Below are 227,052 nucleotides of genomic sequence, written 5' to 3' on the forward strand. Positions count from 1 at the left end.
AGCAGGCAGGCGCCGGCAGCGAGCAGTACCAGCGCGCCCAGGCCATAGGTGCCGATCAGCGTCGCGGCGATCGCGGCGCCGGTCGGCAGCAGGGTGACGCCCAGCGGGTTCCAGGCAAAGCCGGTGAAGATGGTGGCGCGCGCATATTCGCTGGCGATCCAGCAGCCGGCGAACAGCAGCAGGAAGGCCGGGCCGGTTAAGGCGAAACGGCGCCCGGCCCACCATGCGCCCAAGGTCGCGAGACCGGGATAGACGGCGAGATAGAGCGAGAGCAGGACCACCGCGCCATAGCCGAACCAGTGCGGCATCGCGTCCTGATAGGTGAAGGCGTGGGCGATCCAGTTGAGGCCCAGGGTGAAATGGCCGACCCCAAACAGCCAGCCGCGCAGGAAAGCGGCGCGGCGATCGGGCGCGCGCTCGATCAGCAGGATGAGCAGCGCAAAGCAGCCGATCGTGACCGGCCAGAGTTTCAGCGGCTCGAAACCGGTCGCCGAGAGGAAGCCGGCGAGCAGGGCAGCAAGCCGGGGATGGCGCGCGAGCAGGGCGTTCATTTGCGGCGGATCAGGAGATGGTGGCCATGGTGGCGTTGGAGCAGCGATCGCTCTTTTGCCCGCCGCCCGACAGCATCGACGCCGCGACGAAACCGCCGACCACCAGCACCAGGAACAGCGCCGACAGCGGTGCCAGATATTTCTCGATGAACGCCTTGATCGGGCGACCGAACTTCCAGAACAGGAAGCCCACGATCATGAACTGGAAGGCGCGGGACAGGATGCTGGCCCACAGGAAGGTGAAGAGCGACAGGCCGATGAAGCCCGCCGTGATGGTGATCAGCTTGAACGGGATCGGGGTCGCGCCCTTGATCAGGATGATCTCCGCGCCATAGTCGCGCAGGTAGCAGGCCGCGACCGGGAATTTCGCCGACAGGCCAAGGAAATGCAGGATCTGCGCGCCGACCGCCTGATAGAGGAAATGGCCGATGCCATAGCCGAGCAGGCCACCCAGCACCGAAGCGATGGTGCAGATGAGGCCATAGCGGATCGCCTTTTCCGGCCGCGCCAGGCACATCAGACCCAGCAGCGGATGCGGCGGGATCGGAAAGAAGCTGGATTCCATGAAACTGAAGGCAAACAGCCAACGTTCGGCGTGCGGGTGAGCGGCCTTGGCCAGCATCCACTGATAGAGCTTGGTGAGCATCGCGAGCGGGCCTAGCTCAGTTGCACGGGAGCCGCCAGCGCTTTTGCCAGGACGACCATTTCGAGCGGCGGATCGAGCGGGATGGGGAAGGGGCGCTTCTCGTTGGTCAGCACATAGCCACGTCGCTGATAATAGGCGATCAGCTCGGGGCGCCGGTCGATCACCGTCATCTCGATCGTCGTCGCGCCGAAGTCGCGCGCAGCCTGATCCTCTGCCGCAGCGATCATGCGGCGGCCAAGACCGGCGGCCTGAAGCTGCGGATCGATGCAGAGCAGGCCGAGATAGGCGACGCCCTCCTCGCGCTTGGTGATCTGGACGCAGCCGATCGGCATGCCCTTGTCGTCGATCGCGACCAGCAGCCGGTCGGTCGGGCTGGCGAGGATCTCGTGCAATTCCTCGATATCGGTGCGGGCGCCGGTCAGCAGGTCGGACTCGAATGTCCAGCCGGCCCGCGCCTCGTCGCCGCGATAGGCGCGCTCGATCACGCGGTGGAGCAGGGGCAGGTCGGCGGGGGCGGCAAGGCAGATATCCATGGCCCCGCCTTTAGCGGGGCGGCGATGGCTGCAAAAGCCCTGAAGAATGGATGCGGCGCTGCTTGATCGGGGCACTCCGCTCGCGATAGGATCGGCGTCAAAGAGGAGAGTGACATGCAGGACATGGGCGAGGGCAGTTGCCCCTTCAGCTTCAACATGGACCCGGCCAGCTTCAAGGTCGGCGATTCGGTCAGCTATCGGGTGACCGGCAGTCTGGAGGGCTTTCCCTTTGCCGGGGTGCTGCTGGAAGTGCATGACGACCATGTCGTGCTGACCTCCGATGTCGACGACAAGGCCAGCCGGATGCGCGCCACGCGCGAGAGCCGGCCGGTGGTGCGCGAAGAGGATGTCTGCTGACGGACAGGGCGTCCGGACAGGGCGTCGGCCGGCCAATCCAACCACATTACCGATTTGTCAGCCGCCACGGCGTTGACTGTGCGGTGCCGTCTGGGCATGACGCGCAACGCATAGAGACCGGTCGGCACGCTTGATAATTTCGCATATTCCCTGGGACAAGTTGCGGCAGCGGGCCGGCGGCCTGGCATTCGCGCTGGTGCTGAACGCGATCCTGCTGCTGGCGCTGCTGACGATGGCGCCGCATATCGACCCCAAGAAGGTCGAGGATCGCAATCCGGTGAGCTTCGATATCGAGCCGGCCAAGCAGGCGAACAAGGAAAAGTCCAAGGCGCAGAAGGCGGAAAAGCGCGAGCGGGATACCGCCGCGCCCAAGCAGAAGAGCGAACCGGTGGTGACGCCGCCCCGGCCGGTCGAGACGCCGAGCGTGCAGCCGCCATCGCCTTTCCCCTTCATCACGCTCGACAGCCGCCAGATGGCCGCGGCCGACATCGGCAAGATGGAAAAGAAGACGGCCGGCGTCGGCGACAGCGGCACCGGCAATGCCAAGGCGATCGTCGGGCCGGGCGAGGGGCCGGGCGGTGTGCAATTGTTCGAGGCGGAATGGTATCGCCGGCCGACCCATGCCGAATTGTCCAGCTATCTGCCCGCCAATGCGCCGTCGCAGGGCTATGGCCTGGTCGCATGCAAGACGATCGACCATTATCATGTCGAAAATTGCCAGATGATCAGCGAATATCCGACCGGATCGGGCTTTGGCCGCGCCGTGCGCCTGGCCGCCTGGCAATTCCTGGTGCGCCCGCCCCGCGTCGACGGCAAGCCCCAGGTCGGCGCCTGGGTCCGCATCCGCATCGATTATACCCGAACGGTTATCGGTGGTAGCACCGGCGCGGATGATGACGGGCGCTGAGGCGCGGTAGGTCGGGTAGCGGCTTAAAAGGATGTTCGGGTTCGCGGATTGCGGACGTTCTGGTTCAGTGGCAGAGTTTCCCGATGACCAGAGCGGAGTTTCAGCGAAGCGCCTCGCCACAGTTATTGGCAGACGTTCGCATGTATACAACGGAAGAAGGTGGTCGGTCCCAACCTGCCCATCCCGGTTGGGGCTGCCCTTGCATGATTTCGCGAAGCGAACCCCTCATCGGCTGGGATGCAATTCTTCTTCTTGGGGAAGATAGCTTGCATCCCGGAGACAAGCGAAGGCTGGGCTTCTATTTTCTGTCGGGCGAAAGCGCGGCTGCGAAAATGCGGCAGGCGGCGCATTTCTACCTTTGGGAAGGCAAGTTCATAGGCGAAGCGATCGTCGTCGGCTGACGACCAGAAGCGGACATGTTCCAACTCCTCCCCAAGCTTGTCTTGGGGAGGTGGCAGGCGCGTAGCGCCTGACGGAGGGGCACGTGCCTATTAACGCTGCGCTATTGGGCCTGTGCCCCTCCACCATTTGCTGCGCAAATGGTCCCCCAGGAATGCCTTGTTTCCACCCCATCGCCCCAGGGCAGGACAATCGGTCCGGCTTGATCCGCTTGGGGCTGCAGCCTACACCCGCGGCATGACTATTGCCTCCTATCCGGCGCTGCGCATGCGCCGTACCCGTGCCACCGCCTGGAGCCGGGCGATGCATGCCGAAAACCGCCTGTCGCCCAGCGATTTCATCTGGCCCCTGTTCGTGACCGAAGGGGACGGCGTCGAGGAGCCGATCGCGGCGCTGCCCGGCGTGTCGCGCTGGTCGGTCGACCTGATGGTGGCGCGGGCGAAGGAAGCGCGCGACGCCGGCATTCCTTGCCTTGCCTTGTTCCCCAATACCCAGGCCGATCGCCGCAGCGACGATGGCGTCGAGGCGCTGAATCCCGATAATCTGATGTGCCGGGCGATCCGCGCGATCAAGGATGCCGTTCCTGACATCGGCGTGCTGACCGACGTGGCGCTCGACCCCTATACCGCCCATGGCCAGGACGGGCTGCTCGACGAAACCGGCTATGTGATCAATGACGCGACGATCGACATGCTGATCGGCCAGTCGCTCAACCAGGCAGCGGCGGGTGCCGACATCATCGCGCCGAGCGACATGATGGACGGTCGGATCGGCGCGATCCGCGAGGCGCTGGAGGAAACCGGCCACGCCAATGTGCAGATCATGGCCTATGCCGCCAAATATGCCAGCGCCTTCTATGGCCCGTTCCGCGACGCGGTGGGATCGCGCGGGCTGCTGAAGGGCGACAAGAAAAATTACCAGATGGACCCGGCCAATGGCGAGGAGGCGCTGCGCGAGGTGGCGCTCGACCTGGCCGAGGGCGCGGACAGCGTCATGGTGAAGCCCGGCCTGCCCTATCTGGATATCGTCGCGCGCGTGCGGGATCGTTTCTCCGTCCCGGTCTTCGCCTATCAGGTGTCGGGCGAATATGCGATGATCGAACATGGCGCCGCCGCCGGGTCGGGGGACCGCGATGCGCTGATCCTGGAAACGCTGATGGCGTTCAAGCGGGCGGGCTGTTCGGGCGTGCTGACCTATCATGCGCTGCACGCGGCGCGGCTGCTGAACGGCTGAGGCGCAGATGACCGATCATCCCGCCGACCATCCTGATGTTTCGATCATCCCGCTGAACGGCAAGGTGCCGCTGATCCATCCCAGTGCCTTCATCGCGCCGGGATGCCGGATCATCGGCGATGTCGAGATCGGCGCGGATGCCAGCATCTGGTATAATTGCGTGATCCGGGGCGATGTGAACCATATCCGCATCGGCGCGCGCACCAACATCCAGGACGGAACGGTCGTCCATTGCGACAGCCCCGGCGACGGCCGGCCGGGCTATCCGGCAGAGGGCTATCCCACCATCATCGGCGAGGATGTGCTGATCGGCCATATGGCGATGGTCCATGGCTGCGTGCTGGAGGACCGCGCGTTCGTGGGGCTGGGCGCGATCGTGATGAGCGGCTGCACGGTGGAGAGCGACGCGATGCTGGCGGCCGGCGCGCTGCTCTCGCCCGGCAAGACGGTACTGCACCGGCAGCTCTGGGCCGGGCGCCCGGCCAAATATATGCGCGACCTGACCGACGAGGCGATCATCACCATGCGCGAGGGCGTCGACCATTATGTCCATAATGGCAAGGCGCATAAGGGCGCGGTGCGCCAGATGGGGTGAGGCGCGGCCTATTTTGGTTGCCGGCGGACAATGATCACCCGACCAATTGTCCGACATTATTTTGCGAAAATTGCGTGAATTAGCAATTAATCAAGTTTTTGCGCGGAATGGCAGTCCCGACATTTCATTCGGGATTGTCCATGAAATTCCGCAATTTATTTCTGAGCCATGACGGTAGTGTCAGTGTCGTCGCTGCCCTGTCGCTGATCGGCGTCATCGGCATGGCGGGGCTCGCTGTCGATCTCAACCGCGGCTATGAGCGGCGGATCGCGACGCAGCGCGTTGCCGACATGGCGGCGCTGGCCGCAGCCGTCGCCTACAAGGCGGACGGATCGCAGGCGATATTGCGGCCCACCGCAGTCGACCTGGTCACCGCCCATGGCATCACCGATGCGACGATCGACGTGGCGCTGCTGGCCGACACGCCCGAAGCCGGCGCCAAGGCGGTGCGCGTGGAACTGACGACGCCGCTGTCGCTCAGCCTCAGCCGCATATTGGGCGCTGCGGCGACCATGCCCGTAAAGGTCAGCGCGATGGCGCGCTTGGCCGGCAGCGCGTCGGCCACGCCCTGCATCCTCGGCCTCGCCTCGTCTGGCAATGCGGTCGAGACGCAGGGCGGCGCGACGATCAACGCGACCGACTGTTCGGTGGTCGGCGCCGGATCGGTCAACAATGGCGGATCGGGCATCACGGCCAAGGAAATCGTCTCGGGGGCGGCCGACATCATCAACAATTACGGCACATTGTCGGCCGATCTGCTCCGCTATGCGGGCAGCTTTTCCAATCCCAGCTGGAACGGCAATGTCCCGGCGGCGGACAAGCGGATCAACCAGTCGACCGCGATCAGCGACCCGCTCGCCAATTCGATGGACCTCGCCACCGCGCGGCAATTGCTCGGCACCTTCCGCACGCCACGGACCATCGCCAATCCGGTGACGCCGGCCTGCGCCGACATATGGACTTTCGGCAATTCGCCCTCGGCCGGTGCGGCCCCCTTCCGTCAGGGCAACAGCGCCAAATTCACCGTTCCCGCCGGCAATTACTGCCTGTCGCGGATCACGATCGACGGTGGCATCACCGTCACCTTCCAGTCCGGCTCCACCGTCACCGTCGCCAATGGCGTGTCGGTTGGCGGCGGTTCGACTGTCAATTTCGGTGACAATGTCTGGCGGATCAATGGCGGCTTCAACAGTGGATCGAGCGGCGTCACCTTCGGCAATGGCGAAGTGTCGATCGGCGCCGGCACGGTCAGCTTTGCGGGCACCAACCGGATCGGCACCGGCCCTGTCTCGATCGCCGCCAACATCACGCTGTCGGGCGGCACGTCCCTGGCGGTGGGCGCGGGCAGTCACGGCTTCAAGGGGATCAGCGTCGGCGGCGGCAGCTGGATGACGCTGGGCGATGGCGATCTGGACGTTACCGGCCAGATCAGGATCGATGGGGATTCCACCCTGATCGCGGGCACCGGCAACTACACTCTGGCCAATGCCGGCGGCGACGCGATCACGCTGAGCGGCAGCGGCCGTTTCTTCATGGGCGACGGGCTGTTCAGCGCCAATGGCAATATCGTGACCGCCGGCGGCAGCCGCCTGGTCTTCGGCAAGACCGCCAATCACCTGATCAACGGCAATCTGTCGATCGCCGGATCGGTGCTGTTCGGCGCCGGGCGCTACACGGTGAGCGGCGGCCTGACCAACGGCACCGGCGGCACCACCTGGCCCTATACCTCGCCGATCACCAACCAGAGCTGGGGCCAGACGCTGGAGGGCGTGTCGGTATCCGGCTATGACATGGCCGGCGTCAATGTCAGCTTCATCCTGGGCGGCACCATCAACCTGGCCGGTGGCGCCAAGACCAAGCTGATCGCTCCGACCAGCACCGTCGAAGGCGCCGGCATCGCCGACATATTGGTCGACAGCCTGACATCGCAGGCGACCAACTGGGGCGCAGGGTCGCAGAATGTCTTTTCCGGCGTCGTCCATCTGCCCAATTCGGCCGTGACCATGTCGGGCGGCAACAACAGCCTGTCAGCGGGCCAATGCTTCACCCTGATCGCCTATCGCGTGACGGCAAGCGGCGGCGCCAATGCCGGCACCGCCTGCAAGTCGATCAGCGATCTGGTCGGCGGCAGCGGCGGCGATGTGGAGCTGGTGGCATGATCGGCGGCTGGCGAACGCTGCGCCGCTCGGAACGGGGCGTCGCCACCGTCGAGTTCGCGCTGTGGCTGACCCTGTTCTTCACGATCAGCCTGGTCGCGATCGACATCGCCCAGTTCACCATCCAGCGCGGGCGGCTGGCCGAAGCGGTCAGCGGTGCATCGCTGTCGGCCTTCAAGACACGCGATGCGGTGCAGTTCCAGTCCATTCCCGCCTATGTTCAGGCGATGGCGGCGGCGCCGGGGCAAAGCCCGATCGAGGTCACCGTCGGCTGCAATGGCGGGACGGGCAATTGCACGAACAGTTCCCGCGTCTGCGCCTGTCTCAGCCAGACGGGCAGCTTCATTCCGACCAACAGTTGCGGCCAGAGCTGTGGCAGCGGCGCAAGCGCGAACAGCCGGTCGGGCTATTATCTCGACATCGTCGCGAGCTACAAGTTCAACCCGCAATTCGTCCCGGCCTCGCTCGCGGAAAAGGCGGTCATCACCCAGAAGACGACGGTGCGCCTGCAATGACCCGATCGCTGAACCCTATCCGATCGAACCAGATGGGCGCGGTCGCGATCGAATTTGCGCTGCTGGCGCCGGTCTTCTTCGCCTGCCTGTTCGGCGTGATCGAACTGGGGCGGCTGGCCTGGACCAAGCAGGCGCTGCGCGAGGCCGCCTACAGCACGGCACGTTGCCATATGGTCAATGACAGCGCATGCGGCACCACGCAGCAGCAGATCAGCTATGCCGTGGCGCGGGCCAAGGCGAATGGGATCGTCATTGCCGCGGCGAATGTCAGCATACAGGATAATGTGGCGTGTCGCGGTGCCGGTCAGGCCAGCATGGTCGAGATCAACAAGCCATTCAGCTCGCCGATCAGCCAGCTCGTGCCGCTGCCGACGACGGTGTCGGCGAAATCCTGCCTGCCGGGTCTGGCGGGCTGACAGATGGGCTAATGCCCGCCGCTCCGGTCAGGGCTGGGGCAGGCGGTTCTTCAGCGCGTCGATGCGGTCATTCTGGCTGTCGACCATCGACAGGACGCTGGCGCGTGCCGCGTCGATATCCGCGACGCCGCCCTTTTCCGATCCATCGGCGACCGCGTTGGAGCGTTCGATGAACAGGGTGTCGAGGCTGGCGAGGGCGGAGACGCTGTCGTTGCGGGCGGATTCGGCGGCGCTGATCGCGACCTGCGCCGCGACCCAGGCGTCGCTCGATACCGATGCCCGACCGGCGCTGTTTACGGCGCGGTCGGCGCTGGCATAGGCCTTGTCGAAATTGGCGCCGCCGCTCTGCGCCTGGCTGGTGAGCTGGCTGATCTGGGCCTTGAGCTTGTCGTCGGCCGGCACGGGAAGCGGGGCGGCAGTCGCCTCGGCCATCGGCGCGCTTTCGACCGGGCGCTTGGCAAGCGAGGGATAGCCTTCATGCGCGCCAGCGCAGCCCGACAGGATCAGGGCGATGGTGGGAAGGAAGCGGCGCGTGATCATGATCTGCATCTAGGGCGGGACCGGAAGGCGTGCAATGGGGGTTTGTCCGGTCCCGCGCGATAGATTTAGCGCGGCAGGGCGGCGGCTTCGCGCGCCAGTGCCTCGATCACTGCGGGATCGATCGGCCCCTTGGGCACGACCCAGCTGCCGCCGACGCATTTGATGAAGGGCTGAGCCAGCCATTCGGGCGCGCTCTGGGCGGTGATGCCGCCGGTCGGGCAGAAGCGGGCGGTGTGCAGCGGCGCGGCCAGCGCCTTGAGCGCCGGAAGACCACCCGAGGTTTCCGCCGGGAAGAATTTGAAGTGGGACAGGCCCATGTCCATGCCGCGCATGATGTCACCGGCGGTAGCGGTGCCGGGCAGGAACGGGATGTTGGCGGCGATCGCGGCCTTGCCCAGCGGTTCGGTGAGGCCGGGGCTGACGATGAAGCGGGCGCCCGCTTCCATCGCGGCGTCGAGCTGGGCCGGGTTCAGCACCGTGCCGGCGCCGACGACCGCGCCCTCGACCTTGGCCATCTCGCGGATGACGTCGAGCGCGGCGGGGGTGCGCAGCGTGACTTCAAGCGCGGGCAGGCCGCCCTTCACCAGCGCCTGGGCAATGGGGAGCGCATCCTCGACCCGATCGACCACCAGCACCGGGATAACCGGGGCCAGTTCCATCACCTGTTCGACGGTCAAGCTCATGCATTCTTCTCCCTAAAGGCCGCGGCAGCGCCGAACAGGCCGATTTCTTCATGGATCGCGCAGCGGATCGGCACGGTCGCCATCAGGCTCTCGAACCGGCCCTTGGCCTTGAAGCGGGCGTGGAAGCCGCTCTGTTCGAGAAAATCCTTCATCCGCTGGGTGAGGCCGCCGGCCAGTACCACCGCATGGGGGCCATGCGCCAGTGCCAGATCACCCGCGACCGAGCCATAGCAGAGGCAGAAGCGGTCAAGCGCGCGGCGGGCGAACTCGTCGCTGCCGTCGAGCGCGGCCTGCCACAATTCGGGGTCTTCCATCAGCATGACCCGGTCATGGCCGATGGTGGCGAGCGCCTTGTAGATATAGTTGAGGCCCGGACCCGACACGATCCGCTCGGTCGAGACGCGCAGGAACTTGTCGCGCAGATAGTCGAGGATCTTCACCTCGATCTGGTCGAGCGGGGCGAAGTCGAGATGGCCGCCTTCGGTCGCAATGACATGGGGATGGCCATCGTCATAGGCGATCATCGCGACGCCAAGGCCGGTGCCGGGACCGACCACGGTGACGCCGCCGTCGCGCGGGAAGGGACGATCCTCACCGAACAGCAGGGGCAGATTTTCGTCGGGCAGGCGCGAGACGGCATGGGCCACCGCCTCGAAATCATTGACCAGGCGCACGGTGCGCAGGCCCAGATCTTCGGCCAGCGTGTCGGCGCGGATCACCCAGTTGCTGTTGGTCAGCTTGATGACCTCGCGGCCGATGGCGGTGGCGAAGGCGATAGAGGCGGCATCGGGCAACGGGGTGTCGCTATCCTTGCTTTCGTCTTCGACGAACGCGCCCCAGCAGGCCTGGAGGCTGGGATAGTCGGCGACCTTGTATTTGCGGACGGTGCCCAGTGTCGGCACGCCCTTGTCATCCAGCGAGGCGCGGGTGAAGCGCGCATTGGTGCCGCCAATGTCAGCGGCGATGATGTCGGTCATTTGTCTCTCTCTCCGGACATTCGCGCCAGCGCATCCGAGTGCGCCGGCACGAATGGCTGTGCTTATATCGCGAGTTCGGCGTCCATCGCGGCGAGGATCGGGGAAGCGCCCTGTTCGGCAAGGTCGCTATTGTGGCGGAACAGCGCGAACAGTTCGCGGCCGGTGTCATAGGGCGGCGGCGGGGCGGCGGGAATGTCGCGCGCGTCCCAGGTGGCGGCATCGACCAGCGCCTCGACCTGGCCGCTTTCCGCGCAGACGCGGACGATGTCGCCATCGCGCAGCTTGCCGATCGGGCCACCACCCAGCGCCTCGGGCGACAGATGGATGGCGGCGGGGACCTTGCCCGATGCGCCCGACATGCGGCCGTCGGTCAGCAGCGCGACCTTGAAACCGCGATCCTGCAGCACGCCCAGCGCCGGGGTCAGCTTGTGCAGTTCGGGCATGCCGTTGGCACGCGGGCCCTGGAAGCGGACGACAACGACGACGTCGCGTTCCAGTTCGCCCGCCTTGAAGGCGCGCAGCACATCGTCCTGATCGTGGAAGATCGCGGCCGGCGCCTCGATCGTCCAGCGTTCCTTGTCGACCGCGCTGACCTTCATCACGCAGCGGCCAAGATTGCCCTGGAGCAGCTTCATGCCGCCATCGGCCTGGAACGGGTTGGAGGCCGGGCGCAGCATCGCCTCGTCGCGGCTGGCGGGGACATCCTGCCAGACCAGCGCATCATCCTGCAGCACCGGTTCCTTGCCATAATCGGTCAGATCCTGGCGCGCGACGGTCATGATGTCGCGATGGAGCAGGCCGGCGTCGAGCAGTTCGCGGATGATGACGGCCATGCCGCCCGCCGCGTGGAAATGGTTCACGTCGCCCGAGCCATTGGGATAGACGCGCGCCAGCAGCGGCACCACGTCCGACAGTTCGGCAAAGTCGGTCCAGTCGATATGGATGCCGGCCGCGCGCGCGATGGCGGGCAGATGGATCGCATGGTTGGTCGAACCGCCGGTGGCCATCAGGCCGATGATGGCGTTGACGATCGCCTTTTCATCGATGCAGTGGCCGAGCGGGCGATAGTCGTTGCCGTCCCAGCCGATGTCGGCGATGCGATGGGTGGCCGCGCGGGTCAGTTCGCTGCGCAGCTTGGTGCCCGGATTGACGAAGGCGGCGCCGGGCATGTGCAGGCCCATGACTTCCATCATCATCTGGTTGCTATTGGCGGTGCCATAGAAGGTGCAGGTGCCCGCACCATGATAGGAGGCGCTTTCGCTTTCCAGCAGTTCGTCGCGACCGACCTTCCCCTCGGCATAGAGCTGGCGGATGCGGACCTTTTCCTTGTTGGCGAGGCCCGAGGGCATCGGCCCGGCGGGGATCAGGATGGTCGGCAGATGGCCGAAACGCAGCGCGCCGATCAGCAGGCCCGGCACGATCTTGTCGCAGATGCCGAGCATCAGATTGCCTTCGAACATCGCATGGCTGAGCGACACGGCGGTCGACAGGGCGATGGTGTCGCGGCTGAACAGCGAGAGGTCCATGCCGGCCTGGCCCTGGGTCACGCCGTCGCACATGGCGGGCACGCCGCCCGCTACCTGCGCCGTAGCGCCGATCTCGCGCGCGGCGATCTTGATCTGCTCGGGGTAGCGGCCATAGGGCTGATGGGCCGAGAGCATGTCATTATAGGCGGTGATGATGCCGATGTTCATCGCCCGGCCGGTGCGGATGACAGCCTTGTCCTCGCCACTCGCGGCAAAGCCATGGGCGAGGTTGCCGCAGGACAGCTGGGCACGGTTGGTGCCCGCGTCACGACCCCGCTCGATCAGGTCGAGATATTTGAGGCGCGTCGCCGCACTGCGCTCGGTGATGCGTTCTGTGACCTTGGCGATCACGGGGTGAAGATCAGTCATGCCAGCTGGCTCCGTCGCGTTCGATTAGGGCAATGGCCGAGGACGGCCCCCAGTTCCCGGAGGAATAGGTCGACACCTTCATGTGCGCCTCCTTCCATCCGTCGATGATGGAATCGATCCAGGCCCATTGGGCTTCCACCTCGTCGCGGCGGACGAACAGGGTCTGGTCGCCGGCGAGCAGGTCCAGGATCAGTCGTTCATAGGCGATGCGGCGACGCTGGCCGGCAAAGGCGGCGGTCAGTGACACGTCGAGCGTCACTTCCTCCAGCTGCACCTGCCGCTCCAGTCCCGGCCGCTTCGACATGATGGTCAGGCGGATATATTCTTCCGGTTGCAGGCGGATCACCAGCGTGTTCGGTTCCAGCCCCGAGCCCCCACCCGAATGCTGCCCGTCACGGCCGAAGATCGAATGGCGCACCGGCTTGAACTGGATCATGATTTCCGACTGGCGCGCGGGCAGCCGCTTGCCGGTGCGCAGGTAGAAGGGGACGCCCTGCCAGCGCCAATTGTCGATATGCGCCTTCAGCGCGACGAAGGTTTCGGTGTCGGACGGCTGGCCCAGTTCGTCGGCATAGCCGGTGACGATCTGGCCGCCGACGGCGCCGGGCGTATATTGGCCGCGCACGCTGTGGGTCTTGACCGTTTCCGCCGTCATCGGACGCAGCGAGCGCAGCGCCTTGACCTTCTCGTCGCGCACGGCCGTGGGGTCCATGCGGGCGGGCGGCTCCATCGTCAGGATGGAAAGGATCTGCAGGATATGGTTCTGCACCATGTCGCGCAGCGCGCCGACGCCGTCATAATAGGAGACGCGGCCTTCGAGGCCCACGGTTTCGGCGACGGTGATCTGGACATGGTCGATCGCGGTGGCGTTCCACAGCGGTTCGAACATGACATTGCCGAAGCGGAGCGCCAGCAGGTTCTGGACGGTTTCCTTGCCCAGATAATGGTCGACGCGGAAAATCTGTTCTTCAGCGAACAGGTGGCCGATGCTGTCGTTCACCACCTTGGAGGAGGCGAGATCCTTGCCGATCGGCTTTTCCATCGCGATCCGCGTCCTGGGCGTCAGCAGGCCGGCGTCGGCCAGCCCCTGGGCGGTCGGGCCGAACAGCGAGGGCGGGGTGGAGAGATAGACGGAAATGCCGCGTTCCAGGCGCCCATCGACGCGCTCGGCCAGTTCGGCGAAATGCGCGCCATTGCTGGAATCGACCGGCTGATAGAGGATCATCGCGCGGAAACGCGCAGCGATGTCGGCATCATAGCGGTCGGCCGGCAGGAACTGCTTGAGCGCCGCGCAGACTTCCTCGCGAAAGGCCTCGTCATCCATTTCGGTGCGGGCCGATGCGATGATCAGGAAGTCGTCGGGCAGCAGCCCGTCCGACAGAAGATTGTAGAGCGATGGGAAAATCATGCGCCGGGCAAGATCGCCGGTGGCACCGAACAACAGGAACGTGGCAGACGGTTCGGTCAAAGGACAGTCCTTCTCCGTTAGTTATCTATATCTGCACGATGCGGCTCTTATACCGGCCATGCTTCGTTACGCAAGCAGGCTATAGGCAGGAAAATGATGCTGCAACTGCGAACGACTCGCGGGAAGGCGGGGCGGTCTATGGCGTCGGTCAGCAGGCGGTGCGCAGGCCCCGGCGCCAGTTGAGGATGTGCGCCCCGGCCAGCAGGGCGCTGCCGCCGACGGTCCAGATCGCTTCGCTCAACGGGGTGCGGGCCAGCAGCGCGCCCACCGCCATCAGCAACAGGCCAGCCAGGCCGATGCCGAGCGGCAGCGCGGCGCGGTGGCGGCGCCAGCCCTGCAGCAGCGCGAACAGGCTGGTCGGCACGGCGATGGCGAGCATCAGCAGGTGGAAGGATTCGCCCGCATCGATCCGGGCGGCGATGGTCGGCAGCAAGGCGAAGAGCAGCGGCAGGCCAAGGCAATGGACGGTGCAGAGCGCGGAGGCGCAGATGGCGAAGCCGTCCAGCCAGGAGCGGGGGCGGCCGGCCGGATCGCGTTCCGGCGCTTCGCAATGGGGCATGATTTTTCCTAAATGATATAATGTTACATTTTCTCCGGCCATATCGATATGGGGGCATGGGAAGTCAAGGGCAGGGGGCTGAAGGCGTTGCCGGGGCGGTTGGTTGACGGCGCGGAAAGCTCTTTTGTTTCAATGCTGTCTTGCCGTGCTGCGGTGCGCGGCTTATCCCGTCTGCGGTCTTTGGGGGGGATAATGATGAAGCATGGGGTTGCGCGCCTGGCGTTGCTGGCGGGTGGGCTGGCGATGTTGGCGGCTTGTGGTGGTGGCGGGTCGGACAGTGCGGGCACTGCGCCGCCGACGGTGACGCCCACGCCCACGCCGACCGCCACCTGTTCGCTGCGGGAGCGGCAGGATTGGGCGGCGGCGACGCTCAAGGAATGGTATCTTTTCCCCGAAACCCTGCCGTCCGCGCTCAGCCCGGCCGGCTATGCCAGCGTCGACAGCTATATCGACGCGCTGACACAGGGTGCGCGGTCGCAGCGGCGGGATCGCTATTTCACCTATCTCACCTCCATCAAGGCGGAGAATGCCTATTATCAGTCGGGGTCGAGCGCCGGCTTCGGCCTGCGCTTCGCGACCGACAGCGGGGGTACCCGCCTGTTCGTCATCGAATCGTTCGAGAACGGCCCGGCGCTGGCCGCCGGCATCGATCGCGGCGCGGAGATATTGGAGATCGGCACCAGCATCACCAACATGCGCAGCGTGTCGTCGCTATTCGCGTCGGGCGGCGCCGATGCCGTGGCCGATGCGATGGGGCCTGATAGCGCCGGCACGACCCGGCTGCTGCGCATCGCCGACGCGAACAGCACCCGCACGGTATCGGTGACCAAGCGCGACTTCGACCTGATGCCGGTATCGAACCGCTATGGCGCGCGGGTGATCGACGATGGCGGCCGCCGTGTCGGCTATGTCAATCTGCGCACCTTCATCCTGTCGGCCGAACAGCCGCTGCGCGATGCCTTTGCCGGTTTCAAGGCGCAGGGCGTGACCGACATCATCCTCGACCTGCGCTATAATGGTGGCGGCCTGGTGTCGACGGCCAAGCTGCTGGGCGATCTGATGGGCGCGAACCGGGCGCCGACCGACGTCTTCACCCGCATGACCTTCCGCCCGGAAAAGAGCGCGGAGAACGAGACCTATAATTTCGAGCCGCTGGCGCAATCGGTGGCGCCCACGCGCATCGCCTTCATCGGCAGCGGCGGGACGGCATCGGCAAGCGAACTGGTCATCAACGCCTTCATCCCCTTTCTGGGGCCGCAGGCCGGGCTGATCGGCGCCAACACCTATGGCAAGCCGGTCGGGCAGATCGCGATCGATCGCGAAGCCTGTGACGACCGGTTGCGGGTGGTGGCCTTCGCCACCCAGAATGGCGCGGGCAATGCCGATTATTATGACGGGCTGGCGAGCAGCGTGAAGGCCAGTTGCCAGGCCTGGGACGATATCAGCTATCCGCTGGGCGACCCACGCGAAGCGTCGGTCCGACAGGCGCTGGACTTCATCGCCGGGCGCAGCTGCACGCCGATCGGCGGTGCGGTGGCGACGCTCAGTCGCAAGGCGGTGACGTCGCCGGTGTCCGCCCCGCGCGAATTGCTGGCGCCACAGCGGCCCAATCCGGCCCAGCGCGAGGTGCCGGGGCTGTTCTGACCGACTGGCCGATCAGGCGGCAGCGCTGACTTCGATCAGCGCTGCTTCTTGGTGATGGTCGCGGTGAAATCGGGATCCTTGTTCGCCACCCAGTCGACGAACTTGCGGATCGGCGGATGGGCGAGCAGCGCGTCGACATCCAGGCCGTGGCGCTGCAGTTCGCTATTGGTGAAATTGGCGATCAGCGTCTGCTGGCAGATGCCGTGCATCGGCACGACATCGCGGCCACCCCGGCTCTTGGGAACGGGATGGTGCCACACGATGGTCGTGCCCGTTGGACGCCCGCACAGCCAGCAGGGCGGCGGGGGCGGCGCTTCCGCTTCCTCGCGATGCACATCTTCATAGGGGCCATGTTTGGAATATTTGCGGGCCATGTCTCTGCCTGGATTGAAGGAAACTTTGGTCGCTCCCTATCGCAGCCGGCGCGGCAGCGCCACGGCGATCATCATGGCCGCTTGACTCATTTCGATGTTTAGCTAATTATCTCATCATGAGCCAGGTCTTCCGCGCCTTGTCCGATCCGACCCGTCGCCGGGTGCTGCAATTGCTGCGCCAGGGGCCGATGAGCGCGGGTGAACTGAGCGACCAGTTCGATGTCTCCAAACCGACCATGTCGGCGCATTTCGCGGTGCTGAAGGAGGCCGACCTGGTCCATGCCGAAAAGGCCGGCAAGTCGGTCATCTATCATCTCAAGCTGTCGGTGCTGGAAGAGGCGCTGCTGGGCTTTGCCCAGTCGTTCGGCATCGGCGTGGAGGCGCCGGATCAGCATCGGGAGAAGGCAGGATGGACAGGGAATTGAAGGCGGGCCTGCTTTGGGGCGGCGGTATCCTGCTGCTGGCGCTGGCCGCCAGTCAGGGGCGCAAGCTCGACTGGCTGGACAGCGACATGGTCACGCGGCTGGTGATCGGCGCCAACGGGTTGATGATCGCCTGGTATGGCAATCGCATGCCCAAGGCTTTCCTGCCTGACGCCTGCGCGCGGCAGGTGGCACGGGTCGGCGGCTGGTCGATGGCGCTCAGCGGCATCGTCTATGCCGGCTTCTGGGCGTTCGCGCCGATAGCGGTGGCGGTCGTCGGCGGCTGCATCGCGGTGGCGGTGGGGATGGCCGTGACGATCGGCTACGGCCTCACTCTGCGCGCCCGGCTGCGCGCCCGCCGCTAGGCCCTTGTTTCGCCTGCCTGGCGGCTTTGTTGCGGGAGTGATTTTGGGGGCTTTGCAGCCGGTTCATGACCTGCTAGGTGCCCCCTTCCACGATCAGATGCGGGCGTGGTGAAACTGGTAGACGCGCCGGACTCAAAATCCGGTTCCGCAAGGAGTGTCGGTTCGATTCCGACCGCCCGCACCACTATTTGATTGGCCTCAGACGCCGGCGCGGGCATCCGCCCGCTTGGCTTCCCTCGCATAAGCTCGGACAGCCTTTGGCCTTGCGGACCCTTTCGGGTCCGTTAGCTCATTTCTTTTTTCAGCGGCCCGGCTGCGCCTGGAACCAGGGGATCATCCGTGCGATCGCATCCTCGACCCGGTCGGTCGAGACGGCGAAGCTGAAGCGGATGAAGCGGTGGCCGTCGACCGGATCGAAATCGATCCCCGGTGCGGTGGCGACGCCGGTTTCGCGCAGCAGCTTCTGGCAGAAGGCCAGGCTGTCATTGGTGAGATGGCTGATATCGGCATAGATATAGAAGGCGCCATCGGGCGGGGCGATGCTGGCGAGGCCGAGCGCGGGCAGGGCGTCGAGCAGCAATTGCCGGTTGCGGCGATAGGTATCGACATGCCCCTCAAGCTCGTCGGTGCAGTCGAAGGCGGCCAGCCCTGCCTGCTGCGCCAGCACCGGCGGTGTCAGGAACAGATTGCCCATCCGCGCCCGCGCCGCGTCGATCAGGTCGGCGGGCACGACGATCCAGCCCAGCCGCCAGCCGGCCATGCTGAAATATTTGGAGAAGCTGTTCACGATCACCGCATCGGGGGCGAATTCCAGCATCGAATGCGCGGGTTCGCCGAAGCTGAGGCCATGATAGATTTCGTCGGAGATGATGCGGATGCCGCGTGTCGCGCACACTTTGGCGATCGCTGCCAGTTCGTCGGCGGGGATGATCGTGCCGGTCGGGTTGGCCGGGCTGGCGAGGATCAGCCCGTCTGGCGCTGGCTCGATTGCGGCCAGCGCATCGGCGCTGATCTGATAGCGTTCGGCCGGACCGCAGGCGATCTCGACCGGCTCCAGATAGAGGGCCTTGAGCGTATTACGATAGGCGACATAGCCCGGCCGTGCGGTGGCGACGCGGGCGCCGGGCGCGAACAGGCTGGTCAATGCCAGCACCAGGCCGGGCGACGCGCCGCAGGTCAGCAGTATCTGTTCGGGATCGACGGCGACATTATGCCGATCGGCATAGAGGCGGGCGATCCGCTCCTTGAGCGTCGGACTTTCCCAATAGCCCATCGGGTCGGTGTCGAGCACTTCATGCGCCAGCGCGATCGCGGCGGCGGGCGCCCCGGTCGAGGGCTGGCCGAATTCCATGTGCAGGATGGAACGGCCCGCAGCCTTGAGGGCATGGGCTTCGCGGCTGATGGCGATGGCGTGGAAGGGATCGATCTGGGCAATCATGCCGGGTGCCTATTCTGTGCGGGCAACCATGTCCATGGCCGCTACGTTCTGTCTGGCATGAACCAGGCGCTGCTCACCGCCCTGCAATATTATGGTGCTGGGGCCGCCACCCTCGCGGCGCTGGTGGTGTCGCTGAACCTGGGGCGGCGGATTACCGGCTGGGCCTTCGTGCTGTTCGTCACCAGTTCGATCGCGCTGATCGGCTGGGGCTTTCTCGACAAGCACAGCGAGGGCATCGGCTGGCAGAATGTCGCGCTGCTGGCGATCAACGCGGTTGGCGTGTGGCGCTATCTGATCTCGAAGCATAAGGTACGGGACCGATGATCCTCCCCTGCAAGGGGAGGTGGCGCGCGCGAAGCGCGTGACGGAGGGGGGGCTATCGCAAACGGGATACCCCTCCACCATTTGCTGGGCAAATGGTCCCCCTCCCCTTGCAGGGGAGGATGTTTTTAGGATTCCGCGATCCACACCTCGACCGGCACCTTGTCCTGCAGCAGAGCGAGGCGGATCGGCAGTTCTTCGACCGGACCGCTGGCCAGCGCCTGGTCATAGACCGCCTTCTTGCCCGCGCCGCCGATCTGCAGGAAGATGTGGCGACTTTGCAGGATCGCGTGGGCGGTCAGCGACAGGCGCTGATGCGGCGCGACCGGCGGGGTGGCGGCGATGGTGTAAGCTGGGCTGGAAAGCCCTTCGGCCAGTTCCTTGCCCTGCGGAAAGAGCGAGGCGGTATGGCCGTCATCGCCCATGCCGAGCAGGATGATGTCGAACGGCCAGGGCAGGGCGGCAAAGTCCGCCTCGACCGCGCTCTGGCCGGCATAGGCGTCGGCGGCGCTGTTCTTCATCGGCACGAAGCGAGCGGCGGCGGCCGGGCCCTGAAGCAGGGTTTCGCGCACCAGCCGCTCGTTGCTGTCGGCGCTGACCGGATCGACCCAGCGTTCATCGACCAAAGTGACGATCAATTTGGTCCAGTCGAGCGGCACCTTCGACAGCGCTTCCAGCACCGGGCGGGGCGAACGACCGCCCGAGACGGCCAGCGTCGCGACTCCGCGTTCGGTGATCGCATCCGACAACAGGGTGGCGATGCGGGCGGCGATATCGGTGGCAGCCTGTGCGCCGGTAGCAAAGATATGTTCGGTCTGCATGGCTCTCACTCGACGATTTCGGGAAGGGTGCAGATGTCGATCCATTGCGCCCCGGTCAAGGCGGCAAGCCGGTCGGGCGTCAGTTCGACCGAAGCGGTGCGCGATCCGGCCGCCGGAAACACGGTGTCGAACGCCTGCAGCGAGACATCGCAATAGACGGGCAGGGCGCTGGCGAGGCCGAAGGGGCAGACGCCGCCGACCGGATGGCCGGTAATCTCCTCCACCTCATGCGCGCCCAGCATGCGCGGCTTGGCGCCCAGCGCCGCCTTCGCCTTACCATTGGACAGGCGGGCGTCGCCGCGGGCGCAGACCAGCACGACCGTTTCGCCGACGCGCAGCGACAGCGTTTTGGCGATGCGGGCGGGTTCGACGCCCAGCGCGGCTGCTGCCTCGATCACCGTCGCGGTGCTGACGCCCTGGTCGATGATCGCGACATCGGGCGCCTGCACGGCGAAGAAGGCGCGAACGCTGGCTTCGCTCATGCCTTCTGGATATCGCTGAGCTTGCGTTCCCAGGCGAGCGCATGGTCGACGATCTGGCCGAGATCGGCATAACGCGGCTGCCAGGGAAATTCCGCCATCAGCGCGCTATTGTCGGAAATCAGCGCATCGGGATCGCCCGCACGGCGCCCTTCCAGCCGGCGCTCGATCGTCATGTTGGTGACCCGATCGACCGCGTCCAGCACTTCGAGCACGGAGAAGCCCCGGCCATAGCCGCAATTGAGCATGTAATTGCGATCGGGATGGGCGATCAGCGCTTCGAGTGCCAGCACATGGGCCGCGGCGAGATCACTGACATGGATATAGTCGCGCACGCCGGTGCCGTCGGGCGTGGCGAAATCGGTGCCGAAGACGCTGACATGGCTGCGCTTGCCCAGCGCCGCCTCGACCGCGACCTTGATCAGGTGGGTGGCGCCGGCCGTCGACTGGCCGGTGCGGCCCTGCGGATCGGCGCCGGCGACGTTGAAATAGCGCAGCGCGCAGAAGTTCATGGCGTGGGCGGCGGCTACGTCGCGCAGCATATATTCGGTCATCAGCTTCGACATGCCATAGGGATTGATCGGCCGCTGCGGCGTCGTTTCCCTGACCGGGCTTTCCTCCGGTATGCCATAGGTGGCGGCGGTCGAGGAGAAGATGAAATGGGGCACGCCCACGGCGACAACGCTCTCCAGCAGGTCTCGGGTCTTGGCGCTGTTATTGTTATAATATTTGAGCGGGTTCTCGACCGATTCCGGCACCACCACCGATCCGGCGAAATGCATGATCGCCTGGACGCCATGTTCGCGCAGCGTCGCCTGTACCAGCGCCTGGTCGGCAATGTCGCCCTGCACGAAGGGGACGTCCTGCGGCACGGCCCAGCGGAAGCCGGTGACCAGATTGTCGATCACCACCACGCCATAGCCGGCATCCTTCAGCGCCAGCACCGCATGGCTGCCGATATAGCCGGCGCCGCCCGTGACCAGAACCGTTGGCTTGCTCATAAGAAAAAGGTCTCCCCGAATATGTCCGGGGAGACCTAATACAGAAGCGTTACGATTTACAAATCGCTCATGCTGCAGCGCGAGACGGAACGGGGCGATAGAAGGTCGCGCCGTTGGCGGCCATTTCCCGCAGCTGCGCCGTGGGGGCGAAGCGCGGGCCATGGGCGGCGGCCAGCCGGTCCAGCACGGCCACGACATGGGCGATGCCGACCGTGTCCATATGGCTGAACGGACCGCCGGTGTAAGGCGCGAAGCCCCAGCCGAAGATCGCGCCGATATCGCCATCTTCCGGCGTTTCCAGCACGCCTTCCTCGAAGCAGCGGGCGCATTCGATCAGCTGGCGATAGAGGAGCCGTTCCTTGACTTCCTCGACGTCCGGCTGGGCGTCAGCGCGCGGGAACAGATCGCCCAGCACCGGCGAGAGATGTTTCTTGCCGCCTTCGGGATAATCGTACCAGCCCTTGCCATTCTTGCGACCCAGGCGATCGGCCTCGACCATCTTGAGCATGATGTCGTCCGACCCCTGGGGAACATAGGCGTCGCCCAGCTCCTTCTTGGCGGCGGTCATGATCTTGACGCCCAGTTCGATCGACACTTCGTCGCTGACGGCCAGCGGGCCGGTCGGCATGCCAAGCTGCTTGCCGGCATTTTCGATCAGCGCCGGGTTGATGCCTTCGCCGACCAGTTCCGCGCCTTCCTGCACATAGGTGCCGAAGCTGCGCGAGGTGTAGAAGCCGCGGCTGTCATGGACGACGATCGGGGTCTTCTTGATCTGGGCAACGAAGTCGAGCGCCTTGGCGATCGCGGCCGGGCCGGTCTTTTCACCCAGGATGATCTCGACCAGCGGCATCTTCTCGACTGGCGAGAAGAAGTGGACGCCGATGAAATTCTCGGGCTTGGACCAGGCATTGGCCAGCTTGGTGATCGGTAGGGTCGAGGTGTTGGAACCGAAGATGGTGTCGGCGCCCAGCACGGCTTCGACCTGCTTGGTCACTTCCGCCTTGATCGCGACATCCTCGAACACCGCTTCGATCACGAAGTCGGCGCCGGCGAGCGCGGCATAGTCGGTGGTCGGGGTGACGCGGGCCAGGGTGGCGGCCATCTTCTCGGGCGTCATGCCACGGCCCAGGCGCTTGGCCAGCACCGCCTCGACATGGGCCTTGCCCTTCTCGGCATAAGCCTGGTCGCGGTCGAACAGCACCACGTCCATCCCGGCCTGCGCCGCGACGGTGGCGATGCCCGCGCCCATCATGCCGGCACCCAGCATGGCGAGCTTGGTCGTCGGCGCCTTGGGCTCGTCCTTGGGACGACGTGCGCCGCGCTCGGCCGCCTGCTTGTTGACGAACAGGGTGCGGATCATGTTCGACGCCTGCGGATCGGCAGCGACCTTCGCGAAATATTTGCTCTCGATCCGGATCGCGCGGTCCATCGGCAGGGTGATGCCTTCATAGACGGCCGAAAGCAGGGCGATCGGCGCGTTCATGTTGCGCTGGGTCTGCTTGAGCGTCATCGGCAGGGCGCCGGCCATGGTCTGGACGAAGGCGGGGTTGAAGCCGCCGGCGCCGCCCGGAACCTTGAAGCCCTTGACGTCCCAGGGCTGGGTGTTGGCGGTCGGGTTCGCCTTGACCCATGCCTTGGCGGCTTCGAGCGCCGTGCCCTGCGGCACCACGCCGTCGACGACCTTCAGCATCGCCGCTTCGGCCGGGCGGAACAGCTTGCCCTGCAGCATGTACATCAGCGACGCCTGCACGCCCATGATGCGCGGCAGGCGCTGCGATCCGCCGCCGCCGGGGAACAGGCCGATCAGGATTTCGGGCAGGCCGAGCTGGGTCTTGGGGCTGTCACCCACGAAGCGGCGATGGCAGGCCAGCGCCAGTTCGAAGCCGCCGCCGACGCAGGTGCCCTCGATCGCGCAGGCGACCGGCTTGCCGGCGGTTTCCAGGCGACGAAACAGCTGGTTCAGCACGAACACATTGTCGAAGATCGCGGTGGGGGCAGGGTGCTGTCCATCGGCGCTGGCGAGCATCGACCCGAAATATTTCAGGTCCATGCCGGCCATGAAGCCGCTGTCCTTGCCTGATGCGATGACCGCGCCCTTGATGCCCTCTTCCGACGCGATGCGGGTGATGGCGGCGTCCAGATCAGCCAGGAAGTCGGGGCCGATGACGTTCATCGACTGGCCGGGCACGTCGATCGTCAGGGTGGCGATGCCGTCGGCATCGATGTCGAATGCGATGGTGTTCATTGGTATGGCTACCTTTCCCAAACCCCGTTCGTCCTGAGTAGCCCCTTCGACTGCCTGCCAAGGCAGGCGCTCAGGACGGGCATTGAGCGAAGTCGAAATGGCGTATCGAAGGATGCTTCGATACGGGACTTCGACAGGCTCAGTCCCTACTCAGCACGAACGGGTCTTATACTTGTTTCAAACGCGCTCGATGATGATGCCGGTGCCCATGCCCGCGCCGACGCACAGGTTGATGAGCGCGGTGCCCTTGCCCGAGCGTTCCAGCTCATCGAGCGCAGTGCCCAGCACCATGGCGCCGGTGGCGCCCAGCGGATGGCCCATGGCGATCGCGCCGCCATTGACGTTGATCTTGCTGTGGTCGAGGTTCATCGCCTGCATGTAGCGGAGCACGACCGAGGCAAAGGCTTCGTTCAGTTCCCACAGGTCGATGTCGGCGGTGGTCATGCCGGCACGGGCCAGCAGCTTGCCGGCGACAAATTCCGGGCCGGTCAGCATGATCAGCGGTTCCGAACCGATCGAGGCCATCGCCTTGATCCTGGCGCGCGGCTTCAGGCCGTATTTCTCGCCAATTTCCTTGTTGCCGACCAGCACGGCGGCGGCGCCGTCGACGATGCCGCTGCTGTTGCCGGCGTGATGGACATGGTTGACCTTTTCCAGCTCGGGATAGCGCAGCAGGGCGACCGTGTCGAAGCCGGGCATGTCTTCGCCAAGCGCCTGGAAGCTGGGCTTCAGGCTGCCGAGCGACTGCATCGTCGCGTCGGGGCGCATATGTTCGTCATGGTCGAGCGCGATGCCGCCGATCACGTCGCGGACCGGCACGATCGATTTCTTGAAACGGCCTTCGTCCCAGGCGGCCTTGGCGCGGCGCTGGCTCTCGACGGCATAGGCGTCGACATCGTCGCGGCTGATGCCGAACTTGGTGGCGATCACGTCGGCGCCGATGCCCTGGGGCGCGAAATAGGTCTTGTAGGCGACCGCCGGGTCCATTGCCCAGGCGCCGCCGTCCGATGCCATCGGCACGCGGCTCATCGATTCGACGCCGCCGCCGATCGCGAACATCGCTTCGCCCGAATAGACCTTGGCCGCGGCCATGTTGACCGCTTCCAGGCCCGATGCGCAGAAACGGTTGATCTGCACGCCCGGCACGGTCTGGGCATAATCGGCGTTCAGCACGGCGACGCGCGCGATGTCCGCGCCCTGTTCGCCGACCGGGCTGACGCAGCCCAGGATCACGTCGTCGACGTCGGCTGTGTCGATCTGGGTGCGGTCGCGCACCGCTTCGAGCATCTGCGTCGCAAGCTGGATGGGGGTGATGTCGTGGAGCGAACCGTCGCTCTTGCCCCGGCCACGGGGCGTGCGGACGGCGTCGTAGATATAGGCTTCCATGGTTCCTTTTCCCTCTCCGTTGGCGGCTTTTGGCGCACCGGAAGTGGCCCTGAATGTATTTACGTTTACGTAAAGTGCAAGCCTGAAATGGTCGGTTTCCGCCGACATGGCCTTGCCGTAAGGTCAGGTGCGGGCCTGATGTGGGGCGCGATTGCAGCGGGACAAGCGCTAGGTGAAGATTGCGGTTCTTTCCGACATTCACGGCAATATCGACGCGCTCGACGTCGTGCTGGCGGACGTGGCTGCGCGCAATGTCGATCTATGTGTCAATCTCGGTGACATCCTGTCGGGGCCGCTCTTCCCCTGCGAGACCGCCGATCGGCTGATGGCGTTGGATATGCCGACGATCCGGGGCAATCATGAGCGGCAATTGCTGACGCTGGCGCCCGACCGGATGGGCGCGTCGGACCGGGCGACCCATGATCTGCTGGCGCTGCGCCATCGCGACTGGATCGCGGCCTTGCCCGAGACGCTGTGGCTGACGGACGAGCTGCTCATGGTCCATGGCACGCCGGGCAGCGACATCGATTATTGGCTGGAAACGGTCGAGCCGAGCGGCTTACGCGCCGCGACCGAGGTGGAGGTCGAGGCGCGGGCAGGGGGCGTTGTCGCGCCGCTGATCCTGTGCGGCCATACCCATGTGCCGCGCATCCATCGTCGCGCCGATGGCGGGCTGGTCGTCAATCCGGGCAGCGTGGGCCTGCCGGCCTATGACGATGACCGGCCCTGGCCGCACAAGGTGGAGACCGGATCGCCCGAGGCGCGCTATGGGCTGGTCGAGCGGATGGCCGACGGCTGGCACGCGGAGATCGTCCTGGTCGCCTATGATGTCGAACGCGCGGCCGCCACCGCCGATGCGCGGGGGCGTCCCGACTGGGCACGCGCGCTGCGTACCGGACGGATGTGAACCAAAGGTCGAGTCGCGGGTTTGACCGACGTTCCTAAATCCGCTTGATGGTTTTCGTGCCTGACACCGAGTCCCCCCAGCCTTCCTCGCCCTTTGCCATTCCCATCTTCCGCGCGATCTGGATCGCGAGCCTGGCGTCCAATTTCGGCGGGCTGATCCAGTCGGTCGGTGCGGCCTGGATGATGACCTCGCTGTCCGCTTCGCCGGTGCTGGTGGCGCTGGTGCCGGCGTCCACGACGCTGCCGATCATGCTGTTCTCGCTCTGGGCCGGGGCGGTCGCCGACAATCTGGATCGGCGCAAGGTGATGATGGCCTGCCAGCTTTTCATGCTGCTGGTGTCCACGGCCCTTGCACTGGTCGCCTGGCTTGGTGCGCTGACGCCCTGGACGCTGCTGGGCTTCACCTTCCTGATCGGTTGCGCGACGGCGGTGAACGGTCCGGCCTGGCAGGCATCTGTTGGCGACATGGTGCCGCGCAGCGTGCTGCCCAGTGCCGTCGCGATGAACAGCATGGGTTTCAACCTAGCCCGCAGCACCGGCCCGGCGCTGGGCGGCGTGATCGTCGCGGCGGCGGGCGCGGCGGCGGCGTTCCTCGCCAATGCGGTCAGCTATATCGGCCTGGTCGCGGTGCTGGCGCGCTGGCGACCGGAATTGCCGCCCAAGCTGCTGCCGCGCGAGCGGCTGGGCGTCGCGATGTGGGCCGGTGTCAGCTATGTCTCGATGTCGCCCAAGATCCAGCTCGTGCTGCTGCGGGGCGGCGCCTTTGGCATTGGTGCCAGCGCGGTGTCGGCGCTGATGCCGCTGGTGGCGCGCGACGTGCTGGGCGGCGGCGCGCTGACCTTCGGCCTGACCAGCGGCGCCTTTGGCGTCGGCGCGGTGGCCGGGGCGCTGTCCACACGGCGGCTGCGCGCGCGCTTCTCGATCGAGGCGATCGTGCGGTCCGCCGCCCTGTCGCTGGCGGCGGGGACGGCGATCACCGCCATGTCGGGCTATCTGGCGCTGGCTTTGCTCGGTTATCTGCTCGCCGGGGCGGGCTGGGTCATGGCGCTGTCGACCTTCAACGTGTCGGTCCAGATGTCGGCGCCGCGCTGGGTCGTCGCCCGCGCCGTCGCCATCTATCAGATGACCGCGTTTGGCGGCATGGCGATCGGCGCCTGGCTGTTCGGCAATCTGGCCGAGGATCATGGGGTGGTGGACGCCCTCTATGCCTCCGCCGCGGTGCAACTGGTCGCCGCGCTGATCGGCTTCGTTCGTCCGCTGCCGCAGATCGGCGATGACAATCTCGATCTCCAGAACCGCTGGCGCGAGCCGGAGACGGCGGTGCCGGTCGAACCGCGCAGCGGCCCGGTGGTCATCACCATCGAATATCGCATCCCGGTGGGGTCGGTCGTCCCCTTCCTCAGCGCGATGAGCGAGCGCCGCCGCATCCGCAAGCGCGACGGCGCGCATGGCTGGTCGCTGATGCGCGATCTGGGCGATCCCGAACTCTGGGTCGAACGCTATCATGTGTCGACCTGGCTCGACTATGTCCGCCACAATCAGCGGCGCACGATCGCCGACATCACCAACAGCGACACGATCCACGCGCTGCACAGTGGGGGCAAGCCGCCGGTGGTGCATCGCATGCTGGAACGCCAGACCGGCTCGCTGCCGCTCAGTCGCGCTCCTGATCCGCGGGAAATGGGCGACGGGCTGACCGATCCGACGCGATCGACCTGAAGCGGGGCAAGGCAAAGCGGCTTCGCCTGCCCCTTTTGTGCCTCAGGTCGGTGTTACCGGGGGGCGGCCAAGATCCTCCGGCGTATCGATGTCGTGCAGCACATTGCCGATCGTCTCGATCTGGATGCCATGGCTCAGCAGCGCGCGGGCCCCCTGATCGCCTTTGAGCGCGAGCAGTTCGGGGAAATGCTTGCGGCCGATGAAGGCGGGCGGCGAGGAGGAGAAGCCGTCGGTGCTGGCGACCACCGAACGGATATCCTCGGCCGCCATGCAGATATGGTTATAATGAGTCTGCGGCACGTCGGGCATATCGGCAAGGCAGATCAGGATGCCGCGCACCTTGCGCTTGTCCATCACATGCTCGACCGCCAGCCGGATGCTACTCGACAGGCCCTCCTCGGGATGCTCGTTGACGACGATATCGAAGCCGCGCCGGTCGAGCTTGCGATGCAATATCGGCGCAAATTCGACCGGTCGCACGACGGCGACCAGTTCGGCAAAGGCCATGGAGGCGATGGTTTCCAGCGTGTGCGCGGCGACCGGCTTGCCGCGCAGGTCGGCCATCAGCTTGTCTTCCTCGCCGAAGCGGGTCGACATGCCGGCTGCCAGAAGGACGGCGGCGATGCGTTCAGTGCGCATGATCTTGCGATTGTAATGACATTTTTATGTGGTGCGTTCCCGTTAGACTGTGATTTGCCACCACAGCGATGTTGTGTCCAGCCGGGGCAAAAGGGCTGGTCAGACGGGCACGCAGTCGCCATATGCCGGGGCCAACAATTATGGAGTGGCCCAGTTCATGGCATATGATCCCGATGCGGAAACCGTAGGCGAAGGCTCGAAGGAGCCGGTCCCGGCCGAAGTGTCGGAGGCGATCCGCACCCTCATCCGCTGGTCGGGCGACATGCCCGAGCGCGAGGGGCTGGTGGAAACGCCCGAGCGGGTGGCGCGCGCCTGGCGCGAATATTGCCGCGGCTATAATGACGATCCGGCCTATCATCTCTCGCGCATCTTTCATGAGGTGGGCGGCTATGACGATGTCGTGCTGCTGAAGGACATTCCGTTCCAGTCGCATTGCGAACATCATATGGCGCCGATCGTCGGTCGCGCGCACATCGCCTATCTGCCCGGCGATTATGTGGTCGGCATTTCCAAGCTGGCCCGCGTGCTGCACGCCTATGCCAACCGGCTGCAGGTGCAGGAACGGCTGACCTCCGAAGTCGCCAACTGCATCTGGGAAAATCTCAAGCCCCAGGGCGTCGCCGTGGTGATCGAGGCGACCCATGGCTGCATGACCGGCCGCGGTGTGCGCACCCCCAATGTCATCATGAAGACCAGCCGCATGCTCGGCGTCTTCCGCGACGACGAAAAGTCGCGCGAGGAAGTGCTGAAGCTCATCGCCTCGTGAATGATGTGACCGGAGAGGGGGAGGGCGCCGAGCCCGCCTATCGCCCGATTGGTGGGGCCAAGAAGGATGCCGGGCCGACCGGTCCCTTGCCGCTGGCCTCGCGCCGGCTGGCGCTTGTGACCGGCGGCCATCGCCGGCTGGGCGGCATCATTTCCGCGGCGCTGGCGCAGGCCGGCTATTCGCTTGCCATCCATGGCAGCCATGACACGCGGCTGGACTCTCATCTGGCGATCGCGCTGGAGGAAAATGGCGCCGAGTGGGAAGGTTTCGTCGTCGACTTCGCCGATCCCGAAGCGGCCGAGGAGCTGGTCGCGCAGGTCGCCGAACGGTTCGGCCGGCCGCCCGACCTGCTGATCAATAGCGCGGCGATCTTCGGCCAGGACCGGATCGACAGCGTTACCGCCGACGATCTGATGCGCCATTATGCGGTCAATTGCGCCGCGCCCGCGATGCTGACCAAGGCGTTCGCGACGGTGCCGGCCGGGACCGGCGATCGCTGCATCGTCAACATCCTCGACCAGCGGATCGACCATCCCCATGGCGATCAGCTGGCCTATACGCTGTCCAAGCTGGCGCTCGCCGGCCTGACGAAGACCGCGGCCAGCAGCCTGGCGCCGCAGGTGCGGGTCAATGCGGTGGCGCCCGGCCTTACCATCGCCACGCCCGACTATGATGCGGATCAGATGGCGCGGCTGGAGCAGCTGATGCCGCTCGGCCGGCTGCCGCAGGCCGAGCAGATCGCGCAGGCCGTGCTTTATCTCGCCGGCGCGACGGCGGTGACGGGCCAGACCCTCTATGTCGATGGCGGCGCCCATATGCGCAGCTATGATCAGGATTTCATGCATCTTTGCCGATAGGATCGGCGAAATCGCCGTGCCGCAAAGGCTGGCGATCCGTTTTTGGCCGACATAGATCGGCGCTGACAGCTTAGGGAGACGGTAATGGCATATGAAACGATCCTGGTGGAACAGCAGGGCGCGGTGACGCTCATCACGCTCAACCGGCCGCAGGCGCTCAACGCGCTCAACAGCCAGGTGCTCGCGGATCTGGGCGCGGCTTTTTCCGCCTATGATGCCGACCCGACCCAGCATTGCGCGGTGCTGACCGGCAGCGAAAAGGCCTTTGCCGCCGGCGCCGACATCAAGGAAATGGTGGAGAAGGAAGCGGCCGACTTCTTCCTGCAGGACTTCTTCTCCGACTGGCAGACCAAGGTCGTCGCCACCCGCAAGCCGTGGATCGCGGCGGTTGCCGGCTTCGCGCTGGGTGGTGGTTGCGAACTGGCGATGATGGCCGACTTCATCCTGGCAGCCGATACCGCCAAGTTCGGCCAGCCCGAGGTGAAGCTGGGCGTGGCGCCGGGCATGGGCGGGTCGCAGCGGCTGACCCGCGCGGTGGGCAAGGCCAAGGCGATGGAGATGTGCCTGACCGGCCGGATGATGGGCGCCGAGGAGGCTGAGCGCGCTGGCCTGGTCGCGCGGATCGTGCCGGCGGCCGAGCTGCTGGACGATGCGCTCAAGACCGCCGCCGCGATCGCCGCGATGCCGCCGATGGCGGCGATGGTGAACAAGGAAATGGTCAATATCGCGTTCGAGACCAACCTGGCCCAGGGCATTTTGACCGAGCGCCGCCTGTTCCAGATCCTGACCGCCACGCAAGACAAGAAGGAAGGCATGACCGCCTTTGTCGAGAAGCGTCCGGGCGTCTGGAAGGGGCGCTGAGGGATCCTTCTTCGAAAAGAAGAGGGCATGCAATTTCTTGATCCTCCCCGGGCCAGGCCTGGGGAGGATTTTTTGTGCGCGCGTGCGAGGGAACGGGCATTGATTGCGAAATCTCAATGCTTTGAGGGGCCTCGTTGCGCTTGAGAAATCATCATAAGCGCGTGGTGGATTTTCCCGAAGGGCTCGTTTCAGATGACAGTTGGATGAAATGATCTGCGGTCGCCCGAAGGGACGATCGACAGGCCAGGGTCCGGGGAGGAACGGCGCGATAGCCCGAAGGGGCGGGCGCTCCTGATTGGCGCGAACTGCCCTTTTTCAGGGCCTACAGGGAGCCTCTATGCCTTCGATTTTGTCTGTCCGTCGCGTTTCGCGCGCTGCGCTTCTGCTTGCCTGCTGCACCGGCGCGCTGTCATCTGCCGCCCTGGCCCAGGAAGCGGCACCGGCGGATGAGGATAGCACGATCACCGTGACCGGTCGTCGTATCTCGCAATCGTCGGAAGCGATCGGCGAAGACAAGATCAACAATGTCGTCGCCGTCACGCGCGAGGCGCTGCTGTCGGCGCCGTCGGGCATTTCGGGCCTGAAGATGCTGGAGCAACTGCCTGGCTTCAACGTTCAGACCGATGGTGCGCTGGGCCTCTATGAATTTGGCAACAGCGTCCAGACCCGCGCCTTCAACCTCGACCAGATCGGCTTCGTGGTCGACGGCATTCCGACCGGCCGCAGCGACGCTTTCGGCGGCAGCCCTGTCTTCCGCTATGTCGACAATGAAAATCTGGGCGTGGTGGAAGCCTCCGTCGGCGCCGCCGATGTCGGCCTGCCCAGCTACTCCAGCCTCGGCCCGGTGGTGCAATATAACAGCATCGCCCCGCAGGAGGAAATGGGCCTGTTCGTGTCGCAGAGCTTTGGCGACAATAATATGAAGCGCACCTTCATCCGCGCCAGCACTGGCCGGGTGGGCCCGTTCAAGGCCTATGTCAGCCGCACCAAGCTGGACAGCGACCTGTGGCGCGGCCCCGGTTCGGTCGATCGCGAACATTGGGAAGGCCAGATCCATGCCGATCTGGGCGGCGACAGCTGGGCGCGCTTCAAGTTCGTGTCGAACGACTTCTTCGACTATGACTCGCCGACGATCACCCGCGCCCAGTATAATTGCACCGCCACCAGCGTGGTCGGCGCCTGCGGCCGCGATTTCGCCTATATCGAGAATGTGCCCAATACTACGACCGGCTTCGCGCCGACGGCAGCGGGCGTCTATTATTCCAATTCCAACTACACCAATGTCTACAACCTCGCGATCAACGTGCGGAAGGACAAGCTCTATGGCGGCACCTTCCACCTGGGTATCGCCGACGGCGTCTGGGCGGAATCGACCCTCTATTATGAGGACAAGAATGGCTATGGCGTCTCGCCCGACAGCTATTCCAACTCGCTGACCCGCTACACGGCGCAGGCGGCTGCCGGTCTGGACGTGACCGCGCCAAAGGGCGTGCAATATGGCCGATCGGGCGTCGGCGGCGATCGCTATGGCGTGACCACCAAGCTGCATTGGGAAAGCGGCAACAATGTCGTGGAAGGCGGCATCTGGGCCGAAGTCGACAAATATCACCGCACCCAGGCGCGCTACAACACGATGGATGGCGCCCCCGATGGCGAGCCCAATCTGGACGAGCTGGTCTATCTGCGCCGCGACTATCGGTCCAAGCGCGACACGCTGCAGATATTCCTGAAGGACACGCTCAAGCTGATGGATGACCGGCTGGTTCTGGATGCCGGTTTCAAGGGGCTGATGCTGGACTACAGCCTCGGCGGCTATCGCGATTTCGACGACTATTATCGCGTCGTGGGTGGCACGGCGGTCGCAGGCTGGGGGCCGCAGTATAACACGGCCCATTATCGCGACATGTTCCTGCCGATGGCGGGCCTGCTGTTCAAGATCAATGAACGCAGCCAGGTCTTCGCCTCCTATGCCGAGACGATGGCGCTGCCCAAGGGCATGGATGATATCTATGCCGTGACGCGCACCGGCACGTCGGCGCTGGTGCCCCAGCCCAAGGCAGAACGCTCGCAGAATATGGAAATCGGCTTCCGCACCAATCAGGGGCAGCTCTACGCCTCGATTGCGGGCTATTACACCAAGTTCAAGAACCGCATCCAGTCGATCACGACCTTCCAGGAAGGCGGCGGCAGCACCACCGAAACCTTCTACCAGAATGTCGGCCGGGTCGAATCCTACGGCGTGGAAGCCAGCGGCACCTACAAGCCGGCCTTCCTCAACGGCCTTGCCTATGCCAACGCCAACGTCACCTACAACAACGCCAAGTTCCAGGATGATATCGTCGCGTCGGTCACCTATGCGACCTCCGGCAAATATATCCCCGACAGCGCCAAGTGGATCGTCAGCGGTGGCGTCACGATCGAGCCGGCAAGCTGGCTGGTCGCCAACATCAGCGGCAAATATACGTCGAAGCGCTGGTCGACCTTCACCAACACGGCAGGCTCCAGCGTGCCGGCCTACACCGTGTTCAGCGGCTATGTGGATATTGGCGACGGCTGGAGCTTCGGCCCGGTGAAGAGCATCAAGGCGCGCTTCAACGTCGACAATATCTTCGACAAGGACACGCTGTCCTACATCTCCTCCTCGGTGACGGGCGACGGTGCCTTCCGGCCGTTGTCGCCACGCACCTTCCAGTTCACCATTTCGGGCGAGATCTGATGCGGAATACTTATCTGATGGGGGCAGCGCTGGTCGCGCTGCTCCCGATTGCGGCGCAGGCCCAGCCAAAAAACGTGTCGAAACAGGTCTATCTGCTGCACCAAAAGCTGATCACGCTCGACAGCCACCTCGATACGCCGGCATCGCTCGACCTGCCCGACTGGTCGATCGACGAGGAGCATGGCGTCCATAGCGACTATACCCAGGTCGACCTGCCGCGAATGAAGAAGGGCGGCCTGGATGGCGGCTTCTGGGCGATCTACACCGGGCAGGGGCAGCTGACGATCGAGGGCTTCCGCAAGGCGCGCGATTTCGCGTTGTTGCGTGGCATGTCGATCCGCTCGATGGTCGCGGCCGACCCGGACAATTTCACGCTGGCGCTGGAGGCGAAGGACGCGGCGCCGATCGCCGCGGCGGGCAAGCGCATCGTCTATATGTCGATCGAAAATGCCTATCCGCTCGGCGAGGATGTCTCGCTGATCAAGACATTCTACGACATGGGCGTGCGCGTGTCGGGCTTTGCCCATTTCGCGCATAACCAGTTCGCCGACAGCTCGACCGACCCGTCGAAGAAACCGCGCTATGGCGGCCTCAGCCCGCTCGGCAAGGAGCTGCTGAAGGAAATGAACCGCCTAGGCATCGTCCCCGACGCCTCGCACAGCTCAGACCAGGTGCTGGACGATCTGCTGGCGCTGTCGACCACGCCGGTGCTGCTGACCCATTCGGGCTGCAAGGCGGTCTATGATCATCCGCGCAACATCGATGACGATCATCTGAAGGCGCTGGCGGCCAAGGGCGGCGTGATCCAGATGAATGCCTATGGCGCCTATCTGCGCGCGTCCAAGCCCAATCCGGAACGGCAGAAGGCGCTGATGGCGCTTTACAGCCAGATGCGGGAGGACGCCAAGGTTTCGCCCGAGGCGCGGGCCGCGATGCTCGCCAAGCGGCAGGAGATTGACCGACTCTATCCCGACACCGACCGGCCGACCTTCGACGATTTCATGGCGCATATGCTGCATGCGCTGAAGGTCGTCGGCCCCGATCATGTCGGCATCGGCCTCGATTGGGACGGCGGCGGCGGCGTCGTCGGCATGGAGGATGTGGTCGATCTGCCCAAGATCACCGATGCGCTGCTGAAGGCAGGCTATAGCGAGGCTGACGTACAGAAAATCTGGTCCGGCAATGTGCTGCGCGTGCTGGCCGCGGCCGAGGCGGGCAAGCAGAAATAAGGACTTGTGCCGGACCGGCCGTTGCTGGTCCGGCATGAAATCTTGTTAAGCCAATCGACGGGGGCGTTCGGGCCCGCTAAGGGGAGTCGGCACCAGAAAGGAGCGGTCGCATTTCGCCCATGCAGCACAAGCCGAAGCGCAGCCGGGCAATCGCCCTGCCGAACAGCGAGTTTCGCGCCCGCGCCACCGAATATCTCGATTTCCTCGCCGCCTGGGTGAAGAAGCCCCGGCAGACCGCCTCGGTCGTGCCCAGCAGTCGCTATCTGGCGCGGCTGATGGTGGCCGACATCGATCCGCAGGGCGGCCGCGTGCTGGAACTGGGCGGGGGCACGGGCGTCTTCACCCGCGCCATCCTGGAAACCGGCCTGCCGGCCGACCGGCTGGAGGTGGTGGAGATCAACCCCGCCTTCGCGCGCGGGCTGCGGCGTCATTTCCCCCATGTCTCGATCCTGGAGACGCCGGCGCAGATCGTCTCGGTCGCCGCCGCCGGTGGCCCCGGCGACTATCAGACCGTGGTCAGCGGCCTGCCGCTGCTGGCGATGGACCGCGCGATGCACATCGACATATTGTCCGAAGCCTTCCGCATGCTGAAGCCGGGCGGTAGCCTGGTGCAGTTCACCTATTCGACGCGACCGCCGGTCAGCCGTGCGGTGCTGGACCAGCTGGGCCTGGAAGTTGTCCGCGCCGGCCATACGGTGCGCAATTTCCCGCCAGCGACGGTCTTCCGCTTCACCCGACGGGGCGAATGATCGGGACAAGAGAAAAGGGCCGCATCGCATGATGCGGCCCTTCCTGTTTCTGCCTCAGTAGAAGGCGCCATAGACCACATCGACCACGCGGCGCGACCGGACCTCGACCAGCAGCAGGTCGGGGCCATAGCGGATCCAGCGATAGCCATAGGGCGGCGCGCCCAGGCCCAGGCGCCAATAGTCGTTGTAATAATAATAGCTGGAGAAGAAGACCGCCGGCAGGAACAGGCCGACCGTCCAGCGCCGATAGCGATAGCCATGGGGATAGCGGAAGGCCGGGCCGGGGATCGGCCGGAAATTGGGCGGACGGCCGGCGCCGGGGCGATGCGGCTGGCCTGGCCGTGGTGGCTGGACGCCGGGACCACCGGGACGCGGCGGCTGGGGCGAAGGGCCTCCCGGACGGGGTGGTTGAACTGCCGGTCCACCTGGCTGGCCCGGACCGGGCGAAGGCTGTCCGGGGCGGGGCGGTTGCGGGCGAGAGGCACCGGGCCGGGACGGCTGTGTCGACGGACCGACGGGGCGGGAAGGCTGCACTGATCCGCCGGGGCGTGAGGGGGCGGGGGCAGGGCGCGTGGACGGAGATGGTCGAGCGCCGCCGCCTGATGGTGGTCGGCCGCCCTGCTGGGCGATGGCGATATCGGGAACGACGATCAACGCGATCGACAGATAGAGAATTGCCTTTTTCATAGCCTTCTCCACATGGTGGGGCGTCAAGCCTATGCCCGCGCATCACCGGCTTCAATCTTTTTCCAATATATTGCCCGGCTTCGCTATTTGCCGCGCTGCCGGTTGCATGGTGCGGTCCGCCTCCTATCTTGCCGACACAAGGAAAGGGGGCGCTGCCGCATGGCATCCATCATCGAAATCAAGGGCCTGACGAAAAGCTATGCGTCGGGCTTTCAGGCGCTCAAGGGCGTCGACCTGAATATCGAGGAGGGCGAGATTTTCGCGCTGCTCGGCCCCAATGGCGCGGGCAAGACGACGATGATCTCGATCATCTGCGCCAATGTCCGGCCCTCTGGCGGCACGGTGACGGTCGCCGGCCATGACATCATCCGCGACTATCGCGGCGCGCGCGCTGCAATCGGGCTGGTGCCGCAGGAGCTCAATACCGATCAGTTCGAGCGGGTGATCGACACCGTCACCTTCAGCCGCGGCCTGTTCGGCAAGCCGCGCAACGACGCCTATGTCGAGAAGGTGCTGCGCGACCTGTCGCTGTGGGACAAGCGCCACAACAAGATCCGCGAACTGTCCGGCGGCATGAAGCGCCGGGTGATGATCGCCAAGGCGCTGAGCCATGAGCCGCGCGTCCTGTTCCTGGACGAGCCGACCGCCGGTGTCGACGTCGAACTGCGCCGCGACATGTGGAAGCTGATCGGCGAACTGCGCCAGACCGGCGTCACCATCATCCTCACCACCCATTATATCGAGGAGGCCGAGGAAATGGCCGACCGGGTGGGCGTCATCAACCATGGCCAGCTGATGCTGGTCGAGGACAAGACCGCGCTGATGGAGAAGCTGGGCAAGAAGACGCTGTCGATCATGCTGGCCGAGCCGATCGAGGCGCTGCCGCCCGAACTGGCCGACTGGGATGTGGCGCTCAAGGCTGAGGGGCAGGAGATCGAATATCTGTTCGACACCCGCGCCGAACGCACCGGCGTTTCCTCGCTGCTGCGCAAGCTTGGCGATCTCGGCATCGGATACAAGGATCTCAACACGCGGCAGAGCAGCCTGGAGGATATTTTCGTGAGCCTGGTCCATCAGGAGAAAGCGGCATGAACGGCCCGAATCTGCGCGCCGTTGCGGCCATCTACAAGTTCGAGCTGCACCGGTTCCGGCGCACCTGGCTGACCGGCCTGCTGGTGCCGGTCATCACCACCTCGCTCTATTTCATCGTGTTCGGCGGGGCGATCGGATCACGCATGACGCAGATCGACGGCATTCCCTATGCCGCCTTCATCGTGCCGGGCCTCATCATGATGTCGATGTTCACGGAGAGCATCTTCAACGCCAGCTTTGGCATCTACATGCCCAAATTCACCGGCACCATCTATGAGCTGCTTTCAGCGCCGGTGTCGGCGATGGAGACGGTGATCGCCTATGTCGGGGCGGCGGCGACCAAGGCGCTGATCGTCGGCTTCATCATATTTGCCACGGCGCATCTGTTCGTCGACCTGCCGGTGGCCCATCCCTTCGCCATGGTCGGCTTCATGCTGCTGATCGCGGTGAGCTTCTGCCTGTTCGGCTTCATCCTGGGCATATGGGCGCAGGGGTTCGAGCAGTTGCAGGTGATCCCGCTGCTGATCATCACGCCGATGACCTTTCTGGGTGGCGCCTTCTACTCGATCCACATGCTGGCCGAGCCATGGCGCACCATCACCCTGTTCAACCCGATCGTCTATCTGATCTCGGGCTTTCGCTGGACCTTCTTCGGCAAGGGCGATGTCGGGATCGAATTCAGCCTGCTGTTCGTGGGCGGAATGCTTGCAGTGTGCCTAGGCATCATCGCCTGGGTGTTCCGCACTGGCTATCGGCTCAAGAAGTAACGACAAAAGAAAAGGGCGGCCAATGGCCGCCCTTCTTCGTTCGGGTCGATGCGATGTCATTGCCGATCAGGCGGCGGCGCTCTGCGGATCGACCGCGAACAGGGTCACGCCCTTATATTTGTCGTCGCCCTGGTCGTAGAGGCCGTGCATCGCCTCGAACGTCTCGTCCAGAATCTCGACATCGCTCAGGCCCGCCAGCTTGAACGTGCCCAGCTTCAGCTCGCGCGGCGGGCGGCCGTCGCGGTCCGTGGTCACGGCGTCCATGAACATCTCGTCATGGCGCGTGTAGAGGATGTGCGGGGCCAGCGTGACGACCATCTTGTTATAGGTCGCCTTGAGGCACTTCTGAAGCGCGATCGCTTCGAAGATAGGGGTCGGAGAGTCCATGATGGGCCGCCCATATCAAGAAACACGGCCCTGTTTCAATTGCTTTGTGCGTCGCACCATGTGCCTGCCGTGCAACCGGCCGGATTTTCAAGACGAATTGTGCGGCCGTTTTCCTAGCGCGGAACCAGCCCCAGCCGGTCGCGCAGCGACCAGCGCGCGATCAGCAGGATCGCCACCGTGCCGAGGCCCGCAGCCAGGCCGAACCAGATGCCAACGCCATGCAGCCCCATCGGGAAAGCGAGCAGGGCGCCGACGCCGATACCGATGATCCAGTAGCCGAAAAGGGCGAAGATCATTGGCACCTTGGTATCCTGGATGCCGCGCAGCACGCCCGCGCCGACGGCCTGCGCGGCGTCGACCAGCTGGAACAGCGCGGCGACCGCCAGGAAGCTGACCGCCAGATTGGCGGTGGCGAGATTGGCCGGATCATGGACGTCGAGGAAGATCGACACCAGCGGTCGCGGGATCAGGACCAGCATCAGCGCGGCCGCCATGGCAAAGCCGGTGCCGACGATCAGCGCCAGCCAGCCGGCACGGCCGATCGCGGCGGGATCGGCCCGGCCATAGGCGACGCCGACGCGCACGGTCGCGGCCTGGCCGATGCCCATCGGCACCATGAAGACCAGCGAGGCGATCTGGATCGCCACGGCATGGGCGGCGAGCGATTCCCGGTCGATCAGCCCCATCAGGAAGGCCGAGGCATTGAACACCGTGACTTCCAGCCCCAGCGTGATCGCGATCGGCAGGCCCAGCGTCCACACCGCTCGCTGCCGGTCGCGGTCACGCGTCCAGAAGCGGCCCATCAGGCGATAACGGCGGAATCGGCGATCGACGAGGATGACGGTTAGCAGGCCCAGGAACAGGAAGGTCGAGGACAGGGTGCTGGCGATGCCGGCGCCCAGCAGGCCGAGCGCGGGCAGGCCCAGATGGCCGAAGATCAGCGCCCAGCCGACCAGCACGTTGAACGGCATGGCGAGCAGCATGATGATGAGGCCCCAGAGCGGGCGCTCCAGTGCCGAGATGAAGTTGCGCAGCGTGGTGAAGCAGAGAAAGGGCAGCAGCGCCCATTGCATGCCGCGCATCAGATGGCCGGCTTCGCGGGCCAGGTCGGGCTCCTGCCCCATGGCGCGCAATATCGCCTCGCAATGCCACAGGATCAGCCAGGCCGGCAGCACGAAGAAGGCGGCGGCGCGCAGCGTCTGGTGGACGGTGCGGCGCACGTCGCGCACCGAATGGCGGCGACGGCCGCGTTCGCTGGCAATCAGCGGCGCGGCGGCGGTGACGAGGCCAAGGCCGAAGATCAGCAGCGCGTTGAAGAGATTGATCGCCAGCGCCCCGGCGGCGACCGCTTCCGCGCCCAGCCGGCCCACGAGCAGCAGATCGGTCGCGGCGATCCCCGACCAGGCGACATTGCCCGCGATCATGGGAATGGCGAGCGTGACGAGGGCGCGCGCCTCGATGCGCCAGGGGGAAGATTGGGTCACTTGGAAAGTCCGGAGCGAGGGAAGCGCCGGCAAAGGCGCGGGCGCTCCCCTTAATCGCCTCAGTGCTTCTTGAACAGATGCAGCACGGCAACGATGATGCCGCCGATCACCAGACCGACAATGCCCGCGCCGATCGCATTCACCAGCCAGTCGACCACTGGCGCGATCGCGGGCACGGCATGGGCGGCGCCTTGCGCCAGATGATGGATCGTGCCGGGGATCAGATCCCAATGGAATTCGTGCAGGCCATGGACGATCAGGCCACCGCCGACCCACAGCATCGCCGCCGTGCCGACCACGCCCAGCACGCTCATCACGACCGGCATCGCCTTCACCAGGCCGCGGCCGATGGCGCGCGTCGCCGCGCCGCTGCGCTGGGCGAGGTGCAGGCCGATATCGTCCATCTTCACGATGAAGCCGACCACGCCATAGACGCCGGCGGTGATCGCGATGGCGACGACGACCAGGATGATCGCCTGTTCCCAGATCGGTTCGCTGGCGACAGTGCCGAGCGCAATCGCCATGATCTCGCCCGACAGGATGAAGTCGGTGCGGATCGCGCTGGAAACCTTCTGGTCCTCCAGTTCCTTGGAGGTCAGGGTTGCGGCGGCATCCGCCACCTCGTCATGGCCGCCCTGGATCGCCTCCAGCAGCTTTTCCGCCGCCTCGAAGCAGAGGAAGGCGCCGCCCAGCATCAACAGCGGCGGCAGCAGCCAGGGCGCAAAGGCGCTGAGCGCCAGTGCCGCCGGCAGCAGGAACAGCAATTTGTTGCGCAGCGATCCGCGGGCGATCTTCCAGATGATTGGCAGTTCGCGTTCGGGGGACAGGCCCATGACATAATTGGGCGTGACGGCAGTATCGTCGATGACGACGCCGGCGGCCTTGGTGCCGGCCTTGCCGGCGGCAGCGGCGACATCGTCCAGCGACGTGGCCGCCATCTTGGCGATACCGGCAACATCGTCGAGCAGTGCGATCAGACCCGAAGGCATGGTTGAATAATTCCCCTGTTGAAACGGATGGATATCATCCGTGCGCGCTTCTTAATGCGCGGGCAGGGTGGGGGCAATGGAGCGATGATTGCCGGTTCGTGACCGGGCGTCGGCGATATCAGTAATTGCCAGGCGGATCGCTGGCGGGGAAGGATTCGTCGGACTGTTCATCGACCATGTCCCAATCGCTGTCGTCCGCCTGCGGTCCGGCGTCGCGGACGATGCCGGACGAGCCGACCGGGCCGCGATCGTCCAGATCATCGGCCGCGGCACCATCATCCTTGCCGGCCCGTTCCTTCAGGCTCTTCCAGGCAACGGCGCCCAGGCCGGTCAGAAAGGCCAGCTTCAACAATCCCTTCATGGTGTCTCCTTCGGCGCACTGTGAAGATGGACCCACTTGGCGGCGTCCTGGTCGATGGCCTCGGGGGGCAGGCGAATTTCGCCCTCTTCGTCCGCGCTGCCGGCATGGTCCTCGTCCGCGCCGGTCATGCCGGGCGGAAAGATGGTCCAGCGCTGTTGCAGGGCGGTATCGATCATCGCCTGCCAGGCGGTTACGTCGCCCGTCTCGCGCATGGCGGGATCGGGCTCCTTGAGCATCGCCAATATGCTGGCGGCATCCTCGACCCAATAGGGCCAGTTATGCGTCGCCCCGGCGGCGAGATGCCGGGCGAGGCGCTCAAGCAGGGTGCGTTGCTCCATGATGTCCGGAACGTTCATGGCGACTCTCCGTTCCTCATTTTCTCGCCATGCAACTTAATGGCAATCCTCGGGAAATGCCTCTCGGTATTTGAACCGATATGGGACGAAAAAAAGGAGGCAGACATGCCCAGAGGCGACAAGGATCGTTACACTGGCAAGCAGAAGCGCAAGGCCGCGCATATCGCGCAAAGCTATGAAGAGCGTGGCGTTTCGCATGACGAGGCGGAGGCGCGGGCTTGGGCGACCGTGAACAAGGATTCGGGCGGGGGCAACCTGTCGGGATCGGGGCGGGGCAAGCCCGACAGCCATGCCGCCGAACGGCGCAAGGCGGCCGATCGATCAGCCGCGGCGAAGAAGGGGTGGGAAACGCGCCGTCGCCGGGCGCAGGGCTGAAATCAGGGCGAGAAGATATCGCCGTTGCTGAAATGGGCGGCGAGATGATCGATCCAGGCGCGCACCAGCGGCGGCAGCCCGGTACGGGTGGTGAAGACGAGGTGGACGATCCCCTCCTGCGCGTGCCATTCCGGGAAAGGGTAGCGCCAGGGCGATCGACCGCGACGATCTGGACATGGCCCTTGGGATAGAGCGTCAGGAAATCGGGCAATATGGCCGTCACGGCGATGTGGCACCGGTCATAGACCGACAGGCCAAGCTCGGTGACCTGGAACCGGCGCGATGAGCGTCCGATCAACCGCCCAAGGCAACAAAAAAGCCGCCCGGTGACGGGCGGCTTTCTCGTTTGTCAGAGCGAAGAGGCTCAGGCTTCTTCGGCCGGGGCTTCTTCCGCCTCGACGGCGATTTCGCCCGGCTCGGCGTTCGGATCGTAATCCTCGGTGAAGCCGGCTTCGTCCTTCTCGAACAGGTCGGCCATCACGTCGACGCCCTGCGCCTGCAGTTCGGCTTCTTCCGGCGAGCGGGCAACGTTCACCGTGATGGTGACGGCCACTTCCGGGTGCAGCGCGACCTTGACGTCGAAGACGCCCAGGGTCTTGATCGGACGCTCCAGCACGACCATCGCCTTGGATACGTTGGTCACGCCATCGGCGTGCAGCGCGTCGACGACGTCACGGACGGCGACCGAGCCGTACAGGTGGCCGGCGTTCGACGACTGGCGGATCAGGACGATCTGCTTGCCGTTGACGCCTTCGGCAGCCTTTTCGGCGTCCGAACGACGAGCGGCGTTGTCGGCTTCGATCTTCGCGCGGTTGGCTTCGAACACAGCCTTGTTGGCGGCGTTCGAACGAAGAGCCTTCTTGTTGGGCAGCAGGAAGTTACGAGCGTAACCATCCTTCACGGTGACGACGTCGCCGATCGCGCCCAGCTTTTCGATGCGCTCAAGGAGAATGATTTCCATGGGTCTTTCTCCCTTACTTCACGATGTAGGGCAGCAGGCCCAGGTGACGGGCGCGCTTGATGGCCTGGGCCAGCTCACGCTGCTTCTTGGCGGACACCGCAGTGATGCGGCTGGGGACGATCTTGCCGCGCTCGGACACGAAGCCCTGCAGCAGACGGACGTCCTTGTAATCGATCTTCGGCGCATCCTTGGCGGCGAAGGGGCAGCTCTTGCGGCGGCGGAAAAACGGGCGTGCCATGTTTCAGATCTCCTTATTCGGCAGCCGGGGCTTCTTCGCGCTCACGGCGCGGGCCACGGTCACCACGGGGGGCACGGTCGCCACGTTCGGCGCGTTCCTGCTTGCGCATCATCACCGACGGACCGGCTTCCAGCTCTTCGACCTTGATGGTCATGTAGCGGATGATGTCTTCGTTGATCTGGGTCTGACGCTCCAGCTCGGCAATCACGTTGCCCGGTGCGTCGATGTTCAGCATGACGTAGTGCGCCTTGCGGTTCTTGGCGATCTTGTATGCGAGCGAACGCAGGCCCCAGGTCTCGACCTTGGTCACCTTGCCTTCATTTTCCTCGACGATCTTGGTGGCGGTTTCCGCCAGAGCGTCCACCTGCGCCTGTGCCAGATCCTGGCGCGCAAGGAACACATGCTCGTAAAGAGCCATGGGTATTGCCTCATCTGTTGGCCGATCGCTGACGCCCACCCCATGTGGAACGCCCCTCCGGCTGTCGTCTCAAGCATTCGAAATCGTCCGACGTCCGAATCCGGGGCCGAACGAAGGCGCGCCTATGACGGAAAAGCGGACGAAAGGCAAGCGGCATCGGTGCAGCCATGGGCGGCAGCGGCCCTGCTTGCAGTCAGGCTTCACCTGTCTCTATCCTGCCTGCCAGAAAAAGAGAAGGAGAGACGGATGGCGGTCGCGATCGCGGCACTGGCGCTGATCTTGCTGATGCTGGCGGCCTATCGCGGCATGAGCGTCATATTGATGGCGCCCTTGCTCGCCATGCTGGCGGTGTTCCTGACCGATCCGGCGGCGGTGCCGACCGCCTTTTCCGGCCTGTTCATGGACAAGGTCGCCACCTTCCTGAAGCTCTATTTCCCCGTCTTCCTGCTCGGCGCGCTGTTCGGCAAGCTGGTCGAGATATCGGGCTTTTCCCGCGCGATCGTGACGGCGGTGATCGGCTTTGTCGGCGCGGGGCGGGCGATCCCGGCGATCATGATCGTGACGGCGCTGCTGACCTATGGCGGGGTGTCGGTGTTCGTCGCGGTGTTTGCCGTCTACCCCTTCGCCGCCGAGATGTTTCGCCGCGCCGACATCCCCAAGCGGCTGGTGCCCGCCACGATCGGCCTTGGCGCGCTGACCTTCACCATGGATGCGCTGCCGGGCACGCCGCAGATCCAGAATGTCATTCCGGCCAGCTTCTTTGGCACCACTGCCTGGGCGGCGCCGGTGCTGGGCGTGATCGGATCGGTGGTGATCGCGGCGACGGGCCTTGCCTATCTCAACTGGCGGCGCCGGGCGATGGCGGCCGCGGGGGAGGGCTATGGCGCACCCGAAACGCTGGTCAACGAACCCGATCGGCAGGAAGAGGCGGCCGCCGTCCACCCGCTGGTCGCCCTGCTTCCGCTGCTGGTGGTGGGGCTGGGCAATCTGGCGCTGACGCTGCTGATCCCGCGCATCACCGGCGGGGCGGAAGAGGTGAGCATTCGGCTGGCGGGGCTGCCCGAGCCGGTGACAGCGAAAGTGACACAGCAAGCGGCACTGTGGGCGGTGGAGGGCGCGCTGCTGATGGGCATCGCCACCATCCTGATCTTCGCTTTTCCGATCGTGGCGCGGCGCTTTGCGGAAGGATCGAAGGCGGCGGTCGGTGGCGCCTTGCTGGCGGGGATGAACACGGCGGTCGAATATGGCTTTGGCGGGGTGATCGCGGCGCTGCCCGGCTTCCTGGTCGTCAAGGACGCCCTGAAGGCGGTGCCCAACCCGCTGATCAACGAAGCGATTACGGTGACGACCCTGGCCGGCATCACCGGGTCGGCGTCGGGCGGCCTGTCGATCGCGCTGGCGGCGATGGCGGACCAGTTCGTGGCGGCGGGCGACGCGGCGGGTATCCCAAGAGAGGTGCTGCACCGGGTCGCGTCGATGGCATCGGGGGGCATGGACAGCCTGCCGCATAATGGCGCGGTCATCACCCTGCTGGCGGTGACGGGCCTCACCCATCGTCAGGCCTATAAGGACATATTCGCGCTGACGCTCATCAAGACGATGACCGTCTTCGTCGTGATCGCCGTCTATTATCTGACCGGGCTGGTGTGAACGCGAAAGCGCCCCGGAGCGAAGGCTCCAGGGCGCTTTTCAGGAAGTGGGGCGCTTGGAGCATCCTCCGATTAGGTTGAATCGGGGGACGCTCTAGTTTCCTTTTTTGCCGCATTCTGCGAGTCGTCGGCTGTTCCAGCCGACTTCAGAATGCTCTAGCGGATGGCGCCGGCGACGACCGCGCCGATGATCCCGCTGGTGAGGGCGACCAGCACTGCGTCATTGCCCGAGCGGACCCAGTGGTAACCGCGCGGCGGGGCCGACAGGCGATAGCCGCGATAATTGTCGACGACCCGGTAATTGGTCGCATAGCGGCGATCGAAGCGCTGGCCCTTGGCCCAGTGGCGATCGTTGCGCACGACCGTCTTCTTCTGGACGACGGTGCGGTGCGGACCTTCCTTCACGACCCGGACGGTTTCGCGATGGGGCGCGGCCTGGGCCTGGGCGGTGACGATCGGGCTGGCGGCAACGGCGGTGGCGGTCAGGGCCAGGATGATCTTCTTGAACATGTCTTCACTCCTCTTGTTTCAATCGAGGGCGCCGCTTCCGGCGTCGAAGACAGGGATAGGCCGCGCTTGTCGCAAGCCTGTCCCAAGGGTGGGGCAGTTTTGTCGGAAATTGTATCAAAACCCGATTTAAGCTGAATATCAGTTCATAAATTACGCTTTTTCAATGCCTTGTTCGAATCACAGCATCAGCGAGATGGCATTGCCGAAATTGTGCAGCAGGATCGGCAGCAACAGGCTGCCGGTGCGCAGGCGCAGCCAGACGGCCAGCAGCGAGGGGATGGCGGTAAGCGCCATCACGACTGGATCGAAGCTGAAATGGCCGCCCGAATAGCCGAACGCATGGGCGAGGCCGAACAGGCCGCAGGACAGCAGAGCGCCCCAGCCCCAGTCGACGCCCAGGAAGCGGACCCGCCGGGTGAAGGCGCGATCGAGCGCGAAGAGCAGGATACCGCGATAAAAGGGTTCTTCCTCCAGCCCCGGCATGGTGAGCTGGAAGGCGATTTCCTCTGCGCTGCTCGGATCGTCGGGGAAATAGAGGGCGAGCGCCGTGAAGAAGGCGCAATAGAGGAGAGCCACGGGCAGGGCAGCGGTCAGGCTGCCGCGCGCCTGCCGGAGGGTAAGGCCGACCCGCTTCCAGCCGAAGGCCGGCAGGGCTGCGACCAGCAGCGTGAGGGCAAGGGCCAGCAGCTTGCCCTGCCAGTTCCAGCCGGCGGCGGGGATGAGATCGGGGATATGGCGATAGGCGCGGGTCAGCAGCGCGTCATTGGCGGCGACCAGGGCGGCGGCAACCAGCAGCCAGCCGGGCCGAAAGCCGCGCCGATCGATCAGGCCGATCGCGCCGCCAACAGCCAGCAGCAGCGCCAGCGTCCCGAGCAGGCCGATGACGCCGTTCATGCGCGCCGCTCCGGCGCGGGGCGGTTCAGTTGGTGGAAGCGGGCAGGGGCGTGGCGGTGACGGTCATGCGGGCGAGCAGAATGGGACGATCCTTGCCCTCCAGCAATTGCGCCGTCTGTGGTGCCTGCGCGTCGGCAAAGGGGGTGAGGCTGACCCCGAGCAGCAGCGCACTGCTGATGAGGCTGGCGGCGATCATCTTCATGGGGGCATTCCTTCCACAGCGCCGGAGCGGCGCCATGGAAGGAGGGATTAGGCAGAAGATGTCGCAGCATTATCCCGGATAACCGCCCTTTTGTCGGAAAATGTATCAGCCTATTCGTGCCGCAGCGCGTCGATCGGGTTGAGGCTTGCCGCCCGGCGCGCCGGGAAATAGCCGAACACCACGCCGATCGCCGCCGAGAAGAGGAAGGCGATCAGATTGACCTGCGGATCGAAGGTGAAGGGCACCTTCATCAGCGGCGCGATGCCGACCGATGCGATGAGGGCAATGACCAGGCCGATCAGGCCGCCCATGCAGGACAGCACGATCGCCTCCACCAGGAACTGCATCAGCACTTCGCGCGCGACCGCGCCAATGGCGAGGCGGATGCCGATCTCGCGGGTGCGCTCCGTCACTGACACCAGCATGATGTTCATGATGCCGATGCCGCCGACCAGCAGCGAGATGGCGGCGACCGCCGCGACGATCTGGGTCAGGATGGTGGTGGTGCCGGTCAGCGTGTCGCTGATCTGCTTGGTGTCGAAGACGTTGAAATTATCCTCCGCGCCCGCCTTGATCTTGCGGCGCTCGCGCATCAGCTGCTCCAGACTGTCCTGCACGGTCGCGCTGTCATAGGCGTCGTCGACCGCGACCATGATCTGGCTGATGTCGCGATCGCCGGTGAAGCGGCGCTGGACGAACTTGATCGGCATGACGACGACATCGTCCTGGTCGCCAAAGCCGCCCTGGCCGCGAGTTGCAAGCACGCCAACGACCTGACAGCTGACGCCCTTGATCCGCATCCGCTTGCCGATCGGGTCATTGCCCTGGAACAGGTTGGTGCGCACCGTGTTGCCGATGATGCAGACCGATTTGCCGGCCTCTTCCTCGTCTGGCATGAACAGCCGGCCTTCCGACACATTCCAGGACTGGACCTGCGAATAGGCGGAGGTCGTGCCATAGACGGTGGTCGACCAGTTATTGCCTTCATAGATGGCGGTGCCGCTCGACTGGACCACCGGCGCGACGGCGCGCACGCCGGTCAGCTGGTTCTCGATCGCGGTCAGGTCCGCTTCCTTGAAATTGGGCGGGCGCGGCCCGCCGCCGCCACGGCCGAAGCCTTGGCCGGGGCGCAGTTGCAGCACATTTGCGCCGAGCGAGCTGATCTGTTCGCGCACAGCGGCGGTCGCGCCATTGCCCAGTGTCACCATGGTGACGACGGCGGCGACGCCGATGATGATGCCGAGCGTCGTGAGGAAGCTGCGCATCTTGTGCCGGTTGATCGCCCGGAAGGCGAGGATGACAGTGGTGCCCAGCATCAGCCCACGGCTCCCTTCTGCGGTCCGCCCTGGCCCTTGTCGACCCGCTCCACCAGCCCATCCTTGAAATGGACGATGGTATGGGCAAATTCGGCCATGTCGGGTTCGTGCGTCACCATCAGCACGGTGATGCCGCTATTCTGGTTGAGGTCGGTCAGCAATTGCATGATCTCCACCGACCGTTCGGAATCGAGATTGCCGGTCGGTTCGTCCGCCAGCAGCACGTCGGGCTGGGTGACGATGGCACGGGCGATGGCGACGCGCTGTTGCTGGCCGCCCGACAGTTCCGCCGGGGTATGGTCCCACCAGTCCTTGAGGCCCACCTTGTCGAGCGCGGCCATGCCCATCTCGTAACGGGTCTTCTTGTCCTCGCCGCGATAGAGCAGGGGGAGTTCGACATTCTCCAGCGCGCTGGTGCGGGCGAGCAGGTTGAAGCCCTGGAACACGAAGCCGAGATAGCGGCGGCGCAGCAGCGCGCGCTGGTCGCGGTCCAGCGTCTCGACATGGCGGCCCTTGAACAGGAACTGCCCGCCCGATGGCACGTCGAGGCAGCCCAATATGTTCATCGTCGTCGACTTGCCCGAGCCCGAAGGCCCCATGACGGCGACGAAATCGCCCTGCTCGATGTCGAGGTCTATGCCCTTCAAGGCCTGAAAGGCGGTGGGGCCGCTGCCGAAGATCTTGGTGATCCCCCGCAGCGAGATGATGGGATCGGCGGCCATTGGATCAGGTTCCGCTCTGCCGGCCGGTGCCCCGGCTTTCCGTGTCGCCGCTGCCCTGGGGGGCGGCGGGCGTCGGGGCGACCGGGGCGGTCTGGGGCGCGGCGTCGCCCGAATTGCCGAGCGACTTGACGCTGGCGGGGCTGCCGTCGGCGGCGGGATTGCGCGGGCGGTCCTTGGTGTCGCCAGCGGCGGGGTCTGCCTTCTGGTCCTCGGCGGGCTGCTGCGCGCCGGCGGCAAGCTGGCCGGTGATGACCTTCATGCCGGGCTTCAGGTCGCCGCCGGTGATGACGGTGCGCGATCCGTCGCTGGCGCCGACGGTCACCTGGATCGCCTTGGGATCGCCCTTTTCGTCGAGGACATAGAGGGTCTGGCTGCTACCCGCGCCGAAATTGACCTGGCGGTTGGCGCCGCTGCGGCGCATGCGGCCGGGGCCGGGCAGGACGCTGGTGATGCCGCCGCCCGATCCGGCGCCGCTGCTGGGCTTGAAGCGGAGCGCGCTGTTGGGGACGAGCAGCACATCATGCAGTTCCTGGGTCACGATGTCGGCGGTCGCGGTCATGCCCGGACGCAGGGTTTCGTCCGCATTGTCGACCGACAGCACGGCGGTATAGGCGACGACCGTGCCGGTCGAGCTGCTGGTCGTGCTGGTCGAGGACGAGGAGGACGAGCTGCTGCTGGAGCTGTTCGATCCGACATTCACCCGCGTGACCTTTGCCGGGAAGGTGCGGCCGGGGAAGGCGTCGACGGCGAAATTGGCGGTCTGGCCTTCCTTGACCTGGCCGACATCGGCTTCGTCCACCGACACCTCGACCTCCATCTTGGTGAGATCCTCGGCGATGGTGAACAGCACCGGCGCGTTGAGCGAGGCGGCGACGGTCTGGCCCGGCTCGATGTCGCGCGACAGGACCACGCCGGTGACCGGCGAGACGATCTGGGCGATCGACAGGTTGGTCTGGGCGGTCGACAGCTGGGCGCGCGAGACATTCACCTGCGCTTGGGCCGAACGAAGGTTGGCGAGCGCGCCATTATAGTCGGCGCGGGCCGAATCCAGTTCGGTCTTGGCCGGCACCTTGCCGCCGGAAAGCTGATAGACGTTGAGCTGGCGATCCAGCGTCGCCTTGGCCAGCGCGACCTGCGCCTGCGCCTGGGCGACGCCGGCCTGGGAGGAGGCAACCTGGGCCTGCGTCTGGTTGATCGTGTCGACCAGACGGCGGGTGTCGAGTTCGGCGAGCTTCTGCCCCTTGGTCACGCGATCATTGACGTCGACATAGACGGCGGTGATCTTGCCCGACTGTTCGGACCCCACATCGACCTGGTTGATCGGCTTCAGATTGCCGGTGGCCGACACGCTGACCGTCAGGTCGCCCTGGCGCGCCTCGCGGGTGGCATAATTGGGCTTGTCGTCGCCGGCGAAGCAGCGGGCGACGAGCAGGACGAGGATCAGCAGCGCGACGCCGATGGCGCCGCGGATCAGCCATTTGCGATGCGGCTTTTCCGGCTTGGCGCCCAGAAAGTCGTTGAGATTCTGGTCGGGGCTGGCGTCATTGCTCATGGGGGCGGTCATCCATATTCTGCCAGCCGCCACCCAGCGCATTATAGAGCTGGGCGATGGCCAGGATCTCGTCCGATTGGGCGCTGGCAAGGCTGTTGCGTGCGTTCAGCAACGTGGTTTCGCTGCTGGACAGGGTCTGGAAGTCGATCAGGCCGGATTGATACTGGCTGCGCGCCAGGATCGCGGCATTGTTCGACGCTTCATAGGCGGTGGCGAACTCGATCTTGCGCCGGCGGGCACTGTCGAGCGAGGCCATGCCATTTTCGACATCCTCCAGCGCGCCAAGGACGCTCTGCTGGTAGGCGGCGAAGGCGGCATCGGTCGCCGCCTTCTGCGCGCGGACCTGCGAGGCGAGGCGACCACCATCGAAGATGGTCTGGGCGACATTGGCAAAGACGCCGCCGGTGATGAGGTCGAACAGATCCTTGAAGGCGTTCGACGTGGTGCCGATGTTGCCGCTGATGCCGAGCGAGGGATAGAGCTGCGCCTGGGCGACGCCGATCCGCGCGGTGGCGGCGGCCAGCGCCCGTTCGGCCGACCGCACATCGGGCCGCTGGCGCAGCGTATCGGCCGGAATGCCGGTGGCGATGTCGGTGGCGGCGGTGGGGATCGGTGCCGGCGTTTCGAGCGCGCGGGTCGCGTCGCCCGGCGCCTGGCCGGTCAGCACGGCGATGCGGTTGAGGCTGCCCTTCAGGCTGGCTTCGAGCTGCGGGATGGTGGCGTTGGTCTGGGCGAGCTGGGCCCTGGCCTGCTGCTCGTCGAGCGAGGAGACCAGCCCGGCCTGCAGCCGCCAGCGGGCAATGTCGTAATTGTCCTGCTGCACCTTCTGCGTCTCGCGGGCGATGCGCAGCTGCTCCTGCGATGCGCGCGCCTGAACATAGTTGGTGACCAGTTCGGAAATGATGGTCATCCGCACATTGGCGAGGTCATAGCCGGACGCGGCAAGATCGGCCCGCGCGGCTTCGGCCGAGCGCGACAGTTCGCCGAACAGGTCGATCTGCCAGCTGGCATTGGCGCCGGCCGAATAGCTGCTGGACCAGTTGCTGGCGCCGGTGGAGATGACATTGCCGCTGTCATCGACACGGGTGCCGCCGGCCTGGCTGCGGTAATTCTTGCCGCCGCTGGCCGATCCGTTCACCTGCGGCAGGAAGGCGGCATTGGCCTGGCGCAGGGATTCCCGCGCCTGCCGCAGCCGTGCCTGCGCCTGGACGATGTCCAGATTGCCGGCGATCGCCTGATCGATCAGGCCGGTCAGCGTCGGATCGTTGAGCCGCGTCCACCAGGTGGCGAGGGTGGCGTCGTCCAGCGCGGCGCCGCTGCCCTGGCTATAGCCGGCAGGCACGCCCAGCGCGGTGGATTGCGGCGCGTGATAGTTCGGCCCCGCCGCGCAGGCGGACAGGGCAAGCACCGATCCCGTGAGCCATGCAATGCGATATCGCACCTTTTCCTTGCACTCCGTCGTCGTTAAAGGGGCCAGCAATATTCCCCCGGAGAGACAGGGGGCAGGTATGTCAGGTCGTTACGTGCCGAAAAGCAATGTACGCCTCAATGCCATATATGTCTCAAAGTGTAACGTGCGTGAATTCCCGTGTTTTTCTCCGGAAAGACACCAGTAGATCAGAGGATGGAAGATGAGGGCATTTCTTTTCCCAGGCCAGGGTAGCCAGTCGGTCGGCATGGGCAAGGCGCTGGCCGAGGCAAGCCCGGCGGCGAAGGAACTGTTCCAGGAAGTCGATGACGCCTTGTCGCAGCATCTGTTCCGGATCATGGTGGAAGGCCCCGAGAGCGACCTGACCCTGACCGAAAATGCCCAGCCGGCGATCATGGCCAACGCGCTCGCCACGCTGCGCGTGATGCAGAAGGAAGGCGGCTTCAGCCTGGCCGACAAGGGCGATTATGTCGCCGGTCACAGCCTTGGTGAATATAGCGCGCTCTGCGCGGTCGAGGCGTTCGACCTTGGCACCACCGCCCGCTTGCTCAAGCTGCGCGGTCAGGCGATGCAGGCCGCCGTGCCGGTGGGCGAGGGCGCGATGGCGGCGCTGCTGGGTGCCGACATCGAAAAGGCGCAGGCGCTGGCCGATGCCGCTGCCGAGGGCGAAGTCTGCACTGTCGCCAACGACAATGATCCCAGCCAGGTCGTCATTTCCGGCCACAAGGGCGCGATCGAGCGCGCGGTCGCGTTGGTCAAGGATTATGGCATCAAGCGCGGCGTGCTGCTGCCGGTGTCGGCGCCCTTCCACTGCCCGCTGATGCAGCCGGCCGCTGATGCGATGGCCGAAGCGCTGGCGAAAGCGACGATCAACGCGCCGCTGCTGCCGGTCTATGCTAATGTGCTGGCCGCGCCGATCAGCGACCCGACCGACATTCGTGACCGTCTGGTCGAGCAGGTCACCGGCCGCGTCCGCTGGCGCGAGTCGATCGGCGCGATGTGGGACGCGGGCGTCACCGATTTCGTCGAACTGGGCGGCAAGGTGCTCGGCCCGATGGTCAAGCGCATCGCCCCCGACGCCACCGTGCGCAGCGTGGTGACGATGGACGATATCGAGGCCGTGCTGGGCGCGCTGTGAGCGAGAGCCCGGTCCTTAGCCCCCCCGTTCTAACCCAGCGTGACGGGACCGTCCTGACGGTCACGCTGAACCTGCCCGACCGGCGCAACCCCATCTCCGATCCGGCGATGGTGGATGCGCTGTGCGACGTGTTCGAGGCGGCGGACCGGGATGCCAGCATCCATGTCGCGATCCTGACCGGGGCGGGCAGCGCCTTTTCCTCGGGCGGCGATCTCAACGCGATGCGACCGGACGCCGGCGGGCTGCGCGCCAGCCTGCCGGCGCAGACGCGGCGCAATTATCGCGCGGGCATCCAGCGCCTGCCTCTGCTGTTCCAGGCGATCGAGCTGCCGGTGATCGCGGCGGTCAATGGCCCGGCGATCGGCGCGGGGCTGGACCTGGCCTGCATGTGCGACCTGCGCATCGCGGGGCAAAGTGCGCGCTTTGCCGAAAGCTTCGTGAAGCTTGGCCTCGTCTCCGGCGATGGCGGGGCCTGGCTGCTGCCGCGCATCATCGGCTTTTCCAAGGCGTCGCAACTCTCGCTGACCGGCGAGACGATCGACGCGGGCGAGGCACTGCGGATCGGGCTGGTCGGCGATGTGGTGCCCGACGCGGAGTTGATGACGGTGGCACGGGCGCAGGCCGACGCCATCGCCGCCAATCCGCCGCACGCGACACGGATGACCAAGCGGCTGCTGCGCGCGGCGCAGACGGCCGAACTTTCGCAAATTTTGGAAATGGCGGGCGCCATGCAGGCGCTGGCCCACGCGACCGCGGATCATGACGAGGCGATCACCGCCTTCTTCGACCGCCGGCCGCCGCACTTCAAGGGAGACTGACGCGAGCTAGTTGCGAATGTCGGGGGCGAGTAAAGGGGGAACGGTTTGTGCTGAAATGGGTGGTAACGGCGATTTTGATCACAGGCGGAACGCCAGCACTTGCTGCCGAGCACTTGGATTGCATGAGTTTGCCATTGGGTGAGGCTGAGCAAGGCATTCTGGATCGCCATTACAATGCTGAGCGTGGCGACAATCGCAGAAGCGCTGCGTTGGATGCCGTCCTTAACGCGCGAGCGCAATCCTGTGGCTATCTTTATGGTTGGTCGGAGAAAGCCCTACGTCTTGCTGCCCATCATCGGTGGTTGCAAATTCAATGGAAGGCATTGGAGCGTTTCAACGATTATAGTGCGGACGAAGAGGCTCGATTGAACGTCGCGTTGGCACCGAGAGCAGATAGGTTGATTTCCCTGTTCAAAGGCGATGTCGATGCCGTTGTTGCCAACGCCGAAACGCCTCCGCCTGAGGAAGGCGCGTTTCGTGAGTTCACTCCGATGATCAAAGAGGCAAAGATAACAGGGAATAACGCAAGCGAAGAAAACCTGCGCTTGTGGCTGTATAGGCGGGGCTCAGTCATGGCTTTGGAACGAGCATTCCAAGGTTCGTAACTTCTCGCGACTGACGCCTGTGAGCATGAGAATCGATTTAAAAGTTTAACGATTGGGTGAAAATTTATGTTCGATCTGACGGGAATGACCGCGCTGGTGACTGGCGCTTCGGGGGGCATCGGCTCTTCCATCGCCAAGGCGCTGGCCGCGCAGGGCGCCACGCTGGCGCTGTCGGGCAGCAATGAGGAAAAGCTCAAGGCCTTTGCGGCCGAACTGGGCGGCGACCACAAGACCCTGGTCTGCAATCTGTCTGATCCGGCCGCTGTCGACGCGCTGGTGCCGCAGGCGGTGGAAGCGCTGGGCGGCAAGATCGACATCCTGGTCAACAATGCCGGCATCACCCGCGACAATCTGATCCTGCGCATGAAGGACGAGGAATGGTCGCAGGTGATCGCGGTCAATCTGGAAGCCGCCTTCCGCCTGTGCCGCGCCGCCGCCAAGCCGATGATGAAGGCGCGCTTTGGCCGCATCATTTCGATCACCTCGGTCGTCGGTGTCACCGGCAATCCGGGCCAGTCCAACTATTGCGCGTCGAAGGCCGGCATCATCGGCATGTCGAAGTCGCTGGGCCAGGAACTGGCGAGCCGCGGCATCACCGTGAACTGCGTTGCGCCCGGCTTCATCCGGTCGGCCATGACCGATGCGCTGAACGATGCGCAGAAGGGCACGATCCTGGCCAAGATCCCGGCCGGCGATCTGGGCGATGGCGACGATATCGGCGCGGCAGTCGCCTATCTGGCGAGCAAGGAAGCAGGCTATGTCAACGGCCAGACCCTGCACGTCAACGGCGGCATGGCGATGATCTGATGACAAGAGGCGGGCCGGTTCGCCGGCCCGTCCGTCATCCTGCGATTGGACGGCGCAGGGGAAACAGGCGCAGGAACCAGTCGGGCATATCGTCCAGCACGATCACGCGGCGTACCGCGAGCGCCAGCATCGCCATCACCGCGATCAGGTTGAGCGGAATGGTGGTGAGGTCGGCCACGCTGCGGCCGAACAGCGGCGCAAACCAGGCAAGGGCCAGGATCGTCGGTTCCCAGGGCAGGCTGCCGCGTCGGCGCATGTCGGCGACATGGAAGGCGATCGCGCCGCCCAGCAGCACATAGTCATAGTCCAGCACATAGGGTGTGCAAAGCAGGGCAGCGGTCAGGGTGGCGCTGCCGCGCACTTCCAGCGATCCGCGCCAGGCGGCGAGCGCGGCGGCGGCGATGGCGGCGGCAGTGATGACTGCCTGCACCATATAGGCCAGTGCTATGCTGCCGCCCCAATGACGGATGGCGGAAAAGGGGCTCTGGATCTTGGCCCAGCCGGTCGATCCCAGTTCGATCACGAGATGGCGGGTCAGCGGTAGCGAATCGATGAACGCGGCCCAGACGCCCCAGCCCCAGATCGCCCAGGTCAGCAGGCAGAGCGCCACCACCGTCAGGCCGGCTGCCAGGAAGGCGCGCCAATTGCCCTTCATTGCGATCACGATCGGGATCAGCACGGCAAATTGCGGCTTGTAGACCAGGCAGCCCAGCAAAATGCCCGCGACCCAGGGGCGCCGGTCCAGCAGCAGCATGCCGCCCGCCATCAGGCTGGCGGTCATGAACGCATTCTGGCCATGCCCCAGGCACACCATCACCACCGGCGCGCCAACTGCGGCGAGCATCGCCTCGCGCCCCGGCAGAATCCGGTGGAAGACCAGCAGCGCCAGCGCCAGCGACAGCCCCTGCCAGATGAAGAGGGCGGTCAGATAGGGAAATTGCGCCAGCAGAGTCGCGATGATCAGGAAGGGCGGGGGATAATGCCAGCCATAGAGCGGGGTATTGGGATCCTTGTGAATCGCCTTCTGCATCGCATGTTCGGCGGGCCAGTCCCAGGCGTCGGGTGCCCGGCCATGGTCGGCCATCCAGCCTGCGCTGTAGACGTTGGAGAAATCGGTGCCGACCGGGCGGCCCAGCGCATCGACCGTGCCATGGGCGGTCAGCAGGATCGCCAGCAGGCCGATGATCGTGGCGGCCAGCATCAGCGTGGCGGCCATCCGGATGCGGGCGGATGTAATGAACCGGTCGGGGCAGAATCTCTCGATCATGGCCCAAGGGCTGTCACAAGCCGCTGAAATTTTGGTAAACAGGCGGTAAGATTAATCGATTCGGCGGCTTTTGTTGCCGGAAAATGCCTCCTGCCCCAATGTTGGGGCTTGGCGGCCTTCCCTCTTGCCTCTATCGGGGCTTGGCACTAGGGCAATGCCTTAACGGTTATTCAGAACCACCAACGATACCCAGTAAGAAGGACCACTCATGAGTGAGACCGCGGATCGCGTAAAGAAAATCGTCGTCGAGCATCTGGGCGTCGAAGCCGAGAAGGTGACCGAGGACGCCAGCTTCATCGACGATCTGGGCGCAGACAGCCTGGACATCGTTGAACTGGTGATGGCGTTCGAAGAAGAATTCGGCGTCGAAATCCCGGACGATGCGGCTGAGAAGATCGCCACCGTCAAGGACGCGATCGACTATATCGACAGCAAGGCCTAAGGGCTTCGCGGCCTGCCCCCCGTGGCGGGCCGCCCTCCTTGCACAAGGATTGGCTCCTCCTGTCCGGTGATCCCGGAGCTTGGGGAGCCTTTTCGTATCTGGCCTGCCGTTCACAAGTGCGTGTGGAACGCCTAGATGAGCGGCACGGAACCAAAAATTGGAATTTCGGAGCAAGCATATGCGTCGCGTCGTCGTAACCGGCCTTGGCATGGTAAGCCCGCTTGGCGGGGATGTCGAAACCACCTGGAAGAACATCATCGCGTCGAAATCCGGCGCGGCGACGATCACCCGCTTCGATGCCACCGATTACAAGTGCCGCATCGCCTGCGAAGTGAAGCCGGCGGATCATGAATATGGCTATGACGCCTCGCTGGACGTCGACCACAAGATCCAGCGCCAGGTTGATCCGTTCATCGTCTACGGCATTTCCGCCGCCAGCCAGGCGCTGCGCGACGCGGGCCTGGACAATATGTCGGAAGAAGAGCGCCTGCGCGCCGGCTGCTCGATCGGTTCGGGCATCGGTGGCCTGCCGGGCATCGAAAGCGAATCGCTGGTGCTGGCCAACAAGGGCCCCAACCGCGTTTCGCCGCACTTCGTCCATGGCCGCCTGATCAATCTGATCTCGGGCCAGGTCTCGATCAAATACGGCCTGATGGGTCCGAACCATGCCGTCGTCACCGCTTGCTCGACCGGCGCCCATTCGATTGGCGACGCCGCGCGCATGATCGCCATGGACGATGCCGACGTCATGCTGGCGGGTGGCGCGGAAAGCGCGATCTGCCCGATCGGCATCGCCGGTTTCGCCCAGGCGCGTGCGCTCTCGACCGGCTTCAACGACACGCCGGAAAAGGCGTCGCGTCCCTATGACGTCAACCGTGACGGCTTCGTCATGGGCGAAGGCGCGGGCGTGGTCGTGCTGGAGGAATATGAGCGGGCCAAGGCGCGCGGCGCGAAAATCTATGCCGAAGTCATCGGTTATGGCCTGACCGGCGACGCCTATCATGTCACCGCGCCGCACCCGGAAGGCAATGGCGGTTTCCGTTCGATGCAGATGGCGCTCAAGCGTTCGGGCCTCAGCCTGGAAGATATCGACTATGTGAATGCGCATGGCACCTCGACCCCGCTGGGCGACGAACTGGAACTGGGCGCGGTCAAGCGTCTGTTCGGCGATCATCTGGGCAGCATGTCGATGTCGTCGACCAAGTCGGCGATCGGCCACCTGCTGGGCGGCGCGGGCGCGGTGGAGAGCATCTTCTGCATCCTCGCCATGCGTGACCAGATCGTGCCGCCGACGCTCAACCTCGACGAGCCGAGCGAAAGCTGCAAGGGCGTGGACCTGGTCCCGCACGTCGCCAAGGAACGCAAGGTGCGCGCGGTGCTGAACAACTCGTTCGGCTTCGGCGGCACCAACGCCTCGCTCATCATGAAGGCGATCTGATACGCCTGATCCTCCCCTGCAAAGGGGAGGATCATGTAAGCCATAGCCGGTTGGGCATTATTTGGGTCGGGCAGTTGGGATGATGGCAAGACGATCCGGCGCAAATCCGGTGCGGCGACTGGGCTGCATCATCCTTCTGATCGGCCTGGCCGTTGTCGCCTTTGTCGGTTTCCGCTTCGTCCATGGCTGGACCGAGACGGGGCCGGCCACCCAGGATACCAGCATCGTTGTGCCAGAGGGATCGACCCTGTCCGATGCCGCGGTGCTGCTGAAATCGGCCGGCGCGGTGCGTTCGGCCGATGCCTTCCTGACCCGCGCCAAGGTCTTTGGCGGCGCCAAGCCGATCAAGGCCGGCGAGTTCGTGGTGCCCAAGGGCGCCAGCAACCGCGAGATATTGTCGATCCTGCAGGGCGGCAAGACGCTGACCCGGCTGGTCACCATCCCCGAAGGCATGCCGTCGATCCTGGTGCAGGAACGGCTGATGGCCAATGACGAGCTGACCGGCGATGTCGCGGTGCCGCAGGAAGGCAGCGTGCTCCCCGACAGCTATGCCTTCGACAAGGGCGAGCCGCGCGCCGCGGTGCTCAAGCGGATGCAGGCGGCGATGGACAAGGCGCTGGCCAAGCTTTGGGCCGAACGCGCCCCCAACACGATCGCCAAGTCGCCCCAGGAGGCGATCATCCTCGCCTCAATCGTCGAGAAGGAAACCGCGATTGCCAAGGAGCGGCCGATGGTTGCCGGCGTCTACAGCAACCGTCTGCGCAAGAACATGATGCTGCAGGCCGACCCGACGATCATCTATCCGATCACCAGGGGCAAGCCCCTCGGCCGCCGGATCAAGAAGTCCGAGATCGCCGACGTCAATGATTACAATACCTATGCGATGACCGGCCTGCCCAAGGGGCCGATCGCCAATCCGGGCCGACTGTCGATCCTGGCGGTGCTGCACCCGGCGGAGACGAATGCGCTCTATTTCGTTGCGGACGGGAAGGGCGGCCATATCTTTGCCGATACCTATCAGCAGCATAATGAGAATGTGCGCAAATGGTTCGAGATCCGCCGCGCGCGGGGCGAGCTGTAAAGCCCGGCTTGGCCGATATATAGCCGGGCTTGCCACATGGCCCGGCGCGCGCTAGGGATAGTGCAGCATCAAGAGTTGGGGCGACGCCCAACGCCAACCTGCCGTTCCGGGCAAGGTGGCACTCCCGATCCGGGAGGATGTGGCCGATCCGGCAACAAAGCGGACCTCAGCCACCGATCGTCGCCCCACCAGGAAGGACTGACGAGACGTGCCGATCAAGATTGCCGACGACCTGCCCGCCCGCCGCACGCTGGAAGCCGAAGGCGTTGCCGTGATGGGCGAGGCGGACGCGGTGCGGCAGGATATCCGCCCGCTGCGGATCGCGCTGCTGAACCTGATGCCCAACAAGATCGATACCGAGACGCAGCTCGCCCGGCTGCTCGGCGCCTCGCCGTTGCAGGTGGAACTGACGCTGGTGCGGATCAGCGACCATGTGTCGCGCAACACCTCCGCCGATCATATGCAGTCCTTCTATCGCGCCTGGACCGATGTGCGCGACGAGCGGTTCGATGGCTTCCTGATCACCGGCGCGCCGGTCGAGCATCTGCCGTTCGAGGAGGTGAGCTACTGGCAGGAACTGCGCGCGATCTTCGACTGGACCCAGACCCATGTGCATCGTTCGCTCAGCATCTGCTGGGCGGCGCAGGCGGCGCTCCATCATTTCCACGGGGTCGAGAAGCACGCGCTGGAGCGCAAGGCGTTCGGCGTGTTCCGCCATCGCAACCATGCTCCGGCCTCGCCCTATCTGCGGGGTTTTTCGGACGATTTCTCGATCCCCGTGTCGCGCTGGTCGGAAGTGCGGCGGGAGTCGCTGCCGGTCGATCGCGGGCTGCAACTGCTGGCGGATAGCGCGGAGACCGGGCCCTGCCTGGTCCATGATCCGCGCCATGGCTTCCTGCACATGTTCAACCATGTCGAATATGACACGCGCACGCTGGGTGACGAATATGCGCGCGACGGCGGCCGCCAGATGCCGGCCCATTATTTCCCCGACGACGACCCGACCCGGCCGCCGGAAAATCGCTGGCGCAGCCATGCCCATCTGTTGTTCGGCAACTGGATCAACGACCTCTACCAGACCGCGCCGTTCGACGTGGACATGATCGGCCAGGAGATATTGCAGAGCGCGGCCTGATCGGCGCCGATCAGCGCAGCAGACCCTTGGTCGCCTGACTGCGGGCGTAGAGCCACTGGCCGATGCCGATCAGGATGATGACGGCCGGGAAGATCGCCGCGCCCGCGCCCTTCACCGCCAGCAGGTCGGTGCCAAGGAACGTGTGTCCGAACTGGACGATCACCGCGAGCAGCGAGAGCAGGAACAGCGGCACCGCGACGCGGCGGCGCAGCAGCAGCGCGATCGCGCCCAGCGTGCCGGCGCCCACAGCCACCGCATAGACGGCCCAGGCCCAGCCGGGCATCTGGGCGAAGGCGCGGGCGGTGTCGGGATCGGTTCTGGCGAGTTCGCCAAGATCGGCGCCATATTGCATGACGAAGGCGGCGACGCCCATCAGGTTCCATAGCAGCAGGATGACGGCGATGATGACGAAGGATGCCGGTGCGCGCATGATGCTTCCCCTCCTGGTCCGCGCCTGCTTGCCGGGCGCGGCATCTGTCATCATATAGCCTGTCCCGGCCGGGCGAAAGTCCGCCATCGCGTTGCAGGGAGGCGGTCCTGGCTGATCCGATCATCGTCACCGCGCTGCTGGGCGCTGCCGATTTCGCCTGGGCGGATGGCTTGCGCCGTGCGCATTTTCCGCCCGAACGCAATCAGGTGCCGGCGCATGTCACCCTGTTCCATCATCTGCCGCCTTCGCTGCTGCCGGAACTCAGGACGCGGATGAAGCAGATATGCGCCGGCCCGGCGCCACGGGCGCGGCTGGGCGATGTGCTGCTATTCGGGCTGGGGGTCGCCTATCGCATCGACAGTCCCGATCTGGCGACGTTGCGTGGCGAATTGGCGGACGCCTTCACCGGGCTGCTGACGCCGCAGGACCAGGCCGGCTTTCGCCCGCATCTGACCGTGCAGAACAAGGAGGAGCCCAGGGTCGCGCGGGCGCTGGCCGACCGATTGCGCGCCGATTTCCATCCCCGCCCGATCGCAATCGCGGGCCTGGCCGCCTGGCACTATCGCGGCGGACCATGGGAACTGGCAAGCGAGACCCGGTTTCGGGGGTAGCGACGGCAGAATGGGGACGACAGATAGCCCCTCCCTTTCAGGGAGGGGTTGGGGTGGGTGGCGAGCGCAGCGAGCTTCTGCCCGATCGACCGTAGGCCGCCGCTATACGGCGCACCCACCCCCGGCCCCTCCCTGAAAGGGAGGGGAGTGGGCAACGTCAGATTCTGCTCGCATCGCGCCCGTTTGCCGGTCATTCTGGCCTCATGAACAAGGGCGTATTAGCTCAAGCGACGGTCCGCGCCAGCGAGGCGCTGGATGCCGTCTATCGTGCTTTCGAGATGCCGGCGCCGTCGAGGATCGAAGGCTGCCCTTGCTGTATCGATACGCGTGGCACAGATGTCTTGCTCGCTACCCCATTGCGTGAAATCAGCGGCATGGCTCTCTGGCGCTATGTTTCGGGTGCGTTCCTGACGGTTGGTGACGAGCAGGACTTTCGCTATCTGCTGCCGCGCATTCTGGACGTGTCAGTGTCTGATCCAGCGAATGCCAACAATCCCGAGATCGTGCTGGGCAAGCTGTCGCTCGCGGGATGGGACTCCTGGCCACCGCATGAAAAAGCTGTGATCGAAATGTTCGTCGGAGCGTGGTTTGAACTGGCGCTGGCGAGCGATCTTGCAGAAGCAGATGAAGGTTGGATCGGTTGGGATGCCGAGAGCGTTCTCTGTGGCGCGGCGCGAGCCGGGGTGCAGCTAGACCGCTGGCTGCTGCGATTGGCTGCGCCAGACGCCGCGCCGGTTCTTGCTAACATTCGTGATAGGTTCCCACGCAAGCCATCGGGTTTTTGGGAAGATGTTCCCTGCGCCTTTCATGCGGTGCGAGTATTTTTGGATCAAGGACGAGCCTAGATCAGCATTCGTCCGATCGGGTTATCCGACTTTCGACTTGCCGCTCAAAGGAGCGACGGGTTCAGAAAAAAGGAGATTCCGATTATCGAGCGCGTTAAGCGGCCGGTTTCCCGCTTGCCTTTCCTACTCGGCATTTTTCTGGTCCACCCTGTGGGATGGAATTGGCCTCTCCCATCGCCCCCATATGGACCTTGCCGCAGCGCCCTGCCGCGACAAGCCCGTCGCGTCATGGTCGCCTGATCGTCGCTTCGCTGGCGCGTCGGTGTCGCTTCACAGGCGCGCGATTGTCGCGCCGCCGCCGCTTTCCGATGACCCTATGCCGGGAAAATGGCGCAAAACGGGGCGACGACACTGTGAACTTCGTAGGAAAATCCGATTGTCGCGTCGTCGCCGACCGATCAGGCGAGGCCCACTTCCTTGAGCGGAATGCCGGCATCGGCCAGTTGCGCCGGGTCGAGATGCGCGCCCGACAGCACATGGGCGCGGCCCTGGACATAGTCCTTGACCGCATTGACGCAGTCGAGCGCGATCAGCTTGCCGCCCTTCAGATAGACGACCGAGAAGCTGCGGGTGGCTGGATCGCCGCGCAGCACGGTCTGGTCGAAGCCGGTCGAGAGGCCCACCGTCTGGAGCTTGAGATCATATTGGTTCGACCAGAACCAGGGGACGGCGTCATAGGCCTCTTCCTTGCCGAGGATGTGGGCCACGGCGGTCTTGGCCTGGTCATTGGCGTTCTGGACGGATTCGAGGCGCATCTGCGCGCCGCCGGCAAAGCGGTTGGCGTGCGATGCGCAATCGCCCACGGCATAGATGTCGGGCAGCGAGGTGCGGCAATATTCGTCGACATCGACGCCATTGCCGCCGGCCGCGCCGGCCGCGATCAGCGGGCCGGTTTCGGGCACGATGCCGATGCCCACGATCACCATGTCGGTTGCGATCCGCTCGCCATCCTGCATCAGCACTGCCGTCGCCCGGCCATCCTCGACCGCGATACAGTCCATCTTCGCGCCGGTGCGCAGGTCGACGCCATGGGCGCGATGCTCCGCCTCATAGAAGCGCGAGAGATCCTCACCCGCGACGCGGGCCAGCACCCGATCGAGCGCTTCGAGCAGCACCACGGTCTTGCCGAACTTGGAAAGGACGGCGGCCGCCTCCAGCCCGATATAGCCGCCGCCGATGATGGTGACATGGTTCACGCTGTCGATCTTCGCCATCATCGCGTCGACATCGTCGCGGCGGCGCACGGCATGGACATTGGCGGCTTCGGCGCCGCTGCAGGTGAGCATCCGGGGGCTGCCGCCGGTACACCAGATCAGCTTGTCATAGCCGATTTCCTCGTCGCCGACGGTGACGAACTTGCCGACCGGATCGACGCTCCTGACCCGCTTGCCCAGAAACATGTCGATCTTGCGCTCGTCCCAGAAGGCGGCGGGGCGGATCAGGATGCGGTCGAAGCTCTTGTCGCCGGCGAAATATTCCTTGGACAAAGGCGGGCGCTCATAGGGCGGATCCTTCTCGTCTCCGATCATGCCGACCGAGCCTTCGAAACCGTGTTGCCGCAGCGAGATAGCCGCCTGCGCGCCGGCATGGCCGGCCCCCACGATCAGAACGTCATAATAGCTCATCCGCCCGCTCATCCTCTTTTATCCGGGGCTTTGCTTGGCGGCATTTGGCGGTGCTGGCAAGCGCCGATGTGGCGGGGCGGGCAAGCGATGCCCGCCAACCATCGTCGGGGCGGTGCGCGCCGGTCAGGACATGGTCAGCACGCCTTCATAGGCGCGATCTTCCAGCGCCTTGCCGGCACCCATGGCGACGCACATCAGCGGCGTGTCGGCGATCCGCACGGGCAGGCCCGTGGCTTCGGACAGCGCCTCGTCCAGCCGGCGCAGCAGCGCGCCGCCGCCGGTCAGGGTGATGCCCTCGTCGATGATGTCGGACGACAATTCGGGCGCGGTCTGCTCCAGCGCGGTCATCACCGCCATCACGATCTGGCCGACCGGCTCGGACAGGGCGTCGCAGATTTCCGCTTCGCTGATGGTCATTTCGGCAGGGCGACCATTTACCAGGTCGCGCCCCTTGACGATGATCCGCTCGCCCTCGCCATCGGGCGGGGTGGCGCAGCCGATCGCGCATTTGACGCGCTCGGCGGTGGCTTCGCCGATCATCAGGTTGTGGACGCGGCGGATGTGCGAGGCGATCGCGTCGTCCAGCTTGTCGCCGCCGACGCGCGCCGAATTGCTGTAGGCGATGCCGTTGAGCGACAGCACGGCCACTTCGGTCGTGCCGCCGCCGATATCGACCACCATCGCGCCGCGCGGTTCGGTGACGGGCAGGCCGGCGCCGATCGCCGCTGCCATCGGCTCCTCGATCAACTGCACCCGCGCCGCGCCGGCGTTGGAAGCCGCATCGCGCAGCGCCCGGCGCTCGACCATGGTGGAGCCGGTCGGCACGCAGATCACCACATCATAGCGACGGCCGAAACGCCCGCCATCCTGCGCCTTTTCGACGAAATGCTTGATCATCTGTTCGGCGACATCGATGTCGGCGATCACGCCGTCGCGCAGCGGGCGGATCGCCTGGATATTGGCCGGGGTCTTGCCCATCATCAGCTTGGCTTCATTGCCCACCACCTTGACCTTGCGGATGCCGCGAATGGTCTCGATCGCGATGACGGAGGGTTCGTTCAGCACGATGCCCCGGTCGCGGGCGTGGATGACGGTATTCACGGTGCCAAGATCGATCGCCATGTCGCAGGCGGTCGAGGAGAAGAAGCGGGGCATTTTCATGGGAAAGCGGCGATCTGCAAAGATTGTGAAACAATGGCTCCCTGTGCCGCCGCCCGGCGGCGATCAGAAGGGCGCTGCGCCAGTCCGTCCGTTTCCCGCGTCTGGCCGAGGGTGAAGGGACGGAAAAGCACGGTAAAGGGCGGTTCAGGCGGTCTTGCGGATCAGGCGGCGACCCAGCAGCACGCCGGCAATGCCGAGCAGGAACAGGGTCCAGCCCGGCGCTTCGGGCACCGGCGTGCCGCCCGAGCTGTTGCCGGTCGGCGGATCGATCGGTGGGGTATAGCCGCCAGTATAGGTGCCCAGATGCATCTCGCCATTCTGGGTCAGGTTGCCGAACACGGCCGATCCCTGAATGTAATTGGCGGTGGTCGCATCGGCCCAGGGCGCCAGCAGCGATCCGCCCCAGCTGTTGGTGAGGTCGAGCGACTGGGCGTCGCCGAAATTCCAGATCACATGTTCGCCCAGATTGGCGGTACCGCCCAGGAAATTGTCGTTGAGGCTGACCGCGCTGCCGCTGACATTGACGATCGCGGTGTCGGCGCCGTTCAGGTTGAAGGCGATCTCGCCCACCTTGTCGAGGTCGGCGGCGCTGATCGAGAAGACGGCCAGGCCGTTGGCGTCGGGGCTGGCGTTGAAGGTGGCGCGATTGCCGCTGATCACCATGTCGCTGTTGGCGGCCAGGCCCGACAGGTTGGTCGACAATTGTTTCATGCTGCCGGCCAGCACCGTGCCCTGCGTCGCCAGGCTGGATGCGAAGCCGGGGTCCGACGTGGCCAGTCCGGACTGGACGCTGTTCTGGTTGATATTGGTGTTGCTGATGGTGCCGCCGACCTTCACCGTCTGGGCCGCGCCATTGAGGTTGAAGCCGCTTTCGACATTGCCGCCGACCAGCGCGCCCGACCCGTTGTTCAAATTCTTGATGCCGCCGGTGACATTGCCGACCACGGTGAGGCCCGCCTGGCCGGTCGTGGAGGTGGCGGGGGTGCTGATCTGGTAGCTGGAGGAGGTGCCGGTGAGGTCGCCGCCAACGAAGGTGCGGCCCTCCACTTCGGAAGAGGAACTGAGGTCGCCCAGGACGATCAGATTCCATTCGCGCAGCGCGTCGGTGCCGGTGACGGGGGAGGCATGAGCGGGGGCGGCAGCCAGCAGCGCCAGCGACGCCGAAATCATGAAACCGGTCTTTTTCATAATAGATAACGCCAAGTCTTCGCATGTCGTCACAATGGATCGCGTGACGCGTGGCGAAGTCCCCCCTTCCGCTCTCTGGATTGTCGGCCCCGACTCCGGCGCCGGAGCGCCAAGGACAGGGTGGGCGCGCCATAGTCCTGTCGGACCGGCGCGGCAATATTTTATTAACTATTGCACGAAGAGCGTGGCGGCTCGTCTTGCCGAGGGAGGCCGCAGACTTTTCAGGCGAGGGTCAGGTAAAGTTCCGCCTCGATCAGCCACTCGCTGTCAAGCTGCCGCCATTTGGCGGTGTAGGCGCCCGAGGCGATGAGGATGCCGGACGCGGCGGCGACGCCCTGCCACTGGCCATGTTCGAAAGCGATCGGTTCGACGGGCGAGACCAGGATCGTGTCGGGCGTGCGGGTGTAGATGCTGCGATCGGGCGCGGCAAATTCGCGCTTCCAGGCCATCAGCTGCGCCTTGCGCCCGGCGATGACGCCGCTGTCGGTGCCGGTCACCATCACGACATCCTGTGCCAGGATCGGGCCGATGGCGGCAAGGTCGGCATCGGCGAGCGCCCGGTTGAAGCTGGCGCGGCGCAGGCGGATGGCAAGATCGGCGGTGGCGGTCATGGCGCTTCCCTTAGCAGGCGATGCTGCCATCGCCATGCCCGTCCAGCAAAAAAAAAGAACGCCCGCAGCGGGCTGCGGGCGTTCCGTTCGCCAGACCGGGCCATGTCGAGGAGGGCATGGCCGGCCCGGCGGGGAGAGGGGGTTAGAGCTTGTAGCCCAGGGTCAGCACCCAGGAACGGCCTTCGCCCGGATTGGCCCAGCCGTTGTTGCGGACGCTGGTATAATATTTTTCGTTGGTGAAGTTCTGGACGTTGAGCTGTGCGGTCAGCTTTTCGTCGAAGGTGTAGGACAGCATCGCGCGGTGAACGAGATAATCGTCCGCCTTGTACATCGGCGCGGTGCTGGCGTTGCTCAGATACCAGCTGCCCTGATAGGTCAGGCCATAACCCAGTTGCAGCCCGAAGGGCAGGGTGTAGGTGGTGAACAGGCTGCCCGAATGCTTGGGCGTGTTGGTCAGCGGATTGCCGGCCTGCGGATCGGACAGGGCGCAGGTGACATTGGCGGTCGCCCCGGTCGGACGATAGGTCGCGCCCGGATTGTCGAGGCAATAGTCCGAAATGCTCTGCAGCACCTTGCTCTTGAGATAGGTGTAGTTGGCAAAGATCGTCCAGTTGGACGTGATGTTGCCGGTAGCGCCAAGCGTGATGCCGTCCACCTTGTTGCGGCCGTCATTGACGTTGAGGTTGCCGATGGAGGGATCGTTGCTGGCGACCGAATAATTGGTGCGCTTGTTGCGGAACAGTGCGGCAGTCAGCTGCAGGCCATTGTCGAACAGATCGATCTTGCCACCGATCTCGAAATTCTCGGCCTTCTGCGGATCTACGCCGCACGGTTCGAGGCCAAGGTTGACCTGATCGACCGACGCCGTGCCGCAGCCGGCGCGCACAGTGCTGGAAGTCGGCGTCAGGCTGTTGGCATAGGCGACATACAGGCTGGCATTCTCAGCCGGCTTGTAGACCAGGCCGACGCGGTAGGAGAAAAGATTGTCGGTCGCATTCTGCTGCGCGCCAGTGGTGTAGGCGCCGCCGGCGGCCGGCGTGGCGATCGTATCGGAGCGGAAGCGGGCACGGTTATGCTCCCAGCGTACGCCGCCGTTCAGTTCAAGCCCGTCGACGATCTTGGCCGCGGCAAAGGCGTAGATGGCAGCGTTGAACGTGTCGCCGACCTGATGACCCGACTGGATATAATTGACCGGGCCGGTGTAGATGGCGTTGGGGTTGCTGATGCTGATCGGATCGAGCGTCGGGTTCGGCGTCGCGCCATTGGCGTTGCGCTCGACATTGCCGTTGTTCAGTACATAATCTTCCTGCAGCATCGAGGTGCCGATGACCAGCGTATGGCCGCCCGGAATGTTGAAGGTCAGGTCGAGCTGATTGTAGAGCGTCTGGTTGACCGAGTCCCGGAAGCCGCCGCGCGGGCCGCTGGGATAATACATGCCCGGCACCTGGCCGGCGGCACAGGCCGCGCCGGTCGGCAGCGTGCCGTTGGCGAGGCAATAGGCGCCCTGTGGCGGGTTGACGACCAGATTTTGTTCGACGCGCTGCCAGCGCGACAGGTTGCGGACCGACAGCAGGTCGCTGAAACGATGGTCGAAGATCGCCGTCGCCTGGTCGATCGTCTGGTCCTGCTTGTCGAGATTCCTATAGCCATAATAGCCGCTATAGGGGACGCCGGGCAGCGGCCCGTCATAGATCGCATTCTTGTAATAGGGGATGCCGTAGAGTGGCGTATTCTCGTCTTCCTGATGGGTGTAGAGCAGGGTCAGCGAGGTCGGTCCGTCCACGCCCAGCTTGACCGAGGGCGCCACGCCCCAGCGCTTGTAGCTGTCGACATCGCGCCGGGCGACGTCATTTTCATGATACATGGCGTTGAGGCGCACGGCGATTTGATCGTTGACGCGGACATTGCTGTCGATGGTCGCGCGATAATAGTCCGACGTGCCGATGCCGCCCTGCACCAGCGTTTCGCTGTCGGCCTTGGGGCGCTTGGTGACGAGGTTGATGTTGCCACCGATCGCGCCCGAGCCACCGAACACCGAATTGGCGCCATTGGTGACTTCGACCTGTTCCAGGTTGAACGGGTCGGTGCGGCTATATTGAGCGCTGTCGCGCACGCCATCGATGCTGATGTCGGTGTTGGCGCTCTGGCCGCGCAGGTTGATGCTGTCGCCATAGCCACCGCCGCCTTCGCCCGCGCCGAAGGTGATGCCAGGAACGGTCGACAGCACGTCGCGCAGGGTGAGCAGATTCTGCTTCTGGATGGTCTGGTTGCCGATCACCGTGATGGTCTGCGGCGTGTCGAGCAGGGGGCGAACATATTTGGGCGATTCGGGCTTTTCCACCTTGATGGAATTGTCTTCGATCGCCGTGTCGGTGACCGTAACGCCACCCAGTGCCTGGCCCTGGCCATTATCCTGCGCGTGTGCGCCGGATGCGAAGGCCATTGCGCCGACGCAGCTCAGTGCAAGGAAGGATGGAGTGTTTCCATATTTCGCCATTGTTTCAGAACCCCTTTCGATTGTTGCAGGGGCTGCTATTGCGACCTATTCGCATTGTCAATGCTATTGCGAGTGGATATCTGTTCGACGATGCTTTTTTGCTAAATGATGTAAAAGTCGCACAGTCGGCAAAGTCGCTAACGGCCAATATATGGATCATGACGGCCCATCAGCGGCGCGTGCCTGTCAGTGGCACCCGAACGCATTGCTTTATCGCGTGCGATGTCGCTTCAAAGGCGGTCGAATGCGCACAGGGTGGCCAGAACCTGCCTATTTTGGCGGTCCGCCTCGAAATGGGCGAGGGCCGGGTCATGATCGGCGATGGCGTCGATGATGCGCAGGCGACCGTGGCGCCATATGCTAAGGTCGAACATGTCGGCCCCGGTGCCGTCGCGCTCCACATCGCGCGCGCTCCCCAGCGCGACACGGGTCAACAGCTCGAACAGGGGCTGGCTGACCATTTTGAACAATATGTCCTGCAGCCGGCCTTCCAACTGGCCGAGCCCGTCCATGCTGTCGCATGCATCGATCTGACTGCGCAGGTCGAGCAATTGCCCATGAAGGGCTTGATCATCGCATCGCGCGGCAGCGGCGCAGAGCCGGTTGAACAGTAGCGAGGTGATGTCGAGTATCTCGCGCCAGGAACCCGGTTCGCCGCATAGATAGGCGCCCAGCATCCGTTCCAGATCGGCCATTTGCGGTCGCCGGCCATAATAGCCGCCGCCTGGCCCGCGCCGGACCTCCAGCAAGCCTTCATGTTCCAGGATGCGCGCCGCCTGCTGGACCGTGACGATGCCGACTTCAAGCTCACGGGCAAGGGTCTGTAGCGAACCGATCTGTTCGCCGGCCGGCGCGGCGAGGATGCGTCGGCGCAGGGCGTCGGCGGTATGGCGGACGATCTGCCGCTTGCCGGCCGCCGGTTCGGTCAGGTCATTTTGCTGGATGAGGTTCATACGGATTAATGTGCATGTTGATTGAAATTTCGCAAGGGCGATACTGAATGAGATCGCCTTGATGATCTAATAATATGCACATTAATAACGATCCCAGGAGTCGCCGCCCGGTTCTGGAGCGGTGCCGCTGCGCTTGCCGCGCCGCAAGAGGAGAGAGCCATGGCGTTCAGGGATCCCGTGATCGACGCATTGCCACGTCACCCCATCATTATCGGCGGACAGCGCGCGGTGCCGAACGGCCCGGCGCGCCACGCCCATGTCTATCCCGGCACCGGCAAGGTGACGCAGGAGCTGGCGTTGGCGGACTCCGATGATGTCGACCGGGCCGCCGCCGCCGCGCGCAAGGCTTTCCCCGCATGGCGCGCGATGCCCGGCGACAAGAGGCGCGACCTCATGTTCCGTATCGCCGCGCTGCTGGAGGCGAAGTCGGCGGATTTCGCGCCGAGCCTGATCGCCGAAAATGGATCGGTGGCGATGGTGGCGCCCTATATGGGTTATGATGCCGCCCAGAAGTTCCGCTATTTCGGTGGCTGGTGCGACAAGCTGCACGGGCGCACCATCCCGATGTGGGGCGCGCCGGCCCATGATTATGTCAGCTATGATCCCTATGGCGTGATCGGCATCATCGTGCCGTGGAACGGGCCGCTGTTCGCCGCGACCATGGTGCTGGCGCCGGTGCTGGCAGCGGGCAATTGCGTGGTCATCAAGGCGCCCGAACTCGCGCCCTACAGCGTCATGCAACTGGTCGAACTGCTGCATGAGGCGGGCCTGCCCGACGGCGTGGTCAATCTGGTCACGGGCGGCGCCGATGTCGGCGCGGCGATGGTCAGCCATCCCGGCATCGACAAGATCGAGTTCATCGGATCGGGCGCGACCGCGCGCCATGTGCTGACCAATGCGGCCCAGTCGCTCAAACCGGTAGGCCTGGAACTGGGCGGCAAGTCGGCCGTGGTCGTGTTCGATGATGCCGACCTGATGCTCGCGGCGAAGAAGGGGCTGACCGGGGCGATTTCCTCCAATGGGCAGGGCTGCATCAATGGCACGCGGCTGCTGGTCCAGCGCGGCGTTTATGACCGTTATCTCGACCTGATCGGGGCGATGGCCGGCCATGTCCAGTCGGGCGACCCGTTCGATCCCGCAACGGTGCTGGGTCCGGTGATCAGCCAGAATGCGCTCGACCGCATCAGCGGGATGGTGGCGCGCGGCGTCGCCGATGGCGGCCGCATCATCGCGGGCGGCCAGCGACTGGACGGCGATTTTGCCGATGGCTTCTACCTGCCGGTGACGATCCTGGCCGATGTACCGGACCGGTGCGAGATCGCCCAGAATGAGGTGTTCGGCCCGGTCCTGGTCGTGACCCCGTTCGAGGACGAGGAAGAGGCGATCGCGCTCGCCAACGGCACCGACTATGGTCTGGGCGCCTATGTCCATACGCAGAATTTGCGCCGCGCCCATCATATGGCGCGCGAGCTGCAGGCGGGCATGATCCATGTGAACGGTTCGGGTGAGGCGATGCAGCCCAATTGTCCTTTCGGCGGCTTCAAGAAGAGCGGTCATGGCCGGCTGGGCGGGGTCGAGGGCCTGCATGAATTCCTCCAGCCCAAGAATGTGTGGATGAGCATGGCCGCGCCGGAGGGCGGGCAATGACCCTGTGTGATCCCGCAGCGCGCAGCGCACTCGGCGATAGGCTTCAGGCCGAACTGACGGGGCGAGATGGAGCCGCGCCGCAATCACCGGTGGCGGAAAGCTGGCGCGATTTCATCTATGCCGAAATCTGGTCGCGTCCAGGGTTGGATCGGCGCGCGCGCTTCCTGATCGCGCTGGCTTCGGCGGTCGGCGCCGATGCGCCTGTGGACCGGCTGGACGGCTATGTCCGTGGGGCACTGACGACCGGCGCGCTGACCCAGGCCGAATTGCGCGAGGCGGCGCTGCATGTCGCGGTCTATTCCGGCTGGGACAAGGGCGGGGCGATCGACGCTGCGATCGACCGGATCGAGGCAGAGAAGGGGCTGGCGCCGGCTGTGCTGGCGCCAATCCGGCACGAACCCTGGGATGCGCAGCAGCGGATGGAGCAGGGCGTTGCCGAATTTCGTGCGGTGATGACCTTTGACGGTCCGCGCGTCGGCAATGGCCTGCCCTATCTGCAGGATGGCATATTGAACTTCGTGTTCGGCGAGATGTGGTGCCGGCCGGGCCTCGATCAGCGGTCGCGCCGCTTCCTCACGCTGGTGGGCGTCGCGGACTCCGCTGCCACCGTGCCGATCGCCAGCCATTTCCATGCTGCCATGGCGAGCGGCAACTGCACCGTCGCCGAGCTCAACGAATTCGTCCTCCAATATGCGGTCCATGCCGGCTGGCCCAAGGCGTCGGTGATCCAGGGCGTGGTGCTGGAAATGGCCGGGAAGGTCGCCAAGGGCCTGGCCTGGAACGAGCGGGAGGAGGGGCGATGAGCATCGCGATCGACATGCGCGGCAAGGTGGCGCTGGTGACCGGGGCTGCTTCGGGCCTTGGCCGCGCGACGGCGGTGAAACTGGCACAGGCCGGCGCCCGGCTGTGGTTGGTGGACGTCAATGCGGAAGGGTTGGCCGAAACGCTGAGCCTGCTTCCTGAGGGCGAGCATCAGACGGCGGTTGTCGATCTGGCCGATTCTGACGCTTGCCACGCGGCAGTCGATGCGGCTGTCGCCCATTTCAGCCAGCTTGATGCGCTGTGCAATGTCGCAGGCCTCATCTATCTCGCTAATTCGCCCGACATGGCCCGACCGCTGTGGGACAAGACGCTGGCGGTCAACCTGACCGCGCCCTTTCTGCTGTCGCAGGCGGCAATTCCGCATCTGATGAAGGTGAATGGCGCGATCGTGAATGTCGTCTCCTCGGCCGCCTTCATCGGCGAGGCTTATGCCGCCGCCTATTGCGCGTCGAAAGCCGGCCTCCTCAATCTCACCAAGGCGATGGCGATGGAGTATCAGAAGCAGTCGATCCGCATCAACGCCGTCGCGCCGGGCGGCATGATCACCAATATCGCCACCAATTTCCGGCCGCCCGAAGGCTGCGACCTTGAATTGCTCAAACGTTTTTCGGGGATGCGCGGCACGGTCGAGGTCGAGGATGTCGCCGACATGGTCGCGCTGCTCGCCTCGCCGGCCGGGCGTGGCTTCCACGGCAATTGCATCTCGATCGATGCCGGGATCACCGCAGGATGAGCGGGATGGAACGGATCGGCTTCATTGGCCTTGGCAGCCAGGGCGGCCCGATGGCCGAACGGATCGCCGTCGCTGGCTATCCGCTCATGCTCTGGGCCCGCCGTGCGGATGCGCTGGCGCCCTTCCTCGAAAAGGGCGCCACGGCAGCGCCGGACATCGCGACATTGGGAGCAGCCTGCGATCATGTCGGCATCTGCGTCGTCGATGATGCCGGCGTGGCGGAAATCGTCGATCAATTATTGCCCGCGATGCGACCGGGCAGCCGGATCGTCATCCATTCGACGATATTGCCCGACCATTGCGTCGCATTGGCCGAACGCTGCGCGGAACGGGGTATCGCCTTCCTCGATGCGCCGGTCAGTGGCGGCGGTCCGGCCGCGGCGGCCGGCACCTTGATCCTGATGTGCGGTGGTGCGGTCGATGTCTTCGAGGCCGCCCGGCCGGTGCTGGAAAGCTTTGGCGGCCTGATCGTGCGGATGGGCGATGTCGGCGCCGGGCAGCGCGCCAAGATCGTCAACAACGCGCTGATGGCGGCCAATATGGGACTGGCCCACGCCGCGATGGAGGCGGGCAGGGCGCTGGACCTGGATGGCGCAGCCCTGCGCGACCTCATCAAGGCGAGCAGCGGCCGCAGCTTCGGCTTCGAGGTCTATGCCCGCCTGCCGACGCCGGGCGCCTTTGCTCATGGCGCGCCGCTGCTGCGCAAGGATCTCGGCCTGCTGATGGCCAGCCTGCCTGATGATGCCGGTGCCGAGGCCCTGTCCCGCGCCGCCATGCCCTTTCTCTCCGTCGCCTGCGGCGACTGACCATTTCAGGAGATCCAATCATGTCCTTCACCCTTGATCAGTTCCGCCTCGACGGCAAAGTCGCGATCGTCACTGGCGCCGGCGGGCGCGGCAATTCCATCGGCCGGGCCTATGCGCTGGGCCTGGCTGCGGCCGGTGCCGCGATCGTCGTTGCCGATCTCAATGCGGAAGGCGCACAGGCGGTGGCCGACGAGATCGTTGCCGGGGGCGGGCGGGCCATCGCCGTCCAGGTCGATGTCGCTGACGAAGTCTCCACCCTGGCCATGGCGACGGCGGCGACCGGTGCCTTTGGCGGTGTCGACATCCTCATCAACAATGCCGCGCTGATGGTTGATATCAGCTACGACAATATCGAAGCCGTCAGCCTCGACGCCTGGAACCGGGCCTTTGCGGTCAATCTCAATGGTGCGCTGCTCTGTGCCCGCGCCGTTATCCCTTCGATGCGGGCGCGCGGTGGCGGACGGATCATCAACCAGACGTCGGGCGGGGCATTTCCAGCGACGGGCCTCTACGGCATTTCCAAGCTGGCGCTGGTGGGCCTCACGACCACGCTCGCCAAGCAACTGGGCAAGGACAATATCACCAGCAACGCGATCGCGCCGGGCAATGTCACATCGGATGCCGGCAAGATGCTGGTGCCCGACGATTCTCCGTTCATCCAGTTCCTGCAGATGAGTTGCGCCCTGCGCCCGCGCGGCGAGCCGGATGAACTGGTCGGCACGGCGCTGCTGCTCTGTTCGGACGCGGGGCGCTGGATTACAGGCCAGACGATCCATGTTGATGGCGGATGGGTGTTGCGCCCTTGAACGGAGGCGGGGCGTCATGGCACAAATTGCGATCAGGCCATGATGCCCGCTGCCGGATCGGCGTCCGCGATTCCCGTTCGCAAGATCATCGGCATTTTACCGTAATTGCCGAATAATCTGCGGATTATTTCCAAAATCGTCAAATGTTACGAAACACATTCGGCCGCCCCCTTGATACCGTTTCCTCCAGAAAAGAACAGAAATGTGGCGAGGAAAACAAATAAAAACAGGGGGTTTTTATGTTGTCATCTCACAAGGGTCGCCTTTTCAAGCTGTTGCAGGCCGGCAGTGCATTATCCTGCATGGTCGCCATGGCTGGCGGCGTCACACAGGCCCAGGAACAGGATCAGGGCGAAATCGTCGTTACCGCGCTCAAGCGCAACACCCGCGTTCAGGACACGCCGATCGCGATCACCGCGGTCACCGGCGCCAGCCTGGAGGCGGCGGGCACCAGCAGCTTTACCGAACTGACCCGCGATACGCCCAGCCTGCGCATCGTCGATGGCGGCCCCGGCAATCGCCGCGTCATCCTGCGCGGCGTGACCGCGGCCGGCGAACCTACGGTCGGCGTCTATTATGACGAAGCGCCGGTATCCGGTTCGGTCGGCACCACCAGCGATGCCGCCGGCGCCACGCCCGATTTCCGCATCTTCGACGTGGAGCGCGCCGAAGTGCTGCGCGGCCCTCAGGGCACGCTTTACGGCTCCGGTTCGATGGGCGGCACGCTGCGGATCATCTTCAACAAGCCCAAGACCGACAAGATCGAGGCGGCCTTTGCCAGCACCATGTCGGCGGTCGAGGGCGGATCGATGGGCGCCTCCTTCGACGGGATGCTGAACGTCCCGCTGATCGAAGACAAGCTGGCCATCCGCATCGTCGGCAACGCCACGCAGGTCGCGGGCTATGTCGACAACAGCTATTATGGCTACAAGAATATCAACGATCCCTACACCTATGGCGGGCGCATCATGCTGCGCTTCACGCCGACCGAGGCGCTGACGCTGGACCTGAGCGCCAATTATGAGAAGGCGGCCGGTGAATCGCCGCGCTGGTATGCCGAAACCGGCAAGCGCTGGACCACGGACGCGCGATCGGAATCGGGCAATTACGACACCAACCGCATCTATAATGCGACGCTCAACTATGATTTCGGCCCGGTCGTGCTGACCGCCATCACCACTTATACCGATCGTGACCGCATCGTCGTCGGCGATGTCAGCGATACGTTCAACGGCCGCGACACCGCCGCCCGCTGCCAGACCTATCGCGGCAATGGCGCGGCCTGCTCCGCCGACGTGCTGGCCGATTATCTGTCCGACACCCGCGCCCTGTTGTCGTCCAGCCTGTATCAGCCGCAATCGGTCAAGAACTGGCTCAACGAAATCCGCCTGAGTTCGACCGGGGATGGCCCGCTCAACTGGACCGTCGGCCTGTTCAGCGAAGATCGCAAGACGGTGGTGCGCTCGACCCTGCTCAAGGCCGATCCGGACACCGGCTTCCTCTACGATCCCGACGATATCGCCAATCTCGCCTATGATCGCACCATCAACGACAAGCTGAAGCAGAAGGCGGTCTTCGCCGAAATCTCCTACAAGCTGTTCGACAAGCTGACGCTGACCGCTGGCGCGCGCTATTATGATTATAAGAAGACGGTCGGCGGCCGGATCGACATGGGCCAGGAACATTATGCCTCGGTCGTGACGCCCTATACCGAAGCCAAGTCGTCCGAGGACGGCGTCCTTACCAAGTTCAACATCTCCTATCAGGCGACCCCCGATGTGATGATCTATGCCCAGGCGGCACAGGGCTTCCGGCCGGGCGGCGTCAACCAGGTGATCGGCCTGTCGGCGGCGCTGGCCGCCTACACATCGGACAGCCTGTGGAACTATGAGCTGGGCTTCAAGAGCAAGATCCTGCCGCGCACCTATCTCAATATGGCGACCTACCAGATCGACTGGAGCAACATGCAGGTGTCGGCCCGTACGGCGGGTACCGGCTCGGTCTTCGGCCTCATCTCCAACGTCGGCGCGGCCCGCATTCGCGGCGTCGAGGCGGAATTTTCGACCGAGATTGCCGGCATCAGCTTCAGCGCCAACGGTTCCTACACCGATGCCAAGCTCACTGAGGACCAGGTCAGCACCATCGTCGTGGCATCGGGCCGCAAGGGCGACCGGATCGCCAATGTGCCGAAATGGAATTTCGGCGGATCGGCCGAATATAAGCATATGCTGACCGATGCGATGGATGCCGTCATCCGCACCGACGTCACCTATAATGGCAGTTCCTACAGCACGATCAGCCCGACCGACACCTATCGGCGCCGGCTGGACGACTATACGCTGACCAACCTGCGCCTGGGCGTGCAGGCCAGCGACAACAACTGGGGCGCTCATTTCTTCGTGAACAATCTGTTCAACGAACTGGCGGTGGTCAGTTCCAGCTCCAGCAGCAACACCGGCGGCAAGACGGTGGTGTTTACCGCGCCGCCGCGCACCTACGGCATCAACCTCACCAAGAAGTTCTGATCGCCTGGCACGGGGGCGGCCTGTCGGTCGCCTCCCTTTTCGGGGGCCTTATGGCGGCCCCATGATCGACACAGGGGGATGATATGTTCAAGCGACACATGTGTTTCGCCGGCCTTTCACTGCTCGCACTGGTTGCCGGAGGGGCGATCGCCCAACCCGCCAAGGCGCCGGTGGAAGCGGTCAAGCCACGCGCCGGCGCCAATCCCGCACCGGCGCGCGCTGCCGGCGAAGGCGCCGGCCCGTTCCGCAAGATGGTGATACGCGGCGTCACCCTGATCGACGGCAGCGGCGCGCCGCCGCGCGGCCCCGTCGACATCGTCATCGAAAATGACGTCATCGCCGACATATTGCCGGCCGGAACGCCGGGCCTGCCGTTCAAGCAGGGGCGCGCGCCGACCGACGCCGATTATGAACTGGACGCGACCGGCATGTTCGTGACGCCCGGCTTCATCGACATGCATGTCCATGGATCCACTGACGACAAGGCGCCGGACCTGTCCTATTCCTACAAGCTGTGGCTGGCCCACGGCGTCACCACGGTGCGCGGCGTCGACCTCGCACCCATGGAAGTGTCCCTGAGCGAACGGGCGCGCTCCGCCCGCAACGAGATCGTCGCGCCCCGCATCTTCGCCTATCAGCGGCCTGGCCAGGGCAGGGGCTGGACCGGCGGCCGCACCAATACGCCCGAAAAGGCGCGCGCCTGGGTGCAATGGGCGGCCAAGCAGGGGATCGACGGCATCAAGCTGCTGGACGATCCGGACCAGCCCCCCGAAGTGATGGCCGCCATCATGGACGAGGCGAAGAAGCTGAAGCTCGGCACCACGGCGCATCTCTCCCAGATCGGCGTGGGCCGCATGAATGCCGAACAGGCCGGCGACGCGGGCCTGGGCACCGTCACCCATTTCTACGGCCATTTCGAATCCCTGCTGAAAAATGGCCCGGTCCAGAACTGGCCGGTCGACTATAATTATGCCGACGAGCAGGATCGGTTTGGCAATGTCGCCAATCTGGCGGAAGAAAGCGTCGAGCCGGGATCGGACCGTTGGTGGGCTTATCTGGAGCATCAGAAGGCCAATCATGTCACCTTCGATCCGACCATGACCATCTATGCCGCCGGCCGCGATCTGATGCTGGCGCGCAATGCCGACTGGCACGACAAATATACCATGCCGCAGCTGTGGAATTTCTACATGTCCTCGCGCGAGAACCACGGCTCCTATTTCTATGACTGGACCACCGCGATCGAGGTCAAGTGGCGGAATTTCTACCACAAATATATGCGCCTGATTAACGACTACAAGAATATCGGCGGGCGCGTGACCACCGGCTCGGACTCCGGCTTCATCTTCAAGCCCTATGGCTTTGGCTATGTCCAGGAACTGGAACTGCTGCAGGAAGCCGGCTTCAATCCGTCGCAGGTGATCCAGTCGGCGACGCTGAATGGCGCGCTGACGCTCTATGATCCCAGGGGCGAAGTGCCGCCCATTGGCACGGTCCGCGTCGGCAAGCTGGCCGACCTGGTAATCGTGAAGGAAAATCCGCTGCAGAATTTCAAGACGCTCTACGGCACCGGCACGCTGCGCCTCAACGAACAGACCCAGCGGCTCGAGCGGGTCGGCGGCGTCAGCTACACGGTCAAGGACGGCATCGTCTATGACGCGAAGAAATTGCTGGCGGATGTCGCGGACATGGTCGTTGCGGAAAAGCGGCGCATGGGCATGCCGGAACAGGGGCTGCCCCATCCCTGACGGGGCGGGGCGTCATAACTCAACAGGGACGGGAAAAGAATGAAGAACAAGATGCTGATCCGGTCGGGCCTTGCGGCGCTCGCCCTCATGACGGTCGCCAGCGCCTCCCAGGCACATGATCCGGACGAATGGTATGTCGGCGGCGCGGCCGGCATCGTCAACGGCAAGAAGCCGACCTTCGTGCCCGCGCCGGCGCGCGGCAGCGCTGACAATGTCGGCCCCTTCCGCAAACTCGTGATCCGTGGCGCGACCCTGATCGACGGCACCGGCGCGCCGCCGCGGGGGCCCTATGACATCGTGGTGGAAGGCAATAAGATTACCGCCATCACCCAGGCCGGCTGGCCCGGCCTGCCGCAGGCGAAGGGGCGTGCACCGACCGACGCCGATTATGAGATCGACGCGACCGGCATGTATGTGATGCCCGGCTTCAACGACATGCATGTCCACACCCCCGCCAACGACAAGGCGCCGGATATGAGCTATGCCTACAAGCTGTGGCTGGCCCATGGCGTGACCACGGTGCGCGGCGTGCCGCTGGCTGATCCGGTCGTGGCCAGTTCGGAAAAGGACCGCTCGGCTGCCAACGAGATCGCGGCGCCGCGCATCTTCAACTATCAGACGCTGGGCGCGGGCTGGGACGGCGGGCCGATCGACAGCGCGGACAAGGCGCGCGCCTGGGTCAAATGGGCCGCGGCGCACAATATTGACGGCATCAAATTCTTCAATCGACCCGAGGAAACGCCGCAGATCATCGCCGCCGCCATTGACGAGGCGCACAAGAACAGGATGGGCACCACGGCCCATCTGTCACAGACCGGCGTCGCCAATTTCAACGCCTATGACGCGGCCGAGGCGGGACTGGATACCGTCACCCATTATTATGGCCATTTCGAATCCCTGCTGAAGGACGGGACGATCCAGCGCTTCCCGTCCGACTATGACTATAACAACGAACAGCATCGCTTCGGCGAGGTGGCGGAAATCTGGAACCAGACGGTCGAGCCGGAATCCGAACGCTGGTGGGATTATCTGAAGCATCAGAAGGAGAAGCATGTCACCTTCGACCCGACGATGAACATCTATGCGGCATCCCGCGACCTGATGCGGGCGCGCAATGCCGACTGGCAGAATCTCTACACCACGCCGCAGCTCTGGGCCTATTTCCAGTCGACCCGCGACAATCACGGTTCCTATTTCTACGACTGGGGCACCGAGAACGAGTTTGCGTGGAAGAAATTCTACAACAACTATTTCAAGCTGGTGAACGACTATAAGAATATCGGCGGCCGGGTGACGGTCGGCACCGATTCCGGCTTCATCTACAAGGTCTATGGCTTCGCCTATATCGAGGAGCTGGAACTGCTGCGCGAAGCCGGCTTCTCGCCGCTGGAAATCATGCGCTCGGCCACCATGTGGGGTTCGCAGACCCTTTATGAGCCCAAGGGCATGGCGCCGCCGACCGGCGTGCTGCGCGTCGGCATGCTGGCCGACATGGTCATCACCAGGGAAAACCCGCTGGCCAATCTCAAGACGCTCTATGGCACCGGTCATTCGCGCCTGAACCCGGAAACCAACAAGCAGGAAATGGTCGGCGGCGTCAGCTACACGATCAAGGACGGCATCGTCTATGATGCCAAGAAGCTGCTGGCCGAAGTGGCCGAGATGGTGAAGGTGGAAAAGGCGCGCACCGGCCAGGCTGGCGCCGGCCCGGCCAATCCCAACGCCATGTAATGGATCGAAAGCGGCGCTCTGGGGAAGGGCGCCGCTTTCATGTCATAGCGGCAGCGCCGTCGTCGACTTGACCTCTTCCAGCACCGCATAGGTCCGCGTCTCGCGCACGCCGGGCATGTCGACCAGTTCCTCGGCCAGGAATTTCCGATAGGCGGCCATGTCCTTCATCCGGACCTTGATCAGATAGTCGAAGCCGCCGGCCACCATATGGCATTCCAATATGTCCCGCTGCCGCCGCGTCGCTTCGGCAAACTGGCGGAAAATGTCGCCGGTGGTGCGGTTGAGCAGCACTTCGATGAAGATCAGCAGCGGCCGCTGGTTGAGGTGCGGGCCGAGCAGCGCGACATAGGAAGAGATATAGCCATTGTCCCGCAGCTTGCGCGTCCGGTCGAAACAGGCCGATGGCGAGAGATTGCAATGCTTGGCCAGATCCTGGTTGGTTATGCGACCATCGGTCTGAAGCTTGTTCAATATCTTCCGGTCAGTTTCGTCCAGGTTCATCGAAACCCCCAAAACGCTAGCAGTTGGCCAAACCTCAACGATATCTGTGCAAGTCGCGGAAAATGCTGGGCTGCGATCCCATGGGCTCATGCCGGGGATAACGTATCGCTGTGGGAAACCCTCAGCGGCATCGCACGTCTCTCGCGGGATTAGCGCCCAACTTGCCAGCGAGGCAGGAGTGTACTAAATGGTACACAATGTCGCAGCCGTCAGGGCTGGGCGACTCGATCGGCCTGTGGACCCGTGGGCACCGCTCTCCGACGACCATAAGAGATGAAGGAGGTGCCGCGTGTCAGGCACGAAAATGCACGGCCAGCCGCTTGTTCGCGGTTGGCTGCTTCTGTTGGGGGCGGTGATCCTTGCCGCTGGCCTCTTTTTCGCCATCGGCGGCGGCAAGCTCGTCAGTCTGGGCGGCAGTCCCTATTTCCTGATCGCGGGCGTCGCTTTGGTCCTTGCGGGCGGCCTCATCGCCCTGCGCAAGACCAGCGGCGGCCTGCTCTTCGGTGCCACCTTCCTGCTGACCATTTTCTGGGCGCTGTGGGAAGTCGGCTTCAGCTTCTGGCCGCTCATTTCCCGCCTGCTGGCGATGGGTGTCGGCGCGACCGTCGTTGCGCTCTCCTATCCGCTGCTGCGGCGCGGCGACGGTTCGGCGCCCGCCTGGCGGCCTGCATTGCTGATGGCGGTGTTGGTCGGCCTCGGTTCGGCGGCCGGCGCGGCCGGCATGTTCATGGTCCATCCGACCGTGCCCTTTGCCGGGCAGATGGCATCGCTGGTACCGGTCGATCCGGCGCGCGAGCAGAAGGACTGGACCGCCTATGGCAACACGCCAGGCGGCAGCCGTTTCGTTGCGCTCGACCAGATCACCCGCGACAATGTGAACAAGCTCAAGGTCGCCTGGACCTATCGCACTGGCGACGTGGCGCAGAGCGATGGCAATGGCGCGGAGGACCAGAATACCCCGCTACAGGTCGGCGACACGCTGTTCATCTGCACCCCACATAACAATGTCATCGCCCTCGACGCCGATACCGGGCGCGAGAAGTGGAAGACGCTGATCAATGCCAAGGCATCCGTCTGGATGCGCTGCCGGGGCCTCGCCTATTTCGACGCCCATGCGCCGATCCAGCAGCCCAGCCTGCCCGGCGCAACGCCGGTGACGGCCGTGACGGTGCCGGCTGGCGCCGCCTGCCAGCGCCGCATCCTGATGAACACGATCAATGCCGAACTGATTGCACTGGATGCCGACACCGGCAAGTTCTGCGCCGATTTCGGCGCCAATGGCCGGGTGGACCTGAAGGCCGGCCTCGGCGATGCGCCCGATCCCCAATATCAGCTCACCTCCGCGCCGACGCTGGCGGGCACGACCGTCGTGGTCGGCGGCCGCGTCGCCGACAATGTGCAGGTCGACATGCCGGGCGGGGTGATGCGCGGCTTCGACGTTATTACGGGCAAGCTGCGCTGGGCCTTCGATCCGGGCAATCCGGCCATCACCGGCACCCCGCCCGTGGGCAAGAGCTACACCCGCTCGACCCCCAATGTCTGGGCCGCCATGTCCTATGATCCGGCGTCCAACACCGTGTTCATGCCGGTGGGCAGCGCCTCGGTCGATCTTTACGGCGTCACCCGCAGCGCCCTCGATCACACATATGGCGCGTCGATGCTGGCGCTCGATGCGACCACCGGCCGCGAGAAATGGCATTTCCAGACGGTCCATAATGATCTGTGGGACTTCGACCTGCCGATGCAGCCGAGCTTCGTCGACTTCCCCGTCGATGCCGCCCGCAAGGTGCCGGCTTTGGTCTTTGGCACCAAGGCCGGGCAGGTCTATGTGCTCGATCGCGCCACCGGCAAGCCGCTGACGGACGTCAAGGAAGTGCCGGTCAAGCCTGCGAACATTCCGGGCGAGCCCTATTCGCTGACCCAGCCCAAGTCGCTCGGCATGCCGCAGATCGGGGTGGGGCCACTGACCGAAGCGGACATGTGGGGCGCCACTCCGTTCGACCAGCTGCTCTGCCGCATCGCCTTCAAGGGCATGCGCTATGAGGGGCTCTACACTGCGCCGGGCACCGACAAGTCGCTGAGCTTCCCCGGATCGCTGGGCGGGATGAACTGGGGCGGCATCTCGACCGACCCGACCAGCGGCACCATCTTCGTCAACGACATGCGCCTTGGCCTGTGGGTGCAGATGTTCCCGCAGACGGCGGCGCAGAAGGGCCAGTCGGGCAGCGCGGGCGAGGCGGTCAATACCGGCATGGGCAGCGTTCCGCTGAAGGGCACGCCCTATTCGGTGGTGAAGGACCGCTTCCTGTCGGCGCTGGGCATTCCCTGCCAGGCGCCGCCCTATGGCACGCTGACCGCGATCGACCTCAAGAGCCGGGCGATCAAGTGGCAGGTGCCGGTGGGCACGGTGCGCGACACCGGGCCGATGGGCATCCGCATGGGCTTGCCGATCCCGATCGGCATGCCGACGCTGGGTGGCACGCTGGCGACGCAGGGCGGCCTGGTCTTCATCGCCGGCACGCAGGACTTCTACTTGCGCGCGTTCAACGCGGCGACTGGCGCGGAAGTGTGGAAGGCCCGCCTGCCGGTCGGCAGCCAGGGCGGCCCGATGAGCTACAAGTCGCCCAGGAGCGGCAAGCAATATGTGGTCGTGACGGCGGGCGGTGCGCGCCAGTCCCCCGACCGAGGCGATTATGTGATCGCCTACACGCTGCGCTGAACCATGGGCGGGGCGGCCCGGCGCCGCTCCGCCTGTCTGTCGTCATCATTCATGTCACCGCGCGCTGATGTGCCGCGCGGAAGGGAGGGGCTTTGGCCCAACATCTTCACCTTCATGCCCGCCTGACACTGGCGATATTGCTGACCCTGCTGCCGGTTGCGGGCGCCCATGCGCAGGACGTCGCCTCGGAAAAGCCGGTGACGGCCCCGCGTGAGACGCTGACCGGCGACTGGGGCGGGCTGCGCACGCGGCTGAAGCAGGCGGGCGTCACCGTGCGCGCGGACTATGTCGGCGAAGCCTTTGCCGCGGTCGATGGCGGCCAGCGACAGGGCAGCGCCTATACCCAGCAATTGCGGGCCAGCCTCGATTTCGACATGGACCGGATCGTCGGCCTGTCCGGCGGCATCGTGCATGTGACCATCAACGACCGGCGCGGCGTCGGCCTCTCTTCCGACATCGTCGGCAATCGCCTGCCGATCCAGGAGGCGGCCGGCGGCAATTATACTCGCCTGTCGGAACTCAGCTACGAACAGAATATCGACAATGGCCGGCTTAACCTGCGGCTGGGCTATTTTGCCATGGGCAATGATCTGGGCGGGATGATCCTGGGCTGCAATTTCGTCAATGCGGCCTTCTGTGCCCATCCGCTGTCGGAATCGGGCAATAGCGGCTGGTATAATTATCCCAATGCCCGCTGGGGCGCGGCGGTGCGCTATCGCATCCGGCCGGATCTCGCGCTGCGCACCGGCGTCTATCAGGTCAATCCGCGCCTGAACGATCCCGACAATGCCTTCCGTCCCTTTGCCGGCGGCACGACCGGCGTATTGCTGCCGCTGGAACTGGAATATGATCCCGGCATCGCGCCGGGCAGCCATGTGCTGCCGGGCCATTACAAGATCGGCGCCTATTATGACACGTCACGCGCCGCGAGGCGCGGCGAGCAGGGCATGTTGCGGGGCCGCTATGGCGTCTATGCGCTGGCCGACCAGATGATCCTGCGCGAAGGGACCGGCAATCGCGGCCTCTCCATCTTCGCCCAGTTCACCGCCAATCCGGAGGCGTCGGCCCAGATCACCCACTGGTATGCGGCCGGGCTGGTCAAGACGGGCACTTTTGCCGGGCGGGACGCCGACAGCATCTCGATCGGCATCGTCCATGCGCAGGTCAATCCACGGCTGCGCCGCGCGGCCGCCGATGCGCAGGATATTCCCGGCGGCTATGCCGCGTTGCCGGTGGGCGAGACCGCGATCGAAATGAGCTATGGCATCCAGCTGCGGCGCTGGCTCAGCATCCGGCCGGACGTTCAATATATTCTCGATCCCGGCGCCTTTTCCTACCGCCGCGCCAATGATGCGCTGGCGCTGGGCGGCCAGGTCAAGATGCAGTTCTGATCCGGCCCATGGTCTCGGCCCAGCCTTCAGCCTTCTGCCCGGCAGTAGCGCAGCACATTGTCGATCACCTGCGCGCGGCGCCGCTCGGCCGCCGCTTCGCTGGTCATGTCGACGCCGAAGATCGCGTGGAAACTGTGGCGGTTGGACACGAAGTAGAAGGCGAGGGCGCTGATCGTCATGTGCAGGTCGACGGCGTCCAGCCCGGCGCGGAAGCTGCCATCGGCAATGCCGCGATCGATCAGTGCCTGGGTCTTGGGCAGGACGATCTCATTATGCCCTTGCGAAATCTCGCCGACATGCGGGCCGCCCCGGATATTCTCGTCCATCACCAGCCGCACCAGTTCGGGATGGTTGAAATGATAGTCGAAGGTGAGGGCGGTCAGCCGTTCCAGCGCTGCAAGCGGCGGCAGGTCGCCCAGTTCGGCCTCCAGTTCGGCCGATCTGATGCCGCGATAGGCTTCGGTCAGGACCGCGCGATAGAGCCCGTCCTTGCTGCCGAAATGATAATAGATCATCCGCTTGGACGTCGCGGTCGCGGCCGCGATCTCGTCCACCCGCGCGCCGGCATAGCCTTTTTCCGCGAAATGCTGAGTAGCGATCGCGACGATGTCGCGCCTGTTGCGTTCGGTGAAATTCTGCTTGTCCACGCCTCGCTTTGCGACGCCGGGCGGCCTATTGCAATGCACAACCGGCGCGCCGGATCGCGATCCGCCGGTCTGCCGATCGAGGAGGAATGCGCTTGATTCCCGACAAGAAGACACAGATCGTCATCGTCGGCGGCGGTGCCGCCGGCCTCGAACTCGCGCGCAAGCTCGGCGCCCGCTATGGCCGCAAGCGGCATGACATCATCCTGATCGATCGCAACCGCACCCATATCTGGAAGCCGCTGCTGCACGAGGTCGCGACCGGGTCGCTCGACGCCAGCCTGGACGAGGTCGGCTATCGCAGCCACTGCCATCGCTGGGGCTATCGCTATCTTTACGGCACGCTGCAGGGCATCGATCGGACCGCGCGGCGGATCCATGTCGCGCCGGTGTTCGACCCCAAGGGGCGCGAGGTGGTGAGCGCCCATTCGGTCCGTTACGACTATCTGGTGCTAGCCTATGGATCGGTCACCAATGATTTCGGGACGCCGGGCGTCGCCGACAATTGCCTGTTCCTCGACAGCCGCGCCCAGGCCGACAGCTTCCGCGATCAGTTGCTCGACCATTGTCTGCGCGTGTCGCGCGCCATGTCGGCCGATCCCGCGTCGGATGCGCGGGTGCGGATCGCGATCGTCGGTGGCGGCGCCACCGGGGTCGAACTGGCGGCGGAACTTTATAATGCCGCCGATGCGCTGGGCTATTATGGGCTGGAGGTGTTCGATCGCCAGCGGCTCGACGTTACCCTGCTGGAGGCCGGGCCGCGCATCCTGCCGGCCTTGCCCGACCGGCTGGCCGACGCCGCGCGGGAGGAACTGGAAATGCTGGGCGTCAAGGTGCGCGCTGGCGTCGCCGTGACCGCCTCCACGCCTGAGGGGATGGAAACGAAGGATGGCGGCTTCGTCCCCGCCGATCTTCAGGTCTGGGCCGCCGGGGTCAAGGCGGCGACGATCCGCGATGGCCTGGATGGGCTGGAACTGTTCCGCGCCGGCCAGGTGATCGTGCGCCCGACGCTACAGAGCCTGGCCGACGACCGCGTCTTCGCGATGGGCGATTGCGCCTCCTACACGCCGCAGGGCGCCGATCGGCCGATCCCGCCGCGCGCGCAGGCCGCGCATCAGATGGCCGACACGGTGTTCGCCAATCTCGGCCGGCTGATGGCCGATCGCCCGCTCAAGGCTTTCGTCTACAAGGATCATGGCTCACTGGTGTCGCTCAGCCGCTATTCGACGGTCGGATCGCTGATGGGCAAGCTGGTCGGCGGGCGCATGGCGGTGGAAGGGCGGCTCGCCCGCTTCGTCTATATGTCGCTCTATCGCATGCATCTGCTCGCCGTTCACGGCAGCATACGCGGCCCAGCGCTGATCCTGGTCAGCCATATCAACCGCTTCGTGCGCCCCCGCCTCAAGCTGCATTGAGGCGCCGGGCGGCTGCGGCGGCAAGCGACAGGGGCATCGCCACAGAATTGCTGCGATCAAGTTGAGACGGGCGGCTGTCTGCGCCCTGGTCTGTCGCTTGAACGCCCCGCTAAGGGCCATTTTCGATGTCTTGGAAATGGTAGCGGAGGAGGGACTTGAACCCCCGACACGCGGATTATGATTCCGCTGCTCTAACCAGCTGAGCTACTCCGCCCCATGGGCCTTGCAGGGGGTGTTTCCCTGCGGTGAGGCGGCGCTATACGCAGGGGATGGACAGTGGTCAACGGGGCGATTGCAAAAATCTGCATTCTTTTTTGAACGCCCCGCCAGAGGCCCCGTCGCGCGCCAGTTTGCGCGCGTAGAAACGATCGGCGCGACCTATTTCCGCAATCCCGACATGGCCGACGGAACGCTTTTTCCGCTCCGCCATTTTTGACTTGCAATCGCAACGATGCGGCGCACTATTGTTGCAATGCACAACCGGCCGAGGGCCGAGGGAGGAACGACAACTTGCCCTTCCATGAAATGTTTGAGCCTGATGGTTCGCTGCGCCCCTGTTACGACGAAGTGCAGAAATGGGTGGAACGGACAGGCATAGCCGGGCTCAATCGTCGCATGGATGAGGCAGAAGCGATCTTCCGGCGCATCGGCATCACCTTCGCCGTCTATGGCGAGGGCGGCGACCCTGAACGACTGATCCCTTTCGACCTGCTGCCCCGCATCTTCACTGCGAATGAATGGCGCATCCTCGACAAGGGCATCCGCCAGCGGGCCCGCGCGCTCAACGCCTTCCTGCATGATGTCTATCATCGCGGCGAGATCGTGAAGGCGGGCATCATGCCGGCCGACATCATCTATCGCAACAGCGCCTATCTCGCCGAAATGGCCGACTTCACCCCGCCGGGTAAGGTCTATAGCCATATCGTCGGCATCGATATCGTGCGCACCGGGCCGGGCAGCTTCGAGGTGCTGGAGGATAATTGCCGCACCCCCTCGGGCGTGTCCTACATGCTCGAAAATCGCGAGATCATGACGCGCATGTTCCCCGAACTGTTCGCGCAGGGCATGGTCGCGCCGGTCGACGATTATCCCGCCGAACTGCTCAAGAGCCTGAAGGAAGTCGCGCCGCCTGCCTGCAAGGGCGATCCGGTGGTGGTGGTGCTGACGCCCGGCTCGCTCAACAGCGCCTATTATGAGCATAGCTTCCTTGCCGACCTGATGGGCGTGGAACTGGTCGAGCCGGCCGACCTGTTCGTCGACAATGACCGGGTCTGGATGAAGACGACGCTCGGTCCAAAGGCGGTCGATGTCATCTATCGCCGCATCGACGACGAATATATCGACCCGCTGGTTTTCCGGCCCGACAGCCTGCTCGGCGTCCCCGGCATCTTCAGTGTCTATCGCAATGGCGGCGTGACGCTGGCGTCGGCGCCCGGATCGGGCATCGCCGACGACAAGGCGGTCTACATCTATGTGCCGGAAATGATCCGCTTCTATCTGGGTGAGGAGCCGATCCTCGACAATATCCAGACCTGGCAATGCTCCAAGCCCGACGAAATGGCCTATGTGCTGGAGCATCTGCACGAACTGGTGGCCAAGGAAGTCCATGGTTCGGGCGGCTATGGCATGCTGATCGGCCCCAAGGCGAGCAAGGCCGAGGTCGAGGCCTATGCCGAGCGGATCAAGGCCAATCCCGGCGAGTTCATCGCCCAGCCGACGCTCGACCTGTCGACCGTGCCGACGCTCGGCCCGGCCAGTGTCGTCGGCCGCCATGCCGATTTCCGCCCCTATTGCCTGGTCGGCAAGCAATTGCGGCTGGTCCCTGGTGGTCTCACCCGCGTGGCGCTGACCGAAGGGTCGCTGGTGGTCAATTCCAGCCAGGGCGGCGGGGTCAAGGATACCTGGGTGTTGCAGGACTGATGGGCGCGACCGCTTCCTTCCTTCCGATTGCCCCTGATGATGCCGGGCCGGGCGCAACGACGCCGGCCCCCACGGTGAAAAGAGCCAAGACATGCTGAGCCGGACCGCCGAAAATCTCTTCTGGATGGCGCGCTATATGGAGCGCGCCGAAGCCACCGCCCGGCTGTTGTCGATGGGACAGCGCATGGCGATCCTGCCGGGCGCGCATCATCGCGACGAATGGCGATCGGTCGTGCGCGCGACCGGCGCCGGTCATCAATTCCCCGACGGCGTGCCGGTGACGGAAAGCGATGTCGTGTCCTTCCTGATGCTGGACGCCGACAATCCCAGCTCGATCCGCTCCTGCCTGCTCAAGGCCCGCGCCAACGCCAAGTCGGCGCGCACCATGCTGACCCAGGATATGTGGGAGGCGCTGAACGACGGCTGGCGCAAGCTCGACAGCTATGACGTGGCCGAGGCCAAGGCGCAGCTGCCGGCGCTGATCGACTGGGTGAAGACCCGCGTCATGACCTTCCGCGGCGCGGCCCATTCGGGCCAGCTGCGCAATGAAGGCCATGATTTCCTGCGCTGCGGATCGGCGCTGGAGCGGGCGCAGATGACGCTGCGGCTGCTCGATGTGAAATATTATGTGCTGCTGCCCGAAACCGAGGTGATCGGCGGCAATCGCGACCATTATCAATGGACCTCGGTGCTTTATGCGCTGTCGGGCGCGCGCGCCTATCATCATGTCTATGGCGGCACCTATACGCCCTGGCAGATCACCGATTTCCTGATGCTCAACCGGCTGTTTCCGCGCAGCGTCGCCTATTGCTGCGATCAGCTCGCCTATCGGCTCAACCGGCTGGCCGGCTGGCACAATGCGCGCGGCACCTGTCATGACACGGTGAAGCAGCTGGTGAGTGAATTGGAGGAACTGGACGCCGGCGAGATTTTCCGCCGCGGCCTGCATGAAACGGTGCAGTACAGCCTGATGATGAGCAACCGGCTCGGCGTCGAAATCGCCGAAACCTATCATTTCGGCTGAAGGGGGAGGGGAAGCGCGCCATGAAATTGCTCGTCCGTCACCAGACCGTCTATGGCTATCCCGCCTCGGCCGGCCGCGTCGCCATGCGGCTGAAGCTGGTGCCGGTCGATACGCCGGGCCAGAAGGTCCATGACTGGCAGGTCAGCATAAATGGCGAGGCGCTGACCAATTTCCGTCCTAACAGCTATGGCGAGATGGAGGCGGTGTGGGTCCGCCATGACAGCCTGAACGAGGCGGTGATCGTTGCCGAGGGGCTGGTCGAAACGCGCGAGACGCATGGCATTGGCGGCCTGCCGCAATGCCGGGTCGATGCCCGCTATTTCCTGCGCGACACCCCGCTGACCAGGGCGTCGGATGCGATCCGCGCCATGGTCGCGGCTCTTCCCGAGGGCGACGGGCCGCTGGCGCAGCTCCATGCCCTCTCGGCCGCGATCAGCGATGCCGTTCAGTATCGGCCGGGCGTGACCGGCGCCGACACGACCGCGGCGCAGGCTTTTGCTTTGGGTGCTGGCGTGTGCCAGGATCACGCCCAGATCTTCCTCGCCGGTGCGCGCCTGCTGGGGGTGCCGGCCCGCTATGTCTCGGGCTATCTGCTCGCGGCCGAGGGCGATCTGCTGCACGAAACCCATGGCTGGGCCGAAGCGCTGGTGCCGGGGCTGGGCTGGGTCGGCTTCGATCCGTCCAACCGGGTCTGCGTCACTGAACGCTATCTGCGCCTGGCCAGTGGTCTGGATGCCGACGAAGCTGCCCCGATACGGGGCTCCGTTACGGTCGCGGGCGATATCAGCATTGACGCCGATGTCCGGATCGCGCAGGCGGAAGACGGAGTCGAGGAACGGCAATTGCAACGCCAGCAACAGCAGAGCACGCCCACGCCCCGCTCCTAGGGTAGAGATAAGCAGGACTTCGGGGCGATGACCTATTGTGTGGCGGTACGCGTGGATCAGGGGCTGGTCATGCTGTCGGACACCCGGACCAATGCGGGCATGGACAATATTGCCCGCTTCCGGAAAAGCTTCACCTATCATGTCGAAGGTGAACGGGCGATCACCTTGCTCTGTTCGGGCAATCTGTCGATCACCCAGGGGGTGAAGACGATGCTGTCGCGCGCGATCCGCGAGGCGGAGAGCGACCCGGAGGTCGAAACCATCCTCAATTGCGACACGATGCACCGCGCGGCGCAGCTGGTGGGTGACGCGATGCGCACCATGCAGGGCCGCTACCGCGAGAGCATCGCCATGGACGGATCGGCCGCCAGCGCCTCGATCATGATCGCGGGCCAGCGCAAGGGCGGCAAGCCGCGCCTCTATCTCATCTATTCGGCCGGCAATTTCATCGAGGCGACCGAGGACACGCCCTTCTTTCAGATCGGCGAGCATAAATATGGCAAGCCGATCCTCGACCGCATCATCCAGCGCGAGACGAGCCTGGAGGATGCGACCAAGGCGGTGCTGGTGTCGATGGACTCGACCCTGCGGTCCAACCTGTCGGTCGGCATGCCGCTCGACCTCACCGTGATCGAGACCGACACGTTCGACTTCCGCGTCCGCACCCGGATCGAGGCGGACAATGAGGAATTCGCCATGATCTCGCAGGGCTGGTCCGCCGCCCTGCGCAAGGGGTTCGAGGATCTGCCCAACGTCCTCGATTAAGGGGAGGGGGCCTAGCCCGCCACCTCCAGCAACATGGTCGCGACCGCCTCCGGCTCGGTGATCATCAGGTCATGGCCGGTGTCGATCTCGAAATTGCGATGGCCTTCCAGTTGGCGGGCGCGGGCCTCGTCCGGGCTGTTCTGCAACGCATGGGTGCAATTGATATTGGTGCGCGGCAGGCGAAACGCCGCGTCGCCATTTTCCAGCCGTAGCGGCTGGCCGAAACATTTCCACGGATGCGGCGTCAGCCGCGCCTCGGTCCAGGCGACATCGGCCGGATCGGTGATGCCGAAGAAGCCCGCCATGCCGGGGAAGGGCCACATCACCAGTTCGATCCCGTCGACGGTGCGGCCCATGGCGCGGGTCGGCTCCATCTGGGCTGGCGCCAATATCTCTAGGGATTCGCCGCCCCTGGGATGGGCGGCATCCAGATAGACCAGTTCGCGGATGCGCTCGGCCACGCGATCGGCGACACCGGTAATCACCATCCCGCCATAGCTGTGGCCGACCAGGATGACATCCTCCAGCCCCTCGAACGTCATCAGCGCCACCACATCCTGGATATGCGTGTCGAGATCGATGTCGGCGTTGAGCAGATGGGCGCGCTCGCCAAGGCCCGTCAGCGTCGGGCAATGCACCTCACGCCCCGCCGCGCGCAGTCGCCGGGCGACCTTCTGATAGCACCAGCCGCCATGTCCCCCGCCATGCACCAGCACGAATGTCGCCATGCTCCGTCTCTCCCATTCCATCTCCACCCGTCATTTGTGATATATTGCGGATCATAAGACAACGCGGCTTGTGTAACGCCTCGGCGATGCTGCGGTTCAAGCTTTGGTCGTCCCAAGCAAATCTCCTGCCCAACTCCTGCTTGCGCGGGGGCTGGCAGGGCCTATCTCTGGCGGCCACACGAATCGCAGCTGGAATTATCGATGACCGCCACCCACTCCACCCGCATGCTCATTCTCGGTTCCGGCCCGGCCGGCCTGTCCGCCGCCATCTATGGCGCGCGCGCGGGCCTGGCGCCGATCGTCGTGCAGGGCATGCAGCCGGGCGGCCAGCTGACCATCACCACCGACGTCGAAAATTATCCGGGCTTCAAGGATGTGATCCAGGGGCCGTGGCTGATGGAGCAGATGCAGGCCCAGGCCGAACATGTCGGCGCGCAGATGATGTATGACCAGATCGTCGACGTCGACCTGTCCGAACGGCCCTTCAAGCTGAAGGGCGACAGCGGCACTCTCTATGTCGCCGACACGCTGGTCATCTGCACCGGCGCCCAGGCCAAGTGGCTGGGCGTCGAGGGCGAGGAGCATCTGCAGGGCAAGGGCGTCAGCGCCTGCGCCACCTGCGACGGCTTCTTCTATCGCGGCAAGAAGGTCGTGGTCATCGGCGGCGGCAACACCGCGGTTGAGGAAGCGCTTTACCTCACCAACCACAGCCATGACGTGACCCTGATCCACCGCCGCGATTCGCTGCGCGCGGAAAAGATCCTGCAGCAGCGCCTGCACGCCCATCCCAACATCAAGGTGCTGTGGAACAAGGCGGTCGATAAGTTCGTCGGCGGTGGTACGCCCGAAGGTCTGGTTGGCGTCGACCTGATCGACACCGTCACCGGCGAGAAGTCGCATGTGCCGACCGATGGCGGCTTCGTCGCGATCGGCCACCACCCCGCGACCGAATTGTTCGACGGCAAGCTGCCGCTCGATGAAGGCTATATCGTGGTAGAGAAGGGCACGACCCACACCGCCATTCCCGGCGTCTTCGCGGCCGGTGACGTGACCGACAAGATCTATCGCCAGGCAGTGACCGCAGCCGGCATGGGCTGCATGGCCGCCCTCGACGTCGAACGCTTCCTCGCCGAAGCCGACTTCGAGCAACTGGTCGAAGCGTAAGAAAAAGGGCTGGGCCGGAAACGGCTCAGCCCGAATTTTTTGGAGAAAAGGCGGCTTTCAGCCCAGCTTGGCGCGCAGGAAGGCGACCAGCGTGCCGAAAGTCTCGAACGTGTCGCCGTCGATATCCTCATCCTCGATCAGGATGTCGAAGCGATCTTCCATCTCGGTGAGCAGGCCGGCGACGGCCATCGAGTCCAGTTCGGGCAGGGCGCCGAACAGCGGCGTGTCGGCGTCGAACGCATCGGCCCGCTCCTGCGACAGGCTCAGCACGTCGCGCAGAAGCGCCCGCACCAGGGTTTCGATATCGTCTGTCCGGTCGACCGGCTGAGTGGTTTGCGCCCGCATGATGGCGGCTATCTAATGGCTCGCCGCCTATCCGACAAGCGCGGAAATGCAGGTGCGCGCGGCGGGAATCCAGCTGGATGCGCGACGCGGATTGAACAGGTCGATCTGATGGAGGGGAATGCGCTCGTCCATCCATTCGCGCTTATAGTCATTGTCACCGGTGCCATAATCGATCGTCGCGACCCGGTCCTGGTCGATGGCATGGGCGAACATCGCATGGCTCAGCAAGGTGCCGGGCGATCCTTCGTCCTGGGCGCTGTCATGGGCCAGCTTGTGGATCAGCGCCGTGCCATGCTCCACCGTCCATAATTGGGTCGCCACGGCGCGGCCGTCCAGCCGGGCAAAGCCCAGCCGCAAGGTGCCGGCATCGCTTTCCCGCTGCGCCAGGACGCGCAGGAAGTCGAGGCCAGGCTCGGGCGCCTTCCAGCTATGCGCCTGCACATCGACATAATCCTGCCACAGCGCGTCGGTCAGCTTGTCATGGATGCTGAGGTCATAACGGCCCTGCCGGGCCTTGCGCCGCACCTGGTTGCGCAGCCGGCCGGGGCGCTGCGCCCAATAGGTTGCGAAATCCCGGCCATCGACGTGCAGCAGATATCGGCCGCCCATCGGCCGCTGCACCGCGAACCAGCCGGCGCGGCGAAAGGCGCCGATCAGCGGGCCGGGCAGGGCAAGCGGATAGAGGTTGATCTGCGCCTGTTCGCGCAGCAGATGGCGGGCGATATTTTCCAGCTGCCGGGCCTGTTGCCGCGCGTCCGGCGCGCCCAGGAAAATCGGGCTCCAGGCGAAACTATACCAATTGGCAAGGGCAGTTAGGCGACGAGCCGAGGGCGCGAGAAGGAACAACCAGGCCTCGCAGGCGTCCTCTGTCTGTTGGAACACCCTGAGCGGGGTGTCGCCAAGGCAAAGGGGGTGCAATGTTTCAAACCAGTCCAGCCGGTCGAACAGGCTGTCGATATGGACGCGGTCCATCCGGCCGCCGATCGCCGACCGCACTTCCGACAGCGTCCGATATTCCCTTGGGACCAGCAACCTATTATCTCCCGGCACCTTAGCTGCCCTTAGGACCTAATTCTGGACATGACGTTAAGCGACCCCCTGTTGGCTTCCAAGGCGCCAATCGACGATGCCGATGTGCAGCCGATAGACCATCTGCTGCTGCGTGGCGATCCGGAACGGCCGGCGCTGGCGGGGCGGTCGGGCGCGCAGGACTATGCCGAACTGGAACAGGCACTTGGTCGCCTCGCCGGATGGCTGGCGGGCTTTGGCCTCGCGCCCGGCGCGCGGGTGGCCAGCTGGGTGGCCAAGGGGCCGGTCGCGGCGCTGATGCCGCTCGCCGCGCCGCGCGCGGGGCTTGTCCATGTCCCCATCAATCCGCTGCTCAAACATGCGCAGGTCGCTCATATCCTGGCCGATAGCGGCGCGGCGCTGCTGATCGGCACGGCCAGCCGCCTGTCGACGCTGGCCCCCGGCGACGTCCCGGCTGGCTGCCATCTCCATCGCGAGGATGATGCGGCGGCGGGGATGAGCGGCGGCGCGGCATTGCCGCCGTCCGATGCCGCGCGCGATGCTCTGGCCGCCATCCTCTACACCAGCGGATCGACCGGCCGGCCCAAGGGGGTGATGCTCAGCCACGCCAATCTCTGGCTCGGCGCGGTGTCGGTGGCCCATTATCTGGAGCTGGCGCCGGAGGACCGGACGCTGTGCGTGCTGCCCTTCAGCTTCGACTATGGCCAGAACCAGCTGCTTTCCACCTGGTATGCGGGCGGCTGCGCCTGTCCGCTCGATTATCTGACCCCGCGCGACGTGGTGAAGGCGGTCGATCGCTGGGACATCACCACCCTGGCCGGAGTGCCGCCGCTCTGGGTGCAACTCACCGAACTGGACTGGCCGACGGAGATCGCGACCAAGCTCCGGCGCCTGACCAATAGCGGCGGGGCGCTGACCCGGCCGCTGGTCGCGCGGCTGCGGTCGCTGTTCCCGCAGGCCGATCTCTATCCCATGTATGGCCTGACGGAAGCCTTCCGCTCCACCTATTTGTCGCCTGCTCTGGTCGACAGTCACCCGGATTCGATGGGGTCTGCCATTCCCTTTGCCGAGATATTGGTGGTCCGCCCCGACGGCACGCTGGCCGACGATGAAGAGCCGGGCGAACTGGTCCATGCCGGGCCGCTGGTGGCGCAGGGCTATTGGCAGGATGCGGCGCGCACCGCCGAGCGCTTCAAGCCGGCGCCATCCGCCTCGCGCCATGGCGGCACGGCCGTATGGTCCGGCGACACCGTCCGCCGCGACGCGGATGGCCTGCTCTATTTCGTCGGCCGCGACGATGCGATGATCAAGTCGGCCGGCAATCGCATCAGCCCGACCGAGATCGAGGAGGCGGCGGTCGCCGTTCCCGGCGTGGCGGAGGCTGTTGCCCTCGGTGTCAGGGATGAGCGGCTGGGACAGGCGGTGTTGCTGCTGCTGCGCGCTGCCGATCCTGATGTTGTCGCGGCTGTTGCCGCCCATCTGAAGGCCGAACTGCCCAATTTCATGCAGCCGCGCGAGACGCTAGTGCTTGCACAGTTCCCGCGTAACCCCAATGGCAAGATCGATCGAGTCGCGCTGGCCAAGGAGTATGCGTCATGAAGCCCATGGGCCCCATTCCCGCCTGGTTCGCCGAGGAAGAAGGCATGCTGCTGATTGGCGGCTGCGGCGCGGCGAGCCTGGTCGACGAAGCGGGCGACACGCCGCTGTTCGTCTATGACATGGGCATCATCGAGGCGCAGGTGCGTCGCTTCCGCGAGGCGATCCCCAAGAAGATCGATCTTCATTATGCGATCAAGGCCAATCCCTATGCGCCGCTGCTCTCGCGCATGGCGGGGCTGGTCGACGGGTTCGACATCGCCTCGGGCGGGGAACTGGCGATGGCGCTGGAGGCCGGCATGGACCCGGCACGGATCAGCTTTGCCGGGCCGGGCAAGCGCAATGACGAACTGGAAGCCGCCATCCATGCCGGCATCACCATCAACCTGGAGTCCGAGGGGGAGGGCGCGCGCGCGCTGACCGTGGCGGAGCGTCTGGGGAAGGTGCCGCGCCTGGCCGTGCGGGTGAACCCGGATTTCGACCTCAAAGGGTCCGGCATGCGCATGGGCGGCGGGGCCAAGCCGTTCGGCATTGATGCCGATCGCGCGGCCGCGCTGGCGCGTGCCATGATCGATGGCGGCGCGGACTGGCGCGGCTGGCATATCTTCGCCGGCAGCCAGGCGCTCGACCCGATGGCGATCATCGAGACTCAGGCGGCGACCATCGATCTGGCGGCGCGCCTGTCCGACGCCGTCGGCGTCGCGCCGCCTCTGGTCAATCTGGGCGGCGGTTTCGGCATTCCCTATTTCCCCGGCGACGAGCGGCTGGACATCCGGCCGATCGGCGTCGCGCTCGACACCGCGCTCAACGCGCTGCCCGATATCCTGACCGACAGTGCATTCGCGATCGAACTGGGCCGCTGGCTGGTGGGGGAGGCGGGCATCTATCTGACCCGTGTCGTCGACGTGAAGCAGAGCCAGGGTGAAACCTTCGTCGTCGTGGACGGGGGGCTGCATCATCAACTGGCCGCCAGCGGCAATTTCGGCACGGTCGTGCGGCGCAACTATCCGATCGCGGTCGCCAACCGCTTCGGGCGCGAACCGACCACCCAGCCGGTCAATGTCGTGGGCTGCCTTTGCACGCCGATCGACCGGTTGGGCGAAAAGGTCGCGTTGCCGCCAGTCGATGTCGGCGATTTCATCGCGATCTTCCTTGCCGGTGCCTATGGTGCGTCGGCAAGTCCCGCGGCCTTTCTTGGCCACCCAAGTCCTCGTGAACTATTACTTGGCTAATCCATGTCCGACAGCAGGCCTAACCCTATCTTTACCCTTTTCCGGCATGACGAGGATGAAGCCATGGGCCTGCACGCGATCATTTTTTCCGGTCGCGCGTCGGCTATGATGGTATGAAGGGGTGAATTTTATGCGTTTCCAGCGGATTTCCAGGCTCCTGATCGGTGCATCGCTGCCTGCGGTGGCCCTGTCGGGCTGCGCTTCGACCGGCTCCGCGCCGCAGCTTCCCCCCGCATCCTTCGTCGCGACCCAGGAGGGGCCGGGCGAGGAATATATCATCGGCCCGCTCGATAACCTGACCATCTTCGTCTGGCGCAACCCGGAACTGGGCGCCAAGGTGCAGGTGCGTCCCGATGGCCGCATCACCACGCCGCTGATCACCGACATGCCGGCCGTCGGCAAGACGCCCAAGATGCTGTCGGACGACATCAAGCTGGCGCTGTCGCAATATATCGAAAATCCGCTGGTGTCGGTGATCGTCGACAATTTCTCCGGCACCTACAGCCAGCAGGTGCGGATCGTCGGCGCGACCGAAAAGCCGGCCTCCATCCCCTATCGCGCGAACATGACGCTGCTTGACGCCATGATCTCGGTCGGTGGCCTCAGCGAATATGCGTCCGGCAATCGCGCCCGGCTGGTCCGCTTCGACAAGGCGAGCGGCAAGCAGAAGGAATATCAGGTCCGCATCGGCGACCTGCTCAAGAAGGGCGACACCAAGGCCAATGTCATGCTGGCGCCTGGCGACGTCATCATCATTCCGGAAAGCATGTTCTGATCATGGCGGGTCTGTACGACGAGCTGCTGGTCCTTCTCCACGGCATATGGAGCCGGCGCTGGATCGCGCTGGCCGTGGCCTGGGGCGTGTGTATGCTGGGCTGGCTGGGCGTGTCGCTCATCCCCAATGGCTATGAATCCAAGGCGCGGGTCTATGTGAACACCCAGTCGCTGCTGGAGGACAAGATCGGCATCACCCAGGTCCAGTCCCAGCAGGATCTCGACCGGGTGCGCCAGACGCTGCTGAGCGCGGAAAATCTGGAAAAGGTCGTGCGTGGCACGGATCTCGCCCAGACCATTTCCGGGCCGCGCGACGTGGCGGGCAAGATCACCACCTTGCGTGAGCATATCACCGTGCTGGCCCAGGCGGACCCCAGCATGATCGACATCAGCGCGACCTCGGCCGACAGCGGCCTGTCGGATGGCGCCAATGCCCGCATCGCCCAGCAGGTGGTGCAGAAGCTGATCGACATCTTCCAGGAAGAAAATCTGACTGGCGGCCGCACCGAAACCCGCCAGAGCCTGGCCTTCCTCGACCAGCAGATCGCCGGTCGCGGCAAGCAGCTCGAAGCCGCCGACAAGCGGCGCGTCGAATTTGCCCAGCGCTATGCCGGGGTGCTGCCGGGCGCCGGCACGATCAGCCAGCGCATGGATGCGGCCCGTCTGGAGATCAACAATATCGATGCCCAGCTGGTGCAGGCGCAGAGCGCGCTCAGCGCAATGAACGGCCAACTCGCTGGCACCCCGGCGACGCTGCCGGGCGTGGCGGTCGGTGGCGGTGCATCCCCGCTGGCCCAGGCCCAGGCCGAACTCGCCGGCATGCGCGCGCGCGGCTGGACTGCCAGCCATCCCGACGTGATCGCCGCCCAGCGGCAGGTCGACAATCTGCGTCGCCAGGGCGGCGCCAGTGGCGCTGCCGCTGCCGGCACGCCCAACCCCGCCTATCTGTCGATCAAGTCGATGCAGGCGGAGCGCGCCGCCACCGTGCAGGCGTTGTCGACCCGCAAGGCGCAGCTTCAGGCCGATCTCAACACAATGACCGCGCATCAGATCGATGAGCCGGGCGTGGCGTCCGAACAGGAAAAGCTGGATCGCGATTATGCTGCGCTCCAGACCCAATATGACAAGCTGCTCGCCGACCGCGAGGAAATCCGCCTGCGTGGCGACGTGAAGACCGAAACCGGTGCGGTGCAGTTCAGCGTGCTTCAGCCCGCCAGCCTGCCGACGGCGCCGGCGGCACCCAACCGGCCGCTGCTGCTGCTGGGCGTGCTGATCCTCGGCATCGGCGCCGGCATTGGCGTCGCCTTCGCGATCGGCCAGCTCAAGGGCACCTTCCCGACGGCCGCCCGTCTGGAACGGGCTGTGGGCATTCCGGTCGCCGGGTCGATCACCCAGGTCGCCAGTACGGCCCAGGTCGCTCTCGACAAGCAGCGGATGAAATGGTTTGCGGGCGCCAGCGGCGGCCTGGCTGCCCTGTGTCTGTTGCTGATCGTCGTCGAATTCATCCAGCGCGGTACGGCGTGAAGGAGCCTGATCCCATGAACCAGCATAGCCCCATCAAGGGCCGCGGCTCGCTGATCGAACGCGCCACCGAGATTTTCGATTTCCAGGCGGCCCTGCGTGGTCGTGCGGCGCCGGCCGTCGATGTGCCGGCCGATGCGCCGCCACCGCCGCCGATGTTCGATCCCGCGCCGCCGGCGCCGGCCCCGGTCATGTCCGACGAGGTGCCGATCTTCCGCGCGCAGTCCTGGACCAGCCCGGCCCAGCCAGTTGATCGCGACCGGCTGACCGAAGCCGGCTTCCTGGTGCCTGGCGCGCCGGTCACCGCGATGAGCGAGGAGTTCCGCCTGCTCAAGCGCGGGCTGCTGACCCATCTTCAGGACAATCCGCGCGGCAACCGCATCCTCCTCTGTTCGCCCCATAGCGGCGAGGGGAAGACCTTCTGCGCGATCAACCTGGCGCTCAGCCTGGCGGCCGAACAGGATCGCGAGATTTTGCTGGTCGATGCCGATTTCGGCAATCCCGGCATCCCCGAGACGCTGGGCCTGCAGGCCGGGCCGGGGCTGATGGACGCGCTCGCCGATCCGCTGGTCGCGATCGAGGATTGCGTGCTGCGCACAGACATTCCCTCGCTGTCGGTCCTGCCGGCGGGCCAGCGCAGCCATGCCGACACCGAATATCTCGCCTCCGCGCGCACCGAAATGCTGTTGCAACGGCTGACCGAGGGTCGGCCCGATCGCATCATCGTATTCGATTCGCCGCCCTTGCTCGCGGCCTCGCCCGCCGCCGTGCTGGCCAGCCATGTCGCGGTCGCGCTGCTGGTCGTGCGGGCCGACAAGACGTCGGAAAGCGCGCTGCGGGAGGCGGCCGCGCTGCTCAAGGGCGGGGCGCAGGTCCAGTTGCTGCTCAACGCCGTCCGCTACACCGGCGGCGCCCGTCGCTTCGGTTCCTATTATGGCAAGGGGGAGGCGGGATGACCGCGCGCGCCCTGATCGCCGGCACCTCGCTGCTGGTGCTTGCCAGTGTCAGCGCCCCGGCGCTGGCGCAAGGCACGCCCGTGTCGACCAGGAAGGTCGATGTCACGCCTTATCTTGGTATCGACCAGGTGGTGATGGTGCCGCTCAAGGGCGACGGCGACGTCGTGACCTACACCAATCTCACCGCCGGCGTGACGGTGGAGGTCCAGACCCGTCGGCTCAATGCCGCGGCGGACGTCCAGTATATGCACAGTTTCGGCTGGGGCCACGCGACCGATTCCGACGTGCTGAGCGGTATCGCCAATGCCGGCTACAAGCTGACCCCCGAACTCACCCTGCAGGCCGGAGGCATCGCTTCGCGCGTGCGGACCGACGGCTATTCGGGCGCTGCGGCGATCGACAACCGTTTTACCAGCCAGATCTGGGGCGGCTATATCGGGCCCAGCTACGCCACGAAGGTCGGCGATCTCGACATCAAGGCTTCCTATCGGCTGGGCTTTGCCCGCGTCGATGATGATGTCGATGTGAATGTCCCCAGCGCCGCGATCGCCAACGGCTCCTTCGCACAAAGCTGGTCGCATGATCTGAATGGCTCCGTCGGCTTTGCGCCGGGCACCATATTGCCGGTCGGCCTGACCGCCAGCGCCGGCTACAGCCGCGAGGATGCCAGCCAGCTCGACCAGCGGTTCGAGGATGTCTGGGGCCGGGTCGATGCGATCATGCCGGTTTCGCCCACGGTCGCGCTGCTCGGCGGCATCGGCTATGAGGATATAGAGATCAGCCAGCGCGCGCCCTTGCTGGACGAGGATGGCGTGCCGATCATCCGCAATGGCCGCTATGTCACCGACAAGAGTTCGCCGCGCGAACTTTATTATGATTTCGGCGACCTGATCTGGGATGTGGGCGTGCTGTGGCGGCCCAATCGCCGCACGTCGCTCAAGGCGACGGTGGGCGAACGCTATGGCGGCATGTCCTATCAGGGCCAGTTCACCTGGCAGGGCCGCAACAGCAGCATCGGCATCGCCGTGTTCGACGGCATTGAAAGCTTCGGCCGGATGATCACGGCGGATGCCGCGGCCTTCACTGGCACCAACCTGATCGTGCCGCGCAATCCGTTCACCGGCGATCTCACCGGCTGCGCCTTCTCGCCGACCGGCGGGGGCGAATGTTTCAACGATGCGCTGGCCGGCATCACCGGCGCCAATTTCCGCTATCGTGGCGTCGCCGGCCAATATTCCACCCGGCGCGGCCCTTGGGGCTTTGGTCTGGGCGGCGGCTATTCCAACCGCAAGTTCATCACGCCGACGACCCAGAGCGTGCTGATCAGCGGCACCCGCGACCAGAATTGGTATGGCAATGGCACCGTCACTTACGCGTTCAACGATCGCGATTCCCTGGATACGGCGGTCTACATCAATTATTTCGATGCCAGCGGCGCGCGCGCCGATGTCTTGAACTATGGTGCCTTCACAAGCTATTTCAGGGGCTTGACCAGGAAACTTACGGCATCGGCTTCGCTCGGCGTCGATGCGGCGAAGGCGGATGATTTTGACACGCTGATCAACGCGATGGGCCAGGTCGGCCTGCGTTACAGCTTTTAAGGAAATTCGGGCTATAACGGCGTCTGTACGACGCCGGTCGGCCGGATGGAGACGACAGATGTACGATCAGTTCTATGGATTGCAGGGGCGCCCGTTCCAGCTGACGCCGGACCCGCATTTCTATTTCGAGAGCACGACGCATCGCAAGGCGCTGTCCTATCTGGGCTATGGTCTGGCGCAGGGCGAGGGATTCATCGTCATCACCGGCGACATCGGCGCCGGCAAGACGACGCTGGTCGGCCATCTGATGAGCACGATCGATCCGGCGCGCCTGACCGCGACCAAGATCGTGTCGACCCAGGTCGAGGGCGACGACATGCTGCGCCTTGCCGCGCAGAGCTTCGGCCTTGCCACAGACGGCGTCGCCAAGGCGCAGATATTGCGCCAGATCGAGGCCTATCTGCAGGGTCAGGCCCGCGCCGGCCGCCGTTCGCTGCTGATCGTGGACGAGGCGCAGAACCTGCCGGTTTCGGCGATCGAGGAACTGCGCATGCTGTCCAACTTCCAGTTGGGCGGTCAGTCGCTGCTGCAGATATTCCTGCTCGGCCAGCCCGAATTTCGCGACCTTGTCCGCTCGCCCGAGCTGGAGCAGCTGCGCCAGCGCGTGATCGCGACCCATCATCTCGACCCGATGCTGCCGCAGGAGGTCGAACCCTATATCAGCCATCGCCTGACGCTGGTTGGCTGGACCGGCAATCCCTATTTCACCGACGATGCGCTAGACGCCATCTATGCCGCCACCGGCGGCGTGCCGCGCCGCATCAACGCGCTGGTCAGCCGCGTGCTGCTGCTGGGCGCACTGGAGCAACTGACCGAGATTGACGGTCAGGCGGTCCAGGCGGTGATCGAGGATATGGGCGTGGACGAGGATGTCAGCGCCGAGCCGATCGCGCCGTCCGTGCTGGATAGTGCCGGCGAAACCGCGCCGGAACCGATCGCACCGGCCGAACCGGTCGCCGCTGCCGCCGCGCCGCAGGCGGTTGCCTGGCAGGCGCCGGCGCAGCCCGATCTCGTACCGCCCGCCGTGCATGAGGAGATTGAGGCGCTGCGTGCCGAAATCGCCGCCCTGCGCGCGATGCAGAACCACGCCTCCTACGCCGCGCCGACGGTCGATCCCGAAGCGCTCAAGGGCTGTTTCGCCCTGATCGAGGAGCGCCTGTCGGGCCTCGAATTCCGCGTCGAGGAACAGGATGCGGCGCTGCGCCGCGTGCTGACCCTGCTGGTCGACTGGGTCGAGCGCGACGAACGCGCCGCCGATCCGGAGCGTAACGCCGCCTGATCGCGCCCGCGCGGCAACACCGGGACAAGATCATGATGCACAATGCCCTGTCCGTCGATGTCGAGGACTGGTTCCAGGTCGGCGCCTTCGAGCGGACGATCGACCGTTCCGACTGGGAGGGGCTGACGCATCGCGTCGAGCGTAACACCGATGCGGTGCTGGACCTGTTCGCGCAGGCTGGCGTTACCGCGACCTTCTTCACGTTGGGCTGGGTCGCCGAACGCTATCCCGCTTTGATGCGCCGAATTGCCGAAGCCGGGCATGAAGTCGCCAGCCATGGCTATGACCATGCCCGCGTCTTCACCTTCACCCCCGAACAGTTTCGCGCCGACCTGCGCAAGGCCCGCGCGATCCTGGAGGATGCGAGCGGACAGAAGGTGTCGGGCTATCGCGCGCCCAGCTTCTCGATCGACCCGCGCACGCCCTGGGCGCATCCGATCCTGGCTGAGGAAGGCTATGCCTATTCCAGCAGCGTCGCGCCGATCCGGCATGACCATTATGGCTGGCCCGACTCGCCGCGCTTCGCCTGGAAGCCGGTGGCCGGATCGGACCTGCTCGAACTGCCGGTGACCACGGCAAAGCTGGGCCAGCGCACGCTGGCGGCCGGGGGCGGGGGCTTTTTCCGCCTGCTGCCCTATGGCTTTTCGCGCTGGGCGATCCGCCAGGTGAACGGGCAGGCGCAGCGGCCCGCCATCATCTATTTCCACCCCTGGGAAATCGACCCGGATCAGCCGCGCGTCGCCGGCGCGCCGCTGCGCTCGCGGGTGCGCCATTATACCAATCTTTCGGTTATGGCCCGCAAGCTGCGCCGCCTGACCCAGGATTTCGCCTGGACCCGCGTCGATGCACTGATCGCGCAGGAAGCGGCGCGCGCCGCATGATCGCGGGCAATCGGGCTGATCTGGCGATCACCACGCTGGACCTTGCCGATCCGGCGCAGACGCAGGCGGCCGATGCCTATGTGCTGGCCCATGGCGCCAGCACGCCCTTCCATCGTCCGGCCTGGCTGATCGCGATTGAGCGGGCGACCGCGAACCGGGCGCTGATGCTCGCGGCGGTCGCGCCCTCGGGCCAGATTTGCGGCCTGCTGCCGCTCCAGCATGTGCGCAGCCGCCTGTTCGGCCAGGCTCTGGTATCCGCCGCCTTTGCCGTCGATGGTGGCATATTGGCCGATGATCCGGCCGTGATCGCCGCCCTGGCTGCTGCGGCCCAGAATGAGGCGCGGGCGCGCGGCGATGTGCCGGTCGAACTGCGCGGCGGTGTCGCGCCCGGCCAGGGCTGGCGCGTCTGCGAGGGCGAGCATGTCGCCTTCGTCCGCCCGCTCGCCACCGATGACGAGGCCGAACTGCTTGCCATTCCGCGCAAGCACCGCGCCGAACTGCGCAAGGCGCTCGCCAATCCGGCGCTCAGCGTCGATCATGGCTGCTCCCCGGCGCATCTGCGCGACCATTATCGCATCTATGCCGAATGCGTCCGCAACCTCGGCACCCCGGTCTTCCCCGCGCGCCTCTTCCGGGAGGTGATCGCCGCCTTTGGCGCGGATGCCGACATCAGCATCGTGCGCGATGGCGATCGCCCGGTCTCAGCGGTGCTCACCCTCTATCATGGCGACCGGGTCATGCCCTTCTGGGGCGGCGGCGGCGCCGATGCGCGCCGGCTGCGGTCCAACGAACTCATGTATTACCGCCTGATGGGCCATGGCCGCGCGCGCGGCGCCGGCCTGTTCGACTTTGGCCGGTCCAAGGTCGGCAGCGGCCAGGCCGCCTGGAAGAAAAGCTTCGGCTTCGATCCGCAGCCGCTCGTCTATTATGACTGGTCGCCCACCGGCCAGTTGCGCGACGTCAGCCCGACCAGTGCAAAATATCAGCGCCGGATCGAATTGTGGAAGAAATTGCCGCTGCCGGTCGCCAATCTGCTGGGGCCGATGATCAGTCGGGGTCTTGGCTGATTACCATATATTCAGCCCTTTGGGCCTATGTTGGTGCCAGGGTACTGAGGGAATGAGCAGATGAATGCGATTGTCGATCTGAGCGTCATCGTCGGAGAGGCGCGCCTGTCCGATCCGGCTGTCGTGGCGGAAATCGATGCCTGGGTCTGCGCCCAGCCGGGCTCGACGCCCTTTCATCGACCAGCCTGGATCATGGGTGTGGAGGCCGGCACCGGCCAGAAGGCGATCATGCTGGTCGCCCGCACGCCCGCGGGCGAGATCAACGGCGTGCTGCCGCTGACCCATATCCGTTCGGCCCTGTTCGGCAAGGCGCTCGTCGGCAGCGGTTTCGCGGTCGATGGCGGCATCCTCGCAACCCATCGCAAGGCGATCGCCAAGCTGGCCGATGCCGCCTGGTATCAGGCGGAAAGGCTGGGCTGCGACACGCTGGAACTGCGCGGCGGCGAAGCGCCCGGTGGCGCCTCATGGCAGAACAAGGCCGACGCCTATCTCGGTTTCTCCCGCGCGCTTGCCGCCGATGACGAGGCGGAACTGAAGGCCGTGCCCAAGCGCCACCGCGCGGAAATCCGCAAGGGCCTCGGTAACGACCTCCAGTTCGAGACCGGCCGCGACCAGCGGCTGCGCGACATCCATTATCGCCTCTATTGCCAGAGCGTCCATAATCTCGGCACGCCGGTCTTCCCGCGCGCGCTGTTCGATGCCATCCTCGACCGGTTCGGGGCGGATGCGGACATCGCCATGGTATCGAAGGACGGCAAGCCCCTGTCGGCGGTCATCAGCCTCTATCATGGCGGCGCCTGCATGCCCTATTGGCATGGCGCCGGGCTGGAGGCGCGGGCGATGCGCTCCAACGAAGTCCTCTATTTCACCCTGATGCGTCAGGCCCGCGAGCGCGGCCTCACCCATTTCGACTTCGGCCGGTCGAAAGTCGGCACCGGCCCCGCGGCCTGGAAGAAGACCTGGGGTTTCGAGGGCGATCCGCTCGGCTATCATCTACGCACCGCGCCGGGCAAGGAGACGCGCGACGTCAATCCGCTCTCGCCGCAATATCGGCGCAAGGTGGAATTGTGGAAGAAGCTGCCGCTGCCCGTCGCGAACCTGATCGGTCCGCATATCGCGCGGGGCCTTGGATGACGGGCGAGCTTCTTTTCCTCTGCCATCGTATTCCGTTCCCGCCCGACCGGGGCGACAAGATCCGGTCCTATCATCTGCTTCAGCGGCTGGCGCAGATGGCGCCGGTCCATGTCGGCTGCTTTGCCGATGATGATCGCGACATGGGCTTTGCCCCGGACATGGCGCAACTGACGGCCAGCCAGTGCGTGCTGATGCGCGACCGTTCGCGCATCGTTGCCGGCCTGACCGGCCTGGCGCGCGGCCAGTCGCTGCTGGTGTCGCTGTTCGATCATCCGGGCCTGCATCGCTGGGTCGCGCAGGTCATGGCCGAACGGCCGATCCGCGCCGTGATTGCCTATTCGGCGCAGATGGCGCATTTCGTGCCCATGCTGCCGGCGGGGGTGCGGTTCCTGATGGATTTCGTCGATTTCGATTCGGCCAAATATGCCGCTTATGGCGCACAGGGTTCCGGTCCGATGGGCTGGATCAACCGGCGCGAGGGCCGCGTGCTGCTCGATTTCGAGCGGCAGGTCGCGGCCCGCGCCGATATCTGCAGCTTCGTCAGCGAGGCCGAAGCGGCCTTGTTTCGCGATGCCTGCGGCCTTGGCGCCGACCGGATCGTCGCGCTCGAAAATGGCGTGGCGCTCGACTATTTCGACCCCGCGGCCGATTTCCCGGCCGTCGATAAGGGCGCAGGGCCGCTGATCGTCTTCACCGGCCAGATGGACTATCGCCCCAATGTCGAGGCGGTCGAGAGTTTCGCGCGCCAGACGCTGCCCGCCATTCAGGCCGCGCGCCCCGACGCGCGCTTCGCCATTGTCGGCCGCAACCCGTCGAAGCCGGTGCAGGCGCTCGCCGATCTCCCCGGCGTCATCGTTACCGGCGGCGTGCCCGATGTGCGCGGCTGGCTGGCCGCTGCCGATCTGGTGGTCGCGCCGCTACGCATCGCACGGGGTATCCAGAACAAGGTGCTGGAAGCGATGGCGATGGCCCGTCCGGTCGTCGCCTCGCCTCAGGCCGCCGAAGGCATTGATGCGGTCGATGGCCGCGATTTCCTGATCGCCGCCGATCCGGCGGCCGAAGCCCGGACGATCCTGTCGCTGCTCGCGGATCCGGCGCGAGGGACACAGCTCGGCCTCGCCGCCCGCCGCCGTGTCGAGGACCGCTATCGCTGGTCGGCGACGCTCGGCGGTCTGCCCAACCTGCTGCTCGGCGCGCCGGGCAAGGCCGACCCGCAGGCCGCATGACCGATCGCGCCCGTTCCCTTGCCGACATGCCGCGCATGGGCCTTGCCGGCTGGCGTGGTCATCTGACCGCGCTCAGCGTGGTGGCCGCGGCCATCCTGACGCTCTTCTTCGACGATCTCTATTCGATGGTCTCGATCTGGTGGAACGCCTCCACCTTCGGCCATTGCCTCTTCATCCCGATCCTCATCGCCTGGCTGGTGCAGCAGCGTCTGCCCGGCCTGCGTCAACTGGAGCCGGTCGCCTGGCCGCCGGGCCTGATCTGGCTGGGCCTTGGCGCCTTTGCCTGGCTGCTCGGCGCGGCGGCGGGCGTCGCAATGGTCCGCCATGGTGCGCTGGTCATGATGCTCCAGGGCGCGGTGATCGCACTGCTCGGGCCGATGGTGGCGCGCGCCTTGCTCTTCCCGCTCTTCTACGCCTTCTTCATGGTCCCCTTCGGTGAGGAGATCGTGCCGCATCTCCAGCTGGTGACGGCGCATCTCTCGATGATGTTCCTGACGCTGGCCGGCGTGCCCGCCCATATGGAGGGCATCTTCATCACCACCCCGACCGGCTATTTCGAGGTGGCAGAGGCCTGTTCGGGCGCCAAGTTCCTGATCGCCATGACCGCCTATGGCGCGCTGGTCTGCAATGTCTGCTTCCAGAGCTGGCCGCGCCGCATCCTGTTCATGGCCGGGGCGCTCACCTTGTCGGTGCTGGCCAATGGCGTGCGCGCCTTCGCCACCATATTGGTCGCCCATCTGACCACGGTCGATGCCGCCGTCGGTTTCGACCATGTCGTCTATGGCTGGGTTTTCTTCGCGATCATCATGATCATCGTGATGGCGACGGCCTGGCCGTTCTTCGATCGCAAGCCCGGCGACCCCTGGTTCGATCCCGTGCCGCTGCAGCGTCCCGTCCGGCGGCAGGCGCCCGCCGGCATGATGGCGGCCATCGCGCTTGGCGTCATCGTTGCCGCGCCGCTCTGGCTGGCGGCCACCGCCGCCACTGCCCGTCCGCTGCCGTCGCGCATCGATCTGCCGACGGTGCCGGGCTGGACCCGCACCAGTGCCGCCCAGACCTATCCCTGGAAACCACGCTTCGACGGCGCCGATCATTTCATCTCGGGCCGCTATGCCAATGCGCAGGGACAGGTCGTGGACCTCGTCGTCGCCGCCTTTGACCGGCAGGAGGACAAGCGCGAACTCGTTGGTTTCGGCCAGGGCGCGGTCGACCCCGACAAGGAATGGACCTGGTCCTCACCCGCACCGGCGCCCGCCGACGCACGCGGCGAGCAGATCACCGGTCCCGGCCCGCTCGTCCGCCATGTTGTCAGCTTCTATGTGGTGGGGCAGGGCGCACCGACCGGCAGCAAGCCGGAGGTGAAGATCCAGACCATGCTCGCCCGGCTGCTCGGCCGCGATCCGCGCTCGGTCGCGATCCTCGTTTCCGCCGAAGAACATCCCGGCCATCCCTCCGATGCGGCAATCGCCGCCTTCCTGCGCGATCTGGGCAATGTGAAGGAATTGGCTGACCGCAGCGCGGGCATAGGCTAGGACCGTAACAATGTGCGGAATTGCGGGCATCTTCCATCTCGAAACGGCCAAGCCGGTCGATCCTGCGCGGGTGCGCGCCATGCTGGACGTGATGCCGCATCGCGGCCCGGACGGCAGCGGCATCTGGACCGCGCCGGGCGTGGGCCTTGGCCATCTGCGCCTGTCGATCATCGATCTTGGCGGCGGCGGCCAGCCGATGCTGACCGAGGATGAAAGCCTGGTCGTCACCTTCAACGGGGAAATCTACAATTTCGCCGAGGTCCGCGCCGAACTGGAGGCGAAGGGCCATGTCTTTCGTACCGACAGCGATACCGAAGTCATCCTGCACGGCTATCGCCAGTGGGGCGAGGAATGCGTCAATCGCTTCAACGGCATGTTCGCCTTCGCCCTGTTCGACGCGCGCGCCCAGTCGCTCTGGCTGGTGCGCGACCGGCTGGGGGTGAAGCCGCTCCATTATGCCCTGTTGTCGGACGGCAGCCTGATCTTCGGATCGGAATTGAAGAGCCTGCTCGCGCACCCCTTGCTCCGCCGTGCGCCGGACCTGAGCGCGGTCGAGGATTATCTCGCCTATGGCTATGTCCCCGACGATGCCTGCATGGTCGCGGGCGTGCGCAAGCTGGGTGCGGGCGAGACATTGCGGCTGGTGCGCGGCCGTCCGCTGCCCCATCCGCAGCGTTACTGGGACATCAGCTTTGCCGATCGCAGCAAGGCCAGGCCCGAGGCGCTGGAGGAGGAACTGGTCGCGCTGATGCGTCAGGCGGTGCGCTCGCGCATGGTGTCCGACGTGCCGCTCGGCGCCTTCCTGTCCGGCGGCGTCGACAGCAGCAGCGTCGTTGCCTTGATGGCGGAGGCGTCGAACCAGGCGGTCAAGACCTGCACGATCGGCTTCGACGTCGCCAGCCTGGACGAGACCGCCTATGCCGACCGGATCGCGCGGCGCTTCGCCACCGATCACCGTACGCGCATCGTATCACCCGATGATTATGGGTTGGCCGACACGCTGGCCTTCCATTTCGACGAACCCTTTGCCGATGCCTCCGCGCTGCCCACCTACCGGGTCTGCGAACTGGCGCGCGAACAGGTGACGGTGGCCCTGTCCGGCGATGGCGCGGACGAGGCGTTTGCCGGCTATCGCCGCCACCGTTTCCAGATGCAGGGGGAAAGGCTGCGCGGCCTGATCCCCGCTTCGGTGCGCGAACCCTTGTTCGGGACGCTCGGCCGCTATTATCCCAAGGCCGACTGGGCGCCACGCCCGCTGCGCGCCAAATCGACCTTCCTCGAACTGGCCGGCGATGGTGGCGAGGCCTATGCTGCCTCGGTCGGGGTTACGCCCCATGCGCTGCGTCAGCGTCTCTTCAGCCAGGACATGAAGAGCCGGCTGGGCGCCTATCGCGCCGAGGATCGCTATATCAAGGCGATGGCCAATGCCCCGGCGCGCGATCCACTTGATCGCGCCCAATATGCCGATATCCGCATATGGCTGCCCGGCGACATCCTGACCAAGAGCGACCGGATGAGCATGGCCGTCAGCCTGGAGGCGCGCGAACCGCTGCTCGACCATCGGCTGGTCGAATTTGCCGCCCGCCTGCCAGTCGCCCAGCGCATTCGCGGCAATAGCGGCAAATATCTCATGAAGAAGGCGATGGAGCCCTTCCTGCCGCAGGATATTCTCTACCGCCCGAAAATGGGCTTCGTGACTCCGATCAGCGCCTGGTTCCGCGGCGCGCTGGCGGGCGAGGCGACGGCGGTCGCCGGCGGCTCGGCGCTGGCCCGCACCGGCTGGTTCGACACGAAGATGCTGGCCAAGGTCGCGGCCGACCACAAGGCCGGCGTGGCCGACCATGGCCGGCTGCTATGGCAAATGGTGATGCTCGACAAGGCGCTCGGCCGGCTGTTCGGCGCGTGATCCCCTTGCAACCGGCCCCGCCCGGTGCCAACGGGACAGCATAATGATCATGCAGGGCGCCTCATTGACTGTCTCGAAGGAAATTGTGCGGCTGCGCCTCTATGCGCTGTGCCTGGCCGGCGACATGGCGGGGCTGTTCATCGCCTTTCTCCTCGCCAACTGGCTGGTCGTCGGCGCCTTCCTGGGCGAGCCGGGCAAGCCCCATGGCCTGGTGATGTTCTCGATGGTCGCGCCGCTCTATGCGATCCTCGCGGTGCAGGGTGGAGCCTATGGCATCAACACGCTGGATCGCGTGCGCCGCGGCATCTTCCGCGCCCTGCTGGCGCTGGCGCAGGCGGCGCTGCTGATGCTGCTGATCGTCTATCTGGGCAAGATCGCCGAACAGCTGTCCCGTCTGACCTTCCTCACCGGCCTGCTGCTGGGCGCGGCGACGCTGGCGCTGGTGCGCCTGGCGGTTGCGCGCCTGGCGGTTCGCCTGCTGGGCGATGTCCCGCACCTCACCGCCGTCATCATGGACGGGGTCGCGATCGAGACCGGCGCCCATATGGAGGTGATCCAGGCGGACGCCGCCAATCTCCATCCCGAACGCCATGATGCCGACATGGCCGCACGCCTGGCCGCTGCGGTCGGCATGGCGGAGCGGGTGATCGTCGCCTGTCCGCTCGAACGGATGGACGACTGGTCCGCGGCGCTCAAGTCGCTCTCGGCGCGGGGCGAGATCGTCGTCCCCGAACTGCTGCGCTTCGCGCCTGCGCGGGTGGACGAGTTTGACGGCCAGCCGACGATCATCGTCGCCGGCGGCCCGCTGCAATTCCGTGATCGCCTGATCAAGCGGCTGTTCGACATCATCGTCGCCACGATCGCCACCATCGCGCTGTCGCCGGTCCTGTTCGGCGCCGCGCTGGCGGTAAAGCTGACCAGCCCCGGCCCGATCCTGTTCCGCCAGCCGCGCATCGGCAAGGATGGGCGGCCCTTCTCCATCTACAAGTTCCGATCGATGCGGACCGAGGCGAGCGACCACAAGGCCGCAACGCTGACGAAGCGCGACGATGATCGCGTGACCCGCGTCGGCGCCTTCCTGCGCAAGACCAGCATCGATGAACTGCCCCAGCTCTTCAACGTGCTGAACGGCGACATGAGCGTCGTCGGCCCACGCCCCCATGCCGCCGCCGCCAAGGCGGGCGACAGCCTCTATTGGGAGGTCGACGCCCGCTATTGGGAACGGCACTGCATCAAGCCGGGCATGACCGGCCTTGCCCAGGTGCGCGGCCATCGCGGCGCGACCGACCATCATCAGGATCTGATCGACCGGCTCCAGTCGGATCTGGAATATGTCAGCGACTGGTCGATCTGGCGCGATCTGCGCATCATCGTCGCGACGCTGGGTGTTCTGGTGCATCACAAGGCCTATTGATCATGATCGACCTTCTGCTTGTCCTTGTCCTGCTGCTTTCGCTTGTCGCGGTCGCCTGGCCTTTCTTCTTCTATCCGCTGATCCTGCGCCTGTTGCCGACCCGTGCGGAAGCGCCGGCCGATGGCCCGCTGCCCAGCGCCTCGCTGCTTTTCTGCGCCTATAATGAGGCTGCCTCGATGCCGGACAAGCTCGCCAATCTGGCGATGCTGAAGGATCGGCATCCTACCCTCGAAATCCTGGCCTTCGATGATGGATCGTCCGACGGCACCGCCGGGTTGATCGCGGCGCAGGGGGGCGGCGGATTTATCACCCTGTTGCAGGGCCCCGGACGCAGCGGCAAGGCGCATGGCATGAAATTGCTTGCTGCCCGTGCGCGCGGCGATGTGCTGATCTTCACCGACGCCAATGTGCTGCTGGATGCCGACGCGATCGACAATCTGCTCGCTCGCTATGCCGATCCCGATATTGGCGGCGTGCTCGGATCGCTCCATTATCTGGGGGAGGGGGACAGCGCGACCGCGGCCGTCGGTTCGCTCTACTGGCGGATCGAGGAGAAGCTGAAGGACGAGGAGTCGCGCACCGGCAATGTGCTGGGGGCCGACGGCTCGATCTTCTCGATCCGTCGCTCCCTCTATCCGGAATTTCCCGATAGCGTGCTCGACGACCTCACCGTCTCCATGGCGGTGGTCTTTGCCGGCAAGCGGCTGGTGAAGGCGAAGGATGTGATCGCGCGCGAGCGGCTGGTGACCGGGCGCGGGGACGAGTATCGGCGCAAGGTGCGGATCGCTGCTCGCGCCTGGCACACGCACAGCCATTTGCGCCCGCAACTGCGCCGCATGGCGGCGATCGACCGGTTCAAATATGCCTCGCGCAAGATCGTCCGTTGGTTCGGCGGCCTGTTCATCCTGATCGGCGCGCTCGCTGCGCTGGTGCTGGCGTTGCGCTTGTCGATCCTGCTCGCCATGCTGGGGGTGATCGCGGTGACGGCCTTCTTCCGCATCGGCGGACGGGCCCGCAGCGGCCCGCTGGCAACACTGATGGATATATTGATCGCCTATGCCGCAACCCTGAAGGGCGTGGTCAAGGCCATGCGCGGCCGCACCGTCACGATCTGGAATCCGGCCCAGTCGCGATAATCTTTCGCGCTGATCCCCCTCGCCAAAACCGCGCCATATTGTATAGGCCGGAAGCTGATACCGAGCGGAGAATGGCGTGATTACTGTCCAGCGGGTGGCCAAGGCCGCCGGCAAGCATCTGACCAAATTGGGTCTCGACCTGCGCAAGGCGCTGGGCGCGCGCGCCAATCGTGGCTGCCCAGCCTGCGGCACGACGGTCGTCGGCTTCTTCCGCTATGGCGACAATGGCGAATGGGGCTGCCCCAATTGCAACGCCTCGCCGCGCGAGCGGCTGATGAACTATCTCATCATGAAGGGCGTGTTGACCGTGCCGATCGATGGCGCGATCCTGCACATGGCCCCCAATGAGGGGAGCCTGGTCAAGCGCTTTTCTGAAGCGGCCGACTATGTCCCGGCCGATCTTGATCCCGCGCGCTATACCGTGCCCGGCATGCACAAGGTCGATCTGATGGCGCTGTCCGACACCGATCGATACGACCTTTTCTATGCCAGCCATGTGATGGAGCATGTGCCCGACGACATGGCCGTGCTGCGCAATATCCTGCGCGCGCTCAAGCCCGGCGGCGAAGCCTGGCTGATCGTGCCGCTGTGGGACAAGCCGACCGAGGATGGCAGCTTCGACATCCCGCCGCGCGAGCGCGAACGGCGCTTCGGCCAGTGGGACCATGTCCGCCAATATGGCCTCGACTTTGCCGATCGCATCCGTGCCGCCGGCTTCGATCTGGAGGAAATCGACGCGCGCGACATCGACGCCGACACGCGCCATTTCTATGCGCTCGACGACCGCCTGTTCCGCGCGCGCAAGCCGCTGGGAACTGCGACGCAGTGAGCATGCTCGCGCGGATGGAGGCATCCGCCCGCATCCTCGCGCTGGTCAAGCTCGCCAATGTCGGGCTGGTGATGATCTGGGGCTTCGCCGTCACCTTCGTCTTCGTGCGGGTGCTGCCGCTGGCGGAGTTCCAGGCCTTCCTGCTGCTCGTCGCCTTCGGCAATTTCACCATCTCGGCGGAATTCGGTCTCACCAGCATCATCTATGCGCGCCTGCGCCGCTTCTGGCTGGGCAATGATGAGGATGCGGCGGACGGCGGCTTCCGGCTGGAGGAAATGGGTGTCCTCTTCCTCTTCCTCGGGCTGCTGATTGTCGGCGCGGTCGTCATCCTGCTCGGCGCGCTGGCGCTGGGCGGCCTGCATACGGCCATGCCGATGCTGTTCCTGCTCTTCTTCCTCACCGCCTGCCTCAATCTGCCGGCTTTGCTCGCCAAGCGGGCGCTGGCGGCGATCGACGGCAATTTCCTGTGGGAAGGGCTGGACTGCGCCCGCCGCCTGGTGACGATCGGCCTGCTGGCGGCCATCCTCTTCGGGCTTGATCCGCGCCTGTCGGTCGCGCTGCAACTGGCGGTCAGTGTCGCGGTGATCGGCTATGCCATCGTCCATGTCCATCGCCGCCTCGGCATGAACCGAAATCAATGGTTCGCCTTCCGTGTCGGCGGTGGCCATGTGCGCCGCCATTATCTGCGCGACATCGGCGCGTCGGCAGCCTTCACCGTGTCGGATATCGTCGCCTATAACGCGCCCTATTTCACCATCGCCATGGCGACCAGCGATGCCCGGCCGATGCTGCTGTTCGACTTCTTCTTCAAGATGTCGCGCTCGCTCTCGATGCTGGTGCGCGCGATGGTGGAGGCGGCCCTGCCGCGCATCACCCGCGCCTATCATGCCGGCGAAAGCGCGCGGTTGCGTCAACTCCTGACCCGCGCGCTCGGCGCCGCGCTGTTCTTCGCGCTTGCCGGTTCGGCGCTGCTGATGCTGGTCGGCGGCTGGCTGTTCGACAAGCTGTTCGACGGCCGCGCCACGATCGACCAGGCCGATCTTGGCCTCACCGCGCTGGCACTGGTCGCGCTCTCGGTCATCTGCGTCTCGGTCTATGTCCAGGCCGCGCTCGGCCGCTTCGCCCATCTGCTCCAGCGCTCGCTGCCCTTCCTCGCCGGCTCCCTGCTCAGCGTCCCGCTCGCCGGCGTGTTCTGGCCCGACCGTTTCGATCTAGGCTTCCTCGGTCTCTATGCCCTGACCCTGATGCTGGCGGCTGGCCTCCATCTCACCTCGCTGCGCCGGCTGGTGCGCGCATGAAGATTGCCATGCTCGATCCGTCGCTCTTCACCGGGCGCTATGATGACGGGCTGTGCGCCGGCCTGGCGCAGGCGGGGGCGGACGTCACCCTGCTCGGCCGGCCGATGCGCGCCACCGATGCGATCGTGCCGCAGGGTTATAGCTACGCCCCGCGCTTCTTCCGCCGCAGCGAGGCCTTGCGCGATCGGCTGGGGGAGGGGCGGGCCTTCCGTCTCGCCAAGGCGGCCGAATATGGCCTGACCTGCGCGCTCGGCAATCTCGATGCGATGACCGGCGCGGACGTCACCCATGTCCAGTGGCTGCCGCTGGCGCCGGCCGACCGGCTGATGCTCGATCGGCTCAAGGGCCGCACCGCGCTCGTCCACACCGTCCATAATGCCGATGCCTATCATGCCGACAGCGGCCTGCAGGGGCGCGGCTATCGCGCGCTGCTCGATCGGTTCGATGCGTTGATCGTCCATGGCGACACGACGCGCGCGGCGCTGGTCGGGCAGGGCGTCGATCCCGCGCGTATCCATGTGACGCCGCACCCGCCGATGCAACTCGCCTCCGCCACCCCGGCGGACCTCGCCACCATTCCCGAACCCGCCGCGCCCCGCATCCTCTTCTTCGGCACGATCCGCCCATACAAGGGCGTCGACCTGCTGGTGGAGGCCTGCCTGTCGCTCTGGCGCGCGGGTCACCCCTTCGAACTGATGCTGGCCGGCAAGCCCTTCATGGATGTCGCGCCGATCCTCGATCCGGTCCATGCCGCCGGCTTTGTCGATCGTCTCATCACCGATTTCGGCTTCCTCACCGAGCTCCGGCTGGACGCGCACATGGCGAAAGCCGACCTGATGGTCTTTCCCTATCGCCATATCGATTCGAGCGGCGCCTTCCTGTCGGCGCTACACCATGGCAAGGCGATGGTGACGTCGGACGCCGGCATGTTCGGCACCCTGCCGGACGGCGTCACCACTCGAGTTCCGGCCGGAAATGCGGCGGCGCTCGCCCAAGCCCTCTTGCCGCTGATCGAAAGCGCGGCCATCAGGCAGGCAGCGGGTGCGCGGGCGCGCGCCTATGGAGATATTATGGGCAATTGGAAGGACATGGCCTTGGCGACGATGGAAATTTACCGCCAGGTGCTGCGCGCATGAGCCGCTATGTCCGCGAATTGTCCGACCGTGCATTGGCCCTGCGCCTGGCGCTGGCCGGCCGCGTCCACCAATATCCCGAAATCCAGGCGCTCAAGCGCTTCCTGTCCGCCTTCGCCATCGACTGCCTGTTCGACGTCGGCGCCAATCGCGGCCAATATGCGACCATGGCGCGCAAGGATGCGGGCTTTGCCGGCACCATCCTTTCCTTCGAGCCGAACCCGGACGTCTTCGCCGAACTGAGCAAGGCCGCCGCGTCGGACCGCAACTGGCATGTCTTCAACATGGCCCTGTCCGATTTCGACGGCACCGCCACCTTCAACATCATGGCCGCCGACCAGTTCAGCTCCTTGAAGGCCCCCTCGGGTGCGCAGGACGCGATCTTCGCCGATCGCAACAAGGTGACCAAGACGGTGGAGATGCAGTGCCGCCGGCTCGACAGCCTGCTGCCCGAACTGCGTGCCGCCCATGGCTTTGCCCGGCCCTTCCTCAAGATGGATACGCAGGGCCATGACCTGTCGGTCTGCGAAGGGGCGGGGAGCGTCATCGCCGACATGGCCGGCATCCAGACGGAACTGGGCGTGCGTCCCATCTATGAAGGCGGCACCGGCTTTCGCGCGATGATCGACTGGCTGGAAGCGCGCGCCTTCGTCCCCTCCGCCTTCTTCGCCAACAACAAGGGCCATTTCCCGCTGCTGGTCGAAATGGACGGCATCTTCGTCAACAAGGCGCTGCTGGACAGCTGATGCCGAAGGGAATGCCCTTCGTCAGCGCGCGGCGCCTGTTCCTTGCCGGGGCGATCGGCCTTGCCCTGTGGCTCGGTGCGACCTTCCTGTGGCACGTGACCTGGCGTCAGGGTGTCAGCCTCGCTGTCATCCTGTTCCTGGATCAGGATTTTCCGGCGCTGATGATCGGCCTGTTCCTGCTGGCGCTGGCCGCGCCCTTTGCGGAAGGGATGGGCTTTCGCCTGCCGCAACCGCGCGCGCGCATCATCGTGCCGATCATCGTCCTACTGGGGCTGGCCGCCTGGGCTGGCCATTATGCGCTGTTCCAGGATTATTCGGTTTCTCGCGATGAAGAGGTCGCGCGCTTTGCCGCCGCCTATATGCGCGAAGGCCTGTTCGCCCGGCCGATCCCGGTCGAATGGGAACCCTATCGCCGGGCGATCATGCCCGAATTTTTCTCGCCCTTCGGCGCCGCCGACTATTGGACCGCCGCCTATCTGCCGGTGAACAGCGCGATCCAGGCACTGTTCTGGCAGATGGGCGACCCCAATCTCGCCGGCCCGGTCTTGCTGGTGCTCGGCCTCTTCTCGCTGTGGCGGGTGGCGCTGCATCTCTTTCCCGACCGGCCCGATGCCGTCTGGGTGACGATGCTGCTGGGGTTATCCTCGGCCCAGCTCTGGGTCACGGCGATGACGCCCTATGCCATGACCGGCCATTTCGCATTGAACATGGTCTGGCTGGCGCTGGTGCTGCGCGGCGGCATTGCCGGCCATCTCTCGGCCGGCGTGGTCGCGCTGATCGCGGCGGGCCTGCACCAATGGCATTTCCCGCCCATCTTCATCGCCCCCTTCATCCTCTGGATGCTGTTGGCGCGGCGCTGGACGGTGGCGGCCTTCCACGCGCTGACCCTGGTTGCGATCGTTATCGTCTGGGCCAAGATCTGGCCCGGTTTCCTGCTTCACGCGCTGGGCGCCCCGACTGATGTGCGCCCCTCCGCCGGCGTCGCCGACAAGGTGGGCAGCCTGTTCCAGCGTCTGGGCGACCGCTGGCAACCGCTGGTCAATCTCAGCCGCTATGCCGCCTGGAACAATATATTGATGGTGCCGCTCGCGGGCCTTGGCGTGCTGGCCATGCGCTGGCGCGATGCGATCCGCGGGCGCGAGATTGCCCTGCCGCTGGCGCTGGGCTGCCTTGCCGGGTGCCTGCTGGCGCTGGCGCAGGGCTATGGCTGGGGCTTCCGCTATGCCCATGGCTTCATCGGCCCCTTCTGCCTGCTCGGCGGACTTGGCTGGGCGCGCTTCCGGCCACAGGGCGCAATGCGGCCGATCTTCATCGGTTTCGTGGTGACGCTGCTCACCGCCGGCTTCCTGGTCTGGCGCACCCATGTCTTCGTAGAGCCCTATGCCGCCAGCCACCGCATGATCGACGCCTCGCGCGCCGACGTCGTGCTGGTCGATCCGCGCGGCGGCCTCTACGTCACCGATCTGGTGCGTGGTCGTAATGGCGTGCCGGGCAAGCCGATGGTCATGAACCTCGGCATGCTGACGCTCGATCAGGTGGACGAGCTGTGCAAGACCTATGTGGTCGAGCTGTTCGACCGCGCCGAATTCCGCCCGCTCGGCGTGCCGCTGGCGCGCTGGAATCTCGGGCGCATGGACACGCTGCGCGCCCATATGAAGCTGGCCGGTTGCGATCGCCCGGTCCAGCCGCCGCTGCCCGAGACGATCGACGACGCCATGAACGCCGCCGACAACGCGATGTGACGCTGGCGGTCATTATCGAGCATAAATTAAGCCCGCGCGGCGTTTGAGCGTATCAAGCTGCTGATGCGTTAGCATCACTGCAGCTTGCCATTATTGCCCCTTCACATAGACCCGCTTGCCGTTGATCCAGGTTTCCAGCACCTGCGTGCCGCGAATGTCGGTCGGGCTGGCCGTCTCGATATTGCGGTCGATCAGCAGGAAGTCCGCCCGCTGCCCCGGCACCAGGCTGCCGAATTTCTTCTCGGCAAAGCCGGCAAAGGCCGCCTGCCGGGTAAAGCCGTCCAGCGCCGCCTCGAAGCTCACCTTCTGCTCGGGCATCCAGCCGCCGGCCGGCTCGCCCCTGGCGTCCTGCCGCGACATGGCGGCAGCGATACCGGGGAAGGGATTGGGGCTTTCGACCGGCACGTCGGAGCCAAACGCCAGCGGCACATGATTGTCGAGCATCGCCTTCCAGGCATAGGCGCCTTTCAGCCGTGCCTCGCCCAGTCGCGCCGTCGCCATGCGCCAGTCCGACGTTTCATGCACCGGCTGCATCGACGCGATCGTGCCATAGCGGGCAAAGCGCGGCAGGTCGGTCGGATCGATGATCTGGGCATGTTCGACCCGCCAGCGCCGATCGCCGCTATAGGTGTCCGACATTTCCTGGATCGCGTCGAGTATTTCGCCATTGGCGGCGTCGCCGATCGCGTGGACCGCGACCTGGAAATTGTCCATCGCCGCCCGACTCATGATGTTGCGCAGCTGCGTCGACGGGATCATCGGCAGGCCGCGTTGGCCCGGCGCATCGCTATAGTCCGCCTTCAGCCAGGCGCCGCGCGACCCCAGCGCGCCGTCCAGCAGCAGCTTGATCCCGCCCATGCGCAGATGATCGTCATACAGCCAGGGCGTGGGTTCCGGCCCGGCGATCAGCACCATATTGTCGAGGCCATAGGCATAGGACATGATCCGCACGCGCAGCGCGCCGCGGTCGGCCGACCGGCGGAAGGCCTGCCAATCCTCGATGCTGGTGCCCATGTCGGCAATGCCGGTGATGCCCACCGCCAGCAGCGCGCGCTGCGCCTTTTCCAGCGCATTGTCGCGATCCTTGGGGGCAGGGGCGGGCACGACCTTCTGGATCAGATCCATCGCCTTGTCGACGAATACGCCCGCCGGCTTGCCCGCCGCCATCTCGATCCGGCCACCGGCCGGCGCCTTGGTCGTCGCGCTGACGCCGGCCGCGCGGATCGCGGCGCTGTTGGCCCAGCCGGCATGGCCATCGACCCGCTCCAGCCAGACCGGAATGTCGCCCACGGCCGCATCCAGTTCTGCGGCGGTCGGGAATCGGCCCAGCCCCCATGTCTCCTGGTTCCAGCCGGTGCCGATGATCCATTTGCGGCCGGTATTCTCCTGCGCATAGGCGCGGATCTTCGCCTGCGCCTCGGCCAGCGATTTCGTGTCGGACAGGTCCAGCGTGATCAGTGACAGGCCAAGTCCCATGACATGGCCATGCGCGTCGATCAGACCGGGGATCAGCGTCTTGCCGCCCGCGTCCAGCTTGAAGCTCGGGCCTTTCGGCCGCTCGGGCCAGGGTTGGCCGCGCTTGGGCTTCTTGGGCTTATATTCGGGTTCCTGATAGCGGCCCTGGATCAGCTTTTCGACCTTGCCCTCATCGTCGATCATCAGCGCGCCGAAATGGACGATCTTGCCATCCGGTCCGATGGCGATGCCGTTCACATTGTCGATCACGCCCGACGCGTGGGCGGGCATCGGCAGAGCAAGCGCGGCGATCGCCGCCAGCATCATCTTCCTCATGCGCGGGTGATCCGCCGCACCAGCGCGCTGGTATCCTGCCGGTGGCCGCCCATCGCCTGCACGTCGGCATAATATTGATCGACCATCGCCGTCACCGGCAGGGTCGCGCCATTGGCCCGCGCTTCCTCCAGTGCCAGCCCCAGATCCTTGCGCATCCAGTCCACCGCAAATCCGAAATCGAAACTGTCCTGCGCCATCGTCTTCCATCTATTGTCCATCTGCCAGCTTTGCGCTGCGCCCCCCGAAATCGCCTCGAACACCTTGTCCAGGTCCAGTTCCGCCGCCTGGGCAAAGCGCATTGCTTCGGCCAGGCCCTGCAGAACGCCGCCGATGCAGATCTGGTTCACCATCTTCGTCGTCTGGCCCGCGCCGGCCTTGCCGACATGGACGATGCGCGCGGCATAGGCCTGCATCACGATCGTCGCGGCCGCCACTGCCGGGGCGGACCCGCCGCACATGATCGACAGCCGGCCATTTCCGGCGCCTGCCTGCCCGCCCGACACCGGCGCATCGACGCAGTGCAGGCCCAGGCTCTCGCCCTCGACGGACAATTGCCGGGCGATCCGCGCCGACACGGTCGTATGGTCGATGAACAGGCCGCCCGGCTTCATCGTGCGGAACGCGCCTTCGCGCCCCAGCGTGATCTGGCTCAGGTCATCGTCGGTGCCGACGCAGCTGATGACGATGTCCGCCTCCTCGGCGGCCTTGGCCGGGCTGATCGCGACCTCGCCGCCATAGGCCTCGGCCCAGCTCTTGGCCTTGCCGATCGATCGATTGTAGACGGTCAGATGATGCCCCGCCTTGGCCAGATGCCCCGCGATCGGGCCGCCCATGACCCCCAGGCCGATAAACGCGATATTAGCCATAAGCCTCGTACATTTCGTGCGTGCAACCAAGCCATAGGGCCAGTTTTCGGCAAGTGCCAGTTTCTTCACCGGCAATTTTGCGTTAGGGCGCTGCGCCATGAACACGCTGAGCAAGATAGAGGGCGCCCTGCCGTTGCCCGTCACCGTCGATGACATCCTTGCGGCCCGGACACGCATTTCCGGGTCGATCGTCAAGACGCCGACGCTCATTAGCCAGACCTTCTCGCAAATGCTTGGCTGCAACGTCTATCTGAAGTTCGAAAATCTCCAGTTCACCGCCGCCTACAAGGAACGCGGCGCGCTCAATCGCCTGCTGCAACTCGATGAAGCGGCCAAGGCCAAGGGCGTGATCGGCGCCTCGGCCGGCAACCATGCGCAGGGGCTTGCCTATCATGGCAAGCGTCTTGGCGTGCCCGTCACCATCGTCATGCCCACCACCACGCCGATCGTGAAGGTCACCCAGACCCAGGGCCATGGCGCCACCGTCGTCCAATATGGCGAGAAGTTCGATGACGCCTATGCCCATGCCCGCAAGCTGGAGGTGGAGCAGGGCCTGACCTTCATCCATCCGTTCGACGAGCCCGACATCATCGCCGGCCAGGGCACGGTCGGTCTGGAAATGCTGGAGGATGCGCCGCAGATCGACACGCTGATCATACCGATCGGCGGCGGCGGCCTCTTCTCGGGCATCGCCACCGCGGCGCGCGCGATGAAGCCCGATATCCGCCTGATCGGCGTCCAGGCGGAGCTGTATCCGTCGATGTATGATTTCATCAAGGGCGCGGACCTGGCCTGTGACGGCGATACGCTGGCCGAGGGGATCGCGGTGAAGCAGCCGGGCGAACTCACCCGCCGCTTCGTCGAGCGTCTGGCCGACGATGTGCTGCTGGTCACCGAACGCCGGCTGGAGGAAGCGGTCAGCCTGCTGCTCCAGATCGAGAAGACGGTGGTGGAGGGGGCCGGTGCCGCCGGCCTGGCCGCGCTGCTCAGCTATCGCGAGCAGTTCGCCGGTCGCAATGTCGGCCTGATCCTGACCGGCGGCAATATCGACACCCGCCTGCTCGCCAATGTGCTGCTGCGCGATCTCGCCCGTTCGGGACGTCTCGCCCGCCTGCGCATCATCCTGCAGGATCGGCCCGGCGCGCTGTTCCATGTCGCCCGCATCTTCGATCAGGAAGCGGTCAACATCCTGGAACTGTCGCACCAGCGCATCTTCACCAATCTGCCGGCCAAGGGGCTCAGCCTCGACGTCGAGTGCGAGACCCGCGATGGCGCCCATCTCCAGCGGCTGATCACGGCGCTGGGCGCGGCCGGTTACGAGGTCGCGCCGATCGAGGTTGCCTGATTTTGGGACATGCTTAACCATCGGTAAAAATTTCGTGGTAAATGACCTTTTCATGGTTGGGCCGGGACGGCATAGTCCGACCATGAAAAGGCAAATTCGCATGACTGAATCGGGGGGAGAGGCATGAGCGCACCATTCCGCTTTCCGCGTTTCTTCGTGACGAACCCCAGCCCTTGCCCCTATCTGCCGGGCAAGAGCGAGCGGAAGGTCTTCACCGAACTCAACGGCGACAATGCCTCGGAACTCAATGATGCGCTCGGCCGCATCGGCTTCCGCCGCAGCCAGAATGTCGCCTATCGCCCCAGCTGCGCCGATTGCTCGGCCTGTGTCTCTGTCCGCGTCGTCGCGCAGGAGTTCAAGCCCAACGCGACCCAGCGCAAGCTGATCCGCCGTAACAGCGACCTCGTCGTCACCGCCTGCAAGCCCTGGTCGACCGAGGAGCAGTTCGAATTGCTCCAGCGCTATCTGCGCGCGCGGCATCCCGGCGGCGGCATGACCGAAATGGACGAGATGGACTTTGCCGACATGGTCGAACAGACCCCGGTCGAAAGCCATGTCGTCGAATATCGCCTGCCCGGCGAGGATGGCCGCCCCGGCAAGCTGGTCGGTGCCTGCCTGACCGATCGCCAGGGCGACGGCCTGTCGATGATCTACAGCTTCTTCGACACCGAACTGGAAGATCGTCCGGGCCTCGGCAACTTCATCATCATGGATCATATCCAGCGCGCCGCCCGTGCGGGCCTCGCTTATGTGTATCTGGGCTATTGGGTCGATGGCTCGCAGCGGATGCAGTATAAGATCCGCTATCGTCCGCTCGAAAAGCTCAGCCGCGCCGGCTGGGTCCGCTTCGATCCGGAGGAGCAGGCGCAGGCGATCCGGGTCGTCATGCCACGCGATGAGCCGCCGCTGCCGGTCGAACTGGCCGCCATTCTACGCCGCTGACGGCGCAATTTCTGTAATTTACAGATTCTCGATCATTCCGGTTACGTGCAGGCTTGTTTAAGCTTTTCCTGCATCATCGCCGGCATGAGGAACAGGGCGGCACGGCAATCGGGGATGGGCGATGGATCGCTTCGCTGATCGGCGCTTTGTCGATGGCGCCCGCGAACTTGGCGGGCCTGCGGCCCATATGCCGTCCGGCGCCCATGTCGCGCACAGGGCATTATCGTCCAAGATCAAGCATGTACGCCCGCCCGTCATTCACTGGTTCGCGGATTATCGCGGTCGCCTGCTGACCTACTGGGTCGAGGGCGAGGTGCGGGGCGGGGGGCTTCGCATGGGGCTGATGCGCCATGGCTGGCGCAAGGGCTTTGATTCGGTCGATATCGGGATCATCATACGGGCCGCCGCCGCGTCGTCGCAGCCGGAACCGCTGGTCGTTCGCCTGCGTTGCGCAGATGGCGCAAGCCGCTGGTGCCTGCTCCGCATGACGCGGCAGGCAATGCCCGCAGGGGCATGGCGCTGGTATGGAACGGTCGAGGATATGCATGATCGTCGCGACAAACAGGCTGAATTGCTCGAAACCGCGCTGGCGGAAAGTCGCGAACATCATCGCTGGTCGGTAGAACTCAGCCCCCAGGTTCCCTGGACTGCCACCCCCGATGGCGCGATCGAGGAGGTCGGGCCGCGCTGGCGCGATCTGACCGGCAGCTCGCCCGAACAGGCGATGGGCGCCGGCTGGATCAATGCCCTGCATCCTGACGACATGGACCGGACGCTGGCGCTATGGCGCGAACGGCTCCAGTCGGGCGATCCGGTCGATGTCGATTATCGCCTGCGCCTGCGCGACGGCAGCTATCGCTGGATGCGCGCCCGCGCGGCCGCCCGGCGCGATGGCAAGGGCGCGATCATCCGCTGGTATGGCACGCTGGAGGATATCCATAATCAGAAGCTGGCGCAGCAGGCGGTGGCCGAAAGCGAGGAGCATTTTCGCCTCGCGGTGCAGTCGGCGCGGCTCGGCATCTGGGACTATGATGCCCGTTCGGGCCAGCGCAGCTGGTCGGCGGAATTTCGGGCAATGCTGGGCCTGTCAGCGGATGCGCCGGCGACCACCGAACTGGCCCTGTCGCTGGTGCATCCCGATGATCGGCACAAGCTCAAGGCGATGATGGACGGCGTCGCCGCCAATGTCCTGCCCCCGCATTTCGAGGCGACCCTGCGCGTCCATCGCGCCGACAATGGCGCGCTGCGCTGGATCCGCAGCACCGGCTGGGCGACTGGCACCGAAGTCGGCCAGTTGCGCCGGATCATCGTCACCTTCCTCGACGTCACCGAACAGCGCGATGCGGAAGAACGCATCCGCTGGGCCGCCACCCACGATCCGATGACGCGGCTGCCCAACCGGACATTGTGGCAGGGCGTGCTGGAGGAACTGGCGGATCAGGCGCGCCCGACCGGCGCGGGCTTCGGCCTGATGCTGTTCGACATTGATGATCTCAAGCGGATCAACGATTCGCTCGGCCATGACGCGGGCGATGCGCTGCTCTGCGGCTTTGCCGAGCGTCTGGCTGCGGCGGCGCCGTCCGATGCGGTGGTCGGGCGCCTCGGCGGCGACGAATTCGGCCTGATCGCTGCCTCGCTGGTGGATAGTGCGACCGTGCAGGCCTGCAGCCAGGCGATATTGGACAAGATGCGGGTGCCCTTCGCCTATCAGGGGCAATTGCTCGAAGCCGGTGTCAGTGTCGGGGGCGCCGTGTTCGGCGAACATGGCGATGATGCGCACGAACTGTTCAAGGCCGCCGACCTGGCGCTCTATGCGTCGAAGGCGAGCGGTCGCAGCCGGCTCACCATGTTCCATTCCCAGTTGCGCGCCGACGCGCAGCAGCGCAGTTCGATGATCCACATGGCGCGTCAGGTGATCGCCGAGCGACTGGTCGAACCCTATTATCAGCCCAAGGTCGACATGCGCAGCGGGCAGGTGCTGGGCTATGAGGCGTTGCTGCGCTGGCAGCATCCCCGGCTTGGGGTGCAGGCGCCTGCCACCATCGCCGCCGCCTTCGAGCATGGCGAACTGGCCATCCGTCTGACTGACCTCATGCTTGATGCGGTGCTGCACGACATGGCGACATGGCTCCGGATGGGCTTCGATCCCGGCCGGGTGGCGGTCAATGCCTCGGCGGCGGATTTGCTCCAGGCCGATTTCGCCGATCATGTCCTGGCCCGGCTGGATCAGCATGGCGTGCCGGCACAGAATTTCGAGATCGAGGTGACCGAGTCGGTCTTCCTTGGCCGCGGCGCCGATCAGGTCGCGCGCGCGCTTGATCGGTTCGCGCGCGGCGGGGTGCGCATCGCCCTCGACGATTTCGGCACCGGCTTCGCCTCGCTCAGCCACCTCAAGCAATATCCGGTCAATGTGCTGAAGATCGACCGCAGCTTCGTCAGCCATGTCGACAGCGATGCCGGCGACGCCGCCATTGTCGACGCCGTCATCAAGCTCGGCAGCAGCTTCCGGATGGAGGTGGTGGCCGAAGGCGTAGAGACCGCCGAACAGGCCGCTTTGCTGCTCCAGCACGGCTGCCATATCGCGCAGGGCTATCATTATGGCCGGCCGCAGCCCGCCGCATCGGTCCTCGCCGCGCGCGGCGCGGCGCCTATCGCGCCGAAAAAGTGACCGCCTCTATCTTGTTGCCATCGGGGTCGCGCACGAAGGCGCCATAATAATGATCGTCATATTGCGGCCGCACGCCCGGCGGCCCGGCATCGCTGCCGCCCAGCTCCAGCGCCAGCCGATGAAATCCGTCAACCGCGCCGCGATCGGCCGCGACGAAGCAGATATGGATGCCGTTGCCGGCGCTCGCGGGCGCGCCATCGACCGGCGTCTCGACGCTGAACACCACGTCGGTCACGCCATAGTCGAGCGAATGGGGATGGTCGCGCAGGCTGCGATAGCCCAGCAGCGCCATCAGCGGGTCGTAGAAGGCCCGCGCCCGCGCCACATCATTGGTGCCCACCGATACATGATGCAGCATAACGCCACTCCCGTCGCCTGATCCCGCCCGTCAACGCACCAACCCATGGTTGCGGTTCCGGACGGTTCAGCGCGGCGCGGCCTCGGTCGCGTAGCGAGTCGTCGCCTGGGTCGTGCCGTCGGGATTGATGATGATGGTCGTCACCAGCGGCGGCGGATAATAGAAGCCGCCCGAAATATAGCCGCCCGGCGGCAGGCCGGGCACCGGCGGAGCGGCCGACACGACGGTCGTGGTCGCCGGCTGGTTCGACCAGTGCGTGCCGCTCGTCGCCGCCACCGATGCTGGCGGAGGCGTCGGAGCTGCCGCAACAGTTGTCACCGTCGGCGCGCTCGGGCTGACGGCGCTGCTGGCATAGGCCGGCGCATCATAGTCCACGCCGGGGCGGCTGGACGGGGCGGGCTGCGGCGTGGGCTGCGGCGCGGGGCTATAGGTCACCATGTCGTCGGGCGCGCTATAGCCGGCTTCGCCACCGGAACTGGCGATGACGGCCGGCTGCGCCGCACCCTCTTCATAGCCGCCCTCATAGCGCGACCAGTCGATGCCGCTGCGCACGTCGCGCACCCGGCCATATTGGTCGGTCATCACCGCATCGTCATAATAGCGCGACCAGCCATAGCCGCTGGTCGGTGCCGGCAGGCCATAGGCGCTATAATTGGCGATGAAGAAGCGTGGATGGACCCAGTAGGCGGGCAGGGCAAAGCCCACGCGCGGCTGCTGATAGCTTTGCCAGCCACCCGGCGCGGCCCAGCCGGCATACCAGCGCCCGTCATAGCGCGGTCCCCAGCGATGGGCAGTGGCGGTCGTTGTCGTCGCCGTGGTGGTGGTGGTGCGGACCACGCTCGTGCCGGACGTCGCTGGCGCCTGCGCAGCAACCGGCCCTGCAAGGCTGGCGATCAGCGCCATGGCGCTGCTGGCGAAGAATAAGCGCGCGGCCATCATCATGCTCCCTGTTCCTGCAGGGGCGTCAGGCCGCCCGCACGGTCATCATGCTAACGCGGAAATTAGCATGACGATCCGTGCAACGCCATGTTCGGCTTATGAAATCCTGTCCCGGAACGGGGCAGGGCGGCGATCAGCCGATGCGGCCGGCGACCCGCGCGACCAGCGCTTCCAGCCCCTGCTGGTCGGCACTGTCGAACCGGGCGGGGCGGGGGCTGTCCAGGTCCAGCACGCCGATCAGCCGGCCGTCATGCACCACCGGCACGACGATCTCCGACGCGCTCGCCGCGTCGCAGGCGATATGGCCGGGGAAGGCGTGGACATCGGCCACCAGCTGCGTCTCGCGCGTCTGGGCGGCGGTGCCGCACACGCCGCGGCCCAGCGGGATGCGGATGCAGGCCGCCTTGCCCTGGAAAGGCCCCAGCACCAGCTCATCCTCGACCATGCGATAGAAGCCGGCCCAGTTGAGGTCGGGCAGGAACTGCCAGATCAGCGCCGACAGGTTGGCCATATTGGCGACCGCATCGGGCTCGTCGCGGGTCAGCGCGTCGGCAGCGGACAGAAGATCGGCGTAAAGCGTCGCCTTGTCGGCGTCGGCGGCGGGGGCGAAATCATACATGGGCACGCATATAGGATGGCCCGCACCGCTCGGCCAGAGGCGTAATTGCGCTCAATCCATCCTGACCCGGCCGCGTCCCTGTTTCACGGCTGCGCGCTTGACCTTGCCGTCGACGCGGCGCTTCTGCGATGCCTTGGTTGGCTTGGTCGGGCGCCGCTTCTTGGGCACGATCGTCGCCTCGCGGATCAGCGCGAACAGCCGCTCGCGCACCTGCTGCCGGTTGAGCAGCTGCGACCGTGCGCCCTCGCTGCGCAGGATCAGCACGCCGTCGCGAGTCATGCGCGATCCGGCCAGGTCCGCCAGCCGCTGCTTCACCGCATCGGGCAACCCCGGCGAAGCGGCGACGTCGAAGCGCAGCATCACCGCGCTGTCGGTGGTGTTCACATGCTGGCCGCCCGGCCCCGACGCGCGCGCGAAGCTCTCGACAATCTCGTCGCTGTCGATCGCGATGGAGCGGGTGACGGGGATGGCGACCATGGCGCGGGGCCGGGGCTTACAGCCCGGCTTCCTCCAATATCTCGGGACCGAAGCCGGCGTCGACGAAGCTCTGCGGCAGCGGCGCGGTCGCCTGCGCGGGCGGCTTGTTGTCGCCGCGCGGCACGCTCAGGAACCGGCTGTGCAGCAGCATCGCGCCCTGTCCGTCGCCATAGACCGGATCACCGACGATGCCGAAGCCCAGCCCATGCTGGGCATGGACGCGGATCTGGTGGGTACGGCCGGTCTCGGGCGTGAAGGCGATCAGCGCGCGGCCGTCCTTCACCGCCAGCTTGCGCCAGTGGGTGACGGCGGGCTTGCCCGCCTTGGCCGCGATCATGCGCCAGCCCTGGGCCTGGGTGCTGACCTTCTTGAGCGACAATTCGATCGTGCCCTCATCTGCCTCGGGCACGCCCTCCAGCACCGCGACATAGCGCTTCTCGACCGTGCCGGCCTCGAACGCGGCGGCAAAGCGCTTATGCGCCTTGGGATTGCGCGCCAGCAGCAGGCAGCCGCTGGTGTCGCGGTCCAGCCGGTGGACCGCCAGCGGCCAGCGCTGGAAGCCGAAGGTCAGCGAGGCGAGGTGGTTTTCAAGGCTGATCGATCCGTCGCGCGGCGCGTCGACCGGCAGGCCGGCCGGCTTGTCGAGGATGATGGCCTCGCCATCGATGAACAGCACTTTGTCGCTAAGCAGGGTCAAATATCAATCCGATCGGGAAATCTGGCGTCCGGGTAATCTGGTTGGGCGATTGACGCCCACGCCGCATCCTATAGGGCGTGGAACCGATGGAGAATAGGGGCCTTGCCTATCAACATGCGCCGCAGCGGCTCGACTGGGTCGATGTCGCGCGCGGCATCGGCATCATCGCCGTGGTGGTCGGCCATGTCTGGACGCGCGGCGCCTTGCGCGACGCCATGTACAGCTTCCACATGCCGCTCTTCTTCCTGCTGTCGGGCATGCTCTCGCGCCCGCACCCTGTCGGCGCCTTCACCCGGCGCCAGTTGCTCGGCCAGATGCGCCCCTATGCGATCTTCCTCGCGCTGCTGATCCTGGCCGATCAGATCATCGAACCGGCCAAGGGCAATCTGCCGATCTTCCATCAATGGCCGCGCGATCTGCTGCCGATCCTGCTCGGCGGCTATTGGCTGCGCGGCCCCTATACCATCTTCTGGTTCGTGCCCTGCCTGATGCTGGCGCGCATCCTGTTCAACCTCGCGCTCAACCGCTGGCCCGATCCGCTCGACCGGCCCTGGCTGATCCTGATGCCGGGACTGCTGGTGCTGGCGGAGGGGCTGGGCTGGATGACGCAGGCCTCGCCGCTCGGCTTGCTGAGCGTGCCGATGGCGATGATCCTGCTCTGGGTCGGCGCGCTCTGGCCCCGGCTGCACTGGCGCAATCTCTGGATCGTGCCGCTCGGCCTGCTCGCGCTGGCGGGCCTTTGCGGCTGGCTACCGACGCTCAACATGAAGGCGGCAGACTATGGCTGGCCGCTGTTCTCTATCGCGTCCGGCATCGCGACATCGTTGCTGCTTTTCCGCCTCTCGGCGCGGCTCGCGCCAGTCGCCGCCCCGCTCGCCGCGCTTGGCCGGGCGTCACTGGTCATCATGTATCTGCACGTCGCGATCATCCATTATGGCACGCCCTATCTGGCCAGGCCCTGGCTGCTCGCGCTTGCGCTGCTGACGCCCTTCGCCCTGTGGCACCTCATCCGCCTGTCGCCCCGGCTCAGCCGCTGGATGCTCTAGGACAAGGACGGCGCCGACGCTGGCCAGGATCGCCAGCCTGCCAGGAAAAAGGCGATGGCCGCCATGGCGCGCGCATGCGTCCGGTCTGAAACGCCGGCCGGCTCGATCCCCTGCGCCGCCCGGTCCAGCGCCTCGCCGGCAACCAGCCGCACGAACATGTCCGCGCCCAGCCTGACCGTCTCTGCCGGCCGGGCGCCATCCTCGGCCAGGATGGCCGCGATCGCCGTGCTGGCGCGCTGGAACGGGCCATCGACGCTGAGCGCCAGCCCCGGCTGACGCGCCGCCTCCGCCACGATCATGCGATACAGCGCGATCGCATGGGGATTGAGCAGCCAGCCGAGCAATATCTCGCCCGCCGCCTGCAAGCGCTGTTCCAGCGGACCGGCCTCGACCCGCGCCAGATTGGGCATGCCCGACTGGCGGGCCAGGCGCTCGACCACCTCGACGAACAGGTCCGACTTGGTCCGGGCGCGGCGATAGAGGGTGCGCTTGGTCACCCCGGCGCGGCGGGCGATGGCCTCCATGCTGGCCCCCTGGAAACCGGCCTCGATGAAGGTCGCCAATGCCGCATCCAGCATCGTCGCTTCAATCTGTTCGGCCGCCTCGCGCGATGGCCGGCCGGTCGGCCGCGCCGATCCGTCGCTTCCTGATCCGTCAGCCCGCTGGCTGGTGTCGGCGGCCATCCCTGCTTTCCTTCCATTTGGCTCCGGCATAAAAGGATACGGAACCGGATACTTTGAGTCGAGTTTATTTCCCATCGGTCATGCCGTCGCCCGGCGGCGATAATCAAGGAGCAGTTGGAATGGCGTTGTTTAAGGATCGGGTCGCGATCGTCACCGGCGGTGCATCGGGCATTGGCGAAGCGGTGGTGAAGGATTTGTTGGCGGAAGGGGCGAAGGTCGTGATCGCCGATTTCGACGAGGCGGGGGCACAGCGTCTCGCGCAATCCTGTGGCGAGGATCGGGCGCGCGCCTTCAAGGTCGATGTCAGCGATGCACAGGCGGTCAGCGCCAGTGTCGACTTCGCCGTCGAAACCTTCGGCGGACTGCATCTGGCGGTCAATAATGCCGGGATCGGCGCGCCGTCCACACCGCTGGCCGACATCGCCATCGATGACTGGCACCGGGTTGTCGGCGTCGATCTGCACAGCGTCTTCTACGGCATGAAATATCAGATCCCGGCGATGCTGAAATCCGGTGGCGGCGCGATCGTCAACATGGCCTCGATCCTGGGCGCGGTCGGCTGGGCCGGTTCGGCCGCCTATGTGACGTCCAAGCATGCTGTCGTCGGCATGACCAAGACTGCCGCGCTCGACTATGCCGGCCAGGGTATCAGGGTGAATGCGGTCGGGCCGGCCTTTGTCGAAACCCCGGCGCTCGGCAAGACCATGACCGATGCGGAACGGGCGGTCCTCGCCGGCCTGCATGCGTTCGACAGGCTGGCGCGCCCGGAGGAGATCGCTGCCATGACCAGCTTCCTCCTGTCCGACCGCGCCTCCTTCATGACCGGAACCTATTATCCGGTCGATGGCGGCTATCTGGCGCGCTGACGGCGCGGGGCGTCAGCCCTGCTGGATCAGCGACAGCCGATGATCCTCGCCGGCGCGGGCGACCAGGGCATAGGCGGCCTGGGCGATGACCTGCGCCTGGCTAAGCGCGGCGGCATCCTCCTGCTGGGCGGGGGCGACCGGGTCGGCGACGGCCGATGCCGCTGGCGACGCATAATAGCCCGCGTCGGACAATTGCGTGTCCAGCGTGGTTTCCGGCGCCGCGACGGCCTGCGATCGCGGCGCTGGCGTGGGCGCGCTATAGGTCAGGGGCGACAGCGAAGGTGACAGGGCAACGCTGTCGCTGACGACGGCGGCGGATTCGCTTGCGATCGCCGGCGCCGGCGCGGTCGCTGCGGCAGTTGGTGTCGTTTCGACCGCCGGCTGGACGCTGGCGACCGGCTCGCTTGCCGCAACCGGCGTGGTGGCCGCCGGTGCGCTCGCCTCTGTCACTTTCGCTGTCGTGCTGCCGCCATTCTGGTTCGCCTGCCGAACCTTTTCGGCAAATTCTTCCATCGCCTTCTTGAACTGGCCCCAGCCATTGCCCGAGCCGCCGATCGCACCAACCATCTCTGTTTCGCTCCCGGTCCCCGATGCTGCCATGGCGCGGCAGGGGCTGCGATTTTGACAAGGAACGGGCTTATCCGGCGATTAAGCATTCAATGCAGATGGCGCAGCTTGTCGGGGTTGCGCATGATGTAGATGGCGGTGACATGCCCGTCCTCGATATCGAGCGCGGTGGTCTGCAATTCGCCATCGGCCTCGCGGGTGACGAAGCCGGGCAGGCCGTTGACCATGCAGGTGCGCAGCAGGATCGACCCATATTTGCCGAACAGCACCGCCAGCGCCTTGTGGACCTGCATCACCTGGCCATGGCCGATCGCCGGGCGGATCGCGGCGGGACGCTTGCCCCCGCCATCGCTGTGGAAGCTGACATCCTGCGCCAGCAGCGCGCCCAGCGCCCCCATGTCGCCGCTGCGCGACGCGGCGAAGAAGGCGCCGGCAATCTCCAGCCCGCGCTGTTTCTCGACTTGGAAACGGGGGCGGGCGTCGCGGACATGATCGCGCGCGCGGGCGGCGAGCTGGCGACAGGCGGCGGTATCGCGCTGGATGGTCCTCGCCACCTCGTCAAAGGCGAGGCCGAACACGTCATGCAGCAGGAAGGCGGCTCGCTCCAGCGGCGACAGCCGCTCCAATGCCAGCATCAGCGGCAGGGTGACATCCTCTTCCTCGTCCGCTTCCTCGACCACCGGCTCGGGCAGCCAGGGGCCGACATAGGTTTCGCGCTGCGCCCGCGCCGACTTCATCTGGTCGAGGCAGAGCCGGGTGACGATACGGCGGAGAAAGGCTTCGGGCTCGCGCACCGCGTTGCGGTCGGTGCCCATCCAGCGAATGAAGGCATCCTGCACCACATCCTCGGCATCGGCGACCGATCCGAGCATGCGATAGGCCACCCGGATCAGGCGGGGACGCAGCGGGCCGAAGCGCGCCGCCGCGTCCATCTGCGTCCCCCGCGCCATCAGGCCGCTGCCTTCATCGGCATGTCGTACCAGAGGTTGAAGCCGACGGCGATGCGGTTCCAGCCATTGATGATGTTGATCATCAGGGTCAGCTTCACCTGTTCCTCCTCGGTGAATTCCCAGTTCAGCGCCTCCTTGGCGGCCTCGTGGGTGTGGCCCTTGGCGATTTCGGTCAGCGCCTCGGTCCAGCCCAGCGCGGCGCGCTCGCGGTCGGTATAGCAGGGCGCCTCGCGCCAGGCGGACAGCAGGTAGATGCGCTGTTCGGTTTCGCCCTTCTCGCGCGCTTCGTATGTGTGCATGTTGATGCAGTTGGCGCAGCCGTTGATCTGCGACGAACGGATCTTCACCAGTTCGATCAGGCTCGGCTCCAGGCTGTCGGCGACGGCGGTGGAGAGGGCGGTCCAGCTCTTCATCAGCTGCGGCGCGGCGGCATAGGGATTGATCTTGTCGGTCATCATACAGCTCCTTTGCTTGCTATTGCTGACATGACGAGACGGCCGCGCCCGATGTGACATGGGCAGCAACTTTTTTCGTCGGGCTTGAAAATATTTGCCGATTCCGGCTCTGGACAGGGGGCGGGGGCAGGCGCTAGCGGCCGCGCCCTATGTCTATCATTGCCACCATCATGAACACGGCCACCGGCCAGCCCATCCAGAAGATGAAGTTCGAGCGCATGCCCAAGCCCTGGGTGTCGCTGAACCTTGAAAATGGCGAACTGGTCACCGCCGACCGCGTCGTCGTCGGCAAGCCCGCACCGGGTAAGTTCATTACCCCGGTCGAAGTCTGGGTCACGCCCAAGACGCTGGGATGACATCCGCAAGGTTCGCTCACGCCAACATTGCCGGATCGTAAAATTCCATTGAGCTCCTAAATAAGGCCTTTATATCGGCGGCTTGCTGAGTGGGGACTCAGGGGGCTTGGGGGATTCTATCAGATTCGCGGCGCGTCTTGTCGCGTCGGTGCTGTGCGTGCCGATGTCGGTTGCCAGTGCGCAGCATGTCGATGCGGAACGCGCATCGACACCTGCCATCCTGTCGGCCGGACAGATTTTCGACGTTGCCGAATCCGCGCGACAGGCACGCGATTTCGAAACCGCCCAGGCGGCCTATCGCGCCCTGTTCGCCGATGCCGATCCCGAGTTGCGGATCGAAGCGCGCTTCCGGCTGGGGCTGATGCTGGCCGACGACCTGCAACGCTACAGCGATGCGGCGGTCGAGTTCCGGGATATCCTTGATGTAAAACCCCATGCCGCCCGCGTGCGCTTGGAACTGGCCAGGGTGCTGGCTGCCAGCGGTGACGTGCGGGCTGCCGGCCGCGAAATGCGCGCGGCACAGGCCGCCGGCTTGCCGTCACAGGTCGAGCAGATGGTGCGCTTCTATGCCAATGCCTTGAGCGCACGGAAGGCGCTCGGCGGTTCGGTCGAACTGGCCCTTGCGCCCGACAGCAATGTCAATCGCGCGACCCGTTCCGATCGGCTTGGAACGGTGATCGGCGATTTCCTGCTCGACAAGGATGCCCAGGAAAAATCAGGCGTCGGGCTCAGTCTGCGCGGACAGGGCTATTGGCGCCACGGCATCGAACCGGGCGCGGATCTGCTGGTGCGCGCGTCGGTCGGCGCCTCGCTCTATCGCGATGCCTCTTTCAACGACATCAGTGCGGCGTTGCAGGTCGGCCCCCAATATCTGTCGGGGTCGGATCGTATCACCGTGGCGGTCGGGCCAAGCTGGCGCTGGTATGGCGGCCGTCTCTATTCGACCGGCTATGGTGGCAGCGCGAACCTGCTGCACCCGGTGGGAAAACGTAGCCAACTTCAGCTTGAAGGTGGCATCACCCATGTCCGCAACCAGCGCAACGCCTTGCAGACATCGGATGATTTTACCCTGGCCGGGGCATTTGATCATGCCTTCAGCGCGCGGGGCGGCGGCGGCGTTCAGATGTTTGCCCTGCGCGAAGCAGCGCGCGATCCCGGTTATAGTTTCGTCAGTGGTGGGGGCAGCGTCTATGGCTTCCGCGAAATGGGGCGCACGACCTTCGTCGCGACAATGGGATACAGCCATTTGGAGGCTGATGCCCGGCTGCTTCTTTATCCACGCCGGCGCATCGAAAATCGATTGAGCGCGAGCATCGGGGCGACGTTACGCGCCTTGCAGGTCGGTCCGTTCGCGCCACTGGCGCGGCTCAAATGGGAACGCAATCGCTCGACCATCGAAATCTATCAATATCGCCGAATTTCTGCCGAGTTCGGCATCGGTTCGGTTTTCTGACGGGGGAATGAAGATGACGAAACAGGCTCTTCGCGGCGCGAGCGCGATCGCCTTCATGCTGGCGCTTTCTGCATGTGGCGGGGGTGGTGGCGTGAACAGTACGCCCACTCCCACGCCAGCACCTACTCCGACTCCGACGCCCACACCCACACCCACACCGAGCGCCAATGCGGATCTGGTCGCACCGCTTGTTTCGGAAACTTTCGTCAATAATGCGGTGGCTGGCACAGCCAGCTTCCCGGCAAATGGAGCAGGTACGGCGACAGCCGCCAAGTCTGCGCTGACGTTCCGTTATGATGCGTCGAGCAATCGCTATTCGGTGTCGGCGGCCGACCGTTCGCAGAATTTTGCTGTATCGAGCAGGGATGCTGCGCTCAGCAATGCGGACCTCGACGTTTATGTCGATAAATCGGGTAACCGCACAGACACGTTGGCCGTTCGTAAGAACGCAGCCGAGAAGGGGACGCCTGACAGCCCGCAATTCCAATATGCCGGCGCTGCCGTGTGGCAACGCACCACAGCAAATAGCAGCGCAGTGAGCGCCACAGCGGATGCCTTTACCTATGGCGTGGAAACAAAGGCTTCGGCCATGCCGCTCGGCGGCACCGCAACTTTTGTGGCATCGCTGAACGGCATTGCCACCTATGCCGACACGGCACTGGGCCTCAAGGGAGGCGGCACTCTCAACATCGATTTCTCCTCTGGCGGCCTGACCGGCAATGGTGATTTTTCCACCTATGGAACGGATGGCGGAAAGGTGGACACCAGCAACTGGTATGCCAGCGCCAGGATCGCGTCCGGATCCAATGCCTTCAGCGGTAGTTTCACGATCGGGGCGCCCAGCAACCCGGCCGGGTCGTTCGATGGACGCTTTTATGGCCCCAACCATGAGGAGCTTGGTGCGGCCTGGAGCTGGAACACGCCGACAGGAGGGCGCGCCTATTTGGGTACGCTGCTGGGGCGCGACCTGGCAACATTGCCGGCCAATGGCGGGCTGGATGCGCTGCGCGTCAATGAGGCGTTTGAGACCACGGGCATGCAGGCGCAATATATCCTGACCTCGCCCACCAACAGCTATATGCAGCGCATCACCAGCCTGACGACACCGCCCGTCACCATGCGCTATTCGGAAGATAGCGATAGTCTGGTGGTCAATCAGTTTGCGGTGGTCAGCGATGTCGCCTTGACCGACGCGATCAGGGATGCTGCGGCCAGCAATGCGTCCTTCGACGTCTATCGGACCACGAAGACGGAAACATTTGGTGGGGTCGCCAGCGAATATCCGATCGAGATCCGTGTCCTGAAACCGGGCGCCGGAAACCCGACGATTGCGCTGACCTATACCAGCTTTGCAACCTGGTCGGTTGGTCCCGTTCCCAGTCTGTATCAGTCCGACGTCAACGAAACTGTGCTGGCCTATGGCCGCAAGACGCCGGATGGCGCGATGCCGCGGTCTGGTTCGGCCAGCTATGCGGCGATCATCCAGGGGATCACGACTGTGCCCGTAAGTGCCAGTGCAACGCAGCGGCCCTATGTCATCACGGGCGATGCAAGCCTCTCCTATGATTTCGCCGCGGCCCGAATGTCGGGCGTGATGCGCCCCGTGGCAACCGATCGCGATAGCGGGCAGCGCTACGAACTGGGGGCGCAGAATTTTGCCGGAAGTTCCATTGTCGGCTCATCCAGCTTTTCGGGACAGTTCGAAAAGGAAATGACCATTCGTGGCATTGGCACCACTAATGGCAGCATCAACGGCCAGTTTACCGGCCCGCAGGCGCAGGAATTCTTTGCGCGCTGGAATTATGGCATGATCGATCCGGTCAATGGCGGCACGCTCAACATGGGCGGCGTCATGGTCGGCAAGCAGACGCAGTAGAACGTACCCCAGTTCGAAAGAAAAAGGAGCTGGCGCGCAGTCCCGGCGTGCCAGCTCCCTACAACCTGATGGCGCACCCATGCGACCGAAGAACGCAGCCAGGCTGCGTTCCCCAGACGGCGCGGGCTGCGATTAACCGTGCAGCTTGATCGCGGTTTCGGCGATTCGGCGGCCCTGATAGCGGGCGCCGTCCAGCTCTTCCTCGCTCGGCTGGCGGCTGCCGTCGCCATCGGCCAGGGTGGTCGCGCCATAAGGCGAACCGCCACGCACCTTGTCGACGCCCATCTGGCCGGCAAAGCCATAGTCCAGGCCGACGATCGTCATGCCGAAATGCAGCAGGTTGGTGATGATCGAGAAGAGGGTGACTTCCTGGCCGCCATGCTGCGACGCGGTCGAGGTGAAGGCGCCACCGACCTTGCCGTTGAGCGCGCCGCGCGCCCACAGACCGCCGGCCTGATCCAGGAAGGCCGCCATCTGGCTCGACATGCGGCCAAAGCGGGTGCCGGTGCCGATGATGATCGCGTCATAGTCGGCCAGTTCGGCGACGGTCGCGACCGGCGCGTCCTGGTCCAGCTTGAAATGGGCGGCCTTGGCGACTTCCAGCGGTGCGGTTTCGGGCACGCGCTTGATGTCGACCTGCGCGCCGGCGGCGGCGGCGCCTTCGGCCATGGCCTTGGCCATCGTTTCGATATGCCCGTAGGACGAATAATAGAGAACCAGAACCTTAGCCATTGTCACGTCTCCTCATCTGAAACTGAAAGGTTGAAAGGGTGGTCGCCCGCACAAGGGAGGGAGCATGCGGGCGACCCGGACCGGTCCGTCTGGGGGAGGGGAATGACGGACCGGTGCGTAAGCGTCATGTCTATTCGCTGTCGACCAGGACGATCTCGCTGTCCTCGACCGCGGTGATGGTGATGGGCGCGCCGCCGATGATGGCCGCGCCGTCCCGTACCTCGAAGGCCTGGCCGTCAATCTCGATCCGGCCCGTCGCCGGGACCAGATAGAGATGGCGGCCTTCGCCGGCCTCATAGGTCACGCTGTCGCCGGCCTTGATCGTGCCGCCCAGCAGCCGGGCGTCGGCCCGGATGCGCAGCGCTTCCTTGTCCTCGTCATGGCCGCTGGCGAGCACGACGAGCTTGCCGGAGCGATCGCCCTTCGGGAAGGGCTTGGCGCCCCAGCTGGGCGATCCGCCGACCGACCGGGGAATGACCCAGATCTGGAACAGGGTGGTGGTCTCGTCCTCCAGATTATATTCGGCGTGGCGGATACCGGTGCCGGCCGACATCACCTGGACGTCGCCCGCCTCGGTGCGGCCCTTGTTGCCCAGGCTGTCCTGGTGGGTGATCGCGCCGGTGCGGACATAGGTGATGATCTCCATGTCGCTGTGCGGGTGCGGCGGAAAGCCCGAGCGCGGACCGATCTCGTCGTCGTTCCATACCCGGATCGCGCCCCAGCCCATGCGGGCGGGATCATAGTAATTGGCGAAGGAAAAATGATGCCGTGCGTTCAGCCAGCCATGGTCGGCATGGCCGAGCGACGCGAACGGGCGGCGCTCGATGCGGCTCGCGGTTGTCGTGCTCATGGGGTCTGCCTTTCGATTGCGATGCCGGATGCTTCCGGCTTGCTTTCCGACAATCTAGCGATCAGGTTCGTTTCTTGAATAAGCAGTGTTGAAACGGATTGTTTCCCTATGCGCCTACCTGATTTCGAGGCCTGGGCGATGTTTGCCGCCGTGGTCGAACATCGCAGCTTTACCGACGCGGCCAAGGCGCTCAGCGTCTCCAAGGCCACCGTGTCCAAGGCGGTGACCCGCCTGGAGCAGCATCTCGACACCAGCCTGTTCAGCCGCACCAGCCGCCGCCTGGCGCTGACCGAGAGCGGCCGGCGCCTTGCCGATCATGCCCAGCGCATCCTGGCCGAAGGGCAGGCGGCGGAGGAGGCTGCGCGCGACGAGACCGCCGAACTCTCCGGCACGGTGCGGCTTGGCGCGCCGATGAATTTCGGCCTGCTGCGGATCGCGCCGCTGATCGCGCAGTTCACCAAGGAAAATCCGCTGGTCGATGTCGACCTGCATCTGTCCGATGCCAAGATCGACATCGTCGAACTCGGCCTCGACGCCACCATCCGCATCGCCGACATGCCCGACAGTTCGCTGCGCGCGCGCCGGCTGGCCGACGTCCATATGCATGTCGTCGCCTCGCCCGCCTATCTGGCCGAGCGCGGCCGTCCGACCCATCCATCCGACCTCGGCAGCCATGACTGCCTTTGCTATTCCAACGTCACCGCGCCCGATGTCTGGCGCTTCACCGGGCCGGGGCAGCAGAATGTGACGGTGCAGGTCCGTCCGCGCATCACCGTCAACAGCGGCGAGGCGATGATGCCCGCGCTGCGGCTTGGCGTCGGCATTGCCCGTCTGCCCGATTTCATCGTCGGAGACGCGATCCGTTCGGGCGAGCTGGAGGAGATTTTGCTCGACTGGCGGCCGCCGCCCTTCGGCCTGCATCTGGTGACGCCGCCCTCGCGCCTGCGGCCGGCACGGGTGGAGGCGCTGCTCGACTTCCTGACCCGCCACCATGGTTGCTGAGGCTGGTTTACGAAGTGCAAATTTCCGCCTTGTGAGCGGCGCAGATCGCCGGCGCGAAAGGCGGAACCAGGGCAGGACTTTGCTCGTTTCGTCCCGTAATCCAGCTTGACTCGATAGGGATCGTTACGGGGTCAACGCTTTGTAAATAGATTCGTTTTTATACGACTCGCGGATTCCTGCGGGTTAGCGAAAAATTAACCTTTGTCCTTCAGAAGTTTTTTGGTTAATGATTGCGAGCAGAAACCGTTCTGGTGGGGTGAACGGACCTGCGACACGAAGGGGCTTCCAATGCGCGTGCTGCTGATTGAGGACGAACCGACCACCGCCAAGGCGATCGAGCTTATGCTCACGACCGAGGGCTTCAACGTCTACACCACCGATCTCGGGGAAGAGGGCCTCGATCTCGGCAAGCTGTACGACTATGACATCATCTGTCTCGACCTGAACCTGCCCGACATGCACGGCTATGACGTGCTGAAAAAGCTGCGGGCGGCACGGGTGCAGACCCCGGTGCTGATCCTGTCGGGCGTCGCCGAAATGGACTCCAAGGTCCGTTCCTTCGGCTTCGGCGCCGACGATTATGTCACCAAGCCGTTCCATCGCGAGGAACTGATTGCGCGCATCCACGCCGTGGTCCGCCGCTCGAAGGGCCATTCGCAGTCGGTCATCCGCACCGGCAAGCTGGCCGTGAACCTCGACGCGAAGACCGTGGAAGTGGACGGCAACCGCGTCCATCTGACCGGCAAGGAATATGCGATGCTGGAGCTGCTCTCGCTCCGCAAGGGCACGACCCTCACCAAGGAGATGTTCCTCAACCATCTCTATGGCGGCATGGACGAGCCCGAACTCAAGATCATCGACGTGTTCATCTGCAAGCTGCGCAAGAAGCTGGCGCTGGCCTGTGGTGGCGACAATTATATCGAGACCGTCTGGGGTCGTGGCTATGTGCTGCGCGATCCCGATGAGGTCGAGGCGCTCGAAGCGCGGGTTGCCTGATCGACCACTGATTGCATGTCAGGGGGTGGAAAGGCCGGCGGTCCGATGGGATCGCCGGCCTTTTCCGTGTCAGCCATATTGTTACAAATTATGTAATTTCCATAGAATTAAGCTGCTATTTACCATCGCGGCCTAGGCCGGGCGTGAAGGAGTTTTATGTTCATGGGCCAGGCCATTCACCCCCACAGCCGCGATGCCGTCTGGGACGCCATCTGCCGTTCGCAGGCGGTGATCGAATTTGCGCCGGACGGCACGATCCTCTGGGCCAATGACCTGTTCCTGGCGACCATGGGTTATGCGCTGGGGGAGATTGTCGGCCGCCATCACCGCATCTTCTGCGACGAAGGCCAGGCGCGCTCGGCCACCTATGCGGCGCTGTGGGACAAGCTGGCGCAGGGCGATTTCGATGCCGGCGAATATCGGCGCCTCGACAAGCATGGCCGCGACATCTGGCTGCAGGCCACCTATAACCCGGTCTTCAATGCCGAAGGCCGGGTCGAGCGCATCCTCAAGATCGCGACCGACACCACCCCGTCCAAGATATTGCGCGCGGAACTCAAGAGCACGGTCGACGGGCTGGTCGACATTGTCGATACGATCAGCGGCATCGCCAACCAGACCAACCTGCTCGCCCTCAATGCCACGATCGAGGCAGCACGGGCGGGCGAGGCGGGGCGCGGCTTTGCGGTGGTCGCGGCCGAAGTGAAGAAACTGGCGGGGGACACGCGCGCCGCCACCGATCGCGCCCGCGCCATGGTGGTCGCGTCCAGCTGATCCCGTCGCCCGATTGCGGACATGATGCGGCCGGCGATCCGATGGGGATCGCCGGCCGCTTCCGTCAGGCGACGGCTACGGGGTTATGGGGTCAATCGGTCGCCTGATCGGAAGAGGAAGGGGTAGCGGCCTCGCTCTGCGGCTGGCTGGTGCTGCCATGGGTCTCGCCACTGCCCGAAACCTGCCCGCTGGCGTCGATCGAGGCAGCGCTGCCGACGGCATTGGTCGCGCTGCCCGCGACATTGCCCGCCGCCGATCGTGCGCCGCTGGCCGTCGAGCCCGCTCGATCCCGTGCGGAGGCAACCGTGCTGCCTGCCCGGTCACGGGCCGATGCCACGGTGCTGCTCGCCCGATCGCGCGCCGTCGAGACGCCGCTTTCCGCCCGGTCCCGTGCGGCGCCGACCGTGTCGCTCGCCCGGCTGCGCGCCGCATCGGTCGCGCTGGTCACATCGCTGGTGCCCAGCGTATCGACCGCCAGATTGCCGCTGGCCGATCCCGATCCGCTGGCCGAGCGGCTCTTGCCACGACGGCTTGCCGATCCTTCGGCGCGGCCATTGCCGTTGCCGCTGGCACCGACCCGGCCATTGTCGAGGTCGATGCTGCGATCCAGGCTACCCGATCCGCCGAAGGAACCGCCCAGCGTGCCGCCCAGGCCGCCGGTCATGCCGCCCAGGCCGCCACCGCCAAGCCCACCACCCAGGCCGCCGCCGCCCAGCAATTGAGCCGAGGCGGGGGCCGTGGTGAGCGCCGCGAGGCAGGCGGTTGCGATGATAATCTGCGTCTTCATGGACCGTCTCCTTGGTCATCTTGATCCGATGACAGGACAACGGCGGGGCGTTTCGCTTTAATCCCGGACGTCTGAATTTTTCTCGCAAGGTACGGAAATTCAATCCATATTTCTGCAAGTCTCGCACAATATGCCGGCGCCATAGCCCTTGCCGCGACCGGGTTTTGCCTCCCGCCGCAGCGCCTCGACCGATCCACCCGCCATCAGCCGCCCGGCCACCAAAGGCGCCGCAAAGGATGTGCCGCGCACCTTGTCCCGGCCGCCCGCCATGTCGGCGGCCATCATCTCCGCGCCGGGCGCGGCGAAATCGACATGGACCGCACGCCCGGCCTCGGGCAGCAACCGGCCGCGCCCGTCCACGCCGGTCACCGCGATCACCTGCGGGTAGGAGGCAGGGAAGGCGGGCGGGGCAGCCGGGCCGTCATTGCCGACCGCCGCAACCAGCATCACCCCCTTGTCGCGCACCAGCCGGATCGCCCCGGCCAGCAAGGGATTGTCCGGCCCGACCAGGCTGATGGTCACCACCTTCGCGCCGCGCGCCGCCATCCAGCCCAGCGCGCGGACAATGGCAAAGCTGCTGCCACCGGCCGGATCGTCGCCATAGACATCGGCGACCAGCAGCGGCGTGCCCGGCGCGGCGCCCTTCACGCGGCCACTGCCGCCGATCAGCGACGCGACCGCCGTGCCATGGGCGCTGGCCCGTGGCGCGCCGGCCACGAAGCCGCGCTGCTCGATCGCGCCGGCCAGCGCCGGATGTGCGGCCACGCCGCCGTCGATCAGCCCGGCCGCGCCGCGCCCGACACTGCCATGGCCCGCCAGTGTAGCGGATCGTCCCTCCGCAGCCGCGCCGCTCGGGAAATAGAGATTGTCGGCGCTCGCCTGCGCCTTGGGCGCGATCTTGCGCACGCTGCGCAGCGCCCGCGCCAGGCTCTGTCCGTCCGGCACGGTCAGGCGCGTGATCGCCATGTCGATCCCCTCCGCCTCGATCCGTTCCAGGCCATAGCCGGCCGCACGCAGCGTCTCGATCGCGGCCGCGTCCGCCCCGGTCAGCAGGATGATGCCGCGCCGCGCCGGCTCTCGCCGGTCGTCCAGTTCGACCGCGTCGCCATGCTGGCGCAGCAGCGCGTCGATCCGCGCCGTGCGCGCTGCCGCCAGCCGATCGGCCAGACGTGCCGGTGACAGCCGGTCCAGTCCACTCTGATCGACGATACCGCCCAGCCGGTCGAGCGTGTCGGGCACTATCTGGCCGACCCCGCCCAGCGCACCGCCCCCCAACGTCCCCGCGGCCGGGGCGGGCAGCAATTGCGCCTGCGCAGCCGGTGCCGCCAGCCACAGCCCCGCGATCAGCAACGGGCGCGTCCATCTCATCTCTGTCTCTTCCCGCCGGTCATCGCCGGCCTTTTCAGCGTCAAAATCGTCCATCGTCAAAAAAATTCCGGTTGCTGGACTTTCTGAAGGATGAAACGGCCGGGCAGGGACGTTTCATCCCTGAAAACAATTTGGAGAAACCATGTCGTTTGAGCGCGACCTGCTGGCGATCCTGCCCCGGCTGCGGCGTTTTGCCGCCAGCCTGTCGCATGATCGCGCCGATGGCGACGATCTGTGCCAGGCGGCACTGGAAAAGGGGCTGCGCGCCCGCGACCAGTGGCAACCGGGCACGCGGCTCGACAGCTGGATGTATCGGATCATGCGCAATCTTTGGATCGATGAGGGCCGCGCGCGGCAGCGCGCCGCCAGAACCTTCGCCCCGGAAGAGGCGGGGGCCGATGTCGGCTATGCGGGCGACAAGGCGGTGGAACAGGCCATGACCCTGTCCGACGTCGATCGGGCGATGCAGGCATTGCCGCCCGAACAGCGCGAGGCAATCGCGCTCGTGCTGGTGGAGGGGCTGTCCTACAAGGAGGCGGCTGCGATATTGAACATACCGATGGGCACGCTGACCTCGCGACTGGTGCGCGGTCGCGGCGCGCTCATCGAACTATTGGGGGAAGCGGCATGACCGACATTGACGAAGCCATGCTGATCGCCTGGGTGGATGGCGAACTGGACGAGGTGACGCGGCGGCGGGTCGACCGCGCCGTGGCGGAGGATCCCGCGCTGGCCGCCCGGCTGGAGCAGCATCGCCGGCTGCGCGCACGGCTGGCCGGCCATTTCGCGCCGATCGCGCAGGAGGATGTGCCCGCGTCGATGCAGGCCATGCTGGCGCCGCCGACGGTGGTCCCGATCGCCCGGCCGTCGCGGCGCTGGGCGTGGGCGACGGGCGGCGCGATCGCCGCCAGCCTGCTGCTGGGCCTTGGCATCGGCCATATGTCGGGCGGGCCGGTAGGGCCGATTGCGGTAAAGGACGGCGCGATGCTGGCACAGGGATCGCTCGCCACCGCGCTCGACAGTCAACTGGCCTCGGCCGGGGAGGATGGCCCGGTCCGCATCGGCCTCAGCTTCCGGCGCAAGGGCGGCGGCTGGTGCCGCAGCTTCGACGGCGCGGCCATGGCCGGTGTCGCCTGCCGCACCGATGCCGGCTGGCAATTGCTGCAGGCGGTGCCCGGCAAAGGCGAGACGAGCGAATATCGTCAGGCCGCCTCGGCCGATCCGCGCCTTCTCGCCACCATAGACGGCCTGATCGACGGCGCTCCCGCCGATGCGCAGGGCGAGCGGGCGGCGCAGGCGGCGGGCTGGCGTTAATCGTCGCTTCGCTGTCGCCTGACTGTCGCTTCCGTGTCGCTTCAGCGTCGCGTCACTGTCGCTTCGGTGGCGCGTCAGGGACGCATGGCAGGCGCGCCAGGCCGCAAAAATGGCTGATTTCACGTCGCACGACACTGTGAACTTTCAACTGTCGCGTCAGAATTCCAGGTTCAGCCGGCCATAATAGAAACCGCCGCTGATCCCATAGGGGGCATAGGCATTGTAGAGGCTCCCGGCCGTCCGGTTCACGGGCTTCAATTTGTTGGGATAGGTGTTGAGCAGATTATTGGCGCCGACCGAGATCTTGACCCCTTGGGTCAGCTTGTAGCCTAGTTCGAGGTCGAGGATCGTCTTGGGGCTCAGCTTCTCATCGACATAATCATAGAGGCAGCCGGGGCTGTTGGCGGTGCAGCTTTGGAAATCCGCGGTATGATAGACGGCGGCGCTCGCCCGCTGATAGATTTTGCCATAGCGGGTGGCGCGCAGGTTCAGGTTGAAATCGCCCTTTTCCCACAGGATGTTGCCGATCAGCTTGTCGCGCGGCGTGCCTTCGGAAAGGTCGCCCTGCTTGGCCCGGCCGATCAGCACCAGCTTCGATTCCAGGATTTCCGCCGGAACCGGGTCGATATGGGTGAAGATGGTCTTGTTGAAATTGGCCGACAGGCTGATCGTCGCGGTGCCAAGGTCGCCCAGCCCCGCCCGATAGGTGCTGACGATGTCGAGGCCGCGGGTGCGCGTGTCGGCCGCGTTGGAGAAGATGAGGCCGCCGGCAATGCCCTGGATGCCGGCTGCCGCCAGCGCGTTCATGACCACCGTGCCGCTCAGCGTTTCGGACAGCAGGATGCGGTCCCTGACCTTGATCTGATAGGCGTCGACCGTGACGTTGAAATTGGGCGCCGGGGTCAGGACGATGCCGGCGGAAAAGTTGGTCGATTTTTCGGGCTTCAACGGCTGCGCCCCCAGCGCCCGCGCGGCAACCCCGTCGACCGGCAGTGCTTGCACCGGCAGCAACTGGTTCACGCCGTTGACGGTGACGTTGATCGTGGAGGAGGAGGCATAATGTTGCTGCTGCAGCGTCGGTGCGCGAAAGCCGGTGCTGGCGGTGCCGCGAATGGCAAAGCCGCGAAACGGCTCGATGCGCAGCGACGCCTTGCCGGTATCGGTGGTGCCGAAGTCGGAATAATCCTCATGCCGTCCGGCAAGGCCGAACTCCAGCCCCTCGACGATCTGGCCTTCCAGATTGATATAGGCGCTCCAGTTGTCGCGGCTCCAGTTGCCCGATCCTTCGGGCAGGAAGCCGGTGACGCCCTGCGACCCGACCCCGGTCCGCGTCGCCCCCGCGAACCAGCTGCCGGCCGGCGAGACATAGCCGCCATCGATATAGGATTCCGGGTCGCCCGGACCGATCAGGAACTTGTTCTTCTTATATTCGGCGCCGACCGCGACCGACAGCGGCCCGGCGAGGCCGATGTCGAGCTCCTTGCTGAAGTCGAGATTGCTGGTCCATTCGTCGAAGCGGATCTTGCCGAGATAGAAATGGGTCGGGCTGGCCGGCCCCATGGAGGGATTGAGCGAGGTGGTCTGCGCATATTTGACCTCGTCCTGCGCATAGCTGGTCGAAAGGTCGACATGGATGCCGCCGCCAATCTCGCCGCGCAGGCCGCCGGCGACCTGAAAATCCTCGTCATAGACGTGGATGCGCGGGATATAGCCTTCGGGGTAAATCTCCAGGATGTTGTTGAGCGCCGCCGGATTGCGATAGGTCAGCCAGCCGGCGGCATGGCGCTTGGAGTAGGTGCCGAAGCTGTACAGCTCCATGTCGCCGCCGACCGGCATCATCGCGTCATAGCTGGCATTGCCGCCGATCACCTGCGGCTGGCCATATCTGGCGCGAATGCGGTCCGGATCGGCATTGCGCGCGTCGCCGGTGGGGTAGAAGGGATTGCTGGTGATCGGGCTGCTGTTGACCACCGTATTGTCCTGCAGCACGCCTTCGCCCGACAGGTGGATATAGCCGCCGTCCGGCCCGATGGCGAAGCCCTTGTCGATCTGCCAGCGGCCCTGCCAGCCGCCATTGTCGGCGGTGCTGCCCATGGTCAGCGCCGCGCCGCCCTGGGTGTCGTTCTTCAGGATGATGTTGACCACGCCGGCGATCGCATCCGACCCATATTGGGCCGACGCGCCGTCGCGCAGCACCTCGATCCGCTGGATCGCATTGCCGGGGATCAGGTCCAGGTCCGGCGGCGACTGGCCATTCTGGACCGACCCGTTGATGAACAGGGTGGCGGTATTGTGGCGCCGCTTGCCATTGACTAGCACCAGCAACTGGTCGCCGCCCAGGCCGCGCAGCGACAAAGTGCGCACCGCCCAGCTGGCGCCCGCGCCGTTGTTCGACACATTGATCGACGGCACAAGCGTGCCGAGCAGATCTCGCACCGACTGCTTGCCGCTCGCTTCCAGATCCTTTTCGCCCAGCACGTCGATCGGCGCCAGGCTTTCGGCGACGGTGCGGGTCGTCTGGCGGGTGCCGGTGACGATGATGGGCGCGGATTCCGCTGCCGGCTCCGGCGCAGGCGCCATGGCGAGGCCATCGAGCGTAGCGGTGCCGCTCGCCTGCGCGAACTGGATCGCCAGCGGGCGGCGGCGCACCGCGCTGCGGTTGGGCGGGGTGATAAGGGCGATGACGCCGGCGCCGGCCGGGGATCGGCGCAATTCGGTGCCGGCCAGCAACTGGCTGAGCGCATCGTCGGTGCTCAGCCATCCTTCGACCCGCCGGCTGCGGATATTGGCGACTTCGTCATAGGGGAACAGGATGCGAATGCCGGCCTGCGCCGACAGCGCCCGCAGCGCGCCGCTCAGGGGCTGCGACGGGATGGAGAATTTGTGCCGCTGCGACAGGCTCGTGTCCGGCGCAGGGGCGGCAAGCAGTTGGGTCGGCGCAACAAGGCATGTGGCGAGCGAAAGCCCCGCCAGAACATGGCGTTTCTGCATGATATGTCCCCTGCTGATCGGCATTTTTGCCGTTGGTCATGGGAACGAAATATGGCGGGCGATCCGCCATGGACCGGCAACAAAAGCGCCAGGCCATGGCAGTTGCTCTGGAAGGGCTCAGGTCTCGCCGGTCTGAAGGAACCAGCGATCCGCGCCCTCCAGGCCGATGGCGGTCAGCCGGCCGGAATAATAGGCCCCGGTATCGATGCCGATGCGATTGGCCAGATTTTCGACCTCCAGCGTGATGCTATGGCCATGGACCACCATCTTGTCATGCCGTCCGCCATGGTTGAGGAAGTCGCCGCGTATCCAGCGCAGGTCCGATGGTCGCTGCTCGGAGATCGGCACCCTGGGGCGGATGCCGGCATGGACGAACAGATAGTCGCCGACCGTCAGATGATCGACGAAGCTGTCGAGGAAGTCGACATCCGCGCGCGGAACATGGTTCAGCATCCAGTGGGCGATCGCCCCATCATCCATGTCGGCGCTCAGCGAAAGCGGCAGGCCGTAGCTGGCGAGCGTTTCCATGCCGCCGATGCGCCGGAAGAAGCCGACCGCGCCCTGATCGCCGCGCGCGGCCATGACGAAAATCTCTTCATGATTGCCCTTGAGCAGCCGGATGTCGCTGCCCGATCCGTGCAGTGCCCGGACCCGCTCGACCACCTGCGCCGAATGCGGCCCGCGATCGATCAGGTCACCAAGAAGGATGAGGCATCGGCGCTTCCCAGGCCGCAGCGCATCGTCGGCGACCAGCATGCCGAGCAACTGGTCGAGCAGGTCGAGCCGGCCATGAATGTCGCCTATCGCATAGACGCGCCAGTCATCCCCCACGCTGGGAGGCGTCCCGTCCTGGTCGTCGGATCGGCGCAGGAATTTCAGCATCGGGTGGGCCATGAGCGCTTCATGGCCCGCGATGCTGCCACAGCGTCACAGGCGCGGCAATGTCACGCCCTGCTGTCCCATATATTTTCCGGCCCGGTCGGCATAGCTGACCTCGCACGGCTCGTTGCCCTGCAGGAACAGGAACTGGCAGGCGCCTTCATTGGCGTAGATCTTGGCAGGCAGCGGCGTGGTATTGGAAAATTCCAGCGTCACATGGCCTTCCCAGCCCGGTTCCAGCGGCGTGACGTTCACGATGATGCCGCAACGGGCATAGGTGGATTTGCCGAGGCAGATCACCAGCACGTCGCGCGGGACGCGAAAATATTCGACCGTGCGGGCGAGGGCGAAGCTGTTGGGCGGGATGATGCAGACGTCGGTCTTGCGGTCGACGAAGCTGTTGGCGGCGAAATCCTTGGGATCGACCACGGCGCTGTCGACATTGGTGAAGATCTTGAACTCGTCGGCGACGCGCGCGTCATAGCCATAGGAGGACAGGCCATAGCTGATGCAGCCGTCGCGGCGCTGATTCTCGACGAACGGCTCGATCATGCGGTTCGACTGGGCCTGCTTGCGGATCCAGCGGTCGGAAAGGATGGACATGGGTCTGTCAGCTCTTCTGTGCAGGGGTGATGCCAAGGTCGGCCGGGCCGAAGGCGTGGGGCAACAGGTCGGCAACGCGATGTTCGACCAGGCCGTCACCTTCGGGCGCGACGCAATAGATGGCCAGGGTGCGGCCGGCCATCTGTTCGGCCTCGTTGATGACCTGGCGGCATCGGCCACAGGGGCTGACGATCGCCTCGCCGCCGACGCTGCCGTCCGCCGCCATGCCGCCGCCGACGACCGCGATCTCGGCGACATCGGCCAGGCGGCCCTGGGCGTTGACGGTCGCCAGCGCGACCGTTTCGGCGCACAGCGACAGGCCATAGCTCGCATTTTCGAAATTGCTGCCGGTGACGATGCTGCCATCGGTCAGGCGCACTGCGGCGCCCACGGCAAAGCGGCTGTAGGGCGCATGGGCATGGGCCAGCGCGCCGCGTGCTGCCGCGACCAGCGCGGCGATATTCTTGTCTTCTGCACTCATGGTGCCACCACATCCCATCTGATCGGTCCGTCGACGCCGTCGATATGCCGCATGTCGCTGGCTGTCCACATCACCCAGGGCCGTTTGGCATAATCGGGCGCGAAGAAATTGCCATCGACCCACAAGGTCCGGTTGATGCCGCTGGCAATGTCATATTGGGCGTCGAAATCGGCGCTGATGTTGAGCAGGGCGGGCTTGCCGGCATGGCTTTCGACCAGATTGACCAGCGTGTTGAGTTCCGACAGCACCTGATCGCGGCCCGGCCGCGTGGCACAGGACGGATCGAATCCCAGCCGGATGACCGGGGGCAGGGCGGCATTGTCGCGCGGCACGGTGGTCATGAACTGGGTCGCCTGATCGACGGCCTTGGCGCACAGGCTATAGTCCAGCGCCGCGCCATAGCGCATGCCCGCGCCGCGTGCGCCGCGCCAGTTGGCGGCGAACAGCGGGTCGCGCAGGCTGGCGCCCCTGGCCGCGCGAATATAGGCGAAGTCCGCCCCCTGCGCGGCCAGCGTGCCCCATTCGACCAGGCCGGTGTCGGATGTCACCGATACGCCCTGGGTCGGATATTCGTCACGATTTGGCGCCCATCCGCGTGCATAGATCCACAGTGCCGAACCCAGCACCATGATGATTGCCAGAATCGCCCCCAAGCGGACCAGCAAGCCCCCCAAAGTCAAACGCCCGATGATATTACCCCTTGATGTGCAGGACGCAGATAAGTGTGAACAGGCGGCGCGCGGTGTCGAAATCGACCGCGATCTTCCCCTCCAGCCGCTCCTTCAGCATGTCCGCTGCGTCGTTGTGAATGCCCCGCCGGGCCATGTCGACGGTTTCGATCTGCGCGGGCGAGGCATTGCTGATCGCCTGATAATAGCTGTCGCAGATCGCGAAATATTCGCGGATCGGCCGGCGGAAACGGCCAAGGCCCAGGATGATCGCCTCCAGCGGGCTGTCGTCCGCGCGATTGATCTCGATGACCAGGCGCCCTTCCTCGACCCGCAGCACCACCTTGTAGGGGCCGGCATAGCCGTCGGTATGGACGCGCTCGGGCGCGAAATGATTATCCTCCAGCAGGTCGAAAATGGCGATGCGCCGTTCCTGCTCGACATCCGCGTTGCGCCACAAGATGGTGCGCTCGTCGAGCTTGATGTCTATGATGCGCGGATCGGCCATGGCGGGTCTGCTGTCAGTGCGGCGGCGGGCCACGAAAAGCAAGCGGGACTTGTGGCGGGGGAGATGCGGTTGTTTCAACCTTCGCCCTTGCGCGACCCGCGTCGTGGCGCGATGAGGGCCCATGGTCGAACTCGTGAAACTCAATGCCGCTCCCGAAGAGGGCGGGCTGGAACTGCCGCGCAATGTCGAAGCGGAGGCAGCGCTGCTCGGCGCGCTGATGATTGACAACCGCATCGCGGAGGATGTGCAGCTCAAGCTGAAGCCCGAACATTTCTTCGAGCCACTGCATGGTCGTATCTATGAGGCGGTGATGCGCCTGATCGAGCGCGACATGATTGCCAACCCGGTGACGCTCAAGCCGATGCTGGAACAGGATCCGGCGCTCAAGGAGCTGGGCGGCGCTGCCTATCTGGCGCAGCTCACCGGCAGCGGCGCGGCGCTGCTGGGTGCGCGCGACTTCGCGACCCAGATCTATGACCTTGCCCTACTTCGTCAGCTTGTGAACGTCGGTCGAGAACTGGTTGATAATGCTCTGGATACTAGCGAGGATGTCAATCCGCGCGAGCAGATCGAGCTGGCCGAAGTCGCGCTTTACAAAGTGTCGGAAGGCGAGGGCGAGAGCGGGTCGGTCAAGAGCTTCCTTTCGGCCTCCACCATGGCGGTACAGGTGGCTGAACGTGCGCTCAACAGCGGCGGCCATGTGTCGGGTATCACCACCGGCATCAACAGCCTTAACGAGAAGATCGGTGGTCTGCACAATTCCGACTTGATGATCCTGGCCGGTCGTCCGGGCATGGGGAAGACGTCGCTGGCGACCAATATCGCCTATAATGCGGCGTCGCGCTGGCTGCGCGACAATAATGACGGCATTCCGCCGGAAAAGAATATGGGCGCCAAGACCGCCTTTTTCAGCCTCGAAATGTCGGCCGACCAGCTCGCGACCCGCGTTCTGGCCGAACAGTCGGGGATCAGCGGCGAAGCGCTGCGTATGGGCAAGATCAGCCGGGCGGACTTCCAGAACCTGTCGCGCGCCGCGCGCGACCTTCAGGAACTGCCGCTGTTCATCGACGATACGCCGGGTCTGACGATCGCGGCGCTGCGGACCCGCGCTCGTCGCCTCAAGCGCCGTCATGATGTCGGCTTCATCGTCGTCGACTATCTCCAGCTGCTGCAGGGCAGCGGCAAGGCGGGCGATAGCCGCGTCAACGAAATTTCGGAAATTTCCCGTGGTTTGAAGACGTTGGCGAAGGAACTTCATGTACCGGTGCTGGCGCTGTCGCAGCTCAGCCGTGCGGTGGAACAGCGCGAGGACAAGCGTCCGCAGCTGTCCGACCTTCGCGAATCGGGCTCGATCGAGCAGGACGCGGACATGGTCTGGTTCGTGTTCCGCGAGGATTATTATGTCGCCGCCAAGGAACCGGGCAACAAGGAAGGCCCCGAGCATCAGGAATGGGTGCAGGAGATGGAACGCATCTACGGCCTGGCCGAAGTGATCGTCGCCAAGCAGCGTCACGGTTCGACCGGCCGTATCCGCATGAAGTTCGACGCCAAGATCACCCGCTTCTCGGATCTGGCCGAAGGCAGCTCCTACCTCGAAGACCTCGAATAAACGGGCATGGCGGCGGACATGTCCGCCGCCACCCGGTTCAGCCGGCGACGAACGCCTTGAAGACGATGCACAGGCCGATCATGCTGGCGAGATAGGCGAGCGAGCGGACCACCGGCACGCCCAGCCCATAGAGCGGCAGGTAGAGCGCGCGCGACACCAGCCACAGCCAGCCGCCGATCGCCGTCCATTCGCTGGTGCGGCCGGCCACGACCACGCCGAACAGGACGATGATCGCGATCGGGAAGGTTTCCAGGAAATTGGCCTGGGCGCGAACCAGCCGGCCGCCGACAGGATCAAGCGGGGGCAGGTTTTCGTCCCGCGCCCCGGTATTCCATTTCAGGCCATATTGCTTGGTCTTGAGATGCGCCGCCGCGAAGATATGGACCAGCAGCAGGACGCAGGCCCAGGCCAGGATCTTCAGTTCAACCGCCATCATGCCCTCCCTTGATCGCGGCGGCGCCATGCCATCCGCTTATTTGACGATCGGCAACCATATCGCGCTGGCGCCCGCCGCGCCATATTGGACACTCTGGGTCGCCGGCTTGTAGTCGTCCGGCTTCGCGTCGAAGATCGAGGGCACATAGGTCTGCGGATTGCGGTCATAGACCGGGAACAGGCTGGACTGGATCTGCACCATGATGCGATGGCCTGGCTTGAACACATGGTTCACGTTCGGAAGGCCGAACTTGTAATTTTCCGCCTTGCCCGGCGTCAGCGCCTGCGGCTTGTCGAAGCCATGGGCGTAGCGGCCCCGGAAAATGTCGATGCCGATCGGCAGTTCATAGCCGGCCATCACCGGATTGGCGGTGTTTTCCTCGGGATAGACGTCGATCAGCTTCACCACCCAGTCGCTGTCGGTGCCACTAGTGGCGGCGAACAGGTCGACCATCGGCTGGCCGGCGATATGGACGTCCTTGTCCAGCACCGGCGTCACATAGGTCAGCACATCGGGCCGACCATCGACGAAACGCTGGTCCTTGACCAGCCAGGTGCGCCAGGCCTCATTCTGGTCCTGGTGGATCGGCCGGGGCAGATAGGGGACCGGCTTGGCCGGGTCGGAGACATAGGAATCGCTGCCCGACGCTGCCGGCTTGGCCCAGGATAGGCTGTAACTGGCGCCGAGATAGAGCGGGGTCGGCGTGCCGCCCGGCCATTTGGCGCGAGTTTCCCATTTGTCGATGCCGGTCGCATAGGTGAGCGAGCCGGGCATGGTGTAACCGGCTGGCGGATTGTCCTTGAGATAATGGTCGAGGAAGGGCTTCATAGTGCCGACCCGGAACTGGCGGCCGGTATCGCCCTCGAACTGCAGATCGCCCAGGCTGCGCCCCTCATAATTGACGCCGCTATGGCGCCAGGGACCGATCACCAGGCTGACCATGTCATTCTTCTTGTCCTGAGGTTCCAGCGCCTTGTAGACCGCCGGCGCGCCATAGCTGTCCTCCTGGTCCCACTGGCCCACGACCAGCATGGTTGGCACGGTCAGCGTGCGCTTGGCCAGCAGCTTGTCGACCGCCTGTTCCTGCCAATAGGCGTCATAGGCCGGATGTTCGAGCAGCTTGCGCACCGAGGGGAAGGCGTCGAGGCCATAGGCGCGGGCGAAGTCGCCGGCCGATCCGGCGTTCAGCATCGTCGTATATTCGTCGCCATTACCCATCGGGATGGCGCCGCCACCCTTCTTGGCGGTCTGCGACAGGCTGTAGCCAAAGCCGAAATTGCGGAACGCGCCATTGTGGGACCAGTCGTCGCCCATCCAGCCGTCGACCATCGGGCTCTGCGGCACGGCGGCCTTCAGCGCAGGGTGCGGATCGATCAGCGCCATCAGCGAGGTGAAGCCGGGATAGGAGGAACCGGTGATCGCGACCTTGCCGTTGGTTTCCGGCACATTCTTCACCAGCCAGTCGATCGTGTCATAGGCGTCGGTGCTATTGTCGACGTCGGTCTTGTTGAGCGGTCCACGCAGCGGGCGGGTCATGACATAGTCGCCCTCCGACCCGTGCAGGCCGCGTACGTCCTGATAGACGCGGATATAGCCGTCATTGACGAAATCGGCGTCCATGACCGGCAGGATTTCCTCGATCCTCTGGCTGCGGTTGCGGCTGGTCGCCTTGCCCGCATCATAGGGGGTGCGGGTCAGCAGGATGGGGCCATGGCTCGTGCCCTTGCGCATGACGATGACGGTGAACAGCTTCACCCCGTCGCGCATCGGGATCATCACTTCCTTGCGCACATAGTCCGCCTGCGGCCGGGCCGGATCATAGGCATCGACCTTGTCCGGGGTCATCGGATCGGTCTGGGCGGCGATCGGCGCGGCGAGCGCGGCGATCATCAGGGCGGCAGCGGAAATCTGTGCGGCACGAAGCATGGCGATACCCCTTTGTTCTTTTGTGATCATGCAACGGGTCCGGCCTTGAGGAAAGGCCGGACCCGCTTGTCCGTTGTCAGCCCTGCGCGAGGGCGCGGGCGCGATCCTCGATCCGCTTTTCCAGGATCGACAGCGGCATCGCGCCTTCCTCAAGAACGGCGTGGAACTGCTTGATATCGAACTTGTCGCCCAGCAGCGCCTGCGCCTTTTCGCGCGCCTTGGTCCAGCTGCCGTGGCCGACCTTGTAGCTGGTCGCCTGGCCCGGCTGGGTGCAGTAGCGCTCGACTTCGCGCTGGCAGCGGGGGCGGGCAAAGCCGGTCTTCTCGACCATGTAATCGGTCGCCTGCTTGACGCTCCACTGCTTGGAATGAATGCCGGTGTCGACCACCAGGCGAGCGGCGCGGAACAGGAAGGACTGGAGATAGCCGGCACGGTCGATCGGCGTCGCATAGCCGCCCAGTTCGTCGGCCAGTTGCTCGGCATAGAGCGCCCAGCCTTCGCTATAGGCGCTCATGAAGGCGGTCTTGCGCAGCATCGGCACGTCACCGGCGGTCTGCGCGGTCGAGATCTGGAGGTGATGGCCGGGCACGCCTTCATGATAGGTGAGGGCGGGCAGGCCATATTTCGGCCAGTCGCCGACATCCTTGAGGTTGATGAAATAGATGGCCGGGCGCGAACCGTCGAGCGCAGCGCGATTATAATAGCCGTTGGAGGCGCCGTCCTGGATCTCGACCGGCACCGCGCGGATTTCGAGCGGGGTATTGGGGATGGTCGTGAACGCCTGGGGCAGCTTCGCCTTCATGGCGTCGAGGTCGCGGTTGAGCTGGGCGAGCAAGGCGGCGCGGCCGTCCGGGCTGTCGGCATAAAGCTGGGCCGGGTCGACATTGAGCGCGGCGAGCTTTTCGCCGACGCTGCCCTTGGTGAAGCCGGCGCCGTTCAGGATCACGTCCAGCTTGGCGCTGATGTCGGCGACCTGCTCCAGGCCCATGGCATGGATCTGGTCGGCGCTAAGGTCGGTGGTGGTCGCCTGCTTGAGCGCCGCGGCATAGATTTCGTCGCCGCGCGGGGTCCGCCATACGCCGTCGCCGGCGGCGGTCTTTGGCTTCAAGGCCTCGATCGCGGCGATCTGTTCGTCGAGCGCGGGATAGATCGATTTTTCGACGATGGCGGCGGCCTGTGCCTGCCAGTCGCCGGTCACGCCCTTGGCCGCGGCGCGCTTCACCAGCGACTGGACCAGGCTGCTGGTCGCGGCGGGCTGGCTGCGCAGCTTCTTCATCTGGCCAAGCGTCAGGTCGAGCGACCAGCCGGGCGCGAGATAGCCGCGCGCGGCCTCGTCCCGCTGCAGTGCGGTGTCGGTCCGCAGGTTGCGGGCAAAGGCGTCGAGCCGGGCGACATAGGCCTCGCAATCACCGGCCGTGTTGATGGTGTGCGCGGTGTTCAGGAAATCGGGCGTCTGGAAATAGCTGCCGCCCTGCTGGAAGATGCGATAGGGGCGCTGGACACTGTTGAGGCCGAATTTTGCCGGGGCGACCGTCTGCTGGTCGAGCGAATAGAGGATGACCTCCAGGTTCAGGCGCTGCGCATCCGACAGGGCGGCGCCCTCATATCCCTTGAACTCCTTGATCGCGGCCTGGGTCGCGGCCAGCTTCTTCATCGTGCCCGACTTGCTGTTGTCGTCGAGCTGGCTCTTGGCGGCGGAGCGGGCGCCCTTGTCGAGGCCTAGGCTGGTGACCATGGCCGGCGACAGGTCGAGCTGGCGCTCGAAGGCGGTGGCGAAGGCGGCCGACAGGCGGGCATCATCGGCGCCCGCCGTCTGGGCCAGGGCACGGGGCGCGGCGGTGGCGAGCGCGACCGCGCCCGAGGAAAGCAGGAATTGACGACGATCCATGGGGCGACTCCCTTAAGTCCCGTTGGAAAGGGGGGAGTGTATTGCGCTGCTGACACGACAGGTCCAGCGCGCGCCCGCGCTTGTTACGCAATGTTACAATAAGATAGGGGACGGGCACCCCGCAGGGCGCCCAATGCGATCAGAAGGCGGGCAGGTTTGCCGGGTCTTCCGGATCGATGACGGGGATCGGCGTCACCGGCGAATGGATGCCGCATTCCACCTTGTCCCATCCGCGCCAACGACCGGCACGCGGGTCTTCGCCCGGCAGAACCTTGGACGTGCAGGGTTCGCAGCCGATCGACAGATAGCCCTGTGCCTCCAGCGGGTGGCGCGGCAGTTGTTCGGCCTCGAAATAGGCTTCCAGATCGGTCTTGGTCCAGTCGCCGAGCGGATTGATCTTGAGCCGGCCGTCCTCGACCTCGAAGCGGGGCAGGTTCTGGCGCGTGACCGACTGGAACGCCTTGCGGCCAGAAATCCAGGCGTCCAGGCTCGCTTTGGCACGCTTCATCGGCTCGACCTTGCGGATTTCGCAGCAGCCGTCGGGGTCATAGGACCAGCGCAGGCCGGTTTCGTCCTTCTTGGCCAGCACGGCGGCGTCGGGCGCGACCACGCTGCTGTTGGTGAAGCCCAGCCGCGCGACCAGCGTGTCGCGATAGTTGAGCGTCTCGGCGAACATCTTCTGCGTATCGACGAATATCACCGGGATGGCCTTGTCGGCCTTGGCCACCAGATCGAGCAGCACCGCGCTTTCCGTGCCGAAGGAGGAGACGACGCCGACATTGCCGGCGAGGCCTTCCGCAAACACGGTCTTGAGCATGGTCAGCGTATCGACACCCTCGAAGCGCGCGTTGAGCGCATCGGCATCCCCCTGGGTAAAGACGGGGCGGGCATCGATAATGTCGATCTGGCGGGCAGGTTCAGCCATCAATTTTCTCCGGATGCCGTTTCGCCCAGACGGGCTGACGGCCATCGATCGTCTTCTGATAGACGTCGGCATAGCGGGTGAGCGCACGCTCCACGGCGGCGTCATCCAGGGCTTTTGCGGGGTGGAAACTGTCGAAGCCGCAGCGGCGCATGGCGTTGATCTGGTCGACCAGCACGTCACCCACGGCGCGCAATTCGCCCTGATAGCCCGATTCCCGCAGGATACGGGCGGCGGAATAGCCGCGTCCGTCGCCATAGGCGGGGAAATTCACCTCGACCAGCGAGAGGCGATCGAGATGCGGCAGCAATTCGCGCGCATCCTCGCCCGGCTCGATGCGGACGGCGGTGGCGTTGGACTGGCCGGTGAAGGACTCGACCGTGACGGCCGGCTCCTGTGCGGCTTCACCGTCGCGGAAGGAGAGGAACTCAACCATAGATCGCCTCCTTGAAGGGCTTCATGCCGATGCGGCGATAGGTGTCGAGGAAGCGCTCCCCGTCGGTGCGTTCGGCGAGGTAGATGTCCGTGACCTTCTCGATCGCGTCGACCACGCCATCCTCGGAGAAACCGGGGCCGGTGATCTGGCCGAGCGAGGCATCCTCCGCGCCCGATCCGCCAAGCAGCAGCTGGAAATTCTCCACGCCCTTCCGGTCGACGCCCAAAATGCCGATATGGCCGGCATGGTGGTGGCCGCAGGCGTTGATGCAGCCCGAAATCTTGAGCTTCAGCTCGCCCAGTTCCGCCTGACGCGCATTGTCGGCGAAGCGCTGCGCGATCTTCTGTGCCAGCGGGATCGAACGGGCATTGGCCAGCGCGCAATAATCAAGGCCAGGGCAGGCGATGATGTCGGTGATGAGGTCGAGATTGGCCTCGGCCAGACCCGCTTCGTCCAGCTTTTGCCAGATGGCGTAGAGATCCGCCTTCTTCACATGCGGCAGGACCAGGTTCTGCGCATGGGTGACGCGCAGTTCGTCGAGCGAATATTGCTCAGCCAGCGACGCGACCAGTTCGATCTGTTCCGCCGACGCGTCGCCGGGAATGCCGGTCAGCGGCTTCAGGCTGATATTGACGATCGCATAGCCGAGTTGCTTGTGGGCTGCGACCTGACGGTCGACCCACAGGGCGAAGGCCGGATCGGCACGGTCGATTTCTTCGCTCAGGCCCGTTTCATAGGCCGGGTTGGCGAAGAAGGTGCGGATGCGATCCAGTTCCTCGGTCGGCGGGTTGAGGCCCAGCTCGCGCATATGGGCGAACTCTTCCTCGACCTGGCGCTTATATTCCTCGACGCCGATCTCGTGGACTAGGATCTTGATCCGGGCCTTGTACTTGTTGTCGCGACGACCGTAGCGATTATAGACGCGCAGGCAGGCTTCGAGATAGGAGACGATCTCCTCTTCGGCCACGAAATCCCTGATCTGCGGCGCGACCATCGGGGTGCGGCCCATGCCGCCGCCGGCATAGACTTCGGCGCCGATGACGCCATCCTTCGACACCAGCTTCAGGCCGATATCGTGCAGGCGCATCGCCGCGCGATCGTCGTCGCTGGCGATCACGCAAATCTTGAACTTGCGCGGCAGGTAAGTGAATTCCGGGTGGAAGCTCGACCATTGGCGCAGCAGTTCGGCCCAGGGGCGGGGGTCCGCCACCTCGTCGGCGCTAACGCCGGCATATTGGTCGGAACTGATGTTGCGGATGCAATTGCCGCTGGTCTGGATGGCGTGCATCTCCACCGTCGCCAGTTCGGCGAGGATGTCGGGTGCGTCGGCCAGCTTGATCCAGTTATATTGCAGGTTCTGGCGCGTGGTGAAGTGACCATAGCCCTTGTCATATTTCGCCGCGATCTCGCCCAGCTTGCGCATCTGCTTGCCCGACAGCGTGCCATAGGGGATGGCGACGCGCAGCATATAGGCGTGAAGCTGCAGATAGAGGCCGTTCATCAGCCGCAGCGGCTTGAACTGATCCTCGGTCAGGGCGCCGGTCAGGCGGCGCTGCACCTGATCGCGAAATTCATCGACGCGGGCGTCGACGATGGACTGGTCATAGCTGTCGTAGCGATACATGTCAGATCACCCAGTTGCCGGCGTCGGCGTCATTCGGTTTCAAATTGAGGTCGGGGCGCACCGTGGGGCCAAGGGCGCGGATGCGGTCCTTGATATGGGCCGGGCGCACGCCCTCGTCGGTGACGGTCGCGTCGATCACATAGGCGCCGACGACACGCAGCGCCGCTTCCTCGGTGCGGGCGAGATCGTCGCCCTGTTCGCCGACATCAGCGCTGTCGCCGACCTGGCGCGACCAGCCATCGCCGGCCCACCAGATGACATCACCGGTCACCAGATCATTGCCCGTCAGGATCTTCACGAACGCATCTCCGAAATACTCTCCCCTTTTGCCGCCCAGTCCGCCAGCACATCGCGTGCCAGGGCATTGGCTGCCACGTCGCCGACCACGATTAGGGCCGGGCTTTTGACTTCTTCACGCGCCACCATGTCGCCCAGATCGGCGAGCAGGGTGCGCAGGCTGCGCATATCGGCGCGCGTGCCATTTTCCAGCACCGCGACCGGGATTGCCGGCGACACGCCGTCGGCGATCAGCTTGTCGGCGATGTCGGCGGCGGTCGCGACGCCCATATAGATGACGAGCGTGCGGCCTTTTCCCGCAAGGCCCGACCAATCCTGATCGGTAAGACCCTTGCACTGGCCGGCGACGAAGCTGACCGCGCTCGACGCCTCGCGATGGGTCAGCGGCAGTTGCGCCTGGGCGGCGGCGCCGATCGCGGCGCTGATCCCCGGCACGACCTCGACCGGCACGCCGGCGGCGCGACAGGCATCCACTTCCTCGCCGCCGCGGCCGAAGATGAAGGGGTCGCCACCCTTAAGGCGGACGACCGGCTCGCCAGCCAGGGCAAAGCGGACCAGCAGGGCGTTGATCGCCTCCTGCGGCATGGAGTGGCGGCTGCGCTGCTTGGCGACCGAGACCAGTTCGGTCTGCGGCCCGGCCAGCGCCAATATGTCGTCGGACACCAGCCCGTCATGCACGATCAGGCGCGCGTCGCGGATCAGGCGCACGGCCTTGATGGTCAGCAGTTCCGGGTCGCCCGGTCCCGCGCCCACCAGGTGGACGGTAGCAGGTGCAATGTCAGCCATGCTCGCCACATGGCGAAAGGGCGGCGGAGTTTCAATTCAGAATGGATATGGAGGGGCTTAGGAAAAGTTTTGTCCAGTAGCCGGGTTGTCAATCGCCCATGGCGCTGACGTCGATGTCCTTGAGGCCGATGCCGATGGTGGCGCGGGGCTGTTCGATCTCGGCGGATGCGACCGGATAGGCGCAATAATCGGCGGCATAATAGGCGCTGGGGCGGTGGTTGCCGGATACGCCGACGCCGCCGAACGGGGCGGTGCCCGACGCGCCATTGGTGGGCCGGTTCCAGTTGATCACGCCGGCGCGGACGTTGCCCCAGAATTGCGCATATTGTTCGGGACTGCCGCCGACGAGCGAGGCGGACAGGCCATAACGGCTGCTATTGGCTTCGGCGATGGCGGTTTCGAAATCGGGCACGCGCACGATCTGGAGCAGCGGACCGAACAGCTCGACATCGGGCCGTTCCTTCATCGCGGTCACGTCGATGATTGCGGGTGTCAGGAAGGGCAGGCCCTTTTGCGGCCGGACCATATGCTTGATCGGCCGGCCGCCATGGCTCATCAGATAGAGGAAGCTTTCGGTCAGGCCATCGGCGGTCGGATTGTCGATGACCGGCCCCATATAGGGCTGCGGATCGGCATGGGGGTGATCGACGATCAGCCTGTCGGCGAGCTTCTTGACCTCCGCGATCAGGGCGTCGGCCATGGCGTCGCGGACGATCAGCCGGCTGGCGGCGGTGCAGCGCTGGCCGCTCGACAGGAAGGCGGACTGGATCACCAGCGCGGCGGCGGCGCCGATCTCCGGCGTATCCCAGACGACCAGCGGATTGTTGCCGCCCATTTCGAGCGCCAGGATCTTGCCTGGCTGGGTCGCGAACTGGCGGTTGATGGCGATACCGGTCTGGGCCGATCCGGTGAACAATATGCCCGCGACATCGGCATGGGCGGCCAGCGCCTTGCCTTCCTCCGCGCCGCCGAGCAGCAACTGGACGGCGTCGGTCGGGACGCCCGCTTCATGATAGAAGCGCACCAGCATCTCGCCGACTGCCGGGGTTTTTTCCGATGGCTTGAAGATGACGGCATTGCCCGCCAGCAGCGCGGGGATGATGTGGCCATTGGGCAGATGGGCCGGGAAATTATAGGGGCCAAGCACCGCCATCACGCCATGGGGTTTGTGCCGCACCGACTGGCGGGCGCCCAGATTGGCCTCCAGCCGGCGCTGGCCGGTGCGTTCGGAATAGGCGGCGACCGACGTGTCGATCTTGGCCATCACCGCCGTCACCTCGGTCCGGGCATCCCATAGCGGCTTTCCGGTTTCGCGGGCGATCAGGTCGGCCAGTTCTTCCTCATGGGCGCGCACGACATTGACGAAGCGGCGCAGCGTTTCGATGCGGAAGGCGACCGGCTGTGCGGCCCAGCGCGGCCAGCCGGAGCGGGCGCGGGCGACGATATCGTCCACGTCGCCGCTTTCGCCCTGCCATAGCAGGGCGCCGGTCGCGGGTTCATGGGACGTCAGCGCGGCGGACATGGTGCAGGATATGACCGAAAATGGTTAACGAAGGAAGAGCGGGGCATGGAGGGCGCTCTTCTACGTTCGGCCAATAGGAAATGTTCCGCTTAACTTCCCATATTTCCCGCATATTTGGACATTTAAGAACCGAAGTTGGAAATTTTATGATGCTGGATCGATCCGGCCGGGGCGGGCGCCCGTGCCGGATCGATCCTGTACCATCCTGCCGTCGAATAGGACAGCTTGGCCGCCTGTCAGCGGCGATCAGAAGCCGTAGCGGATCGACATTTCGGCGCTGCGCCGGGCTTCTTCGTTGCGGACCGCTGCAAGATCGGCCGGAGTCGTCCGATCGGTCAGGCGGTGGAGCAGGAACTGGCCGAAATTCCATTCGCCCAGATCCGACGCGGCGTTGATATGGCCGCTTTCGCCCGCGTCGGCGAACTGGCTGCCCCAGAATTGGGCGAGCCGCCGGGCGCTGGCAAAGTCGATATAGGGATCGTTGCGGCTGGCAACGACGATCGAGGGGAAGGGGAGCAGTCCCTTGGGCGTGGGGCCGAAGCCGACGAGGCGGCGGTCGACCGCGCCGCTGTCCACTTCCGGCGGCGCCACCAGCAGGGCGCCGGCCACCTTGTCCCGCAACTGTCCGGTTTCGAACGCTGCCCACCAGGCGACCGCATGGCAGCCAAGGCTGTGCGCGGCCAGGACCACCGGCCCGTCAACCTGGGCGATGGCATGACCCAGATTGGTGATCCAGGCGTTGCGATGGGGGGCGTCCCAGCTGCCCAATTCGACCCGATGGCAGTCGGGAAGCGCCTTTTCCCAAAGGCTTTGCCAATGGCCCGGACCGCTGTTCATCAGGCCGGGCACGGTCAGGATGGTGGGGGTCTGGTCATCCGACAGGGTGTGAATCGTCATCTGCACCTCCAAATCTATGGGGCGATTTAATCACTACTGATTTGATTGACAATAAAGCTTTGCTGATGCGTGGCGAAGCTGCGGTGGATTGCGTTGCGCGAAAAATACCAAATATAAAAATATAGCACCGACTGTTGGCGTAATTTTCGTGCGATAAATATGCTCTGCGCGAACTGAAGCCCGATTTTCCGGGCTTTGGGCAAATTGGCACGGCCCCTGCAATGCTCCTGGCACGACCCGATCGGGGTCGCGGAACGAGATTTCAGGGAAGGAATTTGCTCATGAAGACCATCGCCATCATCGCCGCCGCTGCCGCCATGACCGTAGCCGCCACGCCGGCCTTCGCCCAGCCCGAAGGCAAGTTCGGCAACGCGAAGGTCAGCTATGAAGAAAAGACCGACCGCTACTGCTTCCGCGAGACGCGCGCCAATTCGCGCATCCCGCTGGTCGATTGCCGCAGCAAGCAGGACTGGGCCGACGCGGGCCTGACCATCAGCCGCAAGCCGGCCGTCCAACTGGCCCAGCGCTGAACGCCGGCGCCACCGATCCATCAAAATCAGGGAAGGAATTTGCTCATGAAGACCATCGCCATCATCGCCGCCGCTGCCGCCATGACCGTTGCCGCCGCGCCCGCCTTCGCCCAGCCCGAAGGCAAGTTCGGCAATGCCAAGGTCAGCTATGAAGAGAAAACCGACCGCTACTGCTTCCGCGAAGTGCAGCCGAGCACGCTGGTGCCGCGCGTCGATTGCCGCAGCAGGCAGGATTGGGCCGAGGCTGGCCTGACCATCAGCCACAAGTCGGCCGTTCAGCTTGCCCGGCGCTGAGGTGCAGTGCCTCCTGGCGAGAGGAAGCCGGGAGGCTGCCCAGATGGGGCGGATTTTGCGGCAGGTCGCGCCAGGCCCGCGATCAACGCCGGAACGGCCTCGCTCCGATGTCGTTGGTTCGACGGACGCGGCCCGCGCATGGTTATCACGGGGCGGCCTGCGACCGATGGAGCGTCCCGTCCCGCCTTCCGGGGCAAAGGCGGGACGCTTTTTCCGTGTTACGCTGCTGCGATCAGCGGTAATCGGCCGGACGGATCCGGCTTCTTTCTGAAAATTGCTGGCTGGTCTCGACCGGAAATCGACGCGACAGTCGAAGTTCACAGTGTCGTGAGGCGGATTCCAGCGAAATGCGCCGGTGATGCTCCTGCGACGCGCCGACGGCGCGCCTGTGAAGCGACACGCGCATCGAAATCGGGTCATCACCACGCCTCGGTGACGCGACAGCGGGGTGACAGTGAAGCGACGTCCATGCGCCAGCAGGCGATTGTTGCACGACCGCAAGAGGGCGTGAAGTTCGTGCGATTGATCCATGCCCAAGGGTAGATCAGAGACCGGCCGAGTAGGAAAGCTGAGTTAGGCGGTCTGGCAACGACCATTTTTAGGCCCTCGACGCGCAAATAGGCTTGCCCGATAGCGGTCGTTCCATGAAGGCTGTCGGTATGAAGGACGAGCGGCAATACACTGTTGAGACGATAAGCGGGTTTCTTGCCGGAACCGGTGGCAAATGGGATTGGGACGACTTCACTTCCTGCGCGCTTCGCGATGCCAGAATGGAGAGCATCCGCCGCCGCGCGTTGGCAGTGGACTTGCCATTAGACGAGGAAGGTGCAGCCATTCTCCAAAGCCTCCTCGCTGAAGCTGATGCAGAACATGGCGTCTGACGACCAATCGCTGCTGTAAAATCTCCCCCTGCAAGGGGAGGGGGGGCGCGAAGTGGTGGGGGCGCCCTATCGGGAGGGGGCCTCCCCCTCCGTCTGGCCTACGGCCAGCCACCTCCCCTTGCAGGGGAGGATGGTCTCGAAGCGACCAGTTTTTGCCGTCCAAATCTCGGGAGTTGTTCCCGATTGCGGACGTTCGGTGTGAATGGCATTGATGAGCTATGAGCAAAAATGATCGTCTCTGGGATCGATACTGGGGTATCCGCGACAATCACAAAACTGGCTATGCTATGCCTATAATCTGGCACCTTTCCTTTCAACGCGATCCATTAGCGATGACGGAACTTGGCAGCACATTCGACAAGCCCGGTAGCCTTGCCAATCCATTTAGCCAAGCAGGCCTTGCCTATCGAGCATTTCGTCGTGGTCACCTGACCGCCGCGCAGCATCTTGCTATGAACGCATTCAATGGACGTGATCTCCGCGGATATCGGCATTGGCTGGCGCGTGCTGCTAAGCTTGGAGACGTTGATGCCGCTCGCGAGTTGAAGCGATTTGAACTTCGGTTGCCGCATACAAATGCGGCCCTCATAGGGCGCAAGCGTCCTTATCGCCCATCTGATTTCGCATAAGCCGACCGTCCGCAAACCACCCACTCCGTCATCCCAGCGCAGGCTGGGATCACTCTTTTCTTCTAGGGAGACTAGAACAAGTGGGATGCCAGCCTTCGCTGGCATGACGGGTCTGAAGGACAGTGCTGATCCACTCAATTCCCCACTCGATCAGGGGGCACAGCACTCGCTTTGCCGGACTTCGGCCTTTCTCAGGGCAATGCCGGCGCACTTCCATGCGCCTCACCCATGCGGCGGATCGCAGCGACCTTGGCGTGGAGCGGGGACCAGTCGTCGGACTGGTCGATGGCGCTCCAGATCGCTTCCACCTCGTCGATATGCATGGAGCAGGGCGCGGCGTCCGACCAATAGGCGTGGTCGCGGGCGCCAGGGACGGGCGGGTGGTCGGCCAGCGTGTCGCGCAGTTCGGCCCAGATGGGTTCGCTGTAACGCGCCGGGTTGCGGGGTGTGCCGCCGCGCCAGTCGTGGAAGAAGATGTCGATTGGCGTCGCGGTGGTCATCATCGCGCGCACGGCGGTTTCGGTCATGGCGGCGCTGTCTGCGCCCGGCAGGACGCCGAGGCGCCAGCAGAAGCGGCGCTGCATCGCCTGGGCGTAGAGGGCGGGGAAGCGTTCGAGCTGTTCGATCAGCGGCGGCGCTTCGCTGAGCGGGCGTAGCGAGACGGCAAGCTGGGCGACGTCCCAATGGATCGCCTCGGCCTGGCGGGCGAAGGCGTAGAGGCCGGCATGGTCGAAATAGGCGGCGGTGAAGCCCGCGTCCCAGAGCGGCGTGAAGCGCCAGGGGCCATAGTCGAAGCTTTCGCCGGTGACATTGATATTGTCGCTGTTGAGCACGCCATGGACGAAGCCGGCGACCATGTAGCTGGCGGCCAGGTCAGCGGTGCGATCGACCACGCGGCCGAGCAGCTGGGCGGGCGGGTTGTCGCCGGGCTGTTCCCCATAGAGGCGGGTGAGGGCATAGTCGGTCAGCCGTTCGAGCAACCTATTATCCTCGATATAGGCGGCGCGCTGGAAGCTGCCGATGCGGATGTGCGAATGGCTGAGACGGACCATCGCCGCGCCGCGCGTGGGCGAGGGTTCGTCATTGCGCTCCAGCGCCTCGCCGGTCTCGATGATCGAGAAGGTCTTCGACGTGTTGACGCCCAGCGCCTCCAGCATCTCGGTCGCCAAAATCTCGCGCACGCCGCCCTTGAGCGTCAGGCGGCCGTCACCGAAGCGGCTATAGGGGGTCTGGCCCGATCCCTTGGTGCCAAGGTCGAGCAGGCGGCCATCCGCGTCGCGCATCTGCGCGAACAGGAAGCCGCGGCCGTCGCCGATATCGGGATTATAATGGCGGAACTGATGGCCATGGTAGCGCAGGGCGAGCGGTTGGGGGAGCGTGCCGGGCAGGGGCGCGAAGCGGCCGAAATGGGCGATCCACTCTTCGTCGCTCAGATGGTCGAGGCCGACCGATGCGGCAGCGCGGTCATTGCGGAAGCGCAACAGGGTCTGCGGAAAGTCCGCAGCATGCACCGGATCGGCGATGTCGGGCATCAGCGCGGTGATTTCCGTGGCGGGGTGGTAATTGGCGGCTTGCGGCTTGTTGTCCATGCGGCGATATGGGGGAGCATGGGCGGAAGGATCAAGCTTGACCGGCTATAGTGACGCATATTGGTGGTCCCCGGATGGACTGCGGCTGCATTATCGCGACTATGCGGGCGGCGAGGACGGGCGGCCGCCCGTGCTGTGCCTGCCGGGGCTGACCCGCAATGCGCGCGATTTCGAGCCGCTGGCGCAGCGGCTGGCGGGCGAGTGGCGGGTGATCTGCCCGGATATGCGGGGGCGCGCCGAAAGCGCCTATGCCAAGGATCCGATGAGCTATGTGCCGCTCACCTATTTGCAGGATATCGGCCGGTTGCTGGCGGACCTGGCGATCACCCGCTTCGTCGCGGTCGGCACGTCGCTGGGCGGGATCATCACCATGCTGATCGCCGCGACCCATCGCGAATGGCTGGCGGGCGCGGTGCTGAACGATGTCGGCCCGACGCTGGACGAGGCGGGGCTGGACCGGATTCGCGGCTATGTGGGCGTGGGCCAGTCGCACCCCAGCTGGGTCCATGCGGCCCGCGCGCTGGAGGAAGCGAATGGCGATGTCTATCCGGCCTATGGGCTGGAGCAGTGGCTGGCCATGGCCAAGCGGCTCTATCGGCTGAACAGCGGCGGGCGGATCGTGCTCGACTATGACATGCGCATCGCCGAGCCGCTGCGCGCGCCCGGTGGCGAGGCGGGGGTCGACATGTGGCCGGTAATGGCGGCTTTTCAGGATATTCCGACCCTGTTGCTGCGTGGCGGCCGGTCGGACCTGCTGAGCGCGCCGACGGCGGAACGGATGGCGCGCGAGGTGGGGGCAAGCGCGGAACTGGTGACGGTGCCCGATGTCGGCCATGCGCCCGCGCTGGACGAGCCGGCGGCGGTGGCCGGGATCGACCGCCTGCTGGAACGCGTGCTGCGTGGCTGATGGTGGTGGCGTGATGCGGGGGGATCCGCCGCGCATCCTGCATATCCATGGCAGCTTCACCCTGGGCGGCAAGGAAGCCCGCGCGATCCGGCTGATGAACATCTGGGGCGACAAGGCGCGGCACAGCATCGTCAGCGCCGCGCCCGAGGCGCTGGGTGCCCGCAGCGCGATCGGGCCGCAGGTGCCGGTCGATTTTCCCGAAGCGCCGCCCTTTGCCGGGCGGCCGGGGCTGGCCCGGTTCCGCGCGATCGCGCAGTTCCTGTCCGGCTATGACCTGGTGCTGGGCTATAATTGGGGGGCGATGGACGGGGTGATGGCGCACCGGCTGTTTGCCCGGTCGATGAGGCTGCCGCCGCTGATCCATCATGAGGATGGCTTCAACGCCGATGAGGCGGCGGGGCTGAAGCCGCAGCGCAATCTCTATCGGCGCATGGCGCTGGGCCGGGCGCAGGCGCTGGTGGTGCCCTCGGCGCGGCTGGAGCGGATCGCGCATCAGGCGTGGAAGCAGCCGGCGGGCAAGGTGCATCTGATCCGCAACGGCATCGATGTGGCGCGCTATGCGCAGGCACCGGCACCGGATGCGATACCGGGGCTGGTGCGCACGCCGGGCAAGCTGCTGGTCGGCACGCTGGCGGGGTTGCGCGCGGTCAAGAATATTCCCCGGCTGGTGCGCGCGGTGGCCGCCCATCGCGAGCGGTTGCAACTGGTGGTGGTGGGCGAGGGACCGGAGCGCGACGCGATCCTGGCAGAGGCGGCGGCGCAGGGGCTGGACGATATCTGCCTGGCTGGGTTCATGACCGATCCCTGGCGCTTCGTCGGCCTGTTCGACATTTTTGCCCTGTCGTCGGACAGCGAGCAGTTCCCGATCTCGCTGGTCGAGGCGATGGCGGCCGGACTGCCGGTGGCCTCCACCGATGTCGGCGACGTTGCCAATATGGTGGCGCCGGCCAATCGACCCTTCGTCGCGGCGGACGAGCAGGGGCTGGCCGACGCGCTTGGGACGCTGGCCGCAGACGCGGAATTGCGCGCTACATTGGGGGCGGCAAACCGGGCGCGGGCGCAGCGCGATTATGACGAAAAGACCATGGTCGACGCCTATGCCGCATTATATGGCGAGGCTCTGGCCAGCCCCCACATTTTGCGCTAGGGCGCCCTACAGTTCGTCATCCCTGACAAAAACTGTTATAGGACGACATTTCAACCGGTCTGGGGAGGCCGGTTCATTTCGCGGGAGAAGTCGTTGTTCAAGGGTTTGAAACCCATCGTCTATGGTGGCCGTGAAGTCTGGCCGCTGGTCGAAGGTGGCAAGGGTGTTGCTGTTTCCAACCATGCCAGTTCGGGCGCCTGGGCGGCTGCCGGGGGCATCGGCACGGTATCGGCGGTCAATGCCGACAGCTATGACTCCATGGGCAATATCATCCCGCAAATCTATCATGGCCGCACCCGCCGCGACCGCCATGAGGAGCTGATCGCCTATGCCATCGACGGTGCCGTCGAGCAGGTGAAGCGCGCCTATGAGATTGCCGGCGGCAAGGGCGCGATCAACATCAACGTGCTGTGGGAAATGGGCGGTGCGCAGCGCGTGCTGCACGGCGTTCTGGAAAAGACCAAGGGCATGGTCGCCGGCGTCACCTGTGGCGCGGGCATGCCCTACAAGCTCAGCGAAATCGCTGCCTCCTACAATGTCAGCTATCTGCCGATCGTGTCGTCGGGCCGTGCCTTCCGCGCGCTGTGGAAGCGCGCTTATTCCAAGGCATCGGAATGGCTGGGCGCAGTGGTCTATGAAGATCCCTGGCTGGCCGGCGGCCATAACGGCCTGTCGAACGCGGAAGATCCGCGCGCGCCGCAGGATCCCTATCCCCGCGTGCGCGACCTGCGCGCCACGATGCGCGAAGGCGGCATTTCCGATGATGTGCCGATCGTCATGGCCGGCGGCGTCTGGGCGCTCAAGGACTGGAACGACTGGATCGACAATCCCGAGCTGGGCGCGATCATGTTCCAGTTCGGCACCCGTCCGCTGCTGACCCAGGAAAGCCCGATCCCGCAGGATTGGAAGGACCGGCTGATGCAGCTGGAACCGGGCGACGTGCTGCTGCACAAATTCTCGCCCACCGGCTTCTACAGCTCGGCGATCCGCAATCCCTTCCTGCGCTCGCTCGAAGCGCGGTCGGACCGCCAGATCCCGTTCAGCACCGAGCAGGCGGGCGATCATACCCATCAGCTCGATGCCGGCGTGAAGGGCAAGAATTTCTGGGTGACGGTCGGCGACCTGCTGCGCGCGCGCGAATGGGTGGGCCAGGGCTTCACCTCCGCGCTCAAGACGCCGGACAACACGCTCGTCTTCGTGACCGAGGAAGAGAAGGCGGAAATCCGCAAGGACCAGACCGACTGCATGGGCTGCCTGTCGCAGTGTAGCTTTTCCAGCTGGATGGACAGCGAGACCAACTCGACCGGTCGCCTGGCTGATCCGCGCAGCTTCTGCATCCAGAAGTCGCTGCAGGAATCGGTCCATGGCGGCGACCTGGACAAGAATCTGCTGTTTGCCGGCCATGCCGCCTATCGCTTCAAGCAGGACCCCTTCTATTCGAACGGGTTCGTGCCGACCGTGAAGCAGCTGGTCGACCGCATCCTGACCGGCGACTGATGGCGGCGGATATTCAGGGGCTGGCGGTGTTGCATTATGACACGCCGCATTTCGACGTGGTACGGCCGGGGCAGTTCGTGCTCTGCGCCGTATCGGGCGCGCGAATCGACCTCGACGATCTGAAATATTGGAGCGCCGAGTTTCAGGAAGCCTATCGCGGGCCGGAGGAGGCGACAGCCTCCTTCCTGCGCCACCGCGGTGCAGCATTTCGCTGAACCGCGGTAAGCGCCTGACACTATTCGGCTTTTTGGCATCGTTCTATTAGTTGAATGACCGCTGTGCGCTGCGGCGAAAATTTCAAGATGTTGCGATTTCCATTCATCGCCCTGGTGGCACGTTTTGTCGTGAGATTGCTGTTCCCACGTCCATTTATCTGATGTATTCTTCCTCAACAGGCGGCGCAGATCGTCTTTTGGGTGAAGGATGTGTCAGATGTCTCGAATTGATGTCTTCGGCGATCGTATCTGTCTGGTGAGCAGCCTGCTGATCCTGGGCTGGTTCATTTACAACGTGTCCTTCTAAACAGGACGCGACCGGGAAAGGCAGGGCGATCTATTTGGCGATGCAAGTCGCTGGATGCGCTTTGTTTTTTTCGGATCCTGCTGGATTTTCCTCTCCTTTGGACAGCGGTATCGGCTGGCAATTGCTGCCGGAACCGATATGAACGCCGGGAATGCTTTTAACAGGGCGTCCTCGGGGCGCCCGTTCACGCCAGTCATGGGAGTAGCCCGCCGTGAAAACCCGCGCCGCCGTCGCCTTCGAAGCGAAGAAGCCCCTCGAAATCGTCGAGGTCGATCTGGAAGGCCCCAAGGCGGGCGAAGTCCTGGTCGAGATCATGGCGACCGGCATTTGCCATACCGACGCCTATACGCTGGACGGGTTCGACAGCGAGGGCATCTTCCCCTCGATCCTGGGCCATGAGGGCGCGGGCATCGTCCGCGAGGTTGGCCCCGGCGTCACCAGTGTCGTGCCCGGCGACCATGTCATCCCGCTCTACACGCCGGAATGCCGCCAGTGTAAGTCGTGCCTGAGCGGCAAGACCAACCTCTGCACCGCGATCCGCGCAACCCAGGGCAAGGGGCTGATGCCCGACGGCACGACCCGCTTTTCCTACAAGGGCCAGCCGATCTTCCACTATATGGGCTGCTCGACCTTCTCCAACTTCACGGTCCTGCCCGAGATCGCGCTGGCCAAGATCCGCGAGGACGCGCCGTTCCAGAGCAGCTGCTATATCGGTTGCGGCGTGACCACGGGCGTGGGTGCGGTGATCAACACCGCCAAGGTGCAGGTGGGCGACAATGTCGTGATCTTCGGCCTGGGCGGCATCGGCCTCAACGTCATCCAGGGCGCGCGCCTGGCCGGTGCGAACAAGATCATCGGCGTCGACATCAATCCCGATCGCGAGGAATGGGGCCGCAGGTTCGGCATGACCGAATTCCTCAACTCCAGGGGCATGAGCCGCGAGGAGGTGGTCGCCGCAATCGTCGCGATGACCGATGGCGGCGCGGACTACACGTTCGACGCCACCGGCAACACCGAAGTGATGCGCGTGGCACTGGAAGCCTGTCATCGCGGCTGGGGCACCAGCATCATCATCGGCGTGGCCGAGGCCGGCAAGGAAATCAGCACCCGTCCGTTCCAGCTGGTCACGGGCCGCAACTGGCGCGGCACGGCCTTTGGCGGGGCCAAGGGCCGCACCGACGTGCCCAAGATCGTCGACATGTACATGACCGGCAAGATCGAGATCGACCCGATGATCACCCATGTCATGGGGCTGGAGGACATCAACAAGGGGTTTGACCTGATGCATGCGGGCGAGAGCATCCGCAGCGTCGTCGTCTTCTGAACCGATTACCCAACAGGAGAGTGACCATGTTCAGCCATGTGATGGTGGGATCGAATGATCTCGACGTTTCCCGCGCCTTTTATGATGCGCTGTTCGGTGCGGTCGGCGGCAAGCCGGCGATGCAGGACGACAAGGGGCGGCTGATCTACATGCATGACGGCGCGCTGTTCATGGTCACAAAACCGATCGACGGGGAACCGGCCTGCCACGCCAATGGCGGCACGATCGGTTTCCGCATGACATCGACCGAGCAGGCCGATGCCTGGCATGCGGCCGGGGTCGCTGCGGGCGGCACGGCTTGCGAAGATCCGCCGGGCGTGCGCGAGGGCGGCTTCGGCAAGCTCTATCTCGCCTATCTGCGCGATCCCGCCGGCAACAAGCTGTGCGGCCTGCATCGGATCGGCTGAGGAAGGAAATACGGGTGGAAACGGTTTCGACCAACACGGCCTTTGGCGGCGTCCAAGGCGTCTATCGCCATGCTTCGCGCGAGACGGGGACGGAGATGACCTTCTCCGTCTTCGTGCCGCCGCATGCGCCGGGCGCGAAGCTGCCGGTGGTCTGGTATCTGTCCGGCCTTACCTGCACCCATGCCAATGTGACGGAAAAGGGCGAGTTTCGCCGGGCCTGCGCGGAACTGGGGTTGATCTTCGTCGCGCCCGATACCTCGCCGCGCGGCGAGGGCGTGGCCGACGATCCGGACGGCGCCTGGGACTTTGGCCTGGGCGCGGGCTTCTATGTCGATGCGACGCAGGCGCCCTATGCCGCCCATTATCGCATGTGGTCCTATGTGACGCAGGAATTGCCGGCGCTGATCGCGGACCAGTTTCCCGCCGACATGGATCGCCAGTCGATCATGGGGCACAGCATGGGCGGCCATGGCGCGCTGACCGTCGGGCTGACCTATCCCGATCGTTATCGCGCGGTGTCTGCCTTTGCGCCGATCGTGGCGCCGGGGCAGGTGCCCTGGGGCGAGAAGGCGCTGGGCGGCTATCTGGGCGAGGACCGGGCGGCGTGGCGCAAGCATGACGCGGTCGCGCTGATCGAGGATGGCGCGCGGATCGATGCGCTGCTGGTTGACCAGGGCGCTGGCGACAGCTTCCTGGAGGGGCAGTTGCGCCCGCAATTGCTGCGCACGGCCTGCGACGCGGCGGGCATCGACCTGACGCTCAATCTGCGCGAGGGCTATGATCATAGCTATTATTTCATCTCCAGCTTCATGGACGATCACCTGCGCTGGCACGCGGCGCGGCTGGGCTGAGCAATTGGGCTGATCGCGGGCCGTCCGGGCAAAGCCTGGATGGTCGCGGCACAAGATAAGCTATTTTGCCTTTCTCTATGGAATGAGTAGATAGAGTGCCGAGCGTTTCGCTCCGCGGCTTTTGAAGGATGTCAGCTTGCTCCGCGTCACCAACGGCTAAAGCGCACGGTACCCAAGCGACAACGCCCGGTTTCGTGTTCCTCCCGCACAAGGAGAAGACGATGACCCACAAGCAAGCCCGTGTCCGCCAGCAGCGGCAGGACCAGATCCCGCAAATCCACATTCCCCATAGCAGCTGGTCGCGCGTCGAGCGCAACCGCAGCGCTGAGGCCGTGCTGGCGCCGGGCGATTTCTGGGCGCGATTGGGGCTTTAACGACCGTTCGCTTCGCGCTTGTCGAGAAGGGCCGCATAGGGTTTTCGACAGGCTCGAACCGAACGGATGTCGGGCCGCTTGTCCTTCCTAGCGAAACACCACCGTCTTGCCGCCATTGCGCAGCACGCGGCGGTCGGCGAGCCAGCCGACGGCGCGGGCCAGCACCTGGGCCTCGATATCGCGGCCGATGCGGATCATGTCGTCGGCGGTGGCACGATGGTCGACGCGCTCGACCGCCTGTTCGATGATCGGCCCTTCGTCGAGGTCGGCGGTGACGAAATGGGCGGTGGCGCCGATCAGCTTGACGCCGCGCTCATGGGCACGGTGATAGGGGCGGGCGCCCTTGAAGCCGGGCAGGAAGCTGTGATGGATGTTGACGCAGCGGCCCGCAAGCCGATCGACCAGACTTTCCGACAGCACCTGCATATAGCGGGCGAGGATCAGATATTCCGACCGGCTGCGATCGAACAGGTCGAGCAGGGCGGCCTCCTGCGCGGCCTTGTCGCCATTGGGCGGCAGCTCATGATAGGGGATGCCGTGCCATTCGGTGATGCGGCGCATGTCGGGATGGTTGGACACCACCCCCATGATGTCGACCGCGAGCGTGCCGGTCTGCCAGCGGTGCAGCAGGTCGGCGAGGCAGTGCGACCCCTTCGACACGGCGATCAGCATGCGCGGGCGTTCGGCCGCTTCGGTGAGGCGCCAATCCATGGCGAAGCGGGTGCCGATGTCGGCAAATTCGTCGCGCAGGCCGGCGGTATCGAAGCGCATGCCGGTATCGGTCGCCTCGAACGCCACGCGCATGAAGAAGAGGCCGGCCTCGCGGTCGGCATATTGCTGGCTGTCGGTGATGAAGCCGCCCCGTTCGGCGAGGAACTGGCTGACCGCCGCGACGATGCCGACGCGGTCGGCGCAGACCAGGGTCAATATCCAGGACGGGATGGTCTTGTCATTCACGGCAACGCCTCCAGCAACATTGCGCAGGCGTTGCCTCAAGCCGGGGCCGCGATCAAGCCTTGGCGCTGGTCATGGCGAAGATGCCGGTGGCGTTGCCGGTGTCGAAGGCGAGGTCCAGCGTGCCGGTGTCCGGGTCGATATCGCGGCTGATGAATTCGTAGAAGGAGCCGGGCACGCTGCGCAGATCGCGGTCGGCGAACAGGCGCTCGACACTGTCGGCACGGAAGGCGGTCTGGCGGACGCGGCCGGTGGCGGAGATTTCGAGCTTGGGCTTCATCGGCCGGTCTTCCGCCTTGAGGCGATCGGCCAGCGCGGCGACATCGGGCACGCGGTCGGTGGCATGGTTGAAGGCATTGCCCTCGGTCGCGATCCAGGCGGCTTCGTTGGAGCGGGAGAGCAGCAGCTCATAATCGGCAAAGGCCGGCGGTTCATGCTGGCGGTCGAAGGCGGAGACGATGACGGACAGGGCGGCGGCTGCGTCATTGAAGCCGACCGGTTCGCCGGCGGCATAGCGGTCGAGCAGGGCAATGGTCGGGGCGTCGAGCGGATCGCGCGACGTGCCGAAGATGCGGGTCGCGGCCGCGCCAAATTCCGCGTCGAACCGGTCGACATGCAGTTCGGAGAGGAAGAATTGCGGGATCGCCTCGGGTGCGTCGACATGGGCATAGGCGCGGCCGGTCATCTTGAGGCGATCGAGCGGATAGAGGGCGGCCATGCGATAGCCCAAGGGCAGGAAGATGCGGGTGAAGGCATCCTCGCCAGCGGGCAGGGCGCCGGTCGGCCCATCGGCAAAGCGGATGGTGCGCAGCGCGCCATGGTCGAACATCACCCGGCCACCACGCGCCAGCGTGTCGGCGACATAGGCCGCGCCGCTCGGCACCCGTTCGAGCAGGTCGTGGAACAGGATGACGTTCATCGCCATGGCAAAGGCGGCGCGGCTGACGGTCGGGCCGCTTTGCGCCAGCAGCGCGGGATCGATCGCCAGTGCGTCCAGTGCGGCCTTGCCGGCGTCTTCGCCCAGCACCGACTGAACCAGGGCGACGATGCTTCTTTCATTCTGTGACGACATAAGAACGCTCCACGATGACAGCGTCCTTATCGCAGGATAGGGTGGGTCGCGCAAATAGGGAGCTGTCATCACTTGATGCGGAACGGGAATGGATAGGGCGCGCAAATGGCTGCCGCCGATGAGCGCGCTCAACAGTTTCGACGCGGCCGCGACCCATGGCAGCTTCTCGCGCGCCGGGGTGGAAGTGGGGCTGACCCAGAGCGCGGTCAGTCGCCAGATCGCACTGCTGGAGGATTGGTTGCAGACGCCCTTGTTCGACCGGGTCGGGCGACGGGTGCAACTGAACGAGGCGGGACAGGCCTATGCCGAGGAGATCCGCCCGGCGCTCGACCGGATTCGGCGGGCGACCCGGCGGGTGGCGGCGCGGCGGGCGCAGGGGGCACTGCGGATCGCGACCCTGCCCAGTTTCGGCATGCGCTGGCTGGCGCCGCGCCTGCCGGGCCTCAGCGCGCTGCATCCCGATCTGGTGGTGGATTTCGCATCGCGATCCGACCCGTTCGATTTCGCGCAGGAGGAATTTGACGCGGCGATCCACTATGGCCTGCCGGAGGAATGGCCCGGCGTGGCACAGGATTATCTGTTTCGCGAGCAGATGGTGCCGGTCTGCGCGCCGGACTGGCTGGCGGCCAATGGGCTGCGGTCACCGGCCGATCTGCTGGGCAAGCCGCTGCTGAGCCAGAGTTCGCGGCGGGACGCCTGGGCGCGCTGGTTCGCGGCGGCGGGCGTCGAGGCGGGGCCGTTGCCGCCGGGGCCGGCGTTCGAGCATTTCCTGATGCTGGCGCAGGCGGTGGTGGCGGGGGCGGGCGTGGCGCTGATCCCCAGCTTCCTGATCCGGCCGGAGCTGGAGGCGGGCAGCCTGGTCATCCCGTTCGACCGCCCCTTGTCGAGCGAGCAGGCCTATTATCTGGTCTATCCCACGGGGCTTGGCGGCCATCCGGGACTGGCACGGTTCCGCGCCTGGATGCTGGCGAGCGCGGGCGCGGAATAGGCGCCCGCGCTAGGGTGCCTAGTTCTTCTTCGGCATGCAGTCCGCGCCGGCGGCCTTGATGCTGCTGCATAGGCGCGAGGCGTCGGCGCTGCTGGCGATCGGTCCGGCCTGAAGGCGGGTCACGCTGCCGGCCTTGACCAGATAGGGCTGATAGCCGGAGAGGCCGCTGACCTTGCGGGTCAACTGGCTCCACAGCGCACGGGCGCGGCCTTCGTCGCCGAACGCGCCAAGCTGGACGCGCCAGTCGCCGCCGGCGGCCGGTGCCGGCATCCTGGACGGCGCGGGCTTGGGCGGCGCGGGCTTGGAGGGGGCTGGTTTGGCTGCCTCCGGTGCCGGCTTGGGCGCGACCGGCTGCGGCTTGGCTACCGCGACCTGGGTTGCGGGTGCGGGAACCTGCTTCGCTGGTGCCGGGGCGGGAGAAGCCGGGCGCGGCTGGGTCGCTGTCGCGGGCAGGGTCAGGCTGGCACTGGCCAGGCTTTTTTCCTGCGCTTCCATCGACGAGGCCAGGGCAAGGCCCTGCTTGCGCTGGTCGGCGGGGATATATTTATCCATCTGCTGCAGGCTGGTGGTCGCCTGTGGCAGGCCGGAGGCGGAGGCGCGGGTCATCATCGCATAGGCGCGGACCCAGTCCTTGCCGACCATGTCGCCGTTGAACAGGGCGGTGCCGACAATATATTGCGCGCGGGTTTCGCCGCGGGCGGCGGCATGCTGCAGATAGGGCATGGCCCCGGCGCGATCGCCCTGCTGAAACATCAGCAGGCCCAGATTATCCTCGGCGCGGGCGTGGCCCTGCGCCGTTGCCTTGCGATACCAGTCGACGGCGCTGTTGAGATCGGCCGGAACGCCGCGGCCGAGCTTGTAGGCCTGGCCCAGATTGAACTGCGCATCGGGATCGCCGGCATTGGCGAGCGGGCGCCATTCGGCGATCGCCTTGGCATAATCGCCCTGCTGCCAGGCATCGACGCCGGCCTTCACATCGGCAAGCGCCGGCAAGGCGGCCGTCAACAGCGTGCCGAACGCAACGGCTCCCCAGATAGGCTTCATATCCATGCTCCAGACCGGAATATTCGTCCGGCACTATCGTCAAACAAGGTTAACGCCTTCTTAGCATTGCCGGATCCATGATGTGAAACCGGGGATAGGTGATCCTCAACAAGGTTGCCAGACCAGTTAACCGAATTTTAGGCGGCGCCATGCCAAATCGTTTCGGAACTGGATTTACCTGGGGGAAGGCGCGTGCGCATATTGGCATTGGCATCGCAAAAAGGCGGATCGGGCAAGACGACCCTGTCCGGTCATCTGGCCGTACAGGCGCAGCTGGCCGGGGCCGGTCCGGTCGTGCTGATCGACATCGATCCCCAGGGTTCGCTGGCCGATTGGTGGAACGAGCGCGAGGCCGAATATCCCGCCTTTGCCCAGACCACGGTTGCGCGGCTGGCCGCCGACCTCGAAATCCTGCGCCAGCAGGGCTTCAAGCTGGCCGTCATTGATACGCCGCCGGCCATCACCATGGCGATCCAGAGCGTGATTTCGGTTGCCGAACTGATCGTCGTGCCGACCCGTCCGAGCCCGCATGACCTGCGCGCTGTCGGTGCCACGGTCGACCTGTGCGAACGCGCCGGCAAGCCGCTGATCTTCGTCGTCAATGCTGCGACGCCCAAGGCGCGCATCACCTCCGAAGCCGCTGTCGCTTTGTCGCAGCATGGCACGGTGGCGCCGGTGACGCTGCACCATCGTACCGATTTCGCCGCCTCGATGATCGACGGGCGCACGGTGATGGAGGTCGATCCCAAGGGCAAGTCGGCCGCCGAAGTAACGGGCCTGTGGAGCTATATCTCCGATCGCCTGGAAAAGAATTTCCGCCGCACGGTCTTTTCCGTGCCCCAGAACAGCGTCGGCACCGCCGCTGCTTCGCGTCCCGCCGGTGGTGGCTTCGGCCGCCGCGTCGTGCAGTAAGAAAAGGGGGCTATCATGGCTGAAGCCAAACCGATCGCTTCCCTGACGTCCGGCCTGCTGGCGCGCAAGGGCGCAGCCACGCCGGCAATGCGCCGCCCGATGCTGGGCTTTGGTCGCCCGAGCAATGCCGGCATGGTGTCCGACGATCTGGGCTGGAACGACATGGGTTTCGACGTGCCGATGCACGATGACGAGCCTGCCGCGCCGACCGCGCCCGTCGCCACCGGCCTGACGCCGATGACCACGGTGCTCGCACCGGTTCCGGTCCCGGCGGTCGTGACCGAACGCGAGGAACTGGCCGAGCGCGTGGCGCAGGTTGTTCTGCCCGAGACGGTGGAAGCCGAGCCGGAACCGGCCGAACTGGTGATGGCTGCCAAGCCGATGCGGGCAAAGCCGGCGCCGGTGCGCGCCGCACCGGCCAAGGCGATGGCAGTCGATAACGCACGCAAGGCGGCCTTCACGCTGCGGCTGGATGCGGGCCGTCATCTCAAGCTGCGTCTGGCGGCGGCCGTGACTGGCCGGTCGGCGCAACAGGTTGTTACCGAAGCACTGGATGCTTTCCTCGAAGGGCTGCCCGAGATTGATCGGCTTGCCCAGCAATTGCCGCACTGACGCGGCGATCTTTGATTATAGGTGGGTAAGGTCATGAAACGAACGGCATTTGGCAAGGCGGCCGTTTCCTCCTTGATGGTGGCGACGACGATGGTCGGCTGCACCGGCGCGGCATTCCATCCGCGATCGGCGGCGGTCAAGCACGCCAACCCCGGCAAGCCGGCCGAGGCGGCAGAAAAGGCGCTGGCGGATCGCGACGGCGCAAAGGCCGTGCAGGCAGCGGAAGCGGCCGTGCAGGCGGCGCCCGACAATGCGCAATATCGCCAGCTGCTGGGCCGTGCCTATGTGCTGGATGGCCGCTTCGTTTCGGCCGAGACGGCCTTCACCGACGCGATGACCCTGGGCAACCGCGATTCGCGCACCATCGTCAGCCTGGCGCTGGTCGAGGTGGCGCTCGGCAAGAATGATGCCGCGCGCGATCTGCTGGCGGCCAATACCGACAATGTGCCGGCGGGCGATTATGGCCTGGCGCTCGCCATGGCCGGTGATCCGACCGAAGGCGTCCGCATCCTGTCCGCCGCGATCCAGGATCCGTCGGCCAATGCGCGCACCCGCCAGAACCTGGCCTATGCCTATGCGCTGGCCGGTCGCTGGAAGGATGCGCGGCTGGTCGCCGGGCTCGATCTGGCGCCGCTTGCCGCCAATCAGCGTATCGCCCAATGGGCCGGCATGGCCGACCCGGCACTGGCGCCGCAGCGCGTCGCCGCGCTGATGGGCGTTACCGTCAACGGCGCCGATCAGGGCCAGCCGGCGGTGCTGGCGCTGGCGCCCGCTGCGCCGGATGCCGCACCGGTGGCGTTGGCCGCGGCGTCGACCGAGCCGGCCCCGGTACTGGACCTACCGACCGGATCGCCGATCGAGATGGCGGCGGCAGAGCCGGCCCCTGCCGCGTCTGCGCTCAACACCCGGATCATCGAAACTGCCGTGCCGGCGTCCACGCCCGCACCCGCGGTCAAGGCTGCGCCCAAGCCGATGACGGTCCTGGCCGTCGCCAAGACCAAGCCGGCCAGGGCCAAGGTTGCTCCCGCTGCCAGCCCGGCGGCTCGGATGCAGCAGGTTGCCTATATCAAGCCGGTGACCACGGGGGCGAGCGCCTGGGTCGTTCAGCTTGGCGCCTTCAATTCGCCGGCCGTGGCCAAGGAAAAATGGACCAGCATGGCGCGCGTCAACGGACGCATCGCCGCCTTCCCGGTGCTGACCAGCCAGGCGACCGTCAATGGTCGGACCTTCCACCGGATCGCGATCAGCGGCTTTGGCAGCCGTGCGGATGCGCAGACTTTGTGCCAGTCGATCAAGGCGCAGCACGGCCAGTGTTTCGTGCGGGAAGGCGCACCGAACGCGACGCCGCAGCGCTGGGCCGTGGCATCGACGCGCGGTCGCCAGTTCGCATCGCGCTGATTGCACGGCGCCTTCGGGCGTGACCATCACGTCTTGCGGGCCGGGCCGAAAGGTTCCGGCCCGCAATGCATTTGCGCGCCGCGAGTGCCGCAATCGTGCGATGCGCTGAATTTCGGATTGTCTGGAGCCAGCCCGGCCTTGCCAAGGGCTGAAATAGTGGCTCCCCGAGTAGGATTCGAACCTACGGCCATTCGATTAACAGTCGAATGCTCTACCGCTGAGCTATCGGGGAGCAGCCCCGCTTGCGCCGGGCAGGCCGCGCATATGCAGCGGCTTGTCCCAAATGGCAAGCGCTGCTTTTGCCATTCCTCAAAAAAACTGTGCATGTGCATACGCTTGCGGAACGGGCGCATTCTCGTCCTTTCCGCCGGTTTTTCAGGTTTCGCCGATGTGGATGGCAAGCCAGATGGTCGGCGCGTCCGTATGGGTGACGCGGTGCGGTATGCCCGCGCGAATCAGCCGATGATCGCCCGGTTCCAGGCGATAGGTGCCAATCCCTTCCAGCAGCAGTTCGGCGGTCCCGGCCAGCACCAGCACCCATTCATCCCAATGCTGGACATAGGGGCGCTCTGGCGGTGTGCTGTGACCGTGGGATATGATCCGTTCGATCCGCACGCCCGGCATCGACACTATATCCTCGAACAGTTCCTCGGCCGCATGTCCGGACGGGATATCGAGCAGGTTGGTCGGCGCGTCGACCGGCAATGCAGGAGGTGGGCATGTCATCGGCGCATGATGCCGATTGGCGGAAAATTGGAAATGGGGGTTTTTACCGGGGCGTCAGCCTGTGGGACGGGGCGTGCCATCTCCGTTGTCGCCGCGCTTGTTGCTTGAAATCCTGCGCCTATCGTGCTGACCATGCGGCCTGGCCGTTCGGCCCAATGTCAGAACAGGGGTTTGATACCGTGACAATGATATCCCGTTTGCTGCTGTCGGCGGCAATGGTGGCGGGCGCGTGCGCCGCGCCGGCAATCGCGCAGCCCAAGCAGGTGCTGACCCACGAAACGCTGTGGATGATGAAGCGCGTCGGCGCGCCGGTGGCGAGCCCGGACGGCAAATGGGTGGTCTATGCGCTCAGCGAACCATCCTATGAGAAGGATGGCGCGGTCAGCGACCTGTGGATCGTGCCGGCCGACGGATCGGCCGCGCCGCGCCGCCTGACCGCGACCAAGGCGGGCGAGGGTGATCCGGCCTGGGCCCCCGACAGCCGCCGCATCGCCTTTTCCGCCAAGCGCGAGGGCGACGATGTCGCGCAAATCTATGTGCTGGACCTGGCCGGTGGTGAAGCCCGCCGCGTGACCAGCATCCCGACCGGCGCGGGCAAGCCGATCTGGCGGCCCGATGGCCAGGCGATCCTGTTCGAAAGCGCGGTCTATCCCGGCGCGATGGACGCCGCCGCCAACAAGAAGACGGCCGAGGAACGCAAGGCGCGCAAATATAATATGCGCGTCTATGAGCATTTCCCGATCCGCTACTGGAATGACTGGCTGGACGACAAGCGGCCGAGCCTCTGGGTCCAGCCGCTGGCGGAAGGTGCGCCGGCGCGTGATATCCTGTCCGCAACCAGGCTGGCGCAGGCCGATGGCTTTGGCGGCAATGCCCAGAGCGACGGCGGCATGACGCTGGCGCCGGTCTGGAGCCCGGACGGCAAGGAGATCATCTTCACCGCCACCACCGAACGCTGGAATGCGGCCCATGCCCGCGTCAATTTCGGCCTCTATCGCATGAATGCGGACGGCGGCGAGCCGGTGCTGCTAACGCCGACGCCGGGCGAATATGGCGACATGAAGTTCACGCCGGACGGCAAGAGCCTGATCTTCAAATATAATAGCCAGGGCGAGGAGGTGTATGACCTGGCCCGGCTGCATCGTGTCGCCTGGCCGGCGGGCGGCGCGGCGACGCTGCTGACCGGAGCGTTCGATCGCGAGGTAGACGGTTATGCCGTGACCCCCGACAGCCGCAGCCTCTATCTGACCGTGCCGGACGCGGGGATGGAAAATCTCTATCGCGTGCCGGTGAGCGGCGGCACGCCCGAACTGGTGATCGCGCCCAAGGTCGGCGGCTATGCCGGGATCGACATTCCGTCGGACGCCAAGTCGACGCAGATTATCGCCAGCTATGGCAGTTCGGTGAACCCGGCGGAAATCGTGCGGATCGACCCGGCGGCCAAGCGACACAAGAACCTGACCAACGTCAACACCGCGCTCGCCGCGACGATCGACTGGGCCAGCCCGGACCATTTCTGGTTCACCACCGACAAGGGCCGGCGCATCCACAACATGATCGTCACGCCCCCGGCGTTCGACCCGGCGAAGAAATATCCGCTGATGGTGCTGATGCATGGCGGCCCGGCATCGTCCAACATAGACCAGATCGGCCTGCGCTGGAATTATCACCTGCTCGCCAGCGCCGGCTATGTCGTGCTGATGACCGACTATACCGGCTCGACCGGCTATGGTGAGGCCTTCTCGCGCGCGATCAAGCTTGATCCGCTGCGTGGCCCGGCGAACGAGATCAACCAGGCGGTGGATGAGGCCGGCAAGCGCTATGCCTTTATCGACACGGCCAATGCCTGCATCGGCGGCGCCAGCTATGGCGGCCATCTCGCCAACTGGATGGAGGCGACCACCACCCGCTACAAGTGCATCGTCAGCCATGCCGGCGAAGTCGACCTGCTGACCCAGTGGGGCACCAGCGATTTCAACTATGGCCGCGAAGTGGCGAGCGGCGGTCCGCCCTGGGGCGACAGCCCGGTGTGGCGCGACCAGAGCCCGATCACCTATGGCAAGGACTGGAAGACGCCGATGCTGCTGACCGCGGGCGAGCGCGATTTCCGCGTGCCGCTGGCGAACACGCTGGAAACCTGGTCGACCTTGCAGCGGATGCAGGTGCCCAGCCGCCTGCTGATCTTCCCCGATGCCTGGCACTGGATCACCAAGCCGGAGGATAGCCGCCAATTCTACCGCGAGGTGCAGGGCTGGCTGGCCCATTATCTGAAGGGGGCGCCGGAAGTGAAGGGCGGCCCGATCGCCGCGCCCGAAGCGGCCAAGGCGCAGTAAGCCCAAAGAAAAAGGCCCGGTCGTTCATCGACCGGGCCTTTTTCCATCAGTCCTTTTCGACCTGGCTGACGTCGCGCACCGCGCCGCGCGCGGCGTTGGTGGTGAGCGCCGCATAGGCGCGCAGGGCCGGCGAGACGTTGCGCTTGCGGCCGAACGGCTTCCACGCCTTCTTGCCGCGCGCCACCATCTCCTCATGGCGCTTCGCCAGTTCGGCATCGTCGACCAGCAATTGGATGCCGCGATTGGGGATGTCGATCAGGATCGGATCGCCGGTCGCGACCAGCGCGATCAGGCCGCCTTCGGCCGCCTCGGGCGAGACATGGCCGATCGACAGGCCCGACGTGCCGCCGGAGAAGCGCCCGTCGGTGATGAGCGCGCAGGCCTTGCCCAGCCCCTTCGACTTCAGATAGCTGGTCGGATAGAGCATTTCCTGCATGCCGGGGCCACCCTTGGGCCCTTCATAGCGGATGACGACGACGTCGTTCGCCTTCACCTCATTGCCCAGGATTCCCGCGACCGCCGCGTCCTGGCTTTCATAGACACGGGCCGTGCCATGGAAGGTCAGGATGCTGTCGTCGACGCCGGCGGTCTTCACGATGCAGCCTTCGGGCGCCAGATTGCCGAACAGCACGGCGAGGCCGCCATCCTTGGAGAAGGGATGTTCGGCGCTGCGGATCACGCCGGTCTGGCGATCCATGTCCAGTTCCTTCCAGCGATTATTCTGGCTGAAGGCCTGGGTGGTGCGCACGCCGCCGGGCGCGGCCTTGAAGAATTCCTGCACCGCCTCGCTGTTGGTGCGGCTGATGTCCCAGCGGTTGATCGCCTCGCCCATGGTGGTGGCGTGGACGGTCGGCAGGCTGGTGTCGAGCAGGCCGGCGCGTTCGAGCTGGCCCAGGATCGCCATGATGCCACCGGCACGATGGACATCCTCCATATGCACGTCCTGCTTGGCCGGCGCGACCTTGCACAGGCACGGCACGCGGCGCGACAGCCGGTCGATATCGGCCATCGAGAAATCGACGCCGCCTTCATGCGCGGCGGCCAGCAGATGCAGCACCGTGTTGGTCGAACCGCCCATCGCGATGTCGAGGCTCATCGCATTTTCGAAGGCTGCATGGCAGGCGATGTTGCGGGGCAGGGCGGATGCGTCATCCTGCTCATACCAGCGGCGGGCGAGGTCGACGATGGTGTGGCCGGCTTCGCGGAACAGCTTCTCGCGATCGGCATGGGTCGCCAGGATCGAGCCATTGCCCGGCAGCGACAAGCCCAGCGCTTCGGTCAGGCAGTTCATCGAGTTGGCGGTGAACATGCCCGAGCAGCTGCCACAGGTGGGGCAGGCGGCCTTCTCGATCGCGGCGACTTCCTCGTCGGTGTAGCTCTCATCGGCGGCGACGACCATCGCGTCGACCAGGTCGAGCGCCACGGTCTTGCCGCGAATGTCGGCCTTGCCGGCCTCCATCGGTCCGCCCGACACGAAGATGACGGGGATGTTGAGGCGCATCGCGGCCATCAGCATGCCCGGCGTGATCTTGTCGCAGTTGGAAATGCACAGCAGCGCGTCGGCGCAATGGGCATTGACCATATATTCGACGCTGTCGGCGATCAGATCGCGGCTGGGCAGCGAATAGAGCATGCCGTCATGGCCCATGGCGATGCCGTCATCGACCGCGATGGTGTTGAATTCCTTGGCGACGCCGCCGGCCGCTTCGATCTCGCGCGCGACCAGTTGGCCCAGATCCTTCAAATGGACATGGCCGGGCACGAACTGGGTGAATGAATTGGCAATGGCGATGATCGGCTTGCCGAAATCCTCGTCCTTCATGCCGGTGGCGCGCCAGAGGCCGCGCGCGCCCGCCATGTTACGGCCGTGGGTGCTAGTGCGTGAACGATAATGAGGCATTTTGCGCCGTTCCTGTAATCTTGTTTCCCTGCAATGGCTGCCCCCTACGCCTTTGCGCAAAGGTTGTGAAATATATTATTGAAGCGGTATAAGGTCGAAGGGAGACTTTATCGCCATGGACCTTCGCCCGCTGCGCCATTTTCTGGCTGTTGCCGACACGCTGCATTTCGGCCGGGCGGCGCAGCGCCTGGGCATGACCCAGCCGCCGCTCAGCCAGTCGATCCTGGCGCTGGAGCGGGAACTGGGCGCGCCGCTCTTCACCCGGTCGAAGCGCAATGTCGCACTGACCGCCTTTGGCCGGCAATGGCTGGAGCATGTCCGTCCGGCGGTGGAAGCGGTCAGCGCGCTGCCGGACATTGCCCGCCGCCTGCGCGACGGCAGCGCGGGGCAGATTGGCCTCAGCTTCGTGAGCACCGCAGACTATAGCCTGTTGCCCGCGCTGGTGCGCGATTATGCCGCCCGCTTCCCGGAGGTGGAGGTCGCGCTGACCGAGGCGACCAGCGACGTGCAGATTGCCGATCTGATCGACGGGGTGAATGATGCCGGCATATTGATCGCCCCTGATGGCGCGCTTCCCGATGCGCTTGCCTATATGCCGTTGCTGCGCGAGCCGCTGGTGGTGGCGGTGCCCGACGGCTGGGTGGCGGATGACCAGGCGCAGGGTGATCCCTGGCTCGACCGGCCGCTGATCCTTTTCCCGCGCCGGGTGGCGCCGGCCTTCCACGATCTGGTGAGCGGCTATCTGGCCGGCCGAGGGCAGCCGTTGCTGATCCGGCAGGAGGCGATCCAGATGCAGACGATCATCAGCCTGGTGTCGGCGGGCATGGGCATCGCGCTGGTGCCGGCGTCGCTGCGCAACCTGGCGCGAACCGGCGTGCGCTATCTCGACCTGCAGGATGCGCCGATCCTGGAGACCGGCCTTGCCTGGCGGCGGGACGATGATGGCGCGACGCTGGCGGGGTTGCTGGGCGTCGCCCGCGCCATGGCCTGAACAGAAAGAGACCCCGTCGCACAAGGGATGCGACGGGGCCGAGGTTCAGGGAGGTGTCACTCCAAGGGGGGGAAGAAGTGACAGCCACATCTATAGGTCCGGTCCATGAACCTTATGTGAAGCAAGCAGAAATTTTCTGCGGGGGCGGTTTCGCGCCAATAATCGCCACGCTGGGCTACCAGCGTTCGCCCTGGGTCGAGGCGATGACGGGGCGCTGGTAGGAGGCGTCTTCCCTGCTCCAGTGGGGCTTGAGGAAGCCCTTCACATTGGCGGAATAGACCCAGCTCGCATCGGTGTCGGCGGTCATCTCGATCGTGCAGCGTCGGGTAAGCAGCCGCCATTCGCCGCCGCGCTGTTCCAACTGGTCGATGTAGCGGCCAAAGGCGATCGTCGTGGTCTTGCCATCCTGCCAGAACAGGCCGCCGACCGTGTAGCTTTCGCAATAGGCGGTGTCGCCGTCGATCTCGCACAGATGGTTGGTGATATTGTGGCTGGTCGACAGGAAGAATTTGCCATGGCCCATATTGGCCCGCGCCGCATAGTCGGGCGCGCGGGTGATGATGGGGCCATGCTCGTCCACGCCATCCTCCCACCAGCAGCTGTTGATGATGTCGACATCCTGCCGGTCGCGTCCGCGGCATTCGCGCAGGATGCAATCGCGGATCGCCTGCCGGTCCTGCAGGTCGCGCACGGTGGCGCGCAGCGCGGCGACTTCCTGTTCCAGGTCCATCTCCAGCTCTTCCCTTTCAGTCCTGCGGCACCAGTTGCACCTGCATCATCTCGCCATTCGGCCCCATCGGGCTGTCATGTTCCTCGACCAGGCAGACGGGGTTGCTGTTGCTGGCGAAGAGTTGCAGTTCGTCGGCCTTGCGGATGTCGAGCATCGCGGGATCGGACAGGCCCTTCATCGCGGCCTGATAATCGGCCAGGCTGTTCCACCAGATTTCCATGATGCAGTCATAGCCGGGATGAATGACCTCGCCGGTCAGCGGGTTGGGCTGGGGCGTGACATAGCGGCGGACATAGCGCTGGGCATTGGGGAGGGCGGGCTTGGCGCCCATCTTCTGCGACAGGCGCGAATGCTGGTTCTCATAATAGTCCATGAACTGGTCCATGGAGAGGTCGTCGCGCTTCCTGAGGAAGACGATCTGCTTGATCATGGCTCTCCTCCCGCGCTCAATATTGCCGTTCGCCGGTGGCGTCCGACGCCTTGAAGCCGTCGATCGGTTCGATCGCCTTCATCATCACCAGCGGGATCAGGCGATCGGTCGACTGCTGATAGCCGGCATAGGCCGGGAAGACCTGACACATGAAGGCCCAGACCCGATCGCGTTCCTCGCCCTGCGGCTCGCGCCAGGTCGCGCGGAACGCCTGGGTCGCGACCTGGAAGTCGACTGTCTCGCTGTCGCGGATATTGAGATACCAGGCGGGATGATGGTCGGCGCCGCCCTTGGACGCGACGATCACCACTTCGCCGCCGATATCGCCATAGATGAGGGTGGTGATGAAGGTCTTGCCGCTCTTGCGGCCGGTATAGCGGATCATGCAGTGGGTAGTGAAGCCATGACCGCCGACGGCGCTGATGTCCATGATATGGCCCTGCGCCCCGCCCGATCGCAGATACATGTCGCGATGCTCGCTGATCCAGTCCTTGCGCGTGTCGCGGATGGCGGCGGAACTGTCGTCGCTCATGACGGCCTCCTCTCTGTCAACTTCGGTGTAAACCAGCCCGGCGCCGGACGGACCTGAAAAGGGCGTCGCCATGGCGATGCTTGGCCGATCGGTTCAGCGGATGATCCGGGTATATTGGGGCAGCGGCGCGACGCCGTAGCTTTGCCGGTAGGAGGGCGGCCGGCGATCGCCCGCGTCGCGCAGCCCGTAATTTTCGGCCAGTTCCGCGCCGATCAGGGTCTGGCCGGCATGGTGCGCCAATGCCGGATCCTGCGACAGCGCCCAGATGACATGGCCGGTGAACTCGGGCGTTTCGACCATCTTTTCCAGATAGGCATATTTGGCCGGGTCCGACGCGATCAGTTGCAGCAGGCGTCCGGTGCGCAGCGCGCCCATCCAGATCGACAGGGCGGTGACGCCGGTATCGCGCAGGTCGACGGCCATGTCGGCCGCCATCTTGTCCTGGCTGACCTTGTGCGCGCCATAGCCGGGGCCATAGACATAATGGGAGGCGCCCGACCCCGATGTGAAGACGATCAGCCCCTGGCCGCGATCGACCATCATCGGTGCCGCATGATAGCTGGCGACATAGGAACTGCGGATGCCGACGGTGATGATGTCGGCCAGCTTCAGCGGCTTTTCCCAGAAGCGGCCGGGCAAAGTGAGTTCGTCATGGATGGCGGCGACATTATTGACCAATATGTCGATATGCCCCTGTTCGGCGCGCACCCGGTCGAACAGCGCGCGGGTCTGCTCGTCATCGCCATGGTCGACCCGCACGGCAATGCCCTGTCCACCGGCTGCCGTCACGGCGGCGGCGGTTTCGTAGATGGTGCCGGGCAGGGGGGCGTCGCCGGCCTTTTCCGAGCGCCCGGTGACATAGACGATGCAGCCATGCTGGCCGAGCGCGGTGGCAATGCCCTGGCCCGCGCCGCGACTGGCGCCGGTGACGACCGCGACCTTGGGTGTCTGGCTCATCCATTCTCTCCTTGGGGCGCCGGGCTAACCCAAGCAGTCTGTGCCTGGCCATGCAGATGCTGGAGATATCGCTTCGGCGTTAGGCCGGGCTGGGCGGATTGCCGACCAGCTCCAGTTCATGGCCGTCGGGATCGTGGATCATCAATATGGAGGGGCCCTTGCCCGAGGCGCGGATCGCACCGACCGGATAGCCCGCTGCCTGCATGCGCGATGCAACGCCCGACAGATCTGGCACGCGCAGCACGATCTTGGCGATGCCGTTGTCGGTGGGCGGCGCCTTCTGCGCCTTGTCGTGCAGCAGGATCAGGGTCAGCCGGCCGGCCTTGCCGTCGGCGCAGAGCATGACTTCGGTCACTGGCCCATGTTGCAGCGTGGTGGCGGGGACGAGGCCGAGCGCGACCTGATAGAAACGCAGCGCCTTGTCGAGATCGGCCACGGGCAGGCCGGGCGCTATCAGGGTCGCGCCGACCGGTGGTGGCGTCTGGGCACGGAGCGGGGCCGCGCCGACGGGCAGCAGAGCGAGCAGAAGGGCGATGTCGCGCATGGTTCAGGCAGTTTCGCTGGCGGTGGTAACCGGGGCGTCGTCCGTCTTCCGGCGCTGCTTGATCTTGTCGAAATCCGGCTCGAACTTCGGGCGCATGGTGCCGCACAGTCGGTCCCAGATCGTCGTGTAGCCACCGAAATTGCCGGTGAAATAGCGATGATGCTGATCGTGGAAGGTGGCGGAGATGAACCATTTGGTCGCCCAGCTGCGGTTCCACCAGCGCGGCAGCATCTCATAGCCGGAATGGACATAGAGGCCCATGATGATGTTGGTCGGCACGATCAGCGCGACGGTCGCGTCATGGACGGTGAAGACGGCCAGGAACAGCGGCACGAAGCCGCCATTGATCAGCGATTCCAGCGGGCTGACCGACAAAGTGGTAAGCAGGTTGGGGGAGGTCGACTTGTGATGCAGCTTGTGGACCCAGCTATAGACCGGTTCCTTGTGCATCCAGCGGTGCAGCCAGTAGAAATAGGTGTCGAACAGGAAGAAATAGAGCGCATATTCGAGCGCGATCGTCCACCAGACGGCGGGCGCCGGATTGAAGCTGATCGCGCCGATTGCGACCAGCTTGGTCTTGATCGTGCCGAGCAGCAGGCCTGTGATGGCGAGGTTGATGACGGCAAAGCCGGCTTCGTTCCGGAAAATTTTCCACTTGAAGCCGCGCGGCTGGATCTTGCGCGCCTTGAAATAGCCGCTGACGATGCCTGCCCCGATCCCGGTCGCGACGAACAGGCCAAGCCATAGCGAGAGAAGATGCTCGCCCTTTCCCAGATATTCCAGCACGCCGGTCCTTCCCGTTGCAGACAGAAGGGTCTGCTATCATGGGATGGGCCGGGGAATTTGTCGGCGCTGACACATAGGCTGGAAATGCGGGCGGACGCTCAGCCCCGATTGGCGTTGATCCCGTCCAGCACGAAATCGGCGATCGCGGAGTCGATGCTGGCATCGTCCGCCAGCCCCGCCGGATAGAGCCAGTCGCGAAACAGCCGATTGGCGAGCACCGCGGCAAAGGCGGCGCGGACCATCAGGCGCGGATCGACGCGTGGCCTACCCTCGATCCGGGCCGACTGGACGGCGGCGCCCTGCTCGAAATAGGCGGCCAGGCTCTCGATCGGATTGCCGGTCTCTCCCGCCGGGCCGCCAGTCAGCATCATCGCCCGCAGCAGTGCCTCATGCTCGGTGACGAAGCGTTGCAGTTCGGCGATGTAGAGGCGTGCGGTATCCGCGCGGCTGGCATCGTCCTGCGGCACCGGATGATCCGCATTGAAGCGTTCGAGATGCTGGCTGAGCGGGCGGAACACGGCTTCCTGGAACAGTGCGGCCTTGGACGCGAAGCTGCGAAACAGTTGCGCCTCGGTCGTGTCGGCGGCGCGGGCAATGGCGGCGGTCGTCGCGCCGGCATAGCCATGGCGGCGAAATTCCTCCTGCGCCGCCTGGATCAGTCGGCTGGCGACCTCCGCCGAGGATCGGCGCGGCCGCCGGGCCGGCTTGTTGGCGTCGCCGCCGTTCATGCGCGTAGGCGCGCTTCGGACAGGTCAAGCTCACGGGTGAGCTTGCGCCCGACCTCGCTGCCGATCTTGCGGCTGCGCAGCAGGGTGAGGAGGGCGGCGCGTTCCGCCGCGACGCCGACCATGCGGAAATCGCGGAACAGGGCGCCCTGCGCACGCAGGCTGTCGGCTTCGGCTGCGCCTAGGGCCTCTATCCGCTCGCGATACAGGTCCATCACGCGCGCGCCAGCCTCGGCATAGCGTTCGGCATGGCCATGGGTTTCGGCCAGGTCATGCTGATGCCGCTCGATCGCCTGGATCGCTGCCTCGGCGGTGACGATGCGGGCGGCGTCCTCTTCCGCGGCCTTGTTGGCTTCGGCCGGCATGTCGAGATTCTTGAGCAGCAGCGGCAGTGCGACGCTGGCCAGGATCAGCGACAGGATGATGACCCCGGCGGCCAGGAAGATGGCAAGGTCGCGCGCCGGAAAGGGCGTGCCGTCGTTGAGCGCGAGCGGCAGGGTGAGCACACCGGCAAGGGTGATGGCGCCGCGCACCCCGGCGAAGGAGGTCGCCGCCACCAGCCGCCAGTTGGGCCGGCGCGGACCATCGACGCCGCGATACTGGTTGCGCAGGATGGTGAAGCGCAGCGACAACCACACCCACAGGAAACGCAGCGCAGCCAGGCCAGCGACGATCGCGACCGTGTAGAGTGCCAGCCAGCCGGGTTCTGTATGGCCGGTCAGCGCCACCGTGCGCTTCGCTTCGGCAAGGATGCCGGGCAATTGTTCGCCCAGCAGCACGAAGATGATGCCGTTGAGCGTGAACTGGATCGTGTCCCACACCGAATTGCGGCGCATCCGGGTTTCGGCCATCGCCTCGCGCGAGATTTCGGCGAAGGTCATCGTGACGCCGGCCGCGACGGCGGCCAGGATGCCGGAGGCATGGACATGTTCGGCCAGGATATAGGAGCCGAAGGGGATCAGCAGGCTGACCAGGATCTGCGATCCGGTTTCCTCGCCCCAGCGGCGCGTGACCCAGGCCTTGGCGCGCGACACGACCAGCGTGACGCCGACGCCGATCGCGATGCCGGCAAAGGCAAGCCAGAGGAAATTGAGTGCGGCATCGCCGGCCGAGAAGCTGCCGGTCAGCGCCGCCGCAATGGCAAAGCGCAGGCAGACCAGGCCCGATGCGTCGTTGAGCAGCGACTCCCCTTCGAGTATGTGCATCATGCGCTTGGGAATGGGCACGCGCGCGGCGATGGCGGACACGGCGATCGGATCGGTCGGCGAGACAACGGCGGCGAGTGCGAAAGCGACGGCGAGCGGCATCGCCGGGATCATCCAGTTGATGAAGAAGCCCATGCCGATGACGGTGGTCAGCACCAGCCCCAGCGCCAGTTCGACCACGGTCGAGGCGTCCTTGAGCAGTTCATCCTTGGGAATGCGCCAGCCGTCGAGGAACAGCAGAGGCGGCAGGAACAAGAGCAGGAATATTTCGGGATCGAGCGCGACCCTGTGCGATGTCGACAGGCCGATGATCGCGCCAAGGGCGATCTGGACCAGAGGTGTCGGGATGGAAATCGGCATCATGCGCGACAGGGCGCCACTGACGACGACAGCCAGCAACAGAAATAATACGACCGAAATGACGTCCAAATCTTCGCTCCAACTTATATGCCGGGCGACACTAGGCGGACGGATTGCCGATGGGCAAGCGCCGGGCGCGAATTTTCCTTCGATTTCAGCACCGCAACGCGGCTGTCATGCAGCGGACCTAGAGGGTTAACATTATTTGCCGTTCGGGGACGATTCGATGAATGCAAGCGTGGCAATTGGCGGGGCACGCCGGCCCGAGATGGACAAGGGGCTGGGCATGGCCGGCTCGATCGGCTTTGGCGCTGCCATCATCGCCGCGCTGATCTATGTCGTCTACAGCGTCTATAGCGATGCGACGGCGGTGGGCTTGGCGCCGACCGCCTATCTGCCCTTCCTGCTGCTGTTCCTGGCGCTGCTGATCGCGCTCGGCTTCGAATTCGTGAATGGCTTCCACGACACCGCCAATGCGGTCGCGACGGTGATCTACACCAATGCGATGCCGGCCAATATCGCGGTGGTCTGGTCGGGCTTCTTCAATTTTCTGGGCGTGCTGCTGTCGACCGGCGCGGTCGCGTTCGGCATCGTGTCGCTGCTGCCGGTCGAACTGATCCTGCAGGTCGGGTCCAGCGCCGGTTTCGCCATGGTGTTCGCGCTGCTGATCGCGGCGATCCTATGGAACCTCGCCACCTGGTGGTTGGGTATCCCGTCGTCCAGCTCGCACACGCTGATCGGATCGATCATCGGCGTCGGCGTCGCCAATGCGCTGTTGCACGGCAAGAGCGGCACGTCCGGCGTAGACTGGAGCAAGGCGACCGAGATCGGCCAGGCGCTGCTCTTTTCCCCGCTGATCGGCTTTGGCCTGGCGGCGCTATTGTTCGTGGCAATGAAAGTCCTGGTCCGCAACAAGGCGCTCTATCGCGAGCCGCAAAATGGCATGCCGCCGCCATTGTGGATCCGTGCGCTGCTGATCTTCACCTGCACCGGCGTCAGCTTTGCCCATGGCTCCAATGATGGGCAGAAGGGGATGGGCCTCATCATGCTGATCCTGATCGGCACGGTGCCGACCGCCTATGCGCTCAACCGCGCGGTGCCGGCTCGCTACACGACCGAATTCCATGCCAATTCGATTGCCGCCACGGCGGCGCTTGGCCAGCATGCGCCCGCCATGATGCAGCCGGCCGAGGCACGGGCGCAGGTCACGCGCTATATCGCCGACAAGCGTTTTGCCGACACGACCATGCCGGCGCTGTCGGTGCTGATCGCCGATGTCGATCGGCAGGTGATGAATTATGGATCGCTGGCGCAGGTGCCGGCCGCTGCTGTCTCCAACATCCGCAACGACATGTATCTGGCCTCCGAAGCGATCAAGCGACTGGGCAAGGAGAAGGCGGCGGGGCTTTCTGAAGCGAAGATGACGGCGCTGACGACCTACAAGGGATCGCTCGATGCCGGCACCCGCTTCATTCCGACCTGGGTGAAGATTGCCGTCGCCTTTGCGCTGGGCCTGGGCACCATGGTCGGCTGGCGGCGGATCGTGGTCACGGTGGGCGAGAAGATCGGCAAGACGCACCTCACCTATGCGCAGGGTGCATCGGCCGAACTGGTGGCGATGGCGACGATCTTCGGCGCGGACCATATGGGCCTGCCGGTATCGACCACCCATGTCCTGTCGTCGGGCGTGGCCGGCACGATGGCGGCCAATGGATCGGGTCTGCAGATGGCGACGGTGCGCAACCTGCTGATGGCCTGGGTGCTGACATTGCCCTGTTCGATCCTGCTCGCAGGGCTGCTATATATGGTCTTCGCGCAGATCTTCTGATCGACAGGAGCGGCATATCGGCGACCGGAACGACCCGCTGATCCCCATCATCTTACCGGTTCCGGGCATGGGGCCGGGGCTGATCTGGGGGCTGGACTTCGCGCCTGACGCGATCAGGCCGGTGGATCATTGCGATGGCGGGACGACGGGCGGCTTTCGCTGGCTGCACCTGAACCTGGCCGATCATGGCACGCGGCAATGGATCGAGGGTGCGGCGATGCTGCCCGAGGCGGTGCGCGAACTGATCCTGGCGCCCGATACGCATCAGCGGGCGCTGGTCGATGGCGACACGGTCGGCTGCGTCCTGCATGATTTCGAGCGGGATTTCGATGTGGCGGATACCGCGCGGGTGGGTGCGCTGCGCATGGCGTTGACGCCGACATTGATGCTGACCACCCGGCTGCATCCGCTGCGCTGCGCCGACATCGCGCGCCATCGGCTGGAGCGGACGAAGGGCGTGATCGGCGGGGCACAGGCGCTGGACCTGCTGGTCGGCGCCATTGCCGAGAATATCGCCGATATCAGCCGGACCCTGTCGGCCGACATCCAGCGCGCCGAGGACGCCTTTCTGGAGGGGCATCATCCGCCCCAGCCTCGCGACCTGATCGGCATTCGTCGCCGGCTGGCGCAACTGCATCGGTTGCTTGCCGGCGCGCGGGGCGTGTTCCAGCGGCTGGAGCGGGACGAAGAACTGCCGGACGCTCTGCTGCCCACGGTCGAGAAACTGACCCAGCGGTTGCAGGCGCTGGACGCCGACATATTGGAAGGGCAGGCGCAATTGCGGTTGCTGCGCGACGAACTGGACATACAGGCGGCGCAACGGACGAACCAGAATCTCTATATCCTGTCGATCATCACCGCGCTGATGCTGCCGGCGACCCTGGTCACCGGACTGTTCGGCATGAACACCGGGGGCATGCCCTTTGCCGGTGCGTCGCACGGCACGCTGACCGCGACACTGGTGGCGGCCGGGGCGGCGGGTGTGAGCTATTGCCTGCTGCGCTGGATGGGATTCATGCGGCGCTGAACCGCGATCCATCGCGCCGACGATCTTGGGCCGGGGCCTCTCCTAAAATCAAATGATAGTGAATACTATCTATGTACTGCCCGCCAGTGGCAGAGGAGAGGCATGCCATCATGATCATCGAACCCGACATCCTGGCCTATATGACTGACCTGGAGAGCGCGGTCGCCAATCTTGGCGACACCTGGCACCCCGATGATCCGGCCTATCGCGCCGACGTTTATCGCCAGACGATGACCAGCCTGTCCTATGCCTATTTCGCCTATTTCCATGCCACGCCGGAGCATCCCGATTGGGCACCCTTGTGGAACCCGGTCTATACGCTCCAGCCCAATCCGGACGATATCTACCTCCAGTCGCCGATCTGCGGGGATCTGACCTACCGCATCGCCGGCAATCGGGGCAGCTGCAAGATATTGAGCTTCACCACCCAAAGGGCCTTGTCCGGCACGGTGGATGAAATGCCCCGACCCAATGGCCATCATGAGGTGGACGACAGCGATCTGGGGCTGGAGCCGGGGGAGCATTTCGAACTGATCCTGAGCGCCCAGCGCCCGGCGGGCTATGCTGGCAAATGGGCGCCGATCGATCCTCAGGCGGGCGGGCTGATGGTGCGCTATCGCAGCTATGACTGGCTGAACGAGGTTGATCCGCAACTGACGATCGAATGTCTGGATCCAGTGCCGCCCAAGCCGCGCCTTTCGCCGGAGGAGATTGTCGCGCGCATCCGGGAAATGGCCAAATTCCCCGGTCGCAAGACGCGGCTTTATTATCCGATGCAGAATGGCGTGAAGGAGCGGGTTGGCTTCAACCGGTTCGAGCCGGTGCGGATGCCCGGCGCGCTTGCCAAGCAGGTCTATTGGCCGGCCTGCTTCCAGTTCGACGCCGATGAGGCGCTGATCATCGAGACCGATATCCCCGCCCATGCGCCATACTGGAATATCCAGCTCAACGACCCCTATTTCAACGCGCTGGAATATGTCTATCGCCTGTCCAGCAGCAACGGCCATTATGCCAAGCTGAGCCGTGACGGCAAATATCGGGCCGTCATCGCGCTGGAAGACCCCGGCGTGCCCAACTGGCTCGATCCGGCCGGTTATCGCGAAGGCGGCATCTATGGCCGCTGGTATGATTGCGACAGCGCGCCGGTGCCGACCATCACGCGGGTGAAGCTGAACGCGCTGCGCACCCATTTGCCCGCCGACACGCCGATCGTCACGCCGCAGCAGCGCGCCGAGGAGTTGCGGCTGCGGGTGCGGGCCTGCCAGCGTCGGCGGCGCTGGTGAAAGGGAGGGGATTGCCAATGATGTCGAACGGATATGAACCGCCGCTACGCTTCGCCGCCGCGCTCGATCAGCTGCACGATCTGGTGACGGCGGAAACCGGCCATGATGATTTTGGCCCTGACGATTATCTGCCGGGGCTTCGCGTGCTGCTCCGGTCGATGGATTATGATCCGCGCTTTACCGTGGCGGGGCGGCGCACTGCCTGGGGACATGTGGTGGGCGTTCTGCGCGGCCGGGCAAGTGCGATCGCGGCGATGAAGGCGCATCCGGGCTTCGATGCCCGGCCGATCCTGAGCCCTGTCGTCATCACCGGCGTGCCGCGCACCGGGACCACGGCGCTGCATCGGTTGATGGCGGTCGATCCGCGCTTCCAGGGTCTGCAAAGCTGGCTGCTCGATACGCCGCGTCCGCGTCCACCGGTCGAAAGCTGGCAGGACGATGCCGATTTCCGCCGTTCGGTCGCCTTGCTGGAGCGGCGCTATGTCGATGCGCCAGCCAAGCGGGCCGCGCATCATGTCGCGGCCGAGGAAGTGCATGAATGCTGCATGCTGCTGCGCCAGTCCTTTGTTTCCAACCTGTGGAGCTGCGGCTGGTCGGCGGCAAGCTATGACGCGTGGTGGTGCGCGCAGAGCGAGGCGGCGGGCTATGACCATTATCGCCGCTGTGTGCAGTTGATCGGCGCCAACGACCCGGACAAGCGCTGGCTGCTCAAGAATCCTGGCCATATCGAAAATCTAGACCTGCTCTTTGCCGTCTTTCCCGATGCAAGGGTGATCCAGACCCATCGCGATCCGGCCAGGGCATTGCCTTCGCTCGTGTCGTTGCTGATGGCGGGGCATGGCGCGATGGAGGACGGGCGGGCGGCCGAGCGCGGCGCGCTGATGCTGGCACGCGAAACGGCCAAATGGTCCCATGCCGTGCGCAAGGCGGAAAAGGTGGCGGAACGCCATCCGGGCCAATTGCTCGATATCGTCCATGGCGATTTCCATGCGCAGCCCATGGCCGTGCTGGAGCGAATCTATGCCTTTATCGGCATGGAGATGCCCGATGCGACGCGCATGGCCATGGCACAGCGGATCGCGGACAAGCCCGAGATGCAGCATGGCGTTCATCGCTATTCGATCGCTGACTATGGCATGAGTGCGCAAGAGGTGCGGTCGGCGTTTGGCGATTATGTGGCGCGCTTCGACCTGGCGGAGACAGGACGATGAAGGCGGCCATCTATCCGGGCGATGGTCAGCCGATCGTCATCGCCAACCTGCCCGATCCGCGACCGGCCATGGGGGAATTGCTGATCCGCGTCCACCGCTGCGGCATCTGTGGCACCGACCTGTCGATGACCAGGGGGGGCATGTGGGATTATGGCCGCGGCGTACAGATCGGCCATGAATATGCCGGCGAAGTGGTGGACGTTGGCGCGGGTGTCGATCGCTTTCGGGCTGGTGACAGGGTTGCGGTCATGCCCTCGATCGGCTGCGGCCAGTGCACTCCCTGCCAGGAACATGGTAATCCGGTATTGTGCGGCGCAAAGCCGGGCGGCGCGATGCGGGGCTTTGCCGAATTTGCGGTGGTGCCGGCCGGTGCGGCGGTACGCCTGCCCGAAACCCTGTCCCTGGCCGATGGCGCGCTGATCGAACCGCTGGCCGTCAGCCTGTATGGCGCGCGCTTTGCCGATATCCGCCCCGGCGACCCGGTGCTGGTGCTCGGCGGCGGCACGGTTGCGCTCTATGCCATCTACTGGGCGCGGCGATTGGGGGCGGGGCGGATCGTGGTCCTGTCGCGATCCGCCCGGCGGCGCGATCTGGCGATCGCCATGGGTGCCGATGCCTTCTTTTCTTTTGGCGACGAGGAAAAGGGGCAGGTGATCGAAGCGCTGGGCGGCGCGCCCCGGATCGTGTTCGAGGCTGTCGGGGTGGACGGGATGCTGGGGCGGGCGGTGAACCATGTCGCGCCATTCGGGCGGATCGTGTCGCTGGGCTTCTGCACGGCGCCGGATGCGATCATTCCGGCGCTGGCATCCTATAAATGCGTCAACCTGCAATTTGCCGTCGGCTACCGCATGGCGGAATTCCTCCACATTGCCGACCAGATGGACAAGGGGCATGTCGACCCCAAGACGATCATCAGCAACGCGATCGCGCTGGATCAATTGCCGGCGATGATGGCGACGCTGCGCGGGACCAATGAAGAGACCAAGGTGCATGTCCGTTGCGGCTAGACCTGGACGGCGACCGTCTTTCGCCCGTCGTCGCCGAAAATGCGCAGATAGCGGTCGATCTCGGCCGGATCGCCGGTCGCCTTGGCGGGATTGTCCGACAGCTTGACCGCCGGGCGACCATTGGCGTCCACCACCTTGCACACCAGTGAGATCGGATCGAGCCCGTCGGTTTCGAACGGAGCGCAGCCACGAAAATCATTGGTGAGATTGGTGCCCCAGCCAAAACTCATGCGCACGCGGCCGTGGAAGTGGCGATAGGTCGCCTCGATACTGTCGACATCCATGCCATCGGAAAAGATCAGTAGCTTGCTGCGCGGGTCACGCCCCTTTTCCTGCCACCAGCGGATGATCTGTTCGCCCGCCTCGATCGGCGGGGCGCTGTCGGGGCGGAAGCCGGTCCAGTCGGCCACCCAGTCCGGCGCATCATTCAGGAAGGCGGCGGTGCCGAACGCATCGGGCAGGGCGATGCGCAGATTGCCGCCGTAATGGGCCTGCCATTGTTCCAGAACCGCACAGGGCGCGCGGGCCAGTGCTGCATCGTCTGGCGCCAGTGCCGCCTGGACCATCGGCAATTCATGCGCGTTGGTGCCGATCGCTTCCAGATCGGCGTCCATCGCCAGCAGCACGTTGGACGAGCCGATGAAGCGGTCGCCCAGACCTTCCTTCAGCGCCTCGACGCACCAGCGCTGCCACAGGAAGCCGTGGCGACGGCGTGTGCCGAAGTCGGAGATGACGAGATCGGGCAGGGCGCTCAGGCGCTCGACCTTTTCCCACAATTTCGCCTTGGCACGGGCATAGAGCACGTCGAGCGCGAAGCGGCCACGCCCCTTCATCGCCGCGCGCGATCGCAATTCGTTGATGATCGCGAGTGCCGGGATCTCCCACATCATCGTGTCGATCCAGAGCCCGTGGAAGCGCAGCTCATATTGGCCATCGACCTGACGCAGCTCATATTCCGGCAGGCGAAAGTCGGCGAGCCAGGCGATGAAATCCGGGCTGAACATCTGGGTGCGGCCATAGAAGCTGTTGCCCGCCAGCCAGATCAATTCCTTCTTGCCGAACCGTAGGGAGCGGGCGTGGTCGAGCTGGGCGCGCAGTTCGCCTTCATCGATGATGTCGGCCAGGCGCACATGGTGGGTGCGGTTGATCAGCTTGAAGGTGGTCTGGACATCGGGATGCTGCTGCCGGATCATCTGCAGCATCAGCAGCTTGTAGAAATCGGTGTCGAGCAGGCTGCGGACGATCGGGTCGAGCCGCCAATTATGGTTGTAGGTGCGGGTGGCGATATCGGTGAAGACCATGAGAACCTGATGGACAGCAAAATTGACAGGGGCGTGCTGCACCGTTCCCCATGGAGATCATGATGGCAAGGCTGATGAGGTGATTATCGGCCGATGAAGTTCGGGGCGCGCTTGTCCCGCGTTGCGGCCAGCCCCTCGCGATGATCGGCGGTGGTCGCCAGCAGCGGCTGGACCAAGAACTCGCGGTCGAGGAACTGGTCGAAGGATAGCGTGGTCGCCTCGAACAACTGTTTGCTCATCGCATGCGCGACAGGCGGCCCCTTCGCAAGGCGGGTGGCCAGGTCGACGGCGGCATCGCGGATCGGGCGGCCTGCCTCGATCGAGAGGATGAGGCCGAGCTGCAAGGCTTCATCGGCGGTCAGCGTCCGGCCGCTATAGACGATTTCCTTCGCGCGCATCGGGCCGACCAGCCGGGTCAATTGCCAGATGGCGCCGGCGTCGGGGGCATAGCCTATCCGGCCGAACAACTGGGCGAAGCTGGCGTTCGGGCTGGCGAGGATCAGGTCGCAGGCGAGCGCCAGGCTCCAGCCGGCACCGACGCAGACGCCGTCGACCGCTGCGATGACCGGCTTGGGCATGGTCATGATGGCGCGGATCATGCGGTGGAGCGCGCGCATCCGCTTGAGGAAAGCGGCACTGTCGGCGGCGCCCATTTCGCCGGTATCGGCGCCCGAGCAGAAATGCCCGCCTGCGCCGGTCAGGACGACCGCCCGAACCCCGTCATCCTGGGCGAGATCGTCGAACAGCGTGGCGATCTCGCTGCGCATCGCCATGGTGAACGCATTGCGCCGGTCGGGGCGATCGAGCGTCACGATCGCCACTGCGCCGTCATGCTCCAGCCGTAAGGTCATGGCGTGGGCGTCCAGCCGAAGGACTGGCCACTTTCCCGCTGCCATTTGTCGAACCAGGGGGCGAGCTGGCGGGCGCGGAAGTCCGGGGTGGCGGCGATATGCTGGCCGATGACCAGTGGGTTGGTGCGACCGTCCTGGCTGGCGGGCCATGGCGGCAGGCCGGGGCCGTTAGGATCGCCGCTCCGCACATAGTTCAGCATCCAGCCTGACATGGTTCTGGCGAGTGCCCGGCTTTCCGCATCGGCCGAGGGGGACTGGCCGAGCCAGAACAGCCGGTCGGCGCAATGGTCTGCGCCGGGTTTCGAACTGCGCTGCTCGGGCGGCACGAAATCGAACTGATAGGCGCGCGCCGGCAGGCCGGCGCGGGCCGCCAGCTGGGTCATGCCGAGCGCCGCCGAGGTGAACAGGAAATCGGTTTGCACCTGGCGCAGCAATTCCGCCTCTTCGGACAGGTTATAGCTGGCGGACACGGCCGACAGATCGATGCCGAAGCGGCGCGCCATTTCGGCCCGGCCAAAGCCCATCAGGCCAAAGACGCTGGCTTCGTTGCTGGTCGATCCGCTGATCAGCGGGACATGCGCGATCTGGCCCCTTGCGAACAGGGTGGAAAGGGGAGCAGGGAGCCAGCTGCCATCGACGGTTGCGCCAAAGTCCGGCGCGCCGCTGTCGCCGGCCAGCACCTGTGCGACGCTGAGCCTGCGCAGGGCAGCGAGCGATGGCGAGCCATCGCCGGTCACGCCGGTGCGCTGGGCAAAGGCCAGTCCCTGTTCCTGCGCCTGGGGCAGGGGGCGGTTGGCGTTGAACAGGCCGCCGGCCGAATGGGCGCTGGCGCGGGCGAACAGGCCCCTGGCCATCGGCGTCGCCATCAGCGCATTGATGCTGGAGCCGCCTGCCGAACAGCCGATGATGGTCACATTGTCGGGATCGCCGCCGAAGCGGGCGATATTCTGCCTGACCCAGTGCAGCGCCGCGACCTGGTCCATCAGCCAGAAATTGGCGGTCGCCTTGGGCGCTTCTTTTGTCAAGGCGGGATGGGCGAAGAAGCCGAGCCGCCCGATGCGGTAATTGGGGGCGACGAGGACGACACCCCGCTTGACCAGCGGCGGCATGCCGTTGCGGAACGGCTCCCGACCCGAGCCGACGAAATAGGCGCCACCATGGGCGACGAACAGCACCGGCAATTTGCGGGCGCCAAGGTCGGGCGAGGCGACGTTGAGGGTCAGGCAATTTTCATCCTGGGGGAAGGCGGCGTCCCCTTTGCGCTGTGGCTGGGGGCAATCGGCAGCAAAGCCTGTAGCGTCACGCTCGGTCTTCCAGGAGCGGACCGGTTGCGGTGCGCGCCAGCGATTGGCGCCGACCGGCGGCGCGGCATAGGGGATGCCGCCAAAGAAGCGGACATCGTCGCGCATCACGCCGCGGATCGGCCCGGACGTGGTGGACAATCGGGGCGGTGCCGAAGAAGGCGCGGCATTTCCAAGGCTTGCCCATAAAGCGACGGCCGTAGCCGCGCAGGCGACAGGGCGCTGCACCATCTCCATCATCCCCTCATCAATTTTGCCCTATGGTGCATAATAATGTTGGAGACGATTATCGCTGTCAAGCGCGCAGGCGCGTTGACAGGGTCATGAATCTGCACCAAGGTGCAATATAAAGAGGCGCGAACAGGGGCGCACGGAGAAGGATGAGAGCATGAAGGGAAGAGTGTCGACGGCCGTGGCGATCCTGGCTCTGGCGAGCGGGCTGGTCGCCTGCGGAGCGGACAGCGCAGCGCCGGGCGGACCGACCGCCAACTGGTCCAGCTTTGGCGGCGACGACAAGGAGCAGCATTATAGCGCGCTCGACCAGATCAGCGCCGACAATGTCGGCAAGCTCGGCCTCGCCTGGTCCTATGATATCGACACCTATGACAGCTATACCCAGCCGCTAGCGATAGATGGCGTGCTCTATTTCGCGGTCGGCCTGTCGGTCGTCCATGCGCTCGACGCCAAGACCGGCAAGTTGCTTTGGCAATATGATCCCGATGTGGCGAGCCAGCCGGAGGCGAAATGGCGGATGCGCGCCGGCTGGGGCACGCGCGGCATCGCCTATAAGGACGGGCTGATCTATACCGCCACCCGCGAAGGCCGGCTGATCGCGGTCGACGCCAAGACCGGCAAGCCGCGCTGGTCGGTCCAGACGCTGGACGAGGCGGAAAACGGCTATATCACCGGCCCGCCATGGGTCGCCGGCGACAAGATCGTGGTCGGCTTTGGCGGCGCGGATTACAGCCCGACCCGCGGCTATGTGACCGCCTATGATGCCAAGACCGGCAAGAAGGCGTGGCGCTGGTTCGTGGTGCCGGGCGATCCGGCCAAGGGCTTCGAGAACAAGGCGATGGAGGCGGCGGCCAAGACCTGGACCGGTGAATGGTGGAAGTTCGGCGGGGGCGGCACGGTGTGGCATGCCATGGCCTATGACGCCAAATATGACCGAATCTACCTGGGCACGGGCAATGGCTGGCCGTGGAACCAGAAGATCCGTTCGCCCGGCGGCGGCGACAATCTCTATCTCGCCTCGATCGTGGCGATCGACGTGAAGACCGGGGAATATGCCTGGCACTATCAGGTGAACCCGGAAAACAGCCACGATTTCAACGATGCGATGGATATCGAGCTGGCCGATATCGAGATTGGCGGCAAGATGCGGTCGGTGCTGATGCATGCGCCCAAGAACGGCTTCTTCTATGCGCTGGACCGCGAGACCGGGAAATTCATCTCGGCCGGCGAGTTCGCCAAGCAGAATTGGGCCAAGCGGATCGATCCGGTCACCGGCCGACCCGAGATCAATCCCGAGGCGCAATATCCGAACGGCAAGCCGTTCATGATGTACCCCTTCCCCAATGGCGCGCATGGCGTCCAGGCGATGGCGTTCAGTCCCAAGACGAACCTCAGCTATATTCCGGTGATGGAGGGCGGCCGCGTGTTCGTCGATCCGGCCAATGTGAAGGACTGGACCTACAAGCCGGGGATGATGGTCAATACCGGTCTGGGCGCGCCGCCGGCCAATCTGGTGCCGCCCGCCGCGGTGAGCAAGCTGGTCGCCTTCGACGTCGCCAACAACAAGGTCGCCTGGTCGGTGCCGCAACCTGGCGTGTTCAATGGCGGCATCATGGCGACCGGTGGCGGCCTGCTGTTCCAGGGCACCAATGACGGCAATTTCAACGCCTATTCCGCGACCGACGGGCGCAAGCTCTGGTCCTTCCCGGCGCAGAACGGCATATTGTCCGCGCCGATCAGCTATACGGTCGGCGGCAAGCAATATGTGTCGGTGATCACCGGTTTCCGCAGCAGCTTCCCCAACGTGCCCAACTGGGATTATCGCCAGCAGCAGCGCCGGGTGCTGACCTTTGCGATCGGCGGCACCAAAGCGCTGCCCAAGTTCGAGCCGGTGGACGAGCCGATCCAGGATGATCCGGCCTTCATCGTCGACGCCGCCAAGGCCAAGGTCGGCGGCGGCATATACAATAGCAGCTGCGTCATCTGTCATGGCGCGGGCATGATGGCGGGCGGCGCCGCGCCCGACCTGCGCAAGTCGGCGGTGCCGCTGGACGCGGAGACGTTCAAGTCGGTGGTGCATGACGGGGCGCTGATGGCGCGCGGCATGGGCGCCTTCGAGCAATTGAGCGACGCCGATCTGGAAGGGCTGCGCCATTATATCCGCCAGCGCGCGCGGGAAACCGCGCCCAAGGCGAACTGACCTCCCATGGCATCCGTCCCCTTGTGGCGGATGCTGCTTCGCCCCGCTTCCTTTCATCGGGAGGCGGGGCTCCTTGTCTGCGCCGAGCGGGGGCTTGCACAAAGTCCAGCCGTGCGGCATCAAATTTGCACGTTCATGCAATTGCGTTATGATCGTCGGTTACGTGCCCCCGCCGGGCGCGCCTCGGGGAGGATGAGCGAATTTGACGACGGACAAGGACATGGCTGACCTCAAGGAAAATGGCGATCGGCCGCAGACCTATTCCAGTCCGGCGATCATCGAACGCCGTCGCCGGATATTGGAGGAAACGCGCAAGGTGATCGCCGAGCAGGGGATCGCGGCGCTGAGCATGAACGAGATCGGCCAGCGCGCGGGCGTCGCCAAGCGGACGCTCTACAACGCCTTTCAGACCCGTGAGCGCATGATCGCCACCGCGATCCAGGAATATTTCGACGAATATGTCAGCCGCATCGTCTATTCGAGCCCGCCCGGCACGATGCAGCATAATCTGGAGCGGATGATCTCGGTCGTCCAGCGCAACCGGGAGATCCGCAATTATATCAAGGCGATCATGGCGCTCTATTTCAGTTCGGATGTCGACCGCGACATCTGGACCGCGATGCACTCGCCGGCCATCCATCATAACAAGCAGTGGATCGAGGCGCTCGACGCCGCGAAGCAACTGCAACCCTGGGTGCAGGTCGACAAGCTGGTCGATGATCTGGTGCGCTTCGAATATGCGACGATCAATGATTGGGCACAGGGCCGCATCCCCGATGACGAGGTGATCGTCCGTCTGGTCAGCAGCTATCTGTCCTGCCTGCTCGGTTCGCTGAAGGGCGCGGCGCGCAAGGAAGTCGAAGCGCTGATCAAGGATATTGCCGAGCGCGGCATGGACGCGCTGCCGATGTCGCCCAAGACCAAGACGAAAGCGGCTTGAATCTGCACCATGATGCAAATTTTCTTGCATCATGGTGTGCGCCTCGTCTAGGCATGCCCCAGGCCCGACATGGGCATCAGCATGGGAGAGTGAGATGAGCGCGCCGAGCGAAGACCCCGAACTGTTGTTCGAGCTGCGCGAGGATGGTGTCGCCGTCATCACCCTCAACCGGCCGCGCGCGAAGAACACCGTCTCCTTCACCATGTGGGAGCAGTTTTCCGCTGCGCTCGACCGGCTGGAAAATGCGACGCCGGCACGGATGCTGATATTGTGCGGGGCGGAGGGCTATTTCAGCAATGGCGGCGACGTGAAGCTGCCGCCAGCGCGGGGCGAGGGCGCGTTGCGGCTCGCCGCTCGGCTGGAGATGGGGCAGCGGATCATCCGCCGGCTGCGCGCGCTGCCGATCCCGACCGTAGCGGCGGTGGAGGGCGGCGCCTATGGCGTGTCCTGGAGCCTGGCGATGGCCTGCGACATGATTTTCGCTGCTGACAATGCGCGGTTCGGTGCGCCGTTCCTGGATTTCGGGCTGGTGCCCGATGGCGGCGCGGCCTGGTTCCTGACCAAGCAACTGGGGCGGGCACGCGCGGCCGAGATCATCTTTTCGGGGCGGACATTGGAGGCGGCCGAGGCGCTGAGCCTGGGGCTGGTCAGCCGGCTGGTCCCGCCGGGCGAGGCGGTCGCGCAGGCGCTGGCGCTGGGCGCGACGATCGGTGGCGGCAATGCCCATGCGGTCGAACTGACCAAGCGGCTGCTGGATCAGGCGGAAAGCGGCGACCTGTCGGCCAATCATGCGCTGGAACTGGTCTATTGCCATACCTGCCAGGCGGGGGAGGAAGTGCCCCGCGCCCGCGAGGCGTTCAAGGCACGAGCAGCGGCGAAGGCTGCCGCGAAGGGCGCAACTGGGGCGAAGGAATAAGTCATGCAGTTCGACATGCGCAGCCTGCCGATGGCGACCCGCTACAAGATCGTCAATTCGACTATCACCCCGCGTCCGATCGCCTGGGTCACCACCCGGTCCGAGGCTGGCGTGGTCAATGCCGCACCCTACAGCTTCTTCAACTGCGTCGGCACCGAGCCGCCGCTGGTGGCGCTGGGCCTGCTGAAGGAGCCGATGTCGCGCGGCCTGAAGAACACGGCGACCAATATCGTCGCCACCGGCGAGTTTGTCGTGAACCTGGTGTGCGAGGATGATGCCGAGAAGATGAACCATTGCAGCGTCGATGCGCCGGCCGATGTTAGCGAGATCGACTATGCCGGGATCGAGACCGCGCCGTCGGTGCTGGTCGCGCCGCCACTGATCGCCAGCAGTCCGGTCAGCTTCGAATGCCGCAAGGTCGCGGCGATGGACATCGGCACGATGCAGACGGTGATCATCGGCGAGATCGTCATGGCGCATGTCCGCGACGAATTCATCACCGATCGTGAGCGTGTCTATTTCGACACGCCGGCGATGAAACTGATCGGCCGCACCCATGGCAGCGGCTGGTATGTGCGCAACGGCGACAGTTTCCAGATGGACCGGCCGCGTTATGATCCGGCGCGGCTGACGGGCAAGGAATGAATTTGAACCTATAGTGCAATATTACTTGCGCTGCCGGGAAAAAGCGTGTCTGTTTCAAGGGAAAGGCCGGAGGCGCGATTCCGCGCACTACCGGCCAGATCCCAGAAGAGGCGGCGCAGACCGCCAAACAGGAGTGCGTGATGCCCGGCCCTCTGGACCATCTTGTCGTTATCGAGCTGTCGACCGAAATGCCGGTCGCGATTGCGGGCATGCTGCTCGCCGACCATGGCGCCGACGTGCTGAAGGTCGAGCCCAGGGGCGGCGCCTATTTCGCCCATGAACTGACCCGCAAGAGCTGGGACCGGTCCAAGCGCAGCGTTGAGCTGGACGTTGCCGATGCGGACGACCGGGCGGCGCTGCGCGGGCTGCTGAGCGGAGCGGACATCTTCATCCATGCGCTGGAGGAGGGAGAAGCGAAGGCGCTCGGCCTGGACGGTGAAAGCCTGGCGCGCGACTATCCGGAGCTGATCGTGTCGGCGCTGACCGCCTATGGCGCGGACACGCCCTTTGCCGATCGACCGCGCGGCGAGGGGCTGGCGGCGGCGCTGCTCGGCACGATGATCGACAAGTCCAGTCCATTCCGCGAAGGGCCGGTCTATCTCGGCCATCCCGCGCTTCATTATGGTCAGGCGTTTCTGGGGGTGATCGGCGCGCTGACGGCGATCCGGGCGCGGCGGTCGAGCGGCAAGGGACAGAAGGTCGAATCCTCGCTGCTCGACGCGATGCTGGCCCAGTCGCCGATGAACAACTGGTGGCAGGAAGAGGGGATTTCCTACATCAAGGCGGGGGATTCCGGGGCGGTCGACCGGTTCGGCCGGACCCGGCTGGTGACAGGCATGTTCGAATGCGGCGACGGCCTGTTCCTGCAGATCCATACCGGCGGCCAGGGCGGCTTCAAGGCGGCGATGGATCAGCTGGGCTTTGGCGACCGGGTGTCGGCGGTCAAGGGCGCGGCCGAAATGTCGGTGCCATTGAGCGACGACGAATATCATATCGCCCGCGTCGAGATTTTCGATGCGTTCAAGGCGCGCCCGCGCGCCGAATGGATCGCGCTGTTCCAGGCGGCTGATGTGGCGGCGCTGCCGGTGCTGGAACCGGCCGAAGTGCTGCTGGACGAGCAGGTCGAATTTGTCGGCCAGCGGATTGCGCTGCCGGACGCGGAGTTCGGCACCATCTATCAGGCGGCTCCCGCCGTGCGGTTCGATCGCACGCCCTGCGCCGCGCCGCGCCCGGCGCCGGCTATCGGTGCCGACAATGGCGTGCTGGCCGATCTGATCGCGCGCAAGCGGGGCGAACTGGCGGCAGAGGGCAAACCGCTCGATCGGCCGCTCGAAGGCATCAAGGTGGTGGACTTCTCCTCCTTCTTCGCGGTGGGTTTTGGCGGGCGGCTGCTGTCGGACCTGGGCGCCGACGTCATCAAGGTGGAGACGCCCGACGGCGACCAGATGCGGCCGCTGCCGGACTGTTTCGACGCGGCACAGCGCGGCAAGCGCGATATCGTGCTGAACCTCAAGCAGCCCGAGGCGCTGGAGGCGGCGCTGAAGCTGGTGCGTGAGGCCGATGTCGTCACCCATAATCTGCGCCCCGGCAAGGCCGACAAGCTGGGCATCGGCTATGAGGCGCTGTCGAAGATCAATCCGCGCCTGCTCTATGTCTATCTGCCCGGCTATGGCTCCAGGGGCCCCAAGTCGCTGCTCAAGAGCTTTGCGCCTTTGGTGTCGGGCTGGACCGGCCTGCTCTATGAAGGGGGCGGCGCGGGCAATCCGCCGACCCGGTCGGTGTTCGGAAATGAGGATTATAATAACGGCTTTCTGGGCGCAGCGGGCATATTGATGGGGCTGGAGCGGCGCGCGATCAGCGGCGTCGGTGACTATATGGAGATACCCCAGCTTCATTCGAGCCTGTGGACCACGTCCGAGCATTTCCTGGATGCCGACAAGAAGGTCGTCTACGGCTTCCGCCTCGACAAGGATCAGGCCGGCTATAATGCGCTCGACCGGCTCTATCGCACCAGCGACGGCTGGCTCTGCATTGCGTGTCGGCAGGACGATCGCTTCGCGGCGCTGGCGCGGGCGGTGGGGCAGGCTGGGCTGATCGACGATCCGCGCTTTGCCTCGCCAAAGGAACGGTCGCTGCATGACGCGGCGCTGCTGGCGGCGCTGGAGCCCTGGTTTGCCGACAAGACGAGCGCGGAGGCCTTCGCCCTGCTCGATGCGGCGGGTGTACCGTGCGAGATACCGGCGGCCAAGAGCTGGGTACGCGAGGCGCTGTGGCAGGACTGGGCGGTGGCCAGCAACCGGGTGATCGAGAATTTCGATTCCATGTATGGCCATGTCCGCCAGTTCGGCAGCTTCATCCATCTGAGCGATACGCCGGGACATGCGCGCAAGTCCGCGCCGCGGCTGGGCGAGCATACGCGGCAGATATTGGCCGAGATCGGCTATGCGCCGAACGCGATCGACGCGCTGATCGACAGCGGCAAGGCGATGCAGGCGGCGGACGTGACCGGCCGTATCCAGTCACGCGTCTCGGCGGCCTGAACCAATACATAAATAGGGAAGAGGAACCCAAAGGGTGCAGTTGAACCTTCGTTACGACATGAACCGGCCGGATTTCGGCGCGCCGCATCCCGTGCTGTACCGCACTGCGATCGAGCAGGCGCAATGGGCCGACAGACTGGGCTTCACGCAGGTGTTCCTGGCCGAGCATCATGGCGCGGAGGGCGGCTATTGCCCGTCCTCCATGGTGCAGGCGGCGTCTATTCTGGGCGCGACGGACAACATCGTCGCGCATCTTTCGGCGCTGGTCGTCACCATGCATGATCCGCTGCGGCTGGCCGAGGATCTGGCGGTGCTGGACAATATCGCGCCCGGCCGGGTGTGGCTGACCGCCGGCATGGGCTATCGCCCGCATGAGTTCGAGATGTTCGGCAAAGACATCAGCAAGCGGCTGGCGATCATGAACGAGGCGATGGCCACACTGAAGCAGGCCTGGACCGGCGAGCCGTTCGAGTTTCGTGAGCGCAGCGTGCGGGTGACGCCGGCGCCGGCGACGTCGGGTGGTCCCAAAATCTACATGGGCGGGTCGACCGACAAGTCGGCGATCCGCGCGGCCAAGGGCGGCTATCAATATTTCCCCGGCCATCCCGACCTGTTCACCCTCTACAAGGAAGAGCGGGAGAAGGCCGGCTTCCCGCCGCCCGAGGAACTGCGCAAGCCGGCAGCGAGCTTCCTTTATGTTTCCGACGATCCGGATCGCGACTGGCCGCTGGTGGCGCCGCATGTCGCCTATGCGACCAACGCCTATGCCGAATGGGCCAAGGAGCGCGGCACCGGCCAGACACGCTACCAGCCCGCCGAGACGATCGAGGGGCTGAAGGCAATGCCGAACATCAAGGTGCTGACGCCCGACGAATGTTTTGAATATCTGAAAGGTCTGGGCCGGGGCACCGCCGTCACCTTCCACGCGCTGCTGGGCGGGCTGGACCCCGAAGTGTCGTGGCGCAGCCTGCGCCTGTTCGAGAAGGAGGTGCTGCCGCGCCTGCGCGCCGAGCCGGGCCTGCTGGAAAATCCGGGAGAATGAGCATGGAAGAACGCAATCGTCGCGGCACGCTGGCCGCCATGCTGGCGCTGCCGATCGGCATGGCGGCCGCCGCCGAAGCATCGGCCGCCGCGCCAAAGGGAAAGGCGAGCGGCATGGACATGGCCCAGCGGCTGGACATCATCGAGTCCAAGCAGGCGATCACCGAACTCCTCTATGCCTATGCGCGGGCCAATGACCGTGCGGACGAGGCGCTGCTGCGATCGCTGTTCTGGCCGGAATCGACGCACAAGCATGGCAAGTTCGAGGGCAAGTCGTCCGATTTCGTCGGCTTCGCCTTCAAGATCGTGTCGACGCTGAAATATGCCTGCCACCACATCACCAATGTCTCGGTCGATGTGAAGGGGGACAAGGCCTTTTCCGAATGCTATTATTTTGCGCAGCATCGGCGCGATCGCAAGGAAGGCGGGGGTGAGGAGGATGTCTTCTTCCAGGGCCGCTATCTCGACGATCTGGAACGGCGGAACGGGGTGTGGAAGATCATTCGTCGCCGGGGCCTGTCCGACTATACCTCGCCGCCCGAACCGGCGCAGACGCCCTATGCCGACTGGCCGGCAGGGCAGCATAGCGAGAAATATCCGAGCGACGATTATTACAAGATGCGCCAGCAGTTTCTGGGTAGCTGATCCGTGCGGGCGCTGATGTGCGAGGCGCATGGCGCGCCCGAGCAACTGGCGTTCCGCGACGTGCCCGTGCCCCGGCCGGGGCCGGGCGAGATCAGGCTGGCGGTGTGGGCGGCGAGCGTCAATTTCCCCGACGCGCTGATGATCCAGAATCTCTACCAGACCAAGCCGCCCTTGCCCTTTATCCCCGGTGGCGAGGCGGCCGGGGTGGTCGATGCGATCGGCGAGGGCGTCAGCGGCTTTCGCATCGGCGACCGGGTGGCGGCGATCCCGTTCCAGGGGGCCTTTGCCGAGCAGGCGGTGGCGCCGGCTTTCCGTACCAGCATCATTCCCGACGCGATGGGCTTCGATGTCGCGGCCGGTTTCACCATGGTCTATGCGACGGCGCTGCACGGGCTGCGCCAGCGCGGGCGGTTGCAGGCCGGCGAGACGCTGTTGGTGCTGGGCGCAGCGGGCGGCGTCGGGCTGGCGGCGGTGGAGATCGGCAAGCGCATGGGGGCGCGGGTGATCGCGGCGGCGTCCAGCGCGGAGAAGCTGGATCTGGCGCGGGCGCATGGCGCGGACGAGACGGTCAATTATGCTGAGGTCGACATCAAGCAAGCGGTGAAGGCGCTGGCCGGGGAGCGCGGCGTCGATGTGATCTTCGATCCGGTCGGCGGCGACCTGGCCGAGCCGGCCTTCCGCACCATGGGCTGGGACGGGCGCTATCTGGTGGTCGGCTTTGCCGCCGGGACCATACCCGCGATCCCGTTGAACCTGCCGCTGGTGAAGACGGCATCGATCGTCGGCGTGACATGGGGGATGCACAGCCGGCGCGAGCCGGACATCCATGCCGCCAATATGACGCAGCTTTATGACTGGTATGAACAGGGCGGGCTGCGGCCGGCGATCGGCGCGCGCTTCGGCTTTGACGAGAGCCGGGCGGCGATCCGCTGGATCATGGATCGCAAGGCGCAGGGCAAGGTGGTGATCGAAATGGCCTGATCGCGAGAGCGGGAGGAAATGAGATCAACCCATGCCGTCATTGCGAGCGTAGCGAAGCAATCCACCGGCGGGAGATGGATTGCTTCGCTACGCTCGCAATGACGAATCTCTCTTATCCGGTCGGCCAGTTGGCGAGCGGGGCGCCGGCGATGGTGGTGCGGGCCTGGACGATCATGCCCTTGCCGCGCGAGACGACATAGAGGGTGCGGCGATCCGGCCCGCCCCAGCAGAGATTGGTCGGCATCGCGATCTTTTCGCCGGCGGGATCGTGGAGGATGTCGATCTGGCGGCCCTGCGGCGTCAGCGCGACCAGCCGATTGGAAAAGGGCAGGGTGATCCAGAGATTGTCGGCCATGTCGAAGGCGATGCCGTCGCAATAGCCGAGCGCGGCTTTTTCCAGCGGCGGCAGAGCCAGGATCGCTTTCACTGTCTGGTCGGGGACGACGGTGCCAAGTTGCGGGCCGAAATCCTGCGGGTCGGCCAGGGTGCCGTCGGCGTTGCGGCGCCAGCGGCGGATGCGCCCTTCGGCGGTCAGCGAGGCATAGACATGGCGTTCGTCCCGGTCGAGGCAGAGGCCGTTGACCCCGCGCAGGTCGCGTGCGACGATCGCGGCGCTGCCGTCCGGCCGGACCATGTAGATGAAGCCCGCCGGCGTGGTGGTGCCGATATTGGCGACCGGCCCCCAACTGCTGTGGGTGCAATAGATGCTGCCATCCCGTGCGGTGGCGGGGCCGTTGGAGGCGACGAGTTGGCGCCCCTCCAGTTCCGAGACGAGCGTTTCGACCCTGCCGGTTTCGAGGGTGATGCGCTGGAGCGGGCCGGGCTGCTGCTTGAGCAGGCCCATATTGGCGACGATGACGCGGCCCTGTGCATCGACGGCGACGCCATTGGCGGCGAGCGGGGCGCCGACCTGCCGCAGCGGCTGTCCCGGTGCCAGCACGCCGATCGCGCCACCGCTGTTGGACAGGAACAGGCGGCCGTCGGGGGCGCTGGCGACACCCTCGGCATGGTCGAGCCCGTCGATGACCAGGCTGAAATCGGCCGGGGTCAGCGGTGCCGGGACAGTGGACGCGCGCGACGGGGCGGCGCGGGTGCAGCCGGCGAGCGCGAGTGCCGCGCCGCCGAGCATGGCCGTGCGCCGGTCGACCGCCCTGTCAGCGGCCATCTTCAGCGAACCGGCGCAAAGCCGGCGATGCGATGATCGTCCGCCTCGACCGGGCGGAAGCGCAGGCGCATGTCGCAGGCCGGTTCCACGCCGTCGTCATCGACCAATATGCCCGCAATCCGCACGCCCGGCGCATCGTCGGGCTCGAACAGGATGACGGTGTAGGGGACTTCAGCCTTGTGGTCGCCGGGCAGCAGGCTGCGGATCACGGTGGTGAAGCTATAGGCCTTGCCCTCGGCCGAGACCGGGCGCCATTCCAGCACGGCATCGGGCTTTCCGGGGACGACCTCTGGCGGATACCAGACCCATTCGCCGGTTTCCGCGTCGGCGGTGATGCGCAGTTCGCCGGCATCGAGGCCGTCGTAGAAACCCTGGAACAGCGGGTCTTCCAGATGGACGGGATAGATGGGAATGCCCATGGTCAGTCCCTCGCAAGGATGGTGGTGGAATGATTATTGCCGCCCAGGCCCGCGACGGCGCAGAGGCGGGCATCGGGCACCTGGCGGTCGCCCTCCTGCCCGCGCAGCTGGCGCACGGCCTCGATCAGCAGGTTGATGCCGGGGACATAGCCGCCCGACATATGGCCGCCGCTGGTGTTGACCGGCATCCGGCCGCCCGGTTTGGCATGGCCGGCGGCGTAGAAGCGCGCGCCTTCGCCGCGATCGCACAGGCCCAGCATCTCGGTCTGGACGATGGCCGAGATGGAGAAGCCGTCATAGACCTGGGCGAGGTCCAGATCCTTGGGGTCGACGCCGGCCATGGCATAGGCCTGCGCCGCGGAGTCCCAGCCGGGATAGTCGAAAGTGCAGGGCTTTTGCGTGAACAGCACGCCATGGGGGTAATTGTTGTAGCCGATGCCGACGCCCTGCACCGATATCACCGGATGAGGCAGGTCGCGGGCGGCCTCCACCGCGCTCACCACATAGGCGCCGCCGCCATCGGTGGTGAGGCAGCAGTCGGCGACGCGCAGCGGGGTCGAGATCATCGGCGTCTGGCGATAGGCGTCGAGGTCCATCGGATCGCGCTTCTGCGCGCCGGGGGTCAGCGCCGCCCAGGCGCGATATGTCATCGAGACCGAGGCCAGTTCCTCCTCGCTCATGCCGAATTCATGGGCGTAGCGATTGGCCATGGTGGCGAAATAGGTGGGCTGGCCGAAGAAGCCGGCGGGCATTTCCAGCCCCGCCTTTTGCGGCTCGCGCGCGTGGAAGCCATAGACGCCGCCCGGCTTGGTCGAGCGAATGGCATAGGGGACGAGGACATGGCGGGCGAGCCCGGCCTCGATCGCGAGCTGCGCCAGCCGCAGCGCGTCACCGGTGGTGGCGGTGCCGCCCGCCGTGTCGGCGACGGCGGTGAAGCGCCTGGTCGCGGCGCCGATCGCATGGGCTACCTCCTCCGACGGGTGGCCGACATATTTGTTGCTGACATGGCCGTCGATATCGGCGGGGATGAGGCCCGCATCGGCGATCGCGGCCAGGCTGGCGCGGGTCATCATCTGCATCACCGTTTCCTCGCCCTTGCGCAGGAAAGCGGTTTCGCCAATGCCGGTGATGGCGACTTTGTTGCCCTTCATCATGCGTCCTTGAACCCCTTGCGCTGTGCCACCAGTCGTTCGATCAGCGGGGAGGGAGTGAAGGCGGCGCCATGCGCGGCCTCCAGTGCCTTCAGCCGGTCGAGGACGGTGGGAAGCCCCTGGAGATCGGCCCAGAACATCGGGCCGCCGCGATATTTCGGCCAGCCATAGCCGGTGATCCAGACGATATCGATGTCCGACGCGCGCGAGGCGATGCCTTCGTCAAGGATGCGGGCGCCCTCATTCACCATGGCGAAGAGGATGCGATCCTGGATTTCCGCGTCACTGATGTCACGGCGGGTCATGCCCTGTTTCGCGGCGAAATCCTCGATCACCTGCATCGCGACCGGCGAGGGGGTCTGCTTGCGGTTCTCGTCATAATCGTAGAAGCCACCCTTCGTCTTCTGTCCATGGCGGCCCATTTCGTTGAGGATTTCGCGGACATTGGCCGAGCTGGTCGTCTTGGGGTTCCAGCCGACATCGAGCCCGACCAGATCGCGCATCTGGAAATGGCCCATGGCAAAGCCGAAGTCATACAGCACCTTGTCGACCGCCCAGGGCGTGGCTCCTTCGAGGATCAGCTGGTCCGCCTGCGTATTGCGAGCGGCGAGGATGCGGTTGCCGACGAAACCATAGCCATTGCCGACCAGCACGCCGATCTTGCCGATCGTCTTGGCGAGCTTCATGGCGGTGGCGATGATTTCCGGCTTCGTGTCTTTGGTGCGGACCACCTCCAGCAGCTTCATGACATTGGCCGGCGAGAAGAAATGGAGGCCGACGACGCTGTCGGGCCGGCTGGTGGCGGCGGCGATGTCGTCAATGTCGAGATAGGAGGTGTTGGTGGCGAGGATGGCGCCCGGCTTGGCGATCCTGTCCAGTTTGCCGAAGACCTCGCGCTTGACGTCGATCTGCTCGAACACCGCTTCGATGATGAGGTCGCAATCGGCCAGATCCTCCATCGCGATCGATCCGGTGAGCAGGCCCATGCGGGTGTCGACATCCTCGGGCTTCATCTTGCCCTTCTTGGCGGTCGTCTCATAATTGCCGCGGATGATGCGCAGGCCGCGGAACAGCGCGTCCTCGTTGGTCTCGACCAGGGTGACGGGGATGCCGGCATTGGCGAAGTTCATCGCGATGCCGCCGCCCATGGTGCCGGCGCCGATGACGCCGACCTTGGCGATCGGCAGGATCGGGGTGTCGGCGGGCAGGCTGTCGACCTTGGCGGCCTGACGCTCGGCGAAGAAGACATGGCGCTGGGCGGCGGACTGGCTGTCGGCCTGCAGTTCGTTGAACAATTGCCGCTCGAAGGTCATGCCCTCGTCAAAGGGCAGGTCCAGCGACGCCTCGACGCAGCGGATGATCGCTTCGGGGGCGTTGAAGCCACGGAATTTGCGGGCATTGGCCTTGCGGAAATCGGCGAAGATTTCGGGCTTGCCGCGCGCTTCGTCCAGCTTCTCGGTGCGGTCGCGGACCTTGAGCAGCGGGCGTCCTTCATCGAGCACGCGCTGGGCAAGGGCGATGGCGTCGGCGCGCAACTGGCCTTCGATGGCGAGTTCGTCGATCAGGCCCATTTCCTTTGCGGCTTTCGCCGAGACCGGGCTGCCGGCGGTCATGAGGTCCAGCGCCTTTTCGACGCCGACGATGCGGGGCAGGCGCTGGGTACCGCCGGCGCCGGGTAGCAGGCCCAGATTGACTTCGGGCAGGCCGCATTTGGCCGAGGGCACGGCGATGCGATAATGGGCGACCAGCGCGAGTTCCAGGCCCCCGCCCAGCGCCGTGCCGTGGATAGCGGCGATCACCGGCTTGGTGGCATTTTCCACCACCAGTTGCAGGTTGCGCAGCGTGGGTTCGACCGGCGGCTTGCCGAATTCGGTGATGTCCGCGCCGGCGAAGAAGGTGCGCCCTTCGCAGATCAGCACCATCGCGCCGACGGCGGGATCGCCGATGGCGGTCTCGACCGCGCTGGCGACGCCCTGGCGCACGGCGTTGGAGAGGGCGTTCACCGGCGGCGAGTTGACCGTGATGACCGCGATGGAGCCTTCCACCGCATAGGTGACGACGTCATTGACCTTCATTCAAGCCTCTGTGCGTTTGGGCGCCCGGCTGGCCGGCGGATTGCGCGGCCAGCACCTGACGGGCGCGTTGGCGGAAATAATGCTGGAGTCCGGCGATCTCGTCGTCGGTCAGTTCCTGGAAGCGCGGCATGCCTCGTTCGCGCAGGATGCCGTTGTGCAGCACATCCTTCATGCTGGCGGTGTCGAGCGGAACGCCCGACTGGAGCAGGTCCGGCGCGGCGCCGCCCGACACGGCGTTGGCGCCATGGCAGATGGAGCAGCGCTGGCCAAAGACGGTGGCGCCGATGGCGGCCCTGGCCGGATCGACGGCGAAGGCGGGATCGTCGATCACCGGCATGTCGACGGGATCGACCCTCGGCAGCGCCGCCTTGCCATCGAGGGCGAAGGTCAGGACGCGCCATTGCTGGGTGCGGTAATTCCATTCGCGTGGCAGGCCGATCGCGCTGGGGAAGCGGGAGCCGGCGATCACCGTCACATATTGTTTGCCGCGCGCGCGATAGCTGATCGGCTGGGCCATCACGGCCGTCTGGGCGTCGAACGACCAGAGCGGCTTGCCGCTGATGGCGGCATAGGCGACGAACTTGCCGCCGGCATTGCCCTGGAACAGCAGATTGCCGGCCGTGGTCGCGGTGCCGCCGCCGCCGCGCAGGCCGGGCATGGGAATGCGCCAGGCCTCGCTCTGCGTCACCGGGTTCCAGGCGAGCAGGAAGCTGGTGGCGGGACGATCGGGCGTGACGCCGGGCGGTGGCGCGCCGGTGCCGACGCTGATGCGCTGGCCGTCCAGATGCTTCCAACCCTTAAGCGGTTCGGCCGGGTCGATATAGACGCGGCCCTGGTCCATCGTCGGGATATAGACGAGGCCGCTGCCCGGATTGAAGGACATCGCCTCGATATTATGGGCACCAAAGGGCGAGGGGTAGACGATCGCCGCCTTGCCGCCGGGATAGCGGGCGGCGGGGTTTTCGATTGGTCGGCCACTCTTGACGTCGATGCCGCTGGCCCAGTTGACCGGGACGATGTTGCGGGCGGAGATAAGCTTTCCGGTGGCGCGGTCGATGACGTAGAAGAAGCCGTTCTTGGGCGCGTGCATCAGCACGTCGCGTTCGTGCCCGTCGATCTTCAGCCGGGCGAGTTCCATGTCCATCGCCGAGTTGAAGTCCCAGGTTTCGCCCGGATTGGTCTGATAGTGCCAGACATATTCGCCGGTGTCGGCGTCGAGCGCGACGATCGAGCAGAGGAAGAGATTGTCGCCGCCGCCCGGACTGCGGATCTTCTGGTTCCAGGGCGAGCCATTGCCGACGCCGATATAGATGCGGTTATATTTGGGGTCATAGGCCATGGCGTTCCAGGCGGTGCCGCCACCGCCATATTTCCACCACTCGCCGGTCCAGGTCTTGGCGGCCATCGCCATCGCCTTGTTCTCGAAGCCGAGCTTCGGGTCGCCGGGCACGGTGTAGAAGCGCCAGAGCTGCTTGCCGGTCTTCTGGTCATAGGCGGTGACATAGCCGCGGATCGGGGCGAAATCGGCGCCGCCATGGCCGATCAAGACCTTGCCGTTGAACACCCAGGGCGCGCCGCTGATATAGCGTTCGTCATCCTTGCCGATGGTCTGGGTCGACCAGAGCCTGTGCCCGGTGCGGGCATTGATGGCGATCAGCCGGCCGTCGATCGTGCCGACATAGACGGCGCCATTGTCATAGGCGATGCCGCGACTGCCCCAGGCGCCGCGCATCTTCTTGTCGGCAACCTTCCAGCTTTGCGGATCATAGGTCCATAGTTCATGGCCGGTGGCGGCGTCGACCGCGTGGACGACGCTGTAGCCCGAGGCATAATAGAGGATACCGTCGACCGCGATCGGTGCGGTCAGGCTGGAGCCGCCGCCTTCGATATCCTGATACCAGGCGAGGCCGAGCCGGCCGACATTATGGTCGTTGATGTCCTTCAGCGGGCTGTAGTGATTTTCATCGATGCCGCCATAGCCGGGCCAGTCGGTGCCGTCGCGCCGGGCCTGGCCCGAGGGCGCACAGGCGGCGAGCAAGGCGAGAAACGGCAAAGTGAGGGACGCAAGACGCATGTAGATCAGCCCCCGATCGTCCGGTCGGACGGCCAGAAACGCTGGCGCAGCGCCTTCTTGTTGACCTTGCCCATGATGGTGCGGCCGATGTCATCGACCATCTCGTAGCCGCGCGGACATTTATAGCCGGCCAGGCTGGCACGGCAGAAGGCGTTGAGTTCGTCGGCGCTCGGCGGATCGGCCGGATCGCGCGGGATCACCAGCGCGCGGGCTTCCTCCCCCATTTCCGCATTGGGGGCGGCGACCACGGCGATGTCGGCCACCTTGGGATGGCGCAGCAGCACATGTTCGGATTCCGCTGGATAGATGTTGACGCCGCCCGATACGATCATGTCGGACACGCGATCGGTGATGAAGAGATAGCCGGCATCATCGACATAGCCCATCTCCCCCAGGGTGAAGATGCCCGGCGCGATATGGGCGGCGGCGGTCTTTTCCGGGTCGCCGCGATAGACGATGCCATGGCCGCTGGTGTCACGGAAATAGACCTGGCCGACCTCGTTGGCGCCCAGCACCGCGCCATCGTCTCCGTAAATGACGGTTTCGAACGGGGCCAAGGCGCGGCCGACCGATCCAGGGCGTTCCAGCCATTCTGGCGAGGTGATGAAGGTGGTCGAGCCGGCTTCGGTGCCGCCATAGGCCTCCACCAGCACCGGGCCGAACCAGTCGATCATCGCCTGCTTTACGGCGCGGGGGCAGGCCGCGCCGGTATGGGCGAGGCGCTGGATGCTGGAGACGTCATATTTCGCGCGCACTTCTTCCGGCAGGGCGAGCATGCGCTGGAAATGGGTGGGCACCATGACCGAGCCGGCGACCCGATATTTCTCGATCAGGGCCAGCGCCCTTTCCGCGTCGAAATGCTCGACCGTGATGAGGCTCATGCCGCCGAAGACGTTGCGGGCCATGCCGAGCGGGCCGGTATGGTAGAGCGGGCCGACAGCGATGCCGGGCGAGGGCGTGATGCGGGCGCGCACGGTTTCCGCCAGCGCCTGCACTGTGGCGACGCGCGGGAAATATTGCGGCGGGGTCTCGGTCGCCTTGGGCCGGCCGGTGGTGCCGGAGGTATAATGGAGATGGGGCAGCGGCGGCACGCTGGGGTCGGGCTCGGCGGTCGAGGCGGCGGCGAGCCACGCTTCCCAATGGATGATGCCTTCACGATCGGGACAGCGCCAGCCGATCACGGTGCCGACACCGGCCTCGGCCGCAGCGGCAAGGCCGGCCTCCATCGTTTCCGGGCCGACCAGCAGGGCGACGGCGCCGCTGTCCTTCAAAATATAGGCGGCCTCCGACGGGGTGAGGTGGAAGCTGACCGGGACGCTGGAAATGCCGGCCTCCAGACAGGCGACATAGGCGATCACGGTTTCGGCGCTGTTAGGCGCGAAGACGGCGACGCGCCGTTCGCGCAGGTCGAGGCCATTGAGGGCATTGGCGGCGCGATTGAGCAGGTCATCCAGTTGCAGCCAGTCGAGCGAGACACGCTCGTCGGTCAGCGCCATGTCGGTGCGACGGTCGGGCGCGACAGCCTGGAGGGTGAGTGACATCAGGCGTCCTTTCAGGCGGCCGGCGCGTGGACGGCACGCGCGGCGATGGTGGGGGCGAGGTAGCGCAGGGCCATGCGGAAGGAGAGGAGGGCGACGACCGAGCAGACGGTGACGACCACCGCCAGCGACTGGCCCAGCGCGGCTTCCGACCGGAACACATATTGGGTGAGCGCGGCGACGATCGCCGGGCCGGCGCCCAGGCCCAATATGGTGAAGACGAACAGGAAGAAGGCCAGCATCCGCGCGCGGATCGTCGCCGGCGCGATCAGCCCCATGATCGAGGAGACATAGACCATGAAGGGCACGGTGATGAACTGCGCGACGCAGTAGCAGACCAGGAAGACATAGACGTTGGTGGCGAAGAACATATAGGCGATCACCGGCAGGAAGCCGAGGATCAGCCAGCTGTAGAAGCGCAGATGCGCATCCGTCATGCCGCGCGTGAACAGGCGGTCGACGATCCAGCCGTTGATTACCAGCGACACGGCCGAAACGATGTTCATCAGGCTCAACGCCACGCCATATTGCACCGGCTTCCAGCCGAAATGCCGTTCGATATAGGCCGGCACCCAGTTGGTCATCGAATAGCCGCACATGGCGAGGCAGGAGGTGCCGACCAGCATCAGCGCCAGCAGCCGCCAGTTCTGGCGCACGAAGACAGCGATCGCGCCCTTTTCCGCAACCGGGCGCGCGGCCCTGGTCGCGCCGCGGCGGCCCGGTTCGGGGAAGGTGAAGACCAGCAGGGCAATGAGCAGGCCGGGCACGCCGACCATCATCATCACCAGCTGCCAGGGCTGGGCCGGGCCATGGAAGGGAATATGGATGCCGCTATGCGCGGCGGCGAAGGCGATCGCGACGCCGCCCAGTGCGAAGGCGGTGGCAGAGCCGACCTTGCCCGCCATCTGGAAGGTGGAGGTGGCGCGGGTCAGCAGGCGCGGCGGGAAGGCGTCGGCAATCAGCGAATAGGCGGCGGGCAGCAGCGCCGCCTCCCCCACGCCGACGAAGATGCGGCCGACCAGCAGCGCCTCATAGCTTTGCGCGAAGCCGCAGGCGGTGGTGGCGACGGCCCAGAGCGCGACGCCGCCGAAGATGATCCAGCGGCGCGAATAACGGTCCGCCGCCCAGCCGAGCGGCAGGCCGAAAATGGCGTAGAAGATGGCGAAGGAAGTCGAGGTGATCATGCTGACCTGGACATCGCTGAGCAGCAGATGCGCCTTGATCGGCGTGACCAGCATCGACACGATCAGCCGGTCGACCCAGGACAGGACATAGAGGCCGAACAGCACGGCCACCATCCACCAGGCGGTGCCCAGATGCTGGGTGTCGCCGCCGTCCGGGGCTCTCTCCTGGCTGGTCATCAGCATGATCCTTCCCTTCGCCCTCTTGCGTCTCTCAGCGTTGCGGCAATGCGTTGAGTTCGGCGATCTTGAGCTTGCCGAGCTGGGCCATGTGGACTTCGTCCGGCCCGTCGGCGAGGCGCAGGTAGCGCGCATTCATGAAGGCGGCGGCAGGCGGAAAGTCGCTGGCCATGCCGATGCCGCCGAACACCTGCATCGCCCGGTCGGCGACCGTCTGGGTCATGCGCGGGGCGACGATCTTGATCGCGGCGATCAGATCCTTGGCGACCTTGTTGCCGTGACGGTCCATCGCGTCGGCGGCCTTGAGCGTCAGCAGACGGGCCTGTTCGATCTCGCAGAAGGACAAGGCGATATCCTGGCGGATGCTGCCCTGATCGGCGAGCTTGCGGCCGAAGGCGACGCGGCTGTCGACGCGGCGGGCCATATATTCGAGTGCGCGCTGGGCCTGGCCGATCAGGCGCATGCAATGATGGATGCGGCCTGGCCCCAGGCGGCCCTGGGCGATCTCGAACCCGCGTCCTTCGCCCAGGATCAGATTTTCCCTGGGCACGCGCACATCCTTGAAGACCATTTCGGCATGGCCGCCGGGCGAGTGGACGGCGTTCATCACGTCGAGCGGGCGGACGATCTCTATTCCCGGCGTGTCGGCCGGGATCAGGATCTGCGAATGCTGCTGGTGGCGCGGCCGGTCCGCATTGGGGGTGCGACCGAGCAGGATATAGACTTTGGTCAGCGGATCGAGCGCGCCCGAAATCCACCATTTGCGGCCGTTGATGACATAGTCGTCGCCATCGGCGACGATCGTCGTCTCGACATTGGTGGCGTCGGACGAGGCGACGCCCGGCTCGGTCATGACATAGCAGGAGCGGATATCGCCAGCGAGCAGGGGCTTGAGCCATTTTTCCTGCTGTTCGGGCGTGCCGTAGCGGGCGAGCACTTCCATATTGCCGGTATCGGGGGCGGAGCAGTTATAATATTCGGATGATCCGATCACCCGGCCCATCAGTTCGGCCAGCGGCGCATATTCGAGGTTGGTGAGGCCGGGGCTCCATGCCCCATATTCATGGGGCAGGAACAGGTTCCACAGGCCCGCTTCCTTCGCCTTCGCCTTGATCGTCTCGGTGCCCGGCCAGCGCTGCCACAGATGGGCGGGAT

General features: G+C 65.2%; 217 protein-coding genes, 3 tRNA genes and 1 riboswitch (2 of these 221 only partly in view). Of the genes, 116 read left to right on the top strand and 104 right to left on the bottom strand.

All coding sequences use genetic code 11. The features are described from left to right. The 3 genes in view from lnt to U0025_RS06095 are tightly spaced (at most 11 nt apart) and all read right to left on the bottom strand, a layout consistent with a single transcriptional unit that may run on beyond the window. A protein-coding gene (lnt, locus tag U0025_RS06085) for an apolipoprotein N-acyltransferase (RefSeq protein WP_004212016.1) crosses the window boundary here: on the bottom strand, positions 1–551 show its start. 991 nt of this gene lie to the left of the window's left edge; 551 of the gene's 1,542 nt are visible here — the first part of the coding sequence; the start codon lies at positions 549–551; its stop codon lies off the left edge, out of view. A gap of 10 nt (positions 552–561) precedes the next feature. Further along, positions 562–1,197, bottom strand: coding sequence for a YqaA family protein (locus tag U0025_RS06090; RefSeq protein WP_004212017.1), 636 nt, complete (start codon positions 1,195–1,197; stop codon positions 562–564). Between the two features lie 11 nt (positions 1,198–1,208). Further along, a complete protein-coding gene (locus tag U0025_RS06095) occupies positions 1,209–1,730 on the bottom strand; it encodes a GNAT family N-acetyltransferase (protein ID WP_004212018.1) in 522 nt (173 codons plus the stop codon). 114 nt (positions 1,731–1,844) lie between these two features. Between U0025_RS06095 and U0025_RS06100 the strand changes: the two genes are divergently transcribed. From U0025_RS06100 to U0025_RS06135, 8 genes are all read left to right on the top strand, one after another. Then, positions 1,845–2,087, top strand: a complete 243-nt coding sequence (locus tag U0025_RS06100; protein ID WP_004212020.1) for a hypothetical protein — start codon at positions 1,845–1,847, stop codon at positions 2,085–2,087. 130 nt (positions 2,088–2,217) lie between these two features. Next, positions 2,218–2,994, top strand: a complete 777-nt coding sequence (locus tag U0025_RS06105) for a hypothetical protein (RefSeq protein ID WP_004212021.1) — start codon at positions 2,218–2,220, stop codon at positions 2,992–2,994. Between the two features lie 83 nt (positions 2,995–3,077). Continuing rightward, positions 3,078–3,395, top strand: coding sequence for a hypothetical protein (locus U0025_RS06110; RefSeq protein ID WP_037491346.1), 318 nt, complete (start codon positions 3,078–3,080; stop codon positions 3,393–3,395). Positions 3,396–3,630: 235 nt separating this feature from the next. Further along, entirely contained in the window at positions 3,631–4,626 is a 996-nt protein-coding gene (gene hemB / locus U0025_RS06115) for a porphobilinogen synthase (RefSeq protein ID WP_037491349.1), read from the top strand. 7 nt (positions 4,627–4,633) lie between these two features. Further along, positions 4,634–5,221, top strand: coding sequence for a gamma carbonic anhydrase family protein (locus tag U0025_RS06120; protein WP_004212025.1), 588 nt, complete (start codon positions 4,634–4,636; stop codon positions 5,219–5,221). Positions 5,222–5,361: 140 nt separating this feature from the next. Continuing rightward, complete coding sequence (locus U0025_RS06125) at positions 5,362–7,380, top strand: pilus assembly protein TadG-related protein (protein WP_004212026.1); 2,019 nt, start codon at positions 5,362–5,364, stop codon at positions 7,378–7,380. Next, a complete protein-coding gene (locus U0025_RS06130; protein ID WP_004212027.1) occupies positions 7,377–7,892 on the top strand; it encodes a TadE/TadG family type IV pilus assembly protein in 516 nt (171 codons plus the stop codon). The genes U0025_RS06125 and U0025_RS06130 overlap by 4 nt, the downstream gene beginning before the upstream one ends. Continuing rightward, positions 7,889–8,308, top strand: coding sequence for a TadE/TadG family type IV pilus assembly protein (locus U0025_RS06135; RefSeq protein WP_004212028.1), 420 nt, complete (start codon positions 7,889–7,891; stop codon positions 8,306–8,308). The genes U0025_RS06130 and U0025_RS06135 overlap by 4 nt, the downstream gene beginning before the upstream one ends. 27 nt (positions 8,309–8,335) lie before the next feature. Here the strand turns inward: U0025_RS06135 and U0025_RS06140 are convergent, their stop codons facing one another. The 6 genes from U0025_RS06140 to U0025_RS06165 form a co-directional block, all read right to left on the bottom strand. Continuing rightward, positions 8,336–8,857 (bottom strand): hypothetical protein, encoded by a 522-nt coding sequence (locus U0025_RS06140; protein WP_004212029.1) that lies wholly within the window; start codon positions 8,855–8,857, stop codon positions 8,336–8,338. 56 nt (positions 8,858–8,913) lie between these two features. Beyond that, positions 8,914–9,531 (bottom strand): bifunctional 4-hydroxy-2-oxoglutarate aldolase/2-dehydro-3-deoxy-phosphogluconate aldolase, encoded by a 618-nt coding sequence (eda, locus tag U0025_RS06145; protein ID WP_004212030.1) that lies wholly within the window; start codon positions 9,529–9,531, stop codon positions 8,914–8,916. Next, positions 9,528–10,508: a glucokinase gene (glk, locus tag U0025_RS06150; protein WP_004212031.1), complete on the bottom strand. Its 981-nt coding sequence runs from the start codon at positions 10,506–10,508 to the stop codon at positions 9,528–9,530. Before glk ends, eda begins: the two co-directional genes overlap by 4 nt. A gap of 62 nt (positions 10,509–10,570) precedes the next feature. Then, positions 10,571–12,403, bottom strand: coding sequence for a phosphogluconate dehydratase (edd, locus tag U0025_RS06155; RefSeq protein ID WP_004212032.1), 1,833 nt, complete (start codon positions 12,401–12,403; stop codon positions 10,571–10,573). Then, positions 12,396–13,871, bottom strand: a complete 1,476-nt coding sequence (zwf, locus tag U0025_RS06160) for a glucose-6-phosphate dehydrogenase (RefSeq protein ID WP_004212033.1) — start codon at positions 13,869–13,871, stop codon at positions 12,396–12,398. The genes edd and zwf overlap by 8 nt, the downstream gene beginning before the upstream one ends. A 148-nt stretch (positions 13,872–14,019) precedes the next feature. Next, positions 14,020–14,430 (bottom strand): MerC domain-containing protein, encoded by a 411-nt coding sequence (locus tag U0025_RS06165; RefSeq protein ID WP_004212034.1) that lies wholly within the window; start codon positions 14,428–14,430, stop codon positions 14,020–14,022. Between the two features lie 192 nt (positions 14,431–14,622). Here U0025_RS06165 and U0025_RS06170 point away from each other — a divergent pair, with 192 nt between their 5' ends. Next, positions 14,623–16,074 carry a S41 family peptidase gene (locus U0025_RS06170; RefSeq protein WP_037491353.1) on the top strand — a complete coding sequence of 484 codons (1,452 nt, stop codon included), beginning with the start codon at positions 14,623–14,625 and terminating at the stop codon, positions 16,072–16,074. A 35-nt stretch (positions 16,075–16,109) separates the two neighbouring features. Here the strand turns inward: U0025_RS06170 and U0025_RS06175 are convergent, their stop codons facing one another. Continuing rightward, a complete protein-coding gene (locus U0025_RS06175; RefSeq protein WP_004212037.1) occupies positions 16,110–16,448 on the bottom strand; it encodes a hypothetical protein in 339 nt (112 codons plus the stop codon). Positions 16,449–16,564: 116 nt separating this feature from the next. On the opposite strand from U0025_RS06175, the gene U0025_RS06180 reads away from it, so the two are divergent. The 3 genes from U0025_RS06180 to U0025_RS06190 all read left to right on the top strand — a co-directional run bounded on the left by U0025_RS06180 (position 16,565) and on the right by U0025_RS06190 (position 17,419). Next, positions 16,565–16,873 (top strand): autorepressor SdpR family transcription factor, encoded by a 309-nt coding sequence (locus tag U0025_RS06180; RefSeq protein WP_004212039.1) that lies wholly within the window; start codon positions 16,565–16,567, stop codon positions 16,871–16,873. Then, positions 16,858–17,235 carry a hypothetical protein gene (locus U0025_RS06185; protein WP_004212040.1) on the top strand — a complete coding sequence of 126 codons (378 nt, stop codon included), beginning with the start codon at positions 16,858–16,860 and terminating at the stop codon, positions 17,233–17,235. The genes U0025_RS06180 and U0025_RS06185 overlap by 16 nt, the downstream gene beginning before the upstream one ends. 99 nt (positions 17,236–17,334) lie before the next feature. Then, positions 17,335–17,419, top strand: a tRNA-Leu gene (locus U0025_RS06190). 117 nt (positions 17,420–17,536) lie between these two features. Here U0025_RS06190 and U0025_RS06195 read toward each other — a convergent pair. Continuing rightward, the gene (locus U0025_RS06195) at positions 17,537–18,673 is read right to left on the bottom strand and encodes a pyridoxal phosphate-dependent aminotransferase (protein WP_004212042.1); all 1,137 of its coding nucleotides are present in this window, start codon (positions 18,671–18,673) and stop codon (positions 17,537–17,539) included. Between the two features lie 57 nt (positions 18,674–18,730). On the opposite strand from U0025_RS06195, the gene U0025_RS06200 reads away from it, so the two are divergent. After that, positions 18,731–18,997 (top strand): hypothetical protein, encoded by a 267-nt coding sequence (locus U0025_RS06200; protein WP_004212043.1) that lies wholly within the window; start codon positions 18,731–18,733, stop codon positions 18,995–18,997. A 125-nt stretch (positions 18,998–19,122) separates the two neighbouring features. Here U0025_RS06200 and pgl read toward each other — a convergent pair whose 3' ends face one another. The 5 genes from pgl to U0025_RS06225 all read right to left on the bottom strand — a co-directional run bounded on the left by pgl (position 19,123) and on the right by U0025_RS06225 (position 24,926). Beyond that, positions 19,123–19,815 (bottom strand): 6-phosphogluconolactonase, encoded by a 693-nt coding sequence (gene pgl / locus U0025_RS06205; protein ID WP_004212045.1) that lies wholly within the window; start codon positions 19,813–19,815, stop codon positions 19,123–19,125. 5 nt (positions 19,816–19,820) lie between these two features. Further along, on the bottom strand, positions 19,821–20,297 hold the full coding sequence (locus U0025_RS06210) for a YbaK/EbsC family protein (RefSeq protein ID WP_004212046.1): 477 nt from the start codon (positions 20,295–20,297) through the stop codon (positions 19,821–19,823). Then, entirely contained in the window at positions 20,294–21,295 is a 1,002-nt protein-coding gene (galE, locus tag U0025_RS06215; protein WP_004212048.1) for a UDP-glucose 4-epimerase GalE, read from the bottom strand. Before galE ends, U0025_RS06210 begins: the two co-directional genes overlap by 4 nt. Positions 21,296–21,362: 67 nt before the next feature. Continuing rightward, a complete protein-coding gene (locus U0025_RS06220) occupies positions 21,363–23,540 on the bottom strand; it encodes a 3-hydroxyacyl-CoA dehydrogenase NAD-binding domain-containing protein (protein ID WP_004212049.1) in 2,178 nt (725 codons plus the stop codon). 177 nt (positions 23,541–23,717) lie between these two features. Continuing rightward, a complete protein-coding gene (locus U0025_RS06225) occupies positions 23,718–24,926 on the bottom strand; it encodes an acetyl-CoA C-acetyltransferase (RefSeq protein ID WP_004212050.1) in 1,209 nt (402 codons plus the stop codon). A gap of 172 nt (positions 24,927–25,098) precedes the next feature. Between U0025_RS06225 and U0025_RS06230 the strand changes: the two genes are divergently transcribed. Both U0025_RS06230 and U0025_RS06235 read left to right on the top strand, forming a co-directional pair. Further along, entirely contained in the window at positions 25,099–25,833 is a 735-nt protein-coding gene (locus tag U0025_RS06230; RefSeq protein ID WP_004212051.1) for a metallophosphoesterase family protein, read from the top strand. A gap of 47 nt (positions 25,834–25,880) precedes the next feature. Beyond that, positions 25,881–27,551 carry an MFS transporter gene (locus U0025_RS06235; RefSeq protein ID WP_004212052.1) on the top strand — a complete coding sequence of 557 codons (1,671 nt, stop codon included), beginning with the start codon at positions 25,881–25,883 and terminating at the stop codon, positions 27,549–27,551. 42 nt (positions 27,552–27,593) lie between these two features. On the opposite strand, the gene U0025_RS06240 is transcribed toward U0025_RS06235, so the two are convergent. Beyond that, complete coding sequence (locus U0025_RS06240) at positions 27,594–28,190, bottom strand: nucleotidyltransferase family protein (RefSeq protein ID WP_004212053.1); 597 nt, start codon at positions 28,188–28,190, stop codon at positions 27,594–27,596. 157 nt (positions 28,191–28,347) lie between these two features. Here U0025_RS06240 and folE point away from each other — a divergent pair, with 157 nt between their 5' ends. The 6 genes from folE (at position 28,348) to U0025_RS06270 (ending at position 35,368) form a co-directional block, all read left to right on the top strand. Then, entirely contained in the window at positions 28,348–28,956 is a 609-nt protein-coding gene (gene folE, locus U0025_RS06245) for a GTP cyclohydrolase I FolE (protein WP_004212054.1), read from the top strand. Further along, a complete protein-coding gene (locus U0025_RS06250) occupies positions 28,953–29,813 on the top strand; it encodes an SDR family oxidoreductase (RefSeq protein ID WP_004212055.1) in 861 nt (286 codons plus the stop codon). Before folE ends, U0025_RS06250 begins: the two co-directional genes overlap by 4 nt. Before the next feature lie 84 nt (positions 29,814–29,897). Further along, the gene (locus U0025_RS06255; RefSeq protein ID WP_004212056.1) at positions 29,898–30,674 is read left to right on the top strand and encodes an enoyl-CoA hydratase-related protein; all 777 of its coding nucleotides are present in this window, start codon (positions 29,898–29,900) and stop codon (positions 30,672–30,674) included. 337 nt (positions 30,675–31,011) lie between these two features. Continuing rightward, on the top strand, positions 31,012–33,390 hold the full coding sequence (locus tag U0025_RS06260) for a TonB-dependent receptor (RefSeq protein ID WP_004212057.1): 2,379 nt from the start codon (positions 31,012–31,014) through the stop codon (positions 33,388–33,390). Continuing rightward, the gene (locus U0025_RS06265) at positions 33,390–34,619 is read left to right on the top strand and encodes a dipeptidase (RefSeq protein WP_004212059.1); all 1,230 of its coding nucleotides are present in this window, start codon (positions 33,390–33,392) and stop codon (positions 34,617–34,619) included. The genes U0025_RS06260 and U0025_RS06265 overlap by 1 nt, the downstream gene beginning before the upstream one ends. A 119-nt stretch (positions 34,620–34,738) precedes the next feature. Continuing rightward, positions 34,739–35,368, top strand: a complete 630-nt coding sequence (locus U0025_RS06270; RefSeq protein WP_004212060.1) for a class I SAM-dependent methyltransferase — start codon at positions 34,739–34,741, stop codon at positions 35,366–35,368. A gap of 54 nt (positions 35,369–35,422) precedes the next feature. Here the strand turns inward: U0025_RS06270 and U0025_RS06275 are convergent, their stop codons facing one another. Continuing rightward, positions 35,423–36,055: an RcnB family protein gene (locus U0025_RS06275; protein WP_004212062.1), complete on the bottom strand. Its 633-nt coding sequence runs from the start codon at positions 36,053–36,055 to the stop codon at positions 35,423–35,425. Positions 36,056–36,214: 159 nt separating this feature from the next. Between U0025_RS06275 and U0025_RS06280 the strand changes: the two genes are divergently transcribed. Both U0025_RS06280 and U0025_RS06285 read left to right on the top strand, forming a co-directional pair. Then, positions 36,215–37,147 (top strand): ABC transporter ATP-binding protein, encoded by a 933-nt coding sequence (locus tag U0025_RS06280; RefSeq protein WP_004212063.1) that lies wholly within the window; start codon positions 36,215–36,217, stop codon positions 37,145–37,147. Continuing rightward, on the top strand, positions 37,144–37,914 hold the full coding sequence (locus U0025_RS06285; protein ID WP_004212064.1) for an ABC transporter permease: 771 nt from the start codon (positions 37,144–37,146) through the stop codon (positions 37,912–37,914). Before U0025_RS06280 ends, U0025_RS06285 begins: the two co-directional genes overlap by 4 nt. Before the next feature lie 66 nt (positions 37,915–37,980). Here the strand turns inward: U0025_RS06285 and U0025_RS06290 are convergent, their stop codons facing one another. From U0025_RS06290 to U0025_RS06310, 5 genes are all read right to left on the bottom strand, one after another. Further along, positions 37,981–38,301 (bottom strand): WYL domain-containing protein, encoded by a 321-nt coding sequence (locus U0025_RS06290; protein WP_004212065.1) that lies wholly within the window; start codon positions 38,299–38,301, stop codon positions 37,981–37,983. A 113-nt stretch (positions 38,302–38,414) separates the two neighbouring features. Further along, entirely contained in the window at positions 38,415–39,725 is a 1,311-nt protein-coding gene (locus U0025_RS06295) for an MATE family efflux transporter (RefSeq protein WP_051156972.1), read from the bottom strand. 119 nt (positions 39,726–39,844) lie between these two features. Continuing rightward, positions 39,845–40,774 carry a DUF808 domain-containing protein gene (locus U0025_RS06300; protein WP_004212067.1) on the bottom strand — a complete coding sequence of 310 codons (930 nt, stop codon included), beginning with the start codon at positions 40,772–40,774 and terminating at the stop codon, positions 39,845–39,847. A 118-nt stretch (positions 40,775–40,892) separates the two neighbouring features. Further along, positions 40,893–41,135 (bottom strand): hypothetical protein, encoded by a 243-nt coding sequence (locus tag U0025_RS06305; protein WP_004212068.1) that lies wholly within the window; start codon positions 41,133–41,135, stop codon positions 40,893–40,895. After that, a complete protein-coding gene (locus U0025_RS06310) occupies positions 41,132–41,491 on the bottom strand; it encodes a hypothetical protein (protein ID WP_004212069.1) in 360 nt (119 codons plus the stop codon). Before U0025_RS06310 ends, U0025_RS06305 begins: the two co-directional genes overlap by 4 nt. A gap of 105 nt (positions 41,492–41,596) precedes the next feature. Here U0025_RS06310 and U0025_RS06315 point away from each other — a divergent pair, with 105 nt between their 5' ends. Next, entirely contained in the window at positions 41,597–41,866 is a 270-nt protein-coding gene (locus tag U0025_RS06315; RefSeq protein ID WP_004212071.1) for a hypothetical protein, read from the top strand. A gap of 364 nt (positions 41,867–42,230) precedes the next feature. Here U0025_RS06315 and rplI read toward each other — a convergent pair whose 3' ends face one another. From rplI to rpsF, 3 genes are read right to left on the bottom strand one after another with little or no spacing between them, the layout of a single operon-like run. Continuing rightward, a complete protein-coding gene (rplI, locus tag U0025_RS06320) occupies positions 42,231–42,827 on the bottom strand; it encodes a 50S ribosomal protein L9 (protein WP_004212072.1) in 597 nt (198 codons plus the stop codon). Between the two features lie 13 nt (positions 42,828–42,840). Further along, positions 42,841–43,065 carry a 30S ribosomal protein S18 gene (rpsR, locus tag U0025_RS06325; protein WP_004212076.1) on the bottom strand — a complete coding sequence of 75 codons (225 nt, stop codon included), beginning with the start codon at positions 43,063–43,065 and terminating at the stop codon, positions 42,841–42,843. A gap of 13 nt (positions 43,066–43,078) precedes the next feature. Next, positions 43,079–43,483 (bottom strand): 30S ribosomal protein S6, encoded by a 405-nt coding sequence (rpsF, locus tag U0025_RS06330; RefSeq protein ID WP_004212077.1) that lies wholly within the window; start codon positions 43,481–43,483, stop codon positions 43,079–43,081. 246 nt (positions 43,484–43,729) lie between these two features. On the opposite strand from rpsF, the gene U0025_RS06335 reads away from it, so the two are divergent. Then, positions 43,730–45,133: a GntP family permease gene (locus U0025_RS06335; RefSeq protein WP_004212079.1), complete on the top strand. Its 1,404-nt coding sequence runs from the start codon at positions 43,730–43,732 to the stop codon at positions 45,131–45,133. Positions 45,134–45,288: 155 nt separating this feature from the next. On the opposite strand, the gene U0025_RS06340 is transcribed toward U0025_RS06335, so the two are convergent. From U0025_RS06340 to U0025_RS06370, 7 genes are all read right to left on the bottom strand, one after another. Further along, positions 45,289–45,642 carry an RcnB family protein gene (locus U0025_RS06340; protein WP_004212081.1) on the bottom strand — a complete coding sequence of 118 codons (354 nt, stop codon included), beginning with the start codon at positions 45,640–45,642 and terminating at the stop codon, positions 45,289–45,291. A 177-nt stretch (positions 45,643–45,819) separates the two neighbouring features. Continuing rightward, a complete protein-coding gene (locus U0025_RS06345) occupies positions 45,820–46,536 on the bottom strand; it encodes a CPBP family intramembrane glutamic endopeptidase, BDIM_20840 family (RefSeq protein ID WP_004212082.1) in 717 nt (238 codons plus the stop codon). Between the two features lie 25 nt (positions 46,537–46,561). Further along, a complete protein-coding gene (locus U0025_RS06350) occupies positions 46,562–46,738 on the bottom strand; it encodes a hypothetical protein (RefSeq protein ID WP_004212084.1) in 177 nt (58 codons plus the stop codon). Between the two features lie 110 nt (positions 46,739–46,848). Next, entirely contained in the window at positions 46,849–48,054 is a 1,206-nt protein-coding gene (locus U0025_RS06355; protein WP_004212085.1) for an ABC transporter permease, read from the bottom strand. Beyond that, complete coding sequence (locus U0025_RS06360; RefSeq protein WP_004212086.1) at positions 48,054–48,776, bottom strand: ABC transporter ATP-binding protein; 723 nt, start codon at positions 48,774–48,776, stop codon at positions 48,054–48,056. Before U0025_RS06360 ends, U0025_RS06355 begins: the two co-directional genes overlap by 1 nt. A 4-nt stretch (positions 48,777–48,780) precedes the next feature. Then, entirely contained in the window at positions 48,781–50,328 is a 1,548-nt protein-coding gene (locus U0025_RS06365) for an efflux RND transporter periplasmic adaptor subunit (RefSeq protein WP_004212087.1), read from the bottom strand. Then, positions 50,318–51,769, bottom strand: coding sequence for an efflux transporter outer membrane subunit (locus tag U0025_RS06370; RefSeq protein ID WP_037491366.1), 1,452 nt, complete (start codon positions 51,767–51,769; stop codon positions 50,318–50,320). Before U0025_RS06370 ends, U0025_RS06365 begins: the two co-directional genes overlap by 11 nt. Before the next feature lie 190 nt (positions 51,770–51,959). On the opposite strand from U0025_RS06370, the gene fabD reads away from it, so the two are divergent. The 4 genes from fabD to fabG all read left to right on the top strand — a co-directional run bounded on the left by fabD (position 51,960) and on the right by fabG (position 55,125). Further along, on the top strand, positions 51,960–52,895 hold the full coding sequence (fabD, locus tag U0025_RS06375) for an ACP S-malonyltransferase (RefSeq protein WP_004212090.1): 936 nt from the start codon (positions 51,960–51,962) through the stop codon (positions 52,893–52,895). After that, positions 52,892–53,713: a crotonase/enoyl-CoA hydratase family protein gene (locus U0025_RS06380; protein WP_004212092.1), complete on the top strand. Its 822-nt coding sequence runs from the start codon at positions 52,892–52,894 to the stop codon at positions 53,711–53,713. Before fabD ends, U0025_RS06380 begins: the two co-directional genes overlap by 4 nt. Positions 53,714–53,760: 47 nt before the next feature. Beyond that, positions 53,761–54,318 carry a hypothetical protein gene (locus tag U0025_RS06385; RefSeq protein ID WP_139278713.1) on the top strand — a complete coding sequence of 186 codons (558 nt, stop codon included), beginning with the start codon at positions 53,761–53,763 and terminating at the stop codon, positions 54,316–54,318. Between the two features lie 66 nt (positions 54,319–54,384). Continuing rightward, complete coding sequence (gene fabG, locus U0025_RS06390; protein WP_004212094.1) at positions 54,385–55,125, top strand: 3-oxoacyl-[acyl-carrier-protein] reductase; 741 nt, start codon at positions 54,385–54,387, stop codon at positions 55,123–55,125. Between the two features lie 34 nt (positions 55,126–55,159). On the opposite strand, the gene U0025_RS06395 is transcribed toward fabG, so the two are convergent. Then, positions 55,160–56,392: a glycosyltransferase family 87 protein gene (locus tag U0025_RS06395; protein WP_004212095.1), complete on the bottom strand. Its 1,233-nt coding sequence runs from the start codon at positions 56,390–56,392 to the stop codon at positions 55,160–55,162. Positions 56,393–56,600: 208 nt separating this feature from the next. On the opposite strand from U0025_RS06395, the gene U0025_RS06400 reads away from it, so the two are divergent. The 4 genes from U0025_RS06400 to U0025_RS06415 all read left to right on the top strand — a co-directional run bounded on the left by U0025_RS06400 (position 56,601) and on the right by U0025_RS06415 (position 60,488). After that, complete coding sequence (locus U0025_RS06400) at positions 56,601–56,834, top strand: acyl carrier protein (protein WP_004212096.1); 234 nt, start codon at positions 56,601–56,603, stop codon at positions 56,832–56,834. 178 nt (positions 56,835–57,012) lie between these two features. Continuing rightward, positions 57,013–58,272: a beta-ketoacyl-ACP synthase II gene (fabF, locus tag U0025_RS06405; RefSeq protein ID WP_004212097.1), complete on the top strand. Its 1,260-nt coding sequence runs from the start codon at positions 57,013–57,015 to the stop codon at positions 58,270–58,272. Between the two features lie 109 nt (positions 58,273–58,381). Beyond that, positions 58,382–59,353, top strand: a complete 972-nt coding sequence (mltG, locus tag U0025_RS06410) for an endolytic transglycosylase MltG (protein WP_037492217.1) — start codon at positions 58,382–58,384, stop codon at positions 59,351–59,353. Between the two features lie 60 nt (positions 59,354–59,413). Next, positions 59,414–59,522: riboswitch (SAM-I-IV-variant riboswitch) on the top strand. A 39-nt stretch (positions 59,523–59,561) separates the two neighbouring features. Further along, on the top strand, positions 59,562–60,488 hold the full coding sequence (locus tag U0025_RS06415) for a homoserine O-succinyltransferase (RefSeq protein ID WP_004212101.1): 927 nt from the start codon (positions 59,562–59,564) through the stop codon (positions 60,486–60,488). A gap of 10 nt (positions 60,489–60,498) precedes the next feature. On the opposite strand, the gene U0025_RS06420 is transcribed toward U0025_RS06415, so the two are convergent. Next, positions 60,499–60,918: a hypothetical protein gene (locus tag U0025_RS06420; protein WP_004212103.1), complete on the bottom strand. Its 420-nt coding sequence runs from the start codon at positions 60,916–60,918 to the stop codon at positions 60,499–60,501. A 107-nt stretch (positions 60,919–61,025) separates the two neighbouring features. On the opposite strand from U0025_RS06420, the gene U0025_RS06425 reads away from it, so the two are divergent. Together U0025_RS06425 and U0025_RS06430 are read left to right on the top strand one after the other, a co-directional pair. Next, entirely contained in the window at positions 61,026–61,529 is a 504-nt protein-coding gene (locus tag U0025_RS06425; RefSeq protein ID WP_037491374.1) for a 2'-5' RNA ligase family protein, read from the top strand. Between the two features lie 203 nt (positions 61,530–61,732). Continuing rightward, positions 61,733–62,374, top strand: a complete 642-nt coding sequence (locus tag U0025_RS06430) for a hypothetical protein (protein ID WP_004212107.1) — start codon at positions 61,733–61,735, stop codon at positions 62,372–62,374. 398 nt (positions 62,375–62,772) lie between these two features. On the opposite strand, the gene U0025_RS06435 is transcribed toward U0025_RS06430, so the two are convergent. From U0025_RS06435 to U0025_RS06460, 6 genes are all read right to left on the bottom strand, one after another. Continuing rightward, on the bottom strand, positions 62,773–63,999 hold the full coding sequence (locus U0025_RS06435; protein ID WP_004212109.1) for an NAD(P)/FAD-dependent oxidoreductase: 1,227 nt from the start codon (positions 63,997–63,999) through the stop codon (positions 62,773–62,775). Between the two features lie 123 nt (positions 64,000–64,122). Next, positions 64,123–65,160 (bottom strand): rod shape-determining protein, encoded by a 1,038-nt coding sequence (locus U0025_RS06440; RefSeq protein ID WP_004212110.1) that lies wholly within the window; start codon positions 65,158–65,160, stop codon positions 64,123–64,125. A 144-nt stretch (positions 65,161–65,304) separates the two neighbouring features. Beyond that, positions 65,305–66,348, bottom strand: coding sequence for a choice-of-anchor A family protein (locus U0025_RS06445; RefSeq protein WP_004212112.1), 1,044 nt, complete (start codon positions 66,346–66,348; stop codon positions 65,305–65,307). A 221-nt stretch (positions 66,349–66,569) separates the two neighbouring features. Beyond that, positions 66,570–66,959 carry a DUF4440 domain-containing protein gene (locus U0025_RS06450; RefSeq protein ID WP_004212114.1) on the bottom strand — a complete coding sequence of 130 codons (390 nt, stop codon included), beginning with the start codon at positions 66,957–66,959 and terminating at the stop codon, positions 66,570–66,572. A gap of 142 nt (positions 66,960–67,101) precedes the next feature. After that, positions 67,102–69,456, bottom strand: coding sequence for a TonB-dependent receptor (locus U0025_RS06455; RefSeq protein ID WP_004212116.1), 2,355 nt, complete (start codon positions 69,454–69,456; stop codon positions 67,102–67,104). Positions 69,457–69,686: 230 nt separating this feature from the next. Continuing rightward, positions 69,687–70,409 (bottom strand): GntR family transcriptional regulator, encoded by a 723-nt coding sequence (locus U0025_RS06460; protein ID WP_004212118.1) that lies wholly within the window; start codon positions 70,407–70,409, stop codon positions 69,687–69,689. Between the two features lie 159 nt (positions 70,410–70,568). Between U0025_RS06460 and U0025_RS06465 the strand changes: the two genes are divergently transcribed. From U0025_RS06465 to U0025_RS06500, 8 genes are all read left to right on the top strand, one after another. Further along, positions 70,569–72,056: an aldehyde dehydrogenase family protein gene (locus tag U0025_RS06465; RefSeq protein WP_004212121.1), complete on the top strand. Its 1,488-nt coding sequence runs from the start codon at positions 70,569–70,571 to the stop codon at positions 72,054–72,056. Then, positions 72,053–72,859: a carboxymuconolactone decarboxylase family protein gene (locus U0025_RS06470; RefSeq protein WP_004212122.1), complete on the top strand. Its 807-nt coding sequence runs from the start codon at positions 72,053–72,055 to the stop codon at positions 72,857–72,859. The genes U0025_RS06465 and U0025_RS06470 overlap by 4 nt, the downstream gene beginning before the upstream one ends. Then, a complete protein-coding gene (locus U0025_RS06475) occupies positions 72,856–73,611 on the top strand; it encodes an SDR family NAD(P)-dependent oxidoreductase (RefSeq protein ID WP_004212123.1) in 756 nt (251 codons plus the stop codon). The genes U0025_RS06470 and U0025_RS06475 overlap by 4 nt, the downstream gene beginning before the upstream one ends. Then, the gene (locus U0025_RS06480) at positions 73,608–74,417 is read left to right on the top strand and encodes an NAD(P)-dependent oxidoreductase (protein ID WP_037491378.1); all 810 of its coding nucleotides are present in this window, start codon (positions 73,608–73,610) and stop codon (positions 74,415–74,417) included. Before U0025_RS06475 ends, U0025_RS06480 begins: the two co-directional genes overlap by 4 nt. A 20-nt stretch (positions 74,418–74,437) precedes the next feature. Next, positions 74,438–75,223 (top strand): SDR family oxidoreductase, encoded by a 786-nt coding sequence (locus U0025_RS06485; RefSeq protein WP_004212126.1) that lies wholly within the window; start codon positions 74,438–74,440, stop codon positions 75,221–75,223. A 239-nt stretch (positions 75,224–75,462) separates the two neighbouring features. Beyond that, positions 75,463–77,748 carry a TonB-dependent receptor gene (locus U0025_RS06490; RefSeq protein WP_004212127.1) on the top strand — a complete coding sequence of 762 codons (2,286 nt, stop codon included), beginning with the start codon at positions 75,463–75,465 and terminating at the stop codon, positions 77,746–77,748. Between the two features lie 98 nt (positions 77,749–77,846). Beyond that, on the top strand, positions 77,847–79,496 hold the full coding sequence (locus tag U0025_RS06495; protein ID WP_037491383.1) for an amidohydrolase family protein: 1,650 nt from the start codon (positions 77,847–77,849) through the stop codon (positions 79,494–79,496). Between the two features lie 39 nt (positions 79,497–79,535). Continuing rightward, the gene (locus U0025_RS06500; protein ID WP_004212130.1) at positions 79,536–81,227 is read left to right on the top strand and encodes an amidohydrolase family protein; all 1,692 of its coding nucleotides are present in this window, start codon (positions 79,536–79,538) and stop codon (positions 81,225–81,227) included. Positions 81,228–81,269: 42 nt separating this feature from the next. On the opposite strand, the gene U0025_RS06505 is transcribed toward U0025_RS06500, so the two are convergent. After that, positions 81,270–81,728: an Lrp/AsnC ligand binding domain-containing protein gene (locus tag U0025_RS06505; RefSeq protein ID WP_004212131.1), complete on the bottom strand. Its 459-nt coding sequence runs from the start codon at positions 81,726–81,728 to the stop codon at positions 81,270–81,272. Positions 81,729–82,032: 304 nt separating this feature from the next. Here U0025_RS06505 and U0025_RS06510 point away from each other — a divergent pair, with 304 nt between their 5' ends. Together U0025_RS06510 and U0025_RS06515 are read left to right on the top strand one after the other, a co-directional pair. Beyond that, positions 82,033–84,447, top strand: coding sequence for a membrane-bound PQQ-dependent dehydrogenase, glucose/quinate/shikimate family (locus tag U0025_RS06510; RefSeq protein WP_037491388.1), 2,415 nt, complete (start codon positions 82,033–82,035; stop codon positions 84,445–84,447). 92 nt (positions 84,448–84,539) lie between these two features. Further along, positions 84,540–85,838, top strand: a complete 1,299-nt coding sequence (locus U0025_RS06515; RefSeq protein WP_004212134.1) for a carbohydrate porin — start codon at positions 84,540–84,542, stop codon at positions 85,836–85,838. Between the two features lie 26 nt (positions 85,839–85,864). On the opposite strand, the gene U0025_RS06520 is transcribed toward U0025_RS06515, so the two are convergent. Then, positions 85,865–86,485: a TetR/AcrR family transcriptional regulator gene (locus U0025_RS06520; RefSeq protein ID WP_004212135.1), complete on the bottom strand. Its 621-nt coding sequence runs from the start codon at positions 86,483–86,485 to the stop codon at positions 85,865–85,867. Between the two features lie 86 nt (positions 86,486–86,571). Here U0025_RS06520 and U0025_RS06525 point away from each other — a divergent pair, with 86 nt between their 5' ends. Beyond that, positions 86,572–87,897 carry an NAD(P)/FAD-dependent oxidoreductase gene (locus tag U0025_RS06525; RefSeq protein ID WP_051156931.1) on the top strand — a complete coding sequence of 442 codons (1,326 nt, stop codon included), beginning with the start codon at positions 86,572–86,574 and terminating at the stop codon, positions 87,895–87,897. Positions 87,898–88,034: 137 nt separating this feature from the next. Here the strand turns inward: U0025_RS06525 and U0025_RS06530 are convergent. Next, positions 88,035–88,111: transfer RNA gene (locus U0025_RS06530), tRNA-Met, on the bottom strand. 296 nt (positions 88,112–88,407) lie between these two features. Here U0025_RS06530 and U0025_RS06535 point away from each other — a divergent pair. The 4 genes from U0025_RS06535 (at position 88,408) to U0025_RS06550 (ending at position 92,493) form a co-directional block, all read left to right on the top strand. Next, positions 88,408–89,817, top strand: coding sequence for a circularly permuted type 2 ATP-grasp protein (locus tag U0025_RS06535; RefSeq protein WP_004212139.1), 1,410 nt, complete (start codon positions 88,408–88,410; stop codon positions 89,815–89,817). A 91-nt stretch (positions 89,818–89,908) separates the two neighbouring features. After that, positions 89,909–90,841 carry an alpha-E domain-containing protein gene (locus U0025_RS06540; protein ID WP_004212140.1) on the top strand — a complete coding sequence of 311 codons (933 nt, stop codon included), beginning with the start codon at positions 89,909–89,911 and terminating at the stop codon, positions 90,839–90,841. Positions 90,842–90,861: 20 nt separating this feature from the next. Then, positions 90,862–91,728: a transglutaminase family protein gene (locus U0025_RS06545; protein ID WP_004212141.1), complete on the top strand. Its 867-nt coding sequence runs from the start codon at positions 90,862–90,864 to the stop codon at positions 91,726–91,728. 27 nt (positions 91,729–91,755) lie between these two features. Continuing rightward, the gene (locus U0025_RS06550; RefSeq protein WP_004212142.1) at positions 91,756–92,493 is read left to right on the top strand and encodes a hypothetical protein; all 738 of its coding nucleotides are present in this window, start codon (positions 91,756–91,758) and stop codon (positions 92,491–92,493) included. Positions 92,494–92,504: 11 nt separating this feature from the next. Here the strand turns inward: U0025_RS06550 and U0025_RS06555 are convergent, their stop codons facing one another. Then, a complete protein-coding gene (locus U0025_RS06555; RefSeq protein ID WP_004212144.1) occupies positions 92,505–93,221 on the bottom strand; it encodes an alpha/beta fold hydrolase in 717 nt (238 codons plus the stop codon). Positions 93,222–93,422: 201 nt separating this feature from the next. On the opposite strand from U0025_RS06555, the gene trxB reads away from it, so the two are divergent. Continuing rightward, entirely contained in the window at positions 93,423–94,385 is a 963-nt protein-coding gene (trxB, locus tag U0025_RS06560; RefSeq protein WP_004212146.1) for a thioredoxin-disulfide reductase, read from the top strand. A gap of 57 nt (positions 94,386–94,442) precedes the next feature. On the opposite strand, the gene U0025_RS06565 is transcribed toward trxB, so the two are convergent. Continuing rightward, positions 94,443–94,730: an acyl carrier protein gene (locus U0025_RS06565; RefSeq protein WP_004212147.1), complete on the bottom strand. Its 288-nt coding sequence runs from the start codon at positions 94,728–94,730 to the stop codon at positions 94,443–94,445. A gap of 27 nt (positions 94,731–94,757) precedes the next feature. Beyond that, complete coding sequence (locus tag U0025_RS06570; protein ID WP_004212148.1) at positions 94,758–95,762, bottom strand: GNAT family N-acetyltransferase; 1,005 nt, start codon at positions 95,760–95,762, stop codon at positions 94,758–94,760. 48 nt (positions 95,763–95,810) lie between these two features. Between U0025_RS06570 and U0025_RS06575 the strand changes: the two genes are divergently transcribed. From U0025_RS06575 to U0025_RS06670, 20 genes are all read left to right on the top strand, one after another. Next, entirely contained in the window at positions 95,811–97,358 is a 1,548-nt protein-coding gene (locus U0025_RS06575; RefSeq protein ID WP_004212149.1) for an acyl-CoA ligase (AMP-forming), exosortase A system-associated, read from the top strand. Further along, entirely contained in the window at positions 97,355–98,587 is a 1,233-nt protein-coding gene (locus U0025_RS06580; protein WP_004212150.1) for a pyridoxal-dependent decarboxylase, exosortase A system-associated, read from the top strand. Before U0025_RS06575 ends, U0025_RS06580 begins: the two co-directional genes overlap by 4 nt. A 130-nt stretch (positions 98,588–98,717) precedes the next feature. Further along, on the top strand, positions 98,718–99,362 hold the full coding sequence (locus U0025_RS06585) for an XrtA/PEP-CTERM system exopolysaccharide export protein (RefSeq protein ID WP_004212151.1): 645 nt from the start codon (positions 98,718–98,720) through the stop codon (positions 99,360–99,362). 2 nt (positions 99,363–99,364) lie between these two features. Further along, positions 99,365–100,885 carry an XrtA system polysaccharide chain length determinant gene (locus tag U0025_RS06590; protein WP_004212152.1) on the top strand — a complete coding sequence of 507 codons (1,521 nt, stop codon included), beginning with the start codon at positions 99,365–99,367 and terminating at the stop codon, positions 100,883–100,885. Between the two features lie 14 nt (positions 100,886–100,899). After that, a complete protein-coding gene (locus U0025_RS06595; protein WP_004212153.1) occupies positions 100,900–101,838 on the top strand; it encodes an AAA family ATPase in 939 nt (312 codons plus the stop codon). After that, complete coding sequence (locus U0025_RS06600) at positions 101,835–103,439, top strand: TonB-dependent receptor (protein ID WP_004212154.1); 1,605 nt, start codon at positions 101,835–101,837, stop codon at positions 103,437–103,439. Before U0025_RS06595 ends, U0025_RS06600 begins: the two co-directional genes overlap by 4 nt. 58 nt (positions 103,440–103,497) lie before the next feature. Next, on the top strand, positions 103,498–104,718 hold the full coding sequence (locus tag U0025_RS06605) for an XrtA/PEP-CTERM system-associated ATPase (RefSeq protein WP_004212155.1): 1,221 nt from the start codon (positions 103,498–103,500) through the stop codon (positions 104,716–104,718). A gap of 32 nt (positions 104,719–104,750) precedes the next feature. Then, complete coding sequence (locus U0025_RS06610; protein WP_004212156.1) at positions 104,751–105,599, top strand: XrtA system polysaccharide deacetylase; 849 nt, start codon at positions 104,751–104,753, stop codon at positions 105,597–105,599. After that, on the top strand, positions 105,596–106,666 hold the full coding sequence (locus tag U0025_RS06615; RefSeq protein WP_004212157.1) for a FemAB family XrtA/PEP-CTERM system-associated protein: 1,071 nt from the start codon (positions 105,596–105,598) through the stop codon (positions 106,664–106,666). Before U0025_RS06610 ends, U0025_RS06615 begins: the two co-directional genes overlap by 4 nt. 60 nt (positions 106,667–106,726) lie before the next feature. Beyond that, a complete protein-coding gene (locus tag U0025_RS06620; protein ID WP_004212158.1) occupies positions 106,727–107,800 on the top strand; it encodes a FemAB family XrtA/PEP-CTERM system-associated protein in 1,074 nt (357 codons plus the stop codon). Then, positions 107,797–109,026, top strand: coding sequence for a TIGR03087 family PEP-CTERM/XrtA system glycosyltransferase (locus U0025_RS06625; protein ID WP_004212159.1), 1,230 nt, complete (start codon positions 107,797–107,799; stop codon positions 109,024–109,026). The genes U0025_RS06620 and U0025_RS06625 overlap by 4 nt, the downstream gene beginning before the upstream one ends. Beyond that, positions 109,023–110,558: an exosortase A gene (gene xrtA / locus U0025_RS06630; RefSeq protein WP_004212160.1), complete on the top strand. Its 1,536-nt coding sequence runs from the start codon at positions 109,023–109,025 to the stop codon at positions 110,556–110,558. The genes U0025_RS06625 and xrtA overlap by 4 nt, the downstream gene beginning before the upstream one ends. Before the next feature lie 10 nt (positions 110,559–110,568). Beyond that, the gene (locus tag U0025_RS06635; protein WP_004212161.1) at positions 110,569–112,464 is read left to right on the top strand and encodes an XrtA/PEP-CTERM system amidotransferase; all 1,896 of its coding nucleotides are present in this window, start codon (positions 110,569–110,571) and stop codon (positions 112,462–112,464) included. A 43-nt stretch (positions 112,465–112,507) separates the two neighbouring features. Continuing rightward, on the top strand, positions 112,508–113,878 hold the full coding sequence (locus tag U0025_RS06640; RefSeq protein WP_004212162.1) for a sugar transferase: 1,371 nt from the start codon (positions 112,508–112,510) through the stop codon (positions 113,876–113,878). A 2-nt stretch (positions 113,879–113,880) separates the two neighbouring features. Continuing rightward, positions 113,881–115,014, top strand: a complete 1,134-nt coding sequence (locus tag U0025_RS06645; RefSeq protein WP_004212163.1) for a glycosyltransferase family 2 protein — start codon at positions 113,881–113,883, stop codon at positions 115,012–115,014. 76 nt (positions 115,015–115,090) lie between these two features. Beyond that, positions 115,091–115,843, top strand: coding sequence for a class I SAM-dependent methyltransferase (locus U0025_RS06650; RefSeq protein WP_004212164.1), 753 nt, complete (start codon positions 115,091–115,093; stop codon positions 115,841–115,843). A gap of 14 nt (positions 115,844–115,857) precedes the next feature. Then, complete coding sequence (locus tag U0025_RS06655) at positions 115,858–117,141, top strand: hypothetical protein (protein ID WP_004212166.1); 1,284 nt, start codon at positions 115,858–115,860, stop codon at positions 117,139–117,141. Then, on the top strand, positions 117,138–118,277 hold the full coding sequence (locus tag U0025_RS06660) for a glycosyltransferase family 4 protein (RefSeq protein ID WP_004212167.1): 1,140 nt from the start codon (positions 117,138–117,140) through the stop codon (positions 118,275–118,277). The genes U0025_RS06655 and U0025_RS06660 overlap by 4 nt, the downstream gene beginning before the upstream one ends. Next, complete coding sequence (locus tag U0025_RS06665) at positions 118,274–119,020, top strand: FkbM family methyltransferase (protein WP_004212168.1); 747 nt, start codon at positions 118,274–118,276, stop codon at positions 119,018–119,020. The genes U0025_RS06660 and U0025_RS06665 overlap by 4 nt, the downstream gene beginning before the upstream one ends. After that, positions 119,020–120,762, top strand: coding sequence for a hypothetical protein (locus U0025_RS06670; protein WP_004212170.1), 1,743 nt, complete (start codon positions 119,020–119,022; stop codon positions 120,760–120,762). Before U0025_RS06665 ends, U0025_RS06670 begins: the two co-directional genes overlap by 1 nt. Before the next feature lie 90 nt (positions 120,763–120,852). Here U0025_RS06670 and U0025_RS06675 read toward each other — a convergent pair whose 3' ends face one another. Next, positions 120,853–122,541: an amidohydrolase gene (locus U0025_RS06675; RefSeq protein ID WP_004212172.1), complete on the bottom strand. Its 1,689-nt coding sequence runs from the start codon at positions 122,539–122,541 to the stop codon at positions 120,853–120,855. A gap of 8 nt (positions 122,542–122,549) precedes the next feature. Continuing rightward, the gene (locus U0025_RS06680; protein WP_004212175.1) at positions 122,550–123,419 is read right to left on the bottom strand and encodes an NAD(P)-dependent oxidoreductase; all 870 of its coding nucleotides are present in this window, start codon (positions 123,417–123,419) and stop codon (positions 122,550–122,552) included. A gap of 97 nt (positions 123,420–123,516) precedes the next feature. On the opposite strand from U0025_RS06680, the gene U0025_RS06685 reads away from it, so the two are divergent. From U0025_RS06685 to U0025_RS06695, 3 genes are all read left to right on the top strand, one after another. Beyond that, positions 123,517–124,764 carry a threonine ammonia-lyase gene (locus U0025_RS06685; RefSeq protein ID WP_004212176.1) on the top strand — a complete coding sequence of 416 codons (1,248 nt, stop codon included), beginning with the start codon at positions 123,517–123,519 and terminating at the stop codon, positions 124,762–124,764. 123 nt (positions 124,765–124,887) lie between these two features. Beyond that, positions 124,888–125,706 carry an arginyltransferase gene (locus U0025_RS06690; RefSeq protein ID WP_004212177.1) on the top strand — a complete coding sequence of 273 codons (819 nt, stop codon included), beginning with the start codon at positions 124,888–124,890 and terminating at the stop codon, positions 125,704–125,706. A gap of 121 nt (positions 125,707–125,827) precedes the next feature. Further along, positions 125,828–128,374, top strand: a complete 2,547-nt coding sequence (locus U0025_RS06695; protein ID WP_004212179.1) for a sensor domain-containing protein — start codon at positions 125,828–125,830, stop codon at positions 128,372–128,374. Here U0025_RS06695 and U0025_RS06700 read toward each other — a convergent pair. From U0025_RS06700 to U0025_RS06720, 5 genes are all read right to left on the bottom strand, one after another. After that, complete coding sequence (locus U0025_RS06700; RefSeq protein WP_004212180.1) at positions 128,355–128,732, bottom strand: VOC family protein; 378 nt, start codon at positions 128,730–128,732, stop codon at positions 128,355–128,357. The genes U0025_RS06695 and U0025_RS06700 overlap by 20 nt on opposite strands. Before the next feature lie 66 nt (positions 128,733–128,798). After that, a complete protein-coding gene (locus tag U0025_RS06705) occupies positions 128,799–129,674 on the bottom strand; it encodes an RcnB family protein (protein WP_037491396.1) in 876 nt (291 codons plus the stop codon). A gap of 130 nt (positions 129,675–129,804) precedes the next feature. Next, entirely contained in the window at positions 129,805–130,290 is a 486-nt protein-coding gene (locus U0025_RS06710; RefSeq protein ID WP_004212182.1) for a GAF domain-containing protein, read from the bottom strand. A 51-nt stretch (positions 130,291–130,341) separates the two neighbouring features. Next, on the bottom strand, positions 130,342–130,767 hold the full coding sequence (gene arfB, locus U0025_RS06715; protein WP_004212184.1) for an alternative ribosome rescue aminoacyl-tRNA hydrolase ArfB: 426 nt from the start codon (positions 130,765–130,767) through the stop codon (positions 130,342–130,344). 16 nt (positions 130,768–130,783) lie between these two features. Then, positions 130,784–131,464 (bottom strand): RluA family pseudouridine synthase, encoded by a 681-nt coding sequence (locus U0025_RS06720; protein WP_004212186.1) that lies wholly within the window; start codon positions 131,462–131,464, stop codon positions 130,784–130,786. An 86-nt stretch (positions 131,465–131,550) separates the two neighbouring features. Between U0025_RS06720 and U0025_RS06725 the strand changes: the two genes are divergently transcribed. Further along, a complete protein-coding gene (locus U0025_RS06725; RefSeq protein ID WP_004212187.1) occupies positions 131,551–132,510 on the top strand; it encodes an acyltransferase family protein in 960 nt (319 codons plus the stop codon). Here U0025_RS06725 and U0025_RS06730 read toward each other — a convergent pair. Next, entirely contained in the window at positions 132,507–133,193 is a 687-nt protein-coding gene (locus tag U0025_RS06730; protein WP_004212188.1) for a TetR/AcrR family transcriptional regulator, read from the bottom strand. The two genes, U0025_RS06725 and U0025_RS06730, sit on opposite strands and share 4 nt — an antisense overlap. A 119-nt stretch (positions 133,194–133,312) precedes the next feature. On the opposite strand from U0025_RS06730, the gene U0025_RS06735 reads away from it, so the two are divergent. Continuing rightward, positions 133,313–134,059: an SDR family NAD(P)-dependent oxidoreductase gene (locus U0025_RS06735; protein WP_004212189.1), complete on the top strand. Its 747-nt coding sequence runs from the start codon at positions 133,313–133,315 to the stop codon at positions 134,057–134,059. 12 nt (positions 134,060–134,071) lie between these two features. Here U0025_RS06735 and U0025_RS06740 read toward each other — a convergent pair whose 3' ends face one another. The 3 genes from U0025_RS06740 to U0025_RS06750 all read right to left on the bottom strand — a co-directional run bounded on the left by U0025_RS06740 (position 134,072) and on the right by U0025_RS06750 (position 136,031). Then, positions 134,072–134,626, bottom strand: a complete 555-nt coding sequence (locus tag U0025_RS06740; RefSeq protein WP_004212190.1) for a hypothetical protein — start codon at positions 134,624–134,626, stop codon at positions 134,072–134,074. An 89-nt stretch (positions 134,627–134,715) separates the two neighbouring features. Next, positions 134,716–135,576: a sigma-70 family RNA polymerase sigma factor gene (locus U0025_RS06745; protein ID WP_004212191.1), complete on the bottom strand. Its 861-nt coding sequence runs from the start codon at positions 135,574–135,576 to the stop codon at positions 134,716–134,718. Next, the gene (locus U0025_RS06750; RefSeq protein WP_004212192.1) at positions 135,576–136,031 is read right to left on the bottom strand and encodes a carboxymuconolactone decarboxylase family protein; all 456 of its coding nucleotides are present in this window, start codon (positions 136,029–136,031) and stop codon (positions 135,576–135,578) included. The genes U0025_RS06745 and U0025_RS06750 overlap by 1 nt, the downstream gene beginning before the upstream one ends. Before the next feature lie 149 nt (positions 136,032–136,180). Between U0025_RS06750 and U0025_RS06755 the strand changes: the two genes are divergently transcribed. From U0025_RS06755 to U0025_RS06765, 3 genes are all read left to right on the top strand, one after another. Then, positions 136,181–136,387: a hypothetical protein gene (locus tag U0025_RS06755; protein ID WP_010339971.1), complete on the top strand. Its 207-nt coding sequence runs from the start codon at positions 136,181–136,183 to the stop codon at positions 136,385–136,387. Positions 136,388–136,493: 106 nt separating this feature from the next. Then, a complete protein-coding gene (locus U0025_RS06760) occupies positions 136,494–137,840 on the top strand; it encodes a surface lipoprotein assembly modifier (RefSeq protein WP_004212194.1) in 1,347 nt (448 codons plus the stop codon). Positions 137,841–137,895: 55 nt separating this feature from the next. Then, positions 137,896–139,716 (top strand): HupA family protein, encoded by a 1,821-nt coding sequence (locus tag U0025_RS06765; RefSeq protein WP_175551232.1) that lies wholly within the window; start codon positions 137,896–137,898, stop codon positions 139,714–139,716. Between the two features lie 132 nt (positions 139,717–139,848). Here the strand turns inward: U0025_RS06765 and wrbA are convergent, their stop codons facing one another. Beyond that, on the bottom strand, positions 139,849–140,448 hold the full coding sequence (wrbA, locus tag U0025_RS06770) for an NAD(P)H:quinone oxidoreductase (RefSeq protein WP_004212197.1): 600 nt from the start codon (positions 140,446–140,448) through the stop codon (positions 139,849–139,851). Between the two features lie 130 nt (positions 140,449–140,578). After that, the gene (locus U0025_RS06775; protein WP_004212199.1) at positions 140,579–141,298 is read right to left on the bottom strand and encodes a pirin family protein; all 720 of its coding nucleotides are present in this window, start codon (positions 141,296–141,298) and stop codon (positions 140,579–140,581) included. A 108-nt stretch (positions 141,299–141,406) separates the two neighbouring features. Here U0025_RS06775 and U0025_RS06780 point away from each other — a divergent pair, with 108 nt between their 5' ends. The 3 genes from U0025_RS06780 (at position 141,407) to U0025_RS06790 (ending at position 144,070) form a co-directional block, all read left to right on the top strand. Further along, positions 141,407–142,300 (top strand): LysR family transcriptional regulator, encoded by an 894-nt coding sequence (locus tag U0025_RS06780; RefSeq protein WP_029548055.1) that lies wholly within the window; start codon positions 141,407–141,409, stop codon positions 142,298–142,300. Between the two features lie 288 nt (positions 142,301–142,588). Continuing rightward, positions 142,589–143,296: a response regulator transcription factor CtrA gene (ctrA, locus tag U0025_RS06785; RefSeq protein ID WP_004212203.1), complete on the top strand. Its 708-nt coding sequence runs from the start codon at positions 142,589–142,591 to the stop codon at positions 143,294–143,296. A gap of 156 nt (positions 143,297–143,452) precedes the next feature. Continuing rightward, positions 143,453–144,070, top strand: a complete 618-nt coding sequence (locus U0025_RS06790) for a methyl-accepting chemotaxis protein (protein ID WP_037491407.1) — start codon at positions 143,453–143,455, stop codon at positions 144,068–144,070. 91 nt (positions 144,071–144,161) lie between these two features. On the opposite strand, the gene U0025_RS06795 is transcribed toward U0025_RS06790, so the two are convergent. Then, the gene (locus U0025_RS06795) at positions 144,162–144,857 is read right to left on the bottom strand and encodes a hypothetical protein (protein ID WP_004212207.1); all 696 of its coding nucleotides are present in this window, start codon (positions 144,855–144,857) and stop codon (positions 144,162–144,164) included. A gap of 99 nt (positions 144,858–144,956) precedes the next feature. After that, on the bottom strand, positions 144,957–146,279 hold the full coding sequence (locus U0025_RS06800) for a S8 family serine peptidase (RefSeq protein ID WP_004212208.1): 1,323 nt from the start codon (positions 146,277–146,279) through the stop codon (positions 144,957–144,959). Positions 146,280–146,367: 88 nt separating this feature from the next. Between U0025_RS06800 and U0025_RS06805 the strand changes: the two genes are divergently transcribed. Next, entirely contained in the window at positions 146,368–146,856 is a 489-nt protein-coding gene (locus tag U0025_RS06805; RefSeq protein WP_004212209.1) for an RNA polymerase sigma factor, read from the top strand. After that, on the top strand, positions 146,853–147,539 hold the full coding sequence (locus tag U0025_RS06810; protein ID WP_004212210.1) for an anti-sigma factor family protein: 687 nt from the start codon (positions 146,853–146,855) through the stop codon (positions 147,537–147,539). The genes U0025_RS06805 and U0025_RS06810 overlap by 4 nt, the downstream gene beginning before the upstream one ends. Positions 147,540–147,695: 156 nt before the next feature. Here the strand turns inward: U0025_RS06810 and U0025_RS06815 are convergent, their stop codons facing one another. From U0025_RS06815 to U0025_RS06840, 6 genes are all read right to left on the bottom strand, one after another. Next, positions 147,696–150,530: a TonB-dependent receptor plug domain-containing protein gene (locus U0025_RS06815; protein ID WP_004212211.1), complete on the bottom strand. Its 2,835-nt coding sequence runs from the start codon at positions 150,528–150,530 to the stop codon at positions 147,696–147,698. A 117-nt stretch (positions 150,531–150,647) separates the two neighbouring features. Beyond that, entirely contained in the window at positions 150,648–151,424 is a 777-nt protein-coding gene (locus tag U0025_RS06820; RefSeq protein WP_004212212.1) for a metallophosphoesterase family protein, read from the bottom strand. A gap of 33 nt (positions 151,425–151,457) precedes the next feature. After that, positions 151,458–152,012 (bottom strand): dCTP deaminase, encoded by a 555-nt coding sequence (gene dcd / locus U0025_RS06825; protein WP_004212213.1) that lies wholly within the window; start codon positions 152,010–152,012, stop codon positions 151,458–151,460. Between the two features lie 7 nt (positions 152,013–152,019). Further along, positions 152,020–152,493 carry a cytidine deaminase gene (locus U0025_RS06830; protein ID WP_004212214.1) on the bottom strand — a complete coding sequence of 158 codons (474 nt, stop codon included), beginning with the start codon at positions 152,491–152,493 and terminating at the stop codon, positions 152,020–152,022. Beyond that, positions 152,490–153,122, bottom strand: a complete 633-nt coding sequence (locus U0025_RS06835; RefSeq protein ID WP_004212215.1) for a GH25 family lysozyme — start codon at positions 153,120–153,122, stop codon at positions 152,490–152,492. Before U0025_RS06835 ends, U0025_RS06830 begins: the two co-directional genes overlap by 4 nt. A gap of 64 nt (positions 153,123–153,186) precedes the next feature. Beyond that, complete coding sequence (locus U0025_RS06840) at positions 153,187–153,669, bottom strand: UPF0262 family protein (RefSeq protein WP_004212216.1); 483 nt, start codon at positions 153,667–153,669, stop codon at positions 153,187–153,189. 121 nt (positions 153,670–153,790) lie between these two features. Between U0025_RS06840 and U0025_RS06845 the strand changes: the two genes are divergently transcribed. Next, positions 153,791–155,278: a replicative DNA helicase gene (locus U0025_RS06845; RefSeq protein WP_004212217.1), complete on the top strand. Its 1,488-nt coding sequence runs from the start codon at positions 153,791–153,793 to the stop codon at positions 155,276–155,278. A 37-nt stretch (positions 155,279–155,315) separates the two neighbouring features. Here the strand turns inward: U0025_RS06845 and U0025_RS06850 are convergent, their stop codons facing one another. The 10 genes from U0025_RS06850 to U0025_RS06895 all read right to left on the bottom strand — a co-directional run bounded on the left by U0025_RS06850 (position 155,316) and on the right by U0025_RS06895 (position 166,012). Beyond that, positions 155,316–155,711 (bottom strand): MAPEG family protein, encoded by a 396-nt coding sequence (locus tag U0025_RS06850; RefSeq protein ID WP_004212218.1) that lies wholly within the window; start codon positions 155,709–155,711, stop codon positions 155,316–155,318. A 39-nt stretch (positions 155,712–155,750) separates the two neighbouring features. Then, entirely contained in the window at positions 155,751–157,640 is a 1,890-nt protein-coding gene (locus U0025_RS06855) for a CocE/NonD family hydrolase (RefSeq protein WP_004212219.1), read from the bottom strand. Positions 157,641–157,716: 76 nt separating this feature from the next. Further along, on the bottom strand, positions 157,717–159,528 hold the full coding sequence (locus tag U0025_RS06860) for a DUF885 domain-containing protein (RefSeq protein ID WP_004212220.1): 1,812 nt from the start codon (positions 159,526–159,528) through the stop codon (positions 157,717–157,719). 139 nt (positions 159,529–159,667) lie between these two features. Further along, positions 159,668–160,453 carry a phosphoadenylyl-sulfate reductase gene (locus tag U0025_RS06865; protein ID WP_004212222.1) on the bottom strand — a complete coding sequence of 262 codons (786 nt, stop codon included), beginning with the start codon at positions 160,451–160,453 and terminating at the stop codon, positions 159,668–159,670. After that, positions 160,446–160,886 carry a DUF934 domain-containing protein gene (locus tag U0025_RS06870; protein ID WP_004212223.1) on the bottom strand — a complete coding sequence of 147 codons (441 nt, stop codon included), beginning with the start codon at positions 160,884–160,886 and terminating at the stop codon, positions 160,446–160,448. Before U0025_RS06870 ends, U0025_RS06865 begins: the two co-directional genes overlap by 8 nt. Next, positions 160,879–162,510, bottom strand: a complete 1,632-nt coding sequence (locus tag U0025_RS06875; protein ID WP_004212224.1) for a nitrite/sulfite reductase — start codon at positions 162,508–162,510, stop codon at positions 160,879–160,881. The genes U0025_RS06870 and U0025_RS06875 overlap by 8 nt, the downstream gene beginning before the upstream one ends. 1 nt (position 162,511) lies before the next feature. Next, a complete protein-coding gene (locus tag U0025_RS06880; RefSeq protein WP_004212225.1) occupies positions 162,512–162,808 on the bottom strand; it encodes a DUF2849 domain-containing protein in 297 nt (98 codons plus the stop codon). Then, positions 162,805–163,593: a uroporphyrinogen-III C-methyltransferase gene (gene cobA, locus U0025_RS06885; RefSeq protein WP_004212227.1), complete on the bottom strand. Its 789-nt coding sequence runs from the start codon at positions 163,591–163,593 to the stop codon at positions 162,805–162,807. The genes U0025_RS06880 and cobA overlap by 4 nt, the downstream gene beginning before the upstream one ends. An 88-nt stretch (positions 163,594–163,681) precedes the next feature. After that, positions 163,682–165,115, bottom strand: a complete 1,434-nt coding sequence (gene astD, locus U0025_RS06890; protein ID WP_004212228.1) for a succinylglutamate-semialdehyde dehydrogenase — start codon at positions 165,113–165,115, stop codon at positions 163,682–163,684. A 246-nt stretch (positions 165,116–165,361) separates the two neighbouring features. Next, positions 165,362–166,012, bottom strand: coding sequence for an RBBP9/YdeN family alpha/beta hydrolase (locus tag U0025_RS06895; RefSeq protein ID WP_004212229.1), 651 nt, complete (start codon positions 166,010–166,012; stop codon positions 165,362–165,364). A 281-nt stretch (positions 166,013–166,293) separates the two neighbouring features. Here U0025_RS06895 and U0025_RS06900 point away from each other — a divergent pair, with 281 nt between their 5' ends. The 4 genes from U0025_RS06900 to U0025_RS06915 all read left to right on the top strand — a co-directional run bounded on the left by U0025_RS06900 (position 166,294) and on the right by U0025_RS06915 (position 168,346). Further along, entirely contained in the window at positions 166,294–166,542 is a 249-nt protein-coding gene (locus U0025_RS06900) for a hypothetical protein (protein ID WP_004212230.1), read from the top strand. 45 nt (positions 166,543–166,587) lie between these two features. Beyond that, on the top strand, positions 166,588–166,836 hold the full coding sequence (locus U0025_RS06905; protein WP_004212232.1) for a hypothetical protein: 249 nt from the start codon (positions 166,588–166,590) through the stop codon (positions 166,834–166,836). A gap of 644 nt (positions 166,837–167,480) precedes the next feature. Then, positions 167,481–167,717 carry a hypothetical protein gene (locus U0025_RS06910; RefSeq protein WP_037492224.1) on the top strand — a complete coding sequence of 79 codons (237 nt, stop codon included), beginning with the start codon at positions 167,481–167,483 and terminating at the stop codon, positions 167,715–167,717. 218 nt (positions 167,718–167,935) lie between these two features. After that, positions 167,936–168,346, top strand: a complete 411-nt coding sequence (locus U0025_RS06915) for a hypothetical protein (RefSeq protein ID WP_139278703.1) — start codon at positions 167,936–167,938, stop codon at positions 168,344–168,346. Positions 168,347–168,537: 191 nt separating this feature from the next. On the opposite strand, the gene U0025_RS06920 is transcribed toward U0025_RS06915, so the two are convergent. Further along, complete coding sequence (locus U0025_RS06920) at positions 168,538–169,935, bottom strand: protein adenylyltransferase SelO family protein (RefSeq protein ID WP_004212234.1); 1,398 nt, start codon at positions 169,933–169,935, stop codon at positions 168,538–168,540. 37 nt (positions 169,936–169,972) lie between these two features. Here U0025_RS06920 and U0025_RS06925 point away from each other — a divergent pair, with 37 nt between their 5' ends. From U0025_RS06925 to U0025_RS06960, 8 genes are all read left to right on the top strand, one after another. Further along, positions 169,973–170,842, top strand: coding sequence for an alpha/beta fold hydrolase (locus U0025_RS06925; RefSeq protein ID WP_004212235.1), 870 nt, complete (start codon positions 169,973–169,975; stop codon positions 170,840–170,842). A gap of 13 nt (positions 170,843–170,855) precedes the next feature. After that, positions 170,856–171,989, top strand: a complete 1,134-nt coding sequence (locus U0025_RS06930; RefSeq protein ID WP_004212236.1) for a glycosyltransferase — start codon at positions 170,856–170,858, stop codon at positions 171,987–171,989. Between the two features lie 93 nt (positions 171,990–172,082). Further along, a complete protein-coding gene (locus U0025_RS06935; RefSeq protein ID WP_004212237.1) occupies positions 172,083–173,486 on the top strand; it encodes an NAD(P)H-dependent flavin oxidoreductase in 1,404 nt (467 codons plus the stop codon). After that, entirely contained in the window at positions 173,486–173,701 is a 216-nt protein-coding gene (locus U0025_RS06940) for a DUF2093 domain-containing protein (RefSeq protein WP_004212238.1), read from the top strand. The genes U0025_RS06935 and U0025_RS06940 overlap by 1 nt, the downstream gene beginning before the upstream one ends. Before the next feature lie 518 nt (positions 173,702–174,219). Further along, positions 174,220–175,332 (top strand): S-(hydroxymethyl)glutathione dehydrogenase/class III alcohol dehydrogenase, encoded by a 1,113-nt coding sequence (locus U0025_RS06945; protein ID WP_004212240.1) that lies wholly within the window; start codon positions 174,220–174,222, stop codon positions 175,330–175,332. A gap of 26 nt (positions 175,333–175,358) precedes the next feature. Further along, complete coding sequence (locus tag U0025_RS06950) at positions 175,359–175,739, top strand: VOC family protein (RefSeq protein ID WP_004212241.1); 381 nt, start codon at positions 175,359–175,361, stop codon at positions 175,737–175,739. 14 nt (positions 175,740–175,753) lie between these two features. Next, on the top strand, positions 175,754–176,590 hold the full coding sequence (fghA, locus tag U0025_RS06955) for an S-formylglutathione hydrolase (protein WP_004212242.1): 837 nt from the start codon (positions 175,754–175,756) through the stop codon (positions 176,588–176,590). Positions 176,591–176,811: 221 nt separating this feature from the next. Then, the gene (locus U0025_RS06960) at positions 176,812–176,964 is read left to right on the top strand and encodes a hypothetical protein (protein WP_004212243.1); all 153 of its coding nucleotides are present in this window, start codon (positions 176,812–176,814) and stop codon (positions 176,962–176,964) included. 87 nt (positions 176,965–177,051) lie between these two features. Here U0025_RS06960 and purU read toward each other — a convergent pair whose 3' ends face one another. Together purU and U0025_RS06970 are read right to left on the bottom strand one after the other, a co-directional pair. Beyond that, positions 177,052–177,921 (bottom strand): formyltetrahydrofolate deformylase, encoded by an 870-nt coding sequence (gene purU / locus U0025_RS06965; protein WP_004212244.1) that lies wholly within the window; start codon positions 177,919–177,921, stop codon positions 177,052–177,054. Between the two features lie 52 nt (positions 177,922–177,973). Continuing rightward, complete coding sequence (locus tag U0025_RS06970) at positions 177,974–178,990, bottom strand: DUF1338 domain-containing protein (protein ID WP_004212245.1); 1,017 nt, start codon at positions 178,988–178,990, stop codon at positions 177,974–177,976. Positions 178,991–179,078: 88 nt separating this feature from the next. Between U0025_RS06970 and gcvA the strand changes: the two genes are divergently transcribed. Further along, positions 179,079–179,978, top strand: a complete 900-nt coding sequence (gcvA, locus tag U0025_RS06975) for a transcriptional regulator GcvA (protein WP_004212246.1) — start codon at positions 179,079–179,081, stop codon at positions 179,976–179,978. A gap of 18 nt (positions 179,979–179,996) precedes the next feature. Here gcvA and U0025_RS06980 read toward each other — a convergent pair whose 3' ends face one another. Further along, the gene (locus tag U0025_RS06980) at positions 179,997–181,028 is read right to left on the bottom strand and encodes an SPOR domain-containing protein (protein ID WP_037491417.1); all 1,032 of its coding nucleotides are present in this window, start codon (positions 181,026–181,028) and stop codon (positions 179,997–179,999) included. Between the two features lie 186 nt (positions 181,029–181,214). Here U0025_RS06980 and U0025_RS06985 point away from each other — a divergent pair, with 186 nt between their 5' ends. Genes U0025_RS06985 through U0025_RS06995 form a run of 3 tightly spaced genes read left to right on the top strand, consistent with a single transcriptional unit; the run spans position 181,215 to position 183,944 of the window. Next, complete coding sequence (locus U0025_RS06985; RefSeq protein ID WP_004212248.1) at positions 181,215–181,934, top strand: ParA family protein; 720 nt, start codon at positions 181,215–181,217, stop codon at positions 181,932–181,934. A gap of 15 nt (positions 181,935–181,949) precedes the next feature. Further along, complete coding sequence (locus tag U0025_RS06990) at positions 181,950–182,546, top strand: hypothetical protein (RefSeq protein WP_004212249.1); 597 nt, start codon at positions 181,950–181,952, stop codon at positions 182,544–182,546. Between the two features lie 33 nt (positions 182,547–182,579). Continuing rightward, positions 182,580–183,944 carry an SPOR domain-containing protein gene (locus U0025_RS06995; protein WP_004212251.1) on the top strand — a complete coding sequence of 455 codons (1,365 nt, stop codon included), beginning with the start codon at positions 182,580–182,582 and terminating at the stop codon, positions 183,942–183,944. 157 nt (positions 183,945–184,101) lie between these two features. On the opposite strand, the gene U0025_RS07000 is transcribed toward U0025_RS06995, so the two are convergent. Together U0025_RS07000 and U0025_RS07005 are read right to left on the bottom strand one after the other, a co-directional pair. Then, positions 184,102–184,176 (bottom strand) — tRNA-Asn (locus U0025_RS07000). A 143-nt stretch (positions 184,177–184,319) separates the two neighbouring features. Continuing rightward, entirely contained in the window at positions 184,320–184,670 is a 351-nt protein-coding gene (locus U0025_RS07005) for a cupin domain-containing protein (RefSeq protein ID WP_004212254.1), read from the bottom strand. A gap of 185 nt (positions 184,671–184,855) precedes the next feature. On the opposite strand from U0025_RS07005, the gene U0025_RS07010 reads away from it, so the two are divergent. After that, positions 184,856–187,003, top strand: a complete 2,148-nt coding sequence (locus tag U0025_RS07010) for a dipeptidyl-peptidase 5 (RefSeq protein WP_037491427.1) — start codon at positions 184,856–184,858, stop codon at positions 187,001–187,003. 46 nt (positions 187,004–187,049) lie between these two features. Here U0025_RS07010 and ilvD read toward each other — a convergent pair whose 3' ends face one another. Then, a complete protein-coding gene (gene ilvD, locus U0025_RS07015) occupies positions 187,050–188,903 on the bottom strand; it encodes a dihydroxy-acid dehydratase (RefSeq protein ID WP_004212257.1) in 1,854 nt (617 codons plus the stop codon). 115 nt (positions 188,904–189,018) lie between these two features. On the opposite strand from ilvD, the gene U0025_RS07020 reads away from it, so the two are divergent. Beyond that, a complete protein-coding gene (locus U0025_RS07020) occupies positions 189,019–189,894 on the top strand; it encodes a LysR family transcriptional regulator (protein WP_004212258.1) in 876 nt (291 codons plus the stop codon). 175 nt (positions 189,895–190,069) lie between these two features. Here U0025_RS07020 and U0025_RS07025 read toward each other — a convergent pair whose 3' ends face one another. From U0025_RS07025 to U0025_RS07060, 8 genes are all read right to left on the bottom strand, one after another. Continuing rightward, positions 190,070–190,624, bottom strand: a complete 555-nt coding sequence (locus U0025_RS07025; RefSeq protein WP_004212259.1) for a nuclear transport factor 2 family protein — start codon at positions 190,622–190,624, stop codon at positions 190,070–190,072. Positions 190,625–190,640: 16 nt separating this feature from the next. After that, on the bottom strand, positions 190,641–191,054 hold the full coding sequence (locus U0025_RS07030) for an EthD domain-containing protein (protein ID WP_004212260.1): 414 nt from the start codon (positions 191,052–191,054) through the stop codon (positions 190,641–190,643). 16 nt (positions 191,055–191,070) lie between these two features. After that, positions 191,071–191,586, bottom strand: coding sequence for a nitroreductase/quinone reductase family protein (locus U0025_RS07035; RefSeq protein WP_004212262.1), 516 nt, complete (start codon positions 191,584–191,586; stop codon positions 191,071–191,073). 93 nt (positions 191,587–191,679) lie between these two features. Continuing rightward, positions 191,680–192,543 carry an SDR family NAD(P)-dependent oxidoreductase gene (locus tag U0025_RS07040; RefSeq protein WP_004212263.1) on the bottom strand — a complete coding sequence of 288 codons (864 nt, stop codon included), beginning with the start codon at positions 192,541–192,543 and terminating at the stop codon, positions 191,680–191,682. 79 nt (positions 192,544–192,622) lie between these two features. Beyond that, on the bottom strand, positions 192,623–193,087 hold the full coding sequence (locus tag U0025_RS07045) for a VOC family protein (protein ID WP_004212269.1): 465 nt from the start codon (positions 193,085–193,087) through the stop codon (positions 192,623–192,625). Between the two features lie 3 nt (positions 193,088–193,090). Next, positions 193,091–193,873, bottom strand: coding sequence for a sterol desaturase family protein (locus tag U0025_RS07050; protein ID WP_004212271.1), 783 nt, complete (start codon positions 193,871–193,873; stop codon positions 193,091–193,093). Between the two features lie 98 nt (positions 193,874–193,971). Beyond that, positions 193,972–194,601 (bottom strand): TetR/AcrR family transcriptional regulator, encoded by a 630-nt coding sequence (locus U0025_RS07055; protein WP_004212273.1) that lies wholly within the window; start codon positions 194,599–194,601, stop codon positions 193,972–193,974. Further along, positions 194,598–196,232 carry a Na+/H+ antiporter gene (locus U0025_RS07060; protein WP_004212275.1) on the bottom strand — a complete coding sequence of 545 codons (1,635 nt, stop codon included), beginning with the start codon at positions 196,230–196,232 and terminating at the stop codon, positions 194,598–194,600. Before U0025_RS07060 ends, U0025_RS07055 begins: the two co-directional genes overlap by 4 nt. Positions 196,233–196,431: 199 nt before the next feature. On the opposite strand from U0025_RS07060, the gene U0025_RS07065 reads away from it, so the two are divergent. The 5 genes from U0025_RS07065 (at position 196,432) to U0025_RS07085 (ending at position 202,519) form a co-directional block, all read left to right on the top strand. After that, positions 196,432–197,991: an inorganic phosphate transporter gene (locus U0025_RS07065; RefSeq protein WP_080604558.1), complete on the top strand. Its 1,560-nt coding sequence runs from the start codon at positions 196,432–196,434 to the stop codon at positions 197,989–197,991. Positions 197,992–198,058: 67 nt separating this feature from the next. Further along, positions 198,059–199,018, top strand: coding sequence for a transporter (locus tag U0025_RS07070; RefSeq protein ID WP_004212278.1), 960 nt, complete (start codon positions 198,059–198,061; stop codon positions 199,016–199,018). A gap of 110 nt (positions 199,019–199,128) precedes the next feature. Beyond that, positions 199,129–200,301, top strand: coding sequence for a hypothetical protein (locus U0025_RS07075; protein ID WP_004212279.1), 1,173 nt, complete (start codon positions 199,129–199,131; stop codon positions 200,299–200,301). Positions 200,302–200,318: 17 nt separating this feature from the next. Continuing rightward, positions 200,319–201,512: a sulfotransferase family protein gene (locus U0025_RS07080; protein ID WP_004212281.1), complete on the top strand. Its 1,194-nt coding sequence runs from the start codon at positions 200,319–200,321 to the stop codon at positions 201,510–201,512. Next, positions 201,509–202,519, top strand: a complete 1,011-nt coding sequence (locus U0025_RS07085; RefSeq protein WP_004212283.1) for an alcohol dehydrogenase catalytic domain-containing protein — start codon at positions 201,509–201,511, stop codon at positions 202,517–202,519. Before U0025_RS07080 ends, U0025_RS07085 begins: the two co-directional genes overlap by 4 nt. Here U0025_RS07085 and pncB read toward each other — a convergent pair. From pncB to U0025_RS07100, 3 genes are all read right to left on the bottom strand, one after another. Then, positions 202,516–203,820 (bottom strand): nicotinate phosphoribosyltransferase, encoded by a 1,305-nt coding sequence (gene pncB / locus U0025_RS07090; RefSeq protein WP_004212284.1) that lies wholly within the window; start codon positions 203,818–203,820, stop codon positions 202,516–202,518. The two genes, U0025_RS07085 and pncB, sit on opposite strands and share 4 nt — an antisense overlap. Positions 203,821–203,903: 83 nt before the next feature. Further along, positions 203,904–204,671, bottom strand: a complete 768-nt coding sequence (locus U0025_RS07095; RefSeq protein ID WP_004212285.1) for an enoyl-CoA hydratase/isomerase family protein — start codon at positions 204,669–204,671, stop codon at positions 203,904–203,906. Next, positions 204,668–206,113, bottom strand: coding sequence for a carboxylesterase/lipase family protein (locus U0025_RS07100; RefSeq protein ID WP_157225227.1), 1,446 nt, complete (start codon positions 206,111–206,113; stop codon positions 204,668–204,670). The genes U0025_RS07095 and U0025_RS07100 overlap by 4 nt, the downstream gene beginning before the upstream one ends. Before the next feature lie 247 nt (positions 206,114–206,360). Here U0025_RS07100 and U0025_RS07105 point away from each other — a divergent pair, with 247 nt between their 5' ends. The 8 genes from U0025_RS07105 to U0025_RS07140 all read left to right on the top strand — a co-directional run bounded on the left by U0025_RS07105 (position 206,361) and on the right by U0025_RS07140 (position 216,114). Next, positions 206,361–208,406, top strand: a complete 2,046-nt coding sequence (locus tag U0025_RS07105) for a PQQ-dependent dehydrogenase, methanol/ethanol family (protein WP_004212288.1) — start codon at positions 206,361–206,363, stop codon at positions 208,404–208,406. Between the two features lie 202 nt (positions 208,407–208,608). Next, positions 208,609–209,346, top strand: a complete 738-nt coding sequence (locus U0025_RS07110) for a TetR/AcrR family transcriptional regulator (RefSeq protein ID WP_004212290.1) — start codon at positions 208,609–208,611, stop codon at positions 209,344–209,346. Positions 209,347–209,440: 94 nt separating this feature from the next. Next, a complete protein-coding gene (locus tag U0025_RS07115; RefSeq protein WP_004212292.1) occupies positions 209,441–210,262 on the top strand; it encodes an enoyl-CoA hydratase/isomerase family protein in 822 nt (273 codons plus the stop codon). A gap of 3 nt (positions 210,263–210,265) precedes the next feature. After that, positions 210,266–210,907, top strand: coding sequence for a flavin reductase family protein (locus U0025_RS07120; RefSeq protein WP_004212294.1), 642 nt, complete (start codon positions 210,266–210,268; stop codon positions 210,905–210,907). Positions 210,908–211,047: 140 nt separating this feature from the next. Beyond that, positions 211,048–213,447 (top strand): CaiB/BaiF CoA-transferase family protein, encoded by a 2,400-nt coding sequence (locus tag U0025_RS07125; protein WP_004212296.1) that lies wholly within the window; start codon positions 211,048–211,050, stop codon positions 213,445–213,447. Positions 213,448–213,481: 34 nt separating this feature from the next. Then, positions 213,482–214,489, top strand: coding sequence for an LLM class flavin-dependent oxidoreductase (locus tag U0025_RS07130; protein ID WP_004212298.1), 1,008 nt, complete (start codon positions 213,482–213,484; stop codon positions 214,487–214,489). A 2-nt stretch (positions 214,490–214,491) separates the two neighbouring features. Next, positions 214,492–215,133: a nuclear transport factor 2 family protein gene (locus U0025_RS07135; RefSeq protein WP_004212299.1), complete on the top strand. Its 642-nt coding sequence runs from the start codon at positions 214,492–214,494 to the stop codon at positions 215,131–215,133. A gap of 3 nt (positions 215,134–215,136) precedes the next feature. Then, entirely contained in the window at positions 215,137–216,114 is a 978-nt protein-coding gene (locus U0025_RS07140; RefSeq protein ID WP_037491430.1) for an NADPH:quinone oxidoreductase family protein, read from the top strand. A gap of 112 nt (positions 216,115–216,226) precedes the next feature. Here U0025_RS07140 and U0025_RS07145 read toward each other — a convergent pair whose 3' ends face one another. The 8 genes in view from U0025_RS07145 to U0025_RS07180 are tightly spaced (at most 28 nt apart) and all read right to left on the bottom strand, a layout consistent with a single transcriptional unit that may run on beyond the window. Next, complete coding sequence (locus U0025_RS07145; protein ID WP_004212303.1) at positions 216,227–217,279, bottom strand: SMP-30/gluconolactonase/LRE family protein; 1,053 nt, start codon at positions 217,277–217,279, stop codon at positions 216,227–216,229. A gap of 2 nt (positions 217,280–217,281) precedes the next feature. Further along, positions 217,282–217,698, bottom strand: coding sequence for a Zn-ribbon domain-containing OB-fold protein (locus tag U0025_RS07150; protein ID WP_004212305.1), 417 nt, complete (start codon positions 217,696–217,698; stop codon positions 217,282–217,284). Between the two features lie 2 nt (positions 217,699–217,700). Further along, entirely contained in the window at positions 217,701–218,852 is a 1,152-nt protein-coding gene (locus U0025_RS07155; RefSeq protein ID WP_254792208.1) for a thiolase family protein, read from the bottom strand. Continuing rightward, positions 218,849–220,924, bottom strand: coding sequence for a 3-hydroxyacyl-CoA dehydrogenase NAD-binding domain-containing protein (locus tag U0025_RS07160; RefSeq protein WP_004212308.1), 2,076 nt, complete (start codon positions 220,922–220,924; stop codon positions 218,849–218,851). Before U0025_RS07160 ends, U0025_RS07155 begins: the two co-directional genes overlap by 4 nt. Beyond that, a complete protein-coding gene (locus tag U0025_RS07165) occupies positions 220,911–222,998 on the bottom strand; it encodes a PQQ-dependent dehydrogenase, methanol/ethanol family (RefSeq protein WP_004212309.1) in 2,088 nt (695 codons plus the stop codon). The genes U0025_RS07160 and U0025_RS07165 overlap by 14 nt, the downstream gene beginning before the upstream one ends. 5 nt (positions 222,999–223,003) lie before the next feature. Further along, complete coding sequence (locus U0025_RS07170) at positions 223,004–224,539, bottom strand: AMP-binding protein (RefSeq protein ID WP_004212310.1); 1,536 nt, start codon at positions 224,537–224,539, stop codon at positions 223,004–223,006. Between the two features lie 11 nt (positions 224,540–224,550). Then, positions 224,551–225,903, bottom strand: a complete 1,353-nt coding sequence (locus tag U0025_RS07175) for an MFS transporter (RefSeq protein WP_174320758.1) — start codon at positions 225,901–225,903, stop codon at positions 224,551–224,553. 28 nt (positions 225,904–225,931) lie between these two features. Next, on the bottom strand, positions 225,932–227,052 hold the 3' portion of the coding sequence (locus U0025_RS07180; RefSeq protein WP_004212312.1) for an acyl-CoA dehydrogenase family protein. 109 nt of this gene lie beyond the right edge of the window; only the last 1,121 of its 1,230 coding nucleotides appear in the window; its start codon lies beyond the right edge, outside the window; its stop codon occupies positions 225,932–225,934.

Source organism: Sphingobium yanoikuyae, assembly GCF_034424525.1.
Classification (GTDB): domain Bacteria; phylum Pseudomonadota; class Alphaproteobacteria; order Sphingomonadales; family Sphingomonadaceae; genus Sphingobium; species Sphingobium yanoikuyae.

Bases quoted from the DNA above. Each gene is read 5' to 3' on its own strand.
- U0025_RS06795 (WP_004212207.1), bottom strand. From the start codon at position 144,857: ATGAAGACGCAGATTATCATCGCAACCGCCTGCCTCGCGGCGCTCACC.
- U0025_RS06345 (WP_004212082.1), bottom strand. From the start codon at position 46,536: ATGAACGGCGTCATCGGCCTGCTCGGGACGCTGGCGCTGCTGCTGGCT.
- U0025_RS06750 (WP_004212192.1), bottom strand. From the start codon at position 136,031: ATGACCGACAAGATCAATCCCTATGCCGCCGCGCCGCAGCTGATGAAG.
- U0025_RS06940 (WP_004212238.1), top strand. From the start codon at position 173,486: ATGGCGGCGGATATTCAGGGGCTGGCGGTGTTGCATTATGACACGCCG.
- U0025_RS06690 (WP_004212177.1), top strand. From the start codon at position 124,888: ATGAGCGCACCATTCCGCTTTCCGCGTTTCTTCGTGACGAACCCCAGC.
- U0025_RS06365 (WP_004212087.1), bottom strand. From the start codon at position 50,328: ATGAGCAATGACGCCAGCCCCGACCAGAATCTCAACGACTTTCTGGGC.
- U0025_RS06340 (WP_004212081.1), bottom strand. From the start codon at position 45,642: ATGTTCAAGAAGATCATCCTGGCCCTGACCGCCACCGCCGTTGCCGCC.
- U0025_RS06240 (WP_004212053.1), bottom strand. From the start codon at position 28,190: ATGCGCACTGAACGCATCGCCGCCGTCCTTCTGGCAGCCGGCATGTCG.
- U0025_RS06505 (WP_004212131.1), bottom strand. From the start codon at position 81,728: ATGAACCTGGACGAAACTGACCGGAAGATATTGAACAAGCTTCAGACC.
- edd (WP_004212032.1), bottom strand. From the start codon at position 12,403: ATGACTGATCTTCACCCCGTGATCGCCAAGGTCACAGAACGCATCACC.
- U0025_RS06440 (WP_004212110.1), bottom strand. From the start codon at position 65,160: ATGAAAATGCCCCGCTTCTTCTCCTCGACCGCCTGCGACATGGCGATC.
- U0025_RS06595 (WP_004212153.1), top strand. From the start codon at position 100,900: ATGAACCAGCATAGCCCCATCAAGGGCCGCGGCTCGCTGATCGAACGC.
- U0025_RS06125 (WP_004212026.1), top strand. From the start codon at position 5,362: ATGAAATTCCGCAATTTATTTCTGAGCCATGACGGTAGTGTCAGTGTC.
- U0025_RS06130 (WP_004212027.1), top strand. From the start codon at position 7,377: ATGATCGGCGGCTGGCGAACGCTGCGCCGCTCGGAACGGGGCGTCGCC.
- U0025_RS07095 (WP_004212285.1), bottom strand. From the start codon at position 204,671: ATGACCTTACGGCTGGAGCATGACGGCGCAGTGGCGATCGTGACGCTC.
- U0025_RS07075 (WP_004212279.1), top strand. From the start codon at position 199,129: ATGATCATCGAACCCGACATCCTGGCCTATATGACTGACCTGGAGAGC.
- U0025_RS06350 (WP_004212084.1), bottom strand. From the start codon at position 46,738: ATGAAGATGATCGCCGCCAGCCTCATCAGCAGTGCGCTGCTGCTCGGG.
- U0025_RS06470 (WP_004212122.1), top strand. From the start codon at position 72,053: ATGACCCTGTGTGATCCCGCAGCGCGCAGCGCACTCGGCGATAGGCTT.
- U0025_RS06430 (WP_004212107.1), top strand. From the start codon at position 61,733: ATGAACAAGGGCGTATTAGCTCAAGCGACGGTCCGCGCCAGCGAGGCG.
- U0025_RS06180 (WP_004212039.1), top strand. From the start codon at position 16,565: ATGAGCCAGGTCTTCCGCGCCTTGTCCGATCCGACCCGTCGCCGGGTG.
- U0025_RS06275 (WP_004212062.1), bottom strand. From the start codon at position 36,055: ATGAAAAAGGCAATTCTCTATCTGTCGATCGCGTTGATCGTCGTTCCC.
- U0025_RS07165 (WP_004212309.1), bottom strand. From the start codon at position 222,998: ATGCGTCTTGCGTCCCTCACTTTGCCGTTTCTCGCCTTGCTCGCCGCC.
- U0025_RS06580 (WP_004212150.1), top strand. From the start codon at position 97,355: ATGAAGCCCATGGGCCCCATTCCCGCCTGGTTCGCCGAGGAAGAAGGC.
- U0025_RS06680 (WP_004212175.1), bottom strand. From the start codon at position 123,419: ATGGCTAATATCGCGTTTATCGGCCTGGGGGTCATGGGCGGCCCGATC.
- U0025_RS06225 (WP_004212050.1), bottom strand. From the start codon at position 24,926: ATGGAAGCCTATATCTACGACGCCGTCCGCACGCCCCGTGGCCGGGGC.
- U0025_RS07020 (WP_004212258.1), top strand. From the start codon at position 189,019: ATGGACCTTCGCCCGCTGCGCCATTTTCTGGCTGTTGCCGACACGCTG.
- U0025_RS07080 (WP_004212281.1), top strand. From the start codon at position 200,319: ATGATGTCGAACGGATATGAACCGCCGCTACGCTTCGCCGCCGCGCTC.
- U0025_RS07045 (WP_004212269.1), bottom strand. From the start codon at position 193,087: ATGCGCGACATCGCCCTTCTGCTCGCTCTGCTGCCCGTCGGCGCGGCC.
- U0025_RS06090 (WP_004212017.1), bottom strand. From the start codon at position 1,197: ATGCTCACCAAGCTCTATCAGTGGATGCTGGCCAAGGCCGCTCACCCG.
- U0025_RS06745 (WP_004212191.1), bottom strand. From the start codon at position 135,576: ATGGCGCGGGGGACGCAGATGGACGCGGCGGCGCGCTTCGGCCCGCTG.
- U0025_RS06170 (WP_037491353.1), top strand. From the start codon at position 14,623: ATGATGAAGCATGGGGTTGCGCGCCTGGCGTTGCTGGCGGGTGGGCTG.
- U0025_RS06980 (WP_037491417.1), bottom strand. From the start codon at position 181,028: ATGGATATGAAGCCTATCTGGGGAGCCGTTGCGTTCGGCACGCTGTTG.
- U0025_RS06910 (WP_037492224.1), top strand. From the start codon at position 167,481: ATGAAGGCTGTCGGTATGAAGGACGAGCGGCAATACACTGTTGAGACG.
- U0025_RS06635 (WP_004212161.1), top strand. From the start codon at position 110,569: ATGTGCGGAATTGCGGGCATCTTCCATCTCGAAACGGCCAAGCCGGTC.
- U0025_RS06185 (WP_004212040.1), top strand. From the start codon at position 16,858: ATGGACAGGGAATTGAAGGCGGGCCTGCTTTGGGGCGGCGGTATCCTG.
- U0025_RS06540 (WP_004212140.1), top strand. From the start codon at position 89,909: ATGCTGAGCCGGACCGCCGAAAATCTCTTCTGGATGGCGCGCTATATG.
- fabD (WP_004212090.1), top strand. From the start codon at position 51,960: ATGAGGGCATTTCTTTTCCCAGGCCAGGGTAGCCAGTCGGTCGGCATG.
- U0025_RS06800 (WP_004212208.1), bottom strand. From the start codon at position 146,279: ATGGACGATTTTGACGCTGAAAAGGCCGGCGATGACCGGCGGGAAGAG.
- U0025_RS06705 (WP_037491396.1), bottom strand. From the start codon at position 129,674: ATGATGATGGCCGCGCGCTTATTCTTCGCCAGCAGCGCCATGGCGCTG.
- U0025_RS06260 (WP_004212057.1), top strand. From the start codon at position 31,012: ATGCCTTCGATTTTGTCTGTCCGTCGCGTTTCGCGCGCTGCGCTTCTG.
- U0025_RS06970 (WP_004212245.1), bottom strand. From the start codon at position 178,990: ATGTCGTCACAGAATGAAAGAAGCATCGTCGCCCTGGTTCAGTCGGTG.
- U0025_RS06735 (WP_004212189.1), top strand. From the start codon at position 133,313: ATGGCGTTGTTTAAGGATCGGGTCGCGATCGTCACCGGCGGTGCATCG.
- eda (WP_004212030.1), bottom strand. From the start codon at position 9,531: ATGAGCTTGACCGTCGAACAGGTGATGGAACTGGCCCCGGTTATCCCG.
- U0025_RS07070 (WP_004212278.1), top strand. From the start codon at position 198,059: ATGGGGCCGGGGCTGATCTGGGGGCTGGACTTCGCGCCTGACGCGATC.
- xrtA (WP_004212160.1), top strand. From the start codon at position 109,023: ATGACCGATCGCGCCCGTTCCCTTGCCGACATGCCGCGCATGGGCCTT.
- U0025_RS06860 (WP_004212220.1), bottom strand. From the start codon at position 159,528: ATGGATCGTCGTCAATTCCTGCTTTCCTCGGGCGCGGTCGCGCTCGCC.
- U0025_RS07035 (WP_004212262.1), bottom strand. From the start codon at position 191,586: ATGAGCGACGACAGTTCCGCCGCCATCCGCGACACGCGCAAGGACTGG.
- U0025_RS06135 (WP_004212028.1), top strand. From the start codon at position 7,889: ATGACCCGATCGCTGAACCCTATCCGATCGAACCAGATGGGCGCGGTC.
- U0025_RS06095 (WP_004212018.1), bottom strand. From the start codon at position 1,730: ATGGATATCTGCCTTGCCGCCCCCGCCGACCTGCCCCTGCTCCACCGC.
- U0025_RS06300 (WP_004212067.1), bottom strand. From the start codon at position 40,774: ATGCCTTCGGGTCTGATCGCACTGCTCGACGATGTTGCCGGTATCGCC.
- pgl (WP_004212045.1), bottom strand. From the start codon at position 19,815: ATGCAGACCGAACATATCTTTGCTACCGGCGCACAGGCTGCCACCGAT.
- U0025_RS06550 (WP_004212142.1), top strand. From the start codon at position 91,756: ATGACCTATTGTGTGGCGGTACGCGTGGATCAGGGGCTGGTCATGCTG.
- astD (WP_004212228.1), bottom strand. From the start codon at position 165,115: ATGTCCGCCGCGCTGACGTCCCATGAACCCGCGACCGGCGCCCTGCTA.
- cobA (WP_004212227.1), bottom strand. From the start codon at position 163,593: ATGGCTGACATTGCACCTGCTACCGTCCACCTGGTGGGCGCGGGACCG.
- U0025_RS06710 (WP_004212182.1), bottom strand. From the start codon at position 130,290: ATGTATGATTTCGCCCCCGCCGCCGACGCCGACAAGGCGACGCTTTAC.
- U0025_RS06490 (WP_004212127.1), top strand. From the start codon at position 75,463: ATGTTGTCATCTCACAAGGGTCGCCTTTTCAAGCTGTTGCAGGCCGGC.
- U0025_RS07115 (WP_004212292.1), top strand. From the start codon at position 209,441: ATGAGCGCGCCGAGCGAAGACCCCGAACTGTTGTTCGAGCTGCGCGAG.
- U0025_RS06355 (WP_004212085.1), bottom strand. From the start codon at position 48,054: ATGCTGGGCACCACTGTCATCCTCGCCTTCCGGGCGATCAACCGGCAC.
- U0025_RS06730 (WP_004212188.1), bottom strand. From the start codon at position 133,193: ATGGCCGCCGACACCAGCCAGCGGGCTGACGGATCAGGAAGCGACGGA.
- U0025_RS06525 (WP_051156931.1), top strand. From the start codon at position 86,572: ATGCGCTTGATTCCCGACAAGAAGACACAGATCGTCATCGTCGGCGGC.
- U0025_RS06400 (WP_004212096.1), top strand. From the start codon at position 56,601: ATGAGTGAGACCGCGGATCGCGTAAAGAAAATCGTCGTCGAGCATCTG.
- U0025_RS06790 (WP_037491407.1), top strand. From the start codon at position 143,453: ATGTTCATGGGCCAGGCCATTCACCCCCACAGCCGCGATGCCGTCTGG.
- U0025_RS06600 (WP_004212154.1), top strand. From the start codon at position 101,835: ATGACCGCGCGCGCCCTGATCGCCGGCACCTCGCTGCTGGTGCTTGCC.
- U0025_RS06395 (WP_004212095.1), bottom strand. From the start codon at position 56,392: ATGATCGAGAGATTCTGCCCCGACCGGTTCATTACATCCGCCCGCATC.
- U0025_RS06990 (WP_004212249.1), top strand. From the start codon at position 181,950: ATGGCTGAAGCCAAACCGATCGCTTCCCTGACGTCCGGCCTGCTGGCG.
- U0025_RS06840 (WP_004212216.1), bottom strand. From the start codon at position 153,669: ATGGCCGATCCGCGCATCATAGACATCAAGCTCGACGAGCGCACCATC.
- pncB (WP_004212284.1), bottom strand. From the start codon at position 203,820: ATGGTCTTCACCGATATCGCCACCCGCACCTACAACCATAATTGGCGG.
- U0025_RS06815 (WP_004212211.1), bottom strand. From the start codon at position 150,530: ATGCAGAAACGCCATGTTCTGGCGGGGCTTTCGCTCGCCACATGCCTT.
- U0025_RS06360 (WP_004212086.1), bottom strand. From the start codon at position 48,776: ATGGCCGCCGATCCCATCATCTCGCTGCGGGGGATCACCAAGATCTTC.
- U0025_RS07085 (WP_004212283.1), top strand. From the start codon at position 201,509: ATGAAGGCGGCCATCTATCCGGGCGATGGTCAGCCGATCGTCATCGCC.
- U0025_RS07120 (WP_004212294.1), top strand. From the start codon at position 210,266: ATGCAGTTCGACATGCGCAGCCTGCCGATGGCGACCCGCTACAAGATC.
- U0025_RS06775 (WP_004212199.1), bottom strand. From the start codon at position 141,298: ATGAGCACGACAACCGCGAGCCGCATCGAGCGCCGCCCGTTCGCGTCG.
- U0025_RS06805 (WP_004212209.1), top strand. From the start codon at position 146,368: ATGTCGTTTGAGCGCGACCTGCTGGCGATCCTGCCCCGGCTGCGGCGT.
- U0025_RS06465 (WP_004212121.1), top strand. From the start codon at position 70,569: ATGGCGTTCAGGGATCCCGTGATCGACGCATTGCCACGTCACCCCATC.
- U0025_RS06270 (WP_004212060.1), top strand. From the start codon at position 34,739: ATGCAGCACAAGCCGAAGCGCAGCCGGGCAATCGCCCTGCCGAACAGC.
- U0025_RS06285 (WP_004212064.1), top strand. From the start codon at position 37,144: ATGAACGGCCCGAATCTGCGCGCCGTTGCGGCCATCTACAAGTTCGAG.
- U0025_RS06510 (WP_037491388.1), top strand. From the start codon at position 82,033: ATGCACGGCCAGCCGCTTGTTCGCGGTTGGCTGCTTCTGTTGGGGGCG.
- U0025_RS06100 (WP_004212020.1), top strand. From the start codon at position 1,845: ATGCAGGACATGGGCGAGGGCAGTTGCCCCTTCAGCTTCAACATGGAC.
- U0025_RS06905 (WP_004212232.1), top strand. From the start codon at position 166,588: ATGAAGACCATCGCCATCATCGCCGCCGCTGCCGCCATGACCGTTGCC.
- U0025_RS06625 (WP_004212159.1), top strand. From the start codon at position 107,797: ATGACGGGCGAGCTTCTTTTCCTCTGCCATCGTATTCCGTTCCCGCCC.
- U0025_RS06835 (WP_004212215.1), bottom strand. From the start codon at position 153,122: ATGGTGCTGGGTTCGGCACTGTGGATCTATGCACGCGGATGGGCGCCA.
- U0025_RS07055 (WP_004212273.1), bottom strand. From the start codon at position 194,601: ATGAACGGCGGCGACGCCAACAAGCCGGCCCGGCGGCCGCGCCGATCC.
- U0025_RS06605 (WP_004212155.1), top strand. From the start codon at position 103,498: ATGTACGATCAGTTCTATGGATTGCAGGGGCGCCCGTTCCAGCTGACG.
- ilvD (WP_004212257.1), bottom strand. From the start codon at position 188,903: ATGCCTCATTATCGTTCACGCACTAGCACCCACGGCCGTAACATGGCG.
- U0025_RS06620 (WP_004212158.1), top strand. From the start codon at position 106,727: ATGAATGCGATTGTCGATCTGAGCGTCATCGTCGGAGAGGCGCGCCTG.
- U0025_RS06485 (WP_004212126.1), top strand. From the start codon at position 74,438: ATGTCCTTCACCCTTGATCAGTTCCGCCTCGACGGCAAAGTCGCGATC.
- U0025_RS06875 (WP_004212224.1), bottom strand. From the start codon at position 162,510: ATGTATCGCTACGACAGCTATGACCAGTCCATCGTCGACGCCCGCGTC.
- folE (WP_004212054.1), top strand. From the start codon at position 28,348: ATGGCATATGATCCCGATGCGGAAACCGTAGGCGAAGGCTCGAAGGAG.
- U0025_RS06280 (WP_004212063.1), top strand. From the start codon at position 36,215: ATGGCATCCATCATCGAAATCAAGGGCCTGACGAAAAGCTATGCGTCG.
- U0025_RS06960 (WP_004212243.1), top strand. From the start codon at position 176,812: ATGACCCACAAGCAAGCCCGTGTCCGCCAGCAGCGGCAGGACCAGATC.
- U0025_RS06665 (WP_004212168.1), top strand. From the start codon at position 118,274: ATGAGCCGCTATGTCCGCGAATTGTCCGACCGTGCATTGGCCCTGCGC.
- U0025_RS07065 (WP_080604558.1), top strand. From the start codon at position 196,432: ATGGACAAGGGGCTGGGCATGGCCGGCTCGATCGGCTTTGGCGCTGCC.
- U0025_RS06590 (WP_004212152.1), top strand. From the start codon at position 99,365: ATGGCGGGTCTGTACGACGAGCTGCTGGTCCTTCTCCACGGCATATGG.
- rpsF (WP_004212077.1), bottom strand. From the start codon at position 43,483: ATGGCTCTTTACGAGCATGTGTTCCTTGCGCGCCAGGATCTGGCACAG.
- dcd (WP_004212213.1), bottom strand. From the start codon at position 152,012: ATGTCCATCCTTTCCGACCGCTGGATCCGCAAGCAGGCCCAGTCGAAC.
- U0025_RS06310 (WP_004212069.1), bottom strand. From the start codon at position 41,491: ATGAACGTTCCGGACATCATGGAGCAACGCACCCTGCTTGAGCGCCTC.
- U0025_RS06640 (WP_004212162.1), top strand. From the start codon at position 112,508: ATGATCATGCAGGGCGCCTCATTGACTGTCTCGAAGGAAATTGTGCGG.
- U0025_RS06645 (WP_004212163.1), top strand. From the start codon at position 113,881: ATGATCGACCTTCTGCTTGTCCTTGTCCTGCTGCTTTCGCTTGTCGCG.
- U0025_RS06675 (WP_004212172.1), bottom strand. From the start codon at position 122,541: ATGCTGGCGGCGATCGCCGCGCTTGCTCTGCCGATGCCCGCCCACGCG.
- U0025_RS06670 (WP_004212170.1), top strand. From the start codon at position 119,020: ATGCCGAAGGGAATGCCCTTCGTCAGCGCGCGGCGCCTGTTCCTTGCC.
- U0025_RS06865 (WP_004212222.1), bottom strand. From the start codon at position 160,453: ATGGCTGAACCTGCCCGCCAGATCGACATTATCGATGCCCGCCCCGTC.
- U0025_RS06305 (WP_004212068.1), bottom strand. From the start codon at position 41,135: ATGAAGGGATTGTTGAAGCTGGCCTTTCTGACCGGCCTGGGCGCCGTT.
- fabF (WP_004212097.1), top strand. From the start codon at position 57,013: ATGCGTCGCGTCGTCGTAACCGGCCTTGGCATGGTAAGCCCGCTTGGC.
- U0025_RS06850 (WP_004212218.1), bottom strand. From the start codon at position 155,711: ATGGCGGTTGAACTGAAGATCCTGGCCTGGGCCTGCGTCCTGCTGCTG.
- U0025_RS06200 (WP_004212043.1), top strand. From the start codon at position 18,731: ATGAACCAGGCGCTGCTCACCGCCCTGCAATATTATGGTGCTGGGGCC.
- U0025_RS06660 (WP_004212167.1), top strand. From the start codon at position 117,138: ATGAAGATTGCCATGCTCGATCCGTCGCTCTTCACCGGGCGCTATGAT.
- U0025_RS06545 (WP_004212141.1), top strand. From the start codon at position 90,862: ATGAAATTGCTCGTCCGTCACCAGACCGTCTATGGCTATCCCGCCTCG.
- U0025_RS06780 (WP_029548055.1), top strand. From the start codon at position 141,407: ATGCGCCTACCTGATTTCGAGGCCTGGGCGATGTTTGCCGCCGTGGTC.
- U0025_RS06220 (WP_004212049.1), bottom strand. From the start codon at position 23,540: ATGAACACCATCGCATTCGACATCGATGCCGACGGCATCGCCACCCTG.
- U0025_RS06695 (WP_004212179.1), top strand. From the start codon at position 125,828: ATGGATCGCTTCGCTGATCGGCGCTTTGTCGATGGCGCCCGCGAACTT.
- U0025_RS06895 (WP_004212229.1), bottom strand. From the start codon at position 166,012: ATGACGATTCACACCCTGTCGGATGACCAGACCCCCACCATCCTGACC.
- U0025_RS06765 (WP_175551232.1), top strand. From the start codon at position 137,896: ATGCTGGCGCTTTCTGCATGTGGCGGGGGTGGTGGCGTGAACAGTACG.
- U0025_RS06495 (WP_037491383.1), top strand. From the start codon at position 77,847: ATGTGTTTCGCCGGCCTTTCACTGCTCGCACTGGTTGCCGGAGGGGCG.
- U0025_RS06255 (WP_004212056.1), top strand. From the start codon at position 29,898: ATGGCATATGAAACGATCCTGGTGGAACAGCAGGGCGCGGTGACGCTC.
- U0025_RS06480 (WP_037491378.1), top strand. From the start codon at position 73,608: ATGAGCGGGATGGAACGGATCGGCTTCATTGGCCTTGGCAGCCAGGGC.
- U0025_RS06755 (WP_010339971.1), top strand. From the start codon at position 136,181: ATGTCTATCATTGCCACCATCATGAACACGGCCACCGGCCAGCCCATC.
- U0025_RS06420 (WP_004212103.1), bottom strand. From the start codon at position 60,918: ATGCGCGCACCGGCATCCTTCGTCATCATCGCCGTCATCCTGCTGCTA.
- U0025_RS07040 (WP_004212263.1), bottom strand. From the start codon at position 192,543: ATGAGCCAGACACCCAAGGTCGCGGTCGTCACCGGCGCCAGTCGCGGC.
- U0025_RS06195 (WP_004212042.1), bottom strand. From the start codon at position 18,673: ATGATTGCCCAGATCGATCCCTTCCACGCCATCGCCATCAGCCGCGAA.
- wrbA (WP_004212197.1), bottom strand. From the start codon at position 140,448: ATGGCTAAGGTTCTGGTTCTCTATTATTCGTCCTACGGGCATATCGAA.
- U0025_RS06900 (WP_004212230.1), top strand. From the start codon at position 166,294: ATGAAGACCATCGCCATCATCGCCGCCGCTGCCGCCATGACCGTAGCC.
- U0025_RS06110 (WP_037491346.1), top strand. From the start codon at position 3,078: ATGACCAGAGCGGAGTTTCAGCGAAGCGCCTCGCCACAGTTATTGGCA.
- U0025_RS06450 (WP_004212114.1), bottom strand. From the start codon at position 66,959: ATGACCGCCACCGCCGATCTTGCCATCCGCCTGCGCCGCGCCAGCTTC.
- U0025_RS07005 (WP_004212254.1), bottom strand. From the start codon at position 184,670: ATGACATGCCCACCTCCTGCATTGCCGGTCGACGCGCCGACCAACCTG.
- U0025_RS06930 (WP_004212236.1), top strand. From the start codon at position 170,856: ATGCGGGGGGATCCGCCGCGCATCCTGCATATCCATGGCAGCTTCACC.
- U0025_RS06700 (WP_004212180.1), bottom strand. From the start codon at position 128,732: ATGCTGCATCATGTATCGGTGGGCACCAATGATGTGGCGCGGGCGCGG.
- rplI (WP_004212072.1), bottom strand. From the start codon at position 42,827: ATGGAAATCATTCTCCTTGAGCGCATCGAAAAGCTGGGCGCGATCGGC.
- arfB (WP_004212184.1), bottom strand. From the start codon at position 130,767: ATGGTCGCCATCCCCGTCACCCGCTCCATCGCGATCGACAGCGACGAG.
- U0025_RS06870 (WP_004212223.1), bottom strand. From the start codon at position 160,886: ATGGTTGAGTTCCTCTCCTTCCGCGACGGTGAAGCCGCACAGGAGCCG.
- U0025_RS06445 (WP_004212112.1), bottom strand. From the start codon at position 66,348: ATGAAAAAGACCGGTTTCATGATTTCGGCGTCGCTGGCGCTGCTGGCT.
- U0025_RS06290 (WP_004212065.1), bottom strand. From the start codon at position 38,301: ATGGACTCTCCGACCCCTATCTTCGAAGCGATCGCGCTTCAGAAGTGC.
- U0025_RS06475 (WP_004212123.1), top strand. From the start codon at position 72,856: ATGAGCATCGCGATCGACATGCGCGGCAAGGTGGCGCTGGTGACCGGG.
- ctrA (WP_004212203.1), top strand. From the start codon at position 142,589: ATGCGCGTGCTGCTGATTGAGGACGAACCGACCACCGCCAAGGCGATC.
- U0025_RS06610 (WP_004212156.1), top strand. From the start codon at position 104,751: ATGATGCACAATGCCCTGTCCGTCGATGTCGAGGACTGGTTCCAGGTC.
- U0025_RS06555 (WP_004212144.1), bottom strand. From the start codon at position 93,221: ATGGCGACATTCGTGCTGGTGCATGGCGGGGGACATGGCGGCTGGTGC.
- U0025_RS06295 (WP_051156972.1), bottom strand. From the start codon at position 39,725: ATGATCGCGGGCAATGTCGCCTGGTCGGGGATCGCCGCGACCGATCTG.
- U0025_RS06335 (WP_004212079.1), top strand. From the start codon at position 43,730: ATGGCGGTCGCGATCGCGGCACTGGCGCTGATCTTGCTGATGCTGGCG.
- U0025_RS07135 (WP_004212299.1), top strand. From the start codon at position 214,492: ATGGAAGAACGCAATCGTCGCGGCACGCTGGCCGCCATGCTGGCGCTG.
- U0025_RS06920 (WP_004212234.1), bottom strand. From the start codon at position 169,935: ATGGACAACAAGCCGCAAGCCGCCAATTACCACCCCGCCACGGAAATC.
- rpsR (WP_004212076.1), bottom strand. From the start codon at position 43,065: ATGGCACGCCCGTTTTTCCGCCGCCGCAAGAGCTGCCCCTTCGCCGCC.
- U0025_RS06265 (WP_004212059.1), top strand. From the start codon at position 33,390: ATGCGGAATACTTATCTGATGGGGGCAGCGCTGGTCGCGCTGCTCCCG.
- U0025_RS07145 (WP_004212303.1), bottom strand. From the start codon at position 217,279: ATGGCCGCTGACAGGGCGGTCGACCGGCGCACGGCCATGCTCGGCGGC.
- U0025_RS06950 (WP_004212241.1), top strand. From the start codon at position 175,359: ATGTTCAGCCATGTGATGGTGGGATCGAATGATCTCGACGTTTCCCGC.
- U0025_RS06995 (WP_004212251.1), top strand. From the start codon at position 182,580: ATGAAACGAACGGCATTTGGCAAGGCGGCCGTTTCCTCCTTGATGGTG.
- U0025_RS06175 (WP_004212037.1), bottom strand. From the start codon at position 16,448: ATGGCCCGCAAATATTCCAAACATGGCCCCTATGAAGATGTGCATCGC.
- U0025_RS06565 (WP_004212147.1), bottom strand. From the start codon at position 94,730: ATGCGGGCGCAAACCACTCAGCCGGTCGACCGGACAGACGATATCGAA.
- U0025_RS06830 (WP_004212214.1), bottom strand. From the start codon at position 152,493: ATGAGTGCAGAAGACAAGAATATCGCCGCGCTGGTCGCGGCAGCACGC.
- U0025_RS06315 (WP_004212071.1), top strand. From the start codon at position 41,597: ATGCCCAGAGGCGACAAGGATCGTTACACTGGCAAGCAGAAGCGCAAG.
- U0025_RS07155 (WP_254792208.1), bottom strand. From the start codon at position 218,852: ATGATGAAGGGCAACAAAGTCGCCATCACCGGCATTGGCGAAACCGCT.
- U0025_RS06855 (WP_004212219.1), bottom strand. From the start codon at position 157,640: ATGCTTCGTGCCGCACAGATTTCCGCTGCCGCCCTGATGATCGCCGCG.
- U0025_RS06845 (WP_004212217.1), top strand. From the start codon at position 153,791: ATGGTCGAACTCGTGAAACTCAATGCCGCTCCCGAAGAGGGCGGGCTG.
- gcvA (WP_004212246.1), top strand. From the start codon at position 179,079: ATGGATAGGGCGCGCAAATGGCTGCCGCCGATGAGCGCGCTCAACAGT.
- U0025_RS06820 (WP_004212212.1), bottom strand. From the start codon at position 151,424: ATGGCCCACCCGATGCTGAAATTCCTGCGCCGATCCGACGACCAGGAC.
- U0025_RS06585 (WP_004212151.1), top strand. From the start codon at position 98,718: ATGCGTTTCCAGCGGATTTCCAGGCTCCTGATCGGTGCATCGCTGCCT.
- U0025_RS06725 (WP_004212187.1), top strand. From the start codon at position 131,551: ATGGAGAATAGGGGCCTTGCCTATCAACATGCGCCGCAGCGGCTCGAC.
- U0025_RS06165 (WP_004212034.1), bottom strand. From the start codon at position 14,430: ATGCCCCATTGCGAAGCGCCGGAACGCGATCCGGCCGGCCGCCCCCGC.
- U0025_RS07150 (WP_004212305.1), bottom strand. From the start codon at position 217,698: ATGGGCATTCCCATCTATCCCGTCCATCTGGAAGACCCGCTGTTCCAG.
- U0025_RS06915 (WP_139278703.1), top strand. From the start codon at position 167,936: ATGAGCAAAAATGATCGTCTCTGGGATCGATACTGGGGTATCCGCGAC.
- U0025_RS07105 (WP_004212288.1), top strand. From the start codon at position 206,361: ATGAAGGGAAGAGTGTCGACGGCCGTGGCGATCCTGGCTCTGGCGAGC.
- fabG (WP_004212094.1), top strand. From the start codon at position 54,385: ATGTTCGATCTGACGGGAATGACCGCGCTGGTGACTGGCGCTTCGGGG.
- U0025_RS06810 (WP_004212210.1), top strand. From the start codon at position 146,853: ATGACCGACATTGACGAAGCCATGCTGATCGCCTGGGTGGATGGCGAA.
- glk (WP_004212031.1), bottom strand. From the start codon at position 10,508: ATGACCGACATCATCGCCGCTGACATTGGCGGCACCAATGCGCGCTTC.
- U0025_RS06120 (WP_004212025.1), top strand. From the start codon at position 4,634: ATGACCGATCATCCCGCCGACCATCCTGATGTTTCGATCATCCCGCTG.
- hemB (WP_037491349.1), top strand. From the start codon at position 3,631: ATGACTATTGCCTCCTATCCGGCGCTGCGCATGCGCCGTACCCGTGCC.
- U0025_RS06575 (WP_004212149.1), top strand. From the start codon at position 95,811: ATGACGTTAAGCGACCCCCTGTTGGCTTCCAAGGCGCCAATCGACGAT.
- U0025_RS06740 (WP_004212190.1), bottom strand. From the start codon at position 134,626: ATGGTTGGTGCGATCGGCGGCTCGGGCAATGGCTGGGGCCAGTTCAAG.
- U0025_RS07025 (WP_004212259.1), bottom strand. From the start codon at position 190,624: ATGGACCTGGAACAGGAAGTCGCCGCGCTGCGCGCCACCGTGCGCGAC.
- galE (WP_004212048.1), bottom strand. From the start codon at position 21,295: ATGAGCAAGCCAACGGTTCTGGTCACGGGCGGCGCCGGCTATATCGGC.
- U0025_RS06435 (WP_004212109.1), bottom strand. From the start codon at position 63,999: ATGAGCTATTATGACGTTCTGATCGTGGGGGCCGGCCATGCCGGCGCG.
- U0025_RS06235 (WP_004212052.1), top strand. From the start codon at position 25,881: ATGGTTTTCGTGCCTGACACCGAGTCCCCCCAGCCTTCCTCGCCCTTT.
- U0025_RS07125 (WP_004212296.1), top strand. From the start codon at position 211,048: ATGCCCGGCCCTCTGGACCATCTTGTCGTTATCGAGCTGTCGACCGAA.
- U0025_RS06655 (WP_004212166.1), top strand. From the start codon at position 115,858: ATGGAGGCATCCGCCCGCATCCTCGCGCTGGTCAAGCTCGCCAATGTC.
- U0025_RS07030 (WP_004212260.1), bottom strand. From the start codon at position 191,054: ATGATCAAGCAGATCGTCTTCCTCAGGAAGCGCGACGACCTCTCCATG.
- U0025_RS07010 (WP_037491427.1), top strand. From the start codon at position 184,856: ATGATATCCCGTTTGCTGCTGTCGGCGGCAATGGTGGCGGGCGCGTGC.
- U0025_RS07160 (WP_004212308.1), bottom strand. From the start codon at position 220,924: ATGAAGGTCAATGACGTCGTCACCTATGCGGTGGAAGGCTCCATCGCG.
- U0025_RS06460 (WP_004212118.1), bottom strand. From the start codon at position 70,409: ATGAACCTCATCCAGCAAAATGACCTGACCGAACCGGCGGCCGGCAAG.
- U0025_RS07175 (WP_174320758.1), bottom strand. From the start codon at position 225,903: ATGCTGATGACCAGCCAGGAGAGAGCCCCGGACGGCGGCGACACCCAG.
- U0025_RS06140 (WP_004212029.1), bottom strand. From the start codon at position 8,857: ATGCAGATCATGATCACGCGCCGCTTCCTTCCCACCATCGCCCTGATC.
- U0025_RS07170 (WP_004212310.1), bottom strand. From the start codon at position 224,539: ATGTCACTCACCCTCCAGGCTGTCGCGCCCGACCGTCGCACCGACATG.
- U0025_RS06455 (WP_004212116.1), bottom strand. From the start codon at position 69,456: ATGGCGAAATATGGAAACACTCCATCCTTCCTTGCACTGAGCTGCGTC.
- U0025_RS06685 (WP_004212176.1), top strand. From the start codon at position 123,517: ATGAACACGCTGAGCAAGATAGAGGGCGCCCTGCCGTTGCCCGTCACC.
- U0025_RS06500 (WP_004212130.1), top strand. From the start codon at position 79,536: ATGAAGAACAAGATGCTGATCCGGTCGGGCCTTGCGGCGCTCGCCCTC.
- trxB (WP_004212146.1), top strand. From the start codon at position 93,423: ATGACCGCCACCCACTCCACCCGCATGCTCATTCTCGGTTCCGGCCCG.
- U0025_RS06210 (WP_004212046.1), bottom strand. From the start codon at position 20,297: ATGAGCGAAGCCAGCGTTCGCGCCTTCTTCGCCGTGCAGGCGCCCGAT.
- U0025_RS06615 (WP_004212157.1), top strand. From the start codon at position 105,596: ATGATCGCGGGCAATCGGGCTGATCTGGCGATCACCACGCTGGACCTT.